The following is a 222,594-nucleotide window of genomic DNA, read 5'->3' on the forward strand; positions in this document are numbered from 1 at the left end:
TGAAAATGGGCAATCGGATCCTCATAGATTTTTTGGAGTTCGTCGAGAAAACCAATCGATTCAATCGTCTTCTGTCTAGAACATTTCTTGACTTTATCATAGTAATTATCAACGATAGAAAGTCTAATGCGTCCGTGGGTGTTTGGTGTTTTTTTTAAGTACATAATTCAGCTCCTTCGATATAATACTTATTATATCACGAAACGTTATAAAACGCTATATATAAAAGTTAAAAATATAAAATAAAAAATGCTCGGAAGCCTTATTCTATAAAGCTTTCGAGCTATATCAGTTCATAACTAACTGCAAAAGTGTGGAACTACTGGGACACGATATATCCCAGCCGGGAGAATTCGAAAAAGTACTGGATTCAGGGCTCCTTATGAATTTTTGCCCGGTACTGGTGTCAGATATCATTGAGATTATAAAGGAAATATAATATCCACCAATATATATGAGAATCATAAGCTTTATTATTGTGAAATAGATACATAAGATACTTGACAAATAAAAATTATACGTGCTATATTCTAAAATATGCAAAAGTTTGGGGACAATAAATGCTGCTTATCTGCTGTCAGGCAGATAAGTGCATTTATTGTCTTTTATTTGCAAAAAAGAGTCCGTTAGAAAAATAACGATTAGATGTAGACAGAACAGAAGAAAGTGGTATAATGTTCTGCGGTAGATTTAAGTTGTTAATGAAAGAAGCAGAATGTGAATCAGGAGGGTGATATACATGGAAGGAATTACATCAGTTCCAATCTGGCTCTGCATACCTTTCGCAGGGCTGTTGCTCAGTATTGCAGTAATGCCATTGATAAAGCCGAATTGGTGGGAGAAGAACCAGCCATTAGCGGTGATTGCGTGGTCGCTTTTATTTATAATACCTTTTACGGTAACATACGGTGCTTTTGAATCGGCACAGACAGTGCTGGAGTGCGTAGTGAATGATTATCTGACGTTCATTATTTTATTATTTGGTCTGTTCTGTGTTGCGGGTAATATTACGGTAGAAGGAGAGTTCGCAGGATCTCCGCGTATTAATACAGGCCTTCTGGCAATTGGCACGCTTTTATCCAGTTTGATTGGAACGACTGGAGCCAGCATGCTGTTAGTTCGTCCTTTTATTAAAATGAATTCCTGGCGCAGGCGGAAAAGCCATATTATGATATTTTTTATCTTTCTGATATCCAATATGGGAGGTTGTCTGACCCCGATTGGAGATCCTCCGCTGTTAATGGGATTTATGCGTGGTGTTCCTTTTTCCTGGAGTTTGCATTTGTTTAAAATCTTAATCTTTAATATGATAATTTTATTGTTTGTATTTTATCATCTTGATATGAGAGCATACCGCAAGGATATTGCACGCGGGCTGAAACCGGATATCAGTAAACCAGGGACTAATTTTCATATAGATGGACTTCACAATCTGATCTTCGTGGCAATGATCGTGGGAGCTGTGATATTAAGTGGCGTGCTTCCGGGCTTGTCTGCGTTCCAGAATGCGGATGGAACGGAGAAAGGAATTCATATACTGGGAGAGGTGACACTTGGATTTCCTGCGCTGATCGAGATTGGGATTATTCTTCTTGCAGCATTTTTATCATTTAAAACGACAGATTCAAATATACGTATCAGAAACCATTTTACCTGGGGTGCGATTAAGGAAGTAGCAGTGCTGTTTATCGGTATTTTTATTACGATGCAGCCGGCACTTATGATACTGAAAGCAAAGGGAGCTGACCTGGGACTTACAGAGCCGATGCAGATGTTCTGGGCAACGGGAGCACTGTCAAGTTTTCTGGATAATACACCAACATATCTGGTATTTTTGACCACGGCAGGGGCATTGGGATACCAGAATGGTATCTTAACTTCTGTGGGAACTGTGCCGGTCAGAATGTTGACAGCTATTTCCTGTGGTGCGGTATTTATGGGAGCCAATACTTATATCGGAAATGCACCGAACTTTATGGTCAAGTCTATTTCGGATGAAAATGGTATTCGAATGCCGTCGTTCTTTGGTTACATGTTGTGGTCAATTGCGTATCTGGTACCGGTATTTCTTTTGGATACCTTGATATTCTTTTGGTAGGGAGGAGAAGAAAAATGCAGGATAATCGAAAAAAATGTATAGAACTTGCGGAACGTATCTACGATCTGGATATTGAAGTGTATGAATGCGTGGGATCTTCTCTGGGACGAACATTTACCGGAGACAGACGTACTTGTGTAGAGAATCTGGCAAACTTAATGAGCACCAGACCGCAGGGTCATCTTCTTAGAAGTGAACTGGCATTGATCAGTAATATGGCCCGCACAATCCGCAATCCTCAGGATAAATCACGTGTCATGAAAAAATATGACGACATCTTAAAGGAAGTAGAGAGTCTTCCGACCAGTTTCGGACAGGGAGAGATTGTGGATCAGAATCGTGCGAAACTCAATACGTCCAATCTGCGGCAGAAGTTTTCAAAAGACGATCATCTGATCATCTGTATCGGACGAAGCCAGGGAAGTGCGGGAAATGATATCGGGTTTGCACTGGCCGATGCGCTGCGGATTAACTATTATGATGTGGAGATATTTACAGAAGTACTTCGAAGACTGGAAGTAGAAAAAGATTCCATCCGAGATGTGGCAGATCTTGGAACAGAAATTATACAGAACAAATATCAGCGAGGTTTTAATTCTGTCAAGGGATGGAGAAATAAGATCCGAGAATTCGACCGATATCATGGCCTTACGAAAGAGGATGCTATTTTCTTCAATCAGAGTGATCTGTTATGTAAGATGGCAAAGGAAGAAGATTTTATCGTGATGGGAAGGTGTGCGGATGTGATCCTTGCGAATAACCATATTCCACATATCAGTATATTTATTACTGCACCATTTGAACAGAGAGTTCACCGCATCATGGAAGTAAATAATCTGGATTATAAAAGGGCAAGACGTCTGTTGGAGAAACAGGATCGCAGGCACGAGAAATACTATCACTATTATACCGGACTCAAGTGGGGGGATGCGATGAACTATGATATCTGCTTTAACAGTGCAAGTTATGGAATTGAAGAATCGGTAGATATCATTGAACGTATGTTGAACCAGAATATGAATCATTAAGGGATTTAGGAGAATGGACTTATGAAGGAGTATAAGAGAATTCCAATGGAAGCATTTTTGAAAGAAGCCCATGAGAAAGATTATATCGCGCTGTTGAAAGAAAATGGGCTTTCTAATCAGACGATAGAAACAATTAGAAAGAAAATCCTGCAGTAATTGATAAAATAATTCAATAAGGCTTTTCGGTTTTGACTATGACTCCACGAAAGAGTATGATAAAAGGAAACTTCAGATAAAACGAGGTGATCTTTTTGAAGCAGCATAAGTTTTGGGCATGGGCCATGGTGTTCTGTCTTGGTATGTTATTTTATACTGGAAAGAAACACAAATAACTGAGCACAATACAAAAGAATGGAGGATGAGTCATGGATATTTTTAAATTAAAGAATCTTGGTATTTTTGCAGGCGGGGTGCTGTTTGGAACAGCAGGAGTGAAAGTGCTTTCCAGCAGAGATGCCAAAAAAGTATATACAAGCTGTACTGCAGCAGTCCTTCGTGCAAAAGACTGTGTGATGAAGACAGTTGATACAGTTCAGGAGAATGCAGAGGATATACTGGCAGAGGCAAAGCAGATTAATGAGAAACGTGATAATGAAGCAGAAGCCTGTGTACAGGCAGAGGCAGAATAAGTGAGATTTATAATTAAGCATGAGATTCCAGGAAGAATCCGTATTCATGTAGATCAAAAGCGTATGTCCTGTACAGAGGCAGATACGCTTTTGTATTATCTGAATACGCTGGAATGCGTCACGCAGGCAAAGGTATATGAACGGACGGCCGATGCCTGCGTTTGCTTTACCGGAGAAAAAGGAGCTGTGATTCAGGCAATTAGAAAATTCCGGTATGAGTCTGTGGAAGTTCCGGAGACGGTGCCCGCTAATTCTGGAAGAAAATTGAATCGCACATACAAGGAAAGACTGATCAGTAAAGTGGCTTTACATTATGCAGGTAAAATGCTTCTTCCATATCCGGTGCGGGCAGTCTGGACAACAGCCAGATCTCTGCATTATCTGAAAGAAGGCATAAAGAGCCTTGCCAAAAGAAAGTTAGAGGTCTCCGTGTTGGATGCTACGGCAATCGGAGTATCCATCTTACGCGGTAATATGGATACGGCCAGTTCGGTTATGTTTCTTTTAGGAGTTGGAGAGACACTGGAAGAATGGACCCATAAAAAGTCAGTAAGTGACCTGGCGCGCAGTATGTCGCTGAATGTATCGAAGGTATGGGTTAAGAGTGGAGAACAGGAGATTTTGATTGATTCACGCCAGGTCAAAGAGGAAGATCAGGTTATTGTCCATATGGGAAACATCATTCCTTTTGATGGTCTTGTGACAGAAGGAGAGGGAATGGTAAATCAGTCCTCCCTTACGGGAGAGCCGCTCCCAGTACATCGTGAAAAGGGCGGATATGTCTATGCCGGCAGTGTACTGGAAGAAGGGGAGATTACCTTTATGGTCAGGAAAGCTTCGGGGTCATCACGGTATGAAAAGATTGTAACAATGATTGAGGAATCAGAGAAGCTGAAATCATCTGTGGAAGGGAAAGCAGAGAAACTGGCAGACAGGCTGGTACCAGTTACTCTGGCTGGAACGATTGCTGCCTGGTTTCTGACGAGAAATGTTACCAAAGCGTTATCTGTTCTGATGGTGGACTTTTCCTGTGCCTTAAAGCTTGCAATGCCGATTACAGTGCTGTCAGCAATCCGACAGGCCGGCAATCATGATATTACGGTAAAAGGCGGTAAATACTTGGAAGCTGTTGCCGAGGCACAGACCATTGTATTTGATAAGGCAGGTTTTGTAGAACGCGAAAAAGCATCCGGCAGGAAGGTGCTTATGGTAGGAGATGGCGTGAATGATTCTCCGGCATTGTCTGCAGCAGATGTAGGAATTGCGATCAGCGATGGTGCAGAACTTGCCAGAGAGATTGCTGACATAACCATTTCGGCAGATGATCTTTATCAGATTGTGAGATTAAAAAGATTGAGCAATGCATTGATGGAAAGAATCCAGAGGAATTATCGTAAGATTGTGGGAATTAACACAGTGCTAATTCTAATGGGGATTGGTGGGGTAATGCAGCCAACAGTAGCAGCGATGCTTCATAATATTTCCACTTTGACAATCAGTTTGCAGAGTATGCAGAATTTATTAATAGAAGAAAGAAAAGAGTAATAAACAAAAAAGGCGGTTTGATCAAATCGCCTTTTTTATTTGTTAACGAGAAATTTTTTTGATAAACCAGGTGTATGTTGACAATAAAGATGCAGTTAAAATATACTAATTGTGATTAAATACAACTAACAAGAGGAATGAAAGGATATATTTTGAAATAACAAAATAAGAAAAGCGAAGACTGAGAAGGGAAAAGTTATGTCAGAGGAAGAAAGAAATTTTTTAGAAATTGTAGATTTGAAAAAAGGATTTGGAAGCGGGGATACTCGTCAGGAGGTCCTGTGTGGGATGAATTTTTCGGTTGCAAAAGGAGAGTTCTGTGTTTTGCTGGGGCCTTCCGGTTCAGGGAAATCCACGCTTCTTAATATTATTGGAGGAATCGACAGTGCTGATTCCGGATATATTTCCATTCACGGTGATAAATTGGAAGATATGGCTGAAAAGGATTTGACACAGTACCGCAGGAAGCATCTGGGGTATGTGTTCCAGATGTATAACCTGATCAGCAATCTGAACGTAAAAGAAAATATCGAAGTGGGTGCATATCTGTCGGACCATCCGCTTGATATTGATGATCTGTTACATACTCTGGGACTTTATGAACACCGTCATAAGCTCCCGAACCAGCTTTCCGGCGGACAGCAGCAGAGGGTTTCGATTGGACGGGCCATTGTGAAAAATCCGGACATCCTGCTTTGTGATGAGCCCACCGGAGCATTGGACTATAGTACTTCCAAGGAAATCCTGAAGCTGATCGAGGATATTAATCAAAAATATAAAAATACGATTATCATAGTTACGCATAATGAAGCTATTAAAAACATGGCAGATCATGTGATTAAACTAAGGGATGGAAAAGTGCGTCATAATGAAAAAAATACAAACAAAATTTCAGCAGTAGATCTTGAATGGTAAGGAGCGTGGCAGAGATGAAAGACGGAAAGATGAGAAATCCGCTTTGCAAGAGAATTGTTCGAGAGCTAAAAAGGGACTGGAAAAAATATCTGGTTGTTGCATTGTTCCTAATCCTTACCATTGGGTTTGTATCAGGCATGTATGTTGCCAATGGAAGTATGATGCAGGCTGCTGCGGAGGGGAAAGAGAAGTATCATCTGGAGGACGGACATTTTGAACTAGATCAGAAGGCAGATCAGGAGCTGATCCGTGCGATTGAAACCGGGGAAAAAGCTGATGTGAAACAGTTTTATCCGGATCAAGCCAAAATGGAACTGGATGACTCAGATTTTTCAGCAGTTCCTGTAACTGTATATGAGAATTTCTACCGGAATGAGGATGAAGATCATGATAATGACGGAAAGTCCGATGGTACCATCCGAGTGTATGAAAGAACAGAAGAGATCAATCAGGCCTGCCTGATGGAAGGAAGTTTCCCGGAGACGGAAGATGAGATTGCTGTTGATCGGATGCATGCGGACAATGCAGGAATTCAGGTAGGAGATACGATTACTGTCAGTGGGCAGTCTTATTATGTTACAGGGCTGATTGCCTATGTAAATTACTCTACGCTTCATGAGAAAAGTACGGATCTAATGTTTGATGCACTGAAGTTTAATGTGGCTATGGTAACGAAGGATGGCTTTGGACGTCTCTCTGGTTCGATCCACTATACATATGCATGGAAATATGAACAGAAATACGCAGATGAGATAGAAGAAAAGAAGCAATCCGATGATTTCATGAAAGCTTTGCTTACCCAGACGGTCGTGCATGAGAATGAGCTTCAGGATTATGTTCCCCGTTATGCGAACCCGGCAATCAATTTTGCGACGGATGATATGGGGTCAGATGAAGCGATGGGCGGAGTGCTTCTGGATATCCTGATCGTGATTATTGCTTTTATCTTTGCGGTTACTATCAGCAATACTATTATGAAAGAATCACAGACAATCGGTACCCTCCGGGCATCCGGATATACAAAGGGTGAGCTTGTGAGGCATTATCTGGCAATACCTGTGATTGTAACTATGATTGCAGCAATTGTGGGCAATCTGATGGGGTATACAGTCTTTAAGGATGTTGTGGTATCTATGTATTATAACAGTTACAGTCTTCCAACCTATGAAACAATATGGAACCCGGATGCGTTTGTTAAGACGACTGTAATACCAGTATTCCTGATGTTTGTGATAAATCTGTTAGTGATTATTCGCATGATGCAGCATACACCACTTCAGTTTTTACGGTGTGATCTGAAAAAGTCAAAACGAAAGAAAACTGTAAGGCTCCCGAAGTGGAAGTTTTTTAGCAGATTCCGTCTGCGTATCATATTCCAGAACATGCCTGATTATGCTGTTCTTTTTGCGGGCATTTTCTTTATTATGGTTATGCTGGCTATGGCAGTCGGAATGCCGTCTACCTTGAATTACTATCAGGACAATGCAGAAGATATGATGTTTGCAAAGTACCAATATGTATTGAAATCCTGTGAAGATGAGGAAGGGAAAATGATTCATACAGATAATCAGGACGTAGAGGAATTCTGTATGAAAGCATTAAAGAAGACAGGGGATGAATTGGATGAAGAAGTGTCCATTTATGGCATTCGGGATAACAGCAGATATATCCAGATTGAAAACTTATCAGAACTTGAAGAAAATGAAGTGTACCTTTCACGACCATTCAGTGAGAAGTATAACCTGAAGGTGGGAGATATCATTAAGCTGGATGAAAAATATGAACATAAGCAGTATCAGTTTAAAGTATCAGGAATTTATGAAAAATGTCAGAGTATTGCAGTTTTCCTTCCGATTGAAAAATATCGTTCTTTATTTGAACTGGGCAAGGAGGAGTTCACCGGATATATCTCAGACACAGAGATTACCGATATCGAAGAAGATAAAATCGCGACAGTTATTACGAAAGAGGATATTACGAAAATGTGCGACCAGTTAGATCATTCTATGGGAGCCTATATGCAGTATTTTCAGATTCTGTGTATCCTGTTATCTGCAGTGCTGATTTATCTATTGACAAAGCTTATTATCGAAAAGAACGAAACGGCAATCTCCATGGCGAAGATTCTTGGTTATGAAAACCGTGAGATCGCAAGCCTATATTTGCTATCTACAACAATGGTAGTGGTTGTGGCGTATACCATAAGTGTAATATTAGGTTCTACGGTAATGAAACAGGCATGGAAAATCATTATGTTTAAATATAATGGATGGTTTGCCTTTACGATAGAGCCAATGGGCTATGTGAAGATGTTTTCCTTCGTTCTTCTTGGATACCTGATAGTAATAATACTGGATTTCAGAAGAATCCGAAAGATTCCGATGGAAGAGGCATTAAAAAATGTGGAGTAGTCAATAACCATAGATATTAAAAAACAATTTCAGAGACTTTACATTTTTATTCGGGTGTGATAAGGTATGTTCGATAGGTTCAGACAATCATGGATTGTCTGATGAAAAGGGAAACAGGTGCAAATCCTGTACGAACTCGTCACTGTAAGCGAGGAGTGCAAGGCCAGATAAGTCACTGAGCAATTGGGAAGGCGGCCTTGGATGTGGATCCGTAAGTCAGGAGACCTGCCTATTGAAAAACGGAGTGGGATATGCCCACAGATCACGAGTAACTGGTCGCAACCGATTATAATGGAGATATTACATTTCTGGCAGTGTCTGTATCTGCCGGAAGTGTTGTTTGATTATGTCAGTATTACGTCCTTTTACCATTTTATGGAAAAAGGACGTTTTTTGGCTTTAAGTCATTATACCCTCATAAGTACTGCCGTTATATCCTTTTGTCGGAAATGGACCAGAAATAAGAAGGAGGAACAAGATGAAGAAAAGAGTAGTAGCAATCTTGCTGGCAGTTTCCATGGTAAGTGCTCTGGTAATGACCGGATGTTCTGGCAGCAGTGAGGAGACATCCGAAACGGCGGAGGAAACTGAAGAAGTAGAGACAGATGCTGATCAGGAAGCGGCAGATGAAGTAGCTGCATTGATTGATGCCATCTATGTGCAGGAGAGAACAGATGAAACGGATGAACAGTGCAAGGAAGCCAAAGAGGCATGGGACGCACTGACAGATGAGCAGAAGGAATTGGTAGAAGGGGAAAATGCAGATCCGGATTACTTTGGAAGAGATACAGGCGATGCATCCAAAGATGATCCTCGTAATCAGGATGATATTGGTGAAAATGAGATCCTCGTAGTCAGCTTTGGAACCTCTTTTAATGACAGTCGTGTGGCTGATATTAAGGGAATCGAAGATGCACTTCAGGAAGCATATCCTGACTGGTCGGTAAGAAGAGCATTTACGGCACAGATCATTATTAACCATATTCAGGCGAGAGATGAGGAATGTATTGATAATATGGATCAGGCATTGGAACGTGCAGTTTCTAATGGAGTGAAAAATCTGGTGGTACAGCCGACGCATCTGATGCATGGCGCAGAATACGATGAGCTGATGGAATCTGTAGAAGCTTACCAGGATCAGTTTGAATCTGTAAAAGTTGCAGAGCCTTTGCTTGGAGAAGTCGGAGAAGATGCAACGGTTATCAATGCTGATAAAGAAGCGGTTGCTGAAGCGATTACTTCTGAGGCAGTGGAAACAGCAGGATATGACAGCCTGGATGCTGCAAAAGAAGATGGCGCTGCATTTGTATTTTTGGGACACGGTACCTCTCATACTGCAAAAGTATCTTATAGCCAGATGCAGACACAGATGAATGACCTCGGATATGACAATGTATTTATCGGAACGGTAGAAGGCGAACCGGAAGAAACGGCATGTGAAGCTGTTATAGATGCAGTTGCCCAGGCAGGATATAAGAAAGTAATCCTTCGTCCTTTGATGGTTGTTGCAGGAGACCACGCTAATAATGATATGGCAGGAGACGATGATGACTCCTGGAAGAGCATGTTTAATGCTTCCGGAGAATTTGACAGCGTAGATACACAGATTGCAGGTCTCGGAGAGATTGAAGCGATTCAGAATCTTTATGTAGCACATGCTAAAGCAGTAATTGGCGAGTAGGAGTTATGAAAATGAAGAAAAGGGTAATCGCAGTTCTTGGAATACTTTTGCTTTCATCTGCGCTTGTATTTGGATGTTCTGGAAAGAATGATACTCAGGATACGGATGCAAAAGAACAGGTAGAAGAAACAGACCAAAAAGAGGATGTAGATACAGAGAGCAGCAGTGAAGCAGATGCTGGAATAGAGGATGGTACTTATTCCGCAGATTTTAATACAGACAGCGGAATGTTTCATGCCAATGAAGCCTGTGAAGGAAAAGGTACTTTGACGGTAAAAGATGGAAAAATGACAATACATGTTTCTCTGGTATCAAAGAATATACTGAATCTCTATCCTGGGCTTGCTGAAGATGCTCAGAAAGATGGGGCAGAACTTCTGGAGCCTACGGAAGATACTGTGACGTATAGTGATGGCACGACAGAAGAAGTGTATGGATTCGATATTCCAGTCCCGGCATTGGATGAAGAATTTGATCTTGCGTTAGTAGGAACAAAAGGAACTTGGTATGATCACAAAGTCAGTGTTTCCAATCCAGAACCGGTTGAAGGTGAGTAAAACGAAAAATGACTTTGAAGCAGTTAAATATTGGACGATCTGGAACTTTATCCTTATCCGTCTTTTGAACAGGGAGAGCATACTCTTTAAAAGGAAAAGAGCACGAACTGCTTCATCGTAATTTTGTCTAAACAATAGGAAGAAGAGACTTGGGGATTGATGTGCCTCAAGTCTTTTTTATTGTGCGAAGTTTAAAACAGAAGCAGTTTGTTGAAAAAAGTAATTGACAGTTTGTGTAATAAAATGATATATATAAGTTAGTTGCCTCAAACTGAGGCTTCTTTTTTTTGAATTACGGTTAGTGAGCACTAATTCAAATAGCCGGTGAAAACCATTATTATTCAGAAGAACAGAATCGTGAAAGAAAGGAAACTACAAAACATGATAAAAACAAGGCTGGTCAAACTGTTATCTCATGCAAAAAAATATATTGTGTTTCAGGTCGTATGGAAGTGGATATCCCTGTTATGCCAGGTAGTGATGATCTATGTTGCTTCCATGCTTTTGGAGAGTGCATTGTTTGATGCGATCACAAAGAATCAGCTGCTTTTATACGGTATCGTGATTCTTATTGCCATTTCATTGCGCCTGATCTGTGACAGACAGGCATCCTATGCTTCTTATGAGGCGAGCGTGGATGTGAAACGGATATTGCGTGAGAAGATTTATGGGAAATTATTGAAACTGGGAGCATCTTATCGTGAAAGTGTTGCGACTTCTGAAGTGGTACAGATGGCAGCAGAAGGTGTGGAACAGCTGGAAACATATTTTGGAAAATATTTGTCTCAGTTATTCTATAGCCTGCTGGCTCCTATAACGCTCTTTGTTATCCTTGCTTTTGTAAATCTGAAAGCAAGCCTGGTACTTTTGATCTGTGTTCCGCTAATCCCGATCTCTATCGTGGCAGTACAGAAATTTGCAAAAAAATTATTAAACAGATATTGGGGAATCTATACAGAACTGGGAGATTCTTTCCTGGAGAATCTGCAGGGATTGACAACTCTGAAGATCTATCAGGCTGATGCAGATAAAGCAGATGAGATGGATGAAGAATCTCAGAGATTTCGGCGGATTACCATGAAAGTGTTGACTATGCAGCTGAATTCTACCAGTGTGATGGATATCATTGCCTATGGCGGCGCAGCAGTCGGTATGATCGTGACACTTTCAGAATATATCAATGGGAATGTAAGCTTCAGTGGAGCACTCATGATTATATTACTGGCATCTGAATTCTTTATTCCGCTGCGGCTTCTGGGTTCTTTTTTTCATATTGCTATGAACGGTATGGCGGCAAGTGACAAGATCTTTGCGCTATTGGATCTGCCGGAACCGGAGGAGAAAGAGATTGAGCTTGGAAAAGAAACGACGACTATCCAATTAGAGGATGTGCGATTTGCCTATGAAGAAGAAAGGGATATTCTGGAAGGTGTGACCGTGGAATTGAGCGGCGGCAGTTTCACTTCTCTGGTGGGAACCTCTGGCTGTGGAAAAAGTACCATTGCGGCTATCCTTATGGGAAGAAACAAGGGCTATCGGGGCAGCATTACTATCCAGGACCAGGAACTTTCGAAAGTTTCAGAAAAGAGCTTGATGGATCACATTACTCTGGTCAGTCACAATAGTTATCTGTTTAAAGGAACAGTCCGTGAGAACCTGAAGATGGGGAAAGCCGATGCATCAGAAGAAGAGATGTACGCAGTGTTGGAAAAAGTCAACTTGTTAGGATTTTTGGAGGAACAGCAAGGACTGGATACGCCTATCCTGGAAAGAGGAAGCAATTTCTCCGGCGGGCAGTGCCAGAGACTGGCGCTGGCAAGAGCGCTTCTCCACGACACACCGGTCTATATCTTTGATGAGGCGACGTCCAATATTGATATGGAAAGCGAAGAGATGATTATGGAAGTAATACGGGGGCTGGTGAAGACGAAGACAATCCTGCTCATTTCTCACAGACTTGCGAATGTAGTAGAATCTGACCGAATCTATATGTTGGAGAAGGGACATGTGGTACAGTCTGGTACTCATAAGGAGCTGATGGAATCTGGAGGAGCTTATGCAGATTTATACCGATATCAGCGAGATCTGGAATCCTATGGACACGCGATCAGTCAGTCAGAAGGACATTTAGACAGAAAGGTGGTGGCAGAGTAATGGAGCAGAAAAACCGAAGAAAAGGTATTGTGATTATGGGACAACTCATTGGATTAGTGAAACCGTTGCTTCCGCTGATGAGTCTTGCCATTCTACTAGGAGTGCTGGGATATCTGTGTGCCATTTTTTTAACCATTCTTACCGGGTATGGAATGTTATATGGATTGTCAGAGATTCTGCGGCAAAACGTGGACGTGATTGAAGGGGGATTCTTCACGTCACGGTCATTTGGAACGATAGCGTCAATCCTGATTGTTCTTGCTATTCTGCGTGGTGTGCTTCATTATGGAGAGCAATATTGTAACCACTTCATTGCATTCAAGCTGCTTGCAATCATTCGGCATAAAGTATTTGCGTCACTTCGCAGGCTATGCCCGGCGAAACTGGAAGGACGAGATAAGGGGAATCTTATCTCTATCATTACATCAGATATCGAGCTTCTGGAAGTTTTCTATGCGCATACAATCTCTCCGATTGCCATTGCAATTCTGACTTCTCTGATTATGATTCTTTTTATCGGTGCACAGTATGCACCGGCAGGTATACTTGCACTTCTGGGGTATATAGTAGTCGGTGCCGTGATTCCGGTCAGGAACGGGAAGAAAGGAGCGGAGGAAGGGATGCAGTTTCGGAATTCTTTCGGGGAGCTGAACAGTTTTATATTGGATTCCCTTCGTGGACTGGACGAGACAATCCAGTATGACAAGGGCGAAGAGCGAATGAAACAGATTGATGATCGTTCCAGGGAACTGGGACTGATGCAGAAGAAGTTGAACCGTCATGAGGCAGTGCAGGGATCCTTGACGAATATGGCCATTTTGTTATTCTCCTTTGGAATGCTCTTCTTCATGCTTTGGAAGTATGAAAGAGGCATTGTCAGTTTTGACAGTATGCTAATAACAGTCATTGCTATGATGGGTTCTTTTGGGCCGGTGACGGCACTGTCTAACCTGTCTAATAATCTGAATCAGACACTGGCCAGTGGAGAGCGTGTTCTCTCTCTGTTGGAAGAAGAACCGCAGATTGAAGAAGTTGCCGAAAAAGAACAGACTATATTTGCAGGTGCAAAAGCAGAGCATGTGGACTTTGCCTATGAGGAAGAACAGATTCTGGAAGACTATTCCATTGAGCTCCCGAAAGGAAAGGTTGTGGGAATCCACGGGGCGAGCGGTTCTGGTAAATCTACGCTGCTAAAGCTTTTGATGCGCTTCTGGGATGCAGACCAAGGAGATATTCGAATCTCCGGAAAGGACATTCGTGAGATTAATACAAAAGATCTGCGGGATATGGAATCCTATGTGACGCAGGAAACATATCTGTTCCATGATTCCATTGCCAATAATATTGCAGTCGGAAGACCGGGGGCTTCCAGAGAAGAGATTATAGAAGCGGCAAAAAAAGCTTCTATCCATAAATTCATCATGACGTTGCCAAATGGTTACGATACGGAAGTTGGTGAATTGGGAGATACCCTCTCTGGCGGAGAAAAGCAGCGAATCGGGATTGCAAGGGCATTTCTTCACGATGCGCCGTTCATGCTTCTTGATGAGCCGACCAGTAATCTGGATTCCTTAAATGAAGGAATTATTCTAAAATCATTACATGAATCCCGAGGGGATAAAACGGTGGTGCTGGTATCGCATAGAAAATCCACGATGAATGTGACAGATGTAATCTATGAGATGGAAAATGGACGGATTTGTTAAATAATATTGAGATAAATTATCGATATTACGAAATGATACCAAAAAGAATTGACACAGGAGCATAAGATAGTTATTATATAAAATAATAAGTTAGCTGGAACTAACAAAGCTGTATAAAAGTGATTTAAAGAAAGATTGCGCCGCAAGGCGTTTTCTTTCAAAGTATAGGTTAGCCATTACTAACCAAGAAGGGAGATGCTGAACATGAGTGTGGTAATCATAGGTGGAAATGAGTGTATGGTTCGAAAGTATAAAGATTTATGTCAGGAATATCAATGTGATGCGAAAGTATATCCGAAGCAGAAGAGCAGCTTGAAAGGAATCGGGAATCCGGATTTGATGGTGCTGTTTACGGGGACAGTATCACATAAAATGGTGCGCAATGCATTGAATGAGACCAAAGGAAGAGACGTTCGGATTGTTCGTTCTCATACAAGTTCAATGTCAGCTCTGAAGAGCATTCTGGAAGAAAATGTAAGACTGGAGGGAGCAGCATGTCCGATGAGATGATTATCCGTCATTGTTCGTCCACATTAGCAGGATTAAAGACAGGGAATGTGTTTAATTGTCCGTATTCAGATAGAAAAGAATTATTATCCGCTGTACGTTCCCTGAATCGACGTCTGGTACCAAAGGGAGTACGTGTGATTCCGCTGCGAATGTCTGCTGACCGGGTATTGCTCTATATTTATCGCCCGAATAAACTGGAAAATGATCTGGCAGCAGAAGATGCAGCGAAGATCCTGAGAGAATACGGATATTCTGTAGACGATTCCGATAAATGCGTAGTCCGTCTGAGTAAGCGATTGCATGAGTCAGAAGAATTTCCGCATGAGATTGGACTTTTTCTTGGGTATCCGCCAGAGGATGTACGTGGATTTATAGAAAATCGCGCATGCGGATACAAATGTATCGGATGCTGGAAAGTATACGGAGATGAACAAAATGCAAAAAAACAGTTTGAAAAGTATCAAAAATGTACGAATGTGTATTGTACACAATGGGCAAAGGGAAGAAGTATTGAACGGCTGACGGTAGCTGTTTGAATAGTTAACTGCCATGCATTTAGAAAGAAGAAGCCGCCATTGGCGGCTTCTTCAGAGTTATAGATCAAATTCTTCTAAAAGCTTCTTCTGATAATTTTCATCTATTGCGGCTTTTATGATATCTTCTGTACGGTTTTGCTCTGCAAGCAACCGATTTAATTGATTCAGGCGCTGTGTAGCTTCTTTTATTCCAGCGGCCTCGCCCTCTTCGTATCCCTCAGCACGTGTCTGGCGCATATGCCTTTCCTCATCATATTCGTAGATACTCATTCGTTTCGCCTCCGCTCTGTTCTTCAAGAGAAATTCTGACAGAATTCCTTCTTTGATACATTCTGTTATCGCTCGCTCCACAGCATCCTCCAGTGACATTCTATCTGCATATTTCCGTACTCTAGCAGTATATAGAGAATAATCCTTTAATGTTTTACATGCATTTAGCAGTTCCTGATTATAATCTGGATTAATATTTAGCATAAGTGCCGTTAACTCCAAGGATGTATCCTCTTCCTCTATAGTATACATATCTGACAATTTCAGAATCATTTGATCTGGGAATGGATCTCTTCCATTATAAAAGATTATGAATCGAGGCGATGGTATGTTGATAGCCTTTCGCCCATACAGATTCTCGTTCTTTGTAATATTAGCATAGATATCAGATACATACAGTAAATACCGAAATGGTAGATTCGGGCTGTAAGTGGATTGGTGTTCATACAATGACAGTCTGGAGTCAATAATAAAAGATACATCGTTCTTCATTGACATATAAATAGCATTTTGCAAAGTGTTGATTTCCAGCAATTCAGGATCATCATAATCTGTTTTGTTGACTGCATTATACAAGGCAAGCAATTCTTTTTTGTCACTGAATATCATCTCAAAGATACGGGCTTTGTAGATGCGGTTTGAGGGAATTGTTCCTGTCTGTTCCATAAAAGACCTCCTTTTTCTATTCTTGCAGAGGTTTTTAAGTGCATCTTAGTCCATCCTGGAAATCCTCTGCTGTTATGTGGGTAATCAAGCATTGAGATTTCTAAGATTTTCTGATGATTGAGATGAATTTCAGATGTGTTTTGCTTAGACTAATAGAAATAAAATGCTTTGGCTGTATTTTATCATAATAAATATTGGAAGACAATAAATGAATTACAAAATCATACGAGTCTAAATAATTGACACAATCTCCTGAAAAATCTGCCTATCGAATAAGGCGGATTTTTTTTAGAATACAACTATACAAAGTGAAGGAGGAAAATGAGATGAAAAGAATAAACAATATTTTATGGGGGATTGTATTGATTGCGATAAGTGCAGTATTGGCTCTCAATGCATTTGGAATTACGAATATCGAGATATTTTTTGACGGATGGTGGACTTTATTTATTATTATTCCAAGTTTTATCGGGTTATTTAACAACGGTGACAGGACTGCCAGCCTGGTCGGGCTCCTGATTGGAATATTCTTGCTTCTTGCATGTCAGAATGTTTTGGATTTTGATTTGCTGTGGAAACTTTTAGTTCCGGTGATCATTGCGGTTTTTGGTGTGAAAATGATCCTGAGAGGAATTGTGGGAAATAAAAGTTCGGAGATTATGAAAACGATGAAAATGAATCGTGAGGAAGTTAAGATAGCTTTTGCAGCATTTTCCGGGCAGAATATCAATTTTTCTTATGAGGATTTCAAGGGAGCAGAACTTACAGCAGTCTTTGGCGGTGTAAAGTGTGACTTGAGAAATGCAATTATTGAAGAAGATGCTGTGATAACGGCCAGCAGTATTTTTGGAGGTATTGATATCCTTGTTCCAGATGGAGTCAATGTAAAAATAAATTCCAATTCTCTTTTTGGCGGCGCGGATGCGAAAAAACATCAGAATTCAAAGGACAACAGATGCACGATTTACATTAACTGTACATGTATTTTCGGAGGTGTGGATGTAAAATGACAACGGGACAGAAAGTTATTAAATATTTGGCATTGGCATTTGCAATCTTTTTAAGTATCAGTATCTTAAGTGGAATATGTGGAGCAGTGGGTGTTGTTTTTGGCCTGGTCAGCGATGGTACAGAAGGAAAGATGAGTGAATATGTTATTGAGAATGATGTTACAGATCTTATTATTGATATAAATGCTGCGGAACTTGAAATAAAGACCGGGAAGCAATTGAAACTGGAGACAAATCACAAGTATATTTCCTATGAGTTAAACGGCAGGCGTCTGGAAATCAGAGAAAAAAGGCCATTCTTTATGTCACATTTGAACAATATGAAAGTGGTACTTATAATCCCGGAAGAGACGATGTTTGAATCCGTTGAATTAAATACTGGTGTTGGAGAAGTAACAATAGATGAGCTTTTGACAGATTCTCTGGTTATGAATCTTGGAGTAGGAGAATTGAAGGCAGGAAGGATTCAGTCATTGAATCAGGCAGAAATTGACGGAGGCATTGGAGATGTTACGATCGCAGATGGACATCTGCATAATGCCGATATCGATATGGGAATCGGAGAATTAAATCTATCTGGAAGACTTGAAGGAGCCGGCAGCATTGATTATGGACTCGGAGAGACGAATCTTACACTGGAAGGGACAGCTGAAGATTATAGAATTGAACTTGATAAAGGAATCGGGGAGGCGAAACTGGAGAATCAGAAAATGCATGATGATTCCATTTATGGAGCCGGCAGTAATCGAATAGAGATTGATGGAGGCGTCGGAGAATTGAATATTTCGTTCAAAGAAATCTGTCAGTAAAAAGCAGCCATAATTATGATATTTGCCAAAGATAGCATTTGTGATATAATATTCTATGATTTAAAATATTTGCTTGAAGTTAAGATCATAAAGAGTAAAATGTTATATTTATTTTGGAGGTATTAGATGGCTAAGAAACAAGCTACCAAAGCAACAACCAAGAAACCAGCTGCAACCAAGACAACTGCAAAGAAAACTGCAGCAAAAACAACCACAGCAAAAACAACCGAGACAAAAGCGACTGCAGTGAAACCAGAAGAGAAGAAGGTTGAAGAAGTAAAAGCAGAAAAGATAGAACCAGTAGAAACTGTGAAAGCAGAGAAGCCAAAGGCAGCAGCAAAGAAAGAAACAAAAGCAAAAGAAGAGAAGCCGAAGACAGCAGCAAAGAAAGAAACAAAAGCAAAAGAAGAGAAGCCAAAGGCAGCAGCAAAGAAAGAGACCAAGGCAAAGACAGAGGAACCAAAAGCAGAGAAAGTGAAGGAAGCTGTCGCAGAAGAACCAAAGGTAGAAGAAGTGAAGGAAGCTGTCGCAGAAGAACCAAAGGCAGAAGAAGTGAAGGAAGCTGTCGTAGAAGAACCAAAGGCAGAAGAGGTAAAAGCACCAGCTGCAGAAGAAGTAAAACCAGCAGAACCAGAAGTTGTAGAAGAACCAACATTTGAGGTGCGCCAGACTCCGAGAAGAAGTGTTGCATTTATTGGCTCTGAGTGTTATCCGTTTGTTAAGACAGGTGGTCTTGGTGATGTTATGTATGCATTGCCAAAAGCACTGGTAAAACAGAACTGTGATGTAAAAGTAATTCTTCCACGTTATAAATGTATTCCATGGAAATACCAGGAGAAGATGATCTATAAGGGATCTTTTGAGATGAATCTGTGTTCCGATGGAAGATCATTCTACGTTGGAATTATGGAATATGTCTGGGATGGAGTAGTATATGATTTCATTGATAATGAAGAATTCTTCAGCAGCGGTAATCCATATACGAATCTGATCGATGATATTCCGAAGTATTGCTATTTTGCAAAGGCAGCATTGGCAGCATTGAATTATATGGACTGGATTCCGGATATTATTCATTGCCATGACTGGCAGGCAGCCTTGGTTCCAGTATATTTGAGAACGTTATTTGAAGATACGAAACTGACTTCTGCAAAGACGATTCTGACTATCCATAATCTGCGGTTCCAGGGAATCTACAATATTCCTACAATCCGTTATTGGTCAGGACTGCCGGATTATGTGTTCAATAAAGATGCATTGAAGGTAAGTTACAACGATGCCAATATGTTAAAAGGTGGCTTGACTTATTCAAATGTCATTACTACGGTCAGCCATACATATGCCGGAGAGATTCAGACGGATTATTATGGTGAGAAGCTGGATGCTCATTTAAGATATCATTCTGGCAAATTAAGAGGAATTGTCAACGGAATTGACTATGATATCTGGAATACCAGCACAGATTCTAGATTATATGCCAACTATGACATTACAGATGTATTGGATAAGAAGAAGGAAAATAAACGAAAATTACAGGAAGAGCTGGGATTGGAGCAAGATGATCACAAGTTTGTTATCGGATTAATATCCCGACTGACAGATCAGAAAGGACTGGATCTGGTCAATGCGATTCTTCCGCAGATTATGGACGAACATACACAGGTTGTTGTCTTGGGAACCGGAGACGATGTGTATGAGAATTCCTTCCGCTATTATGAAAATGCATATAAAGGAAATGTGTGCTCGAACATTATGTATGATGAGACGAGAGCTCACAGAATCTATGCCGGTGCAGATGCCTTTTTGGTACCGTCTCAGTTTGAACCTTGCGGACTGACACAGCTGATTGCCATGCATTATGGTACAATCCCGATTGTCCGGGAGACAGGCGGATTAAAAGATACGGTAGAGCCTTATAATATGTTTACAAATACAGGAAATGGTTTCACCTTTAATTATTATGACGCTGGTCTTTTGCTGGATGCAATCAACAGAGCAAAGACCTTGTACTTCACCAATCGCTGGTGCTGGGATGAGATGGTTCAGAGAGATATGGATAAGGATTTCTCCTGGGATAAATCTGCTCAGCAATATAAAGACCTGTATCTGGAATTGACATGGTAGAGATGATATAATAAAACCCCTTTTCTTCAGACGGATGAGTCTGGAGAAAGGGGTTTTTGCTTTCGAATATCTTCGGAAGATCATATTGATGATATCTGTGGACTGGAATAACTTTTTGTGTCGTGTCAGATTCTCATCTGCGATAGGATCAAGACCTATGACATCGAAGCCGATTCCTTTATAATGCCCATGAATAATAAAGTCTAATACTTCATCGTCAATACAAGGATAATCGCCAAAATAGGCATCCGTTCCCCAGAACTTGTCCCATCCCAGATTAAATAAAAGAAAATCTGCGGATTTGACAGTTGTTCTGTATTTCTCGAGAGATGCCATGGTTATCGCGGACCCCGGTTTTAAATCACGGCAGTCGATGATCAGTGCTTTTCCGATAAATTGTTCTGCCGGGAATTGATCCAGAGTCGTTCGTCCAGGAAATATATGGGCGGGCGGATCCATATGTGTGCCGATATGCGTGAACAAGGTTACTTTTGTTTCTTTGAATCCATTTTCCGCGTAAGTGCTTGATGGTTCCAGGGTGGGAGGCTCTGTTCCCGGGTATACAGGCATATTTTCGCAGATTGTATGGGTAAGATCGATTACTTTCATTAAAAGGGTCTCCTTTTGAATTTCTATATATTGTAAAAGTATGATATTATTATAGGACATAATTTTGACGGAGTTAAGAGTGTTTTGATAAAAGAGTGTTTTGAATGAAAGGTATAGAAAGTGAATGTGCAAACCATTGATTTGGTTTGCACTTTTTTAATATTTTAAAGTGGAGGATAAGTATGGAAACGAAGAACAAAATGGGAACTATGGCAATGCCAAAACTAATCATCAACATGTCGCTGCCTCTAATGATCTCTCTTCTGGTGCAGTCATTATATAATATTGTTGATAGTGTCTTTGTGGCAAGAATCGGAGAAGATGCGCTGACGGCAACGTTGCTTGCCTTCCCGGTTCAGCTTCTTATGATAGCAGTGGCGGTAGGAACCAGTGTGGGAATCAATGCGTTACTGTCTAAGAGTATTGGGGCAAAGGATTACGAGGTGACGGAAAATATTGCTGCTACAGGTGTCATTTTGGCCGGAGCTGGCACACTGGTATTTGTGATATTAGGAATATTCTGCTCAGGATGTTTTGTTTCGTTATCTACAGATGAGAAGACGATTGGAGCGTTCTGCGAAGAGTACCTGTCCATCTGTATGATCTTCTGTGCAGGTACGTTCGTCGGAACGATGTTCCAGAGATCTCTGCAGTCAATCGGTGATACATTTGACAGCATGGTGACATTAATCGCAGGTGCGCTTACCAATCTGATTCTGGATCCAATCTTCATCTTCGGTCTGGCCGGCCTTCCTGCATATGGAATCAAAGGAGCCGCTATGGCGACCGTGATCGGACAATGGGGAGCAGCAATCCCCATTTTAACGCTTTGTGACATTTATAACGTTCATTGACGCATTTGGATAGATAAGATATAATAAAATCAACCATCGCAGACGGAGAGAATCATTTCAATCTGAATGCAGATAAGATGAAAAATTACAGACTCTGACGGCAAGGAATATCCGAGCGGGAATAGTGGTATATATGGGAAAACATGTGAATAGGAATCTTTTGTTTTATAGTGGATTTTTATTGATGTCGGATAATATGTATAGCTCTTTTACCGCAGCGGTAGAGGAGCTTTTTCTTTGTTGGTGGGAAAAGAAGATACAATTGTGGGAGGTTATTATGCTTAAAGTTGCAATCTACGGAAAGGGTGGTATCGGGAAGTCTACAGTCACATCGAATCTGGCGGCTGCCTTTGCGATGCTGGGCAAGAAGGTGATACAGATTGGGTGTGATCCGAAAGCGGATTCTACGATCAATCTGTTAGGCGGAGAACCCTTAAGACCGGTGATGAATTATATGAGAGAAGAGGATGAAGAACCGGAGAAGCTGGAAGACATCTCCAAGGAAGGATTTGGCGGTGTGCTTTGTATTGAGACGGGAGGTCCTACACCGGGACTTGGCTGTGCCGGGAGAGGAATTATTGCTACGTTCCAGCTTCTGGAGGATATGAAGTTGTTCGAGAATTACGAACCGGATGTGGTTCTGTATGATGTGCTTGGGGATGTTGTCTGTGGTGGATTCGCAGCACCGATCCGGGAAGGATATGCCGAGAAGGTTCTGATTGTAACTTCCGGTGAGAAGATGGCATTGTATGCGGCAGATAATATCTCACGTGCGGTGAAGAACTTTGAAGACCGAAGCTATGCCAGAGTATTTGGGATTGTGCTGAATCACCGGAATGTGGAAAATGAGACGGAAAAGGTTCAGGCATTTTCTGAGAAGAGTCATATTCCAATCGTTGGCGAGATCCCGAGAAGTGATGAGATCATCCGCTATGAGGATCAGGGAAAGACAGTGATTGAAGGGAATCCGGAATCACCGATCAGCCAGCGCTTTTTTGAACTGGCGAAATTATTGTTGGAAAATGAGGAGGAAGTATGAGACAGGAAGCTTACTACTGTACTGCGGAAGAATTGGTGAAGCTTGGTAAAGATGCCATTCCGCCGCAGCTGATATCAAATACACATCTGATCTACAGTTCGCCGGCAACATTGGCATTCAACTCTCCGGGTGCAGAAGGATTCGGGGTAAAGCGTGCAGGGCTTGCGGTACCAGGATCTATTATGCTGATCGTGGCACCCGGATGTTGCGGAAGGAATACTTCTATGATCAGTTCTATGAGGGAATATCATGACAGGTTCTTCTATCTGTTGATGGATGAGACGGATATCGTGACTGGCCGTCATCTGAAGAAGATTCCGAAAGCGGTAAAAGAGATTTGTGAAGGCAGAGAAGAGAAGCCGTCGGTGGTTATGATCTGTATTACCTGTGTGGATGCACTTCTGGGAACGGATATGGAACGAATCTGCCGGCGCGCGACGGAAGAAGCAGGACTGCCGGTGCGGCCATGTTATATGTATGCGTTGACCCGTGAGGGAAGAAAACCGCCGATGGTTCATGTGCGCCAGTCTATTTATTCGCTTCTGGAACCGAAGAAGAAAAAGGGAAATGTGGTCAATCTCCTTGGATTCTTCTCTCCCCTTGTAGATGACTGTGAATTGTATGATCTTCTAAAAGACGCAGGTGTAAGGACGGTACATGAAATTTCCCGTTGTCAGGATTATGATGAATATCTGACGATGGCAGAGGCGAATTTCAATCTGGTACTGCATCCGGAAGCGAGATTTGCGGCAGAAGATTTTCATGACCGGTTAAAGATTCCATTTATTGAACTTACAAGACTTTATCAGATTGATAAGATTGCCAGCCAGTACCGCGCGTTTGGTGCAGCTCTGGGAGTACAGTTTTCTGATGTAGAGGTAAGAGAACAGGCCAGGAGAGCTGTGGAGAAGTTCCGGCAGGCATGTCCGGATGCTTCATTTGCAGTAGGAGAGTGTATGAATGGAGACGCGTTTGAACTTTCACTGGCACTGGTGCGTTATGGATTTCAGGTAAAGGAGATCTATGGAACGCTGACGGCGGAGAATTTCGTATATTTAAAACAGCTTGTGGCGGTAAGCCCTGAGACAAAAGTGTTCTCGAATCTGGAACCAACCATGCTATATTATGATGCTAAGGGCTCGAAAGTGAACCTGACCATCGGAAAGGATGCCGGATATTATCATCCGGGATGTCCGAATGTAGTCTGGAACCAAGACCGGCAGCCCTATGGTTATGCTGGTGTCAGAAGACTCTTTGAAGCATTGCTTGCGGCAAAGGAGGAGGCTTAGATTATGAAAGGATTAAGAAAATATCTGACGCCATTTGCACCGGATCAGTCTGGTGCAGTGTCAGTACTATATGAACTGGGTGGAATCATTGTGATCTGTGATGCTGGAGGATGTACCGGGAATGTCTGCGGATTTGATGAACCTCGATGGTTTTCCAGAAAAAGTGCGGTGTTCAGCGCAGGACTTCGGGATATGGATGCAATCTTAGGAAGAGATGACCGGCTGGTAGAGAAACTTACCGATGCGGCTTCCAAACTGGAGGTTTCCTTTGCCGCTGTAATCGGGACTCCGGTTCCGGCAGTTATTGGAACGGATTATCGTGCGTTGGAACGTATGAGTGAGAAGAGGATTGATTTGCCGATTCTGACGGTAGATACCGATGGAATGGAACTATATGACGCAGGAGAGGAAAAGGCTTATCTGGCGTTGTTCCAGAGATTTGCCAAAGAAAAACTGCCGATAGAACAGGGAAGGATTGGGGTTCTGGGAGCAACGCCACAGGATCTCAGTGACCTGGATGCTGCAGATAAGATTAGAGAAACTCTTAAAAATCAGGAAGATGCTTCGGCCATCTGTTATGGAATGGGTGATGGTCTGGATGAGGTGAAGAAAGCTTCTGCGGCACAGAAGAATCTGGTCCTCTCACCGGCAGCGCTGGAGGCAGCAAAGTACCTGGAAAAGGAATTCGGAACTCCTTATGAAGTAGGATATCCTGTGGCAGGAGAACTGGTGCCGGAGATGGACTATGCCGGAAAGAAGGTTTTAGTAGTGCATCAGCAGGTAATTGCCAATGCGATCCGGGATGAGATTCGAAGCAGAACCGCAGATAACGCAGAAGTTGTATCTGCAAGCTGGTTTGCCATGAAGAGAGAATTAAAGAAAAATGGCGATGTTTCACTGAAAGAAGAAGAGGATTATATAGAGCTGGTGGAAACGGGTTCCTGGGATGTAATCTTTGCCGATGAGTGTATGAAAAAGATGACACCAGGATTCCAGGGAATGTTTGTGGATGTTCCGCATTTTGCGGTTTCCGGCAGGTTAATGTAAGGATGGTAGAGCGGATGAAGGAGACGATGACCAGAAGGATAAGAGTATATGGGATTGTGCAGGGGGTAGGATTTCGCCCCACGGTGAGCCGCCATGCGATGAAAAATGGTATCAGCGGCAGTGTCTGCAATAAAGGACCGTATGTGGAGATATTTGCCCAGGGAACCGAAGTGCAGATAGAGGGATTTCTGGATGATCTTCAGAATCATCCGCCGAGACGGGCTGTAATCCTGAAGATGAATGTCGAGCCAGAAGAACAGCCGGTCACATTCGAGTCGTTTGAGATTATTGAGAGTGAGAAGACCAAAGGTGAGATCTTCGTGTCTCCGGATATTGCTATCTGTGAGGAATGCCAGGAGGAAATGTTCAATCCCGGCAACAGGCGGTATCTGCATCCATTTATCAATTGTACCTGTTGCGGGCCAAGACTTACCATTCTGGATGCACTTCCTTATGACCGGGAGCGTACCAGTATGAAGGAATTTCCCATGTGTCCGGAGTGTGCAAAGGAATACCATGATCCGGATACCCGGCGGTATGATGCACAGCCGGTCTGCTGTAATGAGTGTGGACCGGAAGTATATCTGATTGGCCGGGCAGAACGTGACCGTGATGCGATTACATATACTCGGAAGACAATTGCGGCAGGTGGAATTGTGGCAATCAAGGGAATCGGAGGATTCCATCTGTGCTGTGATGCGACGAATGAATCAGCAGTCCACAGACTTCGGGAACTGAAGCGACGCCCGGCAAAGCCATTTGCAGTGATGGCACGGGATATGGAAGTTGTGCGAAGAGAATGCGAAGTGACAAAGATACAGGAGCAGGTACTTACTGGGCATCAGAAGCCGATTCTTCTGCTTGAAAGAAAAGAGAGTGCCAGGATGGCACCATCGGTGGCACCGGACAATCCAAAGATTGGCGTTATGCTTCCGTATGCACCGGTTCAGCTTCTGATCTTTCAATATGATGACGGAATCCAGATGCCGGATTGTCTGGTCATGACCAGCGGCAATACCTCGGGAGCGCCTATCTGCAGAGATGATGAAGAGGCATCTGCGGAACTGGCCTATCTGTGTGATTGTATGTTATCTCATGATCGTAAGATACGGATCCGGGCAGATGATTCTGTGATGGATTATTACAAAGGAGAACCCTACATGATCCGCCGTTCCAGAGGCTATGCACCACTTCCGTTTATGGTGTCGAACCCGTGGAAAGGGCAGGTCCTGGCGGTAGGAGGCGAACTGAAGAATACCTTCTGCATCGGAGTGGATGGTCGTTTCTATCCGTCGCCTTATGTGGGAGATCTGGAAGACTTAAGAACAGTCAAGGCATTGAAGGAAACGATTATCCGATTGGAGACGCTTTTGGAAGTGGAACCATCGGTCGTAGTCTGTGATCTTCATCCCAGATATAATTCTACAGCAATCGCTGAAGAACTGGGGCTTCCAGTAATGAAGGTACAACATCATTATGCGCACATTCTCTCCTGTATGGCGGAAAATGACTGCGCAGAGCCTGTCATCGGGGTATCCTTTGATGGAACCGGATATGGAACAGATGGCACTGTGTGGGGCGGAGAGATTCTGGCGGCAGATTATGATGGATTTACCAGACTGGGGAGCATTGAGCCATTCTTGCAGATTGGCGGAGATATTTCCGCAAAAGAGGGATGGAGGATTGCCGTTTCCTTAATCTATGGCTATACGGGTGCAAGAGAAGAAGCACAGCAGATTGCCCAGAGACTGGGATTGTGCAGTGAAGCAGAGGCAAAGGTCTTACTTACCATGGCGGAGCGGAGGATCAATGCGATTACTTCCACCAGTGCAGGGCGGCTCTTTGACGGAGTGAGTGCAATTCTTGGGATTCGTCGCAGTTCCACATTCGAAGGAGAAGCTTCGACTACACTGGAATTTGCAGCGGAAGCTTATGAGAAGCAGGCAGGTTCTGAAGAAGCATGGAAGAGATTCATTGACGAAGAAGAGATTCTTCCATTCAAGGAGAATCAGGCTGACAGAATGATTCTCAACACAGGGGAACTGGTACAGAAGATTGTGCATGCACGGCTAGGTGGAGAGGATACTGAATGGCTTGCCTATCGGTTCCATGCAGAACTGGCCAGACAGATCGTGGCTGCCTGCATCCAGATCCGTGAGGAGAATGGAAGAAGAAAAGTAGCATTAAGCGGCGGGGTGTTCCAGAATCAATTGCTTCTTCGATTGACAGATGAATATCTGAAGAGAGAAGGCTTTGAAGTGTTAAAGCACAGCATGATTCCACCCAATGACGGGGGAATTGCCTTGGGGCAGGCTGCTTATGCGATGCATAAGATCAATGGAAATCAAGACGATTTATCATAGATAACAGATAGAAGATGGAGGAGAAGGAATATGTGTGTTGGATTATCTGCAAAGGTAGTAAAGATCGGTGACGGAGTTGCAATTGTAGACGCTGACGGTGCTAAGAGAGAAGTATCTGCTCAGTTGATCGAAGACCTGGAGCCCGGTGAATATGTTATGGTTCATGCCGGAGTTGCAATTGCAAGAATTACCGATGAGGATGAGAGCGAGACCGATCAGTTGATGGAGGAATTACTGTAATGGGGGAAGAGAAGAAGAAAACAGCAAAAGAGATAATTGAGACCTATGACGGACCACCGCTTCGAATTATGGAAGTCTGTGGAACCCATACCCATGAAAATTTCCGGCTGGGTATTCGTAAGCTTTTGCCGGAACAGGTGGAACTAATCTCGGGACCGGGATGTCCGGTATGTGTCACACCGGTTGGATTTATTGATGAGGCCGTCTATCTGGCATTAGAGCGAGGCGTTACCATCTGTACATTCGGGGATCTGGTCCGGGTTCCGGGAACCGAGATGAGTCTGGCAGGAGCAAGAGCCAAAGGAGCGAAGATTCATATCGTCTATTCCCCGGCGGATGCAGAGAAATATGCAGTGGAACACCCGGAAGAACAGGTGGTATTCCTGTCAGTCGGATTTGAGACGACTACGCCGGCTGGATGTTTGTCTGTGAAGCAGGCAAAGAAAGACGGAATCCAGAATTACTCACTGCTCGTAGCGAATAAGACCATGCCGGGTGCCTATGCGGCTTTAAAGGGAAGTGCGGATGTCTTCTTATATCCTGGTCATGTCAATGCGATTACGGGAACCGAGTTATGCGAATCGCTGGTTCAGGAAGGAGTCAGCGGTGTGGTTGCAGGATTTACGGCGAAAGAGCTTCTGACTGCATTGGCAGTATCTCTGGTCAAGTATCAGGAAGGAAAACCATTCTTTATGAACTGCTATCCAAGGGTTGTGACCAGAGAAGGAAGCCGAGAGGCACAGGCATTGGTCGCTGAACTTATGGAATCCTGTGATTCAGAATGGCGTGGACTGGGAGTAATCCCGGATTCTGGCCTTCAGTTAAAAGAAGAGTGGCAGGATTATGATGCACGAAAGAAATATCAGATGCCTAAGATAGAAGGAAAACCGAATCCGGCCTGTCGCTGCGGAGATGTACTGCAGGGAAAATGCAAGCCATCCGACTGCAAAGTATTTGCCAAAGGCTGTACCCCGCAACACCCCATCGGAGCCTGCATGGTATCCAACGAAGGAGCATGCTCCGCATTCTACATGTATGGGATCTGATGACCTATGTACCTGTAACAAGAGGAAGCAAGTGCAAACAAATTTGCAACAGGCTGCCGCATGGTGAATCTCAATGAAATAGAACGGACAAAAGTAGAGAGGAAGTAAAGAATCAAGATGGATAAATCAATCAACAATCAAACAGTAACCATGGCTCATGGAGCTGGAGGAAAGCAGACTTCTGAGCTGATCGATCAGGTCTTCAAGGCACATTTTGCAAACCCGGATCTTACGGCTGATGATGCAGCAGTGCTTGTGCCGCCTACAGGAAAGATGGCGGTATCAACGGATGGTTTTATCGTATCACCGGCATTTTTCCCGGGAGGAAATATCGGTAAGCTGTCCATCTGTGGAACAGTCAATGATCTGGCATGTATGGGGGCAAAACCATTATATCTGACCTGTGCCTTTGTCATTGAAGAAGGATTTCCGATGGAGAAGCTGGAAGAGATTGCCGCTGCGATGGAAAAGACGGCCAAAGAAGCAGGCGTCAGGATCGTATCCGGCGATACGAAGGTAGCCGGAAAAGGGCAGGTGGATGGTATCTTTATTACCACAACCGGTGTGGGACAGATTGAAGAAGGCGTCTGCACATCTGGAGATCTGGCGAAACCGGGAGATGCGATCATTGTGACCGGAGATGTGGGAAGACATGGATGTACCATTCTGCTGGCAAGGGAAGATTTTGGAATTGAAGCGGATGTAACCAGTGACTGTGCTCCTTTGTGGGGAACGGTCAAGTCCGTGATGGACGCAACCCATGATATTCATGTAATCCGTGATGCGACTCGCGGCGGAGTAGGAACGGTTCTCTATGAGATTGCCGAACAGAGTAATGTGGGGATTCGCCTGGATGCTTCCAAAGTTCCGGTTGCACCGGAAGTCAAGGGTGTATGTGGAATGTTAGGCCTGGAACCATTGTATCTGGCGTGTGAAGGACGTCTGGTCATCATGGCACCAAAGGAAGCAGCACCGAAGATTGTAGAAGCATTAAAACAATGTCCATATTCACAGAATGCAGCCATTATCGGGGAAGTGACAGAAGAACAGCCGGGACGTGTTGTCATGACAACGGAGATTGGAACACAGGCACTTCTTCCGCAGCCGGGCGGAGAGCTTCTGCCACGTATCTGTTAGAAGAATCCGTTGAAAAGAAGCAAGAGGTATTAGAGATGTGCAGAAGGGGACGAATATGGATACAAGAGTTGCAGTGATTTCTATCATTGTAGAAAATGAAAATGTAATAGAAGAGTTGAATCATCTGCTTCATGCAGAAGGGAAATATATCATTGGAAGAATGGGAATTCCTTACCGCGAGAAAGGAATCAACATTATCAGTATCGCAATTGATGCACCCCAGGATATCATCAGTGCATTGTCCGGGAAGATAGGGCGGCTCCGTGGGGTGACTGCGAAGACTGCATATTCCAATGTGATTACAAAGGATGGAAAATCGGAGGAATGATATGATCAAAATTGCAGTTTATGGAAAAGGCGGCATCGGCAAGTCAACAACGGTTTCAAATGTGGCGGCAGTTTTGGCAGAGCAGGGACTGAAAGTCATGCAGATCGGCTGTGATCCGAAAGCGGATTCCACGCTTCAGCTTCGCCAGGGGCAGCCGGTTCCTACGGTGCTGGAATTATATCAGCAGAAAAAGAATCATTTTCAGCTGGAAGATATGGTCAGAATCGGTTATAACGGTGTAGTCTGTGTGGAAGCAGGCGGCCCGACTCCCGGTCTTGGCTGTGCGGGACGCGGAATCATTACAGCATTGGAAAAATTAAAAGAAAAAGGCGCTTATGAAACTTATCAGCCGGATGTTGTGTTCTATGATGTTCTGGGAGATGTGGTCTGCGGCGGATTCTCTATGCCGATGCGAAAAGGCTATGCGGATAAGGTATTTATCATAACCTCTGGAGAAAATATGGCCATTCACGCTGCGGCCAATATTGCGATGGCCGTAGAGAACTTTAAGAATCGCGGATATGCTTCTCTGGGAGGGATTATTCTAAATCGCAGAAATGTTAAACGAGAAGAGGAAAAAGTGGCAGAGCTGGCCGAAGATTTTCAGACAGAAGTAATCGGGACGCTGTCCAGAAGTGAGCAGGTACCGATGGCAGAAGAACAGGGAAAGATTCTATTGGAATGTTATCCGGACAGTGACATGGCAGAAGAGTATCGTGTATTGGCGCGTCAGATTCTGGCAGCATGTCAGAAGGAGGAATTATGTTAAAGCGAGTGGGAGAATCTATTGATACGGAAGGTGCGGTAACGACGATCAAGGATGCTGCATTTCCGGCTCCATTTGCTTCTGAACTGGAATTCAATTCGCCGGTTCACGGCAACTGGAATATTGTCCACACTGGAATGCAGCTTCCGGAATCGAGGCAGATCTATGTATGTGCTGATAACTGTATGCGTGGTGTGGTACTGACGGCAGCAGAGATGAATGCGGCAGACCGGTTTTCCTTTGTGATTGTGGAAGAGGAGAATCTTCTGAATGGTAATCTGGAAGATGTGACCATAGAAGGTGTGACGGATGTAATTAAGAAGCTACCGGAATATCCGAAGGCAGTTCTTTTATTTACTGTATGCCTTCATCATTTTCTGGGCTGTGATCTGGACCGGGTCTATCAGGAATTAGAAGAACGATTCCCGGAGATTGTATTTATTCGTTGCTATATGGATCCGATCATGCAGAAGACTGGGCTTACGCCAGACCAGAAGTTAAGAAAAGCAATGTATGACCCCTTACCGGAACGAACGCCAGAGCCGAAGAGTGTAAGTCTTCTGGGCAGTGATTTTGCATTGGATGAGACGGCGGATATTCCGCGATTTCTTAAAGAGCATGGATATGCAGTAAGAGAACTTCCGGCCTGCAAGACATGGGAGGAATATCTGGAGTTAAGTGCTTCTGAGTTGTTCGTATCTTTCTATCCTCCGGGACGTTACGGTGCAGAGGTACAGGCAGAGCGACTGGGAAGAAAGCACTTGTATCTGCCGGCATGTTTTGGGTATGATGAGATTACGCAGCACATGAATGAACTTGCAGATGCATTACATTTACCACCAATTGATGCGAAAGATGAGATTGCAGCATGTGAAAGAGCATTGGAACAGGCACATCGGGAGATTGGCGATACGCCGATAGCGATTGATTATCTGTTCCATCCAAGACCGCTTGGGCTGGCAAGATTGTTGATCTCACACGGATTTGTGGTGGAAACCGTCTACCTGGACAGCATCAGCCCAGAGGAAAAAGAAGACTTTGAATGGCTTCGTGAACATGCACCTGGGTTAAAACTTGCGGCAACGATTCAGGTGAAGATGCGCGTGTTGCCAAGAGGCGGAGAGCGAGAAGTGCTGGCAATCGGTCAGAAAGCCGCATGGTTTACCAAAAGCCGGCATTTTGTCAATATGGTTCAAGGCGGCGGCCTGTATGGATTTGACGGAATCCGACAACTTGCGCAGTTGATGACAGAAGCTTTTCGGGAGGAAAAGGATACGGAATCACTGGTAATTCAAAAGGGATGGGGGTGTGATTGCTGCTTATGAGACAATCCTATCGTATTATACCGGTTTATACAGCCGATGTATCAGGCGTATGCTCGGCATTATATGAACTGGGCGGTATGACAGTCATGCATGACCCGTCCGGTTGCAATTCTACTTATAATACACATGATGAGATCCGCTGGTATGATCAGGACAGTCTGATCTATATCTCAGGATTAACGGAGATTGACGCCATTCTTGGAAATGATGAGAAATTTCTTCATGATATTAGAACGGCGGCCGAAGAGCTGCACCCTAAGTTTCTCGCTCTGGCAGGTTCTCCGATTCCCTTCATGAATGGAACGGATTTCCCGGCGTTAGCGCAGATTCTGGAAGAAGAAACAGGCATTCCTTCCTTTTCCGTTCCGACAAACGGGATGCATGATTATGTATATGGCGCAGGAATTGCTTTGGCTGAGATTGCAGAGCGCTTTACAGATTCTGAAAAGCGATGTACCAGTCCACGGAGTCTAAATGTTCTGGGGGTGACACCGTTGGATTTTGGGCCAATTTCACATGTAAAACGATTCATAGAAAGCCTGGAACAGTCTGGGTGGGAGGTGTTGTCTACCTGGGCCATGGGGGATGATCTGGATGCTCTGGCGCGAGCATCAGAAGCGGCTGTGAATCTGGTGGTTTCTTCCGTTGGTCTTCGCGTGGCGAAGGTCTTAGAGCAAAAGTTTGGGACACCTTATGTGGTCGGGACCCCGGTGGGAGATTTTACAGAAGACTTGTCAAAGGCACTGGAACAGGCCGTAGAGAGTGGAAAAATGTCGGTAGCTTACCTTGACAGAAGACTGTCAGGTGATGCTGAGATTACACTGATCGGAGAACCTGTTACGATGGGATCTCTGGCTGCGGCAATCGAACGTAAGACAAGGCAGCCAGTTCGTGTATTATGTCCATTGGAAGAGACCGATGGTTTACTGGCACCTAAAGATCTAGTGATTCGTGGAGAAGAAGAGGCAGAAGAACGGTTGAAAGATGCAAAAGTCATTGTTGCAGACCCACTCTATCGGCCGATTTGTCCGGCAAAGAGCCGATTTTACGAATTGCCTCACATTGCATTTTCCGGGCGGATCTACCTGAAGAGACTGACTGCTCTGGTAGATCTTTGCAAAGAATAAATAAATAGGATGGGATTGTTTTATGCAGCCCATCCTGTTTTTTTTAGTTTTTCAAAAGCTGGAATGGTACTTCCTAAAATTGACCTCCTGTGATATAATCGAATGTAGTCTGGAAGGATAGATAGCGATGATCCGAATATGTTACAGCAATGGAGGCAAGAATGGATACGCATGAGATATTGATGAAATTGAAAAATGGAGAGTTGTCTGTGGAAGAAGCAGAAAGACATCTTAGAAGGCAGCCGTTCGAAGAACTGGGATATGCCAAGATTGATACCCACCGGAAACTGCGCTCTGGTTTCCCAGAGGTCGTATTCTGCAGTGGAAAGGCAGACGAGCATCTTCTTGAAATCTTTGGGAAAATATATGAAATGGAGGGAGAAGTGTTCGGGACCAGAGCGTCTCAGAGACAGTATGAGCTATTAAAAGAAAGATATCCGGATGTTCAGTATGATACCGTGTCCGGAATCATCAAAATTGAGAATCCGGGGAAAGAAAAACAGGGATGTATTACCGTATGTACCGCAGGAACTTCAGACATTGCAGTGGCGGAAGAAGCTGCCCAGACAGCGGAATACTTTGGCTCTTATGTAGAGCGTGTATATGATGTGGGCGTCAGCGGCCTGCACCGGCTGCTTGCGAATCTGGATACGATTCAGAAGGCCAATTGTATCATTGCGGTGGCTGGAATGGAAGGAGCCCTGGCAAGTGTCATTGGAGGTCTGGTGGATAAGCCGGTCATTGCCGTTCCGACTTCTGTCGGGTATGGAGCGAATTTAAAGGGGCTGTCAGCATTACTGACCATGATTAATTCCTGTGCCAATGGAATTGCGGTCGTAAATATTGATAATGGCTATGGAGCAGGATATATTGCATCACAGATTAACAGATTGGGGGAACGGTAATGGGTAAGACACTATATTTAGAATGCTACAGTGGAATCAGCGGCGATATGACGGTCGGTGCTTTATTGGACCTTGGTGCGGATCCAGAGATTTTGAAAGAGCAGCTTAGAAGCCTTACGGTGGAAGGATTTGATGTACAGATCAGCCGCGTGAAAAAGTCGGGCCTGGATGCCTGCGATTTTCGAGTTATCTTAGATAAAGAGCATGAAAACCATGATCATGATAATGGATATCTTTATGGTCATGATGACATGCAGATACATACACATGAGCATGGTGAACATATACACAGCCATGAAGAACATGAACATGTTCATGGAACACATGAGCACAGTCATGAAGGACATACCCATGATCACGGCCATGAAGGTCACGAACATCATCATACACATGAGCATCGTGGGCTTCCAGAGATTCTGGATATCATCTGGCATTCTGGAATTACGGAACATGCCAAAAAGATTGCGGTTGATATTTTTGAAGTACTGGCAGAGGCAGAAGCAAAAGCTCACGGCACCACACTGGAAGAAGTGCATTTTCATGAAGTGGGAGCAGTCGATTCCATTGTGGATATTGTAGCGGCTGCCGTATGCCTGGACAATCTTGATGTTACAGAAGTTATTGTACCTGAGTTGTATGAAGGGCGTGGAACCATCCGCTGCCAGCATGGCGTGATTCCGGTGCCGGTTCCGGCAGTGCTGAATATTGCGCAGCAGCATGGACTTACGCTGCATATCACAGAGACGGAAGCAGAACTGGTGACTCCGACCGGAGCAGCGATTGTGGCGGCAGTACGGACTTCGGATCATCTTCCGGGAAAATATAAGATTCGAAGAATCGGAATGGGAGCCGGCAAACGTGATTACGGAAGGACCAGTATTCTGCGGGGAATGTTGATTGAGCCGGAATCCGAAGAAGCAGATTATATCTACAAATTAGAGACGAATCTGGATGACTGTACGCCAGAGGCGCTGGGGCATGTAATGGAGCGTCTGTTCAAAGCCGGAGCCAGAGACGTGCATTATATTCCGGTATTTATGAAGAAGAACCGTCCGGCATATCAGATGAATGTAATCTGCAGTGAAGAAGATGTACCAAAGATGGAAGAGATCATCTTCCATGAGACAACGACGATTGGGATTCGCAGGGTGAAGATGGAGCGGACGGTCATGCAAAGAGAAATCTGCACAGTACGGACTTCTCTTGGAGAGGCAAAGGTCAAGGTCTGCAGATTAGAAGGATATGTCCGGGTGTATCCAGAATATGAAAGTGTCACTGCAATCTGCAGGGAAAAGGGACTCTCTTATCAGGAAGTTTGGAGCAGAGTCCGCCATGAGGCAGAAGATGAGGTGTTGTCATGAGTCCATCCGTTTTATGCTATGAAGAGAAAAAAGAGAAGCTAAAGCATCAGTTGGAGGAATATGCCAAAGAAGATCTGGTCGTAGCCTTTTCCGGAGGTGTGGACAGCAGCCTGATCTTAAAAATCGCCTGTGAAGCTGCCAGGAAGACCGGGCGAAAGGTTTATGGGATTCTGTTTCACGCAATGATGCATCCGTCCGGCGAGATTGACGGTGCCAGGACGGTGGCCGAAGAGGTGGGGGCTGTCTTTCATGTATTGGAAATGGATGAATTGAACGGAGCAGATATCCAGGATAATCCGGTAGACCGTTGTTATCGTTGTAAGAAATATCTCTTTCAGGAACTGAAAAAAGAAGCAGAAAGACTTGGCGTTCGCAAGATCCTTGAAGGGACAAATGAAGATGATCTGCATGTATATCGGCCGGGGATCCGGGCAATCCATGAACTGGGGATGATAAGTCCGCTGGCAGATGCAGGACTTACCAAAGAAGAGGTGCGCAGAATGGCAAAAGAGTATGGAATCTCTGTTGCGAAGAAGCCGTCCAGCCCATGTCTTGCTACCAGATTTCCTTATGGAACGAGACTGTCATATGAAGCGATGCGTAAGGTGGAGCAAGGAGAAGCGTATCTAAGATCACAGGGATTTTATAATGTAAGACTTCGGGTACATGGAGAGATCGCCCGAATCGAAGTAGATAAAGAGAATATGAAACGTGTGATAGAACAGGGAGATGCCATTACAGAATATCTGAAAAAACTGGGATATACATATATTACATTAGATATGGAAGGATTTCGCTCGGGAAGCATGGATGTGTGGATAGAACAGAAGGATAATCAGGAATAGATTCATCTGGAGAATTTACAGAATTCAACAGTCCAGACATTGCATAGATACCATACACTTGATTGTATGTTATGCAATGTCTGGACTGTTGCACGACGTTGGCTTATTCAATTTTTTTCTCCTTATCTGTTCACATCAAAAATTTCGATTCTGATCAATGCGATTACCCCAAGTGAAAGCTCTCATAATATTCTGCCAAGAACGCTTCTAATTTCTTCAACATAATTAACATCTCCTTTTCTTTTTCTTGTTGATATCTTGTTCCTCTTTCTGATTATAATTTAACATTCTTTTGAAAAAAATGGAAATACATATAATAGACGTCTTGTGATACCTTATAAGTATAATAGAAATGGCAGATATGGCGTTCTGTTTGACATAGCGGGGAAAACGTGCTAGGATGCAAATGATTATTGAATCAGTAGAAAGGGAATGAGTTCATGACAAAGACAAGAGTAGATGTGTTTCGTATGGTAATGTTAGCAATGATGGTAGCGATTGGAGTCGTTATTTCACCAATTCTTAGAGTAGAAGGAATGTGTCCGACAGCACATCTGATCAATATTGTATGTTCTGTATTGATGGGACCGTGGTATTCTTTGTTATGTGCAACTTTAATCGGAATCATCCGTATGATGTTTATGGGGATTCCGCCACTTGCACTTACAGGAGCAGTATTTGGTGCCTTTTTATCTGGTGTGTTTTATCGATTATCTAAAGGAAAGATAATCTGTGCAGTTATAGGAGAGGTGTTTGGGACTGGAATTATCGGTTCTATCGTCTCTTATCCGGTAATGGCTTTTCTGATGGGAAGAGATGGATTGACAGCCTTTTATTATACACCGATGTTTCTGGGGGCAACTTTGATGGGTGGTACCGTAGCATACTTTTTCTTAAAAGCATTGAGCCGTGCCGGACTGCTTGTCAAATTCCAGCAGAGTTTAGGAGGTCCGGTATATGACAGAAAGCATAAAATGGCTGCAGAACCAAACTAAGAGGTGCAGGCCTTTAATTCATTGTATCACGAATCCTATCTCTATTCATGACTGCGCAAATGTGATACTGGCAGCAGGAGGACGGCCGATCATGGCAGAACATCCTCGTGAAGTAGCTCAGATTACGGCGAGTGCTGATGCATTGATGCTGAATCTGGGAAATATAACGGATGCCAGAATGGAGTCAATGAAGATAGCGTTAAAAACAGCGAAAGAGCGATCTATACCAGTGTTATTAGATCTGGTGGGTGTAGCCTGCAGTGATCTTCGAATGGCATATGTAAAAGAATTGTTCACAATAGGTTATCCGGCTATCTTGAAGGGAAATATGTCGGAGATTCTGGCGATGGCCGGAAGACCGTCGCACAGCATTGGGATTGATGCCGGAAAAGAGGATGCACTGACAGAGGCTAACAGAGAACAAGTCCTTCAGACCTTGCATGAGTTTTCTATAAAAACAGGTACGGTTATTCTGGCAAGTGGAAAAGAAGATCTGATCGTGGGTGGACATCGTGCATATCTGATTGCAAATGGTGATCCGATGTTATCCGAGATTACAGGAACGGGCTGTATGTTGGGAGCTTTGTGTACGGCTTTCCTGGCATCTGACAGGGAAGAAGGAATTCATGCAGCTGTGCTGGCAGCTGCGTCTATGGGAATTGTCGGAGAACTTGCGGCAAAGGAATGCCCTGGAACTGGAACGTTTCAGGTAAGACTGCTGGACTGCCTGTATCAGCTCGATGAAGAGCTGATGACAGACAAGGCAAGAATCTATGATTTGTCGGATTCTACTTTGAGCATCCGATAACCAATACCAATATGCGTCTGAATATACTGGGGAGAGCCGGGGGCACTCTCCAGTTTTTTTCTAAGGGTTGCCATGAATACACGTAAGGATGCCACGTCATTTTCCCAACAGCTTCCCCATACGCTTTGGGTAATGAACTTGTGGGTCAGGACTTTACCAGTGTTTTGTGCCAAAAGACAGAGAAGTTTGTATTCAATGGGTGTCAGATGAAGTTCTTCATCGCCAAGATATGCACAGTTTGCCGCATAGTCGATTCGAAGCTGTCCATTTACGAAGATGGCCTGCTGTGAATTATTGTTTTGCATGAGGGCAAGGCGTCTCTGAGTCACACGCAGTCTGGCCAACAGTTCATCGACGGAAAATGGTTTGGTCAGATAATCATCGGCACCGGCATCCAAAGCATCGATTTTGTCAGTATCTTCACTTCTCGCACTGACAACAATAATTGGAGTGTTAGACCAGCTACGGATACGGGTGATGACCTCGACACCGTCAATGTCCGGCAGTCCCAGATCCAGAAGGATGATATCCGGATTGTGGGAAGCAGCCTCCATCACAGCATCTTCTCCGTTCTCTGCGGTGATAAAACGATAATCATGTGCTTTTAATGTGGTAGTGATCAGATTGCGTACAGGAGCATCATCTTCCACTACAAGTATCTGAATTTTATTCATGTAATACAATCTCCTCTCTTGGAAGGGTAAAGCGGAAGATTGCACCATGCGGCAGATTATCTTCCACATGAATGGTTCCGCCATGGGCTTCCACAATGGCTTTGCACAGAAACAGGCCCAGCCCCACACTGCGCCGGCTGTCAGCAATTTTATTCGATCCGCAGTAGAATTTATCAAAGATCTTATCTTTGTCTTCCTCAGAGATTCCGGGCCCATTATCGGCAACAGAGATTTCAGCCATGCTGCCGGTCGTGCGAGCGGAGATTGTGATAGAAGAATTCTGCGGAGTATATTTTATAGCATTATCTACAAGGTTTGCAATGACCTGTACGATCAGTTTAGTGTCAGCCTTTACCAGGATCAGATCATCCTTACAATCGACGGTCAGATGGTGCTGCTGAAGTTTACGGCTACTGTACTGTACAACTTCTTCTATGATATCACTCAAAAGTTCCGTAGTGACACGAAGGGTCATGCGTCCCTCCTCTATTCTTGTGGCAGATAAAAGATTTTCGACCAGATTGATCAGCCACATAGAATCTGTATAAATATCCTCGTAAAGCTTTTGCTTCGTTTCTTCATCAAAATGACTTCCGTTGCTTATCAGATTACTGGCATTTCCGGAGATGGAAGTCAGAGGGGTCCTAAGATCGTGAGAAATCGTACGAAGCAGATTTGCCCGAAGCTGCTCACTTTTTGCCAGGATCGCAGCAGCTTCTTTTTCACGGATATTTTTTTCGTTTTCCAATGCCAGTGCACATTCACTTAAGATAGAAAGAAGGATACTGTGTTCAGAAGTATCTTGCAGATTATTTCCTATGTCAATCCCAATAACTCCATAGATACGGTCATTGACACGAAGCGCAAGATAGAAGAATCTGGAATCAGAAAAAAGCTTTGTAGTCGCCCCTGCAGAATGATTGTGCTTTAATACCCATTCTGCTGCGCTTGTCTCGATCTCTTTATTATAAGATGGAAAGTCCTTCCCATTTGCCGGAAATGTATGAAGCGTGGACAATTTTCCGCCTGAAGCCTCAAAAATAATGATATTACGGTTGGTAAGCTTGATAATCTGTGTTGCTGTAACCGTCAGAATCTGCACTTTATCATTGGCTTTTGCCAGGAGCTGATCTGTATCCAGAAGGATTCTTGTACGCTGCGCACTTTTCGAAGACTGTTCTGCCTGTTCCTTATATCGGATAGCCAGAATTCCGGTGAGAAATGCTGTCAGAAACATGACCACAAACGTAACCGGATAGCCGGTATCATAAGCCGCGAAAGAAAAGCGGGGAACGGTAAACAGATAGTTGAAGATAAATACACTGGCAATCGATGAGACTAGACTGTATACCCAGTGGAAAGTAGCAATAGAAGTCAGAAGAACTCCCAGAATATATACCATAATGATGTTCGAATCTGTGAATCCCAGACGATGGAATAAAAGGCACAAAAGAGTAGCACCCAACAAAATAACAACACTTTTGGCAGCATTTTCCAGAATGCTGATAAGCTGTTTTTTCTTGTTTGTTCTGGCAGAATATGAGGTGTTAATTGTTATATCTTTATCCATAGTCTGATTCATGATTCATGTCCTCCGATATGTAGTATCCATTGTAGCACAGGCAGATGCAATTATCTACCTAGAGTTTCTGAATCATGCTTGTCCGTAATCTGTGATTGATTTTCTGTAAGAAATTCATCGATTTGTTTCATAATAAAGTATCCGAATGAAAAAAGAGCGATTATCAGGATGATAAGAAACAGTTCTTTCATAGGATTACCACCTCCTCAAAAGGGCAGCGAAGAATCAGATATGAAAATATTTCTGAATCGTCTTTAAATGTCCAAGCACAAGAATCGAGTTTTCTTCCGTCAGAAATGTATCCGGTGTGATGTTCATATCCATTTTTCCGTTTACTCTGATTCCAAGAATATTCAGCCCGTATTTTTTACGGATATCTATTTGTAATACCGTCTTGTTGCACCATTCTTTTGGAATTGCCAGCTCGAAGATGGAGTAGTCACCATCTAGATCAATATAATCAAGAATATAATCCGAGGTACAACGGATTGCCGTCCATGCAGCTAATTGTTTCTCGGGATATACAACTTTATCTGCCCCATTTCGCAGTAAAAACTTTTCGTGTACACCGGTAGAGGCCCTGGCAATGACCTTTTTTGCTCCTAATTCTTTTAATAGAGAAGTTGTTTCCAGTGAATTCTGAAAATTATCCCCGATGGCCACGATACATACATCAAAATTACGAATCCCCAATGTAGAAAGAAATTCTTCATTCGTACTGTCACCGATCAAAGCATTCGTAACGTAGGGAAGGATAGCGTTGATTCGCTCTTCATTATCATCAATTGCCATTACTTCGTGGTTAAAATCATTCAGTTTAAATGCAATATGCCGTCCAAATCTGCCAAGACCGATCAATAATATAGATTTCATAAGTTCCTCCTTATCCGACAGTCAATTTTTCCTGAGGTAATTTTACCGGAGACACACGGCGGTTAGATAAAGCCGCAAAAATTAATGTCAGTCCACCGACTCTGCCCAAATACATCAAGAGAATCAAGATACTATGTGATAATAAACCAAGCTGTGGAGTGATACCAAGCGTCAGTCCGACGGTACCTACAGCCGATGCTGTTTCAAATAAACAGGTCAGTAGAGGAAGATCTTCTACACGACTGATAATAAGCCCTCCACTGAAAAATAAAGTACAATACATGGTCGCAATCGTTATCGTATTACGTACGCCATCTGGAGTGATCCTTCGTCCAAAAAATTGTGTATCTTCATTGTGACGGAAGACAGAGATGGATGTAGACAGCATGACGGCAAGTGTTGTGGTCTTCATTCCACCGGCTGTGGATCCAGGAGAACCACCGATTAACATTAGAAAAATCATGAGTGCAAGCCCTGCTTCGCTGATCATCGTCAGATCAGTTGTATTAAATCCGGCTGTCCTTGGAGTAACTGCCTGGAATAGAGAGATCCAGATGCGTTCTCCCACAGGCGTATCCGAGAATTCAAAAAAGAAAAAATATAGAGTGGGAAGCAGAATTAAAAATGAAGTCATCATTATGATAATCTTACTCTGCATCCGGTATCTTTTAATATTCAGTTTGTTGATTGTGATATCGTCCCATGTCAGAAAACCAATACCACCAATGATGATCAAAGCCATAATAGTCAGATTGATCACAGGTGTATTGGAAAAATGAGTCAGGGATGAATAAGGAGTTTCACATCCCATCAAATCAAATCCTGCATTACAAAATGCAGAGATAGAATGAAAAACGCTGTACCAGATTCCTTTCAAAGGCCCAAATTCTTTACAGAATGTAGGTGCCATGATAATAGAAGCAATCAGTTCGATTAAAAATGTCGTTTTCAAAATAAAACCAGTCAGCCGAACAATTCCGCCAACTTTGGGTGCGGAGATTGCTTCCTGCATGGTACTTCTCTGCTTCAGACTAATCTTCTTACCGGAAAATATTTCAATAGCTACGGCAAATGTTACGACACCCATACCGCCAATCTGTATCAAAAGAATGATAACCGCCTGTCCGAAAGTGGACCAGTAAGTAGCTGTATCATGAACGACCAGCCCAGTCACACAGGCAGCAGAAGTTGCGGTGAATAAAGCATCTGAAAAAAGTGGACTATGCCCATCCTGTGTGGAAAAAGGCAGCATTAACAATAAAGTTCCTATCAAAATAACGGCAGCAAAGCCAAGAATAATAATCTGTGCGGAAGTAAGTTGCTTTTTTAACTTGCTCATGTATCTATGCCAGCTCCTTAAATACACCAAAATAAAATAAAACAATGGTGTGCGCGTCAGTTTTACCGACACTTTCTTTCAGTATATTTTCGCACCAGTTCCATAAAATATGCATTAGGGCATGAAGTCTGGCATTAAGATTGTATAAAGAAAAAAGAAGGAATATATGGACAAAAAATGGACTTCATATCTTACAGAATCCTGAGATATGAAGTCCAAATATTCCATATAAACAATAGTGAAAACGCAGCAGGAGGGATTTGAACCCCCGGAGCCTTGCGGCTCTTCTGCTTTCGAGGCAGATGCCATCAGCCAACTCGACCACTGCTGCATAATAATTCTTTCTATGAATAGAAAGTACGCATATATCGGTGCGCTTTTTCTATTATAGCATAAAATGACAGAAAGATGGAATACCTAATCTGAAAAACGTTTAGAAAAAGGAAAGAGGCCAGCACATGTGCACTGGCCATTGGAGGGGGATGAAAAAAATCTATATAAATTTTACTAATTGTTAGGCGAAGTCCGGTAACCATACCCTATGATAATAAAAGCACAACCACCGTCTTCTTTAATTGATATCTTTATTATATAAGTGAAATGTGACGGGAATATGTCAAGAACTGGAAAAGTTTATAAAGTTTCTTAAGAAAAACATAAATTGGGGACGTAGTACTTTGCAAAAGTACTACGTCCCCAATTAAAAAATGTGGTGTACCCAAATGAATTTTACCCTGTACCCAAATGACAAAGAAATTGTTCATAATTTACCCCATCGTTGCATGGAACCTGCTCTTTTACGGAATCGGCAAGTGCAAGTTCTAGAAATTCTCCGGCCAGCTGAATTGCGTCAGCAATGGAATCGCCTCTTGCAACTCCGCCGGCAATGCAAGAAGCAAAGAGGTCGCCAGTCCCAGAGTAGCTTCCACCAATGTAGGGAAAAGAAACAAGAAAGGAATCTTTTGCGGTGATATAGAGGTTCCCTATTGCTTTTGTATTATCATCTTTCTGGAAATGTATTCCGGTAACGATAATGTTCTGTGGTCCGGTTTTACAGAGCTGCTGCCCAAGCTCTTGAATCGTGGAAAACAGTTCATCAGAATCTTTCATATGGGTTATGTTTTGATAATTGGCGTCGGTCAACAGACATAATTCTGTGAGATTCGGAGTGATGATATCGGCTCTTTGTACCAGTAGCTGCATTTGTTTTAATAAAGAAGGGGTATACATGGAATAGGTCTGTCCGTCATCCCCCATGACTGGATCCACTAGAAGAAAGGTATCAGGGGTATCAAAGGTATCAATAAAGCGAAAAATCTGGTTGATCTGCGCTACACTGGCAACATATCCAGTGTAGATTCCATCAAAATGTTGCCCCATCTTTTCCCATTCTGAACGAAAATATTCCATCTTATCTGTATAATCATCGCAGTAATAACTGGGATATTCTGTCTGTGCGGTCAATATTGCCGTGGGAAGCGGGCAGGCCTGCACGCCCATAGCAGATAGAACAGATATTGCAGCCGTCAAAGAGCAACGGCCAAATCCTGATAAGTCATTAATAACAGCTATTTTTTTTGTCATAATATGTAAACCTTCCTTAATATTCATGGGTTTATAGTAACACTAATAAGTTAGTTTTGAAAAGGAATGAGAAAAAAATAAAAAGAAAAAAACAAAAAAATCAAAATAAATGTTGACAATGTAGAGAGACTAGGATATAATTTATTTTGCTGTGAAAATGATTCATAGTTGTGTGGGCGTAGCTCAGCTGGATAGAGCGTTTGGCTACGGACCAAAAGGTCGGGGGTTCGAATCCTCTCGCCCACGTTTTCAACCTCTTGCAGAGTTTTGTAAGAGGTTTTTTTGTTATATACTGAAAATGTATGTGACACGGTTTTCAAATTTTATAATAATGTTATCAGGAGGAAATGAAATGGAAAAAATAAAGATAAACTGTGCAGTCTGTAACAATCAGTGTCAAATGGAGGTTGAGATTGAAGATGATGAGGTTGTAGATGTGACAGGAAACGGATGTATGAAGGGATATATCTATGCTCAGAATGAAGCAGTTGTAAATCTGCATAAATAACCAGATTTTTTGTAGACATTTATGTTGAAATATACTAAAATAATAATATCGACAGCAATTTTAAGGAAGGAAGGGAACTAGTTTATGGAAAGAAATGTTATCGTAGGACAGTCAGGAGGCCCTACAGCAGCGATTAACTCAAGTCTTGCAGGAGTTTATCGTACTGCGAAAGATCGTGGAGCTAAGAAAGTGTATGGTATGCTTCATGGAGTAGAAGGATTATTACAAGAGAAGTATATCGATCTTTCTGATCATATCAAGACCGAATTGGATGCAGAATTATTGAAAAGAACACCGGCGGCATTTTTGGGGTCATGCCGCTATAAACTGCCAGAGATTCATGAGAACCGTGAAGTATATGATAAGATCTTTGCAATTCTTGAAAAATTAGATATTGAAGCATTTATTTATATTGGTGGAAATGATTCTATGGACACCATCAAGAAGTTGTCTGATTATGCAATTATTACAGGTTTCCCGACAAGATTCATCGGATGCCCGAAGACAATCGATAATGACCTTGCACTTACAGATCATACACCTGGATATGGAAGTGCAGCGAAGTATATTGGTACTTCAATGAAAGAGATTATCCGTGACAGCTTCTGTCTGGAATATGAAAAAGGTATTGTTACGATCGTAGAGATTATGGGACGTAATGCCGGTTGGCTGACTGGTGCTACAGCTTTGTCAATGGGTGAAGACTGCGAAGGTCCTGATCTGGTATATCTGCCGGAGATTACATTTGATCTTCAGAAATTCAGCGCAAAAGTAAAGGCTCTTCTGAAGAAGAAGACATCCATCGTAGTCGCAGTATCAGAAGGTATCCGTATTGCAGATGGAAGATATGTATGTGAATTGGGTAACAGCATTGACTTCGTTGATGCATTTGGACACAAGCAGTTATCAGGAACAGCATCATATCTTGCAAGCTTCATCGCAGGTGAGATGGGATGTAAGACTCGTGCGATCGAGCTGAGTACATTACAGCGTTCTGCTTCTCATGCAGCATCCCGTGTAGATATTCTGGAAGCATACCAGGTAGGCGGTGCAGCTGTTAAGGCAGCAGATGAAGGAGATTCCGGTAAGATGGTTGTTCTTCAGAGATTATCTGATGATCCATATCAGTGTGGAACAGAAGTGAAAGACGTTCACAAGATCGCTAACGATGAGAAGCTTGTTCCAAGAGAGTGGGTAAATGAAGAAGGTACTTATGTAACCAATGAATTTATTTCTTATGTAAGACCGCTGATTCAGGGAGATGTATCACCGGTTATGGTAGATGGTATTCCAAGACATCTGTATACACCGAAGGAATTAAGCCACAGAACAAAATAAAAGAAGGAATGAGGATGCCTGCTACAAAATAAGGTGACAGGCATCCTTTTTGCAACTATCCATTTGGAGAAAGCTTCCGATAGAAAGTCCTGTAGGCTTCGAAATGTTTCTTAAAATATGGCAAAAGTACTTGCTTTTTGGAAAAGAATCCAGTAATATATGAATCACTCTATAATTCGAAAGAATCTATTTTATTCTCTTAGTTTTATTCTCTTAATCTTATTCAGATGTTTATCCAAGAGAACAGGTAATTTTATAGGAAGATGAGGTGATGTAAGTGGTACCAAAAGAGGGCTATGATGTGCTGCGTCTGGTTGAGCATGGACAGACCTGTTATATCAGCTCGGAGTATGTGGATGGCAGAATACTGGCGAATTGGTTGAGATATCATCCACATGTCTCAAAAGAACGGTTGCTGGGGTGGGTTCAAATGATTGCAAAACAGCTGGGAATGATTCATAAGTGTCGAAAAAAGCCGTTTTATCAGTATGTGAATCCATATAGTATTGTTATCACAGAGGAAGGAGACCTATATTTTTTAGATTTTGAGGCGCAATCCAATGAAGAGATGCTTCGGTTTATGCGAAGAAGGGTGGTGCGAGAATATTTTCTTCCGGCGGAAGAACCGTATTATCAAAAAGCAAGCATAAGTCTGGATATTTATGGATTTGGAAGGACAATACAGTATCTGCTCGCTGTCTCAGAGCCAGATCCACCTTTGACGAAAAAAGAAGAAAAGAAATTTCAGAAAATCATATCGAGATGCCTAAAGAGGCAGTCCAAGAAATCATATCAAAATGTATCAGAAATTCGAAAACATATCCCAATCATGAAGGAAAAAACAAAGCGGACATACAGCAGAAGAACAAAGTTCTTTTTTGCTGCAGGGGTAATAATTATAATTGCGTCTGTATGTATGATTGCATTTTCCAAAGAAAAAGATCAAGGCAAGAAGGCAGCTATTACTACAGTTGAAGAACCAAAGGAGGAAAATGTATCTGAAAAAAAGGAGATTCAAAATGCATATCGTGATCTGGCATTTGAGTATTTTTTAGAACTAAATGATTGTAAAAAAAGCCTGGAATATCTTGAAAAAATAAAAAAAGAAGATGAACAAGCAAAAGATCTGGAAGTAATCATAAAGGCTGTGGAAAACGAAAAATCAGAAATAAACCGAACCGCACTTAAGAATCATCTGAAAAGTCTGGAAGAAAGTATGATTCAGGAGAAAGCAGACCAATACTGCCAGTGCCTGATCCGTGGATATGGAATGTTAACTGGTGAGCAGGCGGCAGAGAATATTCTGCGTCTTGGAAACCAATATCTGGAGCAAGAACATATTGGAAAAGAGGGGGAAAAAGAGGTAAAAGAATATATGGCTTCTTCCTGTGAAACGTTGGATAAAGTAAAGGAGGCGGCAGAACTATATGAAGGAGTTATGGAATTAGAAACAGATGTCTATAAGAGAGAAGAGTTATACAAAAAGATAGCAATGTTATATGAATCTTGTGAAGAAAAAGATATGGCGTTAGATACTTGTGTTCAGGGAATTGAAGAATTGGAGGATTCTGTTGAACTTAGACTATTGCATATCCGACTCATATGCAAAGATTCATCCGTTGACCGTAGCTTCTGCGCTCAGACAGTGCAGGAATATATGCGAAAAGTTCCAGAGATTCTAGAGAATGAAGAGTTTCAAAAATTGCAACAGGAATACGAGATTCGAATAGAAGGTGAGGAAGTATGGGTAGGAAATTCAAATGGATAATAATAGGATTGATGATTCTTGGATTGTCATACTGTCAGCTGTCATTTTGGGGCAATGTAGTATCGGCTAAAGAGGAAGAATTTGTTGATGATGAAGAATCTGCAGATGAAAATGAAGAGAAGATTGAAAAGTTTCAACTTGCGATTCCGCCAGAAGATGGAAAGAATGGGTATTATGTTACCAGACCAGAAGTAGAATTGTGTCATGTAAGTAAAGTCGGGGTGACCAAGTATTGTTTTACGGACAGTAATGGACAGAGTATGGAAGGAGTATTGAGTCAGGAAAATGAAAAAGCCAGTATTGAAAAAGAGAGATTTCAGGAAGGGAAGAATCATTTGTCCGTATGGATGGAGGATGCAGAAGGAAACAGACTGGAAGAAAGCTCAGTGGAAAAGGATTTTCTGATTGATACGAAGGCTCCAACATTATACTTGCAAACGCCCCGTGGAGAAGATTCATGGTATCAGAAAGAAGTTGTATTGAAAGCTTCGGCTGAAGATGGAGAACAAGGAAGTCAAATTAACTGGTTATCTTGTACATCTGGTGATCGGGTCCTTGGAGGAACCAGCGAATCTATGGCAGATTTTCGTATTCATCTGGAATCTACTGCAGGAGAAGCGGTGTACGTGACTGTAGGAGTCACTGACCGTGCCGGAAATTATACGGAAAAGAGCTGCAAATTGTATATTGATCATCATTCGCCTCAAACTATGATCGAAGGAATTCAAAATTACATGATTACCAGTCAGCCGGTAGAGGTGACTTATCGGGTAACAGAAGACAATCTGATTAGGAAGGCAAGTGCATGTGCAAAACGAAAAGATCCAGCCGGAAATATGACTGTGCTGGAAGTTACTGACTGGGTCGAAAGTGGTAATGAGTATTCTGCAAAACAGTTTTTGACAGAAGATGGAATCTATCAATTAGGAGTGAAGGCTGCTGATTATGCGGGTTATGAAGATAATAATGAAGCGCAGGTAATTATTGATAAAGAGAATCCCGTGATTCGTTATGTGGATCGGCTTCATCAACAGTATTTGAAAAGCTTCTGCTGGAATTATCCAATAGAGGAGTGGATTCTGGACTTTACCAGTTATACATATTCTGTTTCTCTCGATGGGAAGCTGTATCATCTAGGAGAAGAAATATTGGCAGAGGGTGGACATATCTTGGAGGTAAAAGCAATTGATTCTGCTGGAAATATTGGTACGGCAAAGGCATATTTTGTCATTGATCATACAGCCCCTCAGGTGGTGTTCTCCAATCTGGAAGACGAAAAGACATATGAAGAAGAGAAGGATTTCCAGATTACACTCTCTAATCAGGAAGATTTTATTAAAGAAATACGAATCAACGGAGAGGTACAGAAAACAAATTCACGAAGTAAGATATATCAATATACAGTTCAGGAATATAGAAATTATGAGATTATTGTGAAAGCATATGACAGAGCTGGTAACCAGACAACAGAACGGATTTCATTTGATATTGTACCAAAAGAAACAGCATTTCAGAAGATTACCAGACCAATGCGAGAGAAGATTGTCCCATCGCAAAAGAAGGAACAGAAAGAAAATAAGCCATCTGTTCAGGCATCTTTCGTTAAAAAATTGTGCTTTATTGGCATCGGTATTCTGATCCTTATGATTGGAAGTGTCATGATTGGGTGGGCTGTTAAGCAGAGGTGTAATTTGAAAAAAGAGTTGTGAAAATAGTCGCATTATGGTATGGTTTATATAGTTAAATGAATGTGCCGAGATGAGAGAGCGAATGATTACAACAGCGATACTGTTGTTTAGTTTGCTCTTTTTTTACAAAAAGAGGTATGGAGAATGAAAGTAGGAGGAAGCAAGTTATGGCAAAGTATGTAATGGCTTTGGACGCAGGGACAACAAGTAACCGTTGTATTCTTTTTAATGAAGCGGGTGAAATGTGCAGTGTAGCACAGCGTGAATTCAAACAATATTTCCCACAGCCCGGATGGGTAGAACATGACGCAGATGAAATCTGGGCAAGTCAGCTGGGAGTGGCAGTAGAAGCGATGAATATGATTGGAGCGACAGCAGAAGATATTGCGGCAATTGGAATTACCAATCAACGTGAGACTGCAATTGTATGGGATAAAAATACAGGAGAACCTGTATATCATGCAATCGTCTGGCAGTGCAGAAGAACTTCTGAATATTGCGACACCCTAAAAGCAAAAGGGTTGACGGAGAGGTTCCAGAAGAAGACCGGACTGGTGATTGATGCATATTTTTCAGGAACAAAGGTAAAATGGATTCTTGACCATGTACCGGGAGCTAGGGAGAAAGCTGAAAATGGAGAGCTGCTTTTTGGTACAGTAGAGACATGGCTGATCTGGAAACTGACGAAAGGGGCAGTTCATGTGACGGATTATTCTAATGCTTCCAGGACAATGCTTTTTAATATCAATACATTGGAGTGGGACGATGAGATTCTGGAGGAATTGAATATTCCCAGGTGTATGCTTCCGGAAGTTAAGCCTTCAAGTTGTGTATATGGAGAGGCTGACCCTTCGTTCCTTGGGGGGCCGATCCCAATTGCCGGTGCAGCAGGAGATCAGCAGTCGGCGTTGTTCGGACAGACTTGTTTCCGCCCGGGAGAAGCGAAGAATACATATGGAACAGGCTGTTTCTTACTGATGAATACAGGAGAGCAACCTGTGTTTTCTAAAAATGGTCTGGTGACAACGATTGCGTGGGGATTGGATGGCAAGGTCAATTATGCATTAGAAGGTTCCATCTTTGTGGCAGGGGCTGCAATTCAATGGTTAAGAGATGAGATGCGTTTGATTGATTCAGCGGCAGATTCGGAATATATGGCGAAGAAAGTAAAGGATACGAACGGATGCTATGTAGTGCCGGCATTTACTGGACTGGGAGCACCACATTGGGATCAATATGCCAGAGGAACAATCGTGGGACTTACCCGAGGAGTGAATAAATACCATATTATCCGGGCAACCTTGGAATCACTGGCTTATCAGGTAAATGATGTTCTAAAAGCAATGGAAGCAGATTCCGGTATCTCGTTGGAAGCATTAAAAGTAGATGGCGGAGCCAGTGCGAATGATTTTCTGATGCAGACACAAGCGGATATTATCAACGCACCAGTATTAAGACCACAATGTGTTGAGACGACTGCTATGGGAGCAGCGTATCTGGCGGGTCTGGCAGTAGGATATTGGAAGAATAAGGAAGAAGTCATTCAGAACTGGGCAATTGATCAGACATTCCATCCGGTGATTGCAGAAGAGGAACGAGAGAAGAGAATCAAAGGATGGAATAAAGCTGTCAAATACGCATATGGATGGGCCAAAGAAGATACAATTGAATAGATAGTTGCATCATCTTCTATCTGCTGACGATCATAATTGCGGCACCTAATATAACTAATACGATACCAGTTGCACGATTGAGGGTTGCGGCACTTGCTTTGTTGGCGAACCGTGCGGCAATTCTTGCCCAGAGTAAGGTGGACAATACACAGAAAACCAGACACCAGAGGTCTGGAAATCCACCAATTGCAATGTGACTGGCTGCACCGGTAAATGCGGTAAACGTCATAATGAATACACTGGTTCCTACTGCGGTCTTCAGTTCATATCCAAGAACACTGGTGAGTATCAGAAGCATCATCATACCGCCGCCGGCACCGATAAATCCACAGATAAAACCAATCATAATTCCACAGAACACTGACTGAATGAAACGCTTGCGAGGGCTTACTGCTTCCATGCTTTCTTTTGTAGTCATGACAGGTTTTACAATGAATTTGACACCCAGAAGGAAAGTCATAACCATGGAGAAGTTTCCCATGGTCTGGTTAGGAATCAGACTTGCAATCCAACTTCCGACCAGCGTAAAACATAAGACAGATATCATCATGACAATGCCGTTTTTGATATCCAGGTTCTTATTCTTTCCATAAGTATAGGCACTTATTGCACTTGCCAGGACGTCACTTGCAAGTGCAATTCCAACTGCCTCATAAGCTGGCATATGAAGAAATGCAATCAACATAGGGCTTATGACTGCCGCTGCACTCATACCGGCAAATCCAGTACCAAGTCCTGCACCGATTCCGGCGATAAAGCAGACAATAAATTTCGTAAGCATTAATGTTCCTCCTCAAAATAATGATGAATGTTATAATCTATCTGTGCAAAAAGACGGTTCAAAGTCTGAAGGTCATCAAGAGAAAAATCCTCAAGCAGCAGCTGACCAAAAGTTCTTTGCGCATTTCGTCCATCAGAGACTGACTTTCCCAGAATTGAGCAATCATGAGATTCTCTCTCCTTGAAATATTGTTCTAATTTGAACTATAATAGATGAAGATATTGAAAATGTCAATAGGTGTGGAAAAATGGCTTGACGGAAAGAAAATCAAATAATATAATTCATATTAAAATGATATGAATTATAAGAAAAGAGGCGATATCTTGAAAAATCCACTTCATTATCAATTGTCTGAATATGACTGCGGACCAACTGCAATGCTGGATGCGGTTAGCTTTTTGTTTCCGCGAGAAGAGATCTCGCCAGTAGTAATAAGAAATATTATGTTATACTGTTTGGATTGCTATAATTGTGAAGGTATTATGGGGAAAAGTGGCACTTCAAGTGCTGCGATGATGTTTCTTAGTAATTGGCTGAATGGGTTCGGAAAAGTTGGTCAGTTGCCAGTTTCCAGTCAATATCTTTCAGGAAAAAGTGTATGGATTGGAGGAGATAGCCTGATTAACGATGCTCTTTGCCGTGGTGGTGCGGTTGTTGTTCGTCTGTATTTTGAGTGTGCACATTATGTATTACTGACTGGAACACTGAATGGAAAGATTCTGATGTTTGATCCTTATTATGTGAAAGAGCCATTTACAGAGGCAGGGATTGTGATGGTAGATGATCATCCATTTACATATAATCGAATCGTAGATGAACAGTGTTTTAATCGGGAGACAACAGAATTATATGCATTAGGTCCGATGGAAGATAGAGAAGCAGTTATTATATTTAATGAAGATACGAAGAAGACCGCAGAAAAAACGATTGAATACTTTATATAGAAGATGTCTGAAAACGAAAAATACCATAAAAAGGGAGGATGCCGGGTAACTGTTCTACCAGTTCCCGGCATGTATTATGAAAAAGTTTATTCAAAAATAGTATTTTACTACTGGACGATAGTCTTATCTTTGAATCAAATGTTTTGTTCTTTCATTTGATATATTTAGTATAAGACAGAGCTGTGAAGAAACAATGTTAAAGAAATGAAAGAATTTTAAAAGATAAATGAACAAATTATGAACAGGGATATGTTGAAAGTCTTGCCGACATTTTACAAAGAATTTGTTGGAAAAATCCCCAAAATGCATTATACTGAATAAATAGTTATTACCTTACAAGAAAAGGAGAAAAAGGATGAAGTATATTTCATTTGCAATTCCATGTTATAATTCCCAGGATTATATGGCACATGCAATCGAGAGTATTCTGCCTGGCGGAGAAGATGTGGAGATTATTATCGTCAACGATGGCTCCAAGGACAGAACATCGGAGATTGCTCACGAGTATATGGAAAAATATCCAGAGATTATTCAAGTTGTAGATAAGGAAAATGGGGGACATGGTGATGCGGTTAATGCCGGACTTAACCATGCTCAGGGTAAATATTTTAAAGTTGTGGACAGTGATGACTGGGTTGATGAAGAGTCATTACATAAGATATTAGCATTGTTGCGTAATCTGGAAGAAGAAAAAGAGCAGATTGACATGCTGATTTCTAACTATGTATATGAGAAGGTGGGAGCAACACATAAGAAATGTATCCATTACCGCAATGTCCTGCCGCAGGATGAAGTCTTCCGCTGGGATGATATCGGACATTTCCACATGGATCAATACATATTGATGCATTCTGTCATCTATCGTACCGATCTACTGAAATTGATTCAGCTGGAACTGCCGAAGCATACATTTTATGTAGATAATATTTATGTATATTATCCGTTGCCACATGTGCGTAAGATTTATTATCTGGATGTAGATTTTTATCGTTACTTTATTGGCAGAGAAGATCAGTCTGTCAATGAGAAAGTTATGATTTCAAGAGTAGATCAACAGATTTTTGTTACAAAATCTATGATTGACATGTATCAGTTGAATAAGATAATGAGTAAGAAGCTGAGACAATATATGGTTAATTATCTTGCAATCATGATGACTGTGTCATCAATTCTTTTGATTCGTTCCAAGACGCAGGAGAATCTGGAGAAAAAGAGAGAGCTCTGGCGTTATCTTAAGAAAAAGGACTTCAAGACATTCCTGAAGATTCGTTACGGAATTCTTGGACAGACTATGAATATTCCCGGAAGACCAGGAAGAAAGATATCTTCACTTGCATATAGTGTTGCAAGAAGAATTATTGGATTTAATTAGATGAATAATTTGATAGCCATGTTACATACTAGTATTAAGAATAAAAAGGAGTGTGTGACATGGCTATTGATTTTTTGGAAAGTAAGACAAAAGTGAATCTAATGCGGGCATTTGCAGGGGAAAGTCAGGCAAGAAACCGATACACGATTGCGGCAGAAGCTGCTAAAGATCAGGGATTTTATGCAGTACAGCAGATTTTTTTATTTACGGCTGAACAGGAACGGGCACATGCCAGACGATTCTATGATCTGCTTAAGAATATTTCTGGTAATACCGTGGAGATCGCCGGAGGATATCCGGTAGATCATTATGACAGCGTGATAGAACTATTGCGGTCTGCAGAATATAATGAGTTAGAAGAATATGGAGAGGTTTATCAGATATTTGGAAAGGAAGCCAAAGAAGAGGGATTTATTGAAGCGGCATCGACATTTTTCCAGATTGCAGAGATCGAAGCTGTACATGGTCGGCGTTTTGGTAAAATGGCAGAGCTTCTGGAGAAAAATAAATATTTTGAAAGTGATCAGAACAATCGATGGATGTGCCTGAATTGTGGTTACATCCATACCGGGAAGATGGTACCGGGAGTGTGTCCAGTGTGCAGACAGGATCGAGGGTATTTTATCCCGGCGGAACTGGCGCCTTATCTCGGGTACAACTTTGTACAATAGAATCTTCATGAAAAGAATTAGAATAATCAGTAAGGAAGGAATAATATGGCAAGTCAAAAGGTTGAGAATCTGTTAAATCTTGCGTTAGATGCCACGGAAGAAGAGCGGGAAAAATCACTGGAGCTGGACGTGGGTTATAATCCCATCGACAGAGAATGGGACTTGATTATTAAGTATTCCGGGAATCTGGACCGTATACGCGAAGTGGCAAGCGATGTGGTGGAGCTGCAGAATGAATATGCAATTATTACAATTCGAGAGTCGCTGATTATGATTCTGGCGCAATTTCCTGAAATAGAATATATTGAAAAACCGAAACGGTTATTCTTTCAAGTCACGAATGGAAGACGGGTATCATGTATCGATGCGGTACAGGATACCCGTTTTGCACTATTTGGACAGGGAATTCTGGTTGCTGTTATTGATTCGGGAATAGATTATGAGAATGCAGATTTTCGAAATGCGGATGGAAGCACAAGAATTCGATATTTATGGGATCAGTCACTTGCACCCGCAGAAGGCAGAGTGCCACCGGAAGGATATTCCATAGGTGCAGAATATACGGCCGTGCAGATTAACGAGGCTTTGCGACAGCCCTCAATACAAGAACGGAGAAGGACCGTTCCAAGTATGGATACATCCGGACATGGGACTGCAGTGGCAGGAGTGGCAGCCGGGAATGGGAGATATAGCGGTGGACAATATGCAGGTGTGGCGCCGCAGAGTGAGCTGATTGTAGTGAAACTTGGCAGTCCGCGCAAGGAAGGATTTCCAAGAACAACAGAACTAATGCAGGGGTTGGATTATGTAATTCGGAAGGCACTGGAGCTTCGGATGCCGGTGGCGGTGAATATCAGTTTTGGCAATACCTATGGCTCACATGATGACACTTCTCTGTTAGAACGGTTTATTGATGATATCTCAAACATATGGAAGAGTTCTATCTGCATCGGTTCTGGAAATGAAGCAGCAAGTGCAGGACATACGTCCGGGATTATGGAAGAGGACAGAGATACCGTGATACAGCTCGCTGTGCAGAATAATCAGCCGACACTCAGTATTCAGATCTGGAAAGAGTATACGGATGTCATCGATATTTCACTGGTTAGTCCTGCCGGTGTGACGGTAGGTCCTATCCAGGAAGTCCTTGGACCTCAGAGATTTACCGTTGGTCAGACGGAGATTCTCCTCTATTATGGAGAACCCAGCCCTTACAGTACGGCGCAGGAAATCTATATTGATATGCTGCCGAAGGATACGTATATTACAGGAGGAGTATGGAAAATCGTACTGACACCCCGAAAGATTGTATCCGGTGTTTATGAATTATGGCTTCCGAGCGAAAATGTAGTGAACAGAGGAACTGGATTTTTGTTCCCGACAGACAATACAACACTTACGATTCCATCGACGGCAAGCCGTGCAATCACGGTGGGTGCATACAATGCGTTGACATTTGCCTATGCAGACTTCTCGGGAAGAGGATATACCAGAGAGGAGAGGCTTGTGAAGCCCGATTTGGCGGCTCCGGGAGTAGATATAACAACCGTTGCTGTCGGCGGGGGATATGCACAGTTTACCGGCACTTCATTTGCAACGCCTTTTGTTACTGGCAGTGCGGCGCTGCTGATGGAATGGGGAATTGTCCGGGAAAATGATCCGTTTTTATATGGAGAAAAGGTGAAAGCATATCTGAGGAGAGGCGCAAGGCCGCTGCCGGGATTTGCGGTATATCCGAATCCACAGGTGGGATATGGAGTGCTTTGCGTGAAGGATAGTCTGCCGCAATAAAGTGCCTTTTTGTGTATATAAAAAGAAGAATAAATCTGCCTTTTCGTGAAAACATATATTGAATGAAACTGCCTTTTATGAGTATGATAGTACTAAAGATAGAAAGCATTCCTCATTAGGTAAATTCAGAAACAAATGTTTTTGTAATGCGACAATCAGAGAGATTTTCAGTGAAAGAAACGGAGGATAAAATGGCAAATTTAAGATTAAAGAAACTGATATTGGAAGTAGTGGATAATCAGCTGCGGGATAAAGACCCGCCTATCGTAAGAGAGGTCTATGACAGATTGATTGCAGAAGGATATTCTGTCCGTGATGCAAAGGAAAAAATCGGAGCGATCGTGCTTGAGGAGATTTATGACGTTATGAAAGAGAACCAGCCGTATGATGAAAAACGATATACGGATGCATTAAAGGATATGGTGCAGAAATGTATTGATTTTGAAGATACACATGAAATTCTTACGGAATGGGACAAATGGGATCGACTTGTGCAACAGGGGTATGAGGCACAGGAGAATCAAAATGACAGTGATATGATTTCACTCTGGTGGCAGGCATGGGAACTTTTCCAGAAGATTATTGATACAGCGGAATACAAAATAAGTGTAAGTGGTATTATGGAATCACAGGATTACCAATATCCGGTAGATGAATGGCTCCAGGATCTGGAGATGGAACTGGGGAATACCGGAGAACACGAAAAACGCATGGAATTCTGTCAAAGAATTTTGGAAATGCTGGATTGGAATTTTGACGATGATAGCTGCTTCAAGAATGCAATAGGAGAAGAATTATATGCAATGGGGAAATCCGTTGAGGGACGGGAATGGTTTGAAAGCTGGCTAAAAAAAGAGCCGCATAATCAAAATGCGCTTAATGTATTTAGTTGGTGCATTCAACAACAGGAAGGTACCGAGGAAGCATATCGGCTCATTCGAAGAGAGGTAATCGGTATAGCATGTACTTTGCATAATGATTTGTTGTTTGAACGGGCGAAACTTCTGGCAAAGAATCTGGGATTGACGGATGATTTGAAATGGATAGAACCACAGCTGACATCATTTCATGATTCACTGGAGAAAGCAGATCCTTATAATGATTTGTATGATGATTTCAAAATGCCTGTACAGCAACTAATAGTAAAGGAAAAGAAAATATATCCAAATGATCCCTGCCCATGTGGAAGCGGGAGAAAATATAAAAAGTGTTGTGGAAGGAAATAGCATTGGAGGATAAAATGACTTTGCCAGAAGTAAAAGAACTTTCCAGAGAAGAGCTGCAGACTGTTATTTTGAAAATGCAGGAAATGTTATCAGAAGAGCAAAAGAAAAGCCTGCAGGAAATAATAAAAGAATGTAAGAAAACGGATGTGGATGAGACGACACAACCTGAGCAGGCAAGAATGTCGCAGGAGCTTGTAGAAGAAAAAATGAGACAAATCCAAAAATGGCAAGAACAGATTGATGAAGGTGAGATTTATCTTAATACGGAGGAATACGAAGACTATTCCAGCGGCTACTGGGACGCTGACTGGATTACAGAGTATTATGATAATCAGGGAGTCGGGGATAAACTTATGTATATGATCCGATTTGCTGAAGATTGTGTGGATGACATGCGGTATCAGGAAGCAAATGAAATTTATGAATGGCTGTGGGAGATGTCGGTTTTTACAGATAATGAATTTGGTGATCCGGTAGACATTGAGGTGCTGGGAGATAATAATCTGATACATACAGATATGAAACGGCTGGCACTCCTGACATTATATGCAGATTATCAGGGATTACCGCTGGAAAAACGTGCGGAAGATATGTATCTGTATTTTTCTTTTGATACATTCTCTAAGATACATATGGAAGAGATATTTCACGTTGGGAAGGAGAAGCTGAAAGATACGGAAAGATTTTGGAAGGACTGGATTGAACTGCTGAAAAGTAAAAATGGAGATATAGAAGCAAGGCTTCTGAAAGAGGCGGTTTTGTATTGCAAAGGAATCGAAGGCTTGCTTGAAATGGCAGAAGAAAATGTTTCAATCCATCCGTCGTTGTATCTTGCTGTAATGGATGAATATGAGAAAGAACACTTTTATGAAAAGATAGAAGAAGTGGGAAAGGATGCTCTTGATAAAATTGATGCTAATCTTACTATTCGGGGTAAAATTGCCTTAAAAACGGCATATGTCTCATCGCACTTAATGCATGAAGAGGAAATGATGCAGTTTTGTTGGGAATGTTTTTGCTCTGATTCGACCGTGAAAAATTATCTTCGCCTGTTTGGAACAGAAGAAATGGCAAAAAGATATGGTCTGCGGGGAAAAGAGGTTCTGATAAACAGAATAAAAGGCAATCAGGAGAACAATTGGAGAAATTCGGAGTTTCGTAGAAATATGATTGATGATTATATGTATAACAGTCTGAATTTTTATACAGGGGATTTTGAAAAGGTAAAAAATATATCAAAAAATCCAAAAGGTTCCTTGGGCTGGAGTTCCTCTTTTATTCGGAGTGGAATCAGACTTTTTCTGATTTATCTATATGAAAAACCGCTTCCTTCAAAGGCAGCTGCAAGTATTGCAGCTTATATAGGATTTCCTGATATAAAAGATGGAGAAAGCAGAATGTATTTTGAAAATGAAATTTTGGAAGAATGCCATAAGCACAAAGTAAGTGAATTCTGGAATTATTTTCAGAGATGGAAAAGACATTTTCCTATGGGAGAAGAGGAGAGAAAAAAGTATCTGTCATGGGCAGAAAAGATCGTATACAGCAGAGCGGATGCGATTGTGTCCGGGCAGCACAGAAATCACTATGGAGAAGTTGCCGGGTTGCTGGCAATCGTAGGAGAAATAAAAGAGAGTATGGGAGTGAATGGAGCAGGAAGGGAAATTTTTGTACAGTATAAGAATAAGTATCCGAGACATTCGTCTTTTCAAAAAGAAATGAAATATTATTTCAATATGTGAAAATAGTAATAAGCATTGTGACACTGACATTACATCCTCCCAACCATCTTGTAACAATAATATAACATCCTCTATACAGAAACATGCGGTTTTAAGCCATTTTCATGGCAAAAAAGCCGCATATTTTTTGTAGCAATAACTTGACATCCCCGGGAGCACTGTGTGTTCGTGGAAGCTTTCCAGTGTGATAATTAATGTAGAGTTGAAATAATGCAGGAAGAGAGTCTATAATATAAATTGAAATAAATAGTTTCGAAATATAAATATCTAAGGAGTAGAAATAATGGCAGTTATAACAAGAGATGAGGCATTGAGTTTATTAAAAAAATACAACAAGGATTCTTTTCACATTCAACATGCACTAACTGTTGAGGCGGTTATGAAGTGGTATGCAAATGAACTGGGTTATGGTGAAGATGCAGAGTACTGGGGGATTATAGGATTGCTTCACGATATTGATTTTGAATTGTATCCGCAAGAGCATTGCCTGAGAGCCCCGGAGATGCTGCGGGAAGCTGGCGTAGATGAGGGAATTATCCATAGTGTGGTATCACATGGTTACGGAATTACAGTGGGTTGTGGAATTACCATTGAGACCGAGCCGGAGCATGAGATGGAAAAGGTACTTTTTGCAGTAGATGAACTGACAGGTCTTATCTGGGCGGCAGCATTGATGCGCCCTTCAAAGAGCACAAAAGATATGGAATTAAAATCTCTTAAGAAAAAGTATAAAAGTAAGAATTTTGCTATGGGATGTTCAAGAGAAGTGATAGAACGCGGAGCCAGTCAGCTTGGCTGGGAGCTTGAAAAACTTCTTACCATGACTTTACAGGCTATGGCTGCCAGTGAAGACACCATTCATGAGGAAATGGAGAGATTAGACTGATGAGATACAAGTTACTTGGCTGTAAGATCTTAGAAAGAGAGATTGCCAGTGTCATCTTTTCGTGTAAAAATATTATTGATGTAACACTGATACAACAGAAGATACATAGCAGACCGGAGCATTTGAAGAAGATTCTTCAGGAAGAGATCAATATGATCGATGAGAATCGTCATATTTACTCCAATGACACGGAAGAATATGAATTTGATGCGATTCTGTTGGGATATGGTCTGTGTTCGAATGTGGTGACCGGCCTGTCCAGTAAGAGGTATCCTCTTGTCATTCCGAAGGCACATGATTGTATTACGCTTCTTATGGGAGATAAGGAGATGTACATGGAATATTACAAGAAGAATCCGGGTACATTTTATTATTCCCCGGGATTTGTGGAGTTGGATAATGTTGATGATGAGGATTATCTGAGGCGTAGATATGACATGTATCTGGTTCGTTATCATGGCAATGAGAGGCGTGCAAGACGTGCAGTAGAGATCGAGTCTGAATTTACGCAGCATTATCAAGGTGCAGCCTATATAAGATGGCCGGAACTGGATTTCCCGGAATATGAAGAACAGGCGAGAGAGAAAGCGGCAGAAAAGAATTGGTCTTACGAATTAATTCAGGGAAATCATTCCATCTTGAAGCAGATGGTGGATGGAGACTGGCCGGAAGACCGATTTCTTGTTGTCCGACCCGGACATCATGCAGAACCAAGCTATGATGAGAATATCCTGAAAGAAGTGTAGTAGAAGGTTAAAAAAGTACAAAAGGTGGATGTTAATATGTGGGATCTGGAAAAAGCAATCATGATTACAAATAACGACCGTGTCTATGAAAAATATAAGAATGATTTAACTGTAATATTACTGAATACTTATGAGGAGGTATTAATCAAGACAAGAGATCTTGTCTATGACCGGCATAAGCTTTTGACGCATCCGCAGGCTTCCAGTCTGAAGCCAAACCAGACGCCTTATCGTTCTGTGGTCGTATATCCGAAGGGAAAGGAAGATAATACAGAGGATATTCTGCTGATCGAGAAATGTATCGAGACATACCGGCAATGGCAGGAGATTGCACCTACACCGGAGAGGTACAGTGAACGAGTCTCAGAAGATTTCAAGACGATTGATTTATCGGTCGTTGATAATATTATTCCAAGAATATCTTAAAGTACAAACCAGATTGTGGGAGTGCGTAGCACGGAACAATCCGTAAGCATCATAGTTGGGGGCTTTTGACCCCAACATCATATATAGAATGGCACAGAAAAGATTGATACGTCAGAAATAGAGTATGTTCTGCGTATCAATCTTTTTTTGATTGCCGTTGTATTGGCAGATTTGTAGAAAATTACGGAAAATGGGTATTAACAGATGATAATTTCGTTCGAAAAACTGGAAAAAAGTACAGAATATTAGAAAAAATAGAATAAAATATTGATGATTTCAACAAAGAATAGTATAATTATTATGAATAAATTGTGAATATTTATAGAAATATTCAATCGTAAAAAACTAGAAGGAGGGATTAAGCATGAAACTGGAACTTGGAAAAATTGCTATCAATGACATTCAGTTTGCGGACCGGACTTATGTCGAGAATCATGTGCTCTATGTGAACAAAGGTGAAGTGGAAGCCATGGTGCTGGAAGATGACAAATTACTGGAATGTCATTTGGAGATTGCAAGGCCTGGAGATTCCACAAGAATTACACCGGTTAAGGATGTTATTGAACCGCGTGTAAAGGTAAGTGGAGGCGAGATGTTTCCGGGAGTGATCGGAAAGGTAACCCCGCAGGTAGGCGGCGGACGTACTCATGCATTGGATGGTTGCTGTGTGGTAACGGTCGGAAGAATCGTTGGCTTCCAGGAAGGTGTCATTGACATGAGCGGACCGGCAGCAGATTATTGCCCATTTTCAAAGACAGTGAATCTGTGCGTGGTAATTGAGCCGAAAGAAGGACTGGAGACTCATGTATATGAGAAGGCAGGGAGAATGGCCGGATTGAAAGTTGCAGCTTATCTTGGTGAGGCAGGAAGAGACGTAGAGCCTGATACACTGGAAGTATTTGAGACCAAGCCAATCTTTGAACAGGCTGCGATGTACCCGGATCTTCCGAAGGTAGGATATGTACATATGCTGCAGTCACAGGGGCTTCTGCATGATACCTATTATTACGGAGTAGATGCAAAGCAGATGGTACCGACATTTATGTATCCGACAGAGATCATGGACGGTGCGATTGTTTCCGGTAACTGTGTGGCTCCATGTGACAAGGTTACGACATATCATCATCTGCACAATCCGGTTATTGAAGACTGCTTCAAGCATCATGGAAAAGATATTAATTTTATGGGTGTTATCCTTACAAATGAGAATGTATTCCTTGCAGATAAAGAGAGACATTCCGATATGGTTGCAAAGCTTGCAGAGTGGATGGGCCTTGATGGCGTGTTGATTACAGAAGAAGGATACGGTAATCCGGATACAGACTTGATGATGAACTGCCGGAAAGTAGAGCGCAAAGGTGTTAAAGTGGTATTGATCACCGATGAGTTCCCGGGAAAGGATGGAAAGTCACAGTCTCTTGCGGATACCTGTGAGGAAGCAACCGCATTGGCATCTTGTGGTCAGGGAAATGCGACGCTTCAGTTCCCGGCAATGGATAAAGTCATTGGTACAATGGAATATATCGAGAGTCAGATCGGCGGATGGGCAGGATGTGTGAATCCAGATGGTTCTTTTGAGGCAGAGCTTCAGATTATCATTGCGTCTACTATCGCAAATGGATTTAACAAACTGGCTGCAAAAGGATATTAAGAAAGGAGAACAGAGGTTATGGCAAAATATAAGATTGTGCATTATCTTAATCAGTTCTTCGGCGGAATCGGTGGGGAAGACAAGGCAGATTATAAGCCAGCGATTCAGGAAGGAAAAGTAGGACCAGGACTTGCGCTTTCTGCAGCTCTTGGTGAGGACTATGAGATTGTTGCAACCGTCATCTGTGGCGATAATTATTTCGGTGAGAATCTGGATGAAGCGACAGATGCGATTATAGAGATGGTAAAAGGATATGCCCCGGATGTGTTCGTGGCAGGACCGGCTTTTAATGCAGGACGTTATGGTGTTGCCTGCGGCACGATCTGTAAAGCAGTGGAAGAGAGACTGGGTATCCCGGTTATCACGGCAGAATATGAAGAGAATCCAGGTGTAGATATGTTCCGTAAGGATCTGATCATTGTCAAGACAGGAGATTCGGCAGCCACATTGAGAAAATCTATGCCGAACCTGGCAGCATTGGTGAAAAAGCTGGCGACAGGAGCAGAGGTTCTTGGGCCGGAAGAAGAAGGCTATCACGAGAGAGGAATCCGTGTGAATTATTTTGCAGAGGAGAGAGGATCTGAGAGAGCCATTCAGATGCTGGTCAAGAAGATGAAAGGCGAGGAATTTGACACAGACCTTCCGATGCCGAAGTTCGACCGCGTCGATCCGGCAGCCCCAATTGCGGATATTACTAAGGCAAAGATTGCACTGGTTACTTCCGGTGGTATCGTACCACAGGGTAATCCGGATCATATTGAATCCTCCAATGCAACGAAGTTTGGCGTATATTCCATTGAAGGTATGGATGAAATGTCACCGGATGATTTTACTACGATTCATGGTGGATATGACCGTCAGTTCGTTATGAAGAATCCGAACTTGGTCATTCCTCTGGATGTTATGCGTGAGATGGAGAAGGACGGAGAATTTGGGGAACTGGCAAATTACTTCTGTTCAACGACAGGAACTGGTACGGCAACAGGTTCTGCTGCCAAGTTCGGAGATGCAATCGGGAAAAAACTGGTAGAGAATCATGTAGATGGCGTCATCCTCGTCAGCACATGAGGTACCTGTACACGTTGCGGTGCAACGATGGTAAAAGGCATTGAAAGATATGGTCTCCCAGTTGTTCATATGGCAACAGTAGTGCCGATTTCATTGACGATTGGCGCAAATAGAATTATTCCGGGTGTTGGTATTCCTTACCCATTGGGTGATCCAACGCAGGGTGAAGTGGATTCAAAGAAGATCCGTAAGAGTATGGTAAGACGTGCATTAAAAGCACTTCAGACTCCGGTAGAAGAACAGACCGTATTTGAATAGAATATATAGTATATTATGAGGTGGCAGGGAATATTTTTCCTGTCACTTTTTTTGACTTCTGACTTTTCACAGTGTATACTGAGACATACTACATTATTGTAAACAGCAGAACCAAGGGCATATGGATATTTATGCCTGTGGGCTGTGTGCTTATGCACGACACGATATTAGATAAGAGGACAGAAAGGCAGACATGGTATGAGCAGAGGAACAGATTTCCTGAATATGGTAACGGAAAAATTAAGACAGCGAATCCTGGAACTTGGAGATACCATTCAGGAAGTGCAGAAGGATATTGCGGGAATGAATGAGTATTACTGGGAGAACTATACAGAGATGGACCAGTATGGCTATGAGAATTATGATAATCAGCAGGCTCTTCTGGCACAGGTGAATGCTAATCAGGAGAATCAAAAGAAGCGTCATAGAATGAAGAAGATGTTGGATTCTCCGTTCTTTGGAAGCGTAGATTTTCAGTATGAAGGGGAAGAGGAAGCAGAGACCTTCTATATTGGAATCGGGAATTTTGCAGAAGAAAGAGGCAGTGTGCCGTTGATCTATGACTGGCGTGCTCCGGTCAGCAGCTTGTTCTATGATTATGATAAGGGACCTGCTTCTTATGTTGCGCCTGCCGGTACTATGGAAGGAGAGATTCTTTCAAAATGGCAGTATAAGATCCGCGGCGGCAGGATGATCTATGAATTTGAAAGTGACCTGAAGATCGATGACGATATCCTGAAGCAGGAGCTAGGTGCGAACGGTGATGTACAGCTTAAGAATATTGTACGCACCATCCAGAAGGAGCAGAATGCGATCATTCGCAATACGAAGGATAAGATTCTGGTGATCCAGGGAGCAGCAGGAAGCGGAAAGACTTCGGTAGCACTGCATCGGATTGCATATCTGCTGTACCATGACAGGAAGAATCTGAATTCATCAAATATTTTGATTTTGTCGCCGAATAGTGTGTTTTCCGATTATATTTCCCATATTCTGCCGGAATTAGGGGAAGAGAATATCCAGGAGATGAGTTTTGATCTGTTTGCCTACCGGGAACTCCAGGGAACTGTGGCTGACTGTGAAGACAGGTGGCATCAGATTGAAAAGATGTTACATGGGCAGAGCATACAGGATCAGGAGAGATATCAATGGAAGCAGTCGAAAGAATATGTGCGTGCAGTAGAGGGATTCCTGGTAGAATTGGAAGACCGGCTGATTGATTTTCGGGATGTGAAGTATAAAGGGTATGAGAAGACGGCAGAAGAATTGCTGGAGATGTTCTATTTTAAATTCCAGAATGTGCCGCTTTTATCCAGAGTAGAAGCATTGATGGATTATTTTATTGACGAATATGAGACACTGAATCAAAGAGATCTGTCGGAAGAAGAACTGGAAGTGGTTCGAGAACAATTCCAGAAAATGTACGTAACGACAGACTTGTATGAGATCTACAACTGGCTGCTGGAAGAGAATGGATGGCCGCTTCTCCCAGATCTTCCAAGAGAGCGGAGAATTCTGGATTATGAGGATGTCTATCCGATTCTCTATCTTCGATATCGCCTCTGTGCAGTGACAGCTCATAAGAATATCCGCCATCTGGTCATTGATGAGATGCAGGATTATTCTTATCTGCAGTATGTGATTCTGGAGCGAATGTTCGCCTGCAATATGACGATCTTGGGTGACCGGGCTCAGACAATCGGGGAGAAGATGCAGGATGTATTAAGATTTCTTCCAAAAATATTTGGAAAGAATATATGTAAGATTGAGATGAACAAGAGTTACCGTAACACTATTGAAATTGCGAAATATGCGGAATCAATGAATGGTGTGTCAGGAATTGAGTATATTAAGCGCCATGGAAAAGAAGTAGAAGAGATGCAGCTGTCAACCTGGGAGGATGCTGTTGAAGCTGTTCTGAAGCGAGTCAATGTAAGTACTGGGGTAATTGGCCGCCCAGAAGTGGAACCATATGAAACGGCAGCGGTACTTACAATGACAGAAGAGGAAGCCCGGAAGATTTATGAGTATCTGAAAAAGAAGCGAGAAGATGTCTTCTATATTGACAGGGACAGTTCAAACTTCCGAAAAGGAATTACGGTTACGACATTCTATATGGCCAAGGGTCTGGAGTTTGATCAGGTCTTTGTCGCAGGAGGAACACAGGAGCATCCGTTCTTCCGGCAATTCCGGTATATCTGCGCGACACGGGCACTCCATGAACTGTATATTATGGATATAATAGAAGATTCATACTTGACTGGGGATGCCCGGATTCGATAAAATGAATTATTAGAAACAGACAATTGAATAGATCCGGTTAACGGCTGCCCTAGACACCATTATAAGGGGCCGAAGAAGCAAACCCAGGGTTATGCATCTTACTCTGGCGGAAACTGACAGGCAAAAGGAAGGTAGTCCCACGGAACTTTGGAGAGAATGCGGACAGCATCGCCTACGAGGCTAGAACCAACTGGCAAAAGGACAGAGTGTGACAGATGACATGAATGAACAATGGAGGCTGGAACTATGAGAATGATGTTAGTTGGAGCGGGAGCAGTGGGCGAAAGTATCTTGAAGGTCATGAAGTGGCGAGATCCGAAGGGTGAATGGCTGGAGTATGTGCTGGTATGTGATTTTGACCAGAACAGGGCGCAGGAAGTGGTTGAAAAGTTAGGAAAAGACTGTCGATTTGAAGCTGCTGAGGTGAATGCAACTGATAAAGAAGCGATGATGCGGCTTGCCTTGATGCACCAGATTGATTTCCTGATGGATGCGGCACCACCCTTTGCCAGCAACTATATCTTTGATGCAGCTTATGAGACCGGAATTAATTATGGTAATATGGGGACCTGGTCGGTACCGATGGATCATCCGGCTTATGGATTGGGAATCGAGAACAGCTATACGGAACCCATGACCAAATATAATTTTGACCGTCATGAGGCATGGAAAGAGAAAGGCAGCATGGCGGTTATTTGTATGGGAATTGACCCAGGAGTCGTCAATGTCTTTGCGAAATATGCTGCCACGGAATTATTGGACGAGATTACGGAAGTCCATGTAAAGGACGGCGGCAATCTCTCCGTACCGGGAGCAGATCCGGATGATATTATGTTCGGATTTAATGTGTGGACGGTATTAGATGAAGTGATGAATCCGAATGTGGAATACGATGCATCCAGAGGAGGCCTACTGGTGGAAAAGCCGTTTGCCGGGAGAGAAGTCTGGGAGATGCCGGATGGTGTTGGGCAGAACACGTTGGTAAAAGTAGAGCACGAAGAAGTGGTTACCATGCCCCGTTATCTGAAGCAATATGGATTGCAGCGGGCCACATTTAAGATTAGTCTGGATGAGAATCTGATCACAGCACTGAAAGTTGTTGATAAGTTGGGGCTTCGCAGTATTCATCCGATACAGATTGGAGAGACAGAAGTCATCCCAAGAGACGTGGTGGCTGCGTGTGCTCCCCAGCCGAAAGATATTGGGGATGAGATGATCGGCGAGATGCTGGTCGGTGTGGAATGTATTGGAAAGAAAGATGGGAAAGAAAAGGCATATTTCTTATATCAGGCATTTGACAACCAGGAATCTATGAAGAAATGGGGCTCTCAGGCGGTTGTGGCACAGACGGGATTCGGTGCGGCACTTGCCATCGAATTGATTGCAAGAGGTATCTGGAAAGACAGAGGAGTCTTTTCACCAGAATATTTTGACCCGCTTCCATATCTAAACCTGATGGATGAAAGCGGGTATGAGTATCATATTGCAGAGATTAAATAAGTACTTTTTCCATATCTTTCGGCAGAGGTGCAGTAAATTCCATCGGCTTGCCAGTAATCGGATGTGTAAAGGAAAGACGATGGGAGTGTAGTGCCTGTCGTCCGATATATTCCATGTCTGGGTTATAGAGGTAGTCTCCGATGAGGGGATAACCGAGATATTTCATATGGATTCGTATCTGATGGGTGCGGCCTGTTTCCAGACGAAGGGAGACAAGGCTGTGCCCATTTCTTTCTTCTATAAGACGATAATGAGTAATGGCAGTTTCACCCTGTTCCCAGTCAACCGTCCTCTCAATGATGGTTCCGGGCTTTCTGGCAAGGGGAGCATTGATCGTCCCGGCTTCTGGGGAGACATGTCCCCGGACAATGGCAAGGTATTCCCGATGGATATCTCGACGGCGCACCATATCGGATAAGATATTGCCACTGACCAGATGCTTGGCGACAACGGTAAGGCCGGAGGTGTCCCGATCCAGACGGTTACAGCAGCGGAAGATGAACGGTTTTCCCTGCTCCTGATAGTACCATGCCAGAGCATTTGCCATGGAATTCGTATAGTTATTCAAAGAAGGGTGGATGGGCATGCCGGCTGGTTTGTTGATGACGATAATGTCCTCATCTTCATACACAATATCCAACGGTATCTGTATCGGCGGAATCTTCTCGGAACATTTGGTCTCGCAGATATGGATAGACAGATGGTCTCCGGTATTAAGCTCCTGCTTCATATAATAATGTTCTCCATTCACCAGAACGCTTTTGGGCATACGCTTAATCTCTGCCAGATTCTGTCCGGAATAACCTTTGCGGCGTAAGTATTGTTCGATGCGAAGGCCGTCATCGGCTTCATCTATGATATAATCAATGACACGATTCATTGCAATTCTCCTGTATTTTCGGTATGATATTCATAGTAGACAGTATAACATAATTTGAAAGAAAATATCAGGGAATTAAGAGGCAGAAATAAGATGACAGGTTTAAGTACTTTGTGTTATATGGAACGGGATGGCCAATATCTGATGCTCCATAGAACCGTTAAGAAACATGATGTAAATAAGGATAAATGGATTGGGGTCGGAGGACATTTTGAGGCAGATGAAAGTCCTGAGGAGTGTCTGCTTAGGGAAGTACGGGAAGAGACCGGATATACGCTGACTTCTTACCGGTATCGGGGAATTGTTACCTTTGTATCCGGCAATGGAGTGACGGAATATATGTCTCTTTTTACGGCAGATGGTTTTGAAGGGGAGCCCATACCTTGTGACGAAGGAGAACTGGAATGGGTGGATATCGAAGATGTCTGGAAGTTGAATATCTGGGAAGGTGATAAGATCTTCTTTCGGTTGATGGATGAAAGGAAGGACTTCTTTTCCTTGAAATTAGTCTATGACGGGCAGGATAAACTGGTGGATGCATCACTGGATGGGAAACCGATGGAATTATTCGATGTGTTAAATGAAGATGGTACGAAGTCTGGAGTAATACGTGAACGTGGAGTTGTACACAGGGAAGGAAGTCTTCATGCAACGGTACACATGTGGGTTGTAAGGAAGAATCAGAAGAGTGGTTATGACGTACTGTTACAGAAGCGGAGTGCATGCAAGGATTCGAATCCCGGATGCTACGACATCTCTTCGGCAGGTCATGTGGCAACAGGAGATGAGATCCTGGATTCAGCAGTCCGTGAGATGCAGGAAGAACTGGGCATTCATGCGGTGAAAGAGCAATTACATTATGTAGGAGAGCATCGGGGATCCTTTGAAGCGGTATTTTATGATCGATTGTTTAAAGATAACGAATTAAGTTCGGTGTACGTGTATACAGAACCGGTAGAAATTGAGAATCTGAAACTTCAGGAATCAGAAGTAGAAGAAGTAATCTGGATGGATTATGAAGAATGCAGGCAGAAAGTAGCAGATGGAACCTTGCCCAATTGTATCTATGAAGATGAATTCCGTATGGTTGGAGAATATCTGAAAAAGCAAAAATTTTAATCGAGAAAAAAACAGAAAGGAAATAATCATATGCAGAAAGTAAAGTTGGAAAATGAGAAACTTGAGATTATGGTAAATATTCACGGTGCAGAATTAAGTTCTATCCGGGAAAAGAAAAATGATACGCAGTACCTCTGGAATGCAGATCCAAAGTATTGGAATCGGTCATCACCGGTACTTTTCCCGTTTGTCGGTGGGGTCAAGGATAAGGTATATCGTCACGAAGGTGTGGAATATCCGATGAATCAGCATGGATTTGCAAGGGATATGGATTTTGACCTTCTTAGCCAGACAGAGAATGAGGTATGGTTTGCATTGGATGCAACAGAAGAGACGAAAAAAGTATATCCATTTGATTTTCATCTGGAGATCGGCTATCATCTGGAAGAAAATGCTGTTAAGGTCATGTGGAAGGTGGAGAATACCAATGATAAGACCATGTACTTTTCCATTGGGGCACATCCGGCATTCTTCTGTCCGGTTAGAGAAGGAGAGAAGCAGTCTGATGATTACATAGCTTTCCGTAAAGCAGATGGAACCGTGCCAGAGAGTTTCACTAATACTATCTTCGGTCAGGGTGGTATGGTGACCACAGAGAAAAAGAAGTATGGCCTTCAGGAAGGAATTCTTCCGATCACCGAGAATCTCTTTGATGGAGATGCACTTGTCATCGAGAATCATCAGGTACAGCGAGTTGCCTTAATGGACAGTGATAAAAAAGAATATCTGGCAGTGGAATTCAATGCGCCGTTAGTCGGAATCTGGTCACCGCCGAAAAAACATGCACCATTCGTCTGCATTGAACCATGGTATGGAAGATGTGACAGCGAGGTGTTCGATGGCGAATTAAAAGACCGGGAATGGGGAAATACCCTGGAAGCAGGAGAAACCTTTGAAGCAGAGTATCGAGTAGTTGTACTGGCGTAATGCCAGTACAACTACATGAAATTATTTGATTCTTCAATAAAGAATAAATATAGGATCTTCGTCATCAGATTGAGGTATCTTCTCTTTTTCGACTTTTTCCTCGATGGTGTAGGGCGCAGATTCCAGTTTCTGTCCTTCCTTCCAGATTAAGAGACGTTCATCACCTTTCCCCTCATAATAAAAAGCATTGCTTTCATGAATGGACGGGTTCCCAACTTCATTTTCAATTACTTCCCGAAGTGAAACGACAAATGATAATTCTGTATAGGTATTATCAGGATGGAATATTTCGTTCCAAAGGGAGCGGCGCAGTGAGATTGTGTTCCAACCATCATCGTAAGATTCCCAGAAGTCATATTCTGAAGACTCTATAGAAGAGTTGGAGATTATGGTAAATGGTTTTTCTGTTTTTATTGTGCAATAGAGGTCTCCATTATCTAATTGGTATAATTCATCTACCTGGATAGATTCTGTTTTCAAGCGCATGTCAAAAATAGGAAGCTTTTTCAGATATTCATGAATATCATGATTTTCAGTGAATACGGAAAGTATCAGGAAGATGTTCAGTAGTATTCCACAGAGGATCCCTTTTTGGAAAGTAAGCTTATGAGAGATTCGTCTGAGAAATTCTGCTTCTTCATTAGAATGATCTGTAGTGGAAGGCACATCTATGGAAGGTAAGTCCGCCTGCATAGCTTCCAGGTATTCACGGCAGCTTTCGCATTCTATCAGATGCTCTTCGATTGCGTCTTTGCTCTGTTCGCTGCAAATATGATCTTCATATAATGGCAGCAGGTCTTTAATAATATCACAAGGAATTTTGCTCATATTCAAACGCTCCTATCTTATATAAAAATGAGAAATAAACTTAATAAGTATCTGTCTGCTTTGACATAAGTTCCCGAACCTTTAATTTTGCCCGGTGATAGGTAACTCTCGCCCAGTTTTCCTGCTTCTCAAATATCTCGGCTATTTCTTTGTAACTTAGGTCTGCGAGCACTCGCAGGACAAAGACTTCTTTGTATGGTTCCTCCAGATAATGTAGAATCTTATAAATGGAGATGGCTTCTTCCTTCTGGATATAGGAATCTTCCAGATTGGTGGAATCGGACATCTGTTCCAGTAACTCCGAGTGAACCGTCTTTTTCTTGCGCGTATAAGAGATGTAGAGATTTTTGGCAATCTGGCAGAGCCAAGATTTGACGGAACAATTTCCACGGAAATGCTTTATTTCCTTTAATGCTTTGAAGAAGGTTTCCTGCGTAATTTCTTCCGCAATATGTGGATCTTTGCTCATTGATAAGACAAACAGATACACATCATGAAAGAAACGGTCATATAGTTCTTCAATATCCTGCTTCATTCCGTCACCTCCTTTACTTGCCAATTAGACGCATGAAGAAGAAATATGTTACAAAAATTATAACATTTTAATGAGGATATTGTTTTTTAGTGATAAATTACATATAATATATGTGAGAACAGAGAAGTTCTCCTTCATCTTGATGAGTCCTGTGACGGTTCTGACAGGACAGTAAAATAAAAATTGACCGAATGATGAAGTTGTTAAGTGAGAGGCTGGATGCCTCTCGTTTTTTCTGATTAAAGAATAATCAGGAGGATTCCGGCATGTTTTTTACAAAGGATAAATGGAAAAAGGAATGGGAAGCTCTGGAGAAAAAGGAACAAAGTTTCCTTAAGAAGAATATCCAGGAGAAGGAATCTGTCCTTAAGCAAAAGCTTTCGGATAAGATCCCGGACAAATTGGAAGATACACTGCACGCTGCTTTCGTGAAGGCTTTTGAAATGGTCTTTGAACATGGGACAGGTATCATTGAGAAAACTTATCGCAAAGGACAGCACGAACAGAATTATCAGGAGAATGTCAGTGCAGTGGAGCAGAAGAAAAACAGGAAGAATGTAAAAGCATTTGCCAGGCAGGCTGGAAAAAGTAGGACGAAGAATCTTCTCATCTCAGGAGTGGAGGGGGCAGGACTTGGAATTCTTGGGATTGGAGTACCAGACATCCCGATCTTTACTGCTGTTTTGTTAAAAAGTATCTATGAGATAGCCCTGAGTTATGGATTCGAATATGATACGGAAGAGGAGCAGATGTTTATTCTGGGTATTATTGAGACAAGTTTGCTTAGGAGTGAAAAATTAATATTGTCCAATAACTGGCTGAACACGGAGATTGACAGCGACCTTCCTTCAATGGAGGATAAGAATGAATTGCTCCATCGGGCAGCTGGACAATTAGCAGAAGCGCTTCTTTATATGAAGTTTCTTCAGGGAATTCCGATTGTCGGAGTCGCAGGAGGATTGGCAGACAGTGTATATCTGAAGAAAATAACAGATTATGCGGATTTGAAATATCGTCGCCGCTTTTTAAGAAAGAAGCTGTCAGATGAGAGCAAATGATGAATATAGATGGTATTATTGCCGAAAATGGGTTATACTATTTTGTGTAGAAAACAAACTGTCAGATATTGGATGGCAGAAAAATACAAATCATAAAAAGAGAGGTAATCATTATGTCAGTGATTCATTTAACCAGTGATAATTTTAAAGAAGAAGTATTAGAATCTAAGGTGCCAGTGTTGGTGGATTTCTGGGCAACATGGTGCGGACCGTGCCAGATGGTAGGACCAATCGTAGAGGAATTGGGAGAAGAAGTTACAGATGCGAAGATCTGTAAAGTGGATGTCGATGCGAATCCAGATCTGGCAAGAGAGTATCGGGTAATGTCAATTCCGACATTTCTGGTGTTCAAGGATGGACAGATGGTAAAAAGAGATATGGGAGCAAAGCCAAAGGAAGAACTTCTGGCATTGCTGAAGTAAGAGAAAGAGAATGAAGATCTCAAAAACCTCAAGATAGACTTACTGTTGTAACGATATCTTGAGGTTTTATCTTGTCTTGGCTGAATCTGAAAATGGGGAAGTCCTTGCATTCTTACCGTACTTCAGAGTATACTAAATATACGTTCGAAAGAGTATAATCAATGAGGGAGAGAAACATATGATAGAGACTGGAGTAATTAACGGAAGATTTCAAGTGTTACATTTAAAACATATGGAATATATACTGGCAGCAAAAATGCGCTGCAACAAATTATACATCGGGATTTCCAATCCTGACAACATGCACACCAGAGATTCGGTCAATGATGTCAATCGAAGCGAACCTTCTGCTAATCCATTGTCTTATTTTGAACGGTATCAGATGATCAGAGGTGCGATGCAGGAATTTAAGGTTCCGGAAAGTGAATACGATATTATTCCGTTTCCGATTAACTGTCCGGAATATCTGTTACAGTATACTCCGAAAGATGCAGTATATTACCTGGGAATGTACGATGAGTGGGATGAAGAAAAATATAAGATACTGCGAAGTCTCGGGCTTAATATAGAAGTGCTGTGGCACAGACCATTAGAGGAAAAAGGAATCACTGGTGCCATGGTACGAAATTGTATTGCAATGGAACAAGAGTGGGCGAAGTTCGTGCCGAAAAGTGTATATCGATATCTGACAGAAAATGAGATGGATAAAAAGATAAAAAGACTGGAATTGATGCGGATAGAGGAGAAGATGAATGCGTGTTTTTAGTATGTCTGCTTGCTTCTTTTGTAGTATAATGGCAGAGACTGATGTGAGATCATGATATAAAAAAGAAACGGTGTTTCATGTGCACCGTTTCTTTTGTGGTATAATAAATTTTAATCTACGAATTTTACTGCAGTTCCGTATGCCAGAACTTCTGCTGCGCCCTGTACGATGGAGCTGGAAGCGTAGTGGATATTTACCACAGCATCTGCGCCCATTGCAGCAGCATCATCTGCCATACGTTTGGTAGCAACAGCTCTGGCTTCGTTCATCATCTCTGTGTAGGAGGTAAGTTCTCCACCGACCAGTGTCTTGAAGCTGTTCATGATGTCCTTACCAAGATGTACGGATTGAATCATAGTACCTCTTACTAGTCCGATCATCTCAAATTTTTTTCCTGGAATATAATCCGTATTTACTAATATCATACCTGTTCTCCTCTCAAGATATAATTGTATTATTTTATTAATACAATTATACTATAAAAATGAAGCAAAGACAATATGCAATATAGCTGATTTATAAATTTAATACATCCTTAATGGTATAAAAGCCAGGTTCTTTATCAGCAAGATAAGCAGCGCAGTCACAGGCACCGCGTGCAAAGCATTCCCAGTTGTAGGAGTGATGAGTGATTTCCAGACGCTCTCCCATTCCGCCGAAGAATACGGTGTGGCTGCTAGGAATATTGCCGGCGCGAAGAGAGTGGTAGCCGATAGTTCCGGGAACTCTCGGAGAGGCACCTTCTCGACCGTATACGGCGATGTCATTCAGTTCTTTGCCAAGGGCATGGGCCATAATCTCGCCCATTTCCTTCGAAGTTCCACTTGGAGCATCTTTCTTCCACTGGTCGTGCATTTCTAAAATCTCAATATCCAGATCATTTCCGGCGATCGTTGTTACCATTTCCAGTAATTTATTCATGATATTGACCAGTTTTGAAGTGTTTGCTGCATACAACATCGGGATCTGGGAAGCAGCATCCTGAAACCGCTGCATCTCTTCTTCGCTAAATCCTGTAGTGCCGCATACCAATGCCTTTTTATGTGCGATTGCCAGATCAAGGACTTCCATAGCGTTCTCTTTGGTAGAAAAGTCAATGATGACATCACAGGAATCGATGACGCTTTCCAGATCATCCACAACCGGGACACCTATTTCTTTTCCGATCATAGCAACCATTCCCAGATCACTTCCTATGTAATCACGCCCCTTTGGAGCAACGCCGGCAACCAGTTCCATATCCTCTCTTTCTGCTGCAACCTGCGTGATTAATTTTCCCATTTTTCCCCGTGGACCTACTACAATAACTTTCATAAATGTAAACTCCTTTCGCATACATGATATGACTAATTATGTCTATTTTATCACAAAATATAAGAATCACAAAGGAGTTTTCTTGACATGAAAATGTGCATAATGTATAATAAATTATAGATTATCAATAATTAATAATCTATAATAAACAAATTTCTAGAGAAGTGCCTTGTATCAAATGCTAACGAAGAGGTTATTGAGAAAAGGTGCGGGGAAAAAGGAGGATGAGTAATAATGAGTACTCAAACAAAAAAGAAGCTCCCTATGGGTTTTTGGGCATGCTCTACGACAGAGATTTTTGAACGTTTTGCTTATTATACCGGACGTTCTATCCTGTTAGTTTTCGTAGCAGCAAGTGTAGCATCAGGTGGTCTTGGTCTGTCAGAAGGAACCGCTGCGACCATGCAGTCACAGTTGACAGCATTTTCTTATGGACTTCCGATTCTGTGTTCCATTATCTGTGACCGTCTGATTGGCGCAAGGTATACCACCCCAATTGGTATGGTTCTCTGTGGCGTTGGTTACTGGATTGGATCTATGGCAACAAGCAGTGGAATGGTATATGCGATGATCTGGTGTATCAGTATCGGTCTTGCATTCTATAAAACTGGTCCGTTGATTGGTCGTATCGTATCCAGTGATCAGCTTAACAATGCATATTCTGTTCGTTATGGACTTGTTAACATCGGTGCATTTGCAGGCCCATTCCTTGCAGGTATTCTGTATCAGGATGTATTCGCAAGTGGAGATATGATGGGATACAGACCATGCTTCAAGATTGCAGCTATCCTGATGTTCTTAGGAGCAATCTGGTTCACCATTGGAACACGTTTTATGGGTGAAGCAGGAAAGACACCTTTCAAGAAAGAATTGACAGAAGAAGAGATTGCCCGTGAAGCAGAGTTGAAGGCAAAGAATAAAGAAGAAAAGAAGATGCCTTATACAACAATTGAAAAGAAGAGAATTGCAGCAATCATTCTGATCTGTGTATTTGCTATTATCTTCTGGATCTTCTGGTATCTGGCTTATCTGCCGGTATATTACTTCTGGGGTGAAAATGCAAACTGGGTAGTTGGAGGCTACAATGTACCTCTTACATGGTTTGATGCTGCAAATGCTTTATTCTGTGTATTAGTTGGTATGTTTGTAACACCAAAGCTTTGGAGTTACCTGGCAAACAGACCGAAGGGTGATATGAGTATTTACAAGAAATGTGCATTAGGTATTGGTACTCTTGGCGTTGGATATCTGTTCTTTGCATTGATGGATATTATCCGTGGTGATGGACAGATCAGCTGTCTGTGGCTTTTAGCTTTTGCAGTTCTGATTACATTGGGTGAGATGTTCTTCTCTCCACTGGGAAATGCATTTATCGCTAAGTATGCACCAAGCCGTATTTACTCTACAATGCAGTCTGTATGGGGACTTGCAATATTCTTCGCAGCAATCAGTTATGGATATGTTTATAATGCATTATTCGGAGGAGCTATTAAGTTCACGACCGCATGTATTATCATTGCAGTAATCGCATTTGTTGCTGTCGCACTTTTGGTTATCCTGGATAAACCATTAACAGCACTGGTTGAGAAGAAAGATGACGAAAAATAGAGTGGATTATTAGAATATAATTATGTACAATGATATTAGGATTGCGGGATTACATATGGAATGCCTGTCAATCCTAATATTATTGGGGAGAAAAAACCCATAATAACAATTATTTTAGGAGGCGTAATACAATGAGTATTCCTGAGAAATTAACAAATTTACGTGCAAAAATGGCAGAGAAAGGAATCGATGCTTATATCGTTCCAACTGCAGACTTTCACCAGAGCGAATATGTTGGGGAATATTTTAAGGCAAGAAAGTATATTACTGGATTTTCTGGCTCTGCAGGTACAGCAGTTATCACAAAAGATGAAGCCCGTCTTTGGACGGATGGACGTTACTTCATTCAGGCAGCAAAGCAGTTGGAAGGTACAACTGTAGAATTAATGAAGATGGGAGAACCAGGAGTACCGGAACTCACAGCATATCTGGAAGATATCCTGAAAGAAGGAGATACTCTTGGGTTTGATGGACGTGTGGTTTCTGTCGGAGAAGGACAGGAATATGCAGACATTGCAGCTAAAAAAGGAGCAAAGGTCGAGTATCATGAGGATCTGATCGATCTGATCTGGGAAGATCGTCCGGAACTTTCCAAAGCACCTGCATTTTCTCTTGGAATTGAGTATGCAGGCGAATCCGCAGCAGATAAGCTTAAGAGGACTCGCGAGGAGATGGAGAAAGCCGGAGCAAATGCACATGTGCTCACGACATTGGATGACATCTGCTGGACACTGAATATCCGTGGTGATGATATTGAATTCTTCCCGTTACTTTTATCTTATGCCATTATTAAGATGGACTGCATGGAACTCTATGTTGATGAGAGTAAGCTGGATGATGATATCAAAGCTTCGCTGGCAGAACTGAATGTCAACCTCCATCCATATAATGATATCTATGAAGATATCCGTACGTTGGATGAGAATACGGTAGTTATGGTTGACCCAAGTAAGTTAAATTATGCTCTGTATAATAATATTCCGGAAAATGTTAAGAGAGTAGAAGAGAGAAATCCGGCGATTCTTATGAAAGCAATGAAGAATCCGGTAGAGATTGAAAATATCCGTAAAGCACAGATCAAAGACAGTGTTGCGCATGTAAGATTCATGAAATGGTTGAAAGAAAATGTGGGCAAGATGAAGATCACAGAGATGAGTGCTACAGAAAAACTGGATGAACTCCGTGCTGAGATGGGCAACTTTATCCGCCCAAGCTTTGAGCCGATTGCTTCTTATGGTGAACATGGTGCGATCGTTCACTACACATCATCACCAGAGACTGATGTTGAGCTGAAAGAAGGAAGCTTCTTCCTGACTGATACGGGTGCAGGATTCTGGGAAGGTTCTACAGATGTTACAAGAACTTATGCGCTTGGTGAAGTAACACAGCAGATGAAAGACGACTTTACTTTAGTTGCAATCAGTAACCTTCAGCTTGGCAGTGCGAAGTTCCTGGAAGGATGTACAGGTATGGTACTTGATATCCTGTCAAGAAAACCATTCTGGGATCGTAATATGAACTTCAATCATGGAACCGGACATGGTGTGGGATACCTTCTGAACATCCATGAAGGACCTGCTGGTTTCCGTTGGAGATATCGTAAGGGCGAGACAGAGGTGTTGCGTGAAGGTATGGTTATTACAGATGAGCCGGGAATTTATATCGAGGGCTCTCATGGTATTCGTCTGGAGAACGAACTTCTCTGCTGTAAGGGTGAGAAGAACGAATATGGACAGTTTATGTATTTTGATGCGATTACACTGATTCCAATGGATCTGGATGCAATCAATCCTGATATCATGACAGCAGAAGATAAGAAGCTCTTAAATGATTACCATAAGAAAGTATATGATACCATTTCTCCATATCTGAATGATGAAGAAAAGGAATGGCTTGCGAAGTATACCAGAGCAATCTAATCCAAATGGCCTTATATATAAAAAGTACTGGAGTGCGTTGTGTTGAACAATGCACTCCAGTACTTTTTATACATATGATAAAGACTGCAAAATGATACATGATTATATATGCGGGTTAATAATATCGAAAGAAAATGGGAAATCTTTTTCACACATGTGATTATCCCGCAACATCTTATCAATCGAAAGCTTATAATGTGAATATATAATATCACAGATTGCATGGCAATCTTTTGTAGCATAGATGTCAAAAAGTTCTTTGTGTACTTTGTATTGCTTTCCGGTTACTTTTGAACAATCATCTACTTGACAATAGAAAGAAAAGAATGATACAAAATCTAATGCGTTCCAAGCGCTGACGAGATATGGCATATGCGCTTCGTTAATCAAGATTTTGTGAAACTCATTATCGTAAATAATTGATTCTGTATAGTCGGAATCATCCATATTCTTCATGGATTCTAATACATCCTCCATCTCTTTGAAGGCTGCATCGGAGATGGTGCCGGCACATGCACGAGCAGCAGAAAGTTCATAGGTTCCGCGAATCAGAAGAGCTTCGATGACATCTGAAAGAGAAACGTTGCGTACAGAACAGCCAACATTTCGCGTATATTCAATCAATCCTTCCTGTTCCAATTGGCGAAGTGCTTCGCGAACAGGGCCATGACTGACTCCAAATTGAGTAGCAAGTTCAGATTCAGTAATCCGCATACCAGGTTCAAGTTCATGATGTAATATTTTTTTTCGTACGGCGTCTGCGACCTGTTCCCGCAGCGTCTTATGATGAATAATGTTTTTCATAGTGACAATAATCCTTTTGTAAAAATGTATACTTGAAAAAGTATATAAATTCATATTTATATAATATCATAAAAAAGTGGGAATAAATAGAATTTATATACATATTTTTTTATTATTTTTCATTTTCAGAGATTTAAAATCCGATGGCAGATAAATGGGAAATTAGTGCTTGCATTATAGATTTTAATTGGGTAGAATGATTATATCGGGGTATGGCTCAGTTTGGTTAGAGCGCACGGCTGGGGGCCGTGAGGTCGCAGGTTCGAATCCTGTTACCCCGATTTTATTTTTTTATGCCACGGGATGTCAATGATAAATTAAAAAACAATATTAAAGGAGGTATGTTATATGTTACATGAAGTAAAATTTCAGTCTTTTAATGAGCGGGATGAGGTCTATGGCTGGGTATATGTTCCTGCTGCCAGGCCAAAAGGGATTGTACAGATCATCCATGGATTTGGTGAGCACTCAAGAAGATACCTGCACATGATTGTGAAGTTTCTGGATGCCGGATATATTGTAGCTGCAGATGATCATGTTGGACATGGAAAGACGGCATTGGAGAATGATACCTGGGGCGACTGGGGCGACAAGGGATGTCATACCATGATGGAAGATGAGCATACGTTGAAGGAAATGGTATGTAAGATGTATCCAGAACTGCCATATTTTATATACGGTCATAGTATGGGGTCATTCATAGCAAGAGATTTTATTGCAAAGTATGGTGATGAGTTGGCAGGCGTAACGTTGTGCGGAACTGCAGGAGTATTTCCGGGAGCAGAAGAGTCAGAAAAAGTGTTGAAGCAGGTCGTAGCTGAGGGAAAAGGAAAAGAATCTGACCCATCTTATGCAGGAGCATTAATGGGATGGATGTGTGAGAGATGTGGCGAAATTAAGCTCGGGAATGAATGGATCTGCTCAGATCCATATGTGCAAGAAGATCATGCAATGGATCCGTTCGATGCATTTACAAAACCAACAACAAACCAGTCTTTGTTATATTTTGTCCAGATGATGTTGGTAATCACTGGAAAAGAGTGGGCAGAAAAAGTTCCGGCGAAACTTCCGATATACAATATTGCCGGAAATGAAGACCCGGTTGGAATGTATGGAAAAGGGGTATGTGAAGTCAGCAACTGGCTGTATGAGACAGGTCATAAGGTTGAGACAAAGTTATACTCTGGCTATCGGCACGAAATCCATAATTATTCAGATATAAAGGATGAAGTAGAAGACGGAATTGTAGCATTTATGAATAAGAATCTGTAAAACAGACAGAAAATCAGTTTTTCACAGAATTCAGACGTTGCAATTTACATAGAAAAATACTATAATTTTTTTATCTCATCTTTTATCAGAAAAATAAAGAAAAGCAGAGGTATAGATTATGAAAAAAAGAGTTGTAGTTGCATTAGGACACCGTGCCCTTGGTACAACGCTGCCAGAGCAGAAAGAAGCAGTGAAGAAGACAGCAAAAGTAATCGCAGATCTGATCGAAGCTGGTTATCAGGTAGCTATTACTCACAGTAATGCACCACAGGTTGGAATGATCCATACAGCGATGAATGAATTTGGAAAAGTACATCAAGATTATACAGCAGCACCAATGTCTGTATGTTCTGCAATGAGTCAAGGATATGTCGGGTATGACCTTCAGAATGGAATTCGTGAAGAATTGTTGAACCGAGGAATTTACAGAACTGTCAGTACAATACTTACACAGGTAATCGTAGATCCATACGATGAGGCTTTCTATACACCAACCAAGATATTAGGCCGTTATATGAACGTGGAAGAAGCGAATGAAGAGCGCAAAAAAGGAAATTATGTTGTGGAAGAGCCGGGAAAAGGTTATCGTCGTATCGTATCTGCCCCGAATCCAGTAAGCATAGTAGAGATTGATGCGATTAAAGCTCTTTTAGATGCGGATCAGATTGTAATTGCCTGTGGCGGAGGTGGAATTCCTGTCCTGGAACAGGATCATCATCTGAAAGGTGCAAGTGCTGTCATTGAGAAAGACTTAACTGCAGGTAAGATGGCAGAAGAAGTTGATGCAGATGAATTGATTATTTTGACCAGTGTCGAGAAGGTTAAGATCAATATGGGCAGAGAAAACGAAGAGGAGCTGGGAGAGATCAATCTGGAACAGGCAAAGCAGTACATGGAAGAAGGCCATTTCGGAGAATACAATATGCTTCCAAAACTCAGTGCATCCGTAGAATTTATTGAAAAGAGAGAAGGAAGAAGTGCGTTGATCACATCTTTTGATAAATTAAAAGATGCATTAAAAGGAAAGACCGGAACATTGATCAGATAACAGGCGAATATTTGGATAAAAATGGGACATACTACTTGAAAAATATAAGGAGGAATGACCCATGAAAGCCAGAGTAAATGATGGATGTATCTCATGTGGTGCCTGTGTTGCTGCCTGCCCGGAAGTATTCCGGTTTAATGATGACGGAGTTGCAGAGGCATACACAGATGTAGCACCAGAATACGAAAGTACAGCAATTGAAGCAAGAGATGGATGTCCAGTAAATGTCATAGATATTGATGAATAGCTGGATTCGGATAGTCCAGAATATGAAAACCCGCATATACTACAAGTAAGTAGTGGATGCGGGTTTTGTTATGGTGACAAAGAAGGTGACGATGGCAGAATCTGCGGTTTGAATATGGGTGGTGTGGATATGCGTCTGTGTGAATTGGAGAATAAAGAAGTGATTAATGCATGTGATTGCAAAAAACTAGGGTACGTGGTAGATCTGATTATAGATGAGTGTAATGGATGTATCGAAGCACTGGTGATTCCAAAGGCAGGAAAGATCTGTGGCTTTTTATGTGATGGGTCAGAATATATTATTCCTTTTAAATGTATCAAAAAGATTGGGCCAGATATTATTCTGGTTGAGATACATGAAGAAAGAAAAAAATAACATTTATAGAACTTTTTTTGACATATTTCATAGTTTTATATCAAAATATGACAATTATATGCTATAATAATTACATTAGTGTATTAACGTGAAAAAGAAAGGAAAAGATATGGCGAGTCAGGTAATAGAAATGGCCTGCCCAGGATGTGGGGCACGCGTCACAACAAGTCAGACGGTCTGTGATTTTTGTCACAAACCGATTACAATCTCAACATTCAACAGTGTATATTCTATGCCGATGCCGGAGGTGAATAAATATGCAGGAGCATACCGAAAAGCATTGGCCGATTATCCGGATGATCAGCAATTGAATACATCAATTGCGATGTGTTATCTGAAGCTTAAGCTGTACGATAAGGCACTGGAAGCATTTGAAAAAGCAATGGAGGATAATTTTGATAATTCAGAGACATTTTTTTATGCTGCCGTGTGTTTATTAAAAGGAAAGAAAGCATTTGTACAGCAGCGTCCTACAATCAATAAGATTGAGGAGTATATTCAGGCAGCAACGATGATTGAACCGTTGGGAATCTATTATTATTTTTGGGCGTATATCAAATATGATTACTATAAGAGAAAATATTTGAATACAACACCAAACTGGCAGGATATGCTGGCACAGGCAGAGGCGTACGGATTATCACCATATGATGTAGATCAGTTATATGGTGTATTAGGCGTGGATCGTCCGGCAGATTTATAGTTATTTACGAATGAGAATAAAAAACTAAAAGAAAAAAAGAGGAGGGCACAATTATGGGATGTGCAGAAATGATTGGCTATGCGTTAGGAGGAACAGCAGCAGTTGCAGAGCAGAAGGCAAGATTGGAGAATATGAAGAAAGGAAAGACGGAAGAGCAGAAGAATGTAATTGACTTCTTTATGAATCTGTATGCCGGATGTGGCTGCGGTGTCGGCTCCAGAGGAGCAAAGATGACCATGAATCAGTATCAGCAGATTGTATCGAATAAGTTATATTCATTGAATCTGAAGCAAAGAGCGATGGACAAGATCGGTCTGGATGAAAGCGAGATCAATGAGATTCCGCCAATTGTTCTGAGCGGCTATGATTTTGATTCTAACGATGTGCTTGTGCGAGTTATTGATGATGTGGCGGTATCATCAAGATTCAGTGTTTCATGGATCTTCTTTAGTGCAACACAGCTATATGCTTATACATATACATTTGAGACGATCAGTGATAATACCTGGGAGCAGACGCAGGATTTCTTCTATCAGGATATTACCTCATTTACAACATTGCAGAAGGTTGTTGAGAAAATCGATATCACCAGCACAGGATGTATCAAGAAGGGTGAAAATATCATGAAGAATAATTATATCGTAGACAGCCTTAAAATTATTGTTCCTGGTAATTCATTCAGTTTTTCTATGCGTAACAACGAATCATTGGAGCAGAGTATTCAGGCTGCGAAAGCAATGCTTCGTGAACGTAAATTTGCAAAATATTAATTACATAGGGAGAAGGGGGAGAACTGTGCCTTTGGCACAATTCTCCCGTTTTATATAAATATGGAAGAAAAATATTATGTTGAAGGTGTAAAAGTTGCATATTCAAATATTCCAAAAGCACCGTATAACCCTTTGAAGCGGCCAGAGATACATTATACCAGATTCTGGATTGCATTGATTGGTTTCATAATATTAATGATTGCAGGGGGATTCGCAGGAAGGTATCTGTTCAGTGACAGCCAGAGACCGGTGATATTTACAGTCTGCCTGTGTTTTGGCATGGGTGTGATATATATGATGTTAATCGCAAAGCGGGCGATTATCTGGCTGGTACATCTCTATCAGAATAAGGCTTCTGATGAGATGCGCCTGCAGTGTGTATTTGAACCCAGCTGTTCGGAATATATGATTCTTGCAGTTGAAAAATATGGTGTGATACGTGGTGTTCATAAAGGTATTAATCGGCTTCGAAGATGCCATGGACCAAACTGCGGAGTGGACTATCCGTAGAATGATAAGAAGAGAGGGCGTAAGACGGTATGACAGAGAATCAGATTTCAGTGGAATATTTACAGAGCAATGAAGCGGTTGCGATGGGAGCAGTGGAGATTACGGCAATCCCGGATATTTCAGTTATTGATGGAAAGAGAATGGATGTTGATGCTGTAGTCGCAGAATATAAGCGAGATATGGGACAGCTTTTAAGTGAGATTTACCAGCATTATAAAGAAGAGAGTACAGTTGCGGGTCAATATAAGGATATTGCGCTGGAAATGATCTGGACAACGGAAGAGGTCAAGAATCAGCCGTATAAAGCGCGGGTGAAGATGTATTTCGTTGTGCGTGCGATTGATGTGGCAGAACCGAACGCGATTCGTCTTGTAAATGGGCTGCTCTCTATTATTAAATCAACGGTTGAGCTGCAAAAATATGAATATCAGGATGTTACGGCTGTAGAGTTGCAGAAAGAGATGTATCGTATAAAAGATACTGCAGTTAAAGCATTGGTAAAGGAAGAGCGGATAGAGAATCTTCAGAACCAGATTCTTCCTTATTGCTATGCGTATGATTGTATTACAGATACCGGAAAAGATCTGAGTTATATTCTTAATACGTTGATACATTATCCGGATTGTGCATTATCTGTTCAATTGATCCCGACGGTATTTGATGCAGGTGAGATGGCGGAGTTGAATAACGTGCTTCAGATAGTTGATTCTCTGGGACATGGAGTTATGGATATGGGAATGGCTAATGTTACATTTGCTATGGCGCAAAAGCAGGCAGATAATTACCGTTACTATGTACAACAGAACAACAGCCCTCTGTTCTTGTATAATATTCTCGTCTATGGGGATGCTCAGGCAGTGCCGAATATCGCAACACGTGTATATGGTCAGATTACGAATCCAGAAGCACCGGTCAATATGAAGCTTCTGGATCTCTACGCAGATGAAGTGCAAAAGGACAGCAATCTGTATCCGCTACCATGGGCAGTAAACGAGATTCTGACAGGTGCAGACCGCGATATGAATATATGGAATAGTGGAAACTTCAGTCAGAACTATTACCGACTGCCATATATTATTACTGCAGAAGAAGCCTGTGAATTGTTCCGTCTTCCGGTGGGAAGCGACCGCGTGTCTGCCGGACTTCCGGTAAATGAGGCAGGGAAATCCAGTAAAACGTATGCCGATAATATTATCAATGCCGGGGATATTGAGATTGGTGTGCTGAAGTCATCTTCGAGGGGAGATAAGATTGGAATCTCCCTAAAAGATCTGGCAAAGCATATGTTGGTGGTAGGAACTCCTGGCTCTGGTAAAACAACCTTTTCTGTAGGATTGTTAGATCGTCTCTGGAAAGACCATGGAATTTCATTCCTTGTAATTGAACCTGCAAAGAATGAATATCGCGCACTGGTGCAGAGTATTCCGGAACTGCAGGTATTCACCCCTGGAAAGAACTTCATATCACCGTTTGTATATAATCCATTTATTCCACCGAAAAATGTGAAGTTGGAGACGTACAAATCTACACTTAAGACAGCATTTGCAGCAGCGGTTTCCATGTCTACACCGCTGGATAAGATATTTGAGGAATCTATTAATAATTGCTATTCGGATTTTCGATGGCTGGATACCTATACCAGTGATGATATGGGAAAAGTATTCAATATCACAGACTTTGTCAAATGCTTCCAGGAAACGTTTGATGCGATTGGGTACACCGGGGATGCGAAGAATATCGGGCGTGCCGGAGTAGTCCGCCTGAATTCACTAGTCAACTTGTTTGATAATTATTATTCAATCCCGATTGAAGATATGTTGAAAAAGCCAACGATCATCGAGTTGGCAGCGATTGAAAACAGCGATCAGAAGGCACTGATCATCTCGTTGTTGTTACTTTCTATTCTGGCCTATGTGAACAGCAATTATGTGGGAGAAGGAGGCCTGAAGAATGTCATCTTATTGGAAGAGGCACATGTACTTCTGGATGCAGATTCGAATGCAGGACAGGGAGATGCCAATCCGAGTGCAATTGCGCAGGGACTGGTAAAACGCATGTTAGCTGAGATCCGTTCGTATGGAGTTGGTCTGGTGATCGCAGATCAGTCTCCAAGAAAAGTATCCACAGATGTGGTAGCCCTGACGGATATAAAAGTGGCATTTCGTCTGGTGGAGGCAACAGATAAGCAGATTCTGGCAGATTCTGCAAATATGGATGAAGTGCAGACAAAGCGTCTTGCAAAACTAAAACCAGGTGAAGCGTTCTTCTTCTTTAACAAGTTGGAAGAACCGGAGGAGATCAAGACACCGGATTATCGTCTGCAGAATAAGATCAGCATCTCATTATCTGACGACGGCATTAAAGAGCTGTCGACTTATTGGAATGATAAGCAGGAGAAATTGCGCCCTTATCCAGAATGCCCATATGTCAAATATTGTAATAAGACTTGTGATTATAACCGCAGGGTATTAGCAAGAGAAGTGGCACGGCGTATCTTTAACCGTAATTTCACGCCGGAATCAAAAGATTTTGAACTAGTAAGGCAGATCATTCCGAGACTACGTCCTTTGATTCAGGCAGAAATCAATAACGAGGTAATGGATAATGAATTAGTTGCTTGTGTAAAGGTTCATCTTTTTAGAAAGATAAAATATAATACCAGAATCGAAATTCATGATGCAACCATTCAGGCGAATCTTTCGAAAGCATAGGTGGGAAGATGTTAGATTATAGAGAAATGAACGACCTGCAGGAGTTCGGCTATCGTCCATCATCCCGTGATATTTTTTCCGATGTACAGCAGGAAGTGCAGGATATACCTGATGATATAGAAGGATATTATGCGGAAGAATATCAGGATGTGCAGCAGGAAGTGCAGGATATACCTGATGATATGGAAGGATATTATGCAGAGGAATATCTGATGCCTGAAAATGAGATTCAGGATATTCCGGAAGACATCATCGGTGATGAACCGGATTACTGGGAGATGGCAGCACCTACACCAGTCAGTGAAATGCATGAACCGGAACCGGATGTTAATATTCCTGGCTCGCAAGTGGCGAAAGATGTAGAAGTCGGGGCACCGGGAGAGACGTTCAATGAAGAACAGGATATGGGTGTTCCGGGGGAAGATTTTCAGGAAGAGGAAGACATGGATGTGCCGGGAAGCCAGGTGGATACGGATGAAGATATGGATGCACCTGGTGCTCACTATGAGACGAAAGAGCAGCAGGAAGGGAATGATTGTCGCGATATCGGTGAGATTATGGAGGCATTCCAGTCTGAAAATTGGGAAGGACTCTCCGATGATGCCCGCAAGGAAGCGATTGATGAGTTGAGCGAATATGTGGCGCAGGATCTGAATATAAAGGATAAACCGAAGATAGAATTTTATAATAATGAAGACAGCGGAGATTTTGGAAGTTACTCCCCTGACGAAAATACCATTTATATTAATGAGTTCAATATGGATAATGCGGTGGAGACAGCAGATACGATTACCCATGAAACAAGGCACTGTTACCAGCATGAGTGTGCCGATCATCCGAAGACAGAACAGGATTATGCATTCAGAGATAATTTCGATAATTATGTCACACCAGATATGGATTTTGAAGGGTATGAAGATCAGATCGTAGAGGCAGACGCACGTGATTATGCACAGGCATACAGAGATATGATTTCGTAATGTGCCGGAAAGGAAAGTTTATGAGAGAACAGATATTTGAATATCTTGTTGAAAAGGAAAATCAGACGCCAAAACTGGCTTCTCAGATGTGCGATAAATTGGAGAAACATCCAGATATTATGGGTGAACTATACCAATATATTCAGACAGGCAAGTTTGAGGAGGAGCATCCGGTAACAGTAGAGGGTTATACAGCAAAGATGCTGGAATCGACGACCTATTTAAAGCCTGTTGGAGCATATAATTATCTGATTTATCTTCGCAATAAACCGGAAACTGCATTGGCAAAGTTGAAGCAGGGACTGCCATTACGATAAGGAGGATGTACCATGGATGAATTTTCAGAAGATATGGATGTCGATGTGGACACGGATGTCGATGTAGATATGGATGTCGATGTGGACACGGATGTCGATGTAGATATGGATGTCGATGTGGACATGGATGTCGATATGGATACAGATGTAGACATGGATATCGATGATGATATTGATGTGGATACAGATGTAGACATGGATATTGATGATGATATAGAGATGGATGATGAAATTATCGACGATGATATAGATTATGACGATGAAATCATTGATGATGATATAGAGATGGATGACGAGGTAATAGAAGATGATATCGTCGAAGATGAAGAAGTAGTCGAAGATGAAGAAGTAGTTGAAGATGAAGAAGTAGTTGAAGATGAAGAAGTAGTTGAAGATGAAGAAGTAGTTGAAGATGAAGAAGTAGTCGAAGATACAGATGATTTGGAAGAAGATGGAGATGTTGAGAGTGATGAAGTAATCGAAGCGGAAGATGATACTGCTGTAGAAGACGAAGTCAGTGAGGAAGCAACTGAAGCCGATGAAATGGTCGAGGAAGATACAGATATCACAGCCGATGAATCCATAGAAGAAGAGGAAAATCCAACGGATCTGGAAGGAACGGAGACTGAAGAGCCGATAGAGGAAACAGATAATCTGGAAGAAGATGTCGAGAGTGATGAAGTAATCGAAGCAGAGGATACAGTTGAAGAAGAGGATACCATTGCGGAAGACGAAGTCAGTGAGGAAGCAACTGAAGCCGATGAAATGGTCGAGGAAGAAGCAGATATCACAGCCGATGAATCTGTAGAAGAAGAGGAAAATCCAACGGATCTGGAAGGAACAGAGACTGAAGAGCCGATAGAGGATACAGATGATCTGGAAGGAGATGTCGAGAGTGATGAAGTAATCGAAGCAGAGGATACAGTTGAAGAAGAGGACACCATTGCGGAAGACGAAGTCAGTGAGGATGCAACTGAAGAAGATGAAGAAGTAGTCGAAGATGCAGATGATCTGGAAGGAGATGTCGAGAGCGATGAAGTAATCGAAGCAGAAGATACTGCAGAAGATGATACTGCTGTAGAAGACGAAACGATTGGGGAAGTAACTGCAGAAGATGAAGTGGTCGAGGGGGATGAAGATATCACGACCGATGAATCCATAGAAGAAGAGGAAAATCCAACGGATCTGGAAGGAACAGAGACTGAAGAGCCGATAGAGGATACAGATGATCTGGAAGAAGCTGTTCCAGAACAATCTGAGAATCTAATTGATCAGGAGGATATAGGTTCCGTTGAAGTTCTAACGGAAGAGATGGCTGACAAACCTCAGCAAGAACAGCATACGTTTGAAGATTGGATCAATCCGGATAACTATGATGAAGACGGACAATACATAGGAGATGGACAAGACTTCGGATATAAACCGGGAGGAATGGAAGCATCAGAATACGGAGAACAGATTGATCAGCAGGCGCAGGATGCTTATGAGGAACATCTTGCGCATGGAGATGCAATGACGGACTCGGATGTGGCAGATACCGATACGGAAGATACAGACACGGCAGGTGCCGGAGGTGATTCGGGGGAAGGTTCAGGAGTTTCAGAGATTGTTCCGGATGATACAGCAGGATCAGAAAAGCATACGTTTGAAGATTGGATCAATCCGGATAATTATGATGAGAATGGTCATTACATAGGAGATGGACAGGACTTCGGATATAAACCGGGAGGAATGGAAGCATCAGAATACGGGGAGCAGATAACTCAGGATGCGAAAGATGCCTATGCAGAGCATATTAAGCAGCATATGCCGATGGAAGATCAGGCACAGGCTTATGCGGAATATGCAGAAGCTTTGGATAATTACGGAAAAACCCCAGAAGAACTGGAAGAAGTGACAGATGTATCAGATGATATGATTCCGGAAGATATTTTAGAGGATATTTCAGATGACGCAGATGATTTGTCTGTTGACAATAATGAGGTGCTTCAGGATATCGAAGACGATATTATTCCAGAAGACTTAACTGTTGAAGATATCAATACAGATGCGGTTACAACAGAAGATATGAATACAGATGAAGTTTCTACAGATGAGATGAATGCAGATACTGTCAATGAGGAGAAGCCGAAGCAGAGTGCGATGGAAGCATGGTTAGATCCGAAGAACTATGATGCAAATGGACATTTTGTAGAGAATCCGGATAGCCTTACCGATGATAACCGCTGGGATCCAAATCGTGATACGCCAGGTGGAAGAGAGATACCTCCGAAGCCATTCATAAAAGAAGCCCCGGAACTTGATTTGGAAGAATCCGCAGGTGTTCATGGAGAAACCGCAGACCAGACAATGTCTGAGAGTAGCCATTTTGGCATGGGACCGGCGCAGGCCCAGATGTATGATTACATGTGTGAACACAATTATGGAAAAGGAGATTATCCAGAATATTCTCAGGATCCAGAATGGCAGAGATTGAATGCTGCATTGAAAAATGAACTGGGAATTCCGGCGGATGTACCGGCATATGATAATGACAATATCCCATATGGAAATACAGAGCCGATGAATGCAGATCCAACCGGACCGATTCCGACAGAACCAGTAATTCCATCTGCCAATCAACAGGAGCCATCTGTACAGGGGCCGATTGAGAATTCTGTGGGCAATCAGGATATGAAAGATATCAAAGAAGAGATTGCAAAAGATTTGATGGACAATTATGATGTTGGTAAGGCAGATTTTCATGATTTTGATCCAGACGTTGCAAGCTCCGTATCAGATGCTGTACGTGACGCCAAGAACGATTTCCCGGATCTGGAAGTGAAGTTTCTTGGAAGTATCGATACCCAGGTGGCAGGTATTCGGGATGAATATATTGATTATTATACAAAGGAATTGGCCAAGATACCGAATTCTGGATGGAATGAGGATGAGATAAGGTCGATTGCAGAACATAATGCGGATAAACTTATCTCGAATTGGGGACTGGATGACACCGATGGAACATTTGCGTGGTCACTTCATATTCCTGAGAATGTTGATCCGACAGGAGGAAATCTGGATCAATATACAGGAGTTGCTATTAACAATACTTACGCTTCGGATTGTGAGGCTTTTACGGATGCAAAGCAAGAGGAAGTACGCATTAAGCATAAACCAATTGGCTGTGATACACCGCGTGCGACTATCGATCATGAGTTGGGACACGAGATTGATAATATGTTGGACGCATGTCATGATGAGAAAATGATTGGGCTATATGAAGAGATGATGAGTAATGGCAATGCACAGGATGTGTTGTCAGGATATTCACAGACCAATATCAAAGAATTTATTGCAGAAGGATATTCAGAATATCGGAATAATCCGCAGCCTAGGGAATATGCAACGAAGATCTATGAGAGACTGATGCAATTAAATCAGAGAAGAAAGGGGAGATTCTTTTGGAAGAAAAAATAAAATATAAATTGGAACTGCCAGAGGGGATAGAATTACCGGAGGGCTGTGAATTGCCAGAGATCGAACTGGGAAAGGCAAGTCTTCGAAGAACGGTAATTCAGGAAGATGGTACGATGACGGAAAAAGAAGAGACATTATGGGTTCCAAGAATTAAAAAGGAGGAAACGTAGATGGGACTTTTTAGTAAAAATCCAAACGAAGTAAATTATACAGGAGGAAAAAAACACTGGACTGACGTAATCAAGAATTCCGGACCCGGCGATCTTCTGATCTGGAGGCAGCCGGAGGAGGATTTTAATACGAATTCGACATTGGTCGTAATGCCGGGAGAGGAAGCTGTTTTTATTAAAGGCGGCGTGATTGAGCAGGTATTTGATAATGGTACATATAAGCTTTCTACAGAAAACTATCCATTCATCAGCAGATTACGAAATGCATTTTCAGGGGGAATCAGTACCTTTAATTGCGTTGTGTATTTTGTGCGTAAGGCTTCTGGACTGGAGATCAAGTGGGGGACAGAATCTCCGATTCAGGTCCGCGACCCGGTTATGCAGATTATGACCAGTCTGCAGGCTCGTGGAGCATACAAAGTACAGGTAGAAGATGGAGCAAAATTCCTGACCAAATTATTGGGAAATAACATTCAGTTCCTGATGCAGGATGAACTTGATAACTTCTTTATCAGTGAATTCCAGCAGCATATTAAAACGACGATCGCAAAATATGTGAAAAACTCTCAGGAAGAGATTCTTGGAATCTGTGCAGAGCAGGATGTACTGGCAGAAAGTATTAAGCCGCAATTGCAGGAAATCTTAGATGACTATGGATTGAAACTGATCAGTTTTTCTATTATGGGATTAGATATTCCGCAAAATGATCCGAACCGTGCAGCGTTGGAAGAAGCATTTGCGAAAAAAGGTGTTGTCAATATTCTTGGTGATGACTGGGGCAGAGTACAGGCAAGCGAGATTTTAAGAGATCTTGCGAATAACCCTGGAGCAGGAGGAATGGCTGCTGCTGGAGCAGGAATGGGAATGGGAATGGCTGCCGGTGGTGTGTTCGGAGGTATGGCACAGCAGATGTTTGCACCGATGAATAATAATCAGAATAGCGGTCAGCAGAATGCGAATCCGGGACCGAGCGGAAGATTCTCACAGAGACGAGGGATGGCGCCGGGACAGGCAGATGCCGGCCAGCAGAATATGGGACAGATGGGACAACAGAATATGGGACAAGCAGCAGGCATGACTTGTACGGCATGTGGGGCCGGTCTTGCACCAGGAGCAAAATTCTGCGCTGCTTGTGGAACTCCTGTCAGTCAGAAGGCATTTTGTACAACGTGTGGAGCAGAACTGGCACCGGGGGCAAAGTTCTGCAGCCAGTGTGGAACACCGCGGGCATAGATATAGAAAAGGATGAGAGTGAGAGATGAAAAAGAACGTATTATCAACAATAGTATATTTGGTATTTCTGATTATATTTAATCTGATATTTTATATGCTGGGTGGAACAGAGCATCCGGCTTCCGTATGGATATCATATGTGTTTATCCATATTGCATATCTTTTACTGGTGTGTACGACATTGTTTGTGCGGAAAGGAAGTAATGCTGCATTATTTGGAATGACGCTGAATTCTATCTCAGGGGTATATTTTGTGGTTGAATTGATCGTCGGTATTATCTTTATCAAGGTAGCATCTGAGAGTTATAAAGCGCCGCTGATCGTACAGGCTGTCATTGCAGCAGTTTATGTAGTTTTTCTGATTGCCAATATACAGGCAAATGATTCTACGGCAGACAGTGTAGAACGTCATGAGTTGGAAGTGAAATATCTGAAAGAAGCGGCTATGATCTTAAAAGAAGTTATGGGCATGGTAGATGATAAAACAGCGAATAAAAAGGTTGAGAAAGTATATGACCTGATTCAGTCTAGCCCTGCAAAATCCAATCGGAATGTTGCAGATCTGGAGTTCCAGATTATCAGTGAGATAGAACAGCTGCGTATGATTGCATCCGGTGGAGATGCAGAAGCTGTCGGCATGTGTGCAGATAAGATCTACCGTCTGGCTGGAGAACGTAACCGTCAGCTAAAACTTGGCAATTAACGGATAATTGGAAGATAGATCAGGAGGAATACCAATATGAAAAAGTGCCCTTTGTGTGGAAAAGAATACGAGACAGAAAATGTATGTCCCATTTGTAATATCTTATTGATTGATACAGATTCCAATTGTGCTGTCAGCAATGAAAGTGCAAAAGAGAGAAAAAGGCGTGAGCAAAGAGAACAGCGTGATCAAGCTAAGGAACAGGCGAAAGAACAGGCAAAGGAGACAGCGGCTCAGGCAGCAACACAGGCAAAAGAAACGGCGGCTCAGGTAGTTTCCCAGGCAAAAAGCATGGATCCAAAGCTTTTAATGCTCATTGGAGCAGGGGTTGTTATCCTTATACTAATTATTGTAATTTTGAAATTTGTCTTAGGCGGCAAGGAAGAGACGCAATATGTACAGCCATCCGGTACAGGAACTGTCACAGAAGATATGGCAGAGGATGTCGAATTAAACGAAGAAGATTTTGCGAGAAATGAATTGGTTGATTTTGAGACTGACAGTTTTTCCTTCCAGCTTCCGGCGTACTGGAAAGACTTGTGCGGAGTAGATGTCTATGATGACTATATTTCATTCTATCAGAAGAAGTCCAGTGAATATGGAGGGTATCTGTTCAGTGTGGCAGCAGTGTCAAGTGAGGATAGGGATTCTCTGAATAATTATACGACAATAAAAGAAGACGGTAACGTGATCTATGTGGTAGAGTATCCATCGGATGTAAGTTATGATGTTGAAGATGAGTATGTAAGCAAGGAATATCAGCGCCTGGAAGAGGATGTACATTATGTATTTGACACATTTGAAGGATTCAAAGAAGAAGAGTCTGCGCTTACTGGCGACTATATTATCCCTGACAGCAGTACAAGAGTTATCTCTTCTTCAGAATTAGAGTCTTTGACGAAAGAAGAACTGATGTATGCAAGAAATGAAATCTATGCACGTCACGGACGTAAATTCCAGGATTCAGGAATCCAGGCATATTTTAACTCAAAGAGCTGGTATAACGGAACGATTGAACCAGAAGCTTTCCAGGAAAGTATGTTAAATAGTGTGGAATATGCGAATGTGCAGACCATTGTAAAATACGAAGAGAGTAAGGGTTATCGCTAGGAGGATACAGGAATGAAGAGATGTCCGCTTTGTGGAAAGGAATATGAACAGGAAGATATGTGCCCTGAATGCAGGGTTATGTTAATCGATACAGCGACAAACACCGCTGTGGCAAAAGAGCCTGAGAAAAAAAGCCGTATGAACAGAGAGAAGAAACCAATACCAAAAGGTTATATTATGGCGGCTGTGCTTGTCGTTGTTATAGTGCTTGTTATCGCAGCGGCAGTATTTATGGTATCGAATACTAGAGCAAAAAAAGAGGCGGAGCAGAGAATGCAGGCTCAGGCGGCTGCAGAAGTGGAACAACAAGATAATCAAGATGATAAGGATATTGTGGAGGATACCGATATCTCAGAGGCTGAAAATGATCTGGAGGAAGGGGAAAATACCAATATCCCGGTGATTTCTATGGATCATGTGGAAGATGTGATGGCTTCTTCTGAACTGTCAGAATCTAACATGACACATTTTGCAGGGCGTGTTCTGGATGGAGATCCTGATACGGCCTGGGTAGAAGGTGCAGCAGGGCAAGGTATCGGTGAGAAGCTTGTATTGACATTTGACGGAACCTATCAGGTCAGCGGTCTGAGAATATGCGCAGGTTATCAGAAAAATGATTATGTATATTACAATAATTCAAGGCCTGAGACTATCAGTGTGGAATTCTCAGATGGCAGTGTTGAAAATTATTCATTAGCAGATGTGTATGATCAGGAACAGGTCGTAACATTTTCGACACCGAAAGAAACGAGTTATATCCGGATTATCATTAACTCTGTATATCCGGGAACAAAGTACGAAGATACCTGTATATCAGAAATCAAACTGTTTTGAGTATGAGGATAAAAAGAATAGCTTTGTATAGCCTGCTCGCATTTGTCTTGAGCAGCACCGGATGTTCAGGTGCAGAGAGTGTTCCGGCACTTTCATGTCATGATGTCACGTGGATGACAGAAGCAGTCAGGACAAGTGTGACAGAGATCAAAGGTCAAATTAAAATAAAAAAAATTCCGGAGAAGGAGGAATTGGTCTGCGTTAAGGATTATATACCGGATATTATAGTTGAGCTAAGATATGCAACACAGAACAACTTTACCGGAGAGATTATCTACGATTTTCATGATGCATATCTGCGCTATGGAACGATAGAAAAACTGCTGCAAGTGCAGCAAGAGATTCAGGGAAAAGGGTATGTGCTGAAAATATGGGATGCCTATCGGCCGGTATACGCTCAGTTCGATCTGTGGGAAATATGCCCAAACAGCATCTACGTTGCCAATCCTAATAAGGGATATTCTTCACATAGTAAAGGAAATACCGTGGATCTGACGATCGTAAATAAAGATGGGACAGAGATTCCGATGCCGACAGGATTTGATGATTTTTCAGCGAAAGCAGACCGAGATTACAGTGACTGCCTGGAAGAAGAGGCGCAGAATGCCGGATTGCTCGAAGAAACAATGATGAAGTATGGATTTGAACCATATTTTGGCGAGTGGTGGCATTATGAAGATACAGATGCATATCCGGTAGAAATGGATTATATTCCAGAGAGTTAGGAAAAGAGGGAGGAACATAGGATGAAAAAATGTCCAATATGTGGGAACGAGTATGAACATGAAAATGTGTGCCCGATATGTGGGATACCGCTGATTGATACAGAGACGAACAGCGCAGTGGCAAGTGAACCGGAAAAGAAAAAGCGGTTCAGTACCAAAAAGAAAAAAGAAGAACCTGCAATAGAGGAAGAACCTGCTGTGAAAGAACCAGAAGAAAAATCTTCAGTAAAAAAAGATTCTGTCAGAGAAGCACAGGAAGAAGATATCTATGGTCTGGGAGTTAAACCTGCATCAACTGGCGGTTCTTCGTCCGGGAGCAGTTCATCTGGAGGAAGATCATCTGGGGACAATGTAAGCCATGATGGGAAGGTAACCATTAGTTTCAAGCCGGCTTATGTCGTGGCAGTGGTAGTTATATTGTTATTGATTGTTGCAGCAGTCTTCATCGTGCGCGGCATGAAAGCAAAGAAAGAAGCAGAGCAGATGTATCAGTATGAGCAGGATGTGCCTGCGGAAGAACCCGAAACTACAGAAGAAGAGATTGATCTTTCGCTGGTAGATGTCAATGCAGTGAATGTGAACCATTGGGAGTATACGGGGAAAATCGATTATATGGTTTCACCGGCAGTGGTCAGATTAGATCCACCACTTAATTTCTATGCTTACACAACGGACAATAAGAAGGCCTTATTAGAAGATGTAAGCGAGGTGTGTATTGATTCTTCCAGCAGCATTGATATGAGAGATTTTGATGGAAAGATGACGACGGTGACAGGTTCGCTTACGATTGACAATGATCGGATACTGATGAGTGTAACAGATGCCTGGACGGATGAAGTAGATGAGGATGATACTGCAATCCATGAATATAATGTAGTGATTTCTGATGTCTCCTGGAGTCAGGCAAAAGAAGCATGTGAAAGTGCCGGAGGATATCTTGCCAGAATCAACTCTGTAGAAGAATACAATTATATTACGAATATGCTGACATCAAGAGGGTATACAAAACAGCATTTTTATCTTGGTGGACGCAGAGATGCAAGCGGAAGCGATTATTACTGGGTGAACCAGAATAACGAATTTATAGGAGATGCTCTAAACCGTTCTGAATCCTGGAGCAATGGATATTGGTATATCAATGAACCGAGCTTTGTCGATACGGGATCTGATGCGAACGGAAATATTCAGGAAAATGTAATGAATCTGTTCTATGTAAATGGAACATGGTATCTCAATGACTCCTCAGATAATCTGGCGGCTAATTATCCGAGCCTTCTGAGTGGAAAAGTTGGATATATCATAGAGTTTGAATAATATGAAGAAATATATTGGAATCATAGCAATTACTGCTGCGGCTCTGCTGACAGTCGCAGCCGGTCTTTGGTATCATCAGATTGTAAAACAGAATGATAAGTTTGAAGAGACGCAGTCAGAAGTAAAATCAGAATCTGATAAAAAGCCGGAATCTGTTCAGACTGTGGAACCTGAGTTATCCGAAGAGGAACAGCGCAAGGCAGAAGTAGAGGAAATCGTAAATTCTCTGACTTTGGATGAGAAAGTAGCACAGTTATTCATTGTAACTCCAGAGGAATTAACAGGAGTAGGAGTTGTCATTGCCGCAGGCGAGACGACTAAGAATGCAATCAGCCAGTATCCGGTCGGCGGCTTTATCTACATGTCACAGAATCTTGAGAATCCGGAACAAGTACGGGAAATGGTGAAGAATGTCCAGGAGTATTCTTATCAGAGAATAGGACTTCCATTATTTATCAGTGTGGATGAAGAAGGCGGTACAGTCAGCCGGTTTAGCAATAATCCGAATTTTAATCTGGAGAAGATTGACAGTATGAGTGTGATCGGTGCAACTGGAGACCCTCAGAATGCCTATAATGTAGGAGCAAAGATTGGAAGCTTCCTTTATGATCTGGGATTTAATATGGATAATGCACCGGATGCAGATGTGCTGACGAATCCGTCGAATACTGTGATTGGTTCCAGATCATTTGGAACAGACTGTAATCTGGTTTCTGAGATGATGCTGGCAGAGATGAAGGGACTACAGGATCAGAATATTATCCCAGTCATAAAGCACTATCCCGGACATGGAGCGACAGAGGCTGATACGCATGCCGGATATGCATATACGAATAAAACCTTGAATGAGATGATGGCAAATGAGCTGGTTCCGTTTATCAATGGTATCAATGCCGGAGTGAAAGTTATAATGGCTGCGCATATTTCCTGCCCGAATATTGTCGGAGATAATACGCCGTCTTCTTTGTCTGGAGTTATGATCAACGATATCTTGCGTGGTCAGTTAGGTTATCAGGGAGTTGTAACGACAGATGCATTGAATATGGGTGCAATTGCTGAAGAATATTCATCAGGACAGGCAGCTGTACAGGCATTGCAGGCTGGAGTAGATATCCTGTTAATGCCGGAGAATTTTCAGGAAGCATATCAGGGGGTGTTATCTGCGGTAGGAGATGGCAGGCTGACAGAAGAACGAATCAATGAATCTGTAAGGCGGATTGTGAATTTAAAACTGGATATCAGCCAAAAGTAATTTGACTTCTGTTCATTTAACCGATATACTGTATACAAGTACGATGAGAAAGGAATAACGCAAGATGAAGTGTCCATATTGTAATCATCCAGATACCAGAGTTATTGATTCCAGACCTGCCGAGGATGGCAATTCAATTCGCCGGCGCCGTTCCTGTGATGTGTGTGGAAAGCGGTTTACGACATATGAAAAGGTAGAGACGATTCCATTGATCATTATCAAGAAGGATAATAACCGTGAGCAGTATAACCGCGGTAAGATTGAGAATGGAATTTTAAGGGCCTGTTACAAAAGACCGGTATCTGCTGAAGCTATACAGCATGCAATCGACAGGATCGAGACGAAGATATTTAACCAGGAGGCGAAGGAGATTCCAAGCAGCATGATTGGAGAACTTGTAATGGAAGAATTAAAAGAACTCGATGAAGTTGCATATGTGCGTTTTGCGTCTGTATACAGAGAATTCAAAGATGTGAACACCTTTATGGATGAACTGAAAAAAATATTAAAATAAGAAGATATTTGCTTAGATAGTAATAAAGTGATAGAATAAGGGAAGAAGCAAGAAAAAGGGATTGCTTCTTCCTTTTTTATATTATATATTTTTAACAGAAACAGATGGTGCTATAGAGATACGATTATAGATTGGGTGAGATATATGAGAACATACAAGTTAACCATTTCTTATGATGGCAGCAGATACCAGGGATGGCAGCGTCAGGCTACCACTGACAACACCATTCAGTTTATTCTGGAATGGAGCATTGGGAAGCTGGTCGGATATCGGGTACATGTTGATGGGTCTGGCAGAACGGATGCCGGAGTGCATGCCCGAGGCCAGGTGGCGAGCGTAAAATTAACAAAGTTATATGATACCAAAGAGTTAAAAGATTCATTGAACCGGTATCTTCCTGAAGATATTCGTATTGTGAAGGTGGAACTTGTAAAGAATGGTTTCCATGCCCGCAAGAGTGCAAAAGGGAAAAAATATGAATATTATATTGACTGTAGAGAGAAGCCGGATGTATTTTCACGCAGATACTGCTATCATTATCCTGAGAAACTGGATATTGAAGCGATGCGTGATGCGACCAAGTATTTGATCGGGCCGAAGAATTTTACCAGTTTTACCGACGATAAGGAATGCAAAGATCCTATCCGTCGGATTACCAATATTAAGATCGTAAGTAATGGTGAGAAAGTCAGGATCACCTACTATGGTACCGGATTTTTATATCATATGGTAAGAATATTGACTGGAACATTGTTAGAGATCGGTACTGGCAAGAGGGATGCGTCTAAGCTTCCAGTCGTCATTGCTGCGGAGGACAGGAGTCTGGCTGGTTTTCTGGCACCGGCGAGAGGTTTGTTCCTGCGTAAGGTATATTATTAAAAAAATCTCGGAAGAGTGGGAGGATAATCAATGAAGTTTATTTCATGGAATGTTAATGGAATCCGTGCCTGTGTGCAGAAGGGATTTGAGGAATTCTTTCAGCAGGCGGATGCAGATATATTCTGTATACAGGAATCTAAGATGCAGGAGGGGCAGCTGGAGTTGAATACTCCTGGATATTACCAGTATTGGAACTATGCGAAAAGAAAAGGATATTCAGGGACAGCAATATTTACAAAAAAAGAGCCGATTTCTGTGTCCTATGGAATCGGCATAGAAGAGCATGACCAGGAAGGTCGTGTGATTACACTGGAATTTGAGGACTACTATTTTATTACGGTATATACTCCGAATTCGCAGAATGAACTGGCGAGACTTTCATATAGAATGCAATGGGAAGATGATTTTCTGGCATATCTGAAGAAGTTGGAAGAGAAGAAACCAGTAGTCTTCTGCGGGGATCTGAATGTTGCACACAAGGAGATTGACCTGAAGAATCCTAAGACGAACCGGAAGAATGCCGGTTTTACGGATGAAGAGAGAGAAAAATTCTCTTTGCTTTTGGATGCTGGGTTTATTGATACTTTCCGATATTTTTATCCGGATGCTGAAGGAATCTATTCCTGGTGGTCTTATCGATTCAGTGCAAGAGCAAAGAATGCAGGGTGGCGTATTGACTACTTCTGTGTATCCGAAGCTTTAAAAGAACGTCTTGTAGATGCTAAGATCCTGACGGATGTGATGGGATCTGATCATTGCCCGGTAGAGCTGGATTTTCAATAAAATAATAAGTTTCAAGGGGGAATCTTGTGGTGTTAAACTACAAGATTCCCCCGTCTATTCCGATGACTTGTCCGGTCATGTAGGCCGGAGCATTGGCTACGTTCCAGATCATATCAGCGATTTCTTCTACCGTACCATATCTTCCGGCAGGAATCTCTTCTTCTAATGATCTTTTCTCTTCAGCCGATAGCTGTTGATTCATAATTGTATCAATGACGCCGCAGGCAATAGCATTTACCTGAATATTGCTTGGCGCCAGTTCTTTGGCAAGAGCTCTGGTGAATCCATTCATGCCGGATTTGGAGGCAGAATAAGCTACTTCGCAAGAGGCTCCAGAAGTGCCCCACATAGAGGAAATATTAATAATCTTTCCAGATTTTCGAGAGATCATTGCAGGTACGGCGGCACGACTGCAATAGAATACGGAGGAGAGGTTGGTCTGTATGATTCGCTCCCATTCATCATTGCTCATATCCATCATTAATCCAATGTGTGAGATGCCCGCATTATTGACTAAAATATCCAGACAATCACAGGATTGATAGATGGTTCGGAATATCTGAGTAACATCGTCGGGGTTTCCGACATCCCCGGTAACAATCGTACAAGTACTCTGATATTTATTCTCAATGATTTTTTTGACGTCTTCTAATTCAGCAACTGATGTACGGCAGTTCAAAAATACATGATATCCTTTCTTGGCAAATAATAATGCGGTGGCCTTTCCGATTCCCCGGGAGGCACCGGTAATCAAGATGTTTTTCTTATTCATATAGAACTCCTGTCTGTTATTTATAAAATATTTATTAAATCTAGGTTTTATACATCGTTATTATATCTCGGAATTGTTGCGAATTAAAGTGTCAAGTGTTATGATTTACATAGTTAATTTCATTTTTACATGCAGGAAGTAACGGAGACGGATAAGAAAGAAGAGGACACTATATGTTATCAAAATTCAGTGTAAAGAAACCATATACCGTTGTGGTAGGAGTGGTTTTAATTATTATACTGGGAGTGGTATCGTTTACGAAAATGACGGTAGACTTACTGCCCAATATGAATCTTCCGTATGCGATGGTCATGACAACCTATGTAGGCGCAAGCCCGGAAGAAGTAGAAGAGGTAGTGACAAAGCCGGTTGAGCAGGCAATGGCTACTGTCAGTAATATCAAGACGGTTCAGTCTATATCTAATGAAAATGCATCCACAGTTATTCTAGAGTTCGATCAGACTGCCAATATGGATTCGGTCACGATTGAGATGAGAGAGAATCTTGACCAGATTCAGGGTTTTTGGCCGGATGCTGTATCTAATCCCATTATTATGAAATTAAATCCTGATATGATGCCGGTGCTGGTCACTGCTGTCAGTGTCAAAGATGCAGATGCGGTAAAAGCCAGCAAGTTGATAGAAGAGCAGGTTATTCCTGAGGTGGAAAGTGTCGAAGGTGTTGCTTCTGTAATAACGACCGGAAGTATTGAAGAGACGGTTGAAATTGTCCTGAATGAACAGAAGATTAATGAGCTTAGTGGCGATATTAAAGCAGAGATGGAAGCAAAAGTTAATGAGGCGAAAAGTGCATTGGACGAAGCGAAAGCTCAGGTGGAAAGTGGACAGAACGCACTTGCAGCTGGAAAAGTACAGGCGGCAGCCGGACTTTCACAGGCAGAAGCACAATTGTCGATGAAGGGTGAAGAGATTAATCAGGCTCAGCTTGAGATCAATGAAAAAAAGTCTGAGCTAGATCTTGCAGAGACACAGATACAACAGCAGCTTGCAATCGTGCAGATAGAACTCCAGACATTGCAGGCAGTGCAAGAACAGTATCAGAAATTATCAGATATCATCAATGGAAGTCTCGATGAAGAGCAGAAAGCTCAGGCACAGGAACAATTAGAGCAGCTCCGTGCTCAGCTGGAACAGCAGGGAATTACTTTTGTGTCTTTGAATGATAAAATTCAGGAAGTTCAGGGACAGGTTCAGCAGCTACAGTCGGCGCAACAGCAGATTGATGCAGGAAGGCAGCAGTTGAATACGATTCAGCAACAGGTCAATGATGGAGCTATGACTCTGGCCCAGGCCAGAGGACAACTGGCATCCGGTCAGCTGGAGGCGGCAGCAGGTCTTGGAGAAGGTGCTGCCCAGCTGGCGGCAGGACAGGTAGCGATCCAGATGCAAGAATCTCAGATGAATTCCGCATTGACTGAATCTGCAGCGTCAATGAATGCAGAAAGTATCTTATCGATTGATACGATTAAAACTATATTGACGGCACAGAATTTCAGTATGCCGGCAGGATACGTGACGGAAGAAGATGGACTGGATTATCTGGTGCGAATCGGAGAAAAATTCCAGAGTCTTGATGAGTTGAAAGATCTGGTTCTAGTCGATATGGAAGGAATTGATCCGGTAAAACTGTCTGATGTGGCCAGTGTGGAACTTGTAGATAATTCGGATGAGACTTATGCGAAGATCAATGGCAATCCGGGTGTGATGTTGACGATTCAGAAACAGACAGGCTATTCTACTGGAGATGTGAGTGACAGAGTTCTGGAAAGGTTAGAGCAGGTAGAAAAAGAATATAAGGAAATCCAGACGATTACACTCATGGATCAGGGAGTCTATATTGATCTGATCGTGAATTCTGTGCTGAAGAATCTTGTATATGGTGCAGTACTGGCAATTATTATTCTACTGGTATTCCTAAAGAGTGTCAGACCTACGTTTGTCATTGCATGCTCTATTCCAATCAGTATTGTGACGGCATTGGTTACTATGTATTTCTCCGGAGTTACATTGAATATCATATCACTGTCAGGATTAGCTCTGGGTGTAGGTATGCTGGTAGATAATTCGATTGTTGTAATTGAGAATATTTATCGTATGCGAAATGAAGAAAGGGCGTCTGCGAAAGATTCGGCTATTCAGGGAGCAAGACAGGTGGCTGGTGCGATTACGGCATCTACGCTGACGACGGTGTGTGTATTCTTGCCAATTGTGTTTACTTCGGGAATTACCAGACAGTTATTCGTAGATATGGGGCTTACCATTGCTTATTCTTTGCTTGCCAGTCTGCTCGTGGCATTGACGCTGGTTCCAATGATGTCTGCTGGTCTGTTGAGAAAGACGGAGGAAAAAGAATCTCGCTTATTTGCTGTGGTTCGGGAGAAGTATGGAATCATTCTTCGGAAAGCATTGAATAAAAAAGTCTTCGTATTGATCGGTGCACTGGCATTATTTATAATAAGCATTGCATTGGAATTGTCAAAAGGAACAGAATTTATGCCTAGCATGGAAAGCACACAGGTCAGTATGACTTTAGAGACAGAAAAGGGAACCAGTCTGGAAGATACGTCAAAGGTTGCTGATGAAGTCATGGACAAAGTAGGTGCCATCGATGATATTGAAGATATTGGTGGTCTTGTGTCATCTTCATCCATGATGGGAGGTAGTCAGGATACGAATCTCGTTTCCTTCTATGCAATAACAAAGGAAAATCCGTCCATGTCAAATGCGGAACTTAAAAAAGAGATTGAGAAGGTTACCAAAGGAATAGATGGTGAACTGACGGTCAATATGTCCAATATGGATATGAGTTCCCTTGGCGCTTCTGGAATCAATATTCAGATTAAAGGAAAAGATCTGGATAAGCTACAGAGCGTTGCAAAAGATGTGAAAAAGATTGTGGAAGATGTCAAAGGAACACAGAATGTATCGGATGGAACAGAGGACAACAAAGAAGAACTTCGGGTTGTAGTGGATAAGGCAAAAGCAACACAGCACGGGCTTACTGTAGCACAGGTATATCAGGAATTGTATGGAAAGCTTGCGGAGGCACAGAAAGCAACAACTTTGACGACCGATACGAATGATTATGATGTCTATGTTCTGGATGATGCTAATGAAAGCATGAGTCGTGATGATATTCGAAATATGACACTACAGATTGAGAAGCAGGATGGTACAACGGAAGAGCTGAAATTGGCAGATATCGCGACTTTTGAGGACGCATCTGGACTTCAGGCAATCAGTCGAATTGACCAGAGCAGATATATGAATGTAACGGCAGAGATCAAAGATGACGATAATATTGGGCTGGTCAGCAATCGAGTGAAAAAAGCACTTGCTGCTTATGATGCGCCAGAGGGATATGAGATTGAAATGACAGGGGAAGATGAGACGATTAATGAAGCAATGATAGAGTTGTTTAAAATGATGGGGCTGGCACTTGTATTCATGTACCTGATCATGGTGGCACAGTTCCAGTCTCTCAGGTCTCCATTTATTGTTATGTTTACAGTGCCCCTTGCATTTACCGGAGGTCTGCTGGCACTTTGGCTGGCAGGAATGCCGGTCAGTGTCATTGCAATGATTGGATTTGTAATGTTATCTGGTATTATTGTCAATAATGGAATTGTGTTCATTGACTATACAAATCAACTGATGGAAGGCGGAATGACTCAAAAGGATGCATTGGTAGAAGCTGGAAAGACCAGACTGCGACCGATTATCATGACCGCTTTAACAACCATTCTGGGCTTGTCCACTATGGCACTTGGATTCGGAATGGGAGCCGATATGGTGCAGCCGATGGCAGTCGTGACTATCGGAGGCTTAATATATGGTACAATACTAACCCTGGTGGTAGTTCCCTGTATTTTCGATTTGTTTCACAGAAGAGAGAAAGCAAGGCTTCGTGAGGAGATTGAAGAGAATGAACCCCTGATAGATCAGAAATGATAGGAGAGGTACAGTTATGATTAACAAGGCAATCGAATTCGCAACCAAAGCACATGAAGGACAATTCAGAAAAGGAACAAAACGTCCCTACATTGTCCATCCAATTGAAGTAAGCGATATTGTATCTTCTATGACAAAAGATGAGGAAGTAATCAGTGCGGCAGTATTGCATGATACAATTGAAGATTGCGAAGGGATAACGCAGAGGATCCTTGCGCAGGAATTTTCGGAAAGAGTTGCCTATATTGTGGCTCAGGAAAGTGAAGATAAATCAAAGACCTGGATGGAGAGAAAACGGAGTACGATTGAGCATATTCGTAATGCACCGAGAGAAGTGCAGATGGTCGGTCTTGCGGATAAGCTGTCGAATATGAGGGATATAGATCGGGATTATCCAGTGTACGGGGAAGAATTGTGGAATCGATTCCGGATGAAGGATAAAGAGATTATAGGCTGGTATTATAAAGGAATCAGAGATGCATTGAAAGAAGCGTTCAGCGGCGTAGAATTTTATGAGGAATATTGTCGGCTGATCGAGAAGAATTTTGGATAAATATAAAAGGTAGTCAGGAGTGTAAAGATGATTATCAGTGCAAGCAGAAGAACGGATATTCCGGCTTTGTATCCAGAGTGGTTTGTGAATCGCCTCAAAGCGGGAGAAGTATTGGTTCCTAATCCATACAATCGAAAAAAAATCAGCCGTATCCTCCTGTCACCGGATACGGTAGACTGCATTGTGTTCTGGACAAAGAATCCAGAACCGATGCTTCCGTTCTTGAAAGAGATAGATGACATGGATTATGATTATTATTTTCAGATGACGATTACAGATTATGAAGACGATATTGAAGAAAATCTTCCGGATATGGCAGCGTCCATGGCAACATTTCTCTTAATGAGCGAACGGTTGGGAAAAGAAAGAATTGACTGGCGGTTTGATCCGATTCTCTTGACAAAGAAATATACCATTGCATATCATTTGGAAAAGTTTGAACTTATGTGTGAATGGCTGCATCATGCAACGACAAGATGTATCATCAGTTTTGTTGATTCTGGAAGAGAAAGCCCTTATCTGGAATTGGAAAGAGAAGAGATAGAAGAACTTGCGAAAGGCCTTTCAGACATAGCCCGAAGATATCAGCTTCCGTTGTATACATGTGCAGAAAAGATTGATTTAAGTAAATATGGTATTATGCATGGATCTTGTATTGATAAGGAGAAGATACACCAGCTCATTGGGTATAAGCTGGATCTTAAGAAAGATACCGGACAGCGCAGAGAATGCAGATGCGTAGAAAGTATTGATATCGGTATGTATGATACTTGCATTCATGGATGTAAATATTGTTATGCGAATAGTGGAGTGGAGAGTGCAAAGAAAAAAAATCAGCAACATGATGCAAAATCACCACTGTTGATAGGACATCTGAAGGGTGATGAAGTTATTACGGATCGGGAAGTAAAGTCGAGTAGAGATAACCAGATCTCTTTGTTCGATTTGCCAGAAATGTATTCCAGTTTTTGAGGGGATGGTTGAGTAGATGGCAGAAGTAAGAAAACGTATCGTATTTTATGGAAGAGTACAAGGTGTAGGATTTCGTTATACAGCAAAGCGCCTGGCACAGTCTTTGGGATTGACAGGGTGGGCAAAAAATGAGTATGATGGCACTTTAGTAATGGAAATTCAAGGTCGTGAGCCGATGATATATAAGCTGATGGAAGGATTGAATCATAATATGTTTATAACCATTGAGTGGATTGATACGGAAGAAATTCCTGTAGAACCAGAAAGTTGTTTTTATGTACGTTAGTATGATAAGATATATAAAAGGATAAAAAGGGACACGGCAAATTGAATTAGGGACGGAGGAAAATGAGAAAACCCCCGTCCCCGATTTACAAAAAGGTGAGGATTATGGAAAAAAGTGTGAAAAAGAAAGATGTTAAGAGCAGAATTGTTGCGGCGGCGTGGCAGTTATTTTATGAGAAGGGGTATAATGGAACAACCGTAGATGACATTATTGCGTTGTCGGACACTTCAAAAGGCTCTTTTTACTATTATTTTAGTACTAAGGATGAACTTTTGGATACATTGTCATTAATTTTGGATGATTACTATGAAGAGTTGGAGACTGAGATGGATCCGAAGATGAATAGTTTTCACAAATTATTATATCTGAATTATAAGGTGCATACAATGATGGAAGAGAAGATCAGCAGGGAATTGCTGGCATCTCTTTATTCTACACAGCTCGTGTCAGAGAGACAAAGTCATCTTCTGGATCAGAATCGTAATTATTATAAATTGATTACAAAGATTGTGGATGAAGGACAGAAGCGTGGGCAGATCCGTGCCGATATTTCTGTCAGTGAGGTGACAAGATATTATGCATTGTGTGAACGTGCACTGGTATCAGACTGGTGTCTGAATAAAGGAAAATACTCTTTGGGAGAGTACAGTAAAGAGTGCATGCCATACATGATGGAACATTTTAAAGTATAGATAAAGGGAGGCGTTCTACCTCCCTTTTAAAGCGCTGTTTTTCCCAATGCCAAAATGATCAGCTTTCAGAATTTCATATGCTTTTTCATAATTCCCGCTGCGCATGTATTTTATCATTTCCTTTAAATTTTCGTTTGTCTTTGGTATACGCATACCGTTTTTGATAGAGTATTGTCCGATACGGATCAGCTCTGATAAGTTGTTTTCATAGATTCTGTTAATCCGTTCATTTTCAAAAATACTGATGATCTCCATATGCATAGCAGTATCTGCAATCTCCCATTCATACACGTCAGATGCGACGGCACACATGCGGACGATCTTCTCTTCAATTCGATAAGAATATTCTTCGTTGCGTCCGGAAGTGAAGATTAACCGGAATGCAGCCCCCTCTAATAATTCACGTAATTGATAGATCTCGTTAATATCTTGGTCGGTAATCTCTTTGACGGTCATTGATTTGTAATAGTCAGATACGATCAATCCTTCTGCCTGCAACATCTGGATGGCGGTTCGTACCGGGCTTCTGCTCATTCCCAGTTCTTTCGTAAGAAAAGCTTCTGTAAGTGGCATTCCAGGTGGATATGTCAGATTTAGAATGTTGTTTTTGATTGTTTCATAAGCCTGATCTGCCAGGGATGTGTTTTTTTCAGCCATAGGACACCTTCCGTTCAAATTATTCTTTGCTTTTGGGGAAATATACATCATGAGCGTATACGTTTTTTGAAAATGTATACAAATTATAACGTATTTTCAAGAAAAACTCAAGAAAAATGTTGACTTTTGATTCTATACATGGTATAGTCGATACAGAAAACAAATTGTATACAAATTTAAAAAACGTATACAAAATAAAGCTGATTTTTGAGATAAGGAAGGTAGGAAAGATGAAATTAGGATTTATCGGTACGGGTAACATGGCATCAGCAATTATGGGTGGTATTATTAAGAAAGCGATCATTCCGGCAGAGGAGATTATCGGTGCCGATCTGTTCGCGCCAGGAAGAGAACGTGTACAAAAGCAATTTGGCATTCATGTGACTGACAGCAACAAAGAGGTCGTTGAAAAAGCAGAAGTCATCATCCTGTCTGTTAAGCCACAGTTTTATGAAAGTGTAATCAATGAGATTAAAGATGATATTAAGAAAGATCAGATTGTTATAACAATTGCTCCAGGTAAGACCCTGGCTTGGCTCTCTGAAAAGTTTGGTAAAGATGTAAAACTTGTCCGCACTATGCCAAATACTCCGGCAATGGTAGGTGAAGGTATGACAGCTGCCTGCCCGAATGAGCATATGACAGAGGAAGAGATCGCATATGTGCGTACACTTCTGGAAAGCTTTAGTCGTGTAGAGATCGTTCCAGAGCGTTTGATGGACGTAGTAGTATCTGTCAGCGGAAGTTCTCCGGCTTATGTATTTGTTATGATTGAAGCAATGGCAGATGCAGCAGTATCTGGTGGAATGCCAAGAGCACAGGCATATCAGTTTGCTGCTCAGGCAGTTTTGGGAAGTGCGAAGATGGTATTAGACACAGGAAAGCATCCGGGTGAGTTAAAAGACATGGTATGTTCTCCTGCAGGAACCACAATTGAAGCTGTTCGTACGTTGGAAGAACGTGGATTTAGAAGTGCGATCATCGAAGCAATGAAAGTATGCGAAGAGATTTCCAAGAGCTTATAATCCAATAATAATTGACATAAGAATCCCTCAAGTAGCGAAAAGTATCCGGCCGTTTGGTCAGGATACTTTTTGCTGTTCATAAAAAATAAAATGTGGTAAGATAATAAAGATTTGAGAAAAGATATAAAAAGAAGGTGGGCATTTGAAGAAAAGTTTAGCTTATTTTACGATAGAAGATGCATATGGCGGCAATCAGGAATGGTTCACCAATGTTGTAATGAATATCGGAGGTTGTGGCGCGGCGACTGCATGCGACAGCTGTATTTATTTTGCAAAACAGATGGGAATGACAGCCTTATATCCTTATGATATCAATCATCTTACGAAGGAAGAGTACCGCAGGTTCAGCCAGATAATGAAGCCCTATATCCGTCCCAGAGTTGGTGGTGTAAAAAAGCTGGAATGGTATATGGAAGGATTGAACAAATATATTCAAGATGTGAATCACCGGGAAAATACACAGATTAAGATCGGAATGCGCGGACTTAGCGGGGAATGTTCTTATGAGGAAGCTTCCCGTGCAGTCAAATACCAGATTGATGCTGGAATTCCCGTGCCATATTTAATGCTGAAGCACAAGAATCCGGAAAAGTATAAAGACTTTATATGGCACTGGTTCCTGGTCGTTGGGTATGAAGAGACAAAAGAAGGTATGGATATCTATGTGGCGACTTATGGAGAAGAGACCAGATTATCAATGAAGGAATTATGGGATACCGGAATGGATGAAAAAGGTGGAATTGTATTATATGATACCAGGGTCCAAAGGCCTAAACTCACATGAGCTTACTCATAGGTGGGGCTTTTGATTATGACATCATAGAGAAAAGGCAGGTTTACAGGATGAAAAAAAGACGGATTATACAAGGAGGCATTGTGGCAGCAGCTCTTTGCATTGCAGTGGTACTGGGAAGGTCTGGTGCGAATAGTGATATGAAGGAAGAACCGGAAGCTGTCGAGGAACAGACGGAGTCGACAGAAAAAGAAGAGGATGGACTATCCCGGGAACAGCAGGAGATGCTGGAAAAGATAAGTAAGACTTATGATGTAGAAGAGCAAAAAGAGATTGCCAGCCGTCTGGAAGAGAAGAAAAAGTCTCAGGATTATACGATCAATAATATGCTGATCGAGCAGAACCCTTTTGGCACTAACAATCAGTCATTGTATGTTTATTTTAATACGGATGAACCAATGAATGTCAGCTATACTATTCATGTGAAAGACTCTTCTGTCAGCGATTTCGCCCAGAATGTATATCAAACAGAAAGATATCAGACAGAGCATGAATTTCAAGTTATCGGTCTCGTGCCAAATATGGAGAATCAGATTACTTTTTTCTTGACAAGGGAAGATGGATCCACTGACACAAAAGAAATTGTATTTGAGATGGGAGATGCTCTGGGAACAGAAGAAGTGAAGCTGGAACAAGAAGTAAAAGGAAATGTGGAAGATCTGGAAGAAGGATTGTACGTTGTTCTGGGAAATGACAGCGAGAAGTTGAATTTCATGTACTATTATGATAACAATGGGGTACTTCGCGGAGAAGTCCCATTGCTGGGTTATCGAAGCTGTAGGTTGATTTTTGAGCAGGATTATATGTATTACAGTATTTCTGAGACAAAGATGGTGCAAGTGAACCGTTTAGGACAGGTCACACAAGTGTATGAACTTGGAAACTATGAATTGCATCATGATTATGTATTTGATGACAACGGTAATATGCTGATTCTGGCAACGGATAAGACACAGAATAGTGTTGAGGATATCGTGATAAAACTGGATGTGAATTCAGGAACAGTGACAGAGATTCTGGATCTTGGAGATTTATTTGGAAGTTACAAGGCAGAATGTCAGAAGAATTCTGACGAGAAGTTGGACTGGATGCATATCAATACCATTCAGTGGATTGGAAATGGATCCATCTTATTAAGTTCCAGAGAAACATCTTCTATTATTAAGATCGATAATGTCTATGATTCACCGACGGTTTCTTATATTATAGGGGAAAAGTCAGTCTGGGCTGATACGGAATATGAAAGCCTGGTATTCCAGAAAAATGGAGACTTTACCATTCAGGGGGGACAGAACAGCATTACCTATGTTAAGGATGAAAGCCTTTCGGAAGGACAGTATTATGTGGATCTGTTTCATAATAATATAGAAATCAATGAAATTTCATATTATTATAAATATCTGATTGATGAAAATACTGGATCATTCGAGTTGACAGATTCATTTGAAGTTCCTTATTCTGATTGTGGAAGCAGTGTTCAGAATCTGGATGAGAATACAGTGGTCGATTCTGGCAGGCAAGGTGTGTTTGGTGAATATAATAAGAACCATGAACTGATTGCAAGTTTTCAGATGGATGTAGAGACATTCGTATATCGTGTATATAAATATGATTTTGAAGGGTTTTATTTTGCAGGAAGTCAGAAAGAATAAGTCGTATACTTTACGAATGGTTCAATATCCGTTACAATAGAAAACATAGTCAAAAAAAGAAAAATATAGTAGAAAAGGGGAAAGTGTTATGGCAAATCCAATTGTAACATTTGAGATGGAAAATGGAGATATTATGAAAGCAGAATTGTATCCGGAGATTGCTCCGAATACCGTGAATAATTTTATATCACTGGTACAGAAAGGATTCTATGATGGATTGATTTTTCATCGTGTAATCCGTGGGTTTATGATTCAGGGCGGATGCCCGAATGGAACTGGAATGGGTGGCCCGGGGTATAACATTAAGGGAGAATTTTCACAGAATGGTTTCAAAAATGATCTGGCACATACAGAAGGCGTCCTTTCAATGGCCAGAGCAATGCATCCAGATTCAGCAGGTTCACAGTTCTTCATCATGCATAAAAATTCTCCGCATCTGGATGGTGCATATGCAGCTTTCGGAAAGATTGTGGAAGGTATGGATGTGGTAAATAAGATTGCAGAGACGGATACAGATTATAGTGACAGACCGTTAGAGGAACAAAAGATGAAGAAAGTGACGGTTGATACACAGGGTGAAACTTATCCAGAACCAGAGAAAGCATAAGAAAAGCTGGAGGCAGAATCCATGGATATGGTACAGACAGAAAAACTGATATTTGAATATGAAAAGCGCGATGAAGAAGGAAATGTCATAGGAATGTCTCGTGCGATTGATGAAGTGGATATAGATGTGAAGGAAGGTCAATTCATTGCTATCTTAGGCCACAATGGCTCTGGTAAATCTACATTGGCTAAGCATATCAATGCGATCCTTGTCCCTACAGAAGGAACGATGTGGGTCAATGGGAAAGATACCAGTGATCCAAATGAACTTTGGAATGTGCGGCAGTCGGCTGGCATGGTGTTTCAGAATCCGGATAATCAGATTATAGGAACGGTTGTGGAAGAAGATGTCGGGTTTGGACCGGAGAATCTTTGTGTACCGACGGACGAGATCTGGCAGCGTGTAGAAGAAAGCTTAAAAGCAGTAGGAATGATAGAATATAGACATCATTCTCCGAATAAACTTTCCGGTGGACAAAAGCAGCGTGTGGCGATCGCCGGAGTGGTGGCTATGGAACCAAAATGCATTGTCCTGGATGAACCGACGGCAATGTTGGATCCGGTGGGAAGAAAAGAAGTTTTGAAGACAGTACAGAAGCTTCAGGAACAGAAGAAAGTTACGGTAATCCTAATAACACATTATATGGAAGAAGTGGTTGATGCAGATAAGATTTATGTTATGGACCATGGACATGTTGTGATGGAAGGAACACCGCGGGAAATATTTTCACAAGTAGATGTATTAAAAAAATATCGTCTGGATGTGCCACAGGTTACTATATTGGCAGATGAGTTGAAAAAACGAGGTCTGGATATACCGGCCGGTATTTTAAAAAAAGAAGAGTTGGTGGAAGCATTATGTCAATGAAGTTAGAACATCTGAATTATGTATACAGTCCAGGAACGGCATATGAGAAAAAAGCCTTGAATGATATTTGTCTGGAGATCCCAGATGGAGAGTTCATAGGAATTATTGGTCACACTGGCTCGGGAAAGTCTACACTGATACAGCACCTGAACGGATTGCTTAAAGCTACCAGTGGAGAATTGTATTTTAATGGAGAAAATATTTATTCAGAAGGATACAACATGCACGAATTGCGAAATCAGGTAGGGCTTGTATTTCAGTATCCTGAGCATCAGCTGTTTGAAGTGGATGTGATGACAGATGTATGTTTTGGTCCTAAGAATCAGGGACTGACACCAGAGGAATGCGAGAAGCGTGCGTTGGAGGCATTGAAGCTTGTAGGTCTTAAGGAGAAATACTACCGCTCTTCTCCGTTTGAATTATCTGGTGGGCAGAAGAGAAGAGCAGCCATTGCCGGTGTTTTGGCAATGCGCCCGAAGGTGTTGGTGTTGGATGAACCGACGGCTGGCCTTGACCCAAAAGGACGAGATGACATCTTGGATCAGATTGCCTATCTGCATCGGCAAAGTGATATGACAGTCATTCTTGTATCGCATAGCATGGAAGATATTGCGAGATATGCGGATCGCATTATTGTAATGAATCACGGCTCTGTGATGTATAATGATAAGCCGGAAAAAGTGTTCGAGCATTATCAGGAATTGGAGAAGATAGGGCTTGCAGCACCGCAGGTTACTTATATCATGCATGATCTGGCAGAAAAAGGGCTGCCGGTAAAGGTGAATGTTACAACGGTGGAAGAAGCGGCAGATGAGATTATGAAGGTACTGGAGAAGAAAAGATGATTCGAGATATAACAATAGGACAATATTATCCGGCAAAAAGTATATTACACAGACTGGATCCAAGAGTAAAACTAGTATGCACATTATTGTATCTGGTATCATTATTTTTATTCAGAAGCGTTCCAGGGTATATTGTGGCAACAATTTTCCTGGCAATGATAATCAAGATATCGACGGTTCCATTTTCCTATATTGTAAGAGGACTTAAACCCATCGTTATGCTCTTGATGATAACCGTTCTTTTTAACCTGTTCCTTACAAGAGACGGTGAGGTGTTGTTTCATGCCTGGATTTTTACCATTACAGAAGGTGGGCTTATTACGGCGGTATATATGGCAATCCGTCTGATATACTTAATTATCGGTTCTTCGCTCATGACATTTACGACGACACCAAACGAATTGACAGATGGAATTGAAGCCTTGTTGCATCCATTGAACAGAATCCATGTTCCCGTACATGAAGTGGCAATGATGATGTCCATCGCATTGCGTTTTATACCGATCCTTCTGGAAGAGACCGACAAGATAATGAAAGCACAGATAGCTCGTGGGGCAGATCTGGAAAGTGGTAATATGATACAAAAAGCAAAAAGCATGATTCCAATCCTGGTTCCACTGTTCGTATCCGCCTTTCGCCGTGCCAACGATCTTGCCATGGCCATGGAGGCAAGGTGTTACCGCGGCGGAGAAGGAAGGACAAAAATGAAACCACTCCACTATCAAAAGAGAGATTATGTGGCTTATATTGTTGTAATTGTATATGTAATTGCTGTAGTTTTGATAGGGTGATATTAATTTGGGACGGGGGTTTTTTCAATTTACTCCGTCCCAAATTGCAATTTACCCTGTCCCTTTTGAGGTATGAGATGAGAAGAGTCAGAATTGTTGTTGCTTATGATGGTACAAATTATTGTGGATGGCAGGTTCAGCCGAATGGAATTACGGTTGAAGAGGTGTTGAATGCGAAGCTTCAAAAATTGACAGGTGAAAAGATTCGTATTATAGGAGCCAGCCGTACGGATTCAGGAGTGCATGCATTGGGAAATGTGGCGGTATTCGATACGGAATCGTCGATTCCGCCAGAACGGATGGCGTATGCATTGAACCAACGCCTTCCGGAGGATATTGTGATTGTAAGATCAGAGGAGGTTCCGTTGGATTGGCATCCCCGTTATCAGGATGAGGTGACGAAGATGTATGAATATCACATTTATAATGCGCCTGTGCCGAATCCTTTAAAACGAAGATATAGTACCTTTGTGTCTTTCCCGATGGACGTAGAAAAGATGCGGCAAGGAGCATCGTATCTAATCGGAGAACATGATTTTGTTAGTTTCTGTAATGTACGAACGAATGTGGAAGATACTGTTCGTACAGTGAAGGAGATACAGATTGAACAGCAAGGTCCTGAGATTACCATACGAATTACCGGAAATGGTTTTTTGTATAATATGGTGCGCATTATTGCGGGGACGTTAATTCGAGTCGGAAGAGGTTTCTATACACCTGAACGGGTGAAAGAAATATTAGATGCAAAAGAACGGACAGAAGCGGGCGTGACAGCGCCGCCGAATGGTTTGGTATTGGTGGGGATTGAATATGGAGAAGATTTATTTTGACAATGGCAGTACGTCATGGCCAAAAGCGCCAAAAGTGGCAGAAGCTATGGCTGATCTGTTGACTCACGGGGCATTCAATATTAACAGAGGTAATTATGAAGGTGCTTATGAGGTGGAAGCAACGGTTCTGGATACGCGGGAACAGCTGGCACGTCTGTTTCATGCAAAAGATTCTCGGAGTGTCATATTTACACCTGGAATTACGTACTCTCTGAATTACTTCATCAAAGGTTTTCTGCAATCAGGAGATCATGTCCTGGTATCAGGGATGGAGCATAATGCAGTTATGCGTCCGTTAAAACAGATGGAAGCAATCGGCGTTACCTATGATGTGGTAAGAACAGAGGTGGATGGGACGATTCAACCCGAAGATGTGGAGCGTGCCATTAAGAATAATACAAAAGCAATCATTATGCTTCATGCCTCAAATGTGTGCGGTACCATTGTCCCGATTAAGGCAATTGGAGAGATCTGCCGCAGGCATCATCTGTTTTTTGTTGTTGATACGGCTCAGAGTGCGGGTACAATTCCAGTAAATATGCAAGAATGTAATATTGATTTCCTTGCATTTACCGGACATAAAGGACTTTTGGGGCCGCAAGGAATCGGTGGTTTTCTTATATCTGAAGAGTTGAATGATCAGATGAAGCCATATATCGCAGGTGGAACAGGGAGTCAGTCGGATGTACTTCAGATGCCGGAAAGCCTTCCGGACAAGTATGAAAGCGGAACTATGAACCTTCCGGGCATTATCGGTCTTCATGCGGCTTTGTCGTATATAGAAGAAACTGGAATAATGACGATTCATCGTAAGAAGCTGGAGCTGACACAGTATTTTCTGGAAAATGTAAAGGAATTCACCAATATCCGTATTGTGGGAAAAGAAGGAATGAAAGATCGTGTTGCGGTTGTTTCGTTGGATTTCGTGCAGGAGGATAACGCGGTTATTGCTTTTGAGTTAGAACAAAATTATGGAATTATGACAAGAGTCGGCCTTCATTGTGCACCAATAGCACATCGCACATTGCATACTTATCCACAGGGAACGGTTCGTTTTGCTTTTAGTGCTTCCAATACGAGAGGCGAGATTGATCAATGCATAGAGGGATTTCGAGAAATATTATCAGTATAGAATATATAAATAAACCTAGTAATAATATAAGAAAAATCAATATATATTCTGACCTGAATTTATTGCCCCATTAAAACAAACATGTTACGGTTAAGTTAGTAATTATAAGTACGACAAAGAGTCACAAGGAGGAAAATAATATGGCTGATTATCGTAAAATGTGGGAAGATCTGGGAATGGATATTGAGCTGCATGATCAATTGTGCGCGGTGCTTCCGCAGGCGTTTGGAGATGTTTTCTTGTCTCAGGAAAATCGCCCGGAGTGCATGGATTACTACAATATGGTTGTAGCAGACATTCACGGCATTCGCCCGGCAGAATTAATCGAGCATCAGAAGAAAGGTGGAAAAGTATTCGGTACATTCTGTGTGTATGTACCAGATGAGATCATTTTTGCAGCTGATGCAATTGCAACGGGACTTTGCGGCGGATCACAGTTCTGGGTTCCAGGCGGTGAGAAAGTGCTTCCGACGAATACTTGTCCGTTGATCAAGGCATCTGTCGGAGCAAGATTAGACCGTACCTGCCCATTTTTCCGCATTGCAGATATGTATATTGGGGAGACAACCTGCGATGGTAAGAAGAAGGCATGGGAGATCCTGTCAGAAGATGTTCCGGTTCATGTAATGGATCTTCCGCAGATGAAACGCGCGAAAGATGTGAAAGCGTGGGCCGAAGAGATTAAAGAGCTGAAAAATGTAGTAGAAGAATTTACCGGCAATAAAGTGACAGAGGAATCACTTGCAGAAAGTATCAAGCTTATTAATGCGAAGAGAAAAGCTTTGGCAAGATTATATGAGACGCGTAAGAGTGAGAATCTTCCAATCAGCGGTACTGATGCACTTGTGATATCACAGATTGCATTCTACGATGATCCGGCAAGATTTACACAGATGACGAACAAGCTGTGTGATGAGTTGGAACAGCGCATTCAGGACGGAGTAAGTGTAGTTCCAGCCGGAACAAAACGTATTATGTTGACAGGTACACCTCTTGCAATTCCGAACTGGAAGCTGCATAATATAGTAGAGACAAGTGGCGCAGTCGTTGTCTGTGAAGAGATGTGTACAGGTACACGTTATTTTGAGCGATTGGTGGACGAGACTCAGACAACTATCGATGGACAGATTGATGCGCTGGCTGAAAGATATATGGGAATTAACTGTGCATGCTTCACTCCAAACCAGGCAAGAATCGATGATATTTTACGCTTTGCAAAAGAATATAAGGTCGATGGTATTATTGATGTCAACTTGAAGTTCTGTAATCTGTATGATACGGAAGGATATTTCGTGGAACGTGCGATGAAAGAAGCCGGAATTCCGGTTCTTGGAATTGAGACAGATTATACAGACAGTGATGCACAGCAGCTTCGCACAAGAATCAGCGCTTTTGTTGAGATGTTAAATAATTAAAATACAAAAAGGAAGTGTACATATGCAGAACATACAGCATTATGTGCTTTTTCCCAATCATGATAACGGCATGCGGTTATATAAAGAATTAAAAAATCTGGGGGTTCGGGCAACCATTGCTCCTACCCCCAGAACTGCGAGCAAATGCTGTGGAATCTCTCTGATGGTAAGGGAAGAAGATCTGGATATAATCAGAACTTGCATTAAAGAGCATGAGATAGAGATTCTGAAAATCGCAGCTGTTGAGAGGGACATCAATCCCAGAAGGGATAAATATTGCTAAAAGAGGTAAAAAAAGTGAATTATGTAGGAATTGATATTGGGTCGACAGCATCAAAGGTAGTGGCAATAGGAGATCATGAGATGCAGTTTGTGTTGCCGACTGGATGGAGCAGCAAAGAAACAACTCTGACAATTAAAGAAAAGTTGAAAGAAAATGGCATCGATGTTTTGTCAAATGACACTAAAGTGGTAGCAACAGGATACGGACGTGTAGCTGTAGATTTCGCAGATTATGTAATTACAGAGATTACCTGTCATGCCCGGGGTGGCAGAGAGATGGCGGGCAATGACTGTGCAATCATTGATGTAGGGGGGCAGGATACCAAAGTGATTCTGGTCGAACATGGAATGGTACAAGATTTTCTCATGAATGATAAGTGTTCAGCAGGAACTGGAAAATTTTTGGAAATTATGGCAAATCGCCTTGGAATTACCTTGCAGGAGCTGTTTGATATGGCGGAATCAGGTACGGTCCTTCCGATTAGTTCGCTGTGTACAGTATTTGCAGAATCAGAAGTAATTAATTATATCGGAGAAGGAAGAAAACGAGAAGACATTGCGGCTGGAGTGGTAGATTCTGTGGCAGCAAAAGTGTCGCAGCTCAGTCAGAGAAAGAGTCTGCCCGAAAAAGTGATATTGACAGGTGGATTAAGTCACAGCCAATATTTTACAAGTATACTGTCTGCCAAGATTGGACAGAAAGTAGAACCGACAGAACATGGAAGATATGCGGGAGCGCTGGGTGCAGCGCTGCTTGCGAAGGAGAAGTCAAAATAATTTTGACTTCTTTTTTAAAATAGAAAAAGAAGAAAATTCTTCATTTACATTAGAAAAGAATGAGTAAAAATCAGAAAAAACTATATACAAGTTCAGATTTTGTGATAATATAAAAATACAATAAATCTGTGGGAGGATTTTTATTATGGAAATGTTTTTGAAAATTGTTCCCGTGTTGGGCGTTATTGCTCTTGCGTTTGCAGGTGTTTTAGCAGCAAGAGTCAGCAAGCAGGACGCAGGAACAGACCGAATGAAGGAAATTGCATCTTCCATCAGTGAGGGTGCTCAAGCCTTTCTGACAGCTGAATACAAGATTTTGATTATCTTTGTTGCTGTGCTGTTTTTCTTGATTGGCTTTGGAATTGGTAACTGGGTAACTGCAGTCTGCTTCGTGGTTGGAGCTGTGTTCTCTACACTGGCAGGATATTTTGGAATGAGTGTAGCTACAAAGGCAAATGTAAGAACTGCTAATGCAGCGAAAGAAAGTGGCATGAACAAAGCGCTTTCTATTGCATTTTCCGGTGGAGCAGTTATGGGAATGTGTGTAGCAGGTCTTGGTGTCCTGGGAGTAAGTGCAATCTACCTTATTACAGGAAATGTAGATGTGCTTTCAGGATTCAGCCTTGGAGCTTCTTCTATCGCATTGTTCGCCCGTGTTGGTGGTGGTATCTATACAAAGGCCGCTGACGTAGGTGCAGACCTTGTAGGTAAAGTAGAAGCAGGAATTCCGGAGGATGATCCGCGTAATCCGGCAGTTATCGCTGACAATGTAGGTGATAACGTAGGTGACGTTGCCGGAATGGGAGCAGACTTGTTTGAGTCATATGTAGGAGCATTGATTTCTGCTCTCACACTTGGAATCGTATATTATAAAGTGGCTGGTGCAGTATTTCCGTTGGTAATTGCAGGATTAGGATTGATTGCTTCTATTCTTGGAACATTCTTCGTAAGAGGAGACGAGAATTCCAATCCGCATAAAGCGTTAAAGATGGGATCTTATGTATCCAGTCTTCTTGTGTTGATTGTAGCATTTGTATTCAGCAAATATTTCTTTGGTGATTTTAAAGCGGCGATTGCGATCGTAGCCGGATTAGCAGTAGGATTATTGATTGGTATTATTACAGAAGTTTATACTTCTGGTGATTATAAATCTGTAAAAGAGATTGCAGAACAGTCAGAGACTGGCTCCGCAACTACAATTATCAGTGGTCTTGCCGTAGGTATGAAATCTACCGCAATCCCGATTCTTTTAATCTGTATTGGTATCTTTATTGCATATCAGTTCTGTGGACTTTATGGAATCGCACTGGCAGCTGTAGGTATGTTGTCTACGACTGCAATTACTGTAGCGGTTGATGCGTATGGACCGATTGCTGATAATGCCGGTGGTATCGCTGAGATGTCCGGTCTTGATCCGGAAGTACGTAAGATTACAGATAAACTGGATGCTGTTGGTAACACAACTGCAGCAATGGGAAAAGGTTTTGCAATCGGTTCCGCTGCATTGACAGCGTTGGCATTGTTTGTATCTTATGCAGAAGCTGTAAAACTGGAAAGCATTGATATTCTTGACAGCCGTGTTATTATCGGATTACTGATCGGTGGTATGCTTCCATTCTTATTCTCTTCTATGACAATGCAGTCTGTATCTAAGGCGGCATATAAGATGATCGAAGAGGTAAGACGTCAATTTAGAGAGATGCCTGGAATTATGGAAGGTAAGACGAAACCAGATTATAAGTCTTGCGTTGCAATCTCTACAACAGCAGCATTAAAAGAGATGCTGGTACCTGGTATCATGGCAGTTATTTCTCCGTTGGCAGTTGGTCTCCTGTTAGGACCTGCAGCATTAGGCGGCCTTCTCGCCGGTGCATTAGTAACGGGTGTTATGATGGCAATCTTTATGTCCAATGCCGGTGGTGCATGGGATAATGCTAAGAAGTATATTGAAGATGGTAACCATGGCGGAAAAGGCAGCGAAGCTCACAAAGCAGCCGTTGTAGGAGATACTGTAGGAGATCCGTTCAAAGATACATCTGGTCCGTCTATCAATATTCTGATTAAATTGATGACTATTGTATCATTAGTATTTGCGCCACTGTTCTTAGCAGTAGGTGGATTATTGTAATTAAAAAATATAGATTTATTGTGTTATGTATGGCAGTATTTTCAGAAAAATGGAAATACTGCCATTATATATTGTCAGGCTGAACGCTTAGATTTAAAGTCGAAGTTGAGGATAAAACTGGCAACTATGAAAAGATTGTGGTAATATATGTGTCGTAACGTATTTTACAATTAAGAAGATTCAGATAGAAAAGAGGCATTTACATGACAAAAGTTGACATTATTTCTGGCTTTTTGGGAGCTGGGAAAACGACATTTATTAAAAAATTAATTGATCAGGTATTCACAGGCGAGAAGCTAGTATTGATTGAAAATGAATTTGGTGAAATCGGCATTGATGGCGGCTTTTTGAAAGACGCAGGAATTGAGATTACGGAGATGAATTCGGGATGTATTTGTTGTACGTTGGTAGGAGATTTTAGTAAAGCTCTTCAAAAAGTATTGGCAGAGTATCAGCCGGATCGTGTTATTATTGAGCCTTCTGGTGTGGGAAAATTATCTGACATCGTGAGAGCCATTGAAGATGTGAAGAAAGATGCAGAGATAGAGATCGACGGAAGAATTACGGTTGTAGATGGCAAAAAAGCAAAACTTTATTTGAAGAATTTTGGTGAATTTTTTGAAGATCAGGTAAAACATGCATCTACAATTGTTGTTAGCCGTACGCAGATGATGACCGATGAGAAAGTGGAAGAGTGCATTCATATGCTGCGGGATGAGAACGCAGATGCAGCGATTATATCAACTCCTTGGGAACAATTAAGTAAAGATGCTATATGGCATGCATTGGAGCATGGCGCTGAGATAGAAGGACTTCTGGAGGAAGAACATGACCATCATCATGACCACGAAGAATGCTGTGAGCATGATCATCACCATCATGACCATGAAGGATGCTGTGAGCATGATCATCACCATCATCACCATCATGACCATGAAGAATGCTGTGAGCATGACCATCACCACCATCACCATCATGCAGATGAGGTGTTCACCAGCTGGGGAAAAGAAACAGCACATAAATATACAGAAGAGGAATTGGATTTCTTAGTAAAAGCATTGTCCGAGACGGACAGCTACGGAACAATTCTCCGTTCTAAAGGAATTGTTCCGATGACAGATGGAACATGGAAACAATTTGATCTTGTGCCGGAGGAATATGAAGTGCGAGATGGACAGGCAGATTACACAGGACGAGTATGTGTCATCGGAACAGATCTGAAAGAAGATGAACTTTTGAAGCTGTTCCACATTTAATGAAAGAAATGAAGGTGATAGTATGGTAACAATCCCTGTATTTGTATGTACTGGTTTTTTGGACAGCGGAAAGACGACTCTTGTAAAAGAGACATTGATGGAGCAGGAGTGGATTGAACCGGGATTAACACTTCTTCTTCTCTGCGAAGAAGGGGAAGAAGAGTATTCGCAGGAATATCTGGATCAGAAAAATATGGTGTTGCTTAAGATTGAAGAATTTGAGCAGCTGAATGCCACATTTTTCAAAAATTGTGAAAAGAATTACCATCCGACGCAGGTAGTCATTGAATACAATGGAATGTGGAAGCTAGAAGATCTGTTAGCTATCAAATATCCAAGAAACTGGGAACTTCAGGGAGTATATTCGACGGTAGATGGTACAACGTTGGATATGTATCTGAAAAACATGAGAAATATGTTGATGGAACAGTTAATGGAATCAGAATTGATTGTAGTGAATCGTTGTGCAGAGGGAGTGAATCGAGGTGGATTTCGAAGAGCGCTGAAGATACAGAATCCTATGGCCCAACTCATTTTTGAAGGAATGGATGGGAAGATCATTGAACCTACGGAGGAAGATCTGCCTTACGATGTAAAACAAGATAAGATTGTGATAGATGATATAGATTTTGGAGTATGGTATGTGGATGCTTACGACCACCCGGAATTGTATCTTCACAAAGAAGTAGAGTTTGTTGCGCAGTCATTTCGACCAAGAGGTATGAAAGACAATATGTTTGTTCCCGTTCGTAAGATAATGACTTGTTGTGCGGCAGACACCAGACTTTACGGATATCCTTGCAGATCAGACAAAAAGATTGAGATTCATAAAGGAGAATGGATTCGCGTCAGAGCAAGATTTGAATATGAATCTGTGACTTCTTTTGGAAATAAGCAGCCTGTACTGCATTTGATTGAGATGAAACCGGCAGAAAAACCGAAGGAAGAAGTCGTAACTATGGGATAGGGGAGTTCGCCCCTATCCCCTTTCTTGTCTCAAAACTTATTTATGAAATGAAACCGAAGCAGTTCAGGATAACGATTAGAGTAAGTACCGGAACTACTACGGTCATAATTACTTTGTCATAAGTAGATAATTTCCCGTCTCGTCCATTCTTGGTCAGCTCTTTTTCGTATTCCTTATATCCCCATACTTTGCAACAATAGAAAGCGGTCAACAGGCAGCCGAGAGGCAGAAGGACGTAGCCTGAGAAGCAGTCAATCCAGTCGTAGACGTTGTAGTATACCACGCCGGTATTGAATGCCCACCAGGGAAGTCGAATGTTGCTTAGCAATCCGTATCCTTGACTCAGGGAACAGAAGATTCCACCGATGAAAATGATTACGGCACAGATTACGGTAGATCTTCTGTGATTGATATGACATTTCTCTTCGATACATTTTACCGGAATCTCCAGGATCGTGAAATAAGTAGATAAAACGGCAAATATAATTGCGGTAAAGAAAAAGAATCCAATGATATTACCGCCTGGAAACTGACTGAAGATCTCTGTCATGGCAAGGAATATTAGAGAAGGACCTGCAGCCATCTCTGAACCGGCACCTACAACCGTTGGAATAATTACAAATCCGGCAGTCAAAGCTACGGTAGTATCGCAGATGGTTACCATCATAGAGTCTTTACGGATATTGGCAGTGTCATTGACATTGGCGCCTAAAGTTACAAAAATAGACCATCCGATACCGACAGAGAACATAACCTGCATGCAGGCATCTGAAAATGTCTTCCAGGTAAATTTAGAAAAATCAGGAACCAGATAGAATTTCAGACCATCAATTGCTCCCTCGAAAGAAAAGAGTGCCCAAATACCACATACGATTAGAAGTACGAACAGTAAAGGCATGATGACTTTGGTGACTTTCTCCACAAGTTCTGTAATGCCGCCAGCCAGAAGAAGTACAGTAATTGCCATTAGAATCCCTGCGTAGATCAAAGGTTCAATTGGTTTGGAAATAAAGTTCATATAATAGGCCTCTTTGTCTGCGCCGAAATTGCCGCCCAATAAGTAGGTTACTGCATATTTTAATACATAACCGCTGACGATGATATAGTACATATCAATCATAACAGTACAGACAATATTGATGACCCCTGCGAATTTCCATTTCCTATTAATGACGCCGTAGGCATCAATACCGTTTGTCCTTGCATATCGCCCAATTGCTGTCTCCATCTCAACAACAGGGTGCCCAAGAACAATGCAGAGGATGATGTATACAAATACGAATGCGCCTCCGCCGCCACCGTAAGCAAGATAAGGAAATTTCCAAATGTTCCCCAGACCAATGGCAGCACCGGCAGCTACCATAATATAGCCGAATCGGGAACCAAAATTTGAAGTAGTTTTGTTTGCTTGGTGATTACTCATGAACATCCCTCCTAAATAAAAAGGCTGCTCCCGCGTTTGGGGGAGAGCAGCCTTAAAAGATAATAAAATTACTCTTCTATATTATTATATTCTCTGCCTTTTAGCTGGTCAAAGAATTGGAAAGATGCTTAACACTATTTTAGCATCAAACGAACATTATTTGATGAATCCGAAACAGTTCAGAATAACGATCAATGTAAGAATCGGAACCGCAACTGTCATAACTACTTTATCGTACATACTTAACTTTCCGTCACGTCCATCTTTGGTCAATTCTTTCTCGTATTCCTTATATCCCCATACTTTACAACAGTAGAATGCGGTCAGGAGACATCCTAATGGAAGAAGTACATAACCGGAGAAACAATCAATCCAGTCATAGATATTATAATATACAACACCTGAACCATATGCCCACCATGGGAGCTTCACACCGCTGAGCAGACCAGCACCCTGACTCAGAGAACAGAAGATACCACCGATGAAAATTAAAATTGCAGTAATCCAGGTTGCTTTTCTGTGATTGATATGGAACTTCTCTTCGATACATTTTACCGGAATTTCCAGGATTGTAAAGTATGTGGAAAGAACGGCGAATATCAATGCGGTAAAGAAGAAGAATCCAAGGATATTACCGCCAGGTAAAGTGGAGAAGATCTCTGTCATAGCAAGGAATACAAGAGATGGACCTGCAGCCATCTCAGAACCTGCACCTACAACGGAAGGAATGATTACAAAACCTGCAGTCAATGCAACTGCTGTATCACAGATGGTTACCATCATAGAGTCTTTCCGGATATTAGCACTGTCTTTTACACTGGCACCAAGTGTTACGAAGATCGCCCATCCGATACCAACGGAGAACATTACCTGCATACAGGCATCAGCAAAGGTCTTCCAGGTAAATTTGGAAAAATCAGGAATTAAGTAAAACTTCAGACCATCAATTGCACCGTCAAATGCAAATAAAGCCCAGAATCCACAGATAAGAAGTAATACAAACAGCAAAGGCATGATTATTTTTGTAACTTTTTCAACCAGTTCTGTAATACCTTTGGATAATAAAAGTACGATAATGATCATTAATATTCCTGCATAAATCAATGGCTCAATCGGGTCAGAGATAAAGTTCATGTAATATGCAGTCTTATCAGTACCAAAATGTCCACCTGTAAGGTAAGTAACAGCATATTTTAATACATAACCGCTGACGATGATATAGTACATATCAATCAAAAAGGTACAAAGTACATTGACAAATCCGACAAATTTATACTTTGGATTTACAACTCCGTAAGCGTCAATTGCGTTTGTCTTTGCGTAACGTCCGATTGCCGTCTCCATCTCAACAACAGGATGACCGAGTACGATACAAAGGATGATGTACACAACAATAAATGCGCCACCGCCACCGCCGTAGGCAAGATAAGGGAATTTCCAAATGTTTCCAAGTCCGATAGCAGCACCTGCCGCCACCATGATGTAGCCAAATCGGGAACCAAAATTGGCTGAAGGTTTTTTCTCGTTGCTACTCATAATAACACTCCATTCTCTTCATTATTTGAGATATGAAATAAAAAAGGATGCTCTCACAAAGTTTATGAGAGCATCCTCGCCTAATTCAATCCTCTTCTTTAGTATACTCGAAACTTCCTGTCTTGTCAAGAAATTGTCAGACAATCTATAAGAAAGCCTTATAAAACATATTCGAATTGTCTATAATAAAGCTGATATAAAAACAGATTATACTCGGTTTGTATCAAAAAAGGAACAAAAATAACCATAAGAATCACTAGACTTTTAAATACTTAGGGACTATAATTATAATACACGTCAAATTGTAAAATTTGTATCACTTTTTTAAGGAGGAACAGCAAAAATGGCAAGAAAAATGAAGACCATGGATGGTAACCAGGCAGCAGCTCATGCGTCATATGCTTATACTGAGGTTGCAGCTATTTACCCAATTACCCCATCATCTGTTATGCCTGAACACGTAGATGAGTGGGCTACCGAAGGTAGAAAGAACATATTTGGACAGACTGTCCAGGTAACAGAGATGCAGTCAGAAGCAGGTGCAGCCGGAGCAGTACACGGTTCATTAGCAGCTGGAGCTTTAACAACAACATTTACAGCATCCCAGGGATTATTGTTAATGATTCCTAACTTATATAAAGTAGCAGGTGAACAGCTTCCAGGAGTATTTAACGTATCCGCTCGTGCCCTTGCAAGTCACGCATTGTCAATCTTCGGAGATCACTCTGATGTATATGCATGTCGTCAGACTGGTGCAGCAATGCTCTGTGAGTCAAGTGTACAGGAAGTTATGGATTTGACACCTGTTGCACACTGTGCAGCATTAAAGGGAAAACTTCCATTTATCAACTTCTTTGATGGATTCCGTACATCTCACGAGATTCAGAAGATTGAGACATGGGATTATGAAGATCTGAAAGATCTGGTAGATATGGATGCTATTGATGAATTCAGAAATCACGCCCTGAATCCAAATCACCCATGCCAGAGAGGTTCTGCTCAGAACCCGGATATTTTCTTCCAGGCAAGAGAAGCATGTAATCCATATTACGATGCTATGCCAGCTATCGTTCAGGAGTATATGGACAAAGTTAATGCTAAGATTGGTACAGATTACAAACTGTTCAACTACTATGGAGCAGCAGATGCTGAGAAAGTTATCGTTGCTATGGGTTCTGTTTGTGACACAATCGAAGAGACGATCGATTACCTGACAGCAGCAGGAGAAAAAGTTGGTGTTGTTAAGGTTCGTCTTTACAGACCATTCTGCGCACAGGCATTGATCGATGTGATTCCGGATACAGTGAAGTATATTAATGTACTTGACAGAACAAAAGAGCCAGGAGCTCAGGGCGAGCCATTATACCTGGATGTTGTTTCTGCACTGAAGGGATCTAAGTTCGACGCTGTTCCGATTAACTGCGGACGTTACGGATTAGGTTCTAAAGATACAACACCTGCACAGATTGTTGCAGTATTTAATAATACAGACAAGGCTAGATTTACAATTGGTATCGAAGATGATGTGACGAATCTTTCATTGGAAGTTGGTGCACCACTTGTTACAACACCAGAAGGAACAATCAACTGTAAGTTCTGGGGTCTTGGAGCAGACGGTACTGTTGGTGCTAACAAGAACTCTATCAAGATTATCGGTGACAATACAGATATGTATGCACAGGCTTATTTTGATTATGACTCTAAGAAGTCTGGCGGTGTTACAATGTCTCATCTGCGTTTCGGTAAGAAGCCAATCAAATCTACTTACCTGATTCACAAAGCAAACTTTGTAGCATGTCACAATCCATCTTATGTAAATAAATACAACATGGTTCAGGAATTAGTTGACGGTGGAACATTCCTTCTGAACTGCCCATGGGATATAGAAGGTCTGGAGAAACATCTGCCAGGACAGGTGAAAGCATTTATCGCTGACCACAACATCAAGTTCTACACCATCGATGGTATTAAGATTGGTAAAGAGATCGGACTTGGCGGACGTATCAATACCGTTCTTCAGTCTGCATTCTTCAAACTGGCAGCTATCATTCCAGAAGAAGAAGCTATCGATCTGATGAAGAAAGCAGCTAAGGCTACTTACGGAAGAAAAGGTGATAAGATCGTACAGATGAACTACGATGCTATTGATGCTGGTGCTAAGCAGGTAGTTGAAGTAGAAGTTCCAGAGTCTTGGAAGTCTTGTGCAGATGAAGGATTATTTGCACCAGAAGTTAAAGGCGGAAAAGATGATGTTGTTGCATTCGTTAAGAATATTCAGGCAAAAGTTAACGCACAGGAAGGTAACACACTTCCAGTATCTGCATTCAATGATTATGTAGACGGTTCTACACCATCTGGTACTGCAGCATACGAGAAACGTGGTATTGCAGTAGATATTCCGGTATGGAAATCTGAAAACTGTATCCAGTGTAACCGTTGTGCATATGTTTGTCCTCACGCAGTTATCCGTCCGGTTGCTCTTACAGAGGATGAACTTGCAAAAGCTCCAGAAGGAACACAGGCAATCGATATGATTGGTATGCCAGGTATGAAGTTCACTATGACTGTATCAGCTCTTGACTGTACAGGATGTGGTTCATGTGCTAACGTATGTCCAGGTAAGAAGGGTGAGAAAGCTCTTGTTATGGAGAATCTGGAAGCAAATGCAGCATCTCAGGATGTATTTGATTTCGGTAGAGAGATTCCAGTTAAACCAGAAGTTGTTGCTAAGTTTAAACCAGAGACTGTTAAGGGAAGCCAGTTCAAACAGCCACTCTTAGAGTTCTCAGGCGCTTGTGCAGGTTGTGGTGAGACACCTTACGCTAAGTTGATCACACAGTTATTCGGTGACAGAATGTACATTGCTAATGCAACAGGATGTTCTTCTATCTGGGGTAACTCTTCACCATCTACACCATATACAGTAAACGGAAAAGGACAGGGACCTGCATGGGCTAACTCCTTATTCGAAGACAATGCTGAGTTTGGTTATGGTATGTTACTTGCTCAGAAAGCAATCAGAAAGAGACTGAAAGAAGAAGTTGAGACTGTTGCAGCATCTGATGCAGCTTCTGCAGAAGTAAAAGCAGCTTGCCAGGAATATCTGGATACATTTAACTGTGGTGTATCTAACGGAGATGCTACAGATAAATTAGTTGCAGCATTAGACGGATGTGATTGCGAGACATGCAAAGACATCGTTAAGAATAAAGACTTCCTTGCTAAGAAATCCCAGTGGATCTTCGGTGGTGACGGATGGGCTTACGATATCGGATTCGGTGGTGTTGACCACGTATTAGCAAGTGGTGAAGACATCAACATCATGGTATTTGATACAGAGGTTTACTCTAACACAGGTGGACAGTCTTCTAAGGCTACTAAGACAGGTGCAACAGCACAGTTCGCAGCAGGCGGAAAAGAGACTAAGAAGAAAGACCTCGCTGGTATCGCTATGAGTTATGGTTATGTATACGTAGCACAGATCGCTATGGGCGCAGACTTCAACCAGACTGTAAAAGCAATTGCAGAGGCAGAGGCTTATCCAGGACCATCACTGATCATCGCTTACGCTCCATGTATCAACCATGGTATCAAGAAAGGTATGAGCAAAGCTCAGACTGAGGAAGCATTAGCAGTAGAATGTGGATACTGGAACAACTTCAGATTCAATCCTGCAGCAGAAGGCGGCAAGTTCACACTTGACAGCAAAGAGCCTAAGCAGGAAGATTACCAGGCATTCCTTGACGGAGAAGTTCGTTACAATGCACTGAAGAGAGCAAATCCAGCAAAAGCTGAGAAGTTATTCGCTAGAAACGAAGCTGAGGCTATGGAAAGATATGCATATCTGAAGAAACTGGTTACTCTGTACGGAACAGAAGAATAAGATTCAGTTGTAAGGTAATACGGGCGGTCGCGAAAGCGGCCGCCTTATTTATGATCACAGATCTATGCAAATCATTGCTAAATTATATATCATTGGTTGACTTTTCCTTATAAAAATGATACAACTTTGTTATATGAATAATGAGACTTGATAGAGGCGCAGATTTCATAAGTACTTTGTGGCAATAGTCTGGGAGGACTGCCGATTAGAAAAGGGGGATCTGCCGAAGAAATTCTATTCTCCCAATAGGATTTCTGGGCTGCAGTCAGAACATGCTGCAGACTGTCACAACAGTGGAGCGCTATCATGGATGTATGACACAGTATTGATCTGTTATGCCATGAGCGCGCCCGGTAAGCGTTGTTCATGGTATTTTTATTTTCAATATATAAGCAAAAGAGAGGAATTTTAGCAATGAGAGGAAAGAAAAAAGCAATGTGGGGTGTGATGACCCTTCTGTGTATTCTTCTTTGTAGTTCAATGACCGTATTTGCTGCAGATGAAGCGGCTGAGTATGTGCCAAAGATGTATGCGTCTTTCTGGTCACTGGTTCCGCCAATCGTCGCAATTGTACTTGCATTGATTACAAAGGAAGTATACAGTTCATTATTTATTGGTATTTTAATTGGAGGCGTATTTTATTCTGGTTTTACGTTTGAGGAGACTGTTCTTCATGTATTTCAGGATGGTATTGTCGGAGTTCTGACAGATAGTTACAATATGGGAATCCTTGTGTTCCTCGTAATTCTGGGAATTATGGTGTGCATGATGAATAAGGCTGGTGGTTCAGCTGCATTTGGTCGCTGGGCAAGTGTACATATCAAAAGCCGCGCAGGTGCACAGCTTGCAACCATTCTCCTTGGTGTATTGATCTTTATTGATGATTATTTTAATTGCTTGACCGTAGGAAGCGTTATGCGTCCGGTGACAGATAAGCATAATGTATCGAGAGCAAAGCTGGCATATCTGATTGATGCGACAGCTGCACCAGTTTGTATTATTGCCCCAATTTCATCTTGGGCGGCTGCAGTTACCGGATTTGTTGAGGGTGAGGATGGATTTTCTATCTTTATTCGTGCGATTCCATATAACTATTATGCATTACTTACGATTGTTATGATGGTTACAATTGTAATATTAAAGATGGATTATGGCCCGATGAAGCTTCACGAAACGAATGCACTTCAGGGGGATCTATATACTACAGCGGATCGTCCGTATGCTAATGCAGAAGAAGATGTTGTGGACAGCAAGGGCGGCGTCATAGACCTGATCTTCCCAGTGGCTGTTCTGATTGTGTGTTGTGTAATTGGTATGATATATACCGGTGGCTTCTTTAGTGGAGTAGGATTTATTGAGGCGTTTTCTGCAAGTGATGCATCTGTAGGCCTTATGCTTGGAAGCTTCTTTGCATTTGTAATTACGATTGTGTTCTATGCAGTACGCAAAGTGTTGAAGTTCTCTGATTCTATGGCATGTATTCCAGATGGATTTAAAGCTATGGTACCTGCAATCTTGATCCTTACATTTGCATGGACCTTGAAAGCAATGACAGACAGTCTGGGTGCGAAAGAATATGTGGCTAATGTAGTTCAGAATGCAGCTGGAGGATTCATGAATCTCCTTCCTGCAATCATCTTCCTTGTAGCATGTTTCCTGGCATTTGCAACTGGTACTTCATGGGGGACCTTCGGTATCCTGATTCCGATCGTAGTTGCAGTATTTTCTGGAACAAATGAGACGATGATGATTATCTCTATCTCTGCATGTATGGCAGGTGCTGTATGTGGTGACCATTGTTCGCCGATTTCTGATACGACGATCATGGCTTCGGCCGGAGCGCAGTGTAATCATGTTAACCATGTATCTACACAGCTTCCATATGCGATTACGGCAGCAGCAGTATCATTTGTTACTTATGTAATTGCCGGATTTGTACAGAATGCATTTATCTGTCTGCCAATTGGAATTGTTTTAATGGTTGGAACATTGATGGTGATTCGTAAAGTTACCGCAGATAAATAAAAATGTCGATAAAAAACAGAAGTTTCGAAAGAGACTTCTGTTTTTTTGTTAATGAAAATCCTTTCCTAATCTGCTTGTAACCTGGGATTAAATTGGATAAAATACTCTGTATAGGCAAAAGTATAAAACAGGGTTCAACCATTGAAAAAAAGATGTTATAATGCTATAGGTGTAGTCGTGATGACACCGGAAGAAAGGAGATAACAAAATCTTATGAGCATCAGAGATTTGAAGACATATGACTTGATCAAGGAAGAAGAATTGAAGGGAATTCAGTCTAAAGGTTATTTGATGAGGCACAAGAAGAGTGGCGCAAGAGTTCTTCTGATAGAAAATGACGATGAGAACAAGGTGTTTAGTATCGGTTTTCGTACTCCGCCCAGTGACAGTACCGGAGTGCCACATATCATGGAACATTCTGTGCTGTGCGGATCAAAGAACTTCCCGGCCAAGGATCCATTTGTAGAATTAGTGAAAGGGTCGCTCAATACATTTTTAAATGCAATGACTTATCCGGATAAAACAGTGTACCCAGTGGCAAGCTGTAACGATAAGGATTTCCAGAATCTCATGCATGTATATATGGATGCGGTACTGTATCCGAATATCTATGAGCATGAAGAGACATTCCGTCAGGAAGGCTGGAGCTACAAACTGGATTCTGCAGATGACAAATTAAGTTATAATGGAGTGGTCTATAATGAGATGAAGGGGGCATTCTCTTCACCGGAAGGTGTGCTTGACCGAGTGGTTCTGAACACATTATTTCCAGATACATCCTATGCAAATGAATCCGGTGGAGATCCGGAGGTCATCCCGGAGCTGACCTATGAACAGTTCCTGGATTTTCACAGGACTTATTATCATCCGTCCAACAGCTATATATATCTTTATGGAGATATGGATATGGAAGAAAAGCTATGCTGGCTGGATCGGGAATATCTTTGTCATTATGAGAAAAAAGTAGTAGATTCAGAGATTCATTTGCAAGAAGCTTTTTCAGAAATGAAGGAATTGGAGATGCCATATTCCATAGCAAGCGATGAATCAGAAGACGAAAATACGTACCTTTCTTATAATAAGGTAATTGGTACAAGTCTAGATCGAGAATTGTATCTGGCGTTTGAAATTCTGGATTACGCATTGTTATCTGCGCCAGGTGCGCCATTGAAGACAGCTCTTACGGATGCTGGAATTGGACAGGATATTATGGGATCTTATGATAATGGAATCTATCAGCCGATTTTCTCTGTAATAGCTAAGAATGCAGATGCAGATCAGAAGGATAAGTTTATTGAAGTTATCGAGAATGTGCTGACGGACATTGTGAAAAATGGGATGGATCAGAAAGCACTTGAGGCGGGAATTAATTATCATGAGTTCCGTTACAGAGAAGCTGATTTTGGAAATTATCCGAAGGGATTGATGTATGGACTTCAGATAATGGATAGCTGGCTATATGATGATGACAAACCATTCATTCATATCGAGGCATTGGATACATTTGCGTTCCTGAAAAAACAGGTGGGAACTCGCTATTATGAGGACTTGATCCAGAAATATCTGCTGGATAATACTCATGGTGCGATTGTTATTGTGAAACCTGAGAAGGGGCGTACTGCCCGCATGGATGCTGAGCTGGATGCAAAATTACAAGAATATAAAGCCAGCCTTGGCGATGAGGAAATCAGAGAAATGGTTTCTCGGACAAAGAAGCTGGAAGAATACCAGTCAGAACCAGAGAGTGAAGAAGCGCTGGAACGGATCCCGGTTTTAAATCGAGAAGATATTTCCAGAGAAATTGATCCGATTTTTAATGAAGAGATGAATTTGGCAGGAGTTCCGGTCGTATTTCATGAAATTGAGACAAATGGAATTGGCTATGTAGATGTGATGTTCGACCTGTCAGGAGTCAGTGCAGAAGAACTTCCTTATGTTGGAATCTTGCAGTCTGTGTTAGGAATCATTGATACAGAGAATTACGGATACGGGGAACTTTTTAATGAGATTAATATGCATACCGGAGGAATTGGAACATCACTGGAGCTTTATAACGATGTTACCAATATAAGGGAGAAGGTATTTAAAGCAACATTTGAAATCAAGGGAAAAGCACTTTATCCAAAGCTTGAAAAAACATTTGAGATGATGGGGGAGATTCTGACTGCTTCCAAGTTAAATGATACGAAACGAATCAAAGAAATCCTGGCAATGACCAAGTCAAGGCTCTCTATGAAATTCCAGTCATCCGGGCATACAACAGCGGCGCTTCGGGCATTGTCCTATGCTTCTCCGTCCGCAAAATTCAAGGATATGACAAATGGCATAGATTTTTACCAGAAGATAGTGGATCTGTCAGAGCATTTCGAGGAAGAAAAAGAATCAATAACAGCAACACTTATCAATCTTACCAAGAAACTATTCCGTCCGGATAACATGATGATCAGTTATACTGCTTCAAAAGAAGGAATGGACGGATTAGAGAAGATGATTGCCAATCTTTCCGAAAGACTTTACAAAGAAGTTCCAGAAGAGACACCATGCATCATCCATTGCGAAAAGAAGAACGAAGGATTCAAAACAGCATCAAAAGTACAGTATGTGGCACGAACCGGTAACTTCATCGATAATGGAGCTGCATATACCGGAGCACTTCAGATCCTGAAGGTAATCCTAAGCTACGATTATCTCTGGCAGAATATCCGTGTAAAAGGCGGAGCATATGGATGCATGAGCAATTTCAACCGCATAGGAGAAGGTTATTTCGTTTCCTACCGTGATCCAAATCTGAAGCGCACCATAGAAGTATACGAAGGAATTGTAGATTACCTGAAGAACTTCACCGTAAGCGACAGAGACATGACCAAATACATCATCGGAACCATCAGCAATATTGATCAGCCTATGACACCCGCAACCAAAGGCGAACGATCCATGAACCTCTACATGAATAAAGTAAGCGCAGACATGATCCGCGAAGAACGCAGTCAGATTCTAGATGCAACACAAGATGATATCCGCGCCCTTTACCGAGTTGTAGAGGCCGTATTGAAGGCAGATCAACTGTGCGTAGTTGGAAGCGAAGACAAAATAGAAGAAAATAAAGAACTGTTTAAAACTGTGACAAGTTTTTAACAGGGGACGTAGTAAATTGAAAGAATACTACGTCCCCATTTAAGGAGTTTTTATGAGAAAAGATTATAAATCGGGATTTGTTACTTTGATCGGACGCCCAAATGTGGGGAAATCTACGTTGATGAATTGTCTGATAGGACAAAAAATTGCCATTACTTCTAATAAGCCGCAGACGACGAGAAATCGTATCCAGACGGTGCAGACAACGGAGGAGGGGCAGATCGTGTTTGTGGATACGCCGGGTATCCACAAGGCGAAGAATAAACTTGGAGAATATATGGTGAATGTGGCAGAGCGGACGTTGAATGAGGTGGATGTGGTGTTGTGGCTTGTGGAGCCAACGACGTTCATCGGTGCAGGTGAGCAGCACATTGCCAAGCAGCTTCAGAGAGTTCATACCCCAATTATTCTGGTTATTAATAAGATTGACAGTGTGAAGAAGGAAGAGGTATTGCCGGCAATTGCAGCGTATAAGGATGTCTGCGATTTTGCGGAAATTGTTCCGGTGTCTGCAAGAAACGGGGATAATACGGATGAGTTGATACGAGTGATCATGAAGTATCTTCCTTATGGACCACAGTTTTATGATGAGGATACCATTACTGATCAGCCGGAGCGTCAGATCGTAGCAGAGCTGATTCGCGAAAAAGCACTTCATTGTCTGCAGGATGAGATTCCACATGGAATTGCGGTGGCAATTGACCAGATGAAGATGCAGAAGAAGGTAATGCATATTAATGCGACCATCATCTGTGAGAGAGACTCCCACAAGGGGATAATTATTGGAAAACAAGGAAATATGTTGAAAAAGATTGGCAGCACAGCCCGCTATGAGATTGAGAAAATGCTGGATTGTCAAGTGAATCTGAAACTCTGGGTTAAGGTAAAGAAGGACTGGCGAGACAGCGAATATCTAATGAAAAATTTTGGATATCGGGATGAAGAATAAAATCAGCCTTTTCTGGGAGAACCTAATCCTATCAACAGAGGATGAGGTGATTTCATGGAAGAAGAGTACTGGGAGCGTTTTCTGGAGACGGGAAAAGTGACAGATTATCTTTGCTATAAGGGAATGCAGATTTGTAAACAGATAATAAAAGACCATGAAGGTGGAATAAACGGTGAATCAGATTACAGTGACAGGCCTGGTCCTGCAGGCAGCTCCTGTCGGCGAATATGACAGACGAGTGGTAATTCTGACAAAAGAACGAGGGAAGATTGCAGCATTTGCCCGCGGCGCAAGAAGGCCTAACAGTGCACTGATGGGAGTGACGAGTCCATTTTCCTTTGGAGAATTTACAGTTTATGAGGGGCGGACATCATATACATTGGTGTCGGCCTCTATTTCCAATTACTTTCAGGAGCTGCGTATGGATGTTGAAGGGGCATATTACGGATTCTATTTTATGGAACTGGCCAATTATTATGCAAGAGAAGCTAACGATGAGACTCAGCTTTTAAAGCTTTTGTATCAGACTCTTCGGGCACTTGTAAATCCCCATATACCAAATCTGCTGATTCGATATATCTACGAGCTGAAAACGGTCAGTATCAATGGAGAAGGACCACAGGTTTTCCAGTGTGTAGGATGCGGTGACAGAGAAAGACCAATGGTGTTCAGTGTTAGACGTGGAGGTCTGCTCTGTGACAGATGCAGAAGAGATGTTTCGGATGGAATGGTGCTGAATCCCTCTACAATCTATACGCTTCAATATATTGTGGGAACGCCGGTGGAAAAACTATATACCTTTACCGTATCTGATGAAGTGCTTCGGGAACTGGGAAAGGTGACCGGAAGATATCTGGAAACTTACGTAGGAAAAAGATTTAAATCATTAGAGATATTAGAACAATTGACAAAATTAGGATAAAAATATACATAAAAGGGGAGCCTCGCACCCGACCAGATCTGTTGGTGTGCGAAACTCCTCTCTGATGTTATTCTTTTTCAAGCAGCGTTTCCTGTAATATATTTATCTGTATTATAGTTTGTCAGAACGAAAACATTAAGTGAATGAATCATTTAGAGATGAAAAACCCGTAGAATAGAAACTGTCTATATAAGACTTTTATTATAGTAATAACCGATTTGGAAAATGTTAATTTACATGATAAACTTGAAATGTAAACGTATATAGTGACAATGAAAATTGTTGAAAAGGGAATTCGGTGAGAGTCCGAAGCAGCCCGCTCTACTGTGTGACGGACGATGGTTTTATTGACCACTCAAGATGTTTTACTTTTGGGGAAGGAAATCCAGAGGATGAAGTCGAGTCAGGAGACCTGCTATATATTTTCAGGAGATTTCGGTGGGGAAAGGCAGTGTTTACGCTGTTTTTTCGTACCGTATTTTATTTTAGGAGGTAAAAAATGGATTATCAAGAGCTGAAAAAGTTGATGAATGAACAGAAAGAAGAGATGACACCTTCTGAACGTATGGCAGCATACATGAAAGGGGAGGAAGTGGACTGCATTCCATATGGAATTCTTGCCCCAGAGATGGCGATTGCCAATCTGATGGGATATTCAACGAAACAAATGAGCGAAGATCCGGAAGTTATGGCAAAGGTCATCAGGGAAAAAGATGTGACATATAACAACTTTGGATTTGGTGTTGGGCCGGATTTAAGAACCATTGGAGTAGCACTTGGATCGAAACTTTTTACACCGGAATACGGAGTGCCTCGAATCGAAGAACATGTCCTTATGGATTATGCAGATTTTGATAAATTAAAAGTCGTGGACCCATATGACAATCCAGTTCTCACTCCAATGATTGAGATGGCAAAGCAATTAAAAAAACTGTTGCCGGATTATCCAATCAGCACAGGTGTGACAGGGCCGGTGTCATGTGCAGCTGCGATCAGGCCGGTGGACTTAATGTTAAGAGATACCAGAAAGAATCCGGAAATGTTGAAAAAGCTTTTGAAACTTTCCAATGAATGTTCATTAAAATGGGTAGAAGCATTTTGTAAAGAATTTGGACCATGTTCTGTATTTATATCTGATCCGGTGACCTGCTCGGATATTTTGAGTAAAAAGCAGTTCGATGAGTTTTCTTACCCATATTTGAAAGAGTTAATTGATGGGCTTTATGAAATAACAGGACAGCCGCCGATGATCCATATTTGTGGAAAGACAAAACCAATCTGGAACGACATTGCAAATAGTGGAGTATGTGCATTTAGTATAGATAATTGCGAAGATCTTGCTGAGGCAAAAGAAGCGATTGGAGATAAAGTGATGTTAATGGGAAATGTACCGCCAGTAGATGTTATGTTAAATGGTACGATTGATGAGGTGATTGCGTCCTGTAAAGAATGTATTGAAAAGGCAGGAGACAGTCCAAAAGGATTCCAGCTTAACGTCGGATGTCAGACGCCGTTTGGTACATCTAAAGAGAATATGGAAGCTCTTATCTATGCAGCAAGAAAATATGGGCGTGGTGCGAAAATAGGATGCCTGCCGAAAGGATTGCAAGAAGATTAAGAGGTAGTTTATAGAATCAATAGATGTTAATCTTGATTAATAAGTTTTAGGAGGAAATGATCATGGCAAGATCAAAAGAGGAATTACTGGAAGCGTTATCTGAATGTGTAGTTGAAATGGAGGACGAAGAGGTCGTAGATGTTGCGAATGAATATCTGGAAGCAGGATACCCAGCGTTTGATGGTATTATGGATGGACTTGTAGATGGAATGAATAAGGCGAGTGATTTGTACGATGCAGAAGAATATTTCGTTACGGATGTATTGCTCTGTTCTGATGCAATGTATGCAGGATTAGACGTGCTTCGTCCGCATCTTCCTGCGGATGATACCGGTGTAGAAAAACCAAAAGTTGTTATCGGTGTAGTAGAAGGAGATACCCATGATATCGGTAAGAATCTTGTAAAGATTATGCTGGACACAGCAGGGTTTGAAATGTATGATTTAGGAAGAGATGTCCCGTTAGATAATTTTGTAGATAAGGCAGTGGAAGTAGGTGCTTCTATTATCTGTATGTCAACACTGATGACAACTACCATGATTGGTATGAAGACCGTTATAGATAAGTTAAAAGAGCGTGGGATCCGTGATCAGTTCAAGATTATGGTTGGTGGAAGTCCGATTTCTCAGAAATATGCAGATGAGATCGGAGCAGATGGATATTCTGTAAATGCAGTAGAAGCGGTGAAGCTTGCTAAGCGTTTGATGGGAATTGCGTAATAAGGAGGCAATACATGTTGACAGAGAAAGAACGTTTGGAAAAAGTGTTCCATCATGAAGAGGTAGATCGACCTCCGTGCATTTGCCCGGGTGGAATGATGAATATGATTACGTCAGAGTTGATGGATACTTGTGGGGTGACATGGCCGGAGGCACATACGGATGCTGAGATGATGGCAAAGCTTGCGTTGGCGAATTATGAGAATGGATGCTTTGAAAATGTGGGAGTACCGTTCTGTATGACTGTAGAGGCAGAGGCCATGGGGGCAGAAGTGACCATGGGAACGAAGATATTCGAGCCTCATGTGACGGGGTATGCCATCGATTCTGTACTGGATTGGAAGCAACTAAAGCCGGTAAATCATGAAGAGGGCCGTGCAAAGGTAGTTTTAGATGCTATCCGTATTTTAAAAGCTAAGAATCTGGATGTACCAATCGTTGGAAATATTACCGGACCAATCAGTACAGCAAGTTCTGTAATGGAACCTGTGAATTTTTATAAGGATCTCAGAAAACACAAGAAAGAGGCCCATGAATATATGACGTTTGTGACGGAGCAGATTATTGATTTTGCCAGAGCACAGATCGAGGCTGGAGCAGATGTTATTGCAATCTCAGATCCGAGTGGTACAGGAGAGATTCTGGGGCCAAAATATTTTGAAGAATATGCAGTAAAATATCTGAATATGGTTCTGGATGGACTTCAGGATGAGAAGATGGGAACTATCGTGCATATCTGTGGACAGATGAAAAGTGTATATAAACAGATTGATATGGTACACAGTGATGCATTAAGTTTCGACTCTGTCGTGCCAATGTCTGAGGCAAGAAAGCATCTGGAAGATCGTGTTCTGATGGGAAATGTCAGTACCTATGCATTGGAGTTTGGAGATCCGGAGCGTGTGGCGAAGCTGACTCGCAGCTGTGTTGCCGGCGGCTCGGATATCATTTCACCGGCGTGTGGTCTGGGAACAAAGTCACCGCTTGCGAATATACAGACAATTTTAAAAACATTAAAAGAAGAGGTACTAGCTGATGCCTAAGATAACAGTACAGCCGGCAGGAAAGAGTTATGAGTATACAGTAGGAAAAACATTGTTGGAGATTCTTCTTGCTGAGAAGATATTTGTGGACAATCCCTGTAATGGGAAAGGAGTATGTGGGAAATGCCGTGTGAAGATTCTTGGCGGAAATATCCCAGAGGCCTGTGAGACGGAGAGAAAGCTTTTGAAATCTGAAGAACTGGAAGCAGGAATCCGTCTGTCCTGTCTGGTCAGACCGGAAGATGATCTGGAGATTGAACTTCTTGGAAAAGAACGGAAACATGAGGTTCTGACTACGGGCTATATCCCGGATTTTACATTTGACTGTGATATTGAAAAACGAGTAATAGAGATTCATAAACCCACATTAAGCGACCAGACACCTTGGGAAGACCAGATAAAAGAGCAGCTTAGAATGGATAATATCAGTTTTCCGGCTCTTCAGTCTGCGACATTCGCCCCGGGACAGGTTACAGTTGTTCTGCATAATGGTGAAGTGATACAGGTTGAAGAAGGTGACACTTCAGATTCCTTGTATGGTGTAGCAATTGATATTGGAACGACAACTGTCGTATGTGCATTGATTGATATGCATACAGGGAAAGAGCTGGCTAATGCATCTATGATTAATGCACAGAAGCATTTTGGACTGGATGTTCTTACGAGAATTACCTATGAATTAGAGCATCCTCTGGATGGAGTAGAAAAACTTCGCGGTGCTATTGTGGAATCCATTAATGATATGATTCAGGATATTTGCGGACAGGCAGGAGTCTTAAAAGAACAGATCTATGAAATTACGGTAGGTGCCAACTGTACGATGATGCATATGCTTCTGGGAATAGATGCAACTCCGATCGGAAGGGCACCGTATGCTCCAATGTTCGTAAAATCAAAGGATATTCCAGCTGATTCGATTGGAATACATGCGGCGAAGGGAGCAAGGCTTTATTGTCTTCCATCCGTTTCCGCGTATATAGGGGCAGATATTGTGGCTGGCGCTTATGTGTGTGAGTTGGAGAAAGAAAAAGGCAATGTATTATTCATTGATATTGGAACCAATGGAGAAATCGTATTGTCCAGTCATGGAAAGCTCTTGTGCTGTTCTTGTGCAGCTGGTCCGGCTCTGGAAGGAATGAATATCAGTTCCGGCATGCGTGCGGCAGAGGGTGCCATTGAGGATGTAGAGATCACCGAAGAAGGTGTGAAGCTAAAAGTCATTGGCGATGAACCGCCAATCGGTGTGTGTGGAAGCGGTATTCTTGCAGTGGTAAAGGAATTGTTAAAGTCTGGTCTGGTACGCAAGGATGGTGCGTTTATCAAGAAAGATAAATTAGAAGAAACAGATTACCGTTATCCGATGCTCCAGTTAGATGGAAGAAAACGAGAATTTATCATGACAGAGAGTCCTGAAAAGCTTCTCATCACGCAAGGAGATGTACGCCAGGTACAGCTTGCAAAAGGGGCAATTCTGTCCGGATTTATAGCTCTTCTGAATAAAGCTGGAATCCAGATGGAAGATCTGGATAAAGTGATGATTGCCGGTCAGTTTGGAGCACATCTTCCGGCGGATAGTCTGACAGGAACAGGAATCTTGCCACAGGAAGTTGAAGACAGGCTTGTCTATGTCGGAAACTCCTCGAAGACAGGCGCATATATGGCACTGATGTCAGCTCAGGTAAAGCGAGAAATGGAAGAATTAGCTCACAATATGGATTATATGGAATTAGGAGCAACACAAGGATATGAGAGACTTTTCTCCGATTGCCTGATTTTCCCAGATTTCAGTAAATAACACCTTGAAAAGATATACAGTTAAATGTATAATAGTTTACAATTATACATTTCAGTTGTCGTGCATCCGGTGAAAGTTATCGGAAGCAGATTCTGCAAGTATAAAAAACAGAAGGTGAGGATGAGGATATGGTAGAAAAAACAATGGACAAAATCGTGGCATTGGCGAAATCCAGGGGGTTTGTATATCCAGGATCTGAGATTTACGGAGGGCTTGCAAATACATGGGACTATGGAAACCTCGGAGTAGAGTTAAAGAACAATGTCAAAAAAGCATGGTGGCAGAAGTTTGTACAGGAGAATCCATATAATGTTGGTGTTGACTGTGCAATCCTTATGAATCCACAGACATGGGTGGCAAGCGGACACCTTGGCGGATTCAGTGATCCATTGATGGACTGTAAAGAATGTCATGAGCGTTTTCGTGCAGATAAGATGATTGAAGATTATGCACATGAGAACGATATCGATATTGGAGACAGTATTGATGGATGGAGCCATGAACAGATGGAGACATTTGTCAAGGAGCATGAGATTCCATGTCCAACATGTGGAAAGCATAACTTTACGGAGATTCGTGAGTTTAACCTGATGTTCAAGACATTCCAGGGAGTTACAGAAGATGCAAAGAATACGGTATATCTGAGACCTGAGACTGCACAGGGAATATTCGTAAACTTCAAGAATGTACAGCGTACTTCAAGAAAGAAGATTCCATTTGGTATCTGCCAGATTGGTAAATCTTTCCGTAATGAGATTACACCTGGTAACTTTACATTCCGTACCAGAGAATTTGAGCAGATGGAACTGGAATTCTTCTGCGAACCGGGAACAGACCTTGAATGGCATGCATACTGGAAGAAGTATTGCCTTGACTGGCTGAAGGCTCTTGGCATTAAAGACGAAGAGTTACGTCCACGTGATCATTCACCAGAAGAACTCTGCTTCTACAGCCGTGCAACAACAGACGTAGAATTCCTCTTCCCATTCGGATGGGGCGAGTTATGGGGAATCGCAGACAGAACAGATTACGACCTGACTCAGCATCAGAATGTATCTAAGCAGGATATGTCTTACTTTGATGATGAGAAGAAAGAAAAATATATTCCATACGTTATCGAACCATCACTGGGTGCTGACCGTATGGTGCTGGCATTCCTTTGCAGCGCATATGACGAAGAAGAATTAGAAGGCGGAGATACCAGAACAGTCCTTCACTTCCACCCGGCACTTGCACCAGTAAAGATTGGAGTCCTTCCACTTTCTAAAAAGTTAAATGAAGGCGCTGAAAAAGTATATGCACAGTTATGCAAGAAGTATAACTGCGAATACGATGAACGTGGCAACATCGGTAAACGCTACCGCCGCCAGGACGAGATCGGAACACCATTCTGTGTAACTTACGATTTCGATTCCGAAGAAGACGGAGCAGTAACCGTACGTGACAGAGACACCATGGAACAGGAAAGAGTTAAAATAGAAGATTTGGATGCTTACTTTGAGAAAAAGTTTGCATGGTAAGAAATAAAGGGATGTAGATAAAGTTGGTGCTGGAGTTGAACTCCAGCACCACTTTTCTTTACAAATGGATTCTCTCGATGTTCCTTTTCATAAATCATAGATTTCTTTATTTGCGGACATTTGTAGGGAAACAATGGTTTGATATGGTCTTACAACAGTAATTCAAAAAAGCATAGCTGACATAAGAGAACGGGTATCCGCTGTGATTGGACAAAGTAAAAATTATGGAAAATGTGAAAGCGGAAGAAAAAGTTATAAGATAATACGTTTGTTTTTGGAATTATATATGGTAGTATTAGTATATCGTCTATTTATAAAAATACGTGAGAGGAATTTATGATTCAAATATATATATGTGAAGATCAGGAAAAACAGCTTTTATATTTCAAGCGAATTATAGAAAAATATATTACAAACACACATAAGGATGCCAAGGTTGTGTCGGCTCGAAAAAATCCACAATACACTTTATTTGATGTAAAAAAATATGGGGAATCTCCGGCATTGTTTTTTTTAGATATACAGTTGGAAGGATATGCTATGGATGGATTTCAGCTGTCAAAAGAGATAAAAAAGAATATGAAAGACAGTTACATTGTATTTTTGACATCTTGTGAGGAACTGGCATACAAAGCTTTTGAGTATGAACTTGAAATTGTAGATTATATTGTGAAACAGCCACAGGATTTCCTTGCAGATAAAATGAGCGCAAGAATTGAGAGAAGGATGAATAGGATATTTCAGAAAATAGAGAAATCCAGAGAGGTAGATGTGCGCCCATCGGTGAAGCTGGAATCGGGAAGCCGGATGATAGAGATTCCTATTGAAGATATTGTAATGGTACAGGCAATTAAAAGTACTCATATGATTGATATCTATACAACGAGTCAAAAAATAAAAATAAAAGAAACATTGAAAAAAATGTTTGAAATATTGGGTGGAGATTTTATTTATGTGAATAAATCTTGCATTGTGCAGAAAAAAAAGATTCGAGAAATAGATAAGAAGAATCATTACGCGTTAATGCCAGGAGGATTAAAGGTAGAGGTCTCATATAGAGAAATGAGGAACCTGTTAAGAGATTAGTAATGAAATGGTGTGAGTTGTATGATCTTAATAAATGGAGTATTATCGGGACTTTGTGTAGTCATAGGGGCAACTGGCTTACTGAGTAAACCGTTACGAAGGACAGAGTATCTGATACTTATTGGATATGTGGCAGTTGTAGGAATACTGGCACATCTTTTTATAAAACAAGACACAGGACTTTTGATGTTGGCAGGATTGCTAGGAATGATTGTTGCCATGGAAAAAGAAAAAAAATTATTGAATTTATTTATGGCTTGTTTGGGGTACGTTATTGCGATTATAGGAAATAATGTAATGCTAGTTTTTATTGATGTGTTTTTGAGAATACCGCGGGATGTGATAAGCGAAAAATATACATTTATTTTTTCGATGATATATGCTTTGTTATCATACACTGGGTTGTGTGTTTTACGTAAGGTTATCTATTCTCGCAAAATGGTCCAGAGAATATTTACCGAAATATCTTCGAAAGTACAGTTGGCACTTGTTATAAATATAATAATATTTCTTTCTATCTTTCTGATGAATATAACATTAGGAGAGAAGGTTGGATATTCAAAAAACATGTTAATGTTTAATAGCTTCTTGTTTTTTATAAGTTTGGTAATAATATCTTGGGTTCTTTTGAATGTTGCGAAGAGTATAGAGGAAGAAGAAAAGCAAAAAGCTATGATTCATCAACAGAAAATATTAGAAAGCTATGTAGAGAACCTTGAAAAGATGTTAGAAGAAACAAGGGCATTTCGTCACGACTATAAAAATATATTGTCTACTATGTCAGGATTTATCAGAGAAAATGAGATGGAAGGTTTGCGTGAATTTTTTTATCAAAAGATATATTTGCAAGAAGGAAGGGAAGAGAGTCAATCTATAGCATGGAAAAGTTTGAAGAATATCAAACCAATGGAATTAAAAGGATTTTTGTATGAAAAATTGTTGTTGGTTTTTGCGAAGAATATAGAAGTGCAGGTAAATATAGCTGAAAATCTGAATGTAAAATACAAGGACATGGAGGATTTGGTCCGAATATTGGGGATATTTCTTGATAATGCGATTGAAGAAACAGAGTCGATAGAAGATGGAAAAATACAAATTGTTATAAAAAAGACTGTCAAAGGGGTTATTTTTCGTATAGAGAATAATTGTAATTGTCTACCAGAAATCTCTGTTTTGACACAGAAAGGATATTCCACAAAAGGTGAAGGAAGAGGAAATGGTTTACACTGGGTAGAACAGCTTTTAGAGAAGCATTCGGATATGTTTCATGAATTGACAGTAGAGGAAGAAAAAGTAGTTCAAGTACTTGAGGTAATAATAAATTAAAAGGATGAAAAATGTCGTAAGAAATATTAATTCTATTTCTTGTGGCATTTTTACGTTTGAGGTTAAAAGGGTTACGTTGAAGGTCGAAAACTGGAAAAAAATCAAAAAAAGAGGATACTGAATTTGAAAGTAAGGGGGGAGAATAATTGAAAGCAATTTTTTTTAAGTTATTAAAAACAAGGAGTAAGGATTATCTGCTTGTAATTTTGAGTGGCATTTTTATCATATCTCTGGTATTTTTCACGGCTGGTGTTGAAAGTTGTATGATATTTGTGTCTACAGGAGAGACAGCAGGAATGACCGCATTAATTATGGAGTCGGAAAAAGCATTCCTTCTGTCTTATGTGTTACTGGTGGCTTTGATGATTTTGACTCTTTTGTCTTACATTCGAAAGAGAGTATATGATTATTCAATGTTGGAAGTGTTGGGAATTCAGAAAAAACACAAGTATATGTTTGTCGGATTTGAGTACTTGGGGATTATCTTGGGTTCTGTTGTAGGCGGAGTATTGGTAGGCGTATTGGAAGTGGAGATTATAAGAAGGATTCTCGAACACAAATTTACTGATGATGCAGGGAATATATTTTATGGTTGGTCACCATTCCTGTTTACATTGATAATCAGTTTGCTTATATTTGGACTTGGTTTTATGATTTGTGACCAGATGATAAGCTGTCTGGGAATAGATTATGTTATATCTATGGGAAAGAAAAGTGGGAAAAAAATTCAACGATCGTTGAGTTTGATTGTGTCAGGTGTTGTTATAATGGGGCTTGCACTTGTTTCTATTGTGACTTACTGGGGGAAAATTGGGAGTATCATTCCTTTTGCGCTGGCGGCTGGGGGATTATTTCTGTTTATGATTTCTGTAAGTGCAAATTATCTTCATATGTTGAGAAAACGAGAACAAAAATATTTAAAAAAAATTCTATGGTTGGATAGCTGGTACGATCAATTTTTCTATCATATGAATGTGACTTGTATTGTGGCAGTCTTCGTGTTCGTTATGTTGTTCGGATTTGGATTGCCGATTATGGATAATGTTCCGGTTGTGCAGCCGGAGATTTTTCCTTATGATCTGGTGTGGTATGCGAATGAACAAGATATGGAATTTTTGAATAAATTAGAAGAAGCCTATGAGATAAAGGTAGAGACTAAACCCTGTATTCGTGTAGTGTCTGGAGATTATGGTGAACATATGGGAATACCAGAGTCTGTTTATGAAGATTGGACAGGGAAAAAATTGATATACGAGATAAGGAAATTTACGTTATTTATCAGCGTGATAGAGAGACCATGGGAACGATAGGTCTTGATTATGGAAAGTCGAAACCACGTATTTACATTGGAAGTGCAGACTGGGATATCTGGAACACATCGGGACCTAAAGTTCTTCCGAGTAATCAATTTACAAGGAAATATAAAATTGCTGGAGAAGAGCAGAGGATTCTTACTGGTGATTTTGAGAGTCGGGCGCTTGGTGAACTAAAGGGGCAGGTGAATGAAGAAATTTTGGTGTTTTCTGATACAGAATTTGCAAATATCAAAAGAAATGCCAGAGGAGCAAACCTTGCGGTAATGATGGAAATCCCAAAGCATTATAATCAGGTTGTAAAGGAAGTGTATAATTATGCAAAGGTTCATTCTCAGGTGAATTTCTTTGATTGGCAAAATGGCAATCTGATATACGAAAAACAGCAATCTATGATGGAAAGCCGACAAGAAAAGCTGTTTACTGTGGTTTCTATGATTGTAAATGTAATAACAATGCTAATGTGTGTCATTTTTATCTTGTTCGAGAAAGCGCAGAGTGACTATTCGAAAATGGAATGGAAGTATCGATTTTATAAGAATTGTGGAATGTCTTCAGAAAAACGTAGGAAGAGTGTTTGCAAAGAAGTTTTGATATCTGAAAGGCTTGTAGTTTTGTATGGCATATCACTGGGAATGTTGGCAATTGTTACCAAGATTCTTTTTAAAGGCATGTCTCCTAGGTGGAGTATTATCTATCTTGTAGGGGCAGTTTCTTTTTCTGCATTGATTGCTTTGATAGTGTGTATAGTAATGAGGATAACAGCATGGAGAATTTTTCGGAAGATTGAGAGGAATAGTTGAAATGGATGAAAAGAAGTATAAATATATTTTGGATGTGAAGAATTTAGAACGGAATTATTATACGATGACTCCGGGCGGAAATAGAATTACATATTCTGTTTTAAAAGGTGTTTCTTTTCAGGTAAAGCCTGGTGAATTTATTGGAATTATGGGAAGTTCTGGTTGTGGTAAGACAACACTTCTTAAGACACTTGGCATGTTGGATAAGCCAAATGGGGGGCGGGTTCTCTATAAGGGGACTCCAGTGGAGGAAATATATGGAGACAGGCTTGCGGAAATAAGAAGAAAAGAATTAGCTTTTATTTTTCAGGACTATTATTTGATGAATAGTCTGACCGTAAAGGAAAATATCATGATGCCTTTGATTTTGAATGAAGATGATCCGAAAAAAAGTGATCAAGCGGCGAGGTGTGAAGCAAAGCGGTTTGGGATTGAAGGATTACTGGATAAGAAACCATATGAACTTTCGGGTGGAGAAAAACAAAGAACGTCAATTTGTCGTGCTATGGTAGCGAATCCTGAGCTTATATTAGCAGATGAACCGACAGGAAATCTAGATTCCAAGTCTTCTATGCAGGTGATTCAGACCCTGTTTTATATTAACAAGCAACTTGGAAAGACACTATTTCTGGTGACACATGATCCGAAGATGGCAAGCTATTGCGATAGAATAATTTTATTAAAAGATGGAAGGATAATAAATACACTTATTAAACAAGATGGAAATGAAGAGTTTTATCAAAATATTATTCAACAAATGGCAAGGCTGTAGATAATATTTGTGTCAAAGAAAGTGGGATAGAAAACCAAGACAAATAAAAGAGAGAAAAATGTGTTGTACCCAAATGAAAAATGCCCGCGGGTTTTGCAGGCATTTTTGTATATTATTATGTATTTTGCTATTGAATCTGTCATCGGAAATCTACAGAAATAATTCTTATGCTTCCTCTGCGGATTTGGACTCAGCCAGTTTAGCGTAATATTCTGGGTGAAGTCTTCTGTCTCTGAATTCAGCAGCTGCTGTAAAGAGAACGTCTGTAGAAGAGTTAAGTCCTGTTTCGCAGGAATCCTGAATAACACCGATGATGAAACCAACACCTACAACCTGCATAGCTACTTCAGACGGGATTCCGAATAAGCTACATGCCATAGGGATCAGTAACAGAGAACCACCTGCAACTCCGGAAGCTCCAGCTGCACTGAGTGCGGAAAGTACACAAAGGATAAGTGCGGTTCCAAAGTCTACGCTGATTCCCATTGTGTGAGCAGCAGATAAAGCCATTACAGAGATGGTGATAGCTGCACCAGCCATGTTGATGGTTGCACCAAGTGGGATGGAGATGGAGTACTGTTCTTCATCCAATCCCAGTTCTTCACACAATTCCATGTTAACAGGAATGTTAGCTGCAGAACTACGTGTAAAGAATGCGGTGATGAAACTCTTTGTCAGACATTTGAATACAAGTGGGTATGGATTCTTTCTGATACAAAGGAATACGATGATTGGGTTCATTACTAATGCTACGAATGCCATACTTCCAACTAATACAAGAATCAGTCTTCCGTAAGATAACAGAGCACTCAGTCCGGATGTAGAGATAACATTAAAGATTAATCCCATGATACCGAATGGAGCAAAACTGATGACCCATTTTACACCAGTAGAAATTGCTGCTGAAAAATCATCCAGCATTTTCTTGGTAGAATCAGAAGCTGCTTTTAAAGCTATACCGAAAATACAAGCCCATGCAAGAATACCGATGTAGTTCGCATTTACGATAGAGCCTACTGGGTTAGATACAACGTTCATTAACAGATTTTTTAATACTTCGCCTACACCGCTAGGAGGAGCCATATCTTCTCCGGCTGCTTCAGCCAGTGTTAAAGTTACTGGGAATAATTTACATGCAGCTACAGATACAAGTGCTGACATTACATTACCGAGCATGTAGAGCATTACGATGAATCCCATGTTGGTCTTCTGACCCTCTCCCATGTGTGCCAGAGAACTCATTACAAGGAAGAATACCAACAATGGAGCAATGGCCTTTAATGCTCCAACAAACAGGTCTCCAAGAAGAGCAATGACAGTTACCTTAGGGATGACCAGTCCGAGAATAATACCGATAATAAGACCGCAGATAATTCTCAGAACCAGACTGATGCTGTTCCATTTTTTAAATAGATTTTTCATGTTGTTTTTCGCGGATATATTGACATTTTATATCCACTTCCCTCTCTTTCTTTTGAATTTTGTTTCCCCACTTTATTTGATGTTGACATAATGATTAAAAGAAATAGTGTGAATAGTGCTATCTCCCTTCCGCACAAATCTGCCAACACATTCAATATAAATTATAAATAATTGTATAGGATTTGTAAATATAGAAATTGTAAATATTGCCATAAAATATACATAAGAATGTGAAAAATTTGTCAAAATAAACAAAAAAACTACAAAAATGCATTGTGTATGAATTAGAGGAGTGATATAATGGCAATATCAATGAAAACATCGTCTGGGGAGACGGTAGAAATGGGAGGGTAATAAAGTGAACGAAAGAAATGATGGAATGATGTGGGCTCTTGTCAAAGAGAAACCAGAAGAAGGATTGTGGATGAAGAGAGTACCAATTCCAGAAGTTGGGCCGAATGATGTGAAGATTAAGATTCACAAAACGGCTATTTGTGGAACAGATGTACATATTTATCAGTGGAATGACTGGGCACAGCATACGATTCCGGTAGGATTGACTGCAGGTCATGAGTATGTAGGTGAAGTTGTAGAAGTGGGTGCCGGAGTTCAGGGCTTCCATATTGGGGATCTGGTATCTGGAGAAGGACACATCACTTGTGGAAAATGTAGAAACTGTCTGGAAGGACACAAAGAGAATTGTAAAGATGCCAAGGGTGTTGGTGTAAACAGAAATGGTGCATTTGCTGAATATCTTGTAATTCCTTCCTCCAATGTATGGCCATGTAATCCAAACATTCCAGAAGAATTATATTCAATCTTTGATCCATTTGGAAATGCTACACATACAGCACTCACTTATGATATGTTGGGTGAAGATGTGCTGATTGCAGGTGCAGGCCCGATTGGATGTATGGCAGCAGCCATTGCAAAATTCTCTGGTGCAAGACATGTAGTTGTTACAGATCTTAATCCATATCGTCTGGATCTTGCTAAGAAACTTGGGGCTACACGTACAGTTAATTTAAAAGAAGAAAAATTGCCGGACGTTATGAAGGAAATCGGAATGACAGAAGGATTTGATGTAGGTCTTGAGATGTCTGGTTCACAGGCTGGTCTGCATGACATGATCCACAATATGAAGCACGGTGGTAATATTGCACTTCTTGGACTGCAGAGAACAGATGCAAAAGTGGATTTAGAGACCGTTATCTTTAATGGTTTGAATATCCGTGGAATTTACGGAAGAAAAGTATGGGATACATGGTATAAGATGTCTACAATGATTCAGGCAGGATTGGACATTACTCCGATCATCACACATCATTTTGATATCAAAGACTATGAAAAAGGATTTGAAGCAATGATTTCCGGCCAGTCTGGAAAGGTAATTCTTGACTGGGCACATGTAAATGATTAATAACTATCATATAATTTTTAAGAAGGGACGATTAAAAAAATGGCACGTAAAGATGATATTTTAAGCATTTATACGAAAGAAGTTGAAGGAATAAAAGAAGCAGGTCTTTTTAAAGGCGAGGCTCCATTCGTTTCTCCACAGGGTGCAAGAGTAAAGATGGAGGATGGAAGAGAACTTCTTTGCATGTGTGCAAATAACTATCTCGGACTTGGTGATAATCCGCGTCTGATCGAAGCTGCAAAGAGAACTTATGATGAAAAAGGATATGGTGTTGCATCTGTTCGTTTCATCTGTGGAACACAGGATATCCACAAACAGCTGGAAAAGAAGATATCCAAGTTCCTTGGAACAGATGATACAATCCTTTATTCTTCTTGCTTTGATGCAAATGGAGGATTATTCGAGACAATTCTGACTGCAGAAGATGCAGTTATCAGTGATGAATTGAATCACGCTTCTATTATTGATGGCGTACGACTTTGCAAAGCAAAACGTTTCCGTTACAAAAACAACAATATGGAAGACCTGGAAGCAAAATTAAAAGAAGCAGATGAAGCCGGCGCAAGAATCAAATTAATTGCTACGGATGGTGTATTCTCCATGGACGGTATCATTTGCAATCTGAAAGGTGTATGTGACCTCGCAGATAAATACAATGCACTTGTAATGGTTGATGACAGCCACGCAGTTGGATTTGTAGGAAAGACAGGCCGTGGAACTGCAGAGTACTGTGGCGTACAGGGAAGAGTTGATATTATTACAGGAACATTAGGAAAAGCGCTCGGCGGAGCATCAGGTGGATACACATCCGGACGCAAAGAGATTATCGATCTCCTTCGTCAGAGAAGCCGCCCGTACCTGTTCTCCAACTCACTCGCTCCAGCAATCGTAGGCGCAAGTCTTGAATTGTTCGATATGTTAGATGAGAGCACAGAACTTCGTGATCATCTGGAAGAAGTAACCGCATACTATCGTAAAGAACTGGTAGATAACGGCTTCGATATCATCCCAGGAACCCACCCATGCGTTCCGGTAATGCTGTATGATGAAAAGACAGCAGCAGAATTCGCAAAACGCATGATGGAAAAAGGTGTATACGTAGTAGCATTCTCCTACCCAGTAGTTCCAAAAGGAAAAGCAAGAATCCGTACACAAGTATGCGCAAGCCATACAAAAGAAGATATTGATTTCATCGTAAAATGCTTCAAAGAAGTAAGAGATGAGATGAAATTATAGTAAAAAAGGGACGTAGTATTTTTCATATTTACTACGTCCCCTTTTAACAAATGTGGTGTACCTAATCGACAAATGCCCTGTACCCAGATGAAAGGGGTGACAGGAATGCCCACCAGACGACGAAAGGAAAGTAGAACTGGTATTTATCACATAATTGTTCGAGGAATCAATCACGAAAAAATATTCCAACAGCAACGAGAAAAGCTTTACTTCAAGTCTATTATTTCAAATTATCTACAGAAATATAAAGTAGAAGTCTATAGTTACTGTATTATGTCAAATCACGCCCATTTTATCATCCGGGCAGAACTTCAGATCTTATCCTTATTTATGGCAGCAATATTGGCAGAATATGCATCATATTATAATTTTAAACATCACCGAAATGGACATGTATTTCAGAACCGTTTTACAAGTGAGTGCATTGAAGATGAAAGATATTTTTGGACTTGCCTTCGTTATATTCATCTCAATCCGGTCAAAGCAAGAATGGTAAAAAAACCGGAAAAGTATAAATATAGCAGCATGGCGGAATATATGACAGGGATGTTGGGCTTGCTCCATGAAAATGCAATCGAGTTGTATGAACAAAAATTTTCATCGACAGAAGAATTCACAAAGTTTCATACAGAACAACAAATAGGAATATTCAAAGATATTTCCAGTGAAATAGAGCTTCAATACAGAGAAATAGCATTGCTTTTGGCAAAAAACATGTTTCGGGAATATCAATTGCCGCTGTTGATGCAAGTTTTTGAAGAAAAGAAAATTCGTAAAGAATATATTCAGAGACTAAAAGAAATACTGAATATATCAATAAAAAAAGCAAACGAATTATGTACGACTACCATGAATTACGTAGAAAATGAGTAAAAAGGTACAGGGCATTTGCCGATTAGGTACACCACATTTATTAAATGGGGACGTAGTAAAATTAAAGAATACTACGTCCCCAAAATGTGTTATACTAAATTTTAAGGAGGAGATTGAAATGGACAGAGATAATGTATGGACCACATATAATGATGAGACTCTTGAGGAGCTCCAGCGTATTAATGAATCCTACAAGGCTTGCCTGGATGAAGGCAAGACGGAGCGTGAATGTGTAAAGATAGCGGTGCGCAAGGCACGTGAGAGGGGCTACCAGAGCCTTGAGGAGGCTATGGCTTCTGGACGTAAATTGCAGGCAGGTGACAAGGTCTACGCTGTGTGCATGGGCAAGAGCATCGCAATGTTCCAGATTGGAGAACAGCCGCTGGAGAATGGCTTGAACATTTTGGGAGCGCATATTGATTCGCCTCGTATCGATGTGAAGCAGAATCCGTTATATGAGAATGAAGAACTTGCTTATCTGGATACGCATTATTACGGAGGTATCAAGAAATACCAGTGGGTAACTATTCCGCTTGCACTTCATGGAGTCATTGCCAAAAAGGATGGAACAATTGTTGAGGTAAATATTGGAGAAAAAGAGGATGATCCGGTATTTGTAATTACGGATCTGTTGGTTCATCTTGCAGCTCAGCAGATGGAGAAGAAGGCTAACGCAGTCATTGAAGGTGAGAAACTGGATCTGTTGTTTGGCAGCCAGCCGCTTGCGAAAAATCCGAATCTTGAAAAAGAGGAAAAGGATGCGGTGAAAGCTAATATTTTGAAGCTTCTGGAAGAATATTACGGAATGGAAGAAGAAGACTTTGTATCCGCAGAACTGGAAATCGTTCCGGCGGGCAGAGCAAGGGACTGTGGCATTGACAGAAGTATGGTCATGGCTTATGGACAGGATGACCGCGTGTGTGCATTTACCTCTCTTTTTGCAATGCTGGATGTGGAGCATGTGGATCGTACCGCATGTTGCATATTGGTCGATAAAGAAGAGATCGGAAGTGTTGGAGCAACGGGTATGCATTCTCGCTTTTTTGAAAATGTTGTTGCTGAACTGGTTGCCTTGACTGCTGGTGAGTCGGATCTGAAAGTGCGTAGAGCACTTCAGAATTCAAAAATGCTTTCGTCTGATGTAAGTGCTGCTTTTGATCCAATGTACGCAGAAGCCTTTGAAAAGAGAAGCACTGCTTTCTTCGGAAAAGGTCTGGTGTTCAATAAATTCACCGGAAGTCGTGGAAAGAGCGGTTCCAACGATGCGAATGCAGAATATCTGGCACAGATTCGCAGGGCGATGGATGCACAGAATGTAGCATACCAGTTCGCAGAATTAGGAAAAGTCGATGTCGGAGGCGGCGGAACTATCGCATATATCATGGCGAATTATGGTATGGAAGTCATCGACAGTGGTGTGGCAGTGTTAAGCATGCATGCTCCATGGGAAGTTACCAGTAAAGCGGATATCTACGAAGCATATAAAGGATACAAAGCATTCATAGAGGAAATCTAAATATTCTGGAAGATTAAGGAAATATTACACCGTTTTTTGAATATATTTTCTTACAAAATATGCAAATCAACAAGAAATGTAGTTTGTGGCTGCCGGGCATAATCGGCAGCCATAAATTTTGTTCAAAATAACGAGAAAATAAGGCTTAATTTGTTACTTTGGTTTCCTTGAAAACTCTTGACGAATACTGGTAAAAACAGTAAAATATTAGGTGCGACTTAGAAAAATTTAGTTTAGGAGGTCATGACAAAATGGCAAAATGGGTTTATATGTTTACAGAAGGTAACGCAACCATGAGAAACCTTCTTGGTGGAAAAGGTGCCAACCTTGCTGAAATGACAAGCTTGGGTCTTCCAGTACCACAGGGCTTCACAATTACAACAGAAGCTTGTACACAGTACTATGAAGACGGAAGAACAATCAATGACGAGATCATGGAACAGATTATGGAAGCTATTGATAAGATGGAAGAGATCACAGGTAAGAAATTTGGTGATACAGAGAATCCACTTCTTGTTTCCGTACGTTCTGGTGCAAGAGCTTCCATGCCAGGTATGATGGATACAATCCTGAACCTTGGACTGAACGAAACAGTTGTTAACGTTATTGCTGAAAAATCCGGCAATCCACGTTGGGCTTGGGACTGCTACAGAAGATTTATCCAGATGTACTCTGACGTAGTAATGGAAGTTGGTAAGAAATACTTCGAAGAGCTTATCGACAAGATGAAAGCTGACAGAGGCGTTACATTTGACGTAGAACTTACAGCAGAAGACTTAAAAGAGCTGGCTTCTCAGTTCAAAGCTGAATATAAAGAAAAAATTGGTGCAGACTTCCCGGATGATCCGAAGGAACAGTTAATGGGAGCAGTAAAAGCTGTATTCCGTTCATGGGACAACCCACGTGCCAATGTATATCGTCGTGACAATGATATCCCATATTCTTGGGGAACTGCTGTTAACGTACAGTCTATGGCTTTCGGTAATATGGGAGATGACTGTGGTACAGGTGTTGCATTTACACGTGATCCTGCTACAGGAGAGAAGAAGCTGATGGGCGAGTTCCTGATCAATGCCCAGGGCGAAGACGTTGTTGCCGGTGTTCGTACACCAATGCCAATCGCTAAGATGGAAGAAGAATTCCCAGAAGCATTTGCACAGTTCACAGAAGTTTGCAAGACTCTTGAAACTCATTATAGAGATATGCAGGATATGGAGTTCACTGTTGAGAACAAGAAACTCTACATGCTGCAGACACGTAACGGTAAGAGAACAGCTCAGGCTGCTCTGAAGATTGCTTGTGACCTTGTAGATGAAGGCATGAGAACAGAAGAAGAAGCTGTTGCAATGATCGATCCTCGTAACCTGGATACATTGCTTCACCCACAGTTCGATGCTGCTGCACTTAAAGCTGCTACACCGATGGGCAAAGGTCTTGGAGCTTCTCCAGGAGCTGCTTGCGGTAAGATTGTATTTACAGCAGATGACGCTGTAGAGTGGGCTGCAAGAGGAGAGAAAGTTGTTCTGGTTCGTCTTGAGACATCTCCAGAAGATATCACAGGTATGAAGTCTGCTCAGGGTATCCTGACAGTTCGTGGTGGTATGACATCTCACGCTGCCGTTGTTGCTCGTGGAATGGGTACATGCTGTGTATCTGGATGTGGCGACATCGCTATGGACGAAGAAAATAAGAAGTTTACATTAGCTGGAAAAGAATTCCATGAAGGAGATCCAATCTCTATCGATGGTACAACAGGTAACATCTATGATGGAATCATTCCAACTGTTGATGCTACCATCGCTGGTGAATTCGGAAGAATCATGGCTTGGGCTGACAAATATAGAACAATGAAGGTTCGTACAAATGCAGATACTCCTGCAGATGCTAAGAAAGCTCGTGAGCTTGGAGCAGAGGGTATCGGACTTTGCCGTACAGAGCATATGTTCTTCGAGGAAGACAGAATTGCTGCATTCCGTGAGATGATCTGTGCTGATACAGTAGAAGAAAGAGAAGCTGCACTTGAGAAGATCCTTCCATATCAGCAGGGAGACTTCGAAGCACTGTACGAGGCACTGGAAGGTAACCCGGTTACAATCCGTTTCCTTGATCCACCGCTTCATGAGTTCGTTCCTACAGAAGAAGAAGATATTAAGAAACTTGCAGATGCTCAGGGCAAATCTGTAGAAGAGATCAAGACAATCATCGATGGACTTCATGAGTTCAACCCAATGATGGGACATCGTGGATGCCGTCTTGCAGTTACTTATCCAGAGATTGCTAAGATGCAGACAAAGGCTGTTATCCGTGCAGCTATCAACGTACAGAAAGCTCACACTGACTGGACAGTAAAACCAGAGATCATGATCCCATTGGTTGGCGATATCAAAGAGTTAAAATATGTTAAGAAGACAGTTGTTGAGACAGCAGACGCTGAGATCGCAGCAGCAGGAAGCAACCTTGAGTACGAAGTTGGTACAATGATCGAGATCCCAAGAGCAGCTCTTACAGCTGACGAGATCGCTAAAGAAGCTGACTTCTTCTGCTTCGGTACAAACGACTTAACACAGATGACATACGGATTCTCTCGTGATGACGCTGGTAAATTCTTAGAAGCTTACTATGACGCTAAGATCTTCGAGAACGATCCATTTGCTAAGCTTGACCAGACAGGTGTTGGTAAATTAATGGAAATGGCTATCAAGTTAGGTAAGCCAGTTAATCCAAGCCTTCACATCGGTATCTGTGGAGAGCACGGTGGAGATCCATCTTCTGTAGAATTCTGCAACAAGATTGGTCTTGACTATGTATCCTGCTCACCATTCCGTGTACCAATCGCAAGACTGGCAGCAGCACAGGCAGCTATCGCAAGTAGGTAGGAGTTCAAATCTATACTTTGATTTTAAGATAGATTTTGAACAAGCACTGGCTTTTCGCAAGGCGAATGGCGATTATTTGCGAAAAGGGCAGTGGAAAGACCTTACTGTTGAAGTGTATATTATTTAAACATTTAGCCCCGTCATTTATGGCGGGGCTTTTTGTGAAGTGGTGATAAGTACAGGGATTGTCGAAAAAGTATGAATGGGCTATAATGAATTAGAAATGTTTTAATATTCAATGGGGTATTTTGTCTTATAGTTTACGTGGACAGCGGAAACCGCTTTATTTATGCTGAATTGTTCATACTTTATGGATAAAAAGCACTGACTTGGATGAAATAATATTGAGCGGACGGATGGAATTTGTGACCTTCATTCGTGTAATGGACAGGATAACGTCAAATATAATATTTGTCATAATTACGACATTGGGATATAAGTGATATAGAATAAATATACAGAAGAGGGGAAGGTATGCAGTTAACATATAAGATTAGTGTCTCACCGCAAAAGAAAAATAATTGCTATGAAGTTCAAATTGATGGCTACAGGTATTTGGAAGAATTATGGAAAGAGTTAGAAAGTAAGGGGATAATAGATAGACTAAAAGATATTCCACAATTGGGATGTATTTTTGTACCAAAAGTTTTGAAAAAAACAAGATATGACTACGTTATGCTACAAATGTATTTGCATCAATTTATTAGAATGAATCTGAATGAAAAATTGAAATTTACTTATAATAACTATTTGAGTAAAGACGATTTGAATATTAAATCGAACATAACCATAAATCAATATAAACCATCAATTGGTGATGCCATGCAAGTATTTGCGCTAATATATAATATAGGACATTTTTATAATACGTTCACAGCATCTCGTGCAGTTGTTCTGTCAAGCAAGGAAAACTTAGAATTAAGAGAGAGTATATTTAGAGAATTTGACGAGGGAGAAGAATTGGAATTAGCTCAATCTATATTAGCAGAAGATAATTATTACAGATATCACCTATTGAATAGTCTATTAATACTGCATCAGTGCGATCAAAGTAAATCATCAATTAAATTTGCTTATGCACTATTAAAACAATACTTGAAACCAGAGCAATGTAATAGTAAAATGCAGTATGTTTTTTCTGTATTTAGGGACATAAGAACTTTTTCGTATTTTGTTTATGATTTACCAATTTCCAAAACGCCTTTATATTTGGAGATAAGAGATAAAGAAGCATTAAAGACAATACTCATTGAATTGTTAGATCAGTATAATGATCATCAACCAATCCATTCACTGTTAAGTGCTATTACTAAAATATTAGATGATACAATTTACAATGAAAATTCGCAAGGAATTATTTTGTATCAAATTTCGAAAAAAATAGAGCAGAGCATTAGTAAAATAGACTGGAAAAATGTGGATTATTATACACAGTTTATGGATGAAAAATCTGCATTTAATATAAAATACCCTCAAAATCGAAGATTTGATAAAAATAATATATTGAAGATAACAATTAAAGAAAATGAAAGGATTGATACAATAAAACTGTTTAAGGATTTAAGTAAAATCAATTTTGTGAAAACAGGATTTTATGATAGAAATCTAAACAGAGCAAGAACTTTGCTAATTTCGTTGGGGAATAATTGTAGAAGACAAGAGTCTAAAGTTTGGTGTTCGTTTAGAGTTATGAAAGAAATTGTGGGAGCAATGCAAAAAGAACCACAAATATATGATAATGATTTACGCTATATAGCTGTGGTGAAATTTTTTTTGTATTACCTTTTGGGAGAATATCCTATTAAAATTTTACCAACGATAGACGATACAATATGCATATTTGTAAAAAGAGGAAAGAGTGCAAGAGTTAAGTGTATTGATAAGTTACTAGGCAATAATTGTGGAAAAGAAGATGCAAGACATGAAATAGAATTTATCCGGAATTATCTTTTAAGGGATACAAAAAATGATACAGCTATAATATTGAGTGGAAGTCTATTAGTTTTTGACAAAGAACAGACGGGGAAAAAACTTAGTGAATATGATGGACTCATTATTTATCCATTTAGGAAAAGTGAACAGGTTGTATTTGTAGAAGCAAAGAATAAAAAAGATAAACCGGGATTTGCAAAAAAATGTCTTAAGGAAAAATTGAATATAGCACAGATTCAATACAACGAGGCTGATATTGTAACAATAGATTATGATTGTTATTTGAAATATTCTATTAAAAAGTAGTGATAGTACATAGCCGATTGGTTTTCAAAAAGAGAATCAATCGGCTTTTTTCATGCCCATTTTTATACATAGCCATTCCCCACAAAGGAGTGGCTATTAAATTTTCCGGGAAAGGAGGCAGACTTATATGTACCAACAGGGTACAAAATCCAAATGCAAAGTGATTGCCCTTGCAAACCAGAAAGGAGGAACAGCTAAGACCACCACAACGGTCAATCTAGGAATCGGGCTTGTAAATCAGGGGCATAAAGTATTGCTTGTGGACGCTGATCCTCAGGGAGATTTGACAACAGCGTTAGGTTGGACGGACGCAGACAATCTTTCCATTACGCTTGCAACACAGATGGAAAAGACAATCCGTGATGAACCTTTTGTTTACAATGAGGGGATATTGCACCACAACGAGGGTGTAGACTTGATACCAACCAACATTGAATTGTCTGGTATGGAAATGACGCTTGTTAATGTAATGAGCCGGGAATCCACAATGAAATCATATTTGTCAGAACTAAAGAAAGATTATGATTATATCCTGATTGACTGTATGCCAAGTTTGGGTATGCTGACAATTAACGCTCTGGCGGCTGCTGACAGTGTGATTATTCCGGTGCAGGCGCATTATCTTCCCTTAAAAGGCATGACACAGCTTATGCGGACGATCACGAAAGTACAGCGACAAATCAATCCGAATCTGAAAGTGGACGGTGTTCTTCTGACACTGGCAGATATGCGGACGAACCTTGCCCGTGCTACTTCGGACAGCCTAAAACAGAATTATGGCAGATTTATTAAAGTTTATCAGACCGTCATTCCGGTATCTGTGAAAGCAGCAGAAACAAGTGCGGCGGGAAAGAGCATTTACAGTTATGACAAGAATGGTACAGTTGCAAAAGCGTATACGGAGTTTACGAGGGAGGTGGTAAAGGGTGGCGAAAAGCAGCGTAATCAACATGAATCTTCCCTCAGCCGATGATTTATTCAGTACGCAGGAAGAACGAGACGAGGCAAAACGGGAGAGTGTCAGAGATATTCGTTTGGAAGAAATTAGCGATTTTCCCAATCATCCGTTTCAGGTACGCATGGACGAAAAGATGCTTGAAATGGCAGAAAGCGTCCGTCAGTATGGCGTGTTAGTACCTGCCCTTGTGCGTCCGAAACAAGAGGGCAGGTATGAAATGGTTTCCGGACACAGACGGAAGATGGCGAGTGAACTGGCAGAAAAGGCAGAAATTCCTTGTATTATCCGTGACTTGACAGATGATGAAGCAACAATTATTATGGTTGATTCGAATCTTCAGAGGGAAGAAATCTTACCGTCAGAAAAAGCATTTGCTTATAAGATGAAGTTGGAGGCAATGAACAGACAGGCAGGTAGACCTAGCAAAAATTTGACACCAGTGGTGTCAGATTTTAGTGGTATGCGTACAAATGAGGTGCTTGCAAAACAAGTCGGAGAAAGTAGAGAGACAATCCGCCGCTATATTCGTCTTACCGAGTTAATTCCACCAATCCTTGAAATGGTGGATAATACTGTCTTAAAGGAAAAAGACGTATTGCAGATTGCCATGCGTCCGGCGGTAGAGTTGTCTTACCTGCCGAAAGAGCAACAAGAAACCCTGCTTGAGACTATGCAGTTTGAGGATTGCACACCTAGCCATGCACAGGCAATCAAAATAAGAAAATTTTCAGAGGAGGGGAGATTAAACAAAGATGTAATCTTTTCTATCTTATCAGAGGAAAAGGGAAACCAGAAAGAACAGTTCCATATGCCAAGAGAACGTATTAGCAAATATTTTTCGCCGGGGACGCCTACGAAACAGATTGAAGAAACGATTGTTAAGGCATTGGAGATGTATCGAAAACGGGAACGGAGCCGGGAGAGGTAAGGATGAACGCTGGGGGAGAACTATGCCCATGTGTGGTTATCCGGTTTTTCCGGTTTCCCCTCCCCACACCCTACCCCTTCCGGTTTACCAGCAGATTACCAGCCGAAAAGACAATAAGGAGCCGGTGGCTATCCATTTTTCCGGCAGGCAAACAGCATATTGTAACCCTACACCCTGCAACCTTGCAGGGATTTTTTATGCAAAGAAAGGAAAAGAAAAATGATAAAAAGATTGAAAAAGAAAAGCAGACGAATTGTGGCATGTATGCTTAGTCTGCTGACAATAGTATCAACGATTGCGGCCTCTACTACGACAGCATTTGCGGCAGATGGCACGTTGTATTTTAATTCTGGCGAAACGATACCCTATGGAACTTACTTCACAACGAGAATGACATTTGATGGAGACAATACCGCATATTGTTTGGAACCGTCAAAAAAGACTCCGGAAATTGGAAGTTATCAGTATAGTTTATTGTCACAGGATTCACCAATCAGAAAAGCACTTTATTATCTGAATGGCGGTTATGGTTATGAGAAAGTTACAAGAGATCAATGTTTTCATGGATGGTCAGATACAGATGCGTATGTAGTAGGACATTTGGCATTGGCTTATATTTATGATGGATATAATGATGGTGGAGATGCATTTTTGGGGGCACCTTCCAATTTTGTGACAAAAACGAAGGAAGTGATTAACTTTATCAATGCACAGCCTGCACCTCCGAAATCATTTCAGGCATTTATTCTTCCAGCAGAGGATCATCAGACCATTGCAGGAAGCTGGTATAAAAAACCTTATGGCTGGATTGAACTGAATAAAAGCACTACAAACAGAGACATTTCTGACGGAAATGGAAATTATAGTCTGGCTGGCGCAAAATATGGAATATATCAAGGAGAGACACAGGTTTCCGTTCTCACAACAGATGATAATGGATATGCAAAATCTGATGATCTGGAAGAAGGTAATTATACTGTCAGAGAAATACAGCCGAGTGCAGGATATGCAATAGATACAAAAGGCTATGATGTGACAGTAGAATCAGATGTGACAAAAACATTGAATGTAAAAGAAATTCCGCAGAATAACCCAATGGATATTGTGCTTGAAAAGATTGATTCTGAGACAAAAGAAGCAAAGGCTCAAGGAGCAGCAGCATTAGAAAACGCAGAATTTACTGTAAAGTTCTATACAGAGCAGATGGATACGAATCCGGAAGAAGAAGGCAAGACCCCGACACGAACATGGGTGTTCAAAACAGATGCAGAGGGCAAAGTAAAATTTGAAAAGACTTATCTGGTGTCTGGCGATGAGTTTTTCTATCAGACCGATGGAGCAACACCATGCTTTCCGTTGGGGACTATAACTGTTCAGGAAACGAAAGCACCAGAAGGATATTTTGCAAATAATGAGATTTTTGTTCAAAAGATCACAGGAGACGGTAAGGTGGAATCTGTTTTGTGCTACAACACATCATCCGTGCCAGAACAAGTATATCGTGGAGATTTAGAATTTGTTAAGGTGGCAGACGGGGAACTGAATCGTCTGGCAAATGTACCGTTTTCTATTACCTCAAAAACTACCGGAGAAAGTCATGTAATTGTTACAGATAGGAATGGATATGCAAGCACTTCTTCCGACTGGACAAAGCATACAAAAAATACCAATGCAGGAGTATCATCTGTCGATGGTATCTGGTTTGGAACTTCCGAACCGGATGACAGTAAAGGAGCTTTGATTTACGACACTTATATAATCGAGGAGCAGCGATGTGAAGCAAACCAAGGCATGAATCTTCTGAAATTCGAGGTGGCAGTATATAAAGATTCTGTTACAGTGCAGCTTGGAACTCTTACTAATGACAAAATCGAGATAGGAACGACAGCTTTGGATAAAGAAACAAGTTCGCATATTGCGAAGCCAGATGATAAGGTAACAATTATCGATACTGTAGAATATGAAGGTTTGAAAAAGGGACAAGAGTATAAAGTTATCGGAACGCTTATGGATAAAGAAACGGGTGAGTATTTTTTGATTGATGGCGAATCAGTAACAGCCGAAAATACTTTTACAGCAAAAAGAAGTAGCGGAACTACAGAAGTAACCTTTACGTTTAATGGAATTTCATTAAAAGGAAAAACAGTGGTTATATTTGAAGAACTTTATCAAGATGATTTACAATTAGCAGTCCATGCAGATCTTCAGGATGAAGATCAGACTATTCATTTCCCTGAGATTGGTACAACAGCAAAAGATTCTGATACCGGAGAAAATATTGCAAGTGCAGATTCAGAAGTAACGCTTATCGATACGGTAATATATAAAAATTTGTTACCGGGACAGGAGTACAAGGCTATTGGTACTTTGATGGATAAGGAGACCGAAAAGCCAATAGAGGTTGATGGTAAACCAGTGACGGCAGAAAGTGTATTTACCGCAGATACAGCAGAGGGAACAGTTGATGTAACCTTTGTATTTGACGGAACTGGAGTAAAGGGTAAAACCGTAGTTGTATTTGAAACCGTAACTTATGAAGAAAACGAACTTGCAGTCCATAAGGATATATCAGATGAAGGTCAGACGATATACTTTCCTGAAATCGGAACAACAGCAAAGGATTCTGAAACGGATAGTCATGTTTCCAGAGCTGATGAGGAAGTTACTATTGTGGATACAGTAGAGTACAAGAATTTGATTCCGGGCAAAGAATATAAAGTGACGGGAACTCTTATGGACAAGGAGACGGGGAATGAGCTTCTTGTAAATGAGCAGAAAATAACAGCAGAAATTATATTTACACCAGAAGAAGCATCGGGAACTGTAGATGTTACTTTTGTATTTGATGGAAGTGCTTTGAAAGGGAAAACGGTTGTGGCTTTTGAGATCGTAACTTACCAAGAAAAAGAGGTCGCAAGCCATACTGACATTCAAGATAAAAATCAGAGTATCGTTTTTCCAGAGATTCACACAACAGCAAAAGATGGAAGTGATGGTGATAAGGAAGTTGTAGTTTCAGATAAAGTAACCATTATTGATACTGTTGAATATAAGAATCTTGAAGTCGGTCAGCAGTATCACGTAATTGGTACGCTGATGGACAAAGAAACAGGGAAAGAATTGCTGATAGACGGAGAAAAGGTTACTGCGGAAACAGAATTTACAGCAGAAAAAACAGAAGGAAAGGTTGATGTATTATTTGCTTTCAATGGAAAGGAATTGGTAGATCATGAATTGGTAGTTTTTGAAAAACTCTTTGTGGTAAATGGAGAACTTGAAATCGAAGTATCAACTCATGAAGATTTGGAAGATGAAGGACAAACTGTAATAATGGTAGAAAAAGAGTCTCCGAAACCAGAAACACCGGAAAAAACAACGCCAAAAACAGGTGATGACAGCAATGTTGGTTTGTGGATAGCCATATCTGTACTTGCAGCTGCTGGTGTGGCAGGATTTGGGATTCTGGCAGGAAGAAAAAAGAAGGAGGAGGACTAAGGGCGTATGAATGTAAAGACAGGAATCAGTATCGGGCTTGTGATTTTTATTGTAGGTGCAGTGATCTGGCTGAACACCCGGAAGAAAAAATAAGACGGAAAACAAGTTGGTTGAGTGTATAGGGCGGCGGATAGCCGCCCTTTTACATACCGGACAGCGTGGTATACCTTTGCGGAGTAGAAGCAAAAGATTATGGAAGAAAGCGAGGATGAGGACTATGCAGGATAAAGAAGAAAAACGAATGGTAGAGGGATATGAGATTACACAGGGTATCCGTATCGGGGATAAGGAAGTAGTGTTCGGTGTGAATGAGAAAGCGGATATGCCTTATCTGTGTTCATTTTATTCATCAAACGCTATCATGGAATCTTATGATGACAGCATGATTGGCGATGATTATGTAGAGATACTGGAATTGTTCGCAGACCGGATAAAGGCACAGTGTATCAAGGTGCGGGAGGAACAGGCGAAAGTGACCGTGCCGAGGAAGAAGATCACAGCGGATATGTGCAATTCGCTTTCACAGTGTGGAGATATGACGGGAAAGATCATGGCAATCCGGGCGGAGGCATTAAGATCGGAATACCGTTCTGCAGAACACCAGCTTGTGTATGTGACGGGCGGCAATGGTGCAAGGCAGCAATCTTTTGGAACTGCCTGCTACTGTATCACATTGTATTCCGGGGAGCATGGGCGGTGGGAGCGGTATGATTTTCAGGGAGAGGTAAAGCCGGAGTGCCTGCCGCGGTGGGCGAAAGAGAAGAAAGTGGAGATAGAACAACGGAAAACACAGAGACAGACGCAGAAAACGGACAGGGAGGTGCGGTAAATGGGAGATATACGCACAAATGCCGGATTTGTGATTACAAATTCAATTCATGTTGGAAATGCGGAGTTTGTCCTGGGTGTGAACATGAAGAACCCGGATAACTTTGTCACATGGAAATGCAGCGGTGGCAGTGATTATTATTGGGGACATTATACCGATAGCTTGCTAAAAGCCACAAAGGATTTATGCCTGCGGGCGTTGGAGGAAGTGCAGTATCTGGAGCAGAGGCAGGAGCGTGAAACTGTCCGGCGAACATCGGATACTAACTATATTTTGACAGGAATCGTGGAAAATGACGGAAACAGAGCAGTGATCGAATTTCCGACACAGGAATTGCAGGAGATTATTGAGAGCATAGGAATCACAACCCCGCCGGAACGGGTATACCTGGGCGGTTATAGTGATATAAAAGTGCAGTTGAAACATGATGGAAATAAGGTTGCTGATGGATTGATACGGTTGCTTAAAGACGATAATTCAATCCGCATGGTAAATGAAGTTGCAAAGGCAGTATTTCAATCTGACTACCGGGTGTATGAGAGGGTAGAAAAGAATCTGGAAAAGGACTTCTATCAGTCAGCAGAGGACTTATTGCGTGATGTGGCAGGATATACAAAATATATCAATGATATTTCTGTAAATCGTAAGAAAACAGACGGCCGGGAGGTGCGATGAGATGGAGATACGGGCAATGACGCAGGAAGAACAAAAATATACCTATCGTCAGAGTATGCAGCTTGATGGGCAGACCGGGAGTATTGGTTATCTCCGGGGCGATTTTGCAAATTCCGGGTATGGTTTTTATACCAAATGGTTCGATACGAGGGCATACCGGAAAACGGAAGAATTTCAATCCGAGTTTGATGAGGTTATCAATACCTTGCGGGAGGATCAGGGGCTTTTGCACAACCGCTACGATATGAAAGCGTTCGCAGGACAGTACCCGGACAGCTCCTTTGAGGGGAATTGCGGCAAAGAGTATGGTTTCAGGACGGATACGAAAGAACACGCTTACCTGATACGCTGCAATCCTATAAAGGGGGATTATAACTTTTACTGTTTCTGCTATGAGAGAAAGTGGCTGGATCGGCACATGGAAAGCGCAAGGCAGGGTATCCGGTTTATTGATTCTTCGTATAAAGAACTGTTCCGTATCCCGGACGGTGGGAAAATCGTGATTACTTCTTCGTGGAATGAAAAATCGGAGCGAACCTGCCGCTTTATTGATGAGTATCACACGGAAGTCGGCAGCCATCTTTACCATATTTGTGAGTTTGCCGAGTTCATGGAGCGCAACGGTGCTAAATACGAGCCGAAACAGCCGGATATGCAGAAAAAGAAAGGGAAAGGTAGGGAGTTTAGATGGCGCAGATAAACAATAAAGCAGTAAAATCCATTACAAAACTGATGGAGGCGGGATTTGATACGGAAAAGGCGATCATTTCCATGACCATTGACGATATACTTTCGTTGCCGAACATTTCCGTGGCAGAGATTGGCATGGTTAATGAAATCCAAAAAGCAGTCAAAGCAAACAAAGTCATTACTTTTTTGGGAGGCGGCGAGATATGAGCGAAAAGAAGAATATCCCATTTGTGGACAGCCGGGGCAGGGCATTGTTTCAGATTCCCGATGGCGGCATGATCCGGTAGCTTTACGGGAACGGAGACGAGCATTATGCACTCTGCCGATATGTGGATGATGATCATACGGAGATAGACGGAACACGGTGGAATAACTGCCAGTTCGCAAGGCAGATGGAGAAAAGCGGAATCAGTTGTTTTCCGATATAAAGATGGGAGGGATTAAAGATATGGCGAGATATAATGCAATGGAAGAACAGTTTGAAGAGATCACGCTGCTTGGGAAACCAGCGTTATTTACTTCTATCCGGCTTGAAAGGGACAGCGTACCGAAAGGGCTTTATCTGTATGAAGTGCGGGGTGATGATGACGGGTGCGGCGATCCGGTACAGATTGCAAGGGGGATTCTGGTCAACCATTTTGGGAGTATCATTACCCGTGAACCGATTAAACTGCCGCCAGACGGATATTTAGATATTGAATGGGAAAAGGATTGGAACTTTGCAGGTGGGGACTGCCGGACAGTCAAAGAGTTTCAGGAAACTTACCCGCCAGTGAAGAAGAAAGAAAAGGAGCAGGAACGATAGGAGGCGGGACAGTGGCAAAAAAGAAATTTGATTTAATCACGGAATTGTATGCGGAGGCAATTAAGGAAGTAACCGCAACCCCGGATAACTGGAAAGCATTCCTGCGCTCCGCCTGCCGCAATTACCGTCTGCCTTTTGATGAGCAGCTTTTGATCCATGTGCAGCGTCCGGAGGCTACTGCTGTCCTTGAAATGGAGAAATGGAATGAAAAGTTTGGACGATGGGTAAAGCGGGATTCCAAAGGGATTGCGGTATTTGATAAGAACGCAAAAACCATGCGGCTGAAATATTACTTTGATGTTTCCGATACAAGGGAGGGACGCTATAAGAGGTTAGTCCGCCCGGTGTCCTTATGGGAAGTCAGCGAATCCCACAGTGAGGTGGTGCGGGAAACCCTTGCAAATGCCTTTGGTGTGACAGGAGAAACAAACGGACTGGCAGAAACCATACTGGAGGCGGCAGACCATGCGGCAGAGGATAATGCGGCGGACTATATGCAGGACATTTTATCAAGCCGGGAGGGGAGCTTTCTTGAGGAACTGGACGAGTATAATGTTGAGGTGGAAGTTAAGAGACTGTTATCTGCAAGCACTTCCTATATGCTTATGGCTCGGTGCGGTATCCAGCCGGAAATGTACCTTGAAACAGAGGATTTTCGGAACATCGCGGATTTTAATACGCCGCCGCTTGTCAACTTGTTCGGGGTGGCAGCCAGTGACATTTCCGAGATGGCATTGTCGCAGATTGCAGATACAATCCGGAAACTGCAAATAGAGGAAAAGAAACAGAATCGCATATTTGCGGCAGGAGAGGCAGACCGATATAATAAGGCTGAAAGAACAAAACCAGATTCAGAAAGGAGTCCTGAATATGAGAACAATAGAATACAGCAGGCAGGGCGATTATCTACTGCCGAATTTGACCGTAGTAGAAGAACCGGAGGCACACACTGGGAAGTACGCATCACTCCGCCGGGATTATCTGAAAACGCAGAAGTACGGAATCTTCATCACAATGTTGACGCAGGGGACACTGAACGAACACCTGACGGAGATACAGCAGGCAGCGCAGGAGCGGAGGGAGCAGATCGTAGCGCAGATGGCGAAAGCGCAGAACGTGACGGAGGAACTGAAGGCGAAAGATCAGATGATGTGGCTCGGCATGATGAACAACTTCCGGCAGGCGGCGGAAGAAATCGTGATGAGGGAACTGGTTTACAATTAGAGTGGCATGACAGGGGCAGCGAGGACAAAAGCATTCCTTTCTTTGGTGGAGACGGGAATGTGAAATCGCTGCTCCTTTCTGCAGCCCACCTGAAAGCGTCAAAAGAGGAAATCGGTAAATTCTTTGAAATCCATACGGATGAAATAGAACGTACAGAGTATCTCAAAAATGTTTTTAATCATGAGGATACGGAATTTACACTGGAAGATGGCAGGAGCGTTGGTTATAAGACCTATCAGAACGTGCTTCATATTTGGGAGGGGAGCTACCATTTCCGGACATCGCAATCCTATTATGATTGGGGCGTGATTGCAAAGTATTTTGAGGGTATGCGCCTTGTGGGAGAATTACAGGATAAAGTGGAACCGCCCCGAAGTGTGGAGGGGCAGTTAGCCTTTATGGAAGATGTGGCAGAGGAAAAGACCTCTGCTTTTTCTTTTTCACAGGAGATTGTGGATACAGTTATTCAGTCCGGGAGCCATATCGAACATGGGAAATACCGTATCTATTCGTACTTTTTGCAAACACATACGAATAAAGAGAAAGCGGACTTTCTGAAAAATGAGTATGGTTATGTGGGGGTATATCCGTTGATTCTAGGTGCGGATATTGATATGCAGGCGGACGCGAAAGGCTTGCATATCCACCGAAAAGAGAATAGCGTCACATTGAAATGGACAGCAGTTGCAAAACGGATTGATGAACTGATTGTACTGGAACGGTATCTTTCAAAACGTGAGATGGCATATTTACCAGAGTATGAGAAAGGTGTACTGGCAACAGAAATCTATCATTTTTATTCCAATCAGCCGGAGAGCGTGGTACGTCCATATCCGTTTGGTGCGGATTATTACAGCGGGGTAAAAGTGATCCGTCCGCAGCTTGATATGCCGACGCGTGTGGAAGAAATGCTGTCTGTTATGGCGGAGGTGCTTACGAATACCGCAGATTTTGCGAGAAATTATGAATCTATGCAGAAAGCGTACCATGACCTGACCGATTACCGGGACGGCGTTTACAGCCTGTTTTCCCCCATACCGCCACAGCCAGAGAACAAACCAGCCTTGCCGCCAGTGATGGAGGTTCCGCAGAAAAAGCCGGATACAGCCAATATGGAAAATGTGGAAGTAGCGGAACAAGGGCAGAGTGAAAGACAGCCGGAGCAGGAACTTCTGGCGATGAACCCGCCTTATGACCTTGCGGTTGACAGTATTGTTTCCATCGGAATGAAAGAATACCGTATTGATTTTCTTTCTGATGAAATGGTGGTTTTGCGTGACCAGATATACCCACTCTTTACAGAAGAAATGTCCCGTGAGGAATTTGACCGTAAGATACGGGAAAATCCGGCAAATGACCACCTGAAAGTCAGGCGGCCATTGCCGGAACTACCAGCCGAAAAGACAAATATTCCGGCTCCCGCCGAATCTCCGGCGCAGGAAGCGCCGGAGGTTTCCAAACCGGAAACAGACGAACTGGATTTATTGTGGAATATTCTGGATTCCCTGCATATGGAAGATATTCAGCCCCGGTATGATGAAAATGGAATACTGACAGCCAGTGATGGAGAGAACGTCTGGCAGGGGAAAGAATTTTATGAGTTTCTGCTTCAGGAGGCAGTCGTATTCGAGGAAGATGGAAGTTCTGCTGTCCTGACGGACGGGCAGTTATCGGATTTGTATGAACTGGCGGGGCGGTATGGCGTGGAGATTCCGGGAGAGGGCAAAGAAACACCAGCCGAAACAGAACAAGCCGCCGATCTTGCCCCGGCATGGGAGCAGCCGAAACCGTCTGCAAGGTTGCAGTCCTTTGACCTGCACCCGGAGATTCCGCAGACAAAGCGGAGCCAGTACCGCATAACCAATGATGAGTTGGGATACGGAACCCCTAAAGAGAAGTTTAGGGCAAATATCATGGCAATCCAGCTATTAAAGAAATGCGAGGAAGAAAACAGGTACGCCACACCGGAGGAACAGGAGATTTTGTCCGGTTATGTTGGTTGGGGAGGTTTGTCAGACGCTTTTGATGAAACCAAATCCTCATGGGGATATGAATATCTGGAGTTGAAATCAGTGCTGACCGAGGAAGAATACACCGCAGCAAGGCAGTCTACCCTGACCGCATTTTATACCCCACCCGTTGTGATACGGGCAATGTATCAGGCATTAGAGGATATGGGCTTAAAGTCAGGGAACATTCTGGAGCCTTCTTGTGCAGTGGGGAATTTTATCGGTATGAAACCGGACAGCCTTACGGATTGCAAGATATATGGTGTGGAGATTGACAGCATATCGGGCAGGATTGCACAGCAGTTATACCAGAAATCCACCATTGCAGTGCAGGGATATGAGGACGCAAACCTGCCGGATAGTTTTTTCGATGTGGCGATTGGAAACGTACCTTTCGGGCAGTTCAAGGTATCGGACAGGCGGTATGACAAACACAACTTCCTCATACACGATTACTTTTTTGCAAAGACACTGGATAAAGTCAGACCGGGCGGTGTGGTTGCCTTTATCACATCTTCCGGCACAATGGATAAGAAGAACCCGGCAATCCGCAAATATATCGCACAGCGGGCAGAACTTTTGGGAGCGATCCGCCTGCCGAACAACACATTTAAGAAAAATGCGGGAACAGAAGTGACCGCTGATATTTTATTTCTTCAGAAACGAGACCGCCTGATTGAAACGGAACCGGACTGGCTGTATCTGGAGGTAGACAAAAACGGAATCACGCAGAACCGCTATTTTATACAGCACCCGGAGATGGTTCTTGGGGAAATGGTCATGGAATCCACGCAATACGGAATGGACAGTACCTGCCGACCTTATGCGGACAGCGACCTTGAGACATTGCTGACAGAGGCGATAGGGAATATCCATGCGGAAGTTACAGAGTATGAAACCGAGGAATTAGTGGAGGAAACCGACAATACCATTCCGGCAGATCCGTCTGTTGCCAACTTCTCCTATACGGTTCTGGACGGGCAAATCTATTACCGGGAGAACAGCCGCATGAAACCCGTAGAGCTGTCTGTTACGGGCGTAAACCGTGTGAAAGGCATGATCGCAATCCGGGATTGTGTGAGGGAACTGATCGAATACCAGACGCAAGGGGACAGTGATACAGTCATTGAAGGTCAGCAGAGGAAGTTAAACCGCCTCTATGATGCGTTTCAAAATAAGTACGGGTTGTTAAATGCCAGGGCAAACAGCATGGTCTTTTCCGATGATAACAGTTACCCGCTGCTTTGTTCCCTTGAAATTGTGGCAGAGGACGGGACACTGGAACGCAAGGCAGATATGTTTTATAAGCGTACCATTAAACCCCATGAGGCGGTTACAAGGGTAGATAGCGCCAGTGAAGCATTGTCCCTATCTTTGTCGGAAAAAGCCCGTGTAGACATGGAATATATGTGTTCCCTGACTGGAAAAGACGCAGCCCAAATCGAGCAGGAGTTATCCGGTGTCATCTTCCGCCTGCCGGATATGAGGGGAGATCAGGAGCCGGAGTATGTATCGGAGGACGAATACCTTTCCGGCAATGTTCGTCAGAAGTTACGGGAGGCGAGACTTGCGGCGCAGTCCGATCCGGTGTATGAGAGCAATGTGGAGGCACTCTTAAAGGTGCAACCAAAGGATTTGACCGCATCGGAAATCAGTGTCCGGCTTGGAACCACATGGATTCCAACATCGGACATCGAGGAATTTATGTTCGGGCTTCTGGAAACGCCGAATTATGCAAGGTGGCACATGAAAGTCCAGTTTTTTAAGCTGACCGGAGAATGGCAGATTGAGGGAAAGAGCAATGATAAAGGGAATGTGAGAGCGAACAACACTTACGGAACACACCGTGCCAGTGCTTATAAGATTATCGAGGATACGTTAAATTTAAGAGATACCCGCATTTATGATTATGTGGAGGATGAGGATGGAAAGAAAAAAGCCATCCTGAATAAAAAGGAAACCGCCATCGCACAGGGAAAACAGGACTTGATCAAGCAGGCATTTCAGGACTGGATTTGGAAAGAACCCAAGCGCAGGCAGCGGCTGACGGACTATTATAATGAACATTTCAACGCAATCCGACCAAGAGAATATGACGGGAGTCATTTAAAATTTTATGGCATGAACCCGGAGATTAAGTTAAGGCAGCACCAGAAAAATGGTGTTGCCCGTATTATTTATGGGGGAAATACCCTACTTGCTTATGTGGTAGGTGCAGGTAAAACCTATACAATGGTAGCGGCGGCGATGGAGTGTAAACGGTTGGGACTATGCAATAAGTCAATGATTGTTGTGCCGAACCACATCATTGAGCAGTTTGCGGCGGAGTGGCTGCAATTATATCCGGCAGCGAATCTCCTTGTGGCAACGAAGAAAGATTTTGAGACGAAGAACCGGAAGAAATTTTGTGCAAGGATAGCGACCAGCGATATTGATGCGGTTATCATCGGGCATAGCCAGTTCGAGAAAATCCCTTTAAGCGTAGAACGTCAGCAGAGAATGTTGGAGCGTCAGCTTGATGAGATCGTAGACGGGATTGCAGCGGCAAAGGGCAGGAGCGGCAGCCGGTTTACCGTCAAACAGTTAGAAAAAACGAAAAAAGGACTGGAGGGGAAATTAAAGAAGTTAAATGATCAGAGCAGGAAAGACGATGTTGTGACCTTTGAGGAATTGGGGATTGACCGTCTGTTTGTGGACGAGGCGGATTCGTACAAGAATCTTTACCTTTACACTAAAATGAGGAATGTAGGAGGCGTTGCACAGACCGAGGCGCAGAAGTCATCGGATATGTTTATGAAATGCCAGTACCTTGATGAAGTGACTGGTGGAAAAGGCGTGATTTTCGCAACTGGAACCCCCGTGAGTAACAGTATGGTAGAGTTATATACCATGCAGAGATACTTGCAATATCATACGCTGGAGCGGAATTATTTACAGTATTTTGATGCATGGGCATCCACTTTTGGGGAGACAGTAACCGCTATCGAACTGGCACCGGAGGGGACAGGGTATCGCCTGAAAACGAGATTTGCGAAATTCTATAACCTGCCGGAGCTAATGCAGATGTTCCGGGAGGTGGCGGACATACAGACCGCCGATATGCTGAAACTCCCGGTGCCGGAGACACAGTACCGGGTTGTCAGCGTAAAGCCGAGCAAAATGCAGGAGGATATGGTAACGGAACTTGGGAACCGTGCAGAACGTGTCCGGAATGGCATGGTCAATCCGAGGGAAGATAATATGCTGAAAATTACCAATGATGGGCGGAAACTGGCGTTAGACCAAAGGCTTGCAAATGAAATGCTGCCAGATGAGGCGGAGAGCAAAGTCAATGCCTGTGTCGGGGAGGTATACCGATTTTGGGAGGAGGGAAAGGAGAAAAAATTGACACAGTTATTGTTTTGTGATTTGTCTACTCCGAAAAACGACGGGACATTCAGTGTCTACAATGATGTAAGGGATAAGCTGATCGCAAAGGGTATCCCGCCGGAGGAGATTGCATTTATCCATGATGCAAATACCGATGTGAGGAAAAAAGAACTGTTCTCAAAAGTGAGGAGAGGTGCTGTCCGTATTCTGATGGGCAGCACTTTTAAAATGGGAGCCGGGACGAATGTGCAGAATTTAATTATCGCCAGCCATGATTTGGACTGTCCGTGGCGTCCGAGAGATCTGGAGCAGCGGGCCGGAAGAACGATCCGGCAGGGCAACCAGAATCCGAAAGTGGATATTGTACGGTATGTGACGGAGGGAACCTTTGACGCTTATCTGTATCAGGTCATTGAGAACAAGCAGAAATTTATCAGCCAGATCATGACATCAAAAAGCCCTGCACGGAGCGTGGAGGACATTGATGAGGTGGCGTTATCCTATGCAGAGATCAAGGCGCTTGCTACCGGAAACCCGTATATAAAGGAAAAGATGGACTTGGATATTCAAGTGTCCAAACTTCAGTTACTAAAGCAGAGTTTTCTAAGTCAGCGGTATGAAATGGAGGATAAGGTAACGAAATATTTTCCATCGGAAATCCGGCAGGAAGAACAGCGGATTGTGGATTACGAGGCAGACATTGCACAGGTAAAGGCGCATACGCCGCCAGACCGTGAGACATTTCCGCCTATGCAGATCAACGGGGAGATGTACCACGAGAAAAAAGAGGCAGGGCAGGCGATTATTACAGCCTGCAAAACCATGACTTCTCCGGAGCCAGTACCGCTTGGAGCATACCGGGGGCTTTCAATGGAACTCTACTATAATACGTTCAGTAAGGAATTTGTCATCGCTTTAAAGGGAAAGCGGACGCACCGTGTAGCGTTGGGGACGGATATTTACGGGAATATTACCCGTCTGGACAACGAGATTGAGAAGTTTTCCGATAACCTGTCACGCAGCCAGGAGCGTCTGGAGACGTTGAAAGCGCAGCTTGAAACTGCAAAGGTGGAGGCGGTCAAAGCGTTCCCACAGGAGCAGGAACTGGCAGAAAAGACAGAGCGGCTCGGAGAATTAAACGCTTTGCTTGATGTGGGAAAGAGCGATAAGGTCATGCTGGACGAGGAGCCGGACGAGGGAGAACCGGAGCCGGAGCGAAAGAGGGCAGTGCCGGAGCGGTAGATTTATGCGGTATCGGGGAGCCGATACCGTGGTACATAGTATTGATAAAATCATATTTACATTTTTTTTGACACTATAAATAAAAACAAAAACAAAATAATATTATTTAAAAACAAAAACAAGAATTTCAATCACAAATACATTGACTATAATAACGATGTGACGTATAATAATTACGAAAGGAGTGGAATCGTATTGTATACCGAAATCGTTAAGATAATAGAAGGTGGAATGTTAGGAGATAAAGAAAAAGTACAGAATTATGCACTTGTTCTTGCTGATAATCTTGAAAAAGAGGGGGAAAAGGCTCTTTCAAATAAAATCCGTGCAGTGATAGCAAAAAGGAAGAGAGGATTAACATCCCTAGATAGTTTTGCAACAAAACCAGTAGATACGGAAAGCCGTATGGAGATTGTGGAAATAACGACTCCGCAAATATTTAAAGAGAATATTGTGTTAAGTCGTTATGTTGAGGAAGAATTGCAAGATTTTATAGAGTGTTATGAAAACCGGGATGAGTTAATTAAAGTAGGGATAGAGGTGTCAAATTCACTTTTATTATATGGTCCACCTGGATGTGGTAAAACAACAGTAGCACAATATATTTCTAGTGTGACGGAATTACCATTGGTTACTGCAAGATTGGATGGTTTGATTTCTTCTTTACTAGGGAGTACTGCTAAAAATATCCGAAAGATTTTTGATTATGCATCTAAGAGGGAATGCATTTTGTTTTTGGATGAATTTGATGTCATTGCAAAACTAAGAGATGATAAGAATGAATTAGGAGAATTAAAACGTGTTGTTAATAGTCTTATACAAAATATAGATGGGCTTAACAATGATAGCATTTTAATCGCAGCAACTAATCATCACGAATTATTAGATCCGGCAATATGGCGTAGATTTGCTAAAGTAATTACATTGGAGAAACCACAGAATGAGGAAATAGGAAGGCTATTGCAGATTTACTTAAGGAATTATGAAAATAGTATTTTAAAAAGTGATAAGAAGCTTTGGAATTTAGAAATGGCGTTTAATGGGTTCAGTCATTCCGATATAAAGACAACGGTTAATAATACTATTAAAACTGCAATTATTAAGAAGAAAAATAATATTAATGGATGTGATATCTTAAAGGAAATTTATTTTCACAAAAAACATAGTGTTGAGGATGAGGCAGATTTTATAAGATTTTTGTTAAAATATGGTGCAACACATAAGGAAATAAATGATAGTTTGGATATTTCGATGCGAAAAGTACAGGAAATTTCAAAAGAAATGAAAGGGGAAGTGTAAATGGAAAAAGACAAATTACCGATAAAATTTTTTGCTACTAGAGAAGTGGATGAGTTAAGAATAGAAGGAAATAGAAATACTGAGAAGCCAAAATGGGTGTTAAGAGGGGAGGAGTTGAAAAATCGAGCAGACTATTTAAAACTGGCATTAGATGATATAGAAGATGATATGCGAAAGAGGAAAGATTCACCGGTTCCGTTTTCATTTATTGCAAGACTTCAGGAAGATGCTACTGCAAAATCGAAGAGAAAAGATATTTCAAATTTCTTTCAACCAAAAAAAATCGGAGGTGTAATTGGACTTACAGCAACAAATAAATTGATTGTTTCCTTTGATTCTTTGGATGAATTTAAAGAAATATCAGATCGTTTGAAGAACTATGAAAGCAATGATTATGCAATTTCATGCATTGAAGATTTTGAAGAATATGTACCGTCTGTTGCTATAGCTGATGATGCATGCAATTATAAAGTTAAACTGGTTGACTATCAGAATTACGAACAAAATTTAGCTATGAGGCATTTGTTTGAACATATTTTGGAAAGTAAAGAAATCGAATATATAAGGACAGATTATTCGGAAGAATTTTATATATATAAATTGAAGAATATTACAAATTCAGTCTTGGACGAATTTGAAGAATCGGATATTTTTAATGCTTTGTTTTCGGTTGAGCCAATGCCAAAATATGTTGTTTCTTTAGATGGTATGGATGATAAAAATGATATTCCTATAAATGAACCAGATGATACGAAAAATTATATGACAATAGGTATTTTAGATAATGGTGTAGCAAAAATTCCTCATTTGACTCCGTGGATGGAAATTGAACGATGGTCACCATATCCAGAAACTAGCATTAATCCAACACATGGAACTTTTGTTGCTGGTGTAGCATTGTACGGTGATGATTGTGAAGGAAAGAAATGGGTAGATCATAAGGGATTGAAAGTCTTTGATGCAACTGTTTTTCCAGACACGACAAAAGAAGGATTAGATGAGGATGAGCTGATCGCCAATATAAAAGAAGCTGTTAGATTATATCATGATAAAGTAAAGATTTGGAATTTATCCATCTCGATTACAAGACCTGTAACCGATACAAAGTTTTCTGATTTTGCGATTGCTTTGGATGCTATACAAGATGAATATAATGTATTAATTTGTAAATCAGCAGGGAATTGTCGAAATTTTGAGAAAAATCGTCCGAAAGGAAGAATTCACGAAGGCGCAGATTCAGTTCGCTCTTTGGTAGTAGGTTCAATTGCTCATGATAAAGGTAAGTATGATTATTCTGAAATCAATGATCCATCCATATTTTCAAGAGTAGGGCCGGGACCAGAGTTTATCATAAAACCAGAAATATCTCATTATGGTGGAAATGCCGGGGTTAATCCAAAAGGCGAAACAGTAACAACTGGGGTAAAGTCCTTTTCAAAAGACGGTGGATTGGCAACAAGTGTAGGAACAAGTTTTTCCACACCTAGGATTACATCATTAGCAGCAGGGGTACAGCAGGAACTAAGTGAAGAATTTGATCCGCTTTTATTGAAGGCATTAATTACACATTCTGCATCTTATCCAATAGGAATGACCGTACCAGTAACAGAAAGGACAAAACAGGTAGGTTTCGGACTCCCTAAAACAGTACCAGAAATAATTTATAACTCTCCATATGAGGCAACACTTATATTGAGAGATAATCTGGCAAAAGGAGATAAGATTGACATTATGGATTTCCCTATGCCACAATGTTTAATTAAGGATGGATATTATACAGGGCAAATTATTGCAACATTAGTATACGATCCCATCTTAGATCCATCACAAGGAATAGAATATTGTCAATCAAATTTGGATGTTAAATTTGGTTCATATGATGCAAAGGTGGAGAGAGATATTAATCAAAGACATATTCTTAATCCAGTTGGAAGAAAAGGGGCTCAAAATCTTTTTAGAGGCAGTGTGTTTAGTAAAACAAAAATGAAAAACAAAACTGGAGATTTTGCATTGAGAGAACGCTTACAGATACAATATGGTGATAAATATTATCCAGTAAAAAAGTATGCTATTGATTTATCTGAATTGACAGATCAGAGAAAAATCGATTATTTATCGAGCGATAAAAAATGGTTTTTATTTTTACAAGGTGTATACCGAGAGCATATAGAAAGAATGGCTCAGTTAGAATCTTTCCAATTAAGTCAAGAATTTTGTTTGATTATAACGATTAGAGATCCTTATCATAAAGAGAAAGTATATGATAAGGTAACACAAAAATTGGATGAATACAATTTCTGGCATTCTAATATTAAAGTTGCAGCAGATATTAACGTCCCGCTATAAACTTTTAGTTGTATAAAATTTACATAGCCGATTGGTTTTCAAAAATGAGAATCAGTCGGCTATTTTTATGCCCGGCTATTTAAAATGCCGCAAGAAATATCCACTCATGGGCAGGAAAGGAAGTGAAATTTATGCCATATATCGCACCGGAAGTTGTGCGGGAAGTGAAACGAATGGACTTGCTGACGTATCTGAAGAACTATGAGCCATACGAGCTTGTGCATTTCTCCGGCAACACCTACACTACTAAAACCCATGACAGTTTAAAGATTTCAAACGGAAGGTGGATGTGGTGGAGTCAGGGAGTGGGCGGCAGGTCAGCCCTCGATTATCTCATAAAAGTGAGAGATTACAGTTTTATGGAGGCGGTAGAGTTGATTGCAGGACAGGCGGCGATACAGCCGCCTGTCGCATTACCAGCCGAAAAAACAAAAGAGAAGAAACTGCTTTTACCAAAAGAAAAACGCTATCTGACCAACGTGGTTTCCTATCTGAAAGGACGTGGGATTGATACGGAACTGATTGAATTTTGTATCAGGACAGGGCGTGTATACGAGAGCGAATACCACCATAATGCGGTCTTTGTCGGCATGGATCAGGCGGGGAAACCAAAGTATGCGGCGCTTCGGGGAATCGGTACAGATTTCATCGGGGAGGCAAGCGGGAGCGATAAGAATTATTCTTTCTCCATTCCGGCAGATGGCGAGTGCAGCACCGTCCATTTGTTTGAATCCGCTATTGACCTGTTATCCTATGCCACTTTGAAAAAAATGGAGGGGCAAAAGTGGCAGGCGGAACATCTTTTATCCCTTGCCGGAGTGTATCAGCCAGCGAAAGAAATTGAGAAAAGCAAGGTTCCGGCAGCGCTTACCCGGTTCCTGAAAGAATATCCGGAAGTGAAAAGTATCGTTTTCCATTTGGATAATGACCGGACAGGGAGGCTTGCGACAGAGGCAATACGGACAGTGCTGCCGGAGAAATACCACACGGAAGATAAGCCGCCGCCAAGAGGTAACGATTATAATGATGCCCTCTGTATCCGATTGGGAATCCGGCAGACGAAGCGGGCGAAAAAGAGTGAAAGGAGCCATGAGCGTTGAAACTGAAAGAATATGACGTGACAATCACGGAAACCTTGCAGATGACCATACCGATCCGGGCGGCGAGCAGGGCGGAGGCGGAGGAACGTGCCGAGGCAGAATGGAACCAGAGCAAGTATGTGTTAGGTGCAGAGCAGTTTGTGGGAGCAGATTTCCATGCAGAGGAACGAAGAAAGGAGAGGACGTATGAACGGTAAAAAAGAGGAATACAGCATGAAAACAATCAAATATGAACTGAAATTGATTTTTAAAACAAAGATTGCCATTGGTGCGGGGAGCAGAGAAGAAATCGAAAAAGTGCTGCAGGAAATGATTGATTCCGGGGAACTGTTGGACGTAAGGAAAGAGGAATTTTATGGAGTTGTGGTGGAAGAACAGGGGGAACGCAACTGTCCGGGAAACTGTGACAACTGCCAGTATCTTTGTCCAAAGGACGAAGATTGCTTGATGGATGATCTGGATGATTCTTGTGAAAAGTGTGAATACCGATGCAGGAAATGCGGCGGCTGTACCATGAAAAAAGATGATATATGTGGCGAGGCTGAGTGTAAAAAGTGTCATTGGCGCTGTCCGGAGTGTGGGAAGTGCAGCCACCCGGAGGGCGAAAAAATTCCGTAAAAACTGTTTGTTTTCGGATGGTAAATGCCGATACCCGAAGCGGTTACGCAAGGAGTGCGGCAATACACAATACCAGCAAGCAACGCCTTTGGATAGCCTGCCTTAAAAGCGGACTATCTAAAGGCAGCTTGTTAGGGGAAACCCCTAATACCCTTTCAATAGAGGAGGACTGTTATGCGAGTTGAATTAGAGAGTACACATAAAAGCAAAAGATGCAAAAGGATGGTGAAATATCATCAGATAAAGGAGAAGCAAAAGAAGAAGAGAGGTGGTCAGCTTGGGAACAAATAAAGTATTTGCGGAAGGCATCGTGCAGAATATTAAAGAATATCTTCCAGACGAATTTCAGGATGTGGAATGTACTGTAGTAGAAAGTCAAAAAAATAATGGAACCATTATGACCGGAGTCAACTTTGGTATGCCAGACAAAAGTATTAGTTCGACTATTTATACAGATCCATTTTATGATGAAATCAGACATGGCAAATCTATAGAAACGGTTATGAAAGAAATAGCAGATTTCTTTTTGAAAGTCAATGAAAGACATAATATTGTAGACAAGGTTGATTTTCTGGAATATGAAACAGTGAAACATTATATTGAGCCGGTATTGGTCAATCAAAAAGCAAATCAAAGAATGTTGTACCGAATGCCTTATAAGAGGGTGCAAGATCTGGCAGTGATTTATAAAATCGTATTTCCCTATGATGTGGGCAGAGCAAGCATGAATATTACAAATGAAATGATAAAGGCGTGGAAGATACCTTTGCCGGAAATTCATAAGGTAGCATTTGAAAATGGTGTGCGGAGGCATCCGGCGGTTTTACAGAGCATGGAAACAGTGATTCAGGGGATTCAATTTAATAAGACACCAACAGAAAATTTAATGAACGAAAATGAAAAAATGGATTATGATGAATTATTTGTTCTGTCCAATTCGGATCAGACAAACGGTGCTACGGTATTGATTTACCCGGATATATTAAAAAGGATAGATGAAAAATTTGATGGGGGATGTTATATTTTGCCGTCATCTGTGCATGAGTGCATTGTTGTTCCGAAAAATTTAGGAATGACTCCGAAAGAATTAGGAAAACTGGTGAGAGAAGTAAATGCCTCTGAAGTAGCCAGAGAGGAAGTGCTGTCAGACCGGGTGTATGAATATGACCGGGTAAGAAACTGTCTTAGTCAGGTGGAGGCATCCATAGAAAAAGAAAGGAATATGGAGCGATGAGAAAAAGAAATATACCGATTTTATTTCGGCTCAACAAGAAAGAAGCAGAGAGCCTTGATAAAAAAGTGAGAAAAAGTGGATTGAACCGCGAGGCGTATTTGCGTCAGGTCATCAACGGTGTGGTTCCAAGGGACGCACCACCGCCGGATTATTACTCCATGATGCGGGAACTGAATAAGATTGGAAACAATTTAAATCAGATTGCACAGAAAGCACATACTCTGAATGTGATTGATGTACAGCGTTACGATCAGAATATGCGAGCGTTTGAAAAGACGGTAGCGAAAATTACAGAGGCGGTCATTCTTCCAGAGAAAGTGGAAGGGCAGTAAAGATGGCAACTACTTCAATCTGGAGTGTCAAAGGATGGCTTGGAAAAGTTGTTGTCTATGTGGAAAATCCGGAAAAGACAGAAAATCCTGATTTTGTGGAAACACCGGATATGTCAGAACAAGACACACAGGGACTGACAGATGTTATTGCGTATGCGGTAAATGAAGAAAAGACCAGACGTAAGAACAAATCAGGGGAAGGTGACAGTATTGATAATGAATCTGAAATAATTATGCAGCAGTATGTTTCTGGTATCAACTGTACACCGACTACTGCACGTAGTGAGATGATGGCAGTCAAAAAAAGGTATGGAAAAGACGAAGGTATTATGGCATTTCATGGATACCAGTCTTTTGCACCGGGGGAATGTACTCCGGCGATGGCACATGAGATAGGCGTGAAGCTGGCAGAAGAATTATGGGGAGAGCGTTTTCAAGTGCTTGTGGCAACACATTTGGACAAAGCACACCATCTTCATAATCATTTTGTGGTTAATTCTGTTTCGTTTGCTGACGGACGCAGATATCACCGTACCAATCAGGATTATCGGGATATGCGGAATGTGTCCGACAAGCTGTGCGGGGAGTATAGATTGTCCGTTATCGAAAATCCAAAAGCAGGAAAGGCAAAGCATTATGGAGAATGGAGAGCGGAGCAGGAGGGCAGACCGACTTACCGGGGATTGATTAAAGCTGATGTGGATGAAGCAATCGAGATGGCAAGAACAGAAAAACAGTTTTTTCATTACCTGAAGGAAAAGGGCTATTCCTTTAAGTTTGGAAAAGATATTACTATTTGTCCGCAAGGCAGAGAAAGAGGAGTAAAGCTTGCCCGTAACTTCGGAGAGAATTATACTCTTGAGGCTATTCGCCAGAGATTATTGGAACAGTCCAATGAAAAGTCAGCAATACAAAGAATGGAACATGAACCACAGAAAAAAACGTATGTGGTTCGGATGTATGGAACGTTGCCAGTCAGACGAAAAATCGGAGGACTGCGGGGATTATATTTTCACTATTGTTATCTGTTGGGGATATTTCCAAAGAACAGACCGCCCGTTAATCCAAAGCAGCTCCATTTTTTATTGCGGGAAGATTTAAGAAAATTAGATACGATTTCAAAAGAGACAAGGCTTCTCTGCCGTTATCACATTGATACAGCAGAGGAGCTTTTTTCGTTGAAAGAAAGGTTGCAGGGGCAGATGACACAGCTTGCGGACACAAGAAAACATTTGCGATACCAAAGCCGCAGTATTAAGGATGAAGATAAGCTGTCTGGAATTAAGGCAGAGATTTCATCTTTGACGGAGCAGATTGGTACGCTCAGAAAGGAGGTGATGCTCTGTGACGGAATCGCTGCACGTTCCGGTGTAATGAAAGAAAAATTACAGATTGTGCGGCAGGAAAATAATCAGAAGAAGGAGGATAAAAGCCATGAACACATCAGGCGAAGCCGCTGATCAGGTGGTGAGGATGTCATTAGAGGTAGGAGAAGCTGCATTAAAGATATCCGGTGCCGGGGCAAAACAGCTTGCTGTACTTTTGTATGCTGTCTTGAAAGAACAGAAAAAGACAAGAGGAAGGGCAAGGCTGGAAACTCTTGTACGGTCAGGGAAACCGCTGACAGTGTTTTCCGTAAAGGAAAGTGATCTGAAGAAATTTGTGCAGGAGGCAAAACGCTATGGAATCCTATACTGTGCAGTGCGTAATCCTAAAGGGAGCAGTGACGGTATGGTGGATATTATGGTGAAAGAAGAGGATGCGCCACGTATCAATCGAATTGTGGAACGTTTTCAGTTTGCATCAGTTAGTGAAGCAGCAAAAATTAAAACGGAAATTCAAAAAGCAAGAGAAGAAAAAAATCATCTGTCCAAAGAAAAAACAAAGGAGAATGTCACGAAAGACGGGAAGCCTGTGCCAGAGAAAGACAGACCGGATAAATCACAAGAGGATAAACTTATGGAAGAATTATTGGGTGATCCGGTAAGGAAAGAGAAAAAGCAGCAAAACCCCTCTTTGGCAGAGACAGAGAAATCCCATCAGTCCGAGCCTACATCAGAGAAGCACAGAATAACCGCCGAGGGTACTTCTAAGTTTTATACGACTGGCACACCGAAAAAATATTCTGTACGTGAAGAATTAAAAGAAATTCAGGCAACGAGGAAGAAAGAAGCGGAGAAAACGAGACAAGATATTGTTTCAAAAGGAGTAAAGCCCAAGAACCAGAGGCAGATACAACACAAACAGCCACAGATAAGAAAAAAGACGAGAAAAGTGAAAGAGAGGTAGTTATATATGGAGAATAATTTTGATGCAATGTTAAATGTTGCGGCAGTACCGCAGGATGATCAAACAGCAGCCTTTGTTGCGGAAAGTAAAAATAATCGGAATTTTTGTTATGAGAGATCGGCACAGATTACAGAGGCAGTGGCTGCGGACAGTCAACTGTTTCAAAAGTATCTGGATGTGCAGAGTCGGTTTGACCATTACACAGCCAACAATGCCTTGTTGATTCTTGCACAGAATCCAGAGGCACAGAAACTGGGCGATTGTGGATATTGGAGAGGACAGGGCGGTTATGTTAAGAGGAAGGAAATGAAGAATCCGGTCTTAATTATGGAGCCGGGAAAAGAGTACGAAAGAGAAGATGGAAGTATTGGAACATATTACAATGCAAAGAAACTTTATGATATTTCCCAGACAACAGTCAGGGCGAAGCAGGAACCACAGACAAATATGGATGAAAGACTGCTAATCAGAGCGTTAATCAGCAATCCTCCAGTTAATATTGTTGGTGCAGAGCCGGACCAGATGCCGGAAGATAAAGGTGCATTGTTTGAACCGGAAGAAGGTTGTATTTATGTGAGAAAAGGAATGGATGCACAACAGATTTTCCGTAGTCTGACACCGGAACTTGCCTTCGCCGGATTCGCAGAGGGAAATAAGAATTATGACCGTAATGAAGACTCTTTTTATGCGTATTGTGCGTCCTATATGCTCTGTAAGAAATATGGTATTGATACGCAGGGATTTAATTTCCATGATGTACCAGAATTTTTGGCAGGTATGGAACCGCAGGAAGTCAGAGCAGAACTTTCTAAAGCACGTGATGCGGCATATGCCATTTCTTCCCGTATGGCAAAGGTGTTAAACCAGAACCGTATACAGAATAACCGTCAACAGTCACAGCAGCACCGGGAGGAAGCAAGATGAGTGAGGAAAAGAAAACGCTTGAGCTTGATAAGTATGAGTGTGGTGTGATTTTCCATTCTCTCAAAGATAAGAGAAATGCCATGCTGAAAGAAAATAAGCCGACAGATGCAGTGGATGATGTGCTGATGAAAGTTATAGAGCTAATCGAGGAACCACAGGGGAAGGAAAGAAGAGGACATTGGCGTCATGAAGAGCGGTGAGAAAAAGACAGAGCGGATACTGGCGGTGTTAGGGATACTTCCGGTTATATGGATTGCTCTGCTTATCGCACCATATGTAAAAGGAGGTCTGCCGGAAATCATGCAGCAATTCACGCAGGCAATCAATGAACCATTCCATATTGTGATATGTGAGGACAGCGTAAAAACTGTCCTTATTTTTCTGTCTTCATATGGTATGGGAATTGGTATTTATTTTTCCACACGCAGAAATTACCGGAAAGGAGAGGAACATGGTTCTGCAAAATGGGGCGAAGCACAGGAAGTTAATAAAAGATACGCAGATAAGGACTTTTCTGCCAATAAGATAATGACCATGCATGTGCGGATTAGTTATAATATGCGGAAACATATGCGAAATGTACTGACTATTATCATAGGTGGTGCAGGTTCCGGTAAGACAAGATTTTATGCGAAACCGAACCTGATGCAGGCAAATACATCCTTTGTAGTGTTAGATCCTAAAGGGGAAAATTTAAGAGACACCGGACATCTTCTGGAAGAAAAAGGTTACGAAGTCCGGGTGTTGGATCTGATCTGCATGGGAAAAAGTCATTGCTATAATCCGTTTGTGTATTTGAAAGATGATAATGATGTGCAGAGACTTGTGACAAACTTATTTAAGGCAACGACACCGAAAGGCAGCCAGAGCAATGATCCTTTTTGGGATACGGCTGCATCTATGCTGTTGCTTGCTATTATCTTTTTCTTAAAATATGAAGCTCCTGAAGAGGAACAGAATTTCCCGATGGTTATGGAACTTTTGCGGGCAGGAGATGTAAGAGAGGAGAATGACGAGTATCAGTCACCGCTGGATGAACTATTTGAACGTCTGGAAATGCGGGAGCCGGAACACATTGCTGTAAAATATTATAAGGATTACCATTCCGGCAGTGCGAAAACATTGAAATCCATACAGATTACGCTGGCAGCAAGGCTGGAAAAATTTAATTTATCGAGCCTCGCTGCATTGACAGCTACAGATGAATTGAATCTGCCATCATTGGGAGAAAGGAAAGTAGCTTTATTTGCGTTGATACCGGATAACGATACCAGTTATAATTTTCTGATATCTATCTTATACACACAGTTATTTCAGCAGTTATTTTATCTTGCAGACCATAAATATGGAGGCAGGCTTCCTGTGCATGTGCATTTTCTGATGGATGAGTTTGCGAACGTTTCCCTGCCGGATGATTTTGACAAGATACTGTCTGTCATGCGGTCGAGGGAAGTCAGCGTGTCCATTATCTTGCAAAATATGGCACAGCTAAAGGCATTGTTTGAAAAACAATGGGAAAGTATTGTGGGAAACTGTGATGAATTTCTGTATCTTGGCGGTAACGAGCAGGGAACACATAAGTATGTGAGTGAGCTGCTTGGAAAAGCGACCATTGACATGAATACTTATGGAAAGTCTACCGGGCATTCTGGAAACTATTCTACGAATTATCAGATATCGGGGCGTGAGCTTTTGACGCCGGATGAAGTGCGTATGCTGGATAACCGCTATGCGCTTCTTTTTATCCGGGGAGAACGTCCGGTGATGGATGAAAAATATGATATTTTAAAGCATCCAAATGTAGCACTGACTACGGATGGAAATGGAAAGCCATACCGCCATGGTGAAGTATCTCAGGCGGTAGCGGAAATAACACTTGCCGATAGTCTGGAAGGCGAGGTAATTCCTGAACAGACAGAAATAGATTCATTTGAACTTTTATCTGAAGAAGACTTAGAAATGTTATATAAAAACAAGGAGGACGCAGATTAATGAGCGTATTGAGAATAAATAAAACATTGCAAAAAGACAGAAAAGAGAGTGTGGGAAAATATCCGATGGGAAGGAGAATGAAACAAGGATTTTTATTGTATGTTACGGCGGTTTTTGTGATGACTATAGGAACAGTGACAGTATTTGCCGCAGATGATCCGCTGACAGTTATTAATAATCTGTCTACTTTTATCTTCGGATTGATTCGTGCTATTGGAATGATTTTGTTGGGATTTGGTATTGTGCAGGTAGGATTATCTTTGAAATCCCATGATCCGAGCCAGAGGGCAAATGGTTTTCTGACTCTTGCCGGAGGCGTTATTATTACGTTCGCAAAAGAGATTTTGACGATGATTGCCGGATAGAGAAGTATAGGAAACTTTAGAAAATGAAAGGGCGGGCAGAAGAGAGCTGTCCGTCCGGAATAAAGGCAGGAGGTGTAAAAAGTGTCAGATAACTGGGTTGTCCAGAATTTACAAAATGCATTGAACACATGGAACGAAAAACTGGCGGAGATATGGATGATTATCACACAGTCCCCGGAGACATTTAAGGGAGGCGGAATATGGAGCGTCATTGTCAGTATTCATGGTGCGCTGCAGGCAATCGGCTATGCGCTTTTGGTATTATTTTTTGTAGTCGGTGTGGTAAAGACCTGCGGTAGTTTTACAGAGGTAAAAAAGCCGGAACATGCTGTGAAGCTGTTTATAAGATTTGCCCTTGCAAAGGGTGCCATTACTTATGGATTGGAATTGATGATGGCGCTCTTTAAAATTGTACAGGGGATCATCAGTACGATTATGAACGCTGCCGGATTCGGGAATGCATTGCAGACGATGCTTCCGTTAAAGATTATAGATGCAGTGGATGACTGCGGATTTTTTGAGAGGATTCCTTTGTGGGCAGTTACACTGATTGGCGGTCTTTTTGTAACGGTATTGAGCTTTATTATGATTATGAGTGTGTATGGAAGATTTTTTCGCTTGTACTTATATACTGCCATTGCCCCGGTCCCGCTGTCGGCGTTTGCAGGAGAACCGTCACAAAGTATAGGAATAAGTTTTCTAAAATCTTATGCGGCAGTCTGTCTGGAGGGAGCGATTATTGTACTTGCGTGTATTATATTTTCTGTGTTTACAACATCGCCGCCAGTGGTTGATCCGGATGCAGCAGTAGTTACAATGGTATGGAAGTATATCGGAGAGCTGATCTTCAATATGCTTGTATTGGTCGGTGCAGTTAAGATGTCAGACCGGGTAGTACGGGAAATGATGGGATTATAGGAGGTAGAAGAAAGAGTTGGAAGTAAAAATTAACCGGGAAATCCGGAATTATACGGAAAGTATTTTTTTTGGACTGTCTTTGCGGCAGTTCTTTTTTTCGGTATTAGCCTGCGGTGTTGCTGTCGGGCTGTATTTTTTATTGCGCCCATATATGGGAATGGAAAGCACAAGCTGGATGTGCGTGCTTGGTGCGGCGCCTTTCGCAGGGATGGGATTCTTCCGATATCATGGGATGAATGCCGAACAATTTGCGTGGGCATGGATCAAATCGGAAATCCTGATGCCTAAAAAATTGGTATTTCAGGCGGAAAATATTTATTACGAAGCATTGAAGCCATGTATTGAAAAGAAAAAGAAAGAGGCGGTGAAAGAGCATGATTAAAACATTGAATAATATTTTTAAGCAGGACAAGGAACGATTTGTGATTCCCCGTAGTGTACAGCAGGCAATTCCGATCCAGGCGATCTGGAAAGATGGGATTTTTAAAGTCGGGAAAAATAAGTTTTCCTGTACCTTCAAATTTGTGGATATTAATTATCAGGTAGCAAGTAAAGAAGATAAAGAAGCAATGTTTTTAGAGTACAGTGAGCTTCTTAATTCTTTTGACAGTGGAGTTACTTTCAAAATTACCATTAACAGCCGACGACTGAATCAGCAGGACTTTGAAAATGCTATTTTGATCCCTATGCAGGAAGACGGACTGAATCCGTATCGGGAAGAATATAACAATATGCTTATGGATAAGGCAACCGGAGCTAATCGTATGGTATTGGAAAAATATGTGACAGTGTCAGCGTATAAAAAAACAGTAGAAGAAGCGAGAACTTATTTTAATCGTGTTGGAGTGGAACTTGCAGCACATTTTTCAAGACTTGGATCGAAAAGCGTGAGTCTGGATGCAACTGATAAACTTCGTATACTGCATGATTTTTACCGGACTGGTGAAGAGACTTCATTTCGATTTGATCTATCAGAAACCATGAGAAAGGGACATAGTTTTAAAGATTTTATTTGCCCGGACAGCTTTGAATTTGAAAAGGATTATTTTCGCATGGGAGACCGTTTCGGGCGTGTGATATTTCTGCGGGAATATGCGTCTTACATCAAGGATGATATGATTGCGGAAATGACAGATATCAGCCGTAATCTTATGATGAGTATTGATATCATACCAGTGCCTACAGATGAAGCAGTGCGAGAGGTTGAAAGCCGTCTGTTGGGAGTAGAAACAAATATCACGAACTGGCAGCGGAGGCAGAACGCTAATCAGAATTATTCTGCTGTAGTTCCGTATGACATGGAGCAGCAGAGAAAAGAAAGCAAAGAGTTTATGGATGATCTGACTACTCGTGACCAGAGGATGATGTTCGGGGTCGTAACACTGGTGCATACAGCAGATACGAAGAAGCAGTTGGATACGGATACAGAGACACTGCTTGCACTTGGAACAAAGCATATGTGTCAGTTTTCTGTTTTGAAATATCAGCAGATGGACGGATTAAATTCAGCATTACCTATTGGACACCGGAAAATTAATGCAGTCCGTACACTAACCACAGAGAGCCTTGCAGTGTTAATGCCGTTCCGGGTACAGGAAATCATGGATGAAGGAGGAATTTACTGTGGAGAAAATGCAATCTCTCATAACCTGATTCTATGTAATAAGGCAAAACTGTTAAACCCGAACTCATTTCTGCTTGGTGTGCCGGGCAGTGGAAAGTCTTTCAGTGCAAAAATGCTGATTGTATTTCTTGCTCTTGCAACGGGTGATGATATTCTGATTTGTGATCCAGAGCGTGAATACGCTTCGCTTATTGAGGCAATGGGTGGTGAAGTTATCCGTATTGCGGCAGGCAGTCGTGATCATATCAATGCCATGGACATGGTAGAAGGATATGGAGATGGAGGAAACCCGGTGAGTGATAAGTCAGAGTTTGTTTTATCACTATTTGAACAGTTGGAAAAAAATGGTGTCAGTGCGAAAGAAAAATCCCTGATCGACCGTTGTACCGGAAATGTATATGAATCCTATCAGAATGGAGGCAGAGTGCCGACCTTATGTGTGCTGCGTGAGGAACTGTTAAAACAGCCAGAGAAAGAAGCAAAAGATCTCGCTCTTGCATTGGAACTGTTTACAAGTGGAAGCCTTGATGCGTTTGCTCATGAGAGCAATGTGGATGTGAATAACCGCATGGTGGTTTATGACATCATGGACTTGGGGAAACAGTTGAAAACAATGGGGCTTTTAGTGATCACTGATGCTATGTTAAATCGTGTGACGGAGAACTGGAAGAAGGGAAAGCGTACGCATATTTTTCTGGATGAGTTCCATGTTGTTTTTGAAAACGAGTATTCCGGAGCTTTTTTTAACTCTGCATGGCGTCGCTTTCGTAAGAGAAATGCATTCCCGAACGCTATCACACAGAATGTAGAGTATTTGTTAGATTCTGTGCTTGCAAGTACCATGTTGTCAAACAGTGAGTATATCGTTATGTTGAATCAGGCAGCGTCTGACCGTCAGAAGTTAGCAGAGCTATTGAATATATCTAACGAGCAGATGAGCTATATCACAAATGCAGATGCAGGATGTGGTCTGATTAAGTACGGGAGTTCCCTTGTGCCATTCGTAAATAAATTTCCGAGAAATACAAGCCTTTATAAACTGATGACCACAAAACCGGGAGAGGATAGTGCAAACCGGAATAGGCAGTAATCCCGGAAAAGGAACGATAGGAGAATCGAAAGATGATGGGAAAGAAAATCAAAACCCGACAAGTCCATAAGGATATAAAAATGTTGGATAAGGTGGTCATAAGTACGGAACATATGAAACGTACTTATGTACGCACCAAAGACAGTGCAGAGCGGACGCCGGAATCTCAGAATGAGACTCCGGCGGAGTACGCAGAGAAAAAACTATCCCATTCTGCGGATATTGCTGTTCATGAAACCGCACATCAGGTTAGAAAACAAGGCAGAAAGATGGCGAATACAGTAAAAGAAATATTCAAAACAACCACTGGAAAGGGTACGATTAAGTCTACTGCTTATTCCATCAAGACAGCAGAACATACAGCACGTATGACCATTAAAACGACACAAAAATCTGAAAAGGCAGCACAGACAGCAGCCTCAACTTCTATAAAAATGACAAAAAAGGCGGCGGTAGCAGCAAAACAGGCAGTAAGAGCAACAGAGCAGACTGCAAGAACTGTGGCGCATGCAACAATTACATCAGTAAAAGCAATCATAGTGGCAACGAAGGCTATGATTGCAGCGATTGTTGCAGGAGGATGGATTGCGGTTCTCGTCCTGATCATTGTAATATTGTTTGGCGGGATTCTCTGTATAACCGGAGGAGATAATTCCAGTACGGTAAATCCGGTCAGTGCCGAAGTAGAGGCATATGAGCCTGTTATCCGTCAATATGCGAATCAGTATGGTATAGCGGAATATGTAGAGCTGATTAAAGCAGTAATGATGCAGGAAAGCGGTGGAAGGGGTTCAGATCCAATGCAGAGTTCAGAAGGCGGTTTTAATACCAGATATCCAAGAAAACCCAATGGTATTACTGATCCGGATTATTCGATTCGATGTGGAGTGCAGGAACTAAAAGCAGCGCTTGCCAGTGCAGAAGTGGAAAGTCCGATTGATATGGAACATATTAAACTTGCACTACAGGGCTATAACTTTGGAAATAGTTATATCTCATGGGCGAAGCGTAATTATGGTGGCTATACCATAGCTAATGCGGCGGAGTTCTCGGATATGAAAGCAGCAGAACTGGGGTGGAAGAGCTATGGGGACAAGCAATATGTACCACATGTTCTCAGGTATTATTCTTTGGGGAGAATACCGACAGGTATGGGAAGTCAGGCAATCGTTCAAATTGCACTTGCACAAGAAGGAAACCGGGGAGATGTCTATTGGAGTTGGTACGGATTTCACAGCAGAGTGGAATGGTGTGCCTGCTTTGTATCATGGTGTGCTGATCAGTGTGGGTATATTGAAAGCGGGGCAATGCCCAAGTTTTCTCTTTGTTCGGCAGGTGTAGATTGGTTCGAGCGGAAAGGGCAGTTTCGAGATGCAAGTTATGTGCCAGCACCGGGAGATATTATATTTTTTGATTGGGGAAATGATGGGAGTATCAATCATGTAGGTATTGTGGAGAGTGTGACTGGAGGAAAAGTAAATACTATAGAAGGGAATAGTGGGGATAAATGTGCAAGACGCAGTTATTCCATTGGAAACAGTAGTATTTACGGATATGGGATTCCGGTGTATTAAAAATATCCGCCTGCGATTGCAGCAGGCGGATGTTTCCAGTTCTAAAGAAGATTCTAATCAATCAACCTATTCTAAGGAAAGGACATGTTATACTGTCAAAAAATGCTGTTAGGAGGATTGAAATGAAACTAAAAGAGATGTTACAAGACTATTTAGAATATTGTCAATATCGTAAAGAGCTGGATAACAAAACTGTGAAGGCATATAGGATTGATTTACGACAATACTTTGAGTTTGTTGGTGAATGTGATCTGGATAAGAACTGGATTGAACGGTACATTACGAATCTGCACAAAAACTTTCGCCAGAAAACCGTAAAACGTAAAATAGCCAGTGTAAAAGCATTTTACAACTTCTTGGAAGATGAAGAGCTTATACAGGAAAATCCCTTTAGAAAAATTAAAGTTAAGTTCAAGGAGACAAGTGAACTTCCAAAGATAATACCACGTGAGGAAATTGAACAATTGTTACAGAGCATGTATACAGATTTGAAAATCCGAAAGAAAAAGGAAAAGAGTATATTAAGGGATATTGCAGTGGTTGAGACACTTTTTGCAACTGGAGCCAGAGTCAGTGAAATATCGAATATAAAAAAAGAAAATATTAATTTAAATACTGGCGTAATCCGCATTATGGGAAAGGGTGGTAAAGAGAGATATATCTTGATCGGCGAGAGGTCAGTTCTCGAACTTTTAAAAAGATACTATGAGCAGAATTATGAAAATATAAAACAAAGTGGGTATTTTTTTGTTAATCGGGATGGAGAAAGGTTTTCAGAACAATCCATAAGATTAATGATAAAGCGTTATGCTAAGAATGCCGGAATAGAGAGAAACATCACGCCACATATGTTTCGTCATTCGTTTGCAACTTACCTGATTGAAGAGGGCGTGGATATTAGCTGTGTACAGCGTATACTTGGACATAGCTCTATTAAGACAACTCAGATTTATATTCATGTGGCATCTAAAAAGCAGGCAGAGATCCTGCGGGATATGCATCCAAGACAATATATGAAAGTTGGGTTGGTAGCATAGAAAGTCATATATGAATAAGGAAAAACAAGTCAGCAGAGTTGGTGGCTTTTTTTGGCATACAACGAAAGCTGAATCCTACAGAAAGAGTGAAAGAAATACTGTAAAAACATTCTGTGAAATGGAAAAAACTGGGGAAATGTGTTATAATATGTAACATCAATGATAAGGTTTGGTGGATAATATATAATTATCCGTGAGTTAAACAGATTTTTTTCGAATAGCAAGGAGATTTTATGGATTTTTATGAAAAAGAACCGGTAAGTTTATATTTAAATGATTTGGTACTCTTAGAAGAAATAACAACAAAACAACAGCATATTATTATTTACAAGCATCCATTTTTAGGAATAGTTTTGGTTATTAACGGAGAAATACAGCATATAGAAAAATATCAATGTCCTTATCATGAGCTTTTAGTACATTTACCTGCAAGTTTCATTAAAACTCCTAAGGAAGCACTAATTCTTGGAGGTGGTTCGTTATTTGCTGCTTATGAAGTTCTTAAATACCCTTCTATTGAAAGGGTAACTTTATGTGATCATGATGCTCATGTACTGGAATTAATGGATAAATATTATGTTCATGCAAGAACTGTAAGAAAAGATTCTCGATTCCATTTTATAGAAAGTGATGGTATAGAATTCATTAACCAGTGTTATCATAAATATGATCTGATCATAAATGACTGCTTCAACTTATTAAAAATCAGTATGCATAATCGTTTTCCAATATATTACAAATTGAAACAACTTTTAACTCCTTCTGGCTTGTGTTCCGATATCATTTATAGGCATATATTCGATGGAGATATTACAAGCGCTTCGATAAAAGAAATAAAAAAGTACAGTAACGTAGCACTTTCATTGGTGACAGTTCCTGAATATCCAGGTATTTTGCATATAGAGACAATTTGGGGAAACAATCCGAATCTATCTCAAACTCGCCATAAAGTAATAAATGAATACCAAAAAATAATTATAAAAGGCGAAAAGAATCCATTTAAATTCTTTTCGCCAGCAAATTTGCCCTTCTATTTGTACATACCGCCATATATTAAAAATAAAATTATAGAATAAAATTATTTGTAAAGCTCATAGAGGGCGACGGAGCTTTAATTGCATCATAGAATACTTTTACTTTTTCCCATGAAGAAGAATTAACAATATTGCTAACGCAAGTGTTAAGCTCATCTTTATTACTAAAATATCCGTATTGCACTAAATATGGTTCCGTGACATCGGATGTAGCAGCCCAAGGTGATCCGAGTAGAGAGCAAATATTGTCACGCTCTTTACGATACAATTTTATTGAATTTATTTTTAGATATGGAATATCTTTATATTGATCTGTATTTAAAGATATTCCTACTTTTTGAAACATTCCTTGAGCCACAAATCCATGCTGAGAAGGACACCTTGATAATGTAGCCGTTACCCTTGCGTGAATGCCATAAAATGATTCTGAGAAAAAATCAGGAATATGCTTTAACAAGTATGAAGTCGAAATAACGCCTAAGATTCCTTCTCCAATGTAACCATATCTATTATATAATCCAACTAATGTTTCGCCATTTAGTGAGCCAGTACGAATAGTCTCATCTGAGCCAGCATAAAACTCTAAATTGCGAAACTCTTTCGAATTAATTTCTCCATCAAAACTATAAAGCGTATTCCAACGTACAGCATTTTGATACGGATCTCTTGGAAAAAGTTGCACATATGGAGATAGCAAACCATCAAATGCAATGGTATCTCCAAAGTTCACATTTTTGCAGTGAATTCCACGTTGCCACAAATCAAATGCCCCATCAAAAGAATTATCTTTATAAATACCATTTTTCAATTTATCAAATGAATATCCTGCAATTGCACCTACAAAAGTCTGCGCAGCAGCTTCGAGTAATGACTGACCTATTATTTCTAACATCGTATTCTTACCGTCTTTTCTTAAATTTTAATCTTATGGATAATTATATATTATCTTGTAAAACTTAAAGGGAAAGCAAAATATGCGTCACTTTTTAAAGAGTTATGTGTCTTTATATATAGATGGAAAAATTTGATGAGATTTGATATAATACATATAGTCAATGATAAGGTTTGAAGGATAATCTAGAGTTATCCGTTATTGTTAAATGTACTATTAGACGGAGGATGTATTATGTTTTCTGAAAAAAATTTTGTTGATAAAGTGGCAATGGCAATAAATAATAATGAAATAGCTCTGTTTGTAGCAGCTGGATTATCTTCAAGTACAGGATTACCCAGTTGGAATGATTTGTTAAAACCTTGTGCTGATGAATTAGGGCTTACTATTAACAAAGACAGTGATTTATATATGATTGCACAATACTATGAGAACGAATATGGAAAAATCGAATTAGTACATAAGTTTGAAAAAACAATTGAATAATCCGGGGGCCGTGTCCCTGCTGTCCGGACTTAGGAAACCGCAAATCCGTTTTTAAGGAAACCACCATTCCGTTGGTGGAAACCTTTATCATAAATTCTTAAAATGTAACTATGCACCCTGTGGTGTAAATACATTTTAAGGAGGTCATGACTATGACCAAATATCGAGAGATTCTCAGGCTCAAAAGCTTGAATCTCAGTCAACAAAACATTGCCGACAGTTGCAATGTTTCAAAAAAGACAGTCAATCGTGTGTTAAAGCGTGCCGCGGAATTAGATATTTCCTGGCCGCTCGGTGAAAATGACACCGATGCTGTCCTTGCAGAAAAGTTCTTCCCTTCTGCAAAACAAGTCACATCCCACAAGCGTATGCCTGACTACGACTACATCCGCAAGGAGCTACTTCGTAACGGAGTAAGTAAAAAGCTCCTGTGGACTGAATACATGGAGGATTGCCGTGCCAATGGCGAAGAACCACTCATGTATTCACAGTTCTGCTACCACATCCAACAGGATGAGCAAAAACATCGTGCTACCATGCATATCAACCGGAAACCTGGTGAACAGGTTGAAGTTGATTGGGCAGGTGATCCTGCAACAATCATTGATCCTGATACCGGAGAAATCATCAAAGCCTACATATTTGTTGGCGTAATGACTTACAGCCAGTATGCATATGTGGAAGCATTTCTGGATATGAAGCAGAAATCATGGATTAATGCTCATGTCCATATGTACGAGTACTTTGGCGGTGTTGCTAAGATTCTCGTACCGGATAACTGCAAGACTGCAGTTGTTCACAATGGTGGATGGAGAGACCAGCAGATTAATGAAACTTATCAGGAACTGGCTGAACATTATGGTACAGCTATTATTCCGGCTCGTGTCAGAGCTCCCAAGGATAAGCCGAATGCTGAAGGAACAGTAGGAAATATCTCTACCTGGATAACAGCAGCACTTCGGGATGAACAGTTCTTCTCCCTTGCCGAATTAAATCGTGCAATCAGAGACAAGCTCGAACTGTTCAACCAAAGGCTCTTTCAAAAGAAAGAGGGTAGTCGGCGAATCTTATTTCTTGAGGAAGAAAAACCATTGCTGGCACCATTACCTGCTACCCGTTTTGAACTGAGTGACTGGAAAACAGCCACCGTCCAGTTCAATTATCACATATCTGTGGACAGAATGCTATACTCAGTTCCTTATGAATACATCAAAAAGAAAGTTGATGTGAAGGTAACAGATACCACTATTGAAATTTTCTACAACCATAACCGCATTGCTTCTCATCGTCGTCTGAAAGGACGCCCTGGGCAGTACAGCACTATCACGGAACATATGCCGGAAGATCACCAGAGATATCTGGAATGGAACGGCGACCGGTTCCGCAAATGGGCTGAGCGGATTGGCATAAATACGTACACTGTGGTCAATGCAATACTGACCTCCAAAAGCGTGGAACAACAGACCTACCGAAGTTGTATGGGACTTCTAAAGCTTGCTGAGAAATACTCAGATGCATTGCTTGAAGCAGCCTGTAAAAAGGCTTTATCCTATACCTCCTCGCCCAGTTACAAGAGTATTAAAAACATCCTTGTAACAGGTTCTGTAAAACCGGAATCAGAAACAACTGAATCCAAGACCACACATAAAGCACATGGCATCACAAGAGGTGCCGATTACTATCGGAGGTAAACACATATGACAAATCAGAGTACAATAGATAAATTAATTGAAATGCGCCTTACTACCATGGCAGATGCATTTCGTAACCAACTGGATGATCCTAAATTTAAAGAAGTACCCTTTGAGGACCGTTTTGGTATGCTGGTGGACATCGAATACAGCAATCGTAAAAATAATCGTCAAAAACGACTGATCCGTAATGCCGGATTTGACCAGCCGGAAGCAAATATCATGGATATCAACTACACTTCCGGTCGCAAACTTAACAAGGCTCTTATTAACCGACTTGCAACTTGTGAGTATATATCTGAACACCGGAACCTTTTTATTACCGGTGCTACAGGCTGTGGTAAGACTTACATGGCCTGTGCCTTTGGCATGGAGGCATGCAAGCGGTATTACAACACCAAGTATGTCCGACTTCCGGATCTGCTCATTGATCTGGAAATCGCAAGGACAGAAGGTAACTATCGAAAGGTCATGGCTAAATACGCTAACCCACTGGTTCTCATTCTTGATGAATGGCTTCTTCTAAAACCAACGGAAGCCGAGCAGAAGGATATCTTTGAACTCCTTCATCGAAGACGCAAGAAATCATCTACGATTTTCTGCTCTCAGTATGAATTCGAAGAATGGTATGATCAGCTTGGTGGTGATGACAGTCCTCTTGCAGATGCAATCATTGACCGTATTGCCCATGACAGTTATCGAATAAATATCACAAGCATTGATGCAGAACATGATCGGTCAATGCGAGAGGTATACGGCTTAGATAAAGCATTACGCGAGTAAACTCGCATAAGCGGTTCCCGCAAGTCCGGACAGACGGTTTCCCGTCTGCCGGATTTGCGGTGTTACCGCACAGGAATATTCAACAATAAACTGTTTGAGTGCGAACAGCGGTTATTTAAATGCAATATTAGATCTTGGATTTCGTGAAATATGGACTACAAACTATGATACAATCATTGAAGATAACTTAAAACAGAGAAATATTATTCCGAAAGTAATTCATAATGATAATGATTTAAATAGTTTTACTGATGGAGGTGTTCACATTTTTAAAATGAACGGTGATATTACCAATCCGCAAGAAATGATTATGAGTAAGTCTGATTTAGAACAATATTCACTTTCGCACCAACTCATGTTAACATGCTTCAAAAGAGAGTTGATTTCTAAATCATTCATTTTTTTAGGATATAGTTTTACAGATTCTCTTGTTCTCAATGCACTTTCATCAATCAAAGCTTGTTTGTCCGATGCTTGTAATATACATTATACAATAATCAAAAATGAAAATTCGGATTATTTTAAGTATTTTATTCGGGATCTTTGGAAAAGATATAATATTAAAACGTTGCTTGTGGACGATTATCAGGATATCTCTAAAATTATATATTCTATCAGTGAAAAGACAAAAGAGAGAAAAGTTTTTATTTCAGGTTCTTTTGATTCACTTCCATATAATGAAGATGTTTTCGCAGATGCTATGTGTAATTCATTAGTAAATGCCCTTTATAATAATAATTTTATTATTTCAACTGGGATGGGGCGCAAAGTGGGAAACTATCTTGCTGGACATGCTTTTCAGTATTTGTCTAAAAGAGATGTGTACGATATTGAAAAAAAACTTTTAATGCGTCCATTCTTTGAAAAAATGGATATGCATGAGAAGACTAATCATAGATATAAAATGATCGAAGAATGTAAGCATGCTATTTTTATTTTTGGCAAAAGCCCTTCAAAAATAGATGAAAAAATTGATTCGAAAGGAGTATTTGAAGAATATAAAATAGCAAAATCCTTAAAGAAAAATATTATTGCAATTCCTGCAACAGGATATGCCGCAGAAAAAATTTTTGCTGAACAAAAAAAGAATATTGTAGAATATCCTTATTTAGAAATGTACCTTACTGCTTTGGAAAAAGAAAAAAATCCTGAAAAAATCTCTAAAATTGTAATAGAGATATTAAAAGATTGTGTTAGTGATTAGTTTTATTATATTCATTCAAAAGTATTATTAGTATTGTCTCTACTATTAATATTTCTTTGTGTGGAAAGGCAATATTTAACTGAGTTAATTTACACATTCGGTCTAAGATACAACGATGCATATCAGAAATAATACTGCCTTTAAAGTTGAGATATAGATATATCATATATAAAATGGTAAAACGTGCATTGAAATTGTCTTTATCTGTTTGTCTATATGTATATAATGCACTTGAAATGTACTTATCGGGATATGCAATAAATTTACTGAGATTTCTCACGCTATATCCATTTAATTCATCTTTAATGATTTTGTATACAATTTGATTACAAGTAGATAACGTACCTGATTCATTAGATAATTCATTATAAATCAAAAATGTTAACCAATTATATTTTTCCGGAAGTTCACAGGCCTTGACTTTATAAAATATAGGAAAAACTTGTATTGTTCCTTTTTCATAACGCGTTTTTATTTCATTTAATTCGTCATTACCACATGGGCAGTTAAACATGTTTGGTGAAATGATAACTACTGCATAATTACATGTATCAAGTCCTAAATCAAAATTTCCTCTAATACGATTGTCCCCTAAAGTTAATTCGTGATAATCATACCATATTGGCATATGGTATTTTTTCAAATGATATAGAACAGAATTAACAATTGTATATCTATCCCCACTTGAAAAACACAAAAAGATTTTCTTCATTTACATTCTCCTCATATAAGTAATTTAAATATTTCTTTATTTTCGATTGCCAATCACCATTGTTTAAATAAATCATATAACGGATAACTCTAGATTATCTGCCATGTTTAAATGATTTTGGATTTGAAGGGTTAACATATAGAAGGATTTCATAGGAAGACTGTGAATACTCTAGTAACTATAGTCGATTTATAGTATTGTTTCCTGCAATGAGTAGAAGAAATCTGGGAATGTCAAAAGCGTATATAGAATTTAACAGTCAGGGAGTAGAGTAACTATGTCGAATAATTGTTCTTAATTATTATCCGTTATGGGAGATTAGGAAGAAATGCCTCAAGAATGGCTTTTGCTATCTAAATTGATCATTTTGAATTGAGAAATGATAGAAATACCAACGATGATAGAGAGGGGGTATGGAATATTAAAATAAAAAGATTCGCTTTTCGCGTCACTTTTTGTTGATTAATGTGTCTTTATATATAAAAGGGTTATAGTATTAGCCACTTAAAAAATACATGCACTCTATGAATGGAGAGAAGAGTGCATGTATAAATAAAAAACTCATGTCCTAAAAACATATCAGTTATGTCCAAAAAGATGCAAAAAATAATATGCGTGTTATAATTAAGAAAGACGAGAGGAAAGAAATTCTAATACATCCAGAATCTCTGCTTGCTTTTCAGGAGAAAACTTTTGGATGTTGATTTCTATTTTTTTGGAAATTGGAATGTTGTCATCTTTAGCATAGGTAAATACATCGCGGAGAACTTCCTGACGTGTAACCTGAAGTGCATCTGCAATCTCACAAACGAAGTCCAAAGTGAGACTAGATGATCCATTTTCGATACGGCTCATGAAACTAGAAGAAATATGAAGTGTTTCAGCAAGTTTGGCTTGTGTAATGCCTTGAGATTTTCGTATTGTTTTGATTCGTTCTCCTGTTTTCATGATGAATCGTTCTCCTTTCGATAAATATATTGTACCAATAGTGATAGAAAAAATGAATTTACATATACGCAACATATTTACATATGGTAAATATAACTGTACTATAAAAGAAAAGGAGGTACAGTTGAATGTATAATGAAGTTGAAGTAAAGGCGATTTTAATTGCAGTACATAATATTGAAAATGTCGGGTTAAATAGTAAGAAAGTGCTGCTAAATAGTATCGAGTGGCTTAGATGCCAGTATGAGATTACGCAGGATGAATCTTTTTTAATAAAAGCTGTTTGGCATATCTATGCTTATTTGGAATTGGGGTATCCATACGAAAACGGTGAACTTGAATTTAACAGAGTTTTAAATTACTTACAGTTAGATATAAATGATGTATTTTCTAAAAAAGAATGGATATATAAAAAAGTAGCATTGAAAAAATCAAATATAAATCAAATATTAGGAAGATGGCATCCATATTTTCAATCTATGAAGATTGAAGCAGCAATTCTTGATATTATAGATAGGGTGGAAAACAAAAAAATAGGGAGTTTTACATACCATTGTGGAAAAATGCTGGAGCAGAAGGATGATAAAGCATTGTGGGAGAAAACGTTTGTCTTACGTGTTACAGAAGATGAGGCTGTCCTTCAAGATGTGAATAAGAGCAAATATTATACATTTGATGAGGTGTGCAGATGATTAAAATAGCAACAATTGAGGATGAAGAAAATATAAGACAAGAAATAGTTCGGTATATAAAAAAAGGGATCGGTAGTATCGAAGGAGTCGAAGTTGATGTATACGAATCAGCAGAGCGCTATTTGCTTGCTGGAGAAAGATATGATTTGGTTATTTCGGATATAGAACTTCCAGGAATCAGTGGTCTGGAATTAGGAAAAAGAATAAAAGGGAGCAATTCAGATGTGTACCTCGTATTTCTAACATCACATTCTGAGTTTGCGTCAGAGAGCTATATTATAGAAGCATATCAGTATATTTTAAAAAAGGATATAGAAGAGAGACTATCACCATTGGTTGAAAAAGCAGTTCGTGAAATAAAAAAAGGCTATGAAGAATATCGGTGGGTTGGCACTAGTCAAAATAAGATTAAGATAGCGTATAAAGATATTGTGTGCATCCAGAAGATTAAAGGTTCAAAGTATGCAGAGTATATTACGGAAAATGGAAAGTATATGGAACGATTATCCATGAATCAGATTCTTGAGCAAATACACAGCAATGCATTTGTAGTAGCTGATCGAGGTCATACGGTGAATGTAAATCATATTGTCAGAGTACGGGGAAATGTGATTCAGATGGATAACGGTGAAGAAATTACAGTTAGCCGGGTACAGAGTTCACAGGTGAAAGAAAAAATTACAGCGTATTGGAGATCATTAAGATGAATCAAATCATTCTTTCAGGAATACAGATTACAATATCTATATGGGAAATGTGGATGTGTTATGAAATTTTATACATGACGGTATTAGATAAAAAATACGCTAACAAAATGGAGACCATTATCCGATGGGCGAACATATTTGTTGTAGGAAGCTTGTTGGGAATTAATAGATTAATTACTTTTTTTTCCAGAACAATGCTTGGGCTTGTACTTATTTTAACTATCATGTGTATATATGGGATAAAGAGAAAGAAAGTAGTGTTAAGTGCAGGAATAGTATTTGTTTATTTTGAATTTATTGCAATTCTGGATTTTATTTTAGCATTTATAAGTATGGAGTTTATAAAAGAGCAATTTGAGCATGATATATATATATATGCTTTGACGTGGCAGAAAGTGCTTATATATTTTTTAACAAGAGGGATTATTCTATTAGGTATTGTGAATATAAAAAAAAGAGAAGATAGCATACGCAGTATGATAGAACAATGCTGTGGAATTATAGTTATAACAGGGGCTTTGCTATGTGCGGTACTTTTCAAATATCAGTTATGGTTAGATGAAATGGCAAATGGGAGTAAACCTATTCGGGGAATCAATGCAAGTGTGAATCTATCAGCTATAAGTTTACTTATTGTTCTAAGCGGTATGTTTATAATCAAATATCAGGTGGTGAAACAAGAAAAAACGACACTTATATTGAGAGATCAGTTATTGGAAGAAAGATATGCGGAGATGCTGAAAAGCCGACAAATGATTCATGACATGAAAAATCATTTACTAGTGCTTCGAAATATGGAGAGAGCAAATCAGTGGGATAAATTACACGATTATCTGGAAGAAATAAGCAAAGATATCCTTGATGATTCAACAAAGATTTGGACAGGAAATAATATGATGGATTTGATTTTAAATTCTAAAAAAAAGCAAGCAGATTCCGAAGGAATTGCTTTTAACATTGATAGCAACATGATTGAAGATATTCCGTTTAAGGATGGGGAGACGATTTCACTTTTGGGTAATCTGCTGGATAATGCAATAGAAGCCTGTGAGAGAATGAAATCTGCAGAAAAATGGGTAACTGTAAGAATTAACAGAAGGTATTGTTTGTTTTATATAGAGATAGAAAATAGTATTGAAGAACACCCAAAAGCGAATGGGCAGTTACTTGTTTCAACTAAGATGGACAAGAGAATACATGGATATGGATTGAAGAATGTGCATCAAATTGTGGACAAATATGATGGTACATATTCTTATCAGATTAAAGAAAACAGTTTTTTTACAAGTATTTCTTTTTTTGATAATGAGAATGTTTCATAAATAAAACGAAAGGGGGAAATACTATGGAACAAAAGGAAGAAATGAATTGTGGTGGCAATTTGTGTGAAGAAATGTTGGAGATGGACAAATTGCTAAGAGCAAGTGACAGTGAAGAGATGATGGGGGGTACACATACAATTGGGTGTGCAGCGCTTTTGACAATTTATTGTTGTTAACATGTAAAAAAACAGATGTGATAGTTATATTAGCGCATCTGTTTTTTTTATATCAATATTTCCAAAGGAGAGTAAATATTATGTATAAGCAGGAATCTTATTTATCTGAACATATACATGTGCAGAAAGGTGTTTTTTTTAAACCATTTTATAATGTATTAGTTGATTACGGAGTGAAAGAATTAAAGAGTATTTTGACAGATATGCGAGAGATATTTACAGAAAATATCTATGCGGATTTTGCACAGTATCTGGCGGAACAATTACAAGAAATTTGTATGAGAACATTAATTGTGGAAATGCATATATGTAAATCGGCAGGGAAACTGAAAGGAGAAAATAACAGAGAAGAATATGACTATTACTGTAATAAAATTGTAGGAAAAATGGTAAATATTAAGAAAATGTTTGGAAAGTATCCGGTATTGCGTCAATGTGTTGAAAAAAGAATTACATATAGCATTAACTTTTATAAAGAAATACTAGAACATTTTTCAAAACATAGAGCAGCAATTAGTGATCAGTTATGTGGAGCGAATAGTTCTTTAAAGATTGTCAGTATTGAAAGTAAGCATTCAGATGTGCATAGGGGAGGAAGGCATGTTGTTAAAGTGCGCTTAAATGATGGAAGTGGGATATTATATAAACCACACTCAATGGAAAATGAGCAGCAATTTGGTGAATTACTTCTCTGGATGAGTCGAGGATTAAAAATAGATCAATTGGATTATAAATTTTTATCTTATGAAGATCATAGCTGGTGTTCAATTGTGGAATATAAAAGCTGTAAAACTGAAGATGGGATAAAAAAGTACTATAAACGTATAGGTGTCCAATTATTTCTGGCATATTTTTTGGGAACACACGATTTGCATTGTGAAAATATCATTGCATCAGGAGAATATCCTGTACTTATTGATCTAGAAACCATAGTTAATGTCCAACCGTCAAAAGAAAGAATCACTGCTGATGCAGAAGTGAAGTATCAATTGGCTCATTCGGTTTTATTTACTGGTTTGTTGCCTATTTATACATGGAATAAAGATGGATATGGAATTGATAATAGTGGAATCAGCGGTGGCACTGGAAACTATTATCCTTTTAAAATACCGATTGTCTCTAAAGCAGAAACCTCAGATATGCATATTAGTTATGATTATCCAAAAGCAACAAAAAAACAAAATTTAGTTATGTTGCAGAATAGATTTCCAGCTCCAGTCAAATATGAAGAGAAATTTTTAGAAGGCTTCTCGTTGGCTTATCAGTATGTGTTGTGGCATAAGGAAGAATTTAAAAAGAAGATAGAAAAATTAAGTTTTTTAAAAAGTCGTATGCTGGTTGCAGATACCCAACGATATAGTATGATTTTGTCCAGTTCTTACCATCCGTCTTTGCTGATGGATGAAAATGAACGTGAAGCTTTCTTTATATCCATGTTAAAAGGAAGAAGTGAATCGGAAGATAGAATTGCAAAAGATGAGATGAATTGTCTTTCACATGGTGATATCCCGTACTATGAATATCATTTAAATGATAAAAAATTGTATTCGGGGATGGGCGATGAACTTGGAGAGTATTTTGAGGAAGCTCCTATTAATAGTTTGTTAAAGAAAATAGATGATTTAAATGAAGCTGATATGAAGAAACAGCAGCGATATATACAAACAGCATTAGAATTAATGCCAAGTTCGCGGGAAAAATATGAAAATGGAACGTATTATGTGGGTGAAAATTCGATATCATCATCCACCAAGGAGACTAAAAATAAATATAACAGGCAGATAGAGCATCTTATAGATCGTGTGGTAGAAGAGGCTGTCTGGAATCAAGAAAGAACAGAAGTAAATTGGTGTCAGACAAAGCTTTCTACAGAAAAACAGATGACATGGAATATAGGAGCTATGGGAATGTACTTATATAGTGGATTGTCAGGCATGTTACTCCTCTTTCATGAGTTAAAGCAGTTTTCATGTTCTGAAAAAGTTGAGAACATTTTTAATGCATTGCAGAAAATGCTTTTTAGATACTCGGAAGCAGGTACGAAATCCATTAATAACTTACAATCGGATGCAACGGGAGCATATGATGGGGAAAGCTCTATTGTGTATGTATATTTAATACTATATGAGAAAAGTAAGGATATTCGTTATCTGAATTATGCGGAACAACATGCACAGATTGTGGAAAAATTAATTGATCGGGATAAGCGGTATGATATGCTCTCAGGAAATGCCGGGGCAGCATATGTATTATTAAAATTGTACAAGCATACAGGTAATAGTCAGTACCTATATATAGCGGAACAAGCAATAGAAATATTGCAAAAAAATAGTGAAAAACAACAGAAAGGAATAGGATGGCGAATAGTAGATGATCTACCGCCAATGTCAGGAATGGCACATGGGAATGCAGGGATACTTATGCCGGTGGTTGAGCTGTGGAAAGAAACCGGAAAAAAGAAATACAAAGAAATGGCAGAAGAAATATGGCAATATGAAGAATCACTATATGATGTAAACATCCAGAACTGGTTAGATGTGAGATGTGGTAGTTCAGATGAAGAACAGATTGGAGCAGTGGCATGGTGCCATGGAGCAGGAGGCATATTGATTTCAAGAATATATTGTAATGCACTAGTGGATGATGAGATGTGGAAGAAGAGATTCGAAAAAGATATTTCCAGAGCATATGAAAAATTAAAAAGGTATTGGAAAAGAGACAGTTGGAGTTTGTGTCATGGTATTTGTGGTAATCTATGGATATTAAATCAAATAGATGAATTTACGGACATTAATATTAACGAATGTATAAAGCTGTTGCCACAAGAAATATTGAATCCGGGATTCATGAATGGATATGGAGGAATGATATATTATTATTTGATATATAGAGATTGAAAAAAGTCATGGTCAAAAAACACACAGTTATGGTCAAGTGATTGAAAAGTATATGACAAAATACTATGATGTAAAAAAGATGTAAGAAAAGAGGGAAGTTGAATGAAAAAAATTATTATTATTTCTTTATTTACTATATCATTAGGACTTGTGTGTGGATATTTGTTAGGTAGAAAATCCGCTGTAAAGGAAATAGAAGAAGAAAAAATATATGTTAATTATGGAGATGATTTTACGAAATTAGAAGTATCTAACTCAAAAGGAACAAGTGTGAGCCTTAAAGCAAATGAGAATAAGAGGTTATTAGTATTATATTTAGATAGCATGTGTGGCGCATGTTATAGACAACTAGAAGTAGTGGAAAGAATGAGTAAAATTTATGAAGATCAAATTGATGTAGTTGTCTTATGGGGCGGCGGAATGCCTAAAGAAAAATATGAAAAATTGGGAATAAATGAAGCACAGATATATTCATTAGAAGAAAAGCTTGCATTAAGTGATAGCCCGGCCGGATTTATTATAGATTCAAATGGAAAAGTGGTATTTACTACTACAGATATGAAAAAAATTAATAAAAAAATACTATCATTAAATGGTATCGATAGGGGTAAAATAGTGAAAAAATCCAATCAGTATCTAAAAACATTTTTTTCAAAAACGTCTGAAAAACAATCTATGATTTATTTTGCGATGGAAGGATGTAAAGATTGTAAAGCTGCCGATAAAGTGATTGATGAAGAAGTATATGATAGATTTGAAATTAAAAAACTTTATGAAGAAGCAGCATATGGCTCAGAAGAATTAGTTGATATAAACAGTTTGTTTGCACAAATATATAATATAGATTGGTATCCAAGTTTTTTGATTTTAGATGAAAATGAAAAGATTATTGGAAATACCCCGGTAGACAAATTGAAAGAAGTTATGTTAAGTGAATAATAGTTAGGCTACTTTAAAGTAGAGATACTTTGTAAATATACCATAAAAGCAAAGGAGGTAAACACTATGAAGAAAAAAGTAGTAGCAACAATGTTTGCAATGTTATTGCTTGTAAACGGAATGACCGTATTTGCGGCGAGCGGAGAGGGAGCAATACAGCCAATGGATAATTGTACATCTTGGGTATTCCATCAAACAAGTACATCTTGTACAGATCCATTATGTGGTCCTGGTGCAATTTTGCATACAAAATATCTGAAAGGTTATCGGGATCGAACTTGCAATTCTACAGGATATGAGAAACAGCCGTATACAAAAATAAAGCCGGGTTGCTGTTAAATGACTATGGAATGTCTTAGGACATTCCATAAATTGATTATTGATCTTTTGTTATCCAAAAGAATATATGAGGTGGCGAGATTATGAAAAAAATATTAGTTATTTGTATGTTAATTCTAAGTGTGAATATGATGGGATGCAGTTCTGAAAAAAAGATAGAAAAAGAATATAAGAGTTTGGTAGAAGATACAAAAAAAGATTTATTTCCCGTTTTAATGCTTGAGGATGGAGGAAGTGAAATAAAATATGATAATGATTTATTGTCCGACAATAATAAAGACTATGAAAAAATAGCTTGGACGATAAAGGATATAGAGATAATTTCACCAGCCGGAATTTTGTGCAGGGAAAAAGATCTGTTAGTCGTAGATAAGGATAGCAGCCAAATAGTATGTTCAGATTATGAGGGTAATATGTTGAAATGTATAGGTACTATGGGTAATGGTAAAGTAGAGTTTATGAACCCTACAGGAATAGCGGCTTTTGGAAATATGATTTATATAATAGATTCAGGAAACAAAAGAGTTCAGGTTTTAGATGAAAATTTTCAATTTGTGAAAGAAATTAAAACTGAAAATGAGAGTGATCCCTCTATTGTTTATGAAAATATTGCAGTAGAATCTGAAGATACTATTTATTTGTGTGGAGATTCACTAACTTCAAGAAGTATTGATAAATGGAAGAATGGGGAAATGGTGAGGATCGAGGAAAACTATTATGGTTCACTTTATGGCAGGGACGGAAAAATATATGCTGTAAATAGAGGAAATATCGCGGTTGATCCTAATGAAAAGATTATGACTGTAATTGCTGGTAAAAACAATTTGTTTCAGATAAAAAAAGATAAAATGTATCCATTATGTGAATTACCAGAAGGGTTGGTTATAAATGCATTTGTTGTAACAGAAGATAGTATAGTATTGAATTCTAATAAGTTGTTAAAAGTATATATATTTGGCAAGGATGGAGAATACGAAAAGCAAGTCGCAAAGTTTGATGAATGGAAACAGAAAGCGGATCTTAGAAATTATCTGGCTGTTCAGGGAGAAGAAGCAGTTTGGATAAGTAATCCATCTACAGGTGAAATATTTTGTATGAGAAAAAAGTAGGATGATTGATATGAAAAGTGGTCATTATATCGAGATGTTATGGAAAAGGAAAATTATAATTATATCATTTTATCTTTCACTATTGCTTCCTGCATATTGTCTTTCTAATGCAAGGTGTTTTTATGAACAGTTAAAAAATGTATATTCACAAGATTTAGAACAAGGAAAGGGATTATTATATTATGGAGAAACTATCAGTTTGCAACAACGAAAAGAGATAGAACAGATAGAGACTGATAATGTTGCCTATGAATTCCGTCGGGATGAGATTATTCCGGGTATTTCTGTTGAGAAAGATACTACAATAAAAGGATGTGGAGGAGCAATATTTTCTTTTTATGGGAAAAGCATGCTGAAAGGAAGATTTTTTAATGCTAACGAATTATTTGAAGGAAAACCGGTTTGTGTTATTTCGGACAGTGTTGCTAATGCTGCATCATTAGCAATAAATGATAAAATCAGAATGTATCAAACAAGTTTTCGGATTATAGGTATAAGTCGGGAATTTGGGAGAAACATAATGTATGTGCCTTATGAAATGTATCCGTTGATTTATCCTGATCAATTTATGCAGCAGGAGATTCTCATTAACGAAAACATTGATGCGAAAGTAAAAGAACAGATTAGTGTGAGATTTCAGGAGATTTTAAAAGGAAAGGAAGTAACGGAACGGAATCTGACGGAAGGGAAAAAAGAAAGCAGATTATTTGTGAAAAAAATGATCTGGTCAAGAGTGGCAGGCGGTATAGGGGTATCTGTATTCTCGATAATAAATATATTCGTTTTGTTATTAGGTATGATGAACCGGAAAAAAGAACAATATGCGATAAGGAGAGCTGTAGGCGCAAAAAAGGTGGATGTATATTTTCTGTTTATGAAAGAATGTATTCATGATATGTGTATGGCTATGGTCTTATTAATTGTTACATTTCAAAGTATTATAAAATACATGAATCTTGCACAGGAGATTACGTATGATCTTGTCAGTATACTGGGAATTGCAGGAATTTCTGTTGCGTTTTGTTTTATTCTAAGTATTTTACTTACACACAACTTTATGAAACAACCTATATATTTGTTACTACAAAAAGAAGGTGAGTAATATTGAAATATATATTTTTTAAAGTACTAAAGAAATATCAGTATCATTTAGGAATTTACTTACTTCTGTTGTTGGAAATATGCATAGGAGTTGTATTTATTACGCTTGCATTAAATTACTATTTTTTTGGACAGCAGGAGAAGCAAAAAATTGAATCGGAATTACAACGAAAAGAAGTGGTTTTACAGGCAGAACCCAAAGAAAATATATCGACTCCTTTTGAAATGGATGAAGAGGATGTCTTGGAGTTGGACAGACTGGTTGGAAATAAAATCGAATGTATAACAATCATACATAAAGTTGTATTTTCTGGAAATAAGGCGCATGAAAATGACTACATATTTACTAATCATGCATCTCAATATGATAAGAAAACGTATAAAGTGTTTCCGATGGAAGAATTATTTAAATCAGAAGAAGGAGAATGTGTTTATTCAGGTGTTTTGATTGGTAAAGATGTTGCTTCTCAAGAAATGATAGAAAAGATTTTGAATTACTTGCAAGATAAATATGAACAAGCTTATAGTTTTTATTTTATCAATGAATCTTTTCAAAAACAGTATACGGTAGAGTATCTAGCGATGGTGCCGGGATATTTTGGAAAAGTTGCAATGATTTTAATGTTTGTGATGACAATAGGGTTTACTGGTGTTATGCAATTGTTTTTTTATAAGAGGAAAAAAGAACTTGCAATATGTGCTGCATGTGGAGCAAAATTGCGAGATCTTGAAAAGGAAATCATAATAGAAATTTCGGGAATATGCATTGTAGGTGGTTTGGCTGGTATGCTTATTGGAAATGTAATAACAAAAACTGTGGATTTTGGTCTGCCAGTGCAGGTGAGTATAAAAATGCTGGTAAGTATTATATTAGCTTTATTTTCACTTATCTTGTTTTTAAGTAGTTTATTAATTGTTAAAATCCGAAACAATACAATTTACAGTTTGCTGGTACAGACAGAAAAGTAGAGGGGTAGAATGATTAAATTATCAGATATATGTAAGACGTACATAAATAAAGAAAATTCACATGATGTATTGCATCATGTGAATTTAGAAATACAAGATGGAGAGTTTGTGATTATCTCCGGAACATCAGGATCTGGAAAAACTACACTACTTAATATTTTAGGATTAATTGATAGAGCGACAGGAGGTAACTACATTTTAAATGGGGAAAACATTACAGATATGAATGATAATGCACATGCGGAGCTTAGAAATAAGATGTTTGGATATGTATTTCAATCATTTTATTTGATAGATGAATTAAATATTGTGGAAAATGTGTGTGTTCCGGCAGGATATGCTGGTGAACGGAAAAAAGAAAGAAATAAACGTGCAGAAGAGTTACTTAAAGTAGTGGGATTAGGTGATAAGGTTCATAGCAGGCCGTCGCAATTATCTGGTGGAGAGAAACAAAGAGTAGCTATTGCCAGAGCATTAATAAACAATCCCAAAATAATTCTTGCTGATGAGCCAACAGGAAATTTAGACTCAAATAATAGTAGAATTGTTATGGAATTATTGAAAAAGAAGTATATAGAAGGAAAAACTATAATTATGGTTACCCATGATCCCTCGTTGGAAATATATGCCACAAAAATCATTCATATAGTAGATGGGAAAATAGAAGAAATAAAGGTAAATAACACTCATCTTCATGAATAGAATCAAATATTTTGATAATATAAAAAGTGATGGCCTAAAATCGCATGTAAACGCTATTATAAAAGTTGACCACTTTTAGCCATTTCGCTATCGAATTAGTTTACCACCTTGGAATAAACCTTTATGATTTTTAAGTCCTAATAAATCGTAAAGGAGATGAAAGGTGTGATAGTAGAAATGGACATGTACTACAAAATCAGGTCTTACTACAATGATGGCAAGTCTATTCGCTGGATTGCCCGTACTTTGGGAATCTCAAGACAGACTGTCAAAAAGTATTGTAGTGGTGACACAATCCCTGGTATACGCAAGGAATACCACAGGGACAACACCATCGTTACAGATGATGTTGAACAATTTATCCTCGGTTGTTTCAAGGAGGATGAAGCTGAAGGTCTTAAAAAGCAACAGCATACTGCAAAACGTATCTATGACAGGCTTGTTGAAGAACAGGGTTTCACTGGTGGTGAATCCACCATACGTAAGGCTGTTAATGACCTTCAAAAAGAACTGGATGTTCCAGCTCAGGCTGATATGCCTCTTGAGTATGATCCAGGCGATGCCATTCAGATAGATTGGGGCGAATGCACTGTATATCTAGATGGTGTAAGAACCAAGCTCTACAGCTTCTGTGGACGCTTATGCTATAGCTGTGATATATTCGTCCAGCTATTCCGAACTCAAAACCTTGAAGCATTTTTGGAAGCTCAGCAAAGAATGTTTGATTACTTTGGAGGCATTCCTAACAGGCTAATCTTTGATAATGCAAAAGTCGCTGTTAAAGAAGGCTTTGGCAAACATGCAGTAGCCACTGATGGATATAGAGCCTTTGCAGCCCACTACGCTTTTAAAACTGACTTTTGTAACATTGCCAGCGGTAATGAAAAAGGCCTGGTTGAAAATCTTGTAGGTTATTCCCGAAGGAATTTCATGGTGCCAGTTCCACGAGCAAAGAGCATCGAAGAACTTAACGAGCACCTGCTTACAAAATGCCTTGCATACAGAGATAAGCATAAGATTGCCAGTCATGAAAATACAGTTCGAGAAGCTTATTGTATTGAAAAGACTTACCTGCACGCAATTCCTGCTTATCGCTATGATACCAGCAGAACAGCTACACCAGATGTTGGTGATTATTCTACCGTCAGATTTGAGAAGAATAACTATTCTGTGCCTATTAAATACCTTCGAAAGACTGTTACTGTTAAAGGCTACGCGGACAAGGTGCTTATACTCTATCGTGGCAAGCTGATTGCAACCTTTGACCGCCTCTATGGTAGCGGTAAAACAGCTTATCGTCTGGAACATTACATTGATTTACTTGAGCGTAAACCAAGATGTGTATTCCAAGCTAAACCTGTAAGGGAAACTGTCGCAGAGGAATTAATCGACTGGGGAAAACAGCTTCCAGGTGGTAATGCAGAAATGGTAAAACTCCTGCGTCTGTGTGTAGACTACGGTGAAGAGAAGGTGCTTGAAGCCAAGTACTCTCTGCCAATAGGTGTAGTTCCTACCGTTGATATCATACGTAGTCAGCTACATATAAAGCCAGAAACCAATGTAGTAATGATAAGTGGCGACATCGATGTCAATTCATCTGATCTCACTAAATTCGATGAGAAATGTGGGGTGAGCTGATGAATACGCTTATTAATGAATCCATTGATTTCTATGCAAAGCTCCTCAAGGTACCTACATTTAGGAATTATGAGGAAATCGTAAGGCAGCTTGATAAGAAAGCCGGTTATGGAGACTTCCTTCTTGAAGTCATGAAAAATGAGTATGACGCCAGACAGGCTGCCACCAGGAATAGAGCTGTTAAAGCTGCTAAATTTCCTTATCTAAAAACATACGATGAGCTAGATCTTAGCAGATTTGAGCACATCGATGAAGCATATATGAATGAACTTGCTACCTGTGATTTTATAAAGCAACGCAAGAACATCGTTATGATAGGCAATCCCGGCACCGGTAAAACACATTTATCAATAGCTCTTGGAATTAATGCCTGCAAGCTCGGTATGAAGGTTCGTTTCTTTACTGCAGCTAACCTAGCCAACTCTCTTATAGAAGCACAAGATAATAAAAGCCTGATGCGTCTGGAGAAACAGCTTGAAAAGGCTGACCTTTTAATTATTGATGAGCTTAGTTATCTTACATTTAACCTGCATCAGTCGGAGCTTCTGTTTAAGATCATTTCAGACAGAGCAGAACGTCAGAGTGTTATCGTTTCTACAAACCTTAAGTTCTCTGATTGGACAAGCATGTTTGAAAACAAGACTATGGTGGCAGCCTTAGTTGGCAGACTCACCTTTATGTCTCATGTATTAAATATGAACTCTGACAATCCTTATCGTGATGAGCATGCAGCTGTTATCGACAAAGGAAGAAAGGGGGCTAAGAAAAATGTCTAAGTACCGCTTTCTTGATACAGAGTGTTCTCTTAACAGAGAAGAAATCATCTATGAGTATAACCGTCTCATTGAAGACATTTGGCATTTGGAGCATACAGTCAGTGAATTACAGAAAGACTATGATTTAATGACTGAAGCTTATGAGGATGTATCAAACGAACTCTACGGTTAAGCCAACCTGGGAATGTCTGTACCACGGGCATTCCCATATATTAGAACTAAAGTGGTAAACAATTTCAGTAGCAACTGGTAAACTAATTCGCTAGCGGAGTGGTAAACTTTTTCGTTAGTGGGTGGTAAACTTTTTCATTGACGTTTACAATCGCACTGTTATGGCCAATATATTGAAAGATAAACTTAGAAGAATATAATAATAATTAGAAAATATAGATTAAAACAATTAATTACAACTAAATATTTATGCGGGATAGGGGGGCTTGTATGAACAACAAACCATTTATACATTTATTTAGAACACCTTTAGGATTTTATTTTTATGATGTAAATACTAATGAAATTGTTGAAGTGGATCATCAAATATATAGATATTTGGAAGTAGGAGAAAACGAATCTTCTGAACAAATACAATCAAGGATTAGTTCTTTAAAAATGCGTGGGTACTTGAAAGAAAAACATGTTGAACAGACAAAACATCCGGTGACGGAGTTGTTGCCTTTCTATGCAGAATCAAAAATAGGGCAATTGATTTTACAGGTGACACAGAATTGCAATCTTCGGTGTAATTACTGCGTATATTCAGGCGGTTACGATACTCGTATGCATAATAATAAGAGAATGTCTTTTGAAATGGCGAAAAAGTCAATTGATTTTTTGAAATTGCATTCAAGAAATCAGGAAAGAGTAATTATAGGTTTTTATGGAGGAGAACCTTTATTAGAATTCTCTTTAATAAAAAAATGCGTGGAATATGCAGAAAGTACTTTGAAAGGTAAAAAGATAGAATATTCAACTACAACAAATGCTACGTTATTAAATGATGAAGTTATTCGATATTTTATTTTAAAAAATTTTTTGATTACAGTGAGCTTAGATGGACCTAAAGATATTCAGGATTCAAGTAGAAGATTTGGGGATGGAAGTAGGGGAACATTTGAGTTGGTTATGAATAATCTAAAGAAAATCAAAGAAATTGATAACGATTATTTTGAAAGAAATGTTCGGATTAATACAGTGTTGGTACCGGAAAGAGGATATGCGAGTATTGATTCTTTTTTCTCTGGGAATGAAATATTTAAAAATTTGTCCATTTCATCGGCAACAGTTAGTGATTCGTACTCTAAAACAAAAACGCAAGTATCGGAACAATTTTTAGAGGAACAGCAATATGAACTATTTAAAACTTTTTTAGCAGAGCTTGGGTATTTGCCTAAAGAAAAGGAATCATTGCTGATGAGATCGTATATTGAGCATTTATGTGATACTCGTAGTGATTTAGAACGAGCTGTGAGAGAAGAAGTACCTAGTGAATGGCATAGAGGTGGACCATGTTTGCCAGGAATAATGCGATTATTTGTGACAGTAGATGGTACATTCCTTCCCTGTGAAAAGGTATGTGAAATATCGGATTATGCACAGATAGGAAATATTGAGGATGGATTTGATATAAAGAAAATGGATGCACTATTGAATATTGAAAGAATAACAGAAGATGAATGTAAGGAGTGTTGGGCGTATTCGGAGTGTAGTAGTTGTATTCGTTTTTGTAACGGGGAAAAAGAAGAGATGAGAAGAATGCTGTTGGGAAAATGTAAAGATATAAGAAATGGAATCGAAAGTATGTGTAAGGACTATACAGTGCTACAAAAATATGGCTTTAGTCAACCTCTTTCTCTCGACTAAGTGAAACCGTTGAGTTAGATTACAACAGAAAAGTTATTGTGCTTATTAGCAGATCTTTCGTAATGTGACGTATTTTAAATCGGATTGGTTTAACTATGAGTATCACTTGCTTATGTCATGTGCTAACTTATCCGATTGATGTTTGGTATAAAAATAAGAAAAGATATATCTTTGTATATCAAAGATAATATACGAAATGAGGTGCATAATGAAACATTTTTTGATATTTCCGTATGATCGGTACATAAGAAGAAGTTTAGAATTAGCAAGTGATAGATTAAATGATTCTATAGAGGATGTATTGTCATTAAGTGGATGGGGATGGACTGGTGACGAAGTATTTGTGAAGGATACAATAATATGTGTGAAAGATGATATATGTAAAGTGTCCGAAAAATGCGATAGTATTTGGATAACAGAATCTTATTATGCGATAGACTTTGAGAAATTTATTTTGCCGATATTACAATTTGCTCAAAAGAAACAGTGGAATGTATATTACGGACGAAAGACACTGTCAGAAGAAAAGCGAATAATAATGAACTATATTGAGGCTGAAAAACTATTTTTTATAGAACCTATAAAAGAAGTTAAAAGTGACGAAATAAGATTGTATTGGTGCTAGAATATAAATAGTACAAGTCAAAATGAGAATTCCTAATCTAATATTTCATGGTACAATGTAGGTACCGCACTGAAGGAGGATCTCATTATGGCAAAGCACTATGACAAACAGTT

The 222,594-nt window shown here is 40.9% G+C and carries 190 protein-coding genes, 3 tRNA genes, 3 pseudogenes and 3 riboswitches; of the genes and pseudogenes, 172 read left to right on the plus strand and 24 right to left on the minus strand.

The genetic code is table 11. The annotated features are described in order from the left end of the window. The first annotated feature begins 739 nt into the window (after window positions 1-739). The 13 genes from ABE613_RS05605 (at window position 740) to ABE613_RS05665 (ending at window position 15,770) form a co-directional block, all read left to right on the plus strand. Window positions 740-2,098, plus strand: coding sequence for a sodium:proton antiporter (locus ABE613_RS05605; RefSeq protein ID WP_347375897.1), 1,359 nt, complete (start codon window positions 740-742; stop codon window positions 2,096-2,098). A 14-nt stretch (window positions 2,099-2,112) separates the two neighbouring features. Next, window positions 2,113-3,126, plus strand: coding sequence for a cytidylate kinase-like family protein (locus tag ABE613_RS05610; protein ID WP_235233047.1), 1,014 nt, complete (start codon window positions 2,113-2,115; stop codon window positions 3,124-3,126). 21 nt (window positions 3,127-3,147) lie between these two features. After that, window positions 3,148-3,282: a hypothetical protein gene (locus tag ABE613_RS05615; protein ID WP_268826494.1), complete on the plus strand. Its 135-nt coding sequence runs from the start codon at window positions 3,148-3,150 to the stop codon at window positions 3,280-3,282. 209 nt (window positions 3,283-3,491) lie between these two features. Continuing rightward, complete coding sequence (locus ABE613_RS05620) at window positions 3,492-3,755, plus strand: DUF6110 family protein (protein WP_235233046.1); 264 nt, start codon at window positions 3,492-3,494, stop codon at window positions 3,753-3,755. Further along, window positions 3,756-5,300, plus strand: coding sequence for an HAD-IC family P-type ATPase (locus ABE613_RS05625; RefSeq protein WP_347375898.1), 1,545 nt, complete (start codon window positions 3,756-3,758; stop codon window positions 5,298-5,300). Between the two features lie 198 nt (window positions 5,301-5,498). Then, on the plus strand, window positions 5,499-6,215 hold the full coding sequence (locus tag ABE613_RS05630) for an ABC transporter ATP-binding protein (protein ID WP_235233044.1): 717 nt from the start codon (window positions 5,499-5,501) through the stop codon (window positions 6,213-6,215). Between the two features lie 14 nt (window positions 6,216-6,229). Next, window positions 6,230-8,626, plus strand: coding sequence for an ABC transporter permease (locus ABE613_RS05635; protein WP_347375899.1), 2,397 nt, complete (start codon window positions 6,230-6,232; stop codon window positions 8,624-8,626). A gap of 58 nt (window positions 8,627-8,684) precedes the next feature. Then, window positions 8,685-8,873: riboswitch (cobalamin riboswitch) on the plus strand. A 231-nt stretch (window positions 8,874-9,104) separates the two neighbouring features. Further along, on the plus strand, window positions 9,105-10,307 hold the full coding sequence (locus tag ABE613_RS05640) for a sirohydrochlorin cobaltochelatase (protein WP_347375900.1): 1,203 nt from the start codon (window positions 9,105-9,107) through the stop codon (window positions 10,305-10,307). Between the two features lie 11 nt (window positions 10,308-10,318). Further along, complete coding sequence (locus tag ABE613_RS05645) at window positions 10,319-10,864, plus strand: hypothetical protein (protein ID WP_235233041.1); 546 nt, start codon at window positions 10,319-10,321, stop codon at window positions 10,862-10,864. Window positions 10,865-11,245: 381 nt separating this feature from the next. Beyond that, entirely contained in the window at window positions 11,246-13,018 is a 1,773-nt protein-coding gene (locus ABE613_RS05650) for an ABC transporter ATP-binding protein/permease (protein ID WP_347375901.1), read from the plus strand. After that, a complete protein-coding gene (locus tag ABE613_RS05655; protein ID WP_235233039.1) occupies window positions 13,018-14,724 on the plus strand; it encodes an amino acid ABC transporter ATP-binding/permease protein in 1,707 nt (568 codons plus the stop codon). The genes ABE613_RS05650 and ABE613_RS05655 overlap by 1 nt, the downstream gene beginning before the upstream one ends. A 204-nt stretch (window positions 14,725-14,928) precedes the next feature. After that, a complete protein-coding gene (locus tag ABE613_RS05660; RefSeq protein ID WP_235233038.1) occupies window positions 14,929-15,234 on the plus strand; it encodes a DUF2325 domain-containing protein in 306 nt (101 codons plus the stop codon). After that, on the plus strand, window positions 15,219-15,770 hold the full coding sequence (locus ABE613_RS05665) for a DUF3793 family protein (RefSeq protein ID WP_235233037.1): 552 nt from the start codon (window positions 15,219-15,221) through the stop codon (window positions 15,768-15,770). The genes ABE613_RS05660 and ABE613_RS05665 overlap by 16 nt, the downstream gene beginning before the upstream one ends. A 57-nt stretch (window positions 15,771-15,827) precedes the next feature. On the opposite strand, the gene ABE613_RS05670 is transcribed toward ABE613_RS05665, so the two are convergent. Beyond that, window positions 15,828-16,706, minus strand: coding sequence for an RpnC/YadD family protein (locus ABE613_RS05670; protein ID WP_235233036.1), 879 nt, complete (start codon window positions 16,704-16,706; stop codon window positions 15,828-15,830). 326 nt (window positions 16,707-17,032) lie between these two features. On the opposite strand from ABE613_RS05670, the gene ABE613_RS05675 reads away from it, so the two are divergent. The 3 genes from ABE613_RS05675 (at window position 17,033) to ABE613_RS05685 (ending at window position 20,649) form a co-directional block, all read left to right on the plus strand. Beyond that, complete coding sequence (locus ABE613_RS05675) at window positions 17,033-17,716, plus strand: LiaF transmembrane domain-containing protein (RefSeq protein WP_347375902.1); 684 nt, start codon at window positions 17,033-17,035, stop codon at window positions 17,714-17,716. Continuing rightward, entirely contained in the window at window positions 17,713-18,525 is an 813-nt protein-coding gene (locus tag ABE613_RS05680; RefSeq protein WP_347375903.1) for a DUF4097 family beta strand repeat-containing protein, read from the plus strand. Before ABE613_RS05675 ends, ABE613_RS05680 begins: the two co-directional genes overlap by 4 nt. Window positions 18,526-18,651: 126 nt before the next feature. Beyond that, the gene (locus ABE613_RS05685) at window positions 18,652-20,649 is read left to right on the plus strand and encodes a glycogen synthase (RefSeq protein ID WP_347375904.1); all 1,998 of its coding nucleotides are present in this window, start codon (window positions 18,652-18,654) and stop codon (window positions 20,647-20,649) included. A 156-nt stretch (window positions 20,650-20,805) separates the two neighbouring features. Here the strand turns inward: ABE613_RS05685 and ABE613_RS05690 are convergent. Then, window positions 20,806-21,318: pseudogene (locus tag ABE613_RS05690) on the minus strand (cyclase family protein); the annotation flags it as partial. Window positions 21,319-21,440: 122 nt separating this feature from the next. Here ABE613_RS05690 and ABE613_RS05695 point away from each other — a divergent pair. The 17 genes from ABE613_RS05695 (at window position 21,441) to thiM (ending at window position 38,733) form a co-directional block, all read left to right on the plus strand. After that, complete coding sequence (locus ABE613_RS05695) at window positions 21,441-22,112, plus strand: MATE family efflux transporter (RefSeq protein ID WP_347375905.1); 672 nt, start codon at window positions 21,441-21,443, stop codon at window positions 22,110-22,112. A 277-nt stretch (window positions 22,113-22,389) separates the two neighbouring features. After that, window positions 22,390-23,151, plus strand: coding sequence for a nucleotide-binding protein (locus ABE613_RS05700; protein ID WP_347375906.1), 762 nt, complete (start codon window positions 22,390-22,392; stop codon window positions 23,149-23,151). After that, window positions 23,148-24,440 (plus strand): nitrogenase component 1, encoded by a 1,293-nt coding sequence (locus ABE613_RS05705; protein WP_347375907.1) that lies wholly within the window; start codon window positions 23,148-23,150, stop codon window positions 24,438-24,440. Before ABE613_RS05700 ends, ABE613_RS05705 begins: the two co-directional genes overlap by 4 nt. Window positions 24,441-24,443: 3 nt before the next feature. Continuing rightward, entirely contained in the window at window positions 24,444-25,487 is a 1,044-nt protein-coding gene (locus ABE613_RS05710; RefSeq protein ID WP_347375908.1) for a nitrogenase component 1, read from the plus strand. Between the two features lie 14 nt (window positions 25,488-25,501). Continuing rightward, window positions 25,502-27,850, plus strand: a complete 2,349-nt coding sequence (gene hypF, locus ABE613_RS05715) for a carbamoyltransferase HypF (RefSeq protein WP_347375909.1) — start codon at window positions 25,502-25,504, stop codon at window positions 27,848-27,850. A gap of 30 nt (window positions 27,851-27,880) precedes the next feature. After that, window positions 27,881-28,090, plus strand: a complete 210-nt coding sequence (locus tag ABE613_RS05720) for a HypC/HybG/HupF family hydrogenase formation chaperone (protein WP_235233028.1) — start codon at window positions 27,881-27,883, stop codon at window positions 28,088-28,090. Further along, window positions 28,090-29,136 carry a hydrogenase formation protein HypD gene (gene hypD / locus ABE613_RS05725; protein ID WP_235233027.1) on the plus strand — a complete coding sequence of 349 codons (1,047 nt, stop codon included), beginning with the start codon at window positions 28,090-28,092 and terminating at the stop codon, window positions 29,134-29,136. Before ABE613_RS05720 ends, hypD begins: the two co-directional genes overlap by 1 nt. 117 nt (window positions 29,137-29,253) lie before the next feature. After that, window positions 29,254-30,273: a hydrogenase expression/formation protein HypE gene (gene hypE, locus ABE613_RS05730; protein ID WP_347375910.1), complete on the plus strand. Its 1,020-nt coding sequence runs from the start codon at window positions 29,254-29,256 to the stop codon at window positions 30,271-30,273. Window positions 30,274-30,328: 55 nt separating this feature from the next. After that, entirely contained in the window at window positions 30,329-30,601 is a 273-nt protein-coding gene (locus ABE613_RS05735; protein ID WP_235233025.1) for a TM1266 family iron-only hydrogenase system putative regulator, read from the plus strand. Window position 30,602: 1 nt separating this feature from the next. After that, the gene (locus ABE613_RS05740) at window positions 30,603-31,370 is read left to right on the plus strand and encodes a nucleotide-binding protein (RefSeq protein WP_235233024.1); all 768 of its coding nucleotides are present in this window, start codon (window positions 30,603-30,605) and stop codon (window positions 31,368-31,370) included. Next, window positions 31,364-32,692, plus strand: a complete 1,329-nt coding sequence (locus ABE613_RS05745; RefSeq protein WP_235233023.1) for a nitrogenase component 1 — start codon at window positions 31,364-31,366, stop codon at window positions 32,690-32,692. Before ABE613_RS05740 ends, ABE613_RS05745 begins: the two co-directional genes overlap by 7 nt. Next, the gene (locus tag ABE613_RS05750; RefSeq protein WP_235233022.1) at window positions 32,689-33,819 is read left to right on the plus strand and encodes a nitrogenase component 1; all 1,131 of its coding nucleotides are present in this window, start codon (window positions 32,689-32,691) and stop codon (window positions 33,817-33,819) included. Before ABE613_RS05745 ends, ABE613_RS05750 begins: the two co-directional genes overlap by 4 nt. Before the next feature lie 161 nt (window positions 33,820-33,980). Then, window positions 33,981-34,724 carry a nickel pincer cofactor biosynthesis protein LarB gene (gene larB / locus ABE613_RS05755; RefSeq protein WP_347375911.1) on the plus strand — a complete coding sequence of 248 codons (744 nt, stop codon included), beginning with the start codon at window positions 33,981-33,983 and terminating at the stop codon, window positions 34,722-34,724. Next, a complete protein-coding gene (gene larC / locus ABE613_RS05760; protein WP_347375912.1) occupies window positions 34,724-36,085 on the plus strand; it encodes a nickel pincer cofactor biosynthesis protein LarC in 1,362 nt (453 codons plus the stop codon). Before larB ends, larC begins: the two co-directional genes overlap by 1 nt. After that, entirely contained in the window at window positions 36,082-36,930 is an 849-nt protein-coding gene (gene larE, locus ABE613_RS05765) for an ATP-dependent sacrificial sulfur transferase LarE (RefSeq protein WP_235233019.1), read from the plus strand. The genes larC and larE overlap by 4 nt, the downstream gene beginning before the upstream one ends. A 440-nt stretch (window positions 36,931-37,370) precedes the next feature. Further along, window positions 37,371-37,925, plus strand: coding sequence for an energy coupling factor transporter S component ThiW (gene thiW / locus ABE613_RS05770; RefSeq protein WP_235233018.1), 555 nt, complete (start codon window positions 37,371-37,373; stop codon window positions 37,923-37,925). Next, a complete protein-coding gene (thiM, locus tag ABE613_RS05775) occupies window positions 37,888-38,733 on the plus strand; it encodes a hydroxyethylthiazole kinase (protein ID WP_235233017.1) in 846 nt (281 codons plus the stop codon). Before thiW ends, thiM begins: the two co-directional genes overlap by 38 nt. Here thiM and ABE613_RS05780 read toward each other — a convergent pair. The 7 genes from ABE613_RS05780 to ABE613_RS05810 form a co-directional block, all read right to left on the minus strand. Beyond that, window positions 38,697-39,407 (minus strand): response regulator, encoded by a 711-nt coding sequence (locus ABE613_RS05780; RefSeq protein WP_235233016.1) that lies wholly within the window; start codon window positions 39,405-39,407, stop codon window positions 38,697-38,699. The two genes, thiM and ABE613_RS05780, sit on opposite strands and share 37 nt — an antisense overlap. After that, on the minus strand, window positions 39,400-40,989 hold the full coding sequence (locus ABE613_RS05785; RefSeq protein ID WP_347375913.1) for a sensor histidine kinase: 1,590 nt from the start codon (window positions 40,987-40,989) through the stop codon (window positions 39,400-39,402). Before ABE613_RS05785 ends, ABE613_RS05780 begins: the two co-directional genes overlap by 8 nt. Before the next feature lie 50 nt (window positions 40,990-41,039). Then, complete coding sequence (locus ABE613_RS05790) at window positions 41,040-41,180, minus strand: hypothetical protein (protein ID WP_347375914.1); 141 nt, start codon at window positions 41,178-41,180, stop codon at window positions 41,040-41,042. Between the two features lie 34 nt (window positions 41,181-41,214). Then, the gene (locus ABE613_RS05795) at window positions 41,215-41,862 is read right to left on the minus strand and encodes a potassium channel family protein (RefSeq protein ID WP_235233014.1); all 648 of its coding nucleotides are present in this window, start codon (window positions 41,860-41,862) and stop codon (window positions 41,215-41,217) included. A gap of 10 nt (window positions 41,863-41,872) precedes the next feature. Further along, window positions 41,873-43,201 carry a TrkH family potassium uptake protein gene (locus ABE613_RS05800; RefSeq protein WP_235233013.1) on the minus strand — a complete coding sequence of 443 codons (1,329 nt, stop codon included), beginning with the start codon at window positions 43,199-43,201 and terminating at the stop codon, window positions 41,873-41,875. 245 nt (window positions 43,202-43,446) lie between these two features. After that, window positions 43,447-43,532: transfer RNA gene (locus ABE613_RS05805), tRNA-Ser, on the minus strand. 398 nt (window positions 43,533-43,930) lie between these two features. After that, window positions 43,931-44,785 carry a pyridoxamine kinase gene (locus tag ABE613_RS05810; RefSeq protein ID WP_235233012.1) on the minus strand — a complete coding sequence of 285 codons (855 nt, stop codon included), beginning with the start codon at window positions 44,783-44,785 and terminating at the stop codon, window positions 43,931-43,933. Window positions 44,786-44,957: 172 nt separating this feature from the next. Between ABE613_RS05810 and ABE613_RS05815 the strand changes: the two genes are divergently transcribed. The 6 genes from ABE613_RS05815 to glpK all read left to right on the plus strand — a co-directional run bounded on the left by ABE613_RS05815 (window position 44,958) and on the right by glpK (window position 51,760). Next, window positions 44,958-45,031, plus strand: a tRNA-Arg gene (locus ABE613_RS05815). Between the two features lie 106 nt (window positions 45,032-45,137). Continuing rightward, the gene (locus tag ABE613_RS05820) at window positions 45,138-45,293 is read left to right on the plus strand and encodes a hypothetical protein (protein WP_235233011.1); all 156 of its coding nucleotides are present in this window, start codon (window positions 45,138-45,140) and stop codon (window positions 45,291-45,293) included. 84 nt (window positions 45,294-45,377) lie between these two features. Continuing rightward, complete coding sequence (locus ABE613_RS05825) at window positions 45,378-46,631, plus strand: 6-phosphofructokinase (protein ID WP_235233010.1); 1,254 nt, start codon at window positions 45,378-45,380, stop codon at window positions 46,629-46,631. A gap of 277 nt (window positions 46,632-46,908) precedes the next feature. After that, window positions 46,909-48,399: a hypothetical protein gene (locus tag ABE613_RS05830; RefSeq protein ID WP_347375915.1), complete on the plus strand. Its 1,491-nt coding sequence runs from the start codon at window positions 46,909-46,911 to the stop codon at window positions 48,397-48,399. Further along, window positions 48,375-50,108: a hypothetical protein gene (locus tag ABE613_RS05835; RefSeq protein WP_347375916.1), complete on the plus strand. Its 1,734-nt coding sequence runs from the start codon at window positions 48,375-48,377 to the stop codon at window positions 50,106-50,108. The genes ABE613_RS05830 and ABE613_RS05835 overlap by 25 nt, the downstream gene beginning before the upstream one ends. Window positions 50,109-50,254: 146 nt before the next feature. Continuing rightward, window positions 50,255-51,760: a glycerol kinase GlpK gene (gene glpK / locus ABE613_RS05840; RefSeq protein WP_347375917.1), complete on the plus strand. Its 1,506-nt coding sequence runs from the start codon at window positions 50,255-50,257 to the stop codon at window positions 51,758-51,760. Between the two features lie 16 nt (window positions 51,761-51,776). Here the strand turns inward: glpK and ABE613_RS05845 are convergent, their stop codons facing one another. Further along, a complete protein-coding gene (locus ABE613_RS05845; protein WP_235233006.1) occupies window positions 51,777-52,541 on the minus strand; it encodes a sulfite exporter TauE/SafE family protein in 765 nt (254 codons plus the stop codon). A gap of 323 nt (window positions 52,542-52,864) precedes the next feature. On the opposite strand from ABE613_RS05845, the gene ABE613_RS05850 reads away from it, so the two are divergent. From ABE613_RS05850 to ABE613_RS05910, 13 genes and pseudogenes are all read left to right on the plus strand, one after another. Continuing rightward, window positions 52,865-53,485: a peptidase C39 gene (locus tag ABE613_RS05850; protein ID WP_347375918.1), complete on the plus strand. Its 621-nt coding sequence runs from the start codon at window positions 52,865-52,867 to the stop codon at window positions 53,483-53,485. A gap of 355 nt (window positions 53,486-53,840) precedes the next feature. Continuing rightward, a complete protein-coding gene (locus ABE613_RS05855) occupies window positions 53,841-54,857 on the plus strand; it encodes a glycosyltransferase family 2 protein (RefSeq protein ID WP_235233004.1) in 1,017 nt (338 codons plus the stop codon). A 59-nt stretch (window positions 54,858-54,916) separates the two neighbouring features. Then, a complete protein-coding gene (gene rbr, locus ABE613_RS05860; RefSeq protein WP_235233003.1) occupies window positions 54,917-55,528 on the plus strand; it encodes a rubrerythrin in 612 nt (203 codons plus the stop codon). Between the two features lie 45 nt (window positions 55,529-55,573). Continuing rightward, window positions 55,574-57,319, plus strand: a complete 1,746-nt coding sequence (locus ABE613_RS05865; RefSeq protein ID WP_347375919.1) for a S8 family peptidase — start codon at window positions 55,574-55,576, stop codon at window positions 57,317-57,319. Window positions 57,320-58,464: 1,145 nt separating this feature from the next. After that, a pseudogene (locus ABE613_RS15160) lies at window positions 58,465-58,545 on the plus strand (SEC-C metal-binding domain-containing protein); the annotation flags it as partial. Next, on the plus strand, window positions 58,527-60,287 hold the full coding sequence (locus ABE613_RS05875; RefSeq protein ID WP_347375921.1) for a hypothetical protein: 1,761 nt from the start codon (window positions 58,527-58,529) through the stop codon (window positions 60,285-60,287). The pseudogene ABE613_RS15160 and the gene ABE613_RS05875, both read left to right, overlap by 19 nt. Window positions 60,288-60,570: 283 nt before the next feature. Beyond that, window positions 60,571-61,173 (plus strand): HDIG domain-containing metalloprotein, encoded by a 603-nt coding sequence (locus ABE613_RS05880; protein ID WP_347375922.1) that lies wholly within the window; start codon window positions 60,571-60,573, stop codon window positions 61,171-61,173. Further along, a complete protein-coding gene (locus tag ABE613_RS05885) occupies window positions 61,173-61,919 on the plus strand; it encodes a DUF1638 domain-containing protein (RefSeq protein ID WP_347375923.1) in 747 nt (248 codons plus the stop codon). The genes ABE613_RS05880 and ABE613_RS05885 overlap by 1 nt, the downstream gene beginning before the upstream one ends. A gap of 36 nt (window positions 61,920-61,955) precedes the next feature. Next, the gene (locus ABE613_RS05890) at window positions 61,956-62,345 is read left to right on the plus strand and encodes a GrdX family protein (RefSeq protein WP_347375924.1); all 390 of its coding nucleotides are present in this window, start codon (window positions 61,956-61,958) and stop codon (window positions 62,343-62,345) included. 364 nt (window positions 62,346-62,709) lie between these two features. Next, the gene (gene grdG / locus ABE613_RS05895; RefSeq protein ID WP_235232514.1) at window positions 62,710-63,996 is read left to right on the plus strand and encodes a sarcosine reductase complex component B subunit alpha; all 1,287 of its coding nucleotides are present in this window, start codon (window positions 62,710-62,712) and stop codon (window positions 63,994-63,996) included. Between the two features lie 18 nt (window positions 63,997-64,014). Then, complete coding sequence (gene grdF / locus ABE613_RS05900; protein WP_347375925.1) at window positions 64,015-65,322, plus strand: sarcosine reductase complex component B subunit beta; 1,308 nt, start codon at window positions 64,015-64,017, stop codon at window positions 65,320-65,322. 198 nt (window positions 65,323-65,520) lie between these two features. Continuing rightward, entirely contained in the window at window positions 65,521-67,605 is a 2,085-nt protein-coding gene (locus ABE613_RS05905; protein WP_347375926.1) for a HelD family protein, read from the plus strand. Window positions 67,606-67,851: 246 nt separating this feature from the next. After that, window positions 67,852-69,105, plus strand: coding sequence for a saccharopine dehydrogenase family protein (locus ABE613_RS05910; RefSeq protein ID WP_347375927.1), 1,254 nt, complete (start codon window positions 67,852-67,854; stop codon window positions 69,103-69,105). On the opposite strand, the gene ABE613_RS05915 is transcribed toward ABE613_RS05910, so the two are convergent. Beyond that, window positions 69,098-69,985 carry an RluA family pseudouridine synthase gene (locus tag ABE613_RS05915; protein WP_347375928.1) on the minus strand — a complete coding sequence of 296 codons (888 nt, stop codon included), beginning with the start codon at window positions 69,983-69,985 and terminating at the stop codon, window positions 69,098-69,100. The genes ABE613_RS05910 and ABE613_RS05915 overlap by 8 nt on opposite strands. 93 nt (window positions 69,986-70,078) lie before the next feature. Between ABE613_RS05915 and ABE613_RS05920 the strand changes: the two genes are divergently transcribed. Together ABE613_RS05920 and ABE613_RS05925 are read left to right on the plus strand one after the other, a co-directional pair. Continuing rightward, a complete protein-coding gene (locus tag ABE613_RS05920; protein ID WP_347375929.1) occupies window positions 70,079-71,104 on the plus strand; it encodes an NUDIX domain-containing protein in 1,026 nt (341 codons plus the stop codon). Window positions 71,105-71,134: 30 nt separating this feature from the next. Next, window positions 71,135-72,031 (plus strand): aldose 1-epimerase family protein, encoded by an 897-nt coding sequence (locus ABE613_RS05925; protein ID WP_347375930.1) that lies wholly within the window; start codon window positions 71,135-71,137, stop codon window positions 72,029-72,031. 33 nt (window positions 72,032-72,064) lie between these two features. Here the strand turns inward: ABE613_RS05925 and ABE613_RS05930 are convergent, their stop codons facing one another. Both ABE613_RS05930 and ABE613_RS05935 read right to left on the minus strand, forming a co-directional pair. After that, window positions 72,065-72,859 carry a zf-HC2 domain-containing protein gene (locus ABE613_RS05930; protein ID WP_347375931.1) on the minus strand — a complete coding sequence of 265 codons (795 nt, stop codon included), beginning with the start codon at window positions 72,857-72,859 and terminating at the stop codon, window positions 72,065-72,067. Window positions 72,860-72,899: 40 nt separating this feature from the next. Then, the gene (locus ABE613_RS05935; protein WP_347375932.1) at window positions 72,900-73,394 is read right to left on the minus strand and encodes an RNA polymerase sigma factor; all 495 of its coding nucleotides are present in this window, start codon (window positions 73,392-73,394) and stop codon (window positions 72,900-72,902) included. A gap of 266 nt (window positions 73,395-73,660) precedes the next feature. Between ABE613_RS05935 and ABE613_RS05940 the strand changes: the two genes are divergently transcribed. The 3 genes from ABE613_RS05940 to ABE613_RS05950 all read left to right on the plus strand — a co-directional run bounded on the left by ABE613_RS05940 (window position 73,661) and on the right by ABE613_RS05950 (window position 75,640). After that, window positions 73,661-74,452 (plus strand): EcsC family protein, encoded by a 792-nt coding sequence (locus tag ABE613_RS05940; protein WP_347375933.1) that lies wholly within the window; start codon window positions 73,661-73,663, stop codon window positions 74,450-74,452. 113 nt (window positions 74,453-74,565) lie between these two features. Beyond that, window positions 74,566-74,874 (plus strand): thioredoxin, encoded by a 309-nt coding sequence (trxA, locus tag ABE613_RS05945; protein WP_235232522.1) that lies wholly within the window; start codon window positions 74,566-74,568, stop codon window positions 74,872-74,874. A gap of 178 nt (window positions 74,875-75,052) precedes the next feature. Further along, window positions 75,053-75,640: a nucleotidyl transferase family protein gene (locus ABE613_RS05950; RefSeq protein WP_235232523.1), complete on the plus strand. Its 588-nt coding sequence runs from the start codon at window positions 75,053-75,055 to the stop codon at window positions 75,638-75,640. Window positions 75,641-75,750: 110 nt separating this feature from the next. Here the strand turns inward: ABE613_RS05950 and ABE613_RS05955 are convergent, their stop codons facing one another. After that, complete coding sequence (locus ABE613_RS05955; protein ID WP_235232524.1) at window positions 75,751-76,065, minus strand: YbjQ family protein; 315 nt, start codon at window positions 76,063-76,065, stop codon at window positions 75,751-75,753. A gap of 91 nt (window positions 76,066-76,156) precedes the next feature. Beyond that, window positions 76,157-76,954, minus strand: coding sequence for a 4-hydroxy-tetrahydrodipicolinate reductase (gene dapB / locus ABE613_RS05960; protein ID WP_235232525.1), 798 nt, complete (start codon window positions 76,952-76,954; stop codon window positions 76,157-76,159). A gap of 234 nt (window positions 76,955-77,188) precedes the next feature. Between dapB and ABE613_RS05965 the strand changes: the two genes are divergently transcribed. Continuing rightward, window positions 77,189-78,562 (plus strand): peptide MFS transporter, encoded by a 1,374-nt coding sequence (locus tag ABE613_RS05965; protein ID WP_235232526.1) that lies wholly within the window; start codon window positions 77,189-77,191, stop codon window positions 78,560-78,562. Window positions 78,563-78,693: 131 nt separating this feature from the next. Next, entirely contained in the window at window positions 78,694-80,481 is a 1,788-nt protein-coding gene (locus ABE613_RS05970) for an aminopeptidase P family N-terminal domain-containing protein (protein WP_347375934.1), read from the plus strand. A gap of 102 nt (window positions 80,482-80,583) precedes the next feature. Here the strand turns inward: ABE613_RS05970 and ABE613_RS05975 are convergent, their stop codons facing one another. Next, on the minus strand, window positions 80,584-81,285 hold the full coding sequence (locus ABE613_RS05975) for a GntR family transcriptional regulator (RefSeq protein WP_235232528.1): 702 nt from the start codon (window positions 81,283-81,285) through the stop codon (window positions 80,584-80,586). 206 nt (window positions 81,286-81,491) lie between these two features. Here ABE613_RS05975 and ABE613_RS05980 point away from each other — a divergent pair. The 23 genes from ABE613_RS05980 to ABE613_RS06090 all read left to right on the plus strand — a co-directional run bounded on the left by ABE613_RS05980 (window position 81,492) and on the right by ABE613_RS06090 (window position 103,194). Beyond that, window positions 81,492-81,566 (plus strand) — tRNA-Pro (locus ABE613_RS05980). 67 nt (window positions 81,567-81,633) lie between these two features. Further along, window positions 81,634-82,557 (plus strand): alpha/beta fold hydrolase, encoded by a 924-nt coding sequence (locus tag ABE613_RS05985; protein ID WP_235232529.1) that lies wholly within the window; start codon window positions 81,634-81,636, stop codon window positions 82,555-82,557. 118 nt (window positions 82,558-82,675) lie between these two features. Then, on the plus strand, window positions 82,676-83,605 hold the full coding sequence (gene arcC, locus ABE613_RS05990; RefSeq protein WP_235232530.1) for a carbamate kinase: 930 nt from the start codon (window positions 82,676-82,678) through the stop codon (window positions 83,603-83,605). A 61-nt stretch (window positions 83,606-83,666) separates the two neighbouring features. Next, complete coding sequence (locus tag ABE613_RS05995; protein ID WP_235232531.1) at window positions 83,667-83,852, plus strand: ferredoxin; 186 nt, start codon at window positions 83,667-83,669, stop codon at window positions 83,850-83,852. A gap of 129 nt (window positions 83,853-83,981) precedes the next feature. Further along, complete coding sequence (locus ABE613_RS06000; RefSeq protein ID WP_235232597.1) at window positions 83,982-84,227, plus strand: PRC-barrel domain-containing protein; 246 nt, start codon at window positions 83,982-83,984, stop codon at window positions 84,225-84,227. A 109-nt stretch (window positions 84,228-84,336) separates the two neighbouring features. Next, entirely contained in the window at window positions 84,337-84,930 is a 594-nt protein-coding gene (locus ABE613_RS06005; RefSeq protein WP_235232532.1) for a tetratricopeptide repeat protein, read from the plus strand. 53 nt (window positions 84,931-84,983) lie between these two features. Beyond that, window positions 84,984-85,700: a hypothetical protein gene (locus ABE613_RS06010; protein WP_235232533.1), complete on the plus strand. Its 717-nt coding sequence runs from the start codon at window positions 84,984-84,986 to the stop codon at window positions 85,698-85,700. A gap of 60 nt (window positions 85,701-85,760) precedes the next feature. Next, window positions 85,761-86,210, plus strand: coding sequence for a membrane protein insertion efficiency factor YidD (gene yidD, locus ABE613_RS06015; protein WP_235232534.1), 450 nt, complete (start codon window positions 85,761-85,763; stop codon window positions 86,208-86,210). A gap of 29 nt (window positions 86,211-86,239) precedes the next feature. After that, window positions 86,240-88,921: an ATP-binding protein gene (locus ABE613_RS06020; protein ID WP_347375935.1), complete on the plus strand. Its 2,682-nt coding sequence runs from the start codon at window positions 86,240-86,242 to the stop codon at window positions 88,919-88,921. A gap of 8 nt (window positions 88,922-88,929) precedes the next feature. Then, window positions 88,930-89,901, plus strand: a complete 972-nt coding sequence (locus ABE613_RS06025; protein ID WP_347375936.1) for a hypothetical protein — start codon at window positions 88,930-88,932, stop codon at window positions 89,899-89,901. 20 nt (window positions 89,902-89,921) lie between these two features. Then, complete coding sequence (locus ABE613_RS06030; RefSeq protein ID WP_235232537.1) at window positions 89,922-90,218, plus strand: hypothetical protein; 297 nt, start codon at window positions 89,922-89,924, stop codon at window positions 90,216-90,218. Between the two features lie 12 nt (window positions 90,219-90,230). After that, entirely contained in the window at window positions 90,231-93,677 is a 3,447-nt protein-coding gene (locus ABE613_RS06035) for a putative sodium/potassium/calcium exchanger (RefSeq protein WP_347375937.1), read from the plus strand. Beyond that, on the plus strand, window positions 93,662-93,847 hold the full coding sequence (locus ABE613_RS06040; RefSeq protein ID WP_347375938.1) for a hypothetical protein: 186 nt from the start codon (window positions 93,662-93,664) through the stop codon (window positions 93,845-93,847). The genes ABE613_RS06035 and ABE613_RS06040 overlap by 16 nt, the downstream gene beginning before the upstream one ends. Next, on the plus strand, window positions 93,848-95,080 hold the full coding sequence (locus ABE613_RS06045) for an SPFH domain-containing protein (protein WP_347375939.1): 1,233 nt from the start codon (window positions 93,848-93,850) through the stop codon (window positions 95,078-95,080). Window positions 95,081-95,105: 25 nt separating this feature from the next. Continuing rightward, on the plus strand, window positions 95,106-95,783 hold the full coding sequence (locus tag ABE613_RS06050; protein ID WP_347375940.1) for a hypothetical protein: 678 nt from the start codon (window positions 95,106-95,108) through the stop codon (window positions 95,781-95,783). A gap of 36 nt (window positions 95,784-95,819) precedes the next feature. Further along, the gene (locus ABE613_RS06055; RefSeq protein ID WP_347375941.1) at window positions 95,820-96,893 is read left to right on the plus strand and encodes a YARHG domain-containing protein; all 1,074 of its coding nucleotides are present in this window, start codon (window positions 95,820-95,822) and stop codon (window positions 96,891-96,893) included. Window positions 96,894-96,905: 12 nt separating this feature from the next. After that, the gene (locus ABE613_RS06060) at window positions 96,906-97,727 is read left to right on the plus strand and encodes a discoidin domain-containing protein (protein WP_235232543.1); all 822 of its coding nucleotides are present in this window, start codon (window positions 96,906-96,908) and stop codon (window positions 97,725-97,727) included. Between the two features lie 113 nt (window positions 97,728-97,840). Next, window positions 97,841-98,452: a M15 family metallopeptidase gene (locus ABE613_RS06065; protein WP_347375942.1), complete on the plus strand. Its 612-nt coding sequence runs from the start codon at window positions 97,841-97,843 to the stop codon at window positions 98,450-98,452. Between the two features lie 21 nt (window positions 98,453-98,473). Then, window positions 98,474-99,766 (plus strand): lectin-like protein, encoded by a 1,293-nt coding sequence (locus ABE613_RS06070; protein ID WP_347375943.1) that lies wholly within the window; start codon window positions 98,474-98,476, stop codon window positions 99,764-99,766. Window position 99,767: 1 nt separating this feature from the next. Next, entirely contained in the window at window positions 99,768-101,018 is a 1,251-nt protein-coding gene (locus ABE613_RS06075) for a glycoside hydrolase family 3 protein (RefSeq protein WP_347375944.1), read from the plus strand. A gap of 64 nt (window positions 101,019-101,082) precedes the next feature. Then, window positions 101,083-101,532, plus strand: coding sequence for a transcriptional regulator NrdR (gene nrdR, locus ABE613_RS06080; RefSeq protein WP_235232547.1), 450 nt, complete (start codon window positions 101,083-101,085; stop codon window positions 101,530-101,532). A 144-nt stretch (window positions 101,533-101,676) separates the two neighbouring features. Then, window positions 101,677-102,411: a tRNA pseudouridine(38-40) synthase TruA gene (truA, locus tag ABE613_RS06085; protein WP_235232548.1), complete on the plus strand. Its 735-nt coding sequence runs from the start codon at window positions 101,677-101,679 to the stop codon at window positions 102,409-102,411. A 30-nt stretch (window positions 102,412-102,441) separates the two neighbouring features. Beyond that, complete coding sequence (locus ABE613_RS06090; protein WP_347375945.1) at window positions 102,442-103,194, plus strand: exodeoxyribonuclease III; 753 nt, start codon at window positions 102,442-102,444, stop codon at window positions 103,192-103,194. A gap of 37 nt (window positions 103,195-103,231) precedes the next feature. Here the strand turns inward: ABE613_RS06090 and ymfI are convergent, their stop codons facing one another. Next, the gene (ymfI, locus tag ABE613_RS06095) at window positions 103,232-103,966 is read right to left on the minus strand and encodes an elongation factor P 5-aminopentanone reductase (RefSeq protein WP_347375946.1); all 735 of its coding nucleotides are present in this window, start codon (window positions 103,964-103,966) and stop codon (window positions 103,232-103,234) included. Between the two features lie 173 nt (window positions 103,967-104,139). On the opposite strand from ymfI, the gene ABE613_RS06100 reads away from it, so the two are divergent. The 5 genes from ABE613_RS06100 to ABE613_RS06120 all read left to right on the plus strand — a co-directional run bounded on the left by ABE613_RS06100 (window position 104,140) and on the right by ABE613_RS06120 (window position 110,440). Then, a complete protein-coding gene (locus ABE613_RS06100) occupies window positions 104,140-107,937 on the plus strand; it encodes an efflux RND transporter permease subunit (protein ID WP_347375947.1) in 3,798 nt (1,265 codons plus the stop codon). 16 nt (window positions 107,938-107,953) lie between these two features. Then, on the plus strand, window positions 107,954-108,490 hold the full coding sequence (locus ABE613_RS06105) for an HD domain-containing protein (RefSeq protein WP_235232552.1): 537 nt from the start codon (window positions 107,954-107,956) through the stop codon (window positions 108,488-108,490). A gap of 27 nt (window positions 108,491-108,517) precedes the next feature. Beyond that, on the plus strand, window positions 108,518-109,462 hold the full coding sequence (locus ABE613_RS06110) for a DUF1848 domain-containing protein (RefSeq protein ID WP_347375948.1): 945 nt from the start codon (window positions 108,518-108,520) through the stop codon (window positions 109,460-109,462). Window positions 109,463-109,478: 16 nt separating this feature from the next. After that, the gene (locus tag ABE613_RS06115) at window positions 109,479-109,748 is read left to right on the plus strand and encodes an acylphosphatase (RefSeq protein ID WP_347375949.1); all 270 of its coding nucleotides are present in this window, start codon (window positions 109,479-109,481) and stop codon (window positions 109,746-109,748) included. A gap of 104 nt (window positions 109,749-109,852) precedes the next feature. After that, entirely contained in the window at window positions 109,853-110,440 is a 588-nt protein-coding gene (locus ABE613_RS06120; protein ID WP_235232555.1) for a TetR/AcrR family transcriptional regulator, read from the plus strand. Between the two features lie 15 nt (window positions 110,441-110,455). Here ABE613_RS06120 and ABE613_RS06125 read toward each other — a convergent pair whose 3' ends face one another. Next, window positions 110,456-111,097 (minus strand): GntR family transcriptional regulator, encoded by a 642-nt coding sequence (locus ABE613_RS06125; RefSeq protein WP_235232556.1) that lies wholly within the window; start codon window positions 111,095-111,097, stop codon window positions 110,456-110,458. A 230-nt stretch (window positions 111,098-111,327) separates the two neighbouring features. Here ABE613_RS06125 and proC point away from each other — a divergent pair, with 230 nt between their 5' ends. The 15 genes from proC to ABE613_RS06200 all read left to right on the plus strand — a co-directional run bounded on the left by proC (window position 111,328) and on the right by ABE613_RS06200 (window position 126,464). Next, entirely contained in the window at window positions 111,328-112,122 is a 795-nt protein-coding gene (gene proC / locus ABE613_RS06130) for a pyrroline-5-carboxylate reductase (RefSeq protein WP_235232557.1), read from the plus strand. Window positions 112,123-112,264: 142 nt separating this feature from the next. Next, a complete protein-coding gene (locus ABE613_RS06135) occupies window positions 112,265-112,906 on the plus strand; it encodes a hypothetical protein (RefSeq protein ID WP_347375950.1) in 642 nt (213 codons plus the stop codon). 59 nt (window positions 112,907-112,965) lie between these two features. After that, window positions 112,966-114,567: an aryl-sulfate sulfotransferase gene (locus ABE613_RS06140; protein WP_347375951.1), complete on the plus strand. Its 1,602-nt coding sequence runs from the start codon at window positions 112,966-112,968 to the stop codon at window positions 114,565-114,567. Window positions 114,568-114,655: 88 nt separating this feature from the next. Beyond that, window positions 114,656-115,174 (plus strand): peptidylprolyl isomerase, encoded by a 519-nt coding sequence (locus ABE613_RS06145; RefSeq protein ID WP_235232560.1) that lies wholly within the window; start codon window positions 114,656-114,658, stop codon window positions 115,172-115,174. A gap of 21 nt (window positions 115,175-115,195) precedes the next feature. Continuing rightward, window positions 115,196-116,041 carry an energy-coupling factor transporter ATPase gene (locus ABE613_RS06150; RefSeq protein WP_347375952.1) on the plus strand — a complete coding sequence of 282 codons (846 nt, stop codon included), beginning with the start codon at window positions 115,196-115,198 and terminating at the stop codon, window positions 116,039-116,041. Then, window positions 116,032-116,886, plus strand: a complete 855-nt coding sequence (locus ABE613_RS06155; RefSeq protein WP_235232562.1) for an energy-coupling factor transporter ATPase — start codon at window positions 116,032-116,034, stop codon at window positions 116,884-116,886. The genes ABE613_RS06150 and ABE613_RS06155 overlap by 10 nt, the downstream gene beginning before the upstream one ends. Further along, entirely contained in the window at window positions 116,883-117,677 is a 795-nt protein-coding gene (locus ABE613_RS06160) for an energy-coupling factor transporter transmembrane component T family protein (protein ID WP_347375953.1), read from the plus strand. The genes ABE613_RS06155 and ABE613_RS06160 overlap by 4 nt, the downstream gene beginning before the upstream one ends. Window positions 117,678-117,754: 77 nt before the next feature. Then, on the plus strand, window positions 117,755-118,507 hold the full coding sequence (truA, locus tag ABE613_RS06165) for a tRNA pseudouridine(38-40) synthase TruA (protein ID WP_235232564.1): 753 nt from the start codon (window positions 117,755-117,757) through the stop codon (window positions 118,505-118,507). Further along, window positions 118,488-119,639: an aminotransferase class V-fold PLP-dependent enzyme gene (locus tag ABE613_RS06170; protein ID WP_347375954.1), complete on the plus strand. Its 1,152-nt coding sequence runs from the start codon at window positions 118,488-118,490 to the stop codon at window positions 119,637-119,639. Before truA (ABE613_RS06165) ends, ABE613_RS06170 begins: the two co-directional genes overlap by 20 nt. Window positions 119,640-119,779: 140 nt before the next feature. Further along, entirely contained in the window at window positions 119,780-121,054 is a 1,275-nt protein-coding gene (locus ABE613_RS06175) for a double-cubane-cluster-containing anaerobic reductase (RefSeq protein ID WP_235232566.1), read from the plus strand. 22 nt (window positions 121,055-121,076) lie between these two features. Continuing rightward, window positions 121,077-121,337: a putative Se/S carrier protein gene (locus ABE613_RS06180; protein WP_235232567.1), complete on the plus strand. Its 261-nt coding sequence runs from the start codon at window positions 121,077-121,079 to the stop codon at window positions 121,335-121,337. Between the two features lie 14 nt (window positions 121,338-121,351). Further along, window positions 121,352-122,113 (plus strand): acyl-CoA dehydratase activase, encoded by a 762-nt coding sequence (locus ABE613_RS06185; RefSeq protein WP_347375955.1) that lies wholly within the window; start codon window positions 121,352-121,354, stop codon window positions 122,111-122,113. Between the two features lie 145 nt (window positions 122,114-122,258). Continuing rightward, window positions 122,259-124,241 (plus strand): sodium-translocating pyrophosphatase, encoded by a 1,983-nt coding sequence (locus tag ABE613_RS06190; RefSeq protein WP_235232569.1) that lies wholly within the window; start codon window positions 122,259-122,261, stop codon window positions 124,239-124,241. 203 nt (window positions 124,242-124,444) lie between these two features. Beyond that, window positions 124,445-125,497: a CobW family GTP-binding protein gene (locus ABE613_RS06195; RefSeq protein WP_347375956.1), complete on the plus strand. Its 1,053-nt coding sequence runs from the start codon at window positions 124,445-124,447 to the stop codon at window positions 125,495-125,497. 22 nt (window positions 125,498-125,519) lie between these two features. Continuing rightward, window positions 125,520-126,464, plus strand: coding sequence for a TIGR03943 family putative permease subunit (locus ABE613_RS06200; RefSeq protein WP_235232571.1), 945 nt, complete (start codon window positions 125,520-125,522; stop codon window positions 126,462-126,464). Between the two features lie 40 nt (window positions 126,465-126,504). Here ABE613_RS06200 and ABE613_RS06205 read toward each other — a convergent pair whose 3' ends face one another. Next, window positions 126,505-127,887: a sodium-dependent transporter gene (locus tag ABE613_RS06205; RefSeq protein ID WP_347375957.1), complete on the minus strand. Its 1,383-nt coding sequence runs from the start codon at window positions 127,885-127,887 to the stop codon at window positions 126,505-126,507. 156 nt (window positions 127,888-128,043) lie between these two features. Then, window positions 128,044-129,423 (minus strand): sodium-dependent transporter, encoded by a 1,380-nt coding sequence (locus ABE613_RS06210; RefSeq protein WP_347375958.1) that lies wholly within the window; start codon window positions 129,421-129,423, stop codon window positions 128,044-128,046. A gap of 343 nt (window positions 129,424-129,766) precedes the next feature. Here ABE613_RS06210 and nifJ point away from each other — a divergent pair, with 343 nt between their 5' ends. The 15 genes from nifJ (at window position 129,767) to ABE613_RS06285 (ending at window position 152,332) form a co-directional block, all read left to right on the plus strand. Further along, window positions 129,767-133,306, plus strand: a complete 3,540-nt coding sequence (gene nifJ, locus ABE613_RS06215) for a pyruvate:ferredoxin (flavodoxin) oxidoreductase (protein ID WP_235232574.1) — start codon at window positions 129,767-129,769, stop codon at window positions 133,304-133,306. A 143-nt stretch (window positions 133,307-133,449) separates the two neighbouring features. Next, window positions 133,450-133,618: riboswitch (Lysine riboswitch) on the plus strand. A 102-nt stretch (window positions 133,619-133,720) separates the two neighbouring features. Continuing rightward, window positions 133,721-135,331: a Na+/H+ antiporter NhaC family protein gene (locus ABE613_RS06220; protein ID WP_235232575.1), complete on the plus strand. Its 1,611-nt coding sequence runs from the start codon at window positions 133,721-133,723 to the stop codon at window positions 135,329-135,331. Window positions 135,332-135,544: 213 nt separating this feature from the next. After that, window positions 135,545-138,466, plus strand: coding sequence for an insulinase family protein (locus ABE613_RS06225; RefSeq protein ID WP_235232576.1), 2,922 nt, complete (start codon window positions 135,545-135,547; stop codon window positions 138,464-138,466). Window positions 138,467-138,518: 52 nt separating this feature from the next. Beyond that, window positions 138,519-139,415, plus strand: a complete 897-nt coding sequence (gene era / locus ABE613_RS06230) for a GTPase Era (RefSeq protein ID WP_347375959.1) — start codon at window positions 138,519-138,521, stop codon at window positions 139,413-139,415. A 172-nt stretch (window positions 139,416-139,587) separates the two neighbouring features. Next, window positions 139,588-140,337, plus strand: a complete 750-nt coding sequence (gene recO, locus ABE613_RS06235) for a DNA repair protein RecO (RefSeq protein ID WP_347375960.1) — start codon at window positions 139,588-139,590, stop codon at window positions 140,335-140,337. A gap of 247 nt (window positions 140,338-140,584) precedes the next feature. Beyond that, window positions 140,585-140,771, plus strand: a riboswitch (cobalamin riboswitch). Between the two features lie 65 nt (window positions 140,772-140,836). After that, the gene (locus tag ABE613_RS06240) at window positions 140,837-141,955 is read left to right on the plus strand and encodes a uroporphyrinogen decarboxylase family protein (protein WP_347375961.1); all 1,119 of its coding nucleotides are present in this window, start codon (window positions 140,837-140,839) and stop codon (window positions 141,953-141,955) included. 62 nt (window positions 141,956-142,017) lie between these two features. Continuing rightward, window positions 142,018-142,674: a cobalamin B12-binding domain-containing protein gene (locus ABE613_RS06245; RefSeq protein WP_235232580.1), complete on the plus strand. Its 657-nt coding sequence runs from the start codon at window positions 142,018-142,020 to the stop codon at window positions 142,672-142,674. A 14-nt stretch (window positions 142,675-142,688) separates the two neighbouring features. Then, on the plus strand, window positions 142,689-143,717 hold the full coding sequence (locus ABE613_RS06250) for a methylcobamide:CoM methyltransferase MtbA (protein ID WP_235232581.1): 1,029 nt from the start codon (window positions 142,689-142,691) through the stop codon (window positions 143,715-143,717). Beyond that, window positions 143,710-145,512, plus strand: coding sequence for an ASKHA domain-containing protein (locus tag ABE613_RS06255; protein WP_235232582.1), 1,803 nt, complete (start codon window positions 143,710-143,712; stop codon window positions 145,510-145,512). The genes ABE613_RS06250 and ABE613_RS06255 overlap by 8 nt, the downstream gene beginning before the upstream one ends. Window positions 145,513-145,640: 128 nt before the next feature. After that, window positions 145,641-147,032, plus strand: a complete 1,392-nt coding sequence (locus ABE613_RS06260; protein WP_347375962.1) for a glycine--tRNA ligase — start codon at window positions 145,641-145,643, stop codon at window positions 147,030-147,032. Between the two features lie 336 nt (window positions 147,033-147,368). Next, entirely contained in the window at window positions 147,369-148,118 is a 750-nt protein-coding gene (locus tag ABE613_RS06265) for a LytR/AlgR family response regulator transcription factor (protein ID WP_235232584.1), read from the plus strand. A gap of 21 nt (window positions 148,119-148,139) precedes the next feature. Beyond that, window positions 148,140-149,444 carry a sensor histidine kinase gene (locus ABE613_RS06270; RefSeq protein ID WP_235232585.1) on the plus strand — a complete coding sequence of 435 codons (1,305 nt, stop codon included), beginning with the start codon at window positions 148,140-148,142 and terminating at the stop codon, window positions 149,442-149,444. Between the two features lie 146 nt (window positions 149,445-149,590). After that, complete coding sequence (locus tag ABE613_RS06275; protein ID WP_347375963.1) at window positions 149,591-150,754, plus strand: FtsX-like permease family protein; 1,164 nt, start codon at window positions 149,591-149,593, stop codon at window positions 150,752-150,754. Further along, the gene (locus ABE613_RS06280; RefSeq protein ID WP_347375964.1) at window positions 150,742-151,560 is read left to right on the plus strand and encodes a hypothetical protein; all 819 of its coding nucleotides are present in this window, start codon (window positions 150,742-150,744) and stop codon (window positions 151,558-151,560) included. The genes ABE613_RS06275 and ABE613_RS06280 overlap by 13 nt, the downstream gene beginning before the upstream one ends. A 1-nt stretch (window position 151,561) precedes the next feature. Continuing rightward, window positions 151,562-152,332 (plus strand): ABC transporter ATP-binding protein, encoded by a 771-nt coding sequence (locus tag ABE613_RS06285; protein WP_235232587.1) that lies wholly within the window; start codon window positions 151,562-151,564, stop codon window positions 152,330-152,332. A 165-nt stretch (window positions 152,333-152,497) separates the two neighbouring features. Here ABE613_RS06285 and sstT read toward each other — a convergent pair whose 3' ends face one another. Further along, the gene (gene sstT / locus ABE613_RS06290; RefSeq protein WP_235232588.1) at window positions 152,498-153,754 is read right to left on the minus strand and encodes a serine/threonine transporter SstT; all 1,257 of its coding nucleotides are present in this window, start codon (window positions 153,752-153,754) and stop codon (window positions 152,498-152,500) included. Window positions 153,755-154,133: 379 nt separating this feature from the next. On the opposite strand from sstT, the gene tdh reads away from it, so the two are divergent. The 35 genes and pseudogenes from tdh (at window position 154,134) to ABE613_RS06465 (ending at window position 199,955) form a co-directional block, all read left to right on the plus strand. Beyond that, complete coding sequence (tdh, locus tag ABE613_RS06295) at window positions 154,134-155,174, plus strand: L-threonine 3-dehydrogenase (protein WP_510182347.1); 1,041 nt, start codon at window positions 154,134-154,136, stop codon at window positions 155,172-155,174. A gap of 39 nt (window positions 155,175-155,213) precedes the next feature. Next, window positions 155,214-156,410, plus strand: coding sequence for a glycine C-acetyltransferase (locus ABE613_RS06300; protein ID WP_235232589.1), 1,197 nt, complete (start codon window positions 155,214-155,216; stop codon window positions 156,408-156,410). Between the two features lie 105 nt (window positions 156,411-156,515). After that, window positions 156,516-157,283 carry a transposase gene (locus tag ABE613_RS06305; RefSeq protein WP_235232590.1) on the plus strand — a complete coding sequence of 256 codons (768 nt, stop codon included), beginning with the start codon at window positions 156,516-156,518 and terminating at the stop codon, window positions 157,281-157,283. Window positions 157,284-157,401: 118 nt separating this feature from the next. Next, window positions 157,402-158,799, plus strand: coding sequence for an aminopeptidase (locus tag ABE613_RS06310; protein ID WP_347375965.1), 1,398 nt, complete (start codon window positions 157,402-157,404; stop codon window positions 158,797-158,799). Window positions 158,800-159,050: 251 nt separating this feature from the next. Next, a complete protein-coding gene (gene ppdK / locus ABE613_RS06315) occupies window positions 159,051-161,675 on the plus strand; it encodes a pyruvate, phosphate dikinase (protein ID WP_347375966.1) in 2,625 nt (874 codons plus the stop codon). Between the two features lie 474 nt (window positions 161,676-162,149). Next, on the plus strand, window positions 162,150-163,913 hold the full coding sequence (locus tag ABE613_RS06320; RefSeq protein ID WP_347375967.1) for a hypothetical protein: 1,764 nt from the start codon (window positions 162,150-162,152) through the stop codon (window positions 163,911-163,913). 127 nt (window positions 163,914-164,040) lie between these two features. Next, the gene (locus ABE613_RS06325; protein WP_347375968.1) at window positions 164,041-164,886 is read left to right on the plus strand and encodes a ParA family protein; all 846 of its coding nucleotides are present in this window, start codon (window positions 164,041-164,043) and stop codon (window positions 164,884-164,886) included. Then, complete coding sequence (locus ABE613_RS06330; protein ID WP_347375969.1) at window positions 164,840-165,799, plus strand: ParB/RepB/Spo0J family partition protein; 960 nt, start codon at window positions 164,840-164,842, stop codon at window positions 165,797-165,799. Before ABE613_RS06325 ends, ABE613_RS06330 begins: the two co-directional genes overlap by 47 nt. Window positions 165,800-166,018: 219 nt before the next feature. Further along, window positions 166,019-169,294: a VaFE repeat-containing surface-anchored protein gene (locus tag ABE613_RS06335; protein WP_347375970.1), complete on the plus strand. Its 3,276-nt coding sequence runs from the start codon at window positions 166,019-166,021 to the stop codon at window positions 169,292-169,294. Between the two features lie 217 nt (window positions 169,295-169,511). Continuing rightward, the gene (locus ABE613_RS06340; RefSeq protein WP_347375971.1) at window positions 169,512-170,123 is read left to right on the plus strand and encodes a hypothetical protein; all 612 of its coding nucleotides are present in this window, start codon (window positions 169,512-169,514) and stop codon (window positions 170,121-170,123) included. After that, window positions 170,124-170,798 (plus strand): hypothetical protein, encoded by a 675-nt coding sequence (locus ABE613_RS06345; protein WP_347375972.1) that lies wholly within the window; start codon window positions 170,124-170,126, stop codon window positions 170,796-170,798. Window position 170,799: 1 nt separating this feature from the next. Next, a complete protein-coding gene (locus ABE613_RS06350; RefSeq protein WP_347375973.1) occupies window positions 170,800-171,498 on the plus strand; it encodes a hypothetical protein in 699 nt (232 codons plus the stop codon). Further along, complete coding sequence (locus ABE613_RS06355; protein WP_347375974.1) at window positions 171,486-171,695, plus strand: hypothetical protein; 210 nt, start codon at window positions 171,486-171,488, stop codon at window positions 171,693-171,695. The genes ABE613_RS06350 and ABE613_RS06355 overlap by 13 nt, the downstream gene beginning before the upstream one ends. A gap of 241 nt (window positions 171,696-171,936) precedes the next feature. Further along, on the plus strand, window positions 171,937-172,293 hold the full coding sequence (locus ABE613_RS06360; RefSeq protein WP_347375975.1) for an LPD28 domain-containing protein: 357 nt from the start codon (window positions 171,937-171,939) through the stop codon (window positions 172,291-172,293). Between the two features lie 870 nt (window positions 172,294-173,163). Next, entirely contained in the window at window positions 173,164-173,517 is a 354-nt protein-coding gene (locus ABE613_RS06365; protein ID WP_347375989.1) for a TnpV protein, read from the plus strand. A gap of 1,310 nt (window positions 173,518-174,827) precedes the next feature. Further along, window positions 174,828-180,137: pseudogene (locus ABE613_RS06370) on the plus strand (helicase-like domain-containing protein); the annotation flags it as partial. A gap of 195 nt (window positions 180,138-180,332) precedes the next feature. After that, entirely contained in the window at window positions 180,333-181,436 is a 1,104-nt protein-coding gene (locus tag ABE613_RS06375; protein ID WP_347375976.1) for an AAA family ATPase, read from the plus strand. Next, the gene (locus ABE613_RS06380; RefSeq protein ID WP_347375977.1) at window positions 181,437-183,782 is read left to right on the plus strand and encodes a S8 family peptidase; all 2,346 of its coding nucleotides are present in this window, start codon (window positions 181,437-181,439) and stop codon (window positions 183,780-183,782) included. 131 nt (window positions 183,783-183,913) lie between these two features. Then, window positions 183,914-184,882, plus strand: coding sequence for a DUF3991 domain-containing protein (locus tag ABE613_RS06385; protein ID WP_347375978.1), 969 nt, complete (start codon window positions 183,914-183,916; stop codon window positions 184,880-184,882). Then, window positions 184,879-185,079 (plus strand): DpnD/PcfM family protein, encoded by a 201-nt coding sequence (locus ABE613_RS06390; protein ID WP_347375979.1) that lies wholly within the window; start codon window positions 184,879-184,881, stop codon window positions 185,077-185,079. The genes ABE613_RS06385 and ABE613_RS06390 overlap by 4 nt, the downstream gene beginning before the upstream one ends. Further along, on the plus strand, window positions 185,069-185,500 hold the full coding sequence (locus tag ABE613_RS06395; RefSeq protein WP_347375980.1) for a hypothetical protein: 432 nt from the start codon (window positions 185,069-185,071) through the stop codon (window positions 185,498-185,500). Before ABE613_RS06390 ends, ABE613_RS06395 begins: the two co-directional genes overlap by 11 nt. Window positions 185,501-185,777: 277 nt before the next feature. Further along, window positions 185,778-186,734, plus strand: coding sequence for a DUF5688 family protein (locus tag ABE613_RS06400; protein ID WP_243133595.1), 957 nt, complete (start codon window positions 185,778-185,780; stop codon window positions 186,732-186,734). After that, window positions 186,731-187,066, plus strand: a complete 336-nt coding sequence (locus ABE613_RS06405) for a plasmid mobilization protein (RefSeq protein ID WP_154322980.1) — start codon at window positions 186,731-186,733, stop codon at window positions 187,064-187,066. The genes ABE613_RS06400 and ABE613_RS06405 overlap by 4 nt, the downstream gene beginning before the upstream one ends. 2 nt (window positions 187,067-187,068) lie before the next feature. After that, window positions 187,069-188,526, plus strand: coding sequence for a relaxase/mobilization nuclease domain-containing protein (locus ABE613_RS06410; RefSeq protein ID WP_154322979.1), 1,458 nt, complete (start codon window positions 187,069-187,071; stop codon window positions 188,524-188,526). After that, window positions 188,501-189,355 carry a PcfB family protein gene (locus ABE613_RS06415; protein ID WP_154322978.1) on the plus strand — a complete coding sequence of 285 codons (855 nt, stop codon included), beginning with the start codon at window positions 188,501-188,503 and terminating at the stop codon, window positions 189,353-189,355. The genes ABE613_RS06410 and ABE613_RS06415 overlap by 26 nt, the downstream gene beginning before the upstream one ends. Before the next feature lie 6 nt (window positions 189,356-189,361). Further along, a complete protein-coding gene (locus tag ABE613_RS06420) occupies window positions 189,362-190,279 on the plus strand; it encodes a hypothetical protein (protein ID WP_154322977.1) in 918 nt (305 codons plus the stop codon). Then, window positions 190,276-190,479, plus strand: coding sequence for a hypothetical protein (locus tag ABE613_RS06425; protein ID WP_154322976.1), 204 nt, complete (start codon window positions 190,276-190,278; stop codon window positions 190,477-190,479). Before ABE613_RS06420 ends, ABE613_RS06425 begins: the two co-directional genes overlap by 4 nt. Continuing rightward, window positions 190,466-192,271 (plus strand): VirD4-like conjugal transfer protein, CD1115 family, encoded by a 1,806-nt coding sequence (locus ABE613_RS06430; RefSeq protein WP_154322975.1) that lies wholly within the window; start codon window positions 190,466-190,468, stop codon window positions 192,269-192,271. The genes ABE613_RS06425 and ABE613_RS06430 overlap by 14 nt, the downstream gene beginning before the upstream one ends. 65 nt (window positions 192,272-192,336) lie before the next feature. After that, a complete protein-coding gene (locus ABE613_RS06435; RefSeq protein ID WP_416390461.1) occupies window positions 192,337-192,636 on the plus strand; it encodes a glutamyl-tRNA amidotransferase in 300 nt (99 codons plus the stop codon). 81 nt (window positions 192,637-192,717) lie between these two features. Beyond that, window positions 192,718-193,554: a VirB6/TrbL-like conjugal transfer protein, CD1112 family gene (locus tag ABE613_RS06440; protein ID WP_154322973.1), complete on the plus strand. Its 837-nt coding sequence runs from the start codon at window positions 192,718-192,720 to the stop codon at window positions 193,552-193,554. A 16-nt stretch (window positions 193,555-193,570) separates the two neighbouring features. Continuing rightward, on the plus strand, window positions 193,571-193,936 hold the full coding sequence (locus ABE613_RS06445) for a PrgI family protein (protein ID WP_154322972.1): 366 nt from the start codon (window positions 193,571-193,573) through the stop codon (window positions 193,934-193,936). Then, window positions 193,929-196,268, plus strand: a complete 2,340-nt coding sequence (locus ABE613_RS06450) for a VirB4-like conjugal transfer ATPase, CD1110 family (protein ID WP_154322971.1) — start codon at window positions 193,929-193,931, stop codon at window positions 196,266-196,268. Before ABE613_RS06445 ends, ABE613_RS06450 begins: the two co-directional genes overlap by 8 nt. Window positions 196,269-196,303: 35 nt before the next feature. Continuing rightward, window positions 196,304-197,842, plus strand: a complete 1,539-nt coding sequence (locus ABE613_RS06455) for a lysozyme family protein (protein WP_347375990.1) — start codon at window positions 196,304-196,306, stop codon at window positions 197,840-197,842. Between the two features lie 122 nt (window positions 197,843-197,964). Continuing rightward, the gene (locus ABE613_RS06460; protein WP_154322970.1) at window positions 197,965-198,879 is read left to right on the plus strand and encodes a tyrosine-type recombinase/integrase; all 915 of its coding nucleotides are present in this window, start codon (window positions 197,965-197,967) and stop codon (window positions 198,877-198,879) included. Between the two features lie 233 nt (window positions 198,880-199,112). Beyond that, a complete protein-coding gene (locus ABE613_RS06465) occupies window positions 199,113-199,955 on the plus strand; it encodes a spermine/spermidine synthase domain-containing protein (RefSeq protein ID WP_154322969.1) in 843 nt (280 codons plus the stop codon). Here ABE613_RS06465 and ABE613_RS06470 read toward each other — a convergent pair. Then, complete coding sequence (locus tag ABE613_RS06470; protein ID WP_154322968.1) at window positions 199,945-200,805, minus strand: hypothetical protein; 861 nt, start codon at window positions 200,803-200,805, stop codon at window positions 199,945-199,947. The two genes, ABE613_RS06465 and ABE613_RS06470, sit on opposite strands and share 11 nt — an antisense overlap. 234 nt (window positions 200,806-201,039) lie before the next feature. On the opposite strand from ABE613_RS06470, the gene ABE613_RS06475 reads away from it, so the two are divergent. The 4 genes from ABE613_RS06475 (at window position 201,040) to ABE613_RS06490 (ending at window position 204,969) form a co-directional block, all read left to right on the plus strand. Next, window positions 201,040-201,291: an SIR2 family protein gene (locus tag ABE613_RS06475; RefSeq protein ID WP_347375981.1), complete on the plus strand. Its 252-nt coding sequence runs from the start codon at window positions 201,040-201,042 to the stop codon at window positions 201,289-201,291. Between the two features lie 152 nt (window positions 201,292-201,443). Beyond that, a complete protein-coding gene (gene istA / locus ABE613_RS06480; protein WP_347375982.1) occupies window positions 201,444-202,982 on the plus strand; it encodes an IS21 family transposase in 1,539 nt (512 codons plus the stop codon). Window positions 202,983-202,988: 6 nt separating this feature from the next. Continuing rightward, a complete protein-coding gene (gene istB / locus ABE613_RS06485; RefSeq protein ID WP_154581594.1) occupies window positions 202,989-203,765 on the plus strand; it encodes an IS21-like element helper ATPase IstB in 777 nt (258 codons plus the stop codon). A gap of 94 nt (window positions 203,766-203,859) precedes the next feature. Next, window positions 203,860-204,969: an SIR2 family protein gene (locus ABE613_RS06490; protein ID WP_347375983.1), complete on the plus strand. Its 1,110-nt coding sequence runs from the start codon at window positions 203,860-203,862 to the stop codon at window positions 204,967-204,969. Here the strand turns inward: ABE613_RS06490 and ABE613_RS06495 are convergent. Both ABE613_RS06495 and ABE613_RS06500 read right to left on the minus strand, forming a co-directional pair. Further along, window positions 204,959-205,681 carry a toll/interleukin-1 receptor domain-containing protein gene (locus ABE613_RS06495; RefSeq protein WP_154567923.1) on the minus strand — a complete coding sequence of 241 codons (723 nt, stop codon included), beginning with the start codon at window positions 205,679-205,681 and terminating at the stop codon, window positions 204,959-204,961. The genes ABE613_RS06490 and ABE613_RS06495 overlap by 11 nt on opposite strands. A 624-nt stretch (window positions 205,682-206,305) precedes the next feature. Beyond that, window positions 206,306-206,629: a helix-turn-helix domain-containing protein gene (locus ABE613_RS06500; RefSeq protein WP_347375984.1), complete on the minus strand. Its 324-nt coding sequence runs from the start codon at window positions 206,627-206,629 to the stop codon at window positions 206,306-206,308. A 128-nt stretch (window positions 206,630-206,757) separates the two neighbouring features. On the opposite strand from ABE613_RS06500, the gene ABE613_RS06505 reads away from it, so the two are divergent. The 16 genes from ABE613_RS06505 (at window position 206,758) to ABE613_RS06580 (ending at window position 222,481) form a co-directional block, all read left to right on the plus strand. Further along, window positions 206,758-207,321 (plus strand): hypothetical protein, encoded by a 564-nt coding sequence (locus tag ABE613_RS06505; protein ID WP_154322963.1) that lies wholly within the window; start codon window positions 206,758-206,760, stop codon window positions 207,319-207,321. Beyond that, on the plus strand, window positions 207,318-208,028 hold the full coding sequence (locus ABE613_RS06510) for a LytR/AlgR family response regulator transcription factor (RefSeq protein ID WP_154322962.1): 711 nt from the start codon (window positions 207,318-207,320) through the stop codon (window positions 208,026-208,028). The genes ABE613_RS06505 and ABE613_RS06510 overlap by 4 nt, the downstream gene beginning before the upstream one ends. Then, window positions 208,025-209,350 carry a sensor histidine kinase gene (locus tag ABE613_RS06515; RefSeq protein ID WP_154322961.1) on the plus strand — a complete coding sequence of 442 codons (1,326 nt, stop codon included), beginning with the start codon at window positions 208,025-208,027 and terminating at the stop codon, window positions 209,348-209,350. The genes ABE613_RS06510 and ABE613_RS06515 overlap by 4 nt, the downstream gene beginning before the upstream one ends. Window positions 209,351-209,373: 23 nt before the next feature. Next, window positions 209,374-209,526: a hypothetical protein gene (locus ABE613_RS06520; protein ID WP_154322960.1), complete on the plus strand. Its 153-nt coding sequence runs from the start codon at window positions 209,374-209,376 to the stop codon at window positions 209,524-209,526. 80 nt (window positions 209,527-209,606) lie between these two features. After that, window positions 209,607-212,423: a type 2 lanthipeptide synthetase LanM gene (gene lanM / locus ABE613_RS06525; RefSeq protein ID WP_347375985.1), complete on the plus strand. Its 2,817-nt coding sequence runs from the start codon at window positions 209,607-209,609 to the stop codon at window positions 212,421-212,423. 102 nt (window positions 212,424-212,525) lie between these two features. Further along, window positions 212,526-213,362, plus strand: coding sequence for a thioredoxin fold domain-containing protein (locus ABE613_RS06530; protein ID WP_347375986.1), 837 nt, complete (start codon window positions 212,526-212,528; stop codon window positions 213,360-213,362). 66 nt (window positions 213,363-213,428) lie between these two features. Next, window positions 213,429-213,701 carry a hypothetical protein gene (locus ABE613_RS06535; protein ID WP_154322955.1) on the plus strand — a complete coding sequence of 91 codons (273 nt, stop codon included), beginning with the start codon at window positions 213,429-213,431 and terminating at the stop codon, window positions 213,699-213,701. 83 nt (window positions 213,702-213,784) lie between these two features. Beyond that, the gene (locus ABE613_RS06540; RefSeq protein WP_195761412.1) at window positions 213,785-214,810 is read left to right on the plus strand and encodes a 6-bladed beta-propeller; all 1,026 of its coding nucleotides are present in this window, start codon (window positions 213,785-213,787) and stop codon (window positions 214,808-214,810) included. A 34-nt stretch (window positions 214,811-214,844) separates the two neighbouring features. Then, the gene (locus tag ABE613_RS06545) at window positions 214,845-215,912 is read left to right on the plus strand and encodes an ABC transporter permease (RefSeq protein ID WP_347375991.1); all 1,068 of its coding nucleotides are present in this window, start codon (window positions 214,845-214,847) and stop codon (window positions 215,910-215,912) included. Between the two features lie 2 nt (window positions 215,913-215,914). After that, window positions 215,915-216,880, plus strand: a complete 966-nt coding sequence (locus ABE613_RS06550) for an FtsX-like permease family protein (RefSeq protein WP_154322951.1) — start codon at window positions 215,915-215,917, stop codon at window positions 216,878-216,880. Between the two features lie 9 nt (window positions 216,881-216,889). Further along, the gene (locus tag ABE613_RS06555) at window positions 216,890-217,582 is read left to right on the plus strand and encodes an ABC transporter ATP-binding protein (RefSeq protein WP_154322950.1); all 693 of its coding nucleotides are present in this window, start codon (window positions 216,890-216,892) and stop codon (window positions 217,580-217,582) included. A 165-nt stretch (window positions 217,583-217,747) separates the two neighbouring features. Then, window positions 217,748-219,220: an IS21 family transposase gene (gene istA / locus ABE613_RS06560; protein ID WP_154322949.1), complete on the plus strand. Its 1,473-nt coding sequence runs from the start codon at window positions 217,748-217,750 to the stop codon at window positions 219,218-219,220. Continuing rightward, window positions 219,220-219,996: an IS21-like element helper ATPase IstB gene (istB, locus tag ABE613_RS06565; protein WP_154322948.1), complete on the plus strand. Its 777-nt coding sequence runs from the start codon at window positions 219,220-219,222 to the stop codon at window positions 219,994-219,996. The genes istA (ABE613_RS06560) and istB (ABE613_RS06565) overlap by 1 nt, the downstream gene beginning before the upstream one ends. Next, window positions 219,989-220,168 carry a hypothetical protein gene (locus ABE613_RS06570; protein WP_154322947.1) on the plus strand — a complete coding sequence of 60 codons (180 nt, stop codon included), beginning with the start codon at window positions 219,989-219,991 and terminating at the stop codon, window positions 220,166-220,168. The genes istB (ABE613_RS06565) and ABE613_RS06570 overlap by 8 nt, the downstream gene beginning before the upstream one ends. A 269-nt stretch (window positions 220,169-220,437) precedes the next feature. Further along, window positions 220,438-221,856: a Cys-rich peptide radical SAM maturase CcpM gene (gene ccpM / locus ABE613_RS06575; protein WP_195761411.1), complete on the plus strand. Its 1,419-nt coding sequence runs from the start codon at window positions 220,438-220,440 to the stop codon at window positions 221,854-221,856. Between the two features lie 208 nt (window positions 221,857-222,064). Then, window positions 222,065-222,481 carry a hypothetical protein gene (locus ABE613_RS06580; protein ID WP_347375987.1) on the plus strand — a complete coding sequence of 139 codons (417 nt, stop codon included), beginning with the start codon at window positions 222,065-222,067 and terminating at the stop codon, window positions 222,479-222,481. Window positions 222,482-222,594 lie beyond the last annotated feature (113 nt).

This window comes from Dorea chungnamensis (genome assembly GCF_039832125.1).
Taxonomy (GTDB): Bacteria; Bacillota; Clostridia; order Lachnospirales; family Lachnospiraceae; genus JAFBIX01.

Bases quoted from the DNA above. Each gene is read 5' to 3' on its own strand.
- ABE613_RS05605 (WP_347375897.1), top strand. From the start codon at position 740: ATGGAAGGAATTACATCAGTTCCAATCTGGCTCTGCATACCTTTCGCA.
- ABE613_RS05610 (WP_235233047.1), top strand. From the start codon at position 2,113: ATGCAGGATAATCGAAAAAAATGTATAGAACTTGCGGAACGTATCTAC.
- ABE613_RS05615 (WP_268826494.1), top strand. From the start codon at position 3,148: ATGAAGGAGTATAAGAGAATTCCAATGGAAGCATTTTTGAAAGAAGCC.
- ABE613_RS05620 (WP_235233046.1), top strand. From the start codon at position 3,492: ATGGATATTTTTAAATTAAAGAATCTTGGTATTTTTGCAGGCGGGGTG.
- ABE613_RS05630 (WP_235233044.1), top strand. From the start codon at position 5,499: ATGTCAGAGGAAGAAAGAAATTTTTTAGAAATTGTAGATTTGAAAAAA.
- ABE613_RS05635 (WP_347375899.1), top strand. From the start codon at position 6,230: ATGAAAGACGGAAAGATGAGAAATCCGCTTTGCAAGAGAATTGTTCGA.
- ABE613_RS05640 (WP_347375900.1), top strand. From the start codon at position 9,105: ATGAAGAAAAGAGTAGTAGCAATCTTGCTGGCAGTTTCCATGGTAAGT.
- ABE613_RS05645 (WP_235233041.1), top strand. From the start codon at position 10,319: ATGAAGAAAAGGGTAATCGCAGTTCTTGGAATACTTTTGCTTTCATCT.
- ABE613_RS05650 (WP_347375901.1), top strand. From the start codon at position 11,246: ATGATAAAAACAAGGCTGGTCAAACTGTTATCTCATGCAAAAAAATAT.
- ABE613_RS05655 (WP_235233039.1), top strand. From the start codon at position 13,018: ATGGAGCAGAAAAACCGAAGAAAAGGTATTGTGATTATGGGACAACTC.
- ABE613_RS05660 (WP_235233038.1), top strand. From the start codon at position 14,929: ATGAGTGTGGTAATCATAGGTGGAAATGAGTGTATGGTTCGAAAGTAT.
- ABE613_RS05665 (WP_235233037.1), top strand. From the start codon at position 15,219: ATGTCCGATGAGATGATTATCCGTCATTGTTCGTCCACATTAGCAGGA.
- ABE613_RS05670 (WP_235233036.1), bottom strand. From the start codon at position 16,706: ATGGAACAGACAGGAACAATTCCCTCAAACCGCATCTACAAAGCCCGT.
- ABE613_RS05675 (WP_347375902.1), top strand. From the start codon at position 17,033: ATGAAAAGAATAAACAATATTTTATGGGGGATTGTATTGATTGCGATA.
- ABE613_RS05680 (WP_347375903.1), top strand. From the start codon at position 17,713: ATGACAACGGGACAGAAAGTTATTAAATATTTGGCATTGGCATTTGCA.
- ABE613_RS05685 (WP_347375904.1), top strand. From the start codon at position 18,652: ATGGCTAAGAAACAAGCTACCAAAGCAACAACCAAGAAACCAGCTGCA.
- ABE613_RS05695 (WP_347375905.1), top strand. From the start codon at position 21,441: ATGGAAACGAAGAACAAAATGGGAACTATGGCAATGCCAAAACTAATC.
- ABE613_RS05700 (WP_347375906.1), top strand. From the start codon at position 22,390: ATGCTTAAAGTTGCAATCTACGGAAAGGGTGGTATCGGGAAGTCTACA.
- ABE613_RS05705 (WP_347375907.1), top strand. From the start codon at position 23,148: ATGAGACAGGAAGCTTACTACTGTACTGCGGAAGAATTGGTGAAGCTT.
- ABE613_RS05710 (WP_347375908.1), top strand. From the start codon at position 24,444: ATGAAAGGATTAAGAAAATATCTGACGCCATTTGCACCGGATCAGTCT.
- hypF (WP_347375909.1), top strand. From the start codon at position 25,502: ATGAAGGAGACGATGACCAGAAGGATAAGAGTATATGGGATTGTGCAG.
- ABE613_RS05720 (WP_235233028.1), top strand. From the start codon at position 27,881: ATGTGTGTTGGATTATCTGCAAAGGTAGTAAAGATCGGTGACGGAGTT.
- hypD (WP_235233027.1), top strand. From the start codon at position 28,090: ATGGGGGAAGAGAAGAAGAAAACAGCAAAAGAGATAATTGAGACCTAT.
- hypE (WP_347375910.1), top strand. From the start codon at position 29,254: ATGGATAAATCAATCAACAATCAAACAGTAACCATGGCTCATGGAGCT.
- ABE613_RS05735 (WP_235233025.1), top strand. From the start codon at position 30,329: ATGGATACAAGAGTTGCAGTGATTTCTATCATTGTAGAAAATGAAAAT.
- ABE613_RS05740 (WP_235233024.1), top strand. From the start codon at position 30,603: ATGATCAAAATTGCAGTTTATGGAAAAGGCGGCATCGGCAAGTCAACA.
- ABE613_RS05745 (WP_235233023.1), top strand. From the start codon at position 31,364: ATGTTAAAGCGAGTGGGAGAATCTATTGATACGGAAGGTGCGGTAACG.
- ABE613_RS05750 (WP_235233022.1), top strand. From the start codon at position 32,689: ATGAGACAATCCTATCGTATTATACCGGTTTATACAGCCGATGTATCA.
- larB (WP_347375911.1), top strand. From the start codon at position 33,981: ATGGATACGCATGAGATATTGATGAAATTGAAAAATGGAGAGTTGTCT.
- larC (WP_347375912.1), top strand. From the start codon at position 34,724: ATGGGTAAGACACTATATTTAGAATGCTACAGTGGAATCAGCGGCGAT.
- larE (WP_235233019.1), top strand. From the start codon at position 36,082: ATGAGTCCATCCGTTTTATGCTATGAAGAGAAAAAAGAGAAGCTAAAG.
- thiW (WP_235233018.1), top strand. From the start codon at position 37,371: ATGACAAAGACAAGAGTAGATGTGTTTCGTATGGTAATGTTAGCAATG.
- thiM (WP_235233017.1), top strand. From the start codon at position 37,888: ATGACAGAAAGCATAAAATGGCTGCAGAACCAAACTAAGAGGTGCAGG.
- ABE613_RS05780 (WP_235233016.1), bottom strand. From the start codon at position 39,407: ATGAATAAAATTCAGATACTTGTAGTGGAAGATGATGCTCCTGTACGC.
- ABE613_RS05785 (WP_347375913.1), bottom strand. From the start codon at position 40,989: ATGAATCAGACTATGGATAAAGATATAACAATTAACACCTCATATTCT.
- ABE613_RS05790 (WP_347375914.1), bottom strand. From the start codon at position 41,180: ATGAAAGAACTGTTTCTTATCATCCTGATAATCGCTCTTTTTTCATTC.
- ABE613_RS05795 (WP_235233014.1), bottom strand. From the start codon at position 41,862: ATGAAATCTATATTATTGATCGGTCTTGGCAGATTTGGACGGCATATT.
- ABE613_RS05800 (WP_235233013.1), bottom strand. From the start codon at position 43,201: ATGAGCAAGTTAAAAAAGCAACTTACTTCCGCACAGATTATTATTCTT.
- ABE613_RS05810 (WP_235233012.1), bottom strand. From the start codon at position 44,785: ATGACAAAAAAAATAGCTGTTATTAATGACTTATCAGGATTTGGCCGT.
- ABE613_RS05820 (WP_235233011.1), top strand. From the start codon at position 45,138: ATGGAAAAAATAAAGATAAACTGTGCAGTCTGTAACAATCAGTGTCAA.
- ABE613_RS05825 (WP_235233010.1), top strand. From the start codon at position 45,378: ATGGAAAGAAATGTTATCGTAGGACAGTCAGGAGGCCCTACAGCAGCG.
- ABE613_RS05835 (WP_347375916.1), top strand. From the start codon at position 48,375: ATGGGTAGGAAATTCAAATGGATAATAATAGGATTGATGATTCTTGGA.
- glpK (WP_347375917.1), top strand. From the start codon at position 50,255: ATGGCAAAGTATGTAATGGCTTTGGACGCAGGGACAACAAGTAACCGT.
- ABE613_RS05845 (WP_235233006.1), bottom strand. From the start codon at position 52,541: ATGCTTACGAAATTTATTGTCTGCTTTATCGCCGGAATCGGTGCAGGA.
- ABE613_RS05855 (WP_235233004.1), top strand. From the start codon at position 53,841: ATGAAGTATATTTCATTTGCAATTCCATGTTATAATTCCCAGGATTAT.
- rbr (WP_235233003.1), top strand. From the start codon at position 54,917: ATGGCTATTGATTTTTTGGAAAGTAAGACAAAAGTGAATCTAATGCGG.
- ABE613_RS05865 (WP_347375919.1), top strand. From the start codon at position 55,574: ATGGCAAGTCAAAAGGTTGAGAATCTGTTAAATCTTGCGTTAGATGCC.
- ABE613_RS05880 (WP_347375922.1), top strand. From the start codon at position 60,571: ATGGCAGTTATAACAAGAGATGAGGCATTGAGTTTATTAAAAAAATAC.
- ABE613_RS05885 (WP_347375923.1), top strand. From the start codon at position 61,173: ATGAGATACAAGTTACTTGGCTGTAAGATCTTAGAAAGAGAGATTGCC.
- ABE613_RS05890 (WP_347375924.1), top strand. From the start codon at position 61,956: ATGTGGGATCTGGAAAAAGCAATCATGATTACAAATAACGACCGTGTC.
- grdG (WP_235232514.1), top strand. From the start codon at position 62,710: ATGAAACTGGAACTTGGAAAAATTGCTATCAATGACATTCAGTTTGCG.
- ABE613_RS05905 (WP_347375926.1), top strand. From the start codon at position 65,521: ATGAGCAGAGGAACAGATTTCCTGAATATGGTAACGGAAAAATTAAGA.
- ABE613_RS05910 (WP_347375927.1), top strand. From the start codon at position 67,852: ATGAGAATGATGTTAGTTGGAGCGGGAGCAGTGGGCGAAAGTATCTTG.
- ABE613_RS05915 (WP_347375928.1), bottom strand. From the start codon at position 69,985: ATGAATCGTGTCATTGATTATATCATAGATGAAGCCGATGACGGCCTT.
- ABE613_RS05920 (WP_347375929.1), top strand. From the start codon at position 70,079: ATGACAGGTTTAAGTACTTTGTGTTATATGGAACGGGATGGCCAATAT.
- ABE613_RS05925 (WP_347375930.1), top strand. From the start codon at position 71,135: ATGCAGAAAGTAAAGTTGGAAAATGAGAAACTTGAGATTATGGTAAAT.
- ABE613_RS05930 (WP_347375931.1), bottom strand. From the start codon at position 72,859: ATGAGCAAAATTCCTTGTGATATTATTAAAGACCTGCTGCCATTATAT.
- ABE613_RS05935 (WP_347375932.1), bottom strand. From the start codon at position 73,394: ATGAAGCAGGATATTGAAGAACTATATGACCGTTTCTTTCATGATGTG.
- ABE613_RS05940 (WP_347375933.1), top strand. From the start codon at position 73,661: ATGTTTTTTACAAAGGATAAATGGAAAAAGGAATGGGAAGCTCTGGAG.
- trxA (WP_235232522.1), top strand. From the start codon at position 74,566: ATGTCAGTGATTCATTTAACCAGTGATAATTTTAAAGAAGAAGTATTA.
- ABE613_RS05950 (WP_235232523.1), top strand. From the start codon at position 75,053: ATGATAGAGACTGGAGTAATTAACGGAAGATTTCAAGTGTTACATTTA.
- ABE613_RS05955 (WP_235232524.1), bottom strand. From the start codon at position 76,065: ATGATATTAGTAAATACGGATTATATTCCAGGAAAAAAATTTGAGATG.
- dapB (WP_235232525.1), bottom strand. From the start codon at position 76,954: ATGAAAGTTATTGTAGTAGGTCCACGGGGAAAAATGGGAAAATTAATC.
- ABE613_RS05965 (WP_235232526.1), top strand. From the start codon at position 77,189: ATGAGTACTCAAACAAAAAAGAAGCTCCCTATGGGTTTTTGGGCATGC.
- ABE613_RS05970 (WP_347375934.1), top strand. From the start codon at position 78,694: ATGAGTATTCCTGAGAAATTAACAAATTTACGTGCAAAAATGGCAGAG.
- ABE613_RS05975 (WP_235232528.1), bottom strand. From the start codon at position 81,285: ATGAAAAACATTATTCATCATAAGACGCTGCGGGAACAGGTCGCAGAC.
- ABE613_RS05985 (WP_235232529.1), top strand. From the start codon at position 81,634: ATGTTACATGAAGTAAAATTTCAGTCTTTTAATGAGCGGGATGAGGTC.
- arcC (WP_235232530.1), top strand. From the start codon at position 82,676: ATGAAAAAAAGAGTTGTAGTTGCATTAGGACACCGTGCCCTTGGTACA.
- ABE613_RS05995 (WP_235232531.1), top strand. From the start codon at position 83,667: ATGAAAGCCAGAGTAAATGATGGATGTATCTCATGTGGTGCCTGTGTT.
- ABE613_RS06000 (WP_235232597.1), top strand. From the start codon at position 83,982: ATGCGTCTGTGTGAATTGGAGAATAAAGAAGTGATTAATGCATGTGAT.
- ABE613_RS06005 (WP_235232532.1), top strand. From the start codon at position 84,337: ATGGCGAGTCAGGTAATAGAAATGGCCTGCCCAGGATGTGGGGCACGC.
- ABE613_RS06010 (WP_235232533.1), top strand. From the start codon at position 84,984: ATGGGATGTGCAGAAATGATTGGCTATGCGTTAGGAGGAACAGCAGCA.
- yidD (WP_235232534.1), top strand. From the start codon at position 85,761: ATGGAAGAAAAATATTATGTTGAAGGTGTAAAAGTTGCATATTCAAAT.
- ABE613_RS06020 (WP_347375935.1), top strand. From the start codon at position 86,240: ATGACAGAGAATCAGATTTCAGTGGAATATTTACAGAGCAATGAAGCG.
- ABE613_RS06025 (WP_347375936.1), top strand. From the start codon at position 88,930: ATGTTAGATTATAGAGAAATGAACGACCTGCAGGAGTTCGGCTATCGT.
- ABE613_RS06030 (WP_235232537.1), top strand. From the start codon at position 89,922: ATGAGAGAACAGATATTTGAATATCTTGTTGAAAAGGAAAATCAGACG.
- ABE613_RS06035 (WP_347375937.1), top strand. From the start codon at position 90,231: ATGGATGAATTTTCAGAAGATATGGATGTCGATGTGGACACGGATGTC.
- ABE613_RS06045 (WP_347375939.1), top strand. From the start codon at position 93,848: ATGGGACTTTTTAGTAAAAATCCAAACGAAGTAAATTATACAGGAGGA.
- ABE613_RS06050 (WP_347375940.1), top strand. From the start codon at position 95,106: ATGAAAAAGAACGTATTATCAACAATAGTATATTTGGTATTTCTGATT.
- ABE613_RS06055 (WP_347375941.1), top strand. From the start codon at position 95,820: ATGAAAAAGTGCCCTTTGTGTGGAAAAGAATACGAGACAGAAAATGTA.
- ABE613_RS06060 (WP_235232543.1), top strand. From the start codon at position 96,906: ATGAAGAGATGTCCGCTTTGTGGAAAGGAATATGAACAGGAAGATATG.
- ABE613_RS06065 (WP_347375942.1), top strand. From the start codon at position 97,841: ATGACAGAAGCAGTCAGGACAAGTGTGACAGAGATCAAAGGTCAAATT.
- ABE613_RS06070 (WP_347375943.1), top strand. From the start codon at position 98,474: ATGAAAAAATGTCCAATATGTGGGAACGAGTATGAACATGAAAATGTG.
- ABE613_RS06075 (WP_347375944.1), top strand. From the start codon at position 99,768: ATGAAGAAATATATTGGAATCATAGCAATTACTGCTGCGGCTCTGCTG.
- nrdR (WP_235232547.1), top strand. From the start codon at position 101,083: ATGAAGTGTCCATATTGTAATCATCCAGATACCAGAGTTATTGATTCC.
- truA (WP_235232548.1), top strand. From the start codon at position 101,677: ATGAGAACATACAAGTTAACCATTTCTTATGATGGCAGCAGATACCAG.
- ABE613_RS06090 (WP_347375945.1), top strand. From the start codon at position 102,442: ATGAAGTTTATTTCATGGAATGTTAATGGAATCCGTGCCTGTGTGCAG.
- ymfI (WP_347375946.1), bottom strand. From the start codon at position 103,966: ATGAATAAGAAAAACATCTTGATTACCGGTGCCTCCCGGGGAATCGGA.
- ABE613_RS06100 (WP_347375947.1), top strand. From the start codon at position 104,140: ATGTTATCAAAATTCAGTGTAAAGAAACCATATACCGTTGTGGTAGGA.
- ABE613_RS06105 (WP_235232552.1), top strand. From the start codon at position 107,954: ATGATTAACAAGGCAATCGAATTCGCAACCAAAGCACATGAAGGACAA.
- ABE613_RS06110 (WP_347375948.1), top strand. From the start codon at position 108,518: ATGATTATCAGTGCAAGCAGAAGAACGGATATTCCGGCTTTGTATCCA.
- ABE613_RS06115 (WP_347375949.1), top strand. From the start codon at position 109,479: ATGGCAGAAGTAAGAAAACGTATCGTATTTTATGGAAGAGTACAAGGT.
- ABE613_RS06120 (WP_235232555.1), top strand. From the start codon at position 109,853: ATGGAAAAAAGTGTGAAAAAGAAAGATGTTAAGAGCAGAATTGTTGCG.
- ABE613_RS06125 (WP_235232556.1), bottom strand. From the start codon at position 111,097: ATGGCTGAAAAAAACACATCCCTGGCAGATCAGGCTTATGAAACAATC.
- proC (WP_235232557.1), top strand. From the start codon at position 111,328: ATGAAATTAGGATTTATCGGTACGGGTAACATGGCATCAGCAATTATG.
- ABE613_RS06140 (WP_347375951.1), top strand. From the start codon at position 112,966: ATGAAAAAAAGACGGATTATACAAGGAGGCATTGTGGCAGCAGCTCTT.
- ABE613_RS06145 (WP_235232560.1), top strand. From the start codon at position 114,656: ATGGCAAATCCAATTGTAACATTTGAGATGGAAAATGGAGATATTATG.
- ABE613_RS06150 (WP_347375952.1), top strand. From the start codon at position 115,196: ATGGATATGGTACAGACAGAAAAACTGATATTTGAATATGAAAAGCGC.
- ABE613_RS06155 (WP_235232562.1), top strand. From the start codon at position 116,032: ATGTCAATGAAGTTAGAACATCTGAATTATGTATACAGTCCAGGAACG.
- ABE613_RS06160 (WP_347375953.1), top strand. From the start codon at position 116,883: ATGATTCGAGATATAACAATAGGACAATATTATCCGGCAAAAAGTATA.
- truA (WP_235232564.1), top strand. From the start codon at position 117,755: ATGAGAAGAGTCAGAATTGTTGTTGCTTATGATGGTACAAATTATTGT.
- ABE613_RS06170 (WP_347375954.1), top strand. From the start codon at position 118,488: ATGGAGAAGATTTATTTTGACAATGGCAGTACGTCATGGCCAAAAGCG.
- ABE613_RS06175 (WP_235232566.1), top strand. From the start codon at position 119,780: ATGGCTGATTATCGTAAAATGTGGGAAGATCTGGGAATGGATATTGAG.
- ABE613_RS06180 (WP_235232567.1), top strand. From the start codon at position 121,077: ATGCAGAACATACAGCATTATGTGCTTTTTCCCAATCATGATAACGGC.
- ABE613_RS06190 (WP_235232569.1), top strand. From the start codon at position 122,259: ATGGAAATGTTTTTGAAAATTGTTCCCGTGTTGGGCGTTATTGCTCTT.
- ABE613_RS06195 (WP_347375956.1), top strand. From the start codon at position 124,445: ATGACAAAAGTTGACATTATTTCTGGCTTTTTGGGAGCTGGGAAAACG.
- ABE613_RS06200 (WP_235232571.1), top strand. From the start codon at position 125,520: ATGGTAACAATCCCTGTATTTGTATGTACTGGTTTTTTGGACAGCGGA.
- ABE613_RS06205 (WP_347375957.1), bottom strand. From the start codon at position 127,887: ATGAGTAATCACCAAGCAAACAAAACTACTTCAAATTTTGGTTCCCGA.
- ABE613_RS06210 (WP_347375958.1), bottom strand. From the start codon at position 129,423: ATGAGTAGCAACGAGAAAAAACCTTCAGCCAATTTTGGTTCCCGATTT.
- nifJ (WP_235232574.1), top strand. From the start codon at position 129,767: ATGGCAAGAAAAATGAAGACCATGGATGGTAACCAGGCAGCAGCTCAT.
- ABE613_RS06220 (WP_235232575.1), top strand. From the start codon at position 133,721: ATGAGAGGAAAGAAAAAAGCAATGTGGGGTGTGATGACCCTTCTGTGT.
- ABE613_RS06225 (WP_235232576.1), top strand. From the start codon at position 135,545: ATGAGCATCAGAGATTTGAAGACATATGACTTGATCAAGGAAGAAGAA.
- era (WP_347375959.1), top strand. From the start codon at position 138,519: ATGAGAAAAGATTATAAATCGGGATTTGTTACTTTGATCGGACGCCCA.
- ABE613_RS06240 (WP_347375961.1), top strand. From the start codon at position 140,837: ATGGATTATCAAGAGCTGAAAAAGTTGATGAATGAACAGAAAGAAGAG.
- ABE613_RS06245 (WP_235232580.1), top strand. From the start codon at position 142,018: ATGGCAAGATCAAAAGAGGAATTACTGGAAGCGTTATCTGAATGTGTA.
- ABE613_RS06250 (WP_235232581.1), top strand. From the start codon at position 142,689: ATGTTGACAGAGAAAGAACGTTTGGAAAAAGTGTTCCATCATGAAGAG.
- ABE613_RS06255 (WP_235232582.1), top strand. From the start codon at position 143,710: ATGCCTAAGATAACAGTACAGCCGGCAGGAAAGAGTTATGAGTATACA.
- ABE613_RS06260 (WP_347375962.1), top strand. From the start codon at position 145,641: ATGGTAGAAAAAACAATGGACAAAATCGTGGCATTGGCGAAATCCAGG.
- ABE613_RS06265 (WP_235232584.1), top strand. From the start codon at position 147,369: ATGATTCAAATATATATATGTGAAGATCAGGAAAAACAGCTTTTATAT.
- ABE613_RS06270 (WP_235232585.1), top strand. From the start codon at position 148,140: ATGATCTTAATAAATGGAGTATTATCGGGACTTTGTGTAGTCATAGGG.
- ABE613_RS06280 (WP_347375964.1), top strand. From the start codon at position 150,742: ATGGGAACGATAGGTCTTGATTATGGAAAGTCGAAACCACGTATTTAC.
- ABE613_RS06285 (WP_235232587.1), top strand. From the start codon at position 151,562: ATGGATGAAAAGAAGTATAAATATATTTTGGATGTGAAGAATTTAGAA.
- sstT (WP_235232588.1), bottom strand. From the start codon at position 153,754: ATGAAAAATCTATTTAAAAAATGGAACAGCATCAGTCTGGTTCTGAGA.
- tdh (WP_510182347.1), top strand. From the start codon at position 154,134: ATGATGTGGGCTCTTGTCAAAGAGAAACCAGAAGAAGGATTGTGGATG.
- ABE613_RS06300 (WP_235232589.1), top strand. From the start codon at position 155,214: ATGGCACGTAAAGATGATATTTTAAGCATTTATACGAAAGAAGTTGAA.
- ABE613_RS06305 (WP_235232590.1), top strand. From the start codon at position 156,516: ATGCCCACCAGACGACGAAAGGAAAGTAGAACTGGTATTTATCACATA.
- ABE613_RS06310 (WP_347375965.1), top strand. From the start codon at position 157,402: ATGGACAGAGATAATGTATGGACCACATATAATGATGAGACTCTTGAG.
- ppdK (WP_347375966.1), top strand. From the start codon at position 159,051: ATGGCAAAATGGGTTTATATGTTTACAGAAGGTAACGCAACCATGAGA.
- ABE613_RS06320 (WP_347375967.1), top strand. From the start codon at position 162,150: ATGCAGTTAACATATAAGATTAGTGTCTCACCGCAAAAGAAAAATAAT.
- ABE613_RS06325 (WP_347375968.1), top strand. From the start codon at position 164,041: ATGTACCAACAGGGTACAAAATCCAAATGCAAAGTGATTGCCCTTGCA.
- ABE613_RS06335 (WP_347375970.1), top strand. From the start codon at position 166,019: ATGATAAAAAGATTGAAAAAGAAAAGCAGACGAATTGTGGCATGTATG.
- ABE613_RS06340 (WP_347375971.1), top strand. From the start codon at position 169,512: ATGCAGGATAAAGAAGAAAAACGAATGGTAGAGGGATATGAGATTACA.
- ABE613_RS06345 (WP_347375972.1), top strand. From the start codon at position 170,124: ATGGGAGATATACGCACAAATGCCGGATTTGTGATTACAAATTCAATT.
- ABE613_RS06350 (WP_347375973.1), top strand. From the start codon at position 170,800: ATGGAGATACGGGCAATGACGCAGGAAGAACAAAAATATACCTATCGT.
- ABE613_RS06355 (WP_347375974.1), top strand. From the start codon at position 171,486: ATGGCGCAGATAAACAATAAAGCAGTAAAATCCATTACAAAACTGATG.
- ABE613_RS06360 (WP_347375975.1), top strand. From the start codon at position 171,937: ATGGCGAGATATAATGCAATGGAAGAACAGTTTGAAGAGATCACGCTG.
- ABE613_RS06365 (WP_347375989.1), top strand. From the start codon at position 173,164: ATGAGAACAATAGAATACAGCAGGCAGGGCGATTATCTACTGCCGAAT.
- ABE613_RS06380 (WP_347375977.1), top strand. From the start codon at position 181,437: ATGGAAAAAGACAAATTACCGATAAAATTTTTTGCTACTAGAGAAGTG.
- ABE613_RS06385 (WP_347375978.1), top strand. From the start codon at position 183,914: ATGCCATATATCGCACCGGAAGTTGTGCGGGAAGTGAAACGAATGGAC.
- ABE613_RS06395 (WP_347375980.1), top strand. From the start codon at position 185,069: ATGAACGGTAAAAAAGAGGAATACAGCATGAAAACAATCAAATATGAA.
- ABE613_RS06405 (WP_154322980.1), top strand. From the start codon at position 186,731: ATGAGAAAAAGAAATATACCGATTTTATTTCGGCTCAACAAGAAAGAA.
- ABE613_RS06410 (WP_154322979.1), top strand. From the start codon at position 187,069: ATGGCAACTACTTCAATCTGGAGTGTCAAAGGATGGCTTGGAAAAGTT.
- ABE613_RS06415 (WP_154322978.1), top strand. From the start codon at position 188,501: ATGAACACATCAGGCGAAGCCGCTGATCAGGTGGTGAGGATGTCATTA.
- ABE613_RS06420 (WP_154322977.1), top strand. From the start codon at position 189,362: ATGGAGAATAATTTTGATGCAATGTTAAATGTTGCGGCAGTACCGCAG.
- ABE613_RS06425 (WP_154322976.1), top strand. From the start codon at position 190,276: ATGAGTGAGGAAAAGAAAACGCTTGAGCTTGATAAGTATGAGTGTGGT.
- ABE613_RS06430 (WP_154322975.1), top strand. From the start codon at position 190,466: ATGAAGAGCGGTGAGAAAAAGACAGAGCGGATACTGGCGGTGTTAGGG.
- ABE613_RS06435 (WP_416390461.1), top strand. From the start codon at position 192,337: ATGGGAAGGAGAATGAAACAAGGATTTTTATTGTATGTTACGGCGGTT.
- ABE613_RS06450 (WP_154322971.1), top strand. From the start codon at position 193,929: ATGATTAAAACATTGAATAATATTTTTAAGCAGGACAAGGAACGATTT.
- ABE613_RS06455 (WP_347375990.1), top strand. From the start codon at position 196,304: ATGGGAAAGAAAATCAAAACCCGACAAGTCCATAAGGATATAAAAATG.
- ABE613_RS06460 (WP_154322970.1), top strand. From the start codon at position 197,965: ATGAAACTAAAAGAGATGTTACAAGACTATTTAGAATATTGTCAATAT.
- ABE613_RS06465 (WP_154322969.1), top strand. From the start codon at position 199,113: ATGGATTTTTATGAAAAAGAACCGGTAAGTTTATATTTAAATGATTTG.
- ABE613_RS06470 (WP_154322968.1), bottom strand. From the start codon at position 200,805: ATGTTAGAAATAATAGGTCAGTCATTACTCGAAGCTGCTGCGCAGACT.
- ABE613_RS06475 (WP_347375981.1), top strand. From the start codon at position 201,040: ATGTTTTCTGAAAAAAATTTTGTTGATAAAGTGGCAATGGCAATAAAT.
- istA (WP_347375982.1), top strand. From the start codon at position 201,444: ATGACCAAATATCGAGAGATTCTCAGGCTCAAAAGCTTGAATCTCAGT.
- istB (WP_154581594.1), top strand. From the start codon at position 202,989: ATGACAAATCAGAGTACAATAGATAAATTAATTGAAATGCGCCTTACT.
- ABE613_RS06495 (WP_154567923.1), bottom strand. From the start codon at position 205,681: ATGAAGAAAATCTTTTTGTGTTTTTCAAGTGGGGATAGATATACAATT.
- ABE613_RS06500 (WP_347375984.1), bottom strand. From the start codon at position 206,629: ATGAAAACAGGAGAACGAATCAAAACAATACGAAAATCTCAAGGCATT.
- ABE613_RS06505 (WP_154322963.1), top strand. From the start codon at position 206,758: ATGTATAATGAAGTTGAAGTAAAGGCGATTTTAATTGCAGTACATAAT.
- ABE613_RS06510 (WP_154322962.1), top strand. From the start codon at position 207,318: ATGATTAAAATAGCAACAATTGAGGATGAAGAAAATATAAGACAAGAA.
- ABE613_RS06515 (WP_154322961.1), top strand. From the start codon at position 208,025: ATGAATCAAATCATTCTTTCAGGAATACAGATTACAATATCTATATGG.
- ABE613_RS06520 (WP_154322960.1), top strand. From the start codon at position 209,374: ATGGAACAAAAGGAAGAAATGAATTGTGGTGGCAATTTGTGTGAAGAA.
- lanM (WP_347375985.1), top strand. From the start codon at position 209,607: ATGTATAAGCAGGAATCTTATTTATCTGAACATATACATGTGCAGAAA.
- ABE613_RS06530 (WP_347375986.1), top strand. From the start codon at position 212,526: ATGAAAAAAATTATTATTATTTCTTTATTTACTATATCATTAGGACTT.
- ABE613_RS06535 (WP_154322955.1), top strand. From the start codon at position 213,429: ATGAAGAAAAAAGTAGTAGCAACAATGTTTGCAATGTTATTGCTTGTA.
- ABE613_RS06540 (WP_195761412.1), top strand. From the start codon at position 213,785: ATGAAAAAAATATTAGTTATTTGTATGTTAATTCTAAGTGTGAATATG.
- ABE613_RS06545 (WP_347375991.1), top strand. From the start codon at position 214,845: ATGTTATGGAAAAGGAAAATTATAATTATATCATTTTATCTTTCACTA.
- ABE613_RS06555 (WP_154322950.1), top strand. From the start codon at position 216,890: ATGATTAAATTATCAGATATATGTAAGACGTACATAAATAAAGAAAAT.
- istB (WP_154322948.1), top strand. From the start codon at position 219,220: ATGAATACGCTTATTAATGAATCCATTGATTTCTATGCAAAGCTCCTC.
- ABE613_RS06570 (WP_154322947.1), top strand. From the start codon at position 219,989: ATGTCTAAGTACCGCTTTCTTGATACAGAGTGTTCTCTTAACAGAGAA.
- ccpM (WP_195761411.1), top strand. From the start codon at position 220,438: ATGAACAACAAACCATTTATACATTTATTTAGAACACCTTTAGGATTT.
- ABE613_RS06580 (WP_347375987.1), top strand. From the start codon at position 222,065: ATGAAACATTTTTTGATATTTCCGTATGATCGGTACATAAGAAGAAGT.